This is a genomic window from Burkholderia sp. BCC0397 (assembly GCF_902832865.1).
GTDB lineage: Bacteria > Pseudomonadota > Gammaproteobacteria > Burkholderiales > Burkholderiaceae > Burkholderia.
The window spans coordinates 1-230686 of the sequence record NZ_CADFDL010000006.1 but is presented as its reverse complement, the minus strand read 5'-3'; the positions used below and the strand labels follow the sequence as shown (position 1 = coordinate 230686).

Annotated in this window: 200 protein-coding genes, 7 pseudogenes and 1 riboswitch (1 of these 208 cut by a window edge); of the genes and pseudogenes, 88 read left to right on the top strand and 119 right to left on the bottom strand. The window is 67.5% G+C overall.

The features are described from left to right. From HWX03_RS20495 to HWX03_RS20485, 3 genes are all read left to right on the top strand, one after another. On the top strand, positions 1–19 hold the 3' end of the coding sequence (locus HWX03_RS20495) for a type III secretion system protein (protein WP_174433246.1). The gene continues 245 nt to the left of window position 1, outside the view; only the last 19 of its 264 coding nucleotides appear in the window; the start codon falls outside the window, past its left edge; its stop codon occupies positions 17–19. A 7-nt stretch (positions 20–26) separates the two neighbouring features. Continuing rightward, complete coding sequence (locus tag HWX03_RS20490; protein ID WP_174433247.1) at positions 27–308, top strand: hypothetical protein; 282 nt, start codon at positions 27–29, stop codon at positions 306–308. Positions 309–369: 61 nt separating this feature from the next. Continuing rightward, on the top strand, positions 370–825 hold the full coding sequence (locus HWX03_RS20485; RefSeq protein ID WP_174433248.1) for a molecular chaperone Tir: 456 nt from the start codon (positions 370–372) through the stop codon (positions 823–825). 76 nt (positions 826–901) lie between these two features. Here HWX03_RS20485 and HWX03_RS20480 read toward each other — a convergent pair whose 3' ends face one another. The 14 genes from HWX03_RS20480 to HWX03_RS20415 all read right to left on the bottom strand — a co-directional run bounded on the left by HWX03_RS20480 (position 902) and on the right by HWX03_RS20415 (position 17646). Continuing rightward, positions 902–2437, bottom strand: a complete 1536-nt coding sequence (locus HWX03_RS20480; protein ID WP_175872462.1) for a secretin N-terminal domain-containing protein — start codon at positions 2435–2437, stop codon at positions 902–904. Positions 2438–2460: 23 nt separating this feature from the next. Further along, positions 2461–3210 (bottom strand): response regulator transcription factor, encoded by a 750-nt coding sequence (locus tag HWX03_RS20475; protein ID WP_174434259.1) that lies wholly within the window; start codon positions 3208–3210, stop codon positions 2461–2463. Positions 3211–3231: 21 nt separating this feature from the next. Further along, the gene (locus tag HWX03_RS20470; RefSeq protein ID WP_175872461.1) at positions 3232–4419 is read right to left on the bottom strand and encodes a HAMP domain-containing sensor histidine kinase; all 1188 of its coding nucleotides are present in this window, start codon (positions 4417–4419) and stop codon (positions 3232–3234) included. A gap of 178 nt (positions 4420–4597) precedes the next feature. Continuing rightward, complete coding sequence (gene sctC / locus HWX03_RS20465) at positions 4598–6364, bottom strand: type III secretion system outer membrane ring subunit SctC (RefSeq protein ID WP_175872460.1); 1767 nt, start codon at positions 6362–6364, stop codon at positions 4598–4600. A gap of 132 nt (positions 6365–6496) precedes the next feature. Further along, the gene (gene pilV, locus HWX03_RS20460) at positions 6497–8101 is read right to left on the bottom strand and encodes a shufflon system plasmid conjugative transfer pilus tip adhesin PilV (RefSeq protein WP_175872459.1); all 1605 of its coding nucleotides are present in this window, start codon (positions 8099–8101) and stop codon (positions 6497–6499) included. Positions 8102–8141: 40 nt separating this feature from the next. Beyond that, positions 8142–8618 (bottom strand): type IV pilus biogenesis protein PilM, encoded by a 477-nt coding sequence (gene pilM / locus HWX03_RS20455; RefSeq protein ID WP_175872458.1) that lies wholly within the window; start codon positions 8616–8618, stop codon positions 8142–8144. Continuing rightward, on the bottom strand, positions 8619–9587 hold the full coding sequence (locus HWX03_RS20450; protein WP_175872457.1) for an ATPase, T2SS/T4P/T4SS family: 969 nt from the start codon (positions 9585–9587) through the stop codon (positions 8619–8621). Between the two features lie 18 nt (positions 9588–9605). Next, positions 9606–10187, bottom strand: a complete 582-nt coding sequence (locus tag HWX03_RS20445) for a type 4 pilus major pilin (protein WP_244132704.1) — start codon at positions 10185–10187, stop codon at positions 9606–9608. Positions 10188–10269: 82 nt separating this feature from the next. Beyond that, positions 10270–11346, bottom strand: coding sequence for a type II secretion system F family protein (locus HWX03_RS20440; protein WP_175872455.1), 1077 nt, complete (start codon positions 11344–11346; stop codon positions 10270–10272). Continuing rightward, positions 11336–12970 carry an ATPase, T2SS/T4P/T4SS family gene (locus tag HWX03_RS20435; RefSeq protein WP_175823823.1) on the bottom strand — a complete coding sequence of 545 codons (1635 nt, stop codon included), beginning with the start codon at positions 12968–12970 and terminating at the stop codon, positions 11336–11338. The genes HWX03_RS20440 and HWX03_RS20435 overlap by 11 nt, the downstream gene beginning before the upstream one ends. A 16-nt stretch (positions 12971–12986) precedes the next feature. Next, positions 12987–13700 carry a type IV pilus biogenesis protein PilP gene (gene pilP, locus HWX03_RS20430; protein WP_175872454.1) on the bottom strand — a complete coding sequence of 238 codons (714 nt, stop codon included), beginning with the start codon at positions 13698–13700 and terminating at the stop codon, positions 12987–12989. After that, entirely contained in the window at positions 13690–14955 is a 1266-nt protein-coding gene (pilO2, locus tag HWX03_RS20425; RefSeq protein WP_175823825.1) for a type 4b pilus protein PilO2, read from the bottom strand. Before pilO2 ends, pilP begins: the two co-directional genes overlap by 11 nt. 22 nt (positions 14956–14977) lie before the next feature. After that, positions 14978–16663 carry a PilN family type IVB pilus formation outer membrane protein gene (locus HWX03_RS20420; protein WP_175872453.1) on the bottom strand — a complete coding sequence of 562 codons (1686 nt, stop codon included), beginning with the start codon at positions 16661–16663 and terminating at the stop codon, positions 14978–14980. After that, entirely contained in the window at positions 16663–17646 is a 984-nt protein-coding gene (locus tag HWX03_RS20415) for a toxin co-regulated pilus biosynthesis Q family protein (RefSeq protein ID WP_175872452.1), read from the bottom strand. The genes HWX03_RS20420 and HWX03_RS20415 overlap by 1 nt, the downstream gene beginning before the upstream one ends. Positions 17647–17807: 161 nt before the next feature. Here HWX03_RS20415 and HWX03_RS20410 point away from each other — a divergent pair, with 161 nt between their 5' ends. Further along, positions 17808–18911 (top strand): ATPase, T2SS/T4P/T4SS family, encoded by a 1104-nt coding sequence (locus tag HWX03_RS20410; protein WP_174434272.1) that lies wholly within the window; start codon positions 17808–17810, stop codon positions 18909–18911. Positions 18912–19056: 145 nt separating this feature from the next. On the opposite strand, the gene HWX03_RS20405 is transcribed toward HWX03_RS20410, so the two are convergent. The 13 genes from HWX03_RS20405 to HWX03_RS20345 form a co-directional block, all read right to left on the bottom strand. Next, on the bottom strand, positions 19057–19677 hold the full coding sequence (locus tag HWX03_RS20405; RefSeq protein ID WP_175872451.1) for an ANTAR domain-containing protein: 621 nt from the start codon (positions 19675–19677) through the stop codon (positions 19057–19059). Further along, a complete protein-coding gene (locus HWX03_RS20400; RefSeq protein ID WP_174434273.1) occupies positions 19674–20849 on the bottom strand; it encodes a transporter substrate-binding domain-containing protein in 1176 nt (391 codons plus the stop codon). The genes HWX03_RS20405 and HWX03_RS20400 overlap by 4 nt, the downstream gene beginning before the upstream one ends. Before the next feature lie 78 nt (positions 20850–20927). Beyond that, the gene (locus tag HWX03_RS20395; RefSeq protein ID WP_175872450.1) at positions 20928–22211 is read right to left on the bottom strand and encodes an amidase; all 1284 of its coding nucleotides are present in this window, start codon (positions 22209–22211) and stop codon (positions 20928–20930) included. A 16-nt stretch (positions 22212–22227) separates the two neighbouring features. Then, complete coding sequence (locus HWX03_RS20390) at positions 22228–22935, bottom strand: ABC transporter ATP-binding protein (protein WP_175872449.1); 708 nt, start codon at positions 22933–22935, stop codon at positions 22228–22230. Then, the gene (locus tag HWX03_RS20385) at positions 22932–24683 is read right to left on the bottom strand and encodes a branched-chain amino acid ABC transporter ATP-binding protein/permease (RefSeq protein WP_244132728.1); all 1752 of its coding nucleotides are present in this window, start codon (positions 24681–24683) and stop codon (positions 22932–22934) included. Before HWX03_RS20385 ends, HWX03_RS20390 begins: the two co-directional genes overlap by 4 nt. 91 nt (positions 24684–24774) lie before the next feature. Beyond that, complete coding sequence (locus tag HWX03_RS20380; protein WP_175872447.1) at positions 24775–25608, bottom strand: branched-chain amino acid ABC transporter permease; 834 nt, start codon at positions 25606–25608, stop codon at positions 24775–24777. Between the two features lie 60 nt (positions 25609–25668). Further along, the gene (locus HWX03_RS20375; RefSeq protein ID WP_175872446.1) at positions 25669–26823 is read right to left on the bottom strand and encodes a substrate-binding protein; all 1155 of its coding nucleotides are present in this window, start codon (positions 26821–26823) and stop codon (positions 25669–25671) included. Between the two features lie 79 nt (positions 26824–26902). Further along, positions 26903–27802 (bottom strand): nitrilase family protein, encoded by a 900-nt coding sequence (locus tag HWX03_RS20370; protein ID WP_174434279.1) that lies wholly within the window; start codon positions 27800–27802, stop codon positions 26903–26905. 271 nt (positions 27803–28073) lie between these two features. Then, on the bottom strand, positions 28074–30491 hold the full coding sequence (locus HWX03_RS20365) for an FAD-dependent oxidoreductase (RefSeq protein WP_175872445.1): 2418 nt from the start codon (positions 30489–30491) through the stop codon (positions 28074–28076). A 161-nt stretch (positions 30492–30652) separates the two neighbouring features. Then, positions 30653–32242 carry a hypothetical protein gene (locus tag HWX03_RS20360; RefSeq protein ID WP_175872444.1) on the bottom strand — a complete coding sequence of 530 codons (1590 nt, stop codon included), beginning with the start codon at positions 32240–32242 and terminating at the stop codon, positions 30653–30655. Positions 32243–32406: 164 nt separating this feature from the next. Next, positions 32407–33783, bottom strand: a complete 1377-nt coding sequence (locus HWX03_RS20355; RefSeq protein WP_175872443.1) for a DUF4915 domain-containing protein — start codon at positions 33781–33783, stop codon at positions 32407–32409. Between the two features lie 38 nt (positions 33784–33821). Then, the gene (gene cysC / locus HWX03_RS20350; protein ID WP_175872442.1) at positions 33822–34427 is read right to left on the bottom strand and encodes an adenylyl-sulfate kinase; all 606 of its coding nucleotides are present in this window, start codon (positions 34425–34427) and stop codon (positions 33822–33824) included. Continuing rightward, the gene (locus HWX03_RS20345; RefSeq protein ID WP_175872441.1) at positions 34424–34909 is read right to left on the bottom strand and encodes a lytic transglycosylase domain-containing protein; all 486 of its coding nucleotides are present in this window, start codon (positions 34907–34909) and stop codon (positions 34424–34426) included. The genes cysC and HWX03_RS20345 overlap by 4 nt, the downstream gene beginning before the upstream one ends. A 195-nt stretch (positions 34910–35104) precedes the next feature. On the opposite strand from HWX03_RS20345, the gene HWX03_RS20340 reads away from it, so the two are divergent. From HWX03_RS20340 to HWX03_RS20310, 7 genes are all read left to right on the top strand, one after another. Then, entirely contained in the window at positions 35105–36190 is a 1086-nt protein-coding gene (locus HWX03_RS20340) for a hypothetical protein (RefSeq protein ID WP_175872440.1), read from the top strand. 16 nt (positions 36191–36206) lie between these two features. Continuing rightward, positions 36207–37391: a cytochrome P450 gene (locus HWX03_RS20335; RefSeq protein WP_175872439.1), complete on the top strand. Its 1185-nt coding sequence runs from the start codon at positions 36207–36209 to the stop codon at positions 37389–37391. 121 nt (positions 37392–37512) lie between these two features. Further along, the gene (locus tag HWX03_RS20330; RefSeq protein WP_175872438.1) at positions 37513–38940 is read left to right on the top strand and encodes a helix-turn-helix transcriptional regulator; all 1428 of its coding nucleotides are present in this window, start codon (positions 37513–37515) and stop codon (positions 38938–38940) included. 5 nt (positions 38941–38945) lie between these two features. Beyond that, positions 38946–39587, top strand: a complete 642-nt coding sequence (locus HWX03_RS20325; protein ID WP_175872437.1) for a GNAT family N-acetyltransferase — start codon at positions 38946–38948, stop codon at positions 39585–39587. 203 nt (positions 39588–39790) lie between these two features. Continuing rightward, positions 39791–41047: a porin gene (locus HWX03_RS20320; protein ID WP_175872436.1), complete on the top strand. Its 1257-nt coding sequence runs from the start codon at positions 39791–39793 to the stop codon at positions 41045–41047. Between the two features lie 425 nt (positions 41048–41472). Next, complete coding sequence (pal, locus tag HWX03_RS20315; protein ID WP_174430796.1) at positions 41473–41964, top strand: peptidoglycan-associated lipoprotein Pal; 492 nt, start codon at positions 41473–41475, stop codon at positions 41962–41964. A gap of 130 nt (positions 41965–42094) precedes the next feature. Continuing rightward, the gene (locus HWX03_RS20310) at positions 42095–42259 is read left to right on the top strand and encodes a hypothetical protein (protein WP_174386611.1); all 165 of its coding nucleotides are present in this window, start codon (positions 42095–42097) and stop codon (positions 42257–42259) included. A gap of 91 nt (positions 42260–42350) precedes the next feature. Here HWX03_RS20310 and HWX03_RS20305 read toward each other — a convergent pair whose 3' ends face one another. Genes HWX03_RS20305 through HWX03_RS20295 form a run of 3 tightly spaced genes read right to left on the bottom strand, consistent with a single transcriptional unit; the run spans position 42351 to position 47187 of the window. Next, entirely contained in the window at positions 42351–43610 is a 1260-nt protein-coding gene (locus HWX03_RS20305; protein ID WP_175872435.1) for a cytochrome c, read from the bottom strand. After that, complete coding sequence (locus HWX03_RS20300; RefSeq protein ID WP_175872434.1) at positions 43607–44311, bottom strand: (2Fe-2S)-binding protein; 705 nt, start codon at positions 44309–44311, stop codon at positions 43607–43609. The genes HWX03_RS20305 and HWX03_RS20300 overlap by 4 nt, the downstream gene beginning before the upstream one ends. After that, entirely contained in the window at positions 44308–47187 is a 2880-nt protein-coding gene (locus tag HWX03_RS20295) for a molybdopterin cofactor-binding domain-containing protein (protein ID WP_175872433.1), read from the bottom strand. Before HWX03_RS20295 ends, HWX03_RS20300 begins: the two co-directional genes overlap by 4 nt. 510 nt (positions 47188–47697) lie before the next feature. On the opposite strand from HWX03_RS20295, the gene HWX03_RS20290 reads away from it, so the two are divergent. The 3 genes from HWX03_RS20290 (at position 47698) to HWX03_RS20280 (ending at position 51066) form a co-directional block, all read left to right on the top strand. Beyond that, on the top strand, positions 47698–49248 hold the full coding sequence (locus HWX03_RS20290; RefSeq protein WP_175872432.1) for a sensor domain-containing diguanylate cyclase: 1551 nt from the start codon (positions 47698–47700) through the stop codon (positions 49246–49248). Between the two features lie 259 nt (positions 49249–49507). Continuing rightward, a complete protein-coding gene (locus HWX03_RS20285; RefSeq protein ID WP_174430802.1) occupies positions 49508–49783 on the top strand; it encodes a hypothetical protein in 276 nt (91 codons plus the stop codon). A 248-nt stretch (positions 49784–50031) separates the two neighbouring features. Continuing rightward, positions 50032–51066, top strand: a complete 1035-nt coding sequence (locus HWX03_RS20280) for a succinylglutamate desuccinylase/aspartoacylase family protein (RefSeq protein ID WP_175872431.1) — start codon at positions 50032–50034, stop codon at positions 51064–51066. A 68-nt stretch (positions 51067–51134) separates the two neighbouring features. Here the strand turns inward: HWX03_RS20280 and HWX03_RS20275 are convergent, their stop codons facing one another. Both HWX03_RS20275 and HWX03_RS20270 read right to left on the bottom strand, forming a co-directional pair. Beyond that, positions 51135–52205 carry a zinc ribbon domain-containing protein gene (locus HWX03_RS20275; protein ID WP_175872430.1) on the bottom strand — a complete coding sequence of 357 codons (1071 nt, stop codon included), beginning with the start codon at positions 52203–52205 and terminating at the stop codon, positions 51135–51137. A 63-nt stretch (positions 52206–52268) separates the two neighbouring features. After that, on the bottom strand, positions 52269–52880 hold the full coding sequence (locus HWX03_RS20270; protein WP_175872429.1) for a C39 family peptidase: 612 nt from the start codon (positions 52878–52880) through the stop codon (positions 52269–52271). A gap of 301 nt (positions 52881–53181) precedes the next feature. On the opposite strand from HWX03_RS20270, the gene HWX03_RS20265 reads away from it, so the two are divergent. From HWX03_RS20265 to HWX03_RS20235, 7 genes are all read left to right on the top strand, one after another. Then, positions 53182–54105 (top strand): recombination-associated protein RdgC, encoded by a 924-nt coding sequence (locus HWX03_RS20265; protein WP_175872428.1) that lies wholly within the window; start codon positions 53182–53184, stop codon positions 54103–54105. Between the two features lie 431 nt (positions 54106–54536). After that, on the top strand, positions 54537–55097 hold the full coding sequence (locus tag HWX03_RS20260) for a GNAT family N-acetyltransferase (RefSeq protein WP_175872427.1): 561 nt from the start codon (positions 54537–54539) through the stop codon (positions 55095–55097). Between the two features lie 66 nt (positions 55098–55163). Continuing rightward, entirely contained in the window at positions 55164–56117 is a 954-nt protein-coding gene (locus HWX03_RS20255) for an ABC transporter substrate-binding protein (protein ID WP_175823859.1), read from the top strand. A 53-nt stretch (positions 56118–56170) separates the two neighbouring features. Then, positions 56171–57220 carry an LLM class flavin-dependent oxidoreductase gene (locus HWX03_RS20250; protein ID WP_175872426.1) on the top strand — a complete coding sequence of 350 codons (1050 nt, stop codon included), beginning with the start codon at positions 56171–56173 and terminating at the stop codon, positions 57218–57220. Between the two features lie 10 nt (positions 57221–57230). After that, on the top strand, positions 57231–58583 hold the full coding sequence (locus HWX03_RS20245) for an LLM class flavin-dependent oxidoreductase (protein WP_175872425.1): 1353 nt from the start codon (positions 57231–57233) through the stop codon (positions 58581–58583). A 66-nt stretch (positions 58584–58649) separates the two neighbouring features. Beyond that, positions 58650–60443 carry an amino acid ABC transporter permease/ATP-binding protein gene (locus tag HWX03_RS37245; RefSeq protein WP_175872424.1) on the top strand — a complete coding sequence of 598 codons (1794 nt, stop codon included), beginning with the start codon at positions 58650–58652 and terminating at the stop codon, positions 60441–60443. 34 nt (positions 60444–60477) lie between these two features. Further along, complete coding sequence (locus HWX03_RS20235; protein ID WP_175872423.1) at positions 60478–61410, top strand: ABC transporter substrate-binding protein; 933 nt, start codon at positions 60478–60480, stop codon at positions 61408–61410. Between the two features lie 75 nt (positions 61411–61485). Here HWX03_RS20235 and HWX03_RS20230 read toward each other — a convergent pair whose 3' ends face one another. Next, on the bottom strand, positions 61486–62580 hold the full coding sequence (locus HWX03_RS20230) for an LLM class flavin-dependent oxidoreductase (RefSeq protein ID WP_175823864.1): 1095 nt from the start codon (positions 62578–62580) through the stop codon (positions 61486–61488). A gap of 61 nt (positions 62581–62641) precedes the next feature. Next, positions 62642–63610, bottom strand: coding sequence for an ABC transporter substrate-binding protein (locus tag HWX03_RS20225; RefSeq protein WP_175872422.1), 969 nt, complete (start codon positions 63608–63610; stop codon positions 62642–62644). Positions 63611–63908: 298 nt separating this feature from the next. Here HWX03_RS20225 and HWX03_RS20220 point away from each other — a divergent pair, with 298 nt between their 5' ends. The 3 genes from HWX03_RS20220 to HWX03_RS20210 all read left to right on the top strand — a co-directional run bounded on the left by HWX03_RS20220 (position 63909) and on the right by HWX03_RS20210 (position 67155). Continuing rightward, entirely contained in the window at positions 63909–64826 is a 918-nt protein-coding gene (locus tag HWX03_RS20220; RefSeq protein ID WP_175872421.1) for an alpha/beta hydrolase, read from the top strand. Continuing rightward, on the top strand, positions 64823–65254 hold the full coding sequence (locus HWX03_RS20215) for a MarR family transcriptional regulator (protein WP_174386591.1): 432 nt from the start codon (positions 64823–64825) through the stop codon (positions 65252–65254). The genes HWX03_RS20220 and HWX03_RS20215 overlap by 4 nt, the downstream gene beginning before the upstream one ends. 455 nt (positions 65255–65709) lie before the next feature. Beyond that, the gene (locus HWX03_RS20210) at positions 65710–67155 is read left to right on the top strand and encodes a sialidase family protein (protein ID WP_175872420.1); all 1446 of its coding nucleotides are present in this window, start codon (positions 65710–65712) and stop codon (positions 67153–67155) included. 69 nt (positions 67156–67224) lie between these two features. Here the strand turns inward: HWX03_RS20210 and adhP are convergent, their stop codons facing one another. After that, positions 67225–68253: an alcohol dehydrogenase AdhP gene (adhP, locus tag HWX03_RS20205; protein WP_175872419.1), complete on the bottom strand. Its 1029-nt coding sequence runs from the start codon at positions 68251–68253 to the stop codon at positions 67225–67227. A 414-nt stretch (positions 68254–68667) separates the two neighbouring features. On the opposite strand from adhP, the gene HWX03_RS20200 reads away from it, so the two are divergent. Next, complete coding sequence (locus HWX03_RS20200; protein ID WP_244132702.1) at positions 68668–70746, top strand: TonB-dependent receptor; 2079 nt, start codon at positions 68668–68670, stop codon at positions 70744–70746. Between the two features lie 554 nt (positions 70747–71300). Beyond that, positions 71301–72707, top strand: a complete 1407-nt coding sequence (gene otsA, locus HWX03_RS20195; RefSeq protein ID WP_174386587.1) for an alpha,alpha-trehalose-phosphate synthase (UDP-forming) — start codon at positions 71301–71303, stop codon at positions 72705–72707. Positions 72708–72879: 172 nt separating this feature from the next. Here the strand turns inward: otsA and ftsH are convergent, their stop codons facing one another. After that, entirely contained in the window at positions 72880–74844 is a 1965-nt protein-coding gene (ftsH, locus tag HWX03_RS20190) for an ATP-dependent zinc metalloprotease FtsH (protein WP_175872418.1), read from the bottom strand. 465 nt (positions 74845–75309) lie between these two features. Here ftsH and HWX03_RS20185 point away from each other — a divergent pair, with 465 nt between their 5' ends. Further along, positions 75310–76974, top strand: coding sequence for an acid phosphatase (locus HWX03_RS20185; protein ID WP_175872417.1), 1665 nt, complete (start codon positions 75310–75312; stop codon positions 76972–76974). A 98-nt stretch (positions 76975–77072) separates the two neighbouring features. Here HWX03_RS20185 and HWX03_RS20180 read toward each other — a convergent pair whose 3' ends face one another. Continuing rightward, positions 77073–78938 carry a phosphoenolpyruvate carboxykinase (GTP) gene (locus HWX03_RS20180; protein WP_175872416.1) on the bottom strand — a complete coding sequence of 622 codons (1866 nt, stop codon included), beginning with the start codon at positions 78936–78938 and terminating at the stop codon, positions 77073–77075. A gap of 836 nt (positions 78939–79774) precedes the next feature. Then, a complete protein-coding gene (locus HWX03_RS20175) occupies positions 79775–81358 on the bottom strand; it encodes an isocitrate lyase (RefSeq protein ID WP_175872415.1) in 1584 nt (527 codons plus the stop codon). A 393-nt stretch (positions 81359–81751) separates the two neighbouring features. Between HWX03_RS20175 and HWX03_RS20170 the strand changes: the two are divergent. The 8 genes and pseudogenes from HWX03_RS20170 (at position 81752) to HWX03_RS20135 (ending at position 88999) form a co-directional block, all read left to right on the top strand. Further along, positions 81752–82280: pseudogene (locus tag HWX03_RS20170) on the top strand (YbaK/prolyl-tRNA synthetase associated domain-containing protein). After that, entirely contained in the window at positions 82277–82915 is a 639-nt protein-coding gene (locus HWX03_RS20165; protein ID WP_174430825.1) for a PAS domain-containing protein, read from the top strand. The pseudogene HWX03_RS20170 and the gene HWX03_RS20165 overlap by 4 nt, the downstream one beginning before the upstream one ends. 66 nt (positions 82916–82981) lie before the next feature. Continuing rightward, the gene (locus HWX03_RS20160) at positions 82982–83956 is read left to right on the top strand and encodes a threo-3-hydroxy-L-aspartate ammonia-lyase (RefSeq protein WP_175872414.1); all 975 of its coding nucleotides are present in this window, start codon (positions 82982–82984) and stop codon (positions 83954–83956) included. Positions 83957–84079: 123 nt separating this feature from the next. After that, positions 84080–84328 (top strand): hypothetical protein, encoded by a 249-nt coding sequence (locus tag HWX03_RS20155; RefSeq protein WP_174430827.1) that lies wholly within the window; start codon positions 84080–84082, stop codon positions 84326–84328. A gap of 202 nt (positions 84329–84530) precedes the next feature. Further along, positions 84531–84724: riboswitch (cobalamin riboswitch) on the top strand. Between the two features lie 215 nt (positions 84725–84939). Further along, complete coding sequence (locus tag HWX03_RS20150; RefSeq protein ID WP_175872413.1) at positions 84940–86868, top strand: TonB-dependent receptor; 1929 nt, start codon at positions 84940–84942, stop codon at positions 86866–86868. Positions 86869–86996: 128 nt separating this feature from the next. Continuing rightward, positions 86997–87548 (top strand): TetR-like C-terminal domain-containing protein, encoded by a 552-nt coding sequence (locus HWX03_RS20145; protein ID WP_244132701.1) that lies wholly within the window; start codon positions 86997–86999, stop codon positions 87546–87548. Positions 87549–87570: 22 nt separating this feature from the next. Beyond that, on the top strand, positions 87571–88572 hold the full coding sequence (locus tag HWX03_RS20140) for an alpha/beta hydrolase (protein ID WP_175872411.1): 1002 nt from the start codon (positions 87571–87573) through the stop codon (positions 88570–88572). A gap of 7 nt (positions 88573–88579) precedes the next feature. Next, positions 88580–88999 carry a DUF6331 family protein gene (locus tag HWX03_RS20135; protein WP_175872410.1) on the top strand — a complete coding sequence of 140 codons (420 nt, stop codon included), beginning with the start codon at positions 88580–88582 and terminating at the stop codon, positions 88997–88999. Here HWX03_RS20135 and HWX03_RS20130 read toward each other — a convergent pair. Continuing rightward, positions 88996–89628, bottom strand: a complete 633-nt coding sequence (locus tag HWX03_RS20130) for a LysE family transporter (protein ID WP_175872409.1) — start codon at positions 89626–89628, stop codon at positions 88996–88998. The genes HWX03_RS20135 and HWX03_RS20130 overlap by 4 nt on opposite strands. Before the next feature lie 116 nt (positions 89629–89744). On the opposite strand from HWX03_RS20130, the gene HWX03_RS20125 reads away from it, so the two are divergent. After that, positions 89745–90206 carry an Lrp/AsnC family transcriptional regulator gene (locus HWX03_RS20125; RefSeq protein WP_175872408.1) on the top strand — a complete coding sequence of 154 codons (462 nt, stop codon included), beginning with the start codon at positions 89745–89747 and terminating at the stop codon, positions 90204–90206. Between the two features lie 22 nt (positions 90207–90228). Here the strand turns inward: HWX03_RS20125 and HWX03_RS20120 are convergent, their stop codons facing one another. Beyond that, positions 90229–90870, bottom strand: a complete 642-nt coding sequence (locus tag HWX03_RS20120) for an AraC family transcriptional regulator (protein ID WP_244132700.1) — start codon at positions 90868–90870, stop codon at positions 90229–90231. Between HWX03_RS20120 and HWX03_RS20115 the strand changes: the two genes are divergently transcribed. Further along, complete coding sequence (locus tag HWX03_RS20115) at positions 90870–93596, top strand: molybdopterin-dependent oxidoreductase (protein WP_244132698.1); 2727 nt, start codon at positions 90870–90872, stop codon at positions 93594–93596. The two genes, HWX03_RS20120 and HWX03_RS20115, sit on opposite strands and share 1 nt — an antisense overlap. Positions 93597–93699: 103 nt before the next feature. On the opposite strand, the gene HWX03_RS20110 is transcribed toward HWX03_RS20115, so the two are convergent. The 5 genes and pseudogenes from HWX03_RS20110 to HWX03_RS20090 form a co-directional block, all read right to left on the bottom strand. Continuing rightward, on the bottom strand, positions 93700–94923 hold the full coding sequence (locus HWX03_RS20110; RefSeq protein WP_175872406.1) for a collagen-like triple helix repeat-containing protein: 1224 nt from the start codon (positions 94921–94923) through the stop codon (positions 93700–93702). A 266-nt stretch (positions 94924–95189) separates the two neighbouring features. Further along, positions 95190–95537 (bottom strand): copper-binding protein, encoded by a 348-nt coding sequence (locus tag HWX03_RS20105; RefSeq protein ID WP_175872405.1) that lies wholly within the window; start codon positions 95535–95537, stop codon positions 95190–95192. Between the two features lie 53 nt (positions 95538–95590). Then, positions 95591–96382, bottom strand: coding sequence for a DUF2182 domain-containing protein (locus HWX03_RS20100; protein ID WP_175823884.1), 792 nt, complete (start codon positions 96380–96382; stop codon positions 95591–95593). Continuing rightward, the gene (locus HWX03_RS20095) at positions 96379–97023 is read right to left on the bottom strand and encodes a DUF1326 domain-containing protein (protein ID WP_174430837.1); all 645 of its coding nucleotides are present in this window, start codon (positions 97021–97023) and stop codon (positions 96379–96381) included. The genes HWX03_RS20100 and HWX03_RS20095 overlap by 4 nt, the downstream gene beginning before the upstream one ends. Positions 97024–97188: 165 nt before the next feature. After that, positions 97189–97488, bottom strand: a pseudogene (locus tag HWX03_RS20090) (hypothetical protein). Here HWX03_RS20090 and HWX03_RS20085 point away from each other — a divergent pair. Beyond that, positions 97421–97645, top strand: a complete 225-nt coding sequence (locus tag HWX03_RS20085; RefSeq protein ID WP_174430787.1) for a hypothetical protein — start codon at positions 97421–97423, stop codon at positions 97643–97645. The pseudogene HWX03_RS20090 and the gene HWX03_RS20085 overlap by 68 nt on opposite strands. A gap of 61 nt (positions 97646–97706) precedes the next feature. Here HWX03_RS20085 and HWX03_RS20080 read toward each other — a convergent pair whose 3' ends face one another. Then, positions 97707–97955: a hypothetical protein gene (locus tag HWX03_RS20080; RefSeq protein ID WP_174430839.1), complete on the bottom strand. Its 249-nt coding sequence runs from the start codon at positions 97953–97955 to the stop codon at positions 97707–97709. Positions 97956–98090: 135 nt separating this feature from the next. Between HWX03_RS20080 and HWX03_RS20075 the strand changes: the two genes are divergently transcribed. Next, on the top strand, positions 98091–98498 hold the full coding sequence (locus HWX03_RS20075; RefSeq protein WP_175872404.1) for a hypothetical protein: 408 nt from the start codon (positions 98091–98093) through the stop codon (positions 98496–98498). Positions 98499–98527: 29 nt separating this feature from the next. Here HWX03_RS20075 and HWX03_RS37350 read toward each other — a convergent pair. The 8 genes and pseudogenes from HWX03_RS37350 to HWX03_RS20035 all read right to left on the bottom strand — a co-directional run. Then, positions 98528–98718, bottom strand: a pseudogene (locus HWX03_RS37350) (phenylacetic acid degradation protein PaaY); the annotation flags it as partial. Between the two features lie 18 nt (positions 98719–98736). Beyond that, entirely contained in the window at positions 98737–100206 is a 1470-nt protein-coding gene (locus tag HWX03_RS20065) for an efflux transporter outer membrane subunit (protein WP_175872403.1), read from the bottom strand. A gap of 6 nt (positions 100207–100212) precedes the next feature. Then, positions 100213–101310: pseudogene (locus HWX03_RS20060) on the bottom strand (ABC transporter permease). Between the two features lie 35 nt (positions 101311–101345). Continuing rightward, complete coding sequence (locus HWX03_RS20055) at positions 101346–102260, bottom strand: ABC transporter ATP-binding protein (protein WP_244132696.1); 915 nt, start codon at positions 102258–102260, stop codon at positions 101346–101348. An 8-nt stretch (positions 102261–102268) separates the two neighbouring features. Next, a complete protein-coding gene (locus HWX03_RS20050; protein WP_175872401.1) occupies positions 102269–103216 on the bottom strand; it encodes an HlyD family efflux transporter periplasmic adaptor subunit in 948 nt (315 codons plus the stop codon). A 60-nt stretch (positions 103217–103276) separates the two neighbouring features. Further along, a complete protein-coding gene (locus HWX03_RS20045; protein ID WP_175872400.1) occupies positions 103277–104485 on the bottom strand; it encodes an alpha/beta fold hydrolase in 1209 nt (402 codons plus the stop codon). Further along, positions 104478–105686 (bottom strand): 7-cyano-7-deazaguanine synthase, encoded by a 1209-nt coding sequence (locus HWX03_RS20040; RefSeq protein ID WP_175872399.1) that lies wholly within the window; start codon positions 105684–105686, stop codon positions 104478–104480. The genes HWX03_RS20045 and HWX03_RS20040 overlap by 8 nt, the downstream gene beginning before the upstream one ends. Beyond that, positions 105683–106936: a hypothetical protein gene (locus tag HWX03_RS20035; RefSeq protein ID WP_175872398.1), complete on the bottom strand. Its 1254-nt coding sequence runs from the start codon at positions 106934–106936 to the stop codon at positions 105683–105685. Before HWX03_RS20035 ends, HWX03_RS20040 begins: the two co-directional genes overlap by 4 nt. Before the next feature lie 600 nt (positions 106937–107536). Between HWX03_RS20035 and HWX03_RS20030 the strand changes: the two are divergent. Further along, positions 107537–108921, top strand: a pseudogene (locus HWX03_RS20030) (MFS transporter). 89 nt (positions 108922–109010) lie between these two features. Here HWX03_RS20030 and HWX03_RS20025 read toward each other — a convergent pair. From HWX03_RS20025 to HWX03_RS20015, 3 genes are all read right to left on the bottom strand, one after another. Then, positions 109011–109259, bottom strand: coding sequence for a hypothetical protein (locus HWX03_RS20025; protein WP_175872397.1), 249 nt, complete (start codon positions 109257–109259; stop codon positions 109011–109013). Continuing rightward, positions 109256–110503, bottom strand: coding sequence for an alkaline phosphatase family protein (locus tag HWX03_RS20020; protein ID WP_175872396.1), 1248 nt, complete (start codon positions 110501–110503; stop codon positions 109256–109258). The genes HWX03_RS20025 and HWX03_RS20020 overlap by 4 nt, the downstream gene beginning before the upstream one ends. Positions 110504–110670: 167 nt before the next feature. Then, positions 110671–111078, bottom strand: a complete 408-nt coding sequence (locus HWX03_RS20015; protein ID WP_244132695.1) for an AraC family transcriptional regulator — start codon at positions 111076–111078, stop codon at positions 110671–110673. A gap of 141 nt (positions 111079–111219) precedes the next feature. Between HWX03_RS20015 and HWX03_RS20010 the strand changes: the two genes are divergently transcribed. Further along, the gene (locus tag HWX03_RS20010) at positions 111220–112026 is read left to right on the top strand and encodes an alpha/beta hydrolase (RefSeq protein ID WP_175872395.1); all 807 of its coding nucleotides are present in this window, start codon (positions 111220–111222) and stop codon (positions 112024–112026) included. A gap of 176 nt (positions 112027–112202) precedes the next feature. Here the strand turns inward: HWX03_RS20010 and infA are convergent, their stop codons facing one another. The 4 genes from infA to HWX03_RS19985 all read right to left on the bottom strand — a co-directional run bounded on the left by infA (position 112203) and on the right by HWX03_RS19985 (position 114156). Next, positions 112203–112466: a translation initiation factor IF-1 gene (infA, locus tag HWX03_RS20005; protein WP_027780754.1), complete on the bottom strand. Its 264-nt coding sequence runs from the start codon at positions 112464–112466 to the stop codon at positions 112203–112205. A gap of 474 nt (positions 112467–112940) precedes the next feature. Then, entirely contained in the window at positions 112941–113144 is a 204-nt protein-coding gene (locus HWX03_RS19995; RefSeq protein ID WP_006483056.1) for a cold-shock protein, read from the bottom strand. 372 nt (positions 113145–113516) lie between these two features. After that, positions 113517–113933, bottom strand: a complete 417-nt coding sequence (locus HWX03_RS19990) for a type II toxin-antitoxin system VapC family toxin (protein ID WP_175823931.1) — start codon at positions 113931–113933, stop codon at positions 113517–113519. Then, positions 113920–114156 (bottom strand): DNA-binding protein, encoded by a 237-nt coding sequence (locus tag HWX03_RS19985; RefSeq protein WP_175823892.1) that lies wholly within the window; start codon positions 114154–114156, stop codon positions 113920–113922. Before HWX03_RS19985 ends, HWX03_RS19990 begins: the two co-directional genes overlap by 14 nt. 493 nt (positions 114157–114649) lie before the next feature. On the opposite strand from HWX03_RS19985, the gene HWX03_RS19980 reads away from it, so the two are divergent. Then, complete coding sequence (locus HWX03_RS19980; protein WP_175872394.1) at positions 114650–115876, top strand: acyltransferase; 1227 nt, start codon at positions 114650–114652, stop codon at positions 115874–115876. Between the two features lie 12 nt (positions 115877–115888). On the opposite strand, the gene HWX03_RS19975 is transcribed toward HWX03_RS19980, so the two are convergent. Then, positions 115889–116566 (bottom strand): hypothetical protein, encoded by a 678-nt coding sequence (locus HWX03_RS19975; protein WP_175823932.1) that lies wholly within the window; start codon positions 116564–116566, stop codon positions 115889–115891. Positions 116567–117412: 846 nt separating this feature from the next. Here HWX03_RS19975 and HWX03_RS19970 point away from each other — a divergent pair. Continuing rightward, positions 117413–117637 (top strand): hypothetical protein, encoded by a 225-nt coding sequence (locus tag HWX03_RS19970; RefSeq protein WP_175872393.1) that lies wholly within the window; start codon positions 117413–117415, stop codon positions 117635–117637. 77 nt (positions 117638–117714) lie between these two features. Continuing rightward, positions 117715–119103 carry a DHA2 family efflux MFS transporter permease subunit gene (locus tag HWX03_RS19965; RefSeq protein ID WP_175872392.1) on the top strand — a complete coding sequence of 463 codons (1389 nt, stop codon included), beginning with the start codon at positions 117715–117717 and terminating at the stop codon, positions 119101–119103. Between the two features lie 9 nt (positions 119104–119112). Here HWX03_RS19965 and HWX03_RS19960 read toward each other — a convergent pair whose 3' ends face one another. Beyond that, entirely contained in the window at positions 119113–119493 is a 381-nt protein-coding gene (locus tag HWX03_RS19960) for a DUF4377 domain-containing protein (protein WP_175872391.1), read from the bottom strand. Between the two features lie 296 nt (positions 119494–119789). On the opposite strand from HWX03_RS19960, the gene HWX03_RS19955 reads away from it, so the two are divergent. Further along, entirely contained in the window at positions 119790–120983 is a 1194-nt protein-coding gene (locus tag HWX03_RS19955) for a tyrosine-type recombinase/integrase (protein ID WP_175872390.1), read from the top strand. 48 nt (positions 120984–121031) lie between these two features. On the opposite strand, the gene HWX03_RS19950 is transcribed toward HWX03_RS19955, so the two are convergent. From HWX03_RS19950 to HWX03_RS19925, 6 genes are read right to left on the bottom strand one after another with little or no spacing between them, the layout of a single operon-like run. Continuing rightward, on the bottom strand, positions 121032–121820 hold the full coding sequence (locus HWX03_RS19950) for a c-type cytochrome (protein ID WP_175872389.1): 789 nt from the start codon (positions 121818–121820) through the stop codon (positions 121032–121034). Continuing rightward, a complete protein-coding gene (locus HWX03_RS19945; protein WP_175872388.1) occupies positions 121817–123442 on the bottom strand; it encodes a b(o/a)3-type cytochrome-c oxidase subunit 1 in 1626 nt (541 codons plus the stop codon). Before HWX03_RS19945 ends, HWX03_RS19950 begins: the two co-directional genes overlap by 4 nt. After that, complete coding sequence (locus HWX03_RS19940; protein ID WP_175872387.1) at positions 123432–124001, bottom strand: cytochrome C oxidase subunit II; 570 nt, start codon at positions 123999–124001, stop codon at positions 123432–123434. The genes HWX03_RS19945 and HWX03_RS19940 overlap by 11 nt, the downstream gene beginning before the upstream one ends. A 10-nt stretch (positions 124002–124011) precedes the next feature. Continuing rightward, positions 124012–124191 (bottom strand): hypothetical protein, encoded by a 180-nt coding sequence (locus HWX03_RS19935; RefSeq protein ID WP_208456810.1) that lies wholly within the window; start codon positions 124189–124191, stop codon positions 124012–124014. 10 nt (positions 124192–124201) lie between these two features. Continuing rightward, a complete protein-coding gene (locus tag HWX03_RS19930; protein WP_244132724.1) occupies positions 124202–125416 on the bottom strand; it encodes a cytochrome c in 1215 nt (404 codons plus the stop codon). 47 nt (positions 125417–125463) lie between these two features. Then, positions 125464–126090 (bottom strand): c-type cytochrome, encoded by a 627-nt coding sequence (locus HWX03_RS19925; protein WP_175872587.1) that lies wholly within the window; start codon positions 126088–126090, stop codon positions 125464–125466. Between the two features lie 686 nt (positions 126091–126776). Between HWX03_RS19925 and HWX03_RS19920 the strand changes: the two genes are divergently transcribed. The 4 genes from HWX03_RS19920 (at position 126777) to HWX03_RS19905 (ending at position 131057) form a co-directional block, all read left to right on the top strand. Continuing rightward, positions 126777–128003, top strand: coding sequence for a CoA transferase (locus HWX03_RS19920; protein WP_175872384.1), 1227 nt, complete (start codon positions 126777–126779; stop codon positions 128001–128003). A 66-nt stretch (positions 128004–128069) separates the two neighbouring features. Beyond that, a complete protein-coding gene (locus HWX03_RS19915; protein WP_174430863.1) occupies positions 128070–128819 on the top strand; it encodes an acetoacetate decarboxylase in 750 nt (249 codons plus the stop codon). A gap of 45 nt (positions 128820–128864) precedes the next feature. Next, positions 128865–130067, top strand: coding sequence for an acyl-CoA dehydrogenase family protein (locus HWX03_RS19910; protein ID WP_175872383.1), 1203 nt, complete (start codon positions 128865–128867; stop codon positions 130065–130067). A gap of 36 nt (positions 130068–130103) precedes the next feature. Beyond that, positions 130104–131057 carry a 3-hydroxyacyl-CoA dehydrogenase NAD-binding domain-containing protein gene (locus HWX03_RS19905; RefSeq protein ID WP_175872382.1) on the top strand — a complete coding sequence of 318 codons (954 nt, stop codon included), beginning with the start codon at positions 130104–130106 and terminating at the stop codon, positions 131055–131057. 70 nt (positions 131058–131127) lie between these two features. Here the strand turns inward: HWX03_RS19905 and HWX03_RS19900 are convergent, their stop codons facing one another. Continuing rightward, the gene (locus HWX03_RS19900; protein WP_244132693.1) at positions 131128–132384 is read right to left on the bottom strand and encodes a helix-turn-helix domain-containing protein; all 1257 of its coding nucleotides are present in this window, start codon (positions 132382–132384) and stop codon (positions 131128–131130) included. Positions 132385–132802: 418 nt separating this feature from the next. Here HWX03_RS19900 and HWX03_RS19895 point away from each other — a divergent pair, with 418 nt between their 5' ends. Then, positions 132803–135562: a LuxR C-terminal-related transcriptional regulator gene (locus HWX03_RS19895; protein ID WP_175872381.1), complete on the top strand. Its 2760-nt coding sequence runs from the start codon at positions 132803–132805 to the stop codon at positions 135560–135562. Positions 135563–135575: 13 nt separating this feature from the next. Here HWX03_RS19895 and phaZ read toward each other — a convergent pair whose 3' ends face one another. The 9 genes from phaZ to HWX03_RS19850 form a co-directional block, all read right to left on the bottom strand. Continuing rightward, entirely contained in the window at positions 135576–136481 is a 906-nt protein-coding gene (phaZ, locus tag HWX03_RS19890) for a poly(3-hydroxyalkanoate) depolymerase (protein WP_175872380.1), read from the bottom strand. After that, complete coding sequence (locus tag HWX03_RS19885; RefSeq protein WP_174430868.1) at positions 136468–136905, bottom strand: phasin family protein; 438 nt, start codon at positions 136903–136905, stop codon at positions 136468–136470. The genes phaZ and HWX03_RS19885 overlap by 14 nt, the downstream gene beginning before the upstream one ends. 61 nt (positions 136906–136966) lie before the next feature. Beyond that, complete coding sequence (locus tag HWX03_RS19880; RefSeq protein ID WP_175872379.1) at positions 136967–138670, bottom strand: alpha/beta fold hydrolase; 1704 nt, start codon at positions 138668–138670, stop codon at positions 136967–136969. Between the two features lie 47 nt (positions 138671–138717). Continuing rightward, positions 138718–139182 (bottom strand): MaoC family dehydratase, encoded by a 465-nt coding sequence (locus HWX03_RS19875; protein WP_175872378.1) that lies wholly within the window; start codon positions 139180–139182, stop codon positions 138718–138720. Positions 139183–139202: 20 nt separating this feature from the next. After that, the gene (locus tag HWX03_RS19870) at positions 139203–140846 is read right to left on the bottom strand and encodes a fatty acid--CoA ligase (RefSeq protein WP_175872377.1); all 1644 of its coding nucleotides are present in this window, start codon (positions 140844–140846) and stop codon (positions 139203–139205) included. A 470-nt stretch (positions 140847–141316) separates the two neighbouring features. Continuing rightward, on the bottom strand, positions 141317–141535 hold the full coding sequence (locus HWX03_RS19865) for a YXWGXW repeat-containing protein (RefSeq protein WP_011547630.1): 219 nt from the start codon (positions 141533–141535) through the stop codon (positions 141317–141319). Positions 141536–141596: 61 nt separating this feature from the next. Next, a complete protein-coding gene (locus tag HWX03_RS19860) occupies positions 141597–142760 on the bottom strand; it encodes a DUF1501 domain-containing protein (protein WP_175872376.1) in 1164 nt (387 codons plus the stop codon). Between the two features lie 2 nt (positions 142761–142762). Then, complete coding sequence (locus tag HWX03_RS19855) at positions 142763–144157, bottom strand: DUF1800 domain-containing protein (RefSeq protein ID WP_175872375.1); 1395 nt, start codon at positions 144155–144157, stop codon at positions 142763–142765. A 266-nt stretch (positions 144158–144423) separates the two neighbouring features. Beyond that, a complete protein-coding gene (locus tag HWX03_RS19850) occupies positions 144424–144861 on the bottom strand; it encodes an Rrf2 family transcriptional regulator (protein WP_175872374.1) in 438 nt (145 codons plus the stop codon). Positions 144862–144943: 82 nt separating this feature from the next. Here HWX03_RS19850 and HWX03_RS19845 point away from each other — a divergent pair, with 82 nt between their 5' ends. Together HWX03_RS19845 and HWX03_RS19840 are read left to right on the top strand one after the other, a co-directional pair. After that, a complete protein-coding gene (locus HWX03_RS19845) occupies positions 144944–145918 on the top strand; it encodes an alpha/beta hydrolase (RefSeq protein ID WP_174430875.1) in 975 nt (324 codons plus the stop codon). A 240-nt stretch (positions 145919–146158) separates the two neighbouring features. Beyond that, positions 146159–146347: a hypothetical protein gene (locus tag HWX03_RS19840; protein WP_174430876.1), complete on the top strand. Its 189-nt coding sequence runs from the start codon at positions 146159–146161 to the stop codon at positions 146345–146347. 276 nt (positions 146348–146623) lie between these two features. Here HWX03_RS19840 and HWX03_RS19835 read toward each other — a convergent pair whose 3' ends face one another. From HWX03_RS19835 to HWX03_RS19820, 4 genes are all read right to left on the bottom strand, one after another. After that, positions 146624–147127, bottom strand: a complete 504-nt coding sequence (locus HWX03_RS19835) for a periplasmic heavy metal sensor (RefSeq protein ID WP_175872373.1) — start codon at positions 147125–147127, stop codon at positions 146624–146626. Beyond that, positions 147124–147543 (bottom strand): hypothetical protein, encoded by a 420-nt coding sequence (locus HWX03_RS19830; RefSeq protein WP_175872372.1) that lies wholly within the window; start codon positions 147541–147543, stop codon positions 147124–147126. Before HWX03_RS19830 ends, HWX03_RS19835 begins: the two co-directional genes overlap by 4 nt. Beyond that, a complete protein-coding gene (locus HWX03_RS19825) occupies positions 147540–148334 on the bottom strand; it encodes an RNA polymerase sigma factor (RefSeq protein ID WP_175872371.1) in 795 nt (264 codons plus the stop codon). The genes HWX03_RS19830 and HWX03_RS19825 overlap by 4 nt, the downstream gene beginning before the upstream one ends. A gap of 226 nt (positions 148335–148560) precedes the next feature. After that, positions 148561–148860, bottom strand: coding sequence for a YXWGXW repeat-containing protein (locus HWX03_RS19820; protein WP_175872370.1), 300 nt, complete (start codon positions 148858–148860; stop codon positions 148561–148563). Between the two features lie 323 nt (positions 148861–149183). On the opposite strand from HWX03_RS19820, the gene HWX03_RS19815 reads away from it, so the two are divergent. From HWX03_RS19815 to yddG, 3 genes are all read left to right on the top strand, one after another. Continuing rightward, positions 149184–150869 (top strand): metallophosphoesterase family protein, encoded by a 1686-nt coding sequence (locus HWX03_RS19815; RefSeq protein WP_175872369.1) that lies wholly within the window; start codon positions 149184–149186, stop codon positions 150867–150869. A gap of 100 nt (positions 150870–150969) precedes the next feature. Then, positions 150970–151257 carry a hypothetical protein gene (locus HWX03_RS19810; protein ID WP_175872368.1) on the top strand — a complete coding sequence of 96 codons (288 nt, stop codon included), beginning with the start codon at positions 150970–150972 and terminating at the stop codon, positions 151255–151257. Between the two features lie 184 nt (positions 151258–151441). Then, positions 151442–152383 (top strand): aromatic amino acid DMT transporter YddG, encoded by a 942-nt coding sequence (gene yddG / locus HWX03_RS19805; protein WP_175872367.1) that lies wholly within the window; start codon positions 151442–151444, stop codon positions 152381–152383. A 69-nt stretch (positions 152384–152452) separates the two neighbouring features. On the opposite strand, the gene HWX03_RS19800 is transcribed toward yddG, so the two are convergent. Together HWX03_RS19800 and HWX03_RS19795 are read right to left on the bottom strand one after the other, a co-directional pair. Further along, on the bottom strand, positions 152453–153085 hold the full coding sequence (locus HWX03_RS19800; RefSeq protein WP_175872366.1) for a LysE family translocator: 633 nt from the start codon (positions 153083–153085) through the stop codon (positions 152453–152455). A 99-nt stretch (positions 153086–153184) separates the two neighbouring features. Beyond that, positions 153185–154099: a LysR family transcriptional regulator gene (locus HWX03_RS19795; RefSeq protein WP_175872365.1), complete on the bottom strand. Its 915-nt coding sequence runs from the start codon at positions 154097–154099 to the stop codon at positions 153185–153187. Positions 154100–154720: 621 nt separating this feature from the next. Between HWX03_RS19795 and HWX03_RS19790 the strand changes: the two genes are divergently transcribed. Together HWX03_RS19790 and HWX03_RS19785 are read left to right on the top strand one after the other, a co-directional pair. Further along, positions 154721–154978 (top strand): hypothetical protein, encoded by a 258-nt coding sequence (locus HWX03_RS19790; protein ID WP_175823912.1) that lies wholly within the window; start codon positions 154721–154723, stop codon positions 154976–154978. Between the two features lie 291 nt (positions 154979–155269). Then, positions 155270–155569, top strand: a complete 300-nt coding sequence (locus HWX03_RS19785; protein ID WP_175823913.1) for a DUF4148 domain-containing protein — start codon at positions 155270–155272, stop codon at positions 155567–155569. Positions 155570–155653: 84 nt separating this feature from the next. Here HWX03_RS19785 and HWX03_RS19780 read toward each other — a convergent pair whose 3' ends face one another. From HWX03_RS19780 to HWX03_RS19770, 3 genes are all read right to left on the bottom strand, one after another. Then, on the bottom strand, positions 155654–157426 hold the full coding sequence (locus HWX03_RS19780) for a GGDEF domain-containing protein (RefSeq protein ID WP_175872364.1): 1773 nt from the start codon (positions 157424–157426) through the stop codon (positions 155654–155656). Further along, the gene (locus HWX03_RS19775; protein ID WP_175872363.1) at positions 157423–158553 is read right to left on the bottom strand and encodes an extracellular solute-binding protein; all 1131 of its coding nucleotides are present in this window, start codon (positions 158551–158553) and stop codon (positions 157423–157425) included. The genes HWX03_RS19780 and HWX03_RS19775 overlap by 4 nt, the downstream gene beginning before the upstream one ends. Before the next feature lie 163 nt (positions 158554–158716). Further along, complete coding sequence (locus HWX03_RS19770) at positions 158717–159439, bottom strand: FadR/GntR family transcriptional regulator (RefSeq protein WP_175872362.1); 723 nt, start codon at positions 159437–159439, stop codon at positions 158717–158719. A 267-nt stretch (positions 159440–159706) separates the two neighbouring features. Between HWX03_RS19770 and uxuA the strand changes: the two genes are divergently transcribed. The 6 genes from uxuA (at position 159707) to HWX03_RS19740 (ending at position 166626) form a co-directional block, all read left to right on the top strand. Further along, positions 159707–160768: a mannonate dehydratase gene (gene uxuA, locus HWX03_RS19765; protein WP_175872361.1), complete on the top strand. Its 1062-nt coding sequence runs from the start codon at positions 159707–159709 to the stop codon at positions 160766–160768. Positions 160769–160839: 71 nt separating this feature from the next. Further along, a complete protein-coding gene (locus HWX03_RS19760; protein ID WP_175872360.1) occupies positions 160840–162150 on the top strand; it encodes an MFS transporter in 1311 nt (436 codons plus the stop codon). Positions 162151–162279: 129 nt separating this feature from the next. After that, positions 162280–163725, top strand: a complete 1446-nt coding sequence (locus tag HWX03_RS19755) for a PLP-dependent aminotransferase family protein (protein ID WP_175872359.1) — start codon at positions 162280–162282, stop codon at positions 163723–163725. 97 nt (positions 163726–163822) lie between these two features. Then, entirely contained in the window at positions 163823–164212 is a 390-nt protein-coding gene (locus HWX03_RS19750) for a hypothetical protein (RefSeq protein ID WP_175872358.1), read from the top strand. Positions 164213–164407: 195 nt separating this feature from the next. Further along, positions 164408–166192, top strand: a complete 1785-nt coding sequence (locus HWX03_RS19745) for a nitrite/sulfite reductase (protein WP_175872357.1) — start codon at positions 164408–164410, stop codon at positions 166190–166192. Then, the gene (locus HWX03_RS19740; protein ID WP_175872356.1) at positions 166189–166626 is read left to right on the top strand and encodes a DUF934 domain-containing protein; all 438 of its coding nucleotides are present in this window, start codon (positions 166189–166191) and stop codon (positions 166624–166626) included. Before HWX03_RS19745 ends, HWX03_RS19740 begins: the two co-directional genes overlap by 4 nt. 82 nt (positions 166627–166708) lie before the next feature. Here the strand turns inward: HWX03_RS19740 and HWX03_RS19735 are convergent, their stop codons facing one another. The 4 genes from HWX03_RS19735 to HWX03_RS19720 all read right to left on the bottom strand — a co-directional run bounded on the left by HWX03_RS19735 (position 166709) and on the right by HWX03_RS19720 (position 172433). Beyond that, entirely contained in the window at positions 166709–167989 is a 1281-nt protein-coding gene (locus HWX03_RS19735; RefSeq protein ID WP_175872355.1) for a virulence factor family protein, read from the bottom strand. Then, on the bottom strand, positions 167986–170580 hold the full coding sequence (gene mprF / locus HWX03_RS19730; RefSeq protein ID WP_175872354.1) for a bifunctional lysylphosphatidylglycerol flippase/synthetase MprF: 2595 nt from the start codon (positions 170578–170580) through the stop codon (positions 167986–167988). The genes HWX03_RS19735 and mprF overlap by 4 nt, the downstream gene beginning before the upstream one ends. A gap of 422 nt (positions 170581–171002) precedes the next feature. Further along, positions 171003–171437: a hypothetical protein gene (locus tag HWX03_RS19725; protein ID WP_175872353.1), complete on the bottom strand. Its 435-nt coding sequence runs from the start codon at positions 171435–171437 to the stop codon at positions 171003–171005. 81 nt (positions 171438–171518) lie between these two features. Then, a complete protein-coding gene (locus HWX03_RS19720) occupies positions 171519–172433 on the bottom strand; it encodes a LysR family transcriptional regulator (RefSeq protein ID WP_175872352.1) in 915 nt (304 codons plus the stop codon). A gap of 106 nt (positions 172434–172539) precedes the next feature. Between HWX03_RS19720 and HWX03_RS19715 the strand changes: the two genes are divergently transcribed. Beyond that, the gene (locus HWX03_RS19715) at positions 172540–172977 is read left to right on the top strand and encodes a heme-binding protein (RefSeq protein ID WP_175872351.1); all 438 of its coding nucleotides are present in this window, start codon (positions 172540–172542) and stop codon (positions 172975–172977) included. Between the two features lie 4 nt (positions 172978–172981). Further along, on the top strand, positions 172982–173758 hold the full coding sequence (locus HWX03_RS19710) for an SDR family oxidoreductase (protein WP_175872350.1): 777 nt from the start codon (positions 172982–172984) through the stop codon (positions 173756–173758). Positions 173759–173800: 42 nt separating this feature from the next. Here the strand turns inward: HWX03_RS19710 and HWX03_RS19705 are convergent, their stop codons facing one another. The 5 genes from HWX03_RS19705 to HWX03_RS19685 all read right to left on the bottom strand — a co-directional run bounded on the left by HWX03_RS19705 (position 173801) and on the right by HWX03_RS19685 (position 182702). Further along, positions 173801–177988 (bottom strand): bifunctional nitrate reductase/sulfite reductase flavoprotein subunit alpha, encoded by a 4188-nt coding sequence (locus HWX03_RS19705; RefSeq protein ID WP_175872349.1) that lies wholly within the window; start codon positions 177986–177988, stop codon positions 173801–173803. Positions 177989–178004: 16 nt separating this feature from the next. Further along, the gene (gene nirD / locus HWX03_RS19700; protein ID WP_175872348.1) at positions 178005–178349 is read right to left on the bottom strand and encodes a nitrite reductase small subunit NirD; all 345 of its coding nucleotides are present in this window, start codon (positions 178347–178349) and stop codon (positions 178005–178007) included. A gap of 38 nt (positions 178350–178387) precedes the next feature. Then, positions 178388–180961, bottom strand: coding sequence for a nitrite reductase large subunit NirB (nirB, locus tag HWX03_RS19695; protein WP_175872347.1), 2574 nt, complete (start codon positions 180959–180961; stop codon positions 178388–178390). Between the two features lie 21 nt (positions 180962–180982). Continuing rightward, positions 180983–182308 carry an MFS transporter gene (locus tag HWX03_RS19690; RefSeq protein ID WP_175872346.1) on the bottom strand — a complete coding sequence of 442 codons (1326 nt, stop codon included), beginning with the start codon at positions 182306–182308 and terminating at the stop codon, positions 180983–180985. Positions 182309–182405: 97 nt separating this feature from the next. Continuing rightward, positions 182406–182702, bottom strand: a complete 297-nt coding sequence (locus HWX03_RS19685) for a hypothetical protein (protein ID WP_175872345.1) — start codon at positions 182700–182702, stop codon at positions 182406–182408. Between the two features lie 264 nt (positions 182703–182966). Here HWX03_RS19685 and cobA point away from each other — a divergent pair, with 264 nt between their 5' ends. The 7 genes from cobA to HWX03_RS19650 all read left to right on the top strand — a co-directional run bounded on the left by cobA (position 182967) and on the right by HWX03_RS19650 (position 189400). Further along, on the top strand, positions 182967–183728 hold the full coding sequence (gene cobA, locus HWX03_RS19680) for a uroporphyrinogen-III C-methyltransferase (RefSeq protein ID WP_175872344.1): 762 nt from the start codon (positions 182967–182969) through the stop codon (positions 183726–183728). Positions 183729–183891: 163 nt separating this feature from the next. Next, positions 183892–184488: an ANTAR domain-containing protein gene (locus tag HWX03_RS19675; RefSeq protein WP_175872343.1), complete on the top strand. Its 597-nt coding sequence runs from the start codon at positions 183892–183894 to the stop codon at positions 184486–184488. A 5-nt stretch (positions 184489–184493) separates the two neighbouring features. Beyond that, on the top strand, positions 184494–185537 hold the full coding sequence (locus HWX03_RS19670; protein ID WP_175872342.1) for a CmpA/NrtA family ABC transporter substrate-binding protein: 1044 nt from the start codon (positions 184494–184496) through the stop codon (positions 185535–185537). 143 nt (positions 185538–185680) lie between these two features. Next, positions 185681–186280 carry a uracil-DNA glycosylase family protein gene (locus HWX03_RS19665; RefSeq protein WP_175872341.1) on the top strand — a complete coding sequence of 200 codons (600 nt, stop codon included), beginning with the start codon at positions 185681–185683 and terminating at the stop codon, positions 186278–186280. A gap of 413 nt (positions 186281–186693) precedes the next feature. Continuing rightward, complete coding sequence (locus tag HWX03_RS19660) at positions 186694–187437, top strand: glucose 1-dehydrogenase (protein WP_175872340.1); 744 nt, start codon at positions 186694–186696, stop codon at positions 187435–187437. A 205-nt stretch (positions 187438–187642) separates the two neighbouring features. Then, positions 187643–188584 (top strand): helix-turn-helix transcriptional regulator, encoded by a 942-nt coding sequence (locus HWX03_RS19655; protein ID WP_175872339.1) that lies wholly within the window; start codon positions 187643–187645, stop codon positions 188582–188584. A gap of 117 nt (positions 188585–188701) precedes the next feature. Beyond that, positions 188702–189400 carry a fumarylacetoacetate hydrolase family protein gene (locus HWX03_RS19650; protein WP_089436609.1) on the top strand — a complete coding sequence of 233 codons (699 nt, stop codon included), beginning with the start codon at positions 188702–188704 and terminating at the stop codon, positions 189398–189400. A 53-nt stretch (positions 189401–189453) separates the two neighbouring features. Here HWX03_RS19650 and HWX03_RS19645 read toward each other — a convergent pair whose 3' ends face one another. The 4 genes from HWX03_RS19645 to HWX03_RS19630 form a co-directional block, all read right to left on the bottom strand. Then, positions 189454–189993 carry a DUF4303 domain-containing protein gene (locus tag HWX03_RS19645; protein WP_175821540.1) on the bottom strand — a complete coding sequence of 180 codons (540 nt, stop codon included), beginning with the start codon at positions 189991–189993 and terminating at the stop codon, positions 189454–189456. 126 nt (positions 189994–190119) lie between these two features. Next, on the bottom strand, positions 190120–191331 hold the full coding sequence (locus HWX03_RS19640; RefSeq protein ID WP_175872338.1) for an MFS transporter: 1212 nt from the start codon (positions 191329–191331) through the stop codon (positions 190120–190122). Positions 191332–191559: 228 nt separating this feature from the next. Further along, positions 191560–193155: a trypsin-like peptidase domain-containing protein gene (locus tag HWX03_RS19635; RefSeq protein ID WP_175872337.1), complete on the bottom strand. Its 1596-nt coding sequence runs from the start codon at positions 193153–193155 to the stop codon at positions 191560–191562. Between the two features lie 588 nt (positions 193156–193743). Further along, entirely contained in the window at positions 193744–195222 is a 1479-nt protein-coding gene (locus HWX03_RS19630) for a PLP-dependent aminotransferase family protein (protein ID WP_175872336.1), read from the bottom strand. 235 nt (positions 195223–195457) lie between these two features. Here HWX03_RS19630 and HWX03_RS19625 point away from each other — a divergent pair, with 235 nt between their 5' ends. After that, complete coding sequence (locus HWX03_RS19625; protein ID WP_175872335.1) at positions 195458–196660, top strand: GNAT family N-acetyltransferase; 1203 nt, start codon at positions 195458–195460, stop codon at positions 196658–196660. A gap of 24 nt (positions 196661–196684) precedes the next feature. On the opposite strand, the gene HWX03_RS19620 is transcribed toward HWX03_RS19625, so the two are convergent. Together HWX03_RS19620 and HWX03_RS19615 are read right to left on the bottom strand one after the other, a co-directional pair. Next, entirely contained in the window at positions 196685–197173 is a 489-nt protein-coding gene (locus HWX03_RS19620; protein ID WP_175872334.1) for a DUF3331 domain-containing protein, read from the bottom strand. 44 nt (positions 197174–197217) lie between these two features. After that, positions 197218–198429, bottom strand: coding sequence for an MFS transporter (locus HWX03_RS19615; protein WP_175872333.1), 1212 nt, complete (start codon positions 198427–198429; stop codon positions 197218–197220). A gap of 639 nt (positions 198430–199068) precedes the next feature. Between HWX03_RS19615 and HWX03_RS19610 the strand changes: the two genes are divergently transcribed. The 3 genes from HWX03_RS19610 to HWX03_RS19600 all read left to right on the top strand — a co-directional run bounded on the left by HWX03_RS19610 (position 199069) and on the right by HWX03_RS19600 (position 202047). Beyond that, positions 199069–200133: a 2,3-butanediol dehydrogenase gene (locus tag HWX03_RS19610; protein WP_175872585.1), complete on the top strand. Its 1065-nt coding sequence runs from the start codon at positions 199069–199071 to the stop codon at positions 200131–200133. 305 nt (positions 200134–200438) lie between these two features. Then, entirely contained in the window at positions 200439–201095 is a 657-nt protein-coding gene (locus tag HWX03_RS19605) for a VC0807 family protein (protein WP_175872332.1), read from the top strand. An 85-nt stretch (positions 201096–201180) separates the two neighbouring features. Then, positions 201181–202047, top strand: a complete 867-nt coding sequence (locus tag HWX03_RS19600) for a CPBP family intramembrane glutamic endopeptidase (protein WP_175872331.1) — start codon at positions 201181–201183, stop codon at positions 202045–202047. A gap of 30 nt (positions 202048–202077) precedes the next feature. On the opposite strand, the gene HWX03_RS19595 is transcribed toward HWX03_RS19600, so the two are convergent. From HWX03_RS19595 to HWX03_RS19575, 5 genes are all read right to left on the bottom strand, one after another. After that, the gene (locus HWX03_RS19595; RefSeq protein ID WP_174433491.1) at positions 202078–203058 is read right to left on the bottom strand and encodes an aldo/keto reductase; all 981 of its coding nucleotides are present in this window, start codon (positions 203056–203058) and stop codon (positions 202078–202080) included. A gap of 157 nt (positions 203059–203215) precedes the next feature. After that, positions 203216–203887 (bottom strand): MarC family protein, encoded by a 672-nt coding sequence (locus HWX03_RS19590; protein WP_174433490.1) that lies wholly within the window; start codon positions 203885–203887, stop codon positions 203216–203218. 137 nt (positions 203888–204024) lie between these two features. Further along, positions 204025–204825, bottom strand: a complete 801-nt coding sequence (locus HWX03_RS19585) for an enoyl-CoA hydratase-related protein (RefSeq protein ID WP_175872330.1) — start codon at positions 204823–204825, stop codon at positions 204025–204027. A 38-nt stretch (positions 204826–204863) separates the two neighbouring features. Then, complete coding sequence (gene paaK, locus HWX03_RS19580; RefSeq protein ID WP_175872329.1) at positions 204864–206186, bottom strand: phenylacetate--CoA ligase PaaK; 1323 nt, start codon at positions 206184–206186, stop codon at positions 204864–204866. Positions 206187–206240: 54 nt separating this feature from the next. After that, positions 206241–207797, bottom strand: coding sequence for a 3-hydroxyacyl-CoA dehydrogenase (locus tag HWX03_RS19575; protein ID WP_175872328.1), 1557 nt, complete (start codon positions 207795–207797; stop codon positions 206241–206243). Positions 207798–208340: 543 nt separating this feature from the next. Here HWX03_RS19575 and HWX03_RS19570 point away from each other — a divergent pair. Then, positions 208341–209429, top strand: coding sequence for an ionic transporter y4hA (locus tag HWX03_RS19570; protein ID WP_175872327.1), 1089 nt, complete (start codon positions 208341–208343; stop codon positions 209427–209429). A 133-nt stretch (positions 209430–209562) separates the two neighbouring features. On the opposite strand, the gene HWX03_RS19565 is transcribed toward HWX03_RS19570, so the two are convergent. From HWX03_RS19565 to HWX03_RS37240, 3 genes are read right to left on the bottom strand one after another with little or no spacing between them, the layout of a single operon-like run. Next, the gene (locus HWX03_RS19565; RefSeq protein WP_279612234.1) at positions 209563–209769 is read right to left on the bottom strand and encodes an amidohydrolase family protein; all 207 of its coding nucleotides are present in this window, start codon (positions 209767–209769) and stop codon (positions 209563–209565) included. Between the two features lie 13 nt (positions 209770–209782). Next, positions 209783–210691: a LysR substrate-binding domain-containing protein gene (locus tag HWX03_RS19560; protein WP_023476495.1), complete on the bottom strand. Its 909-nt coding sequence runs from the start codon at positions 210689–210691 to the stop codon at positions 209783–209785. Further along, a complete protein-coding gene (locus HWX03_RS37240; RefSeq protein ID WP_279612233.1) occupies positions 210684–210806 on the bottom strand; it encodes a hypothetical protein in 123 nt (40 codons plus the stop codon). The genes HWX03_RS19560 and HWX03_RS37240 overlap by 8 nt, the downstream gene beginning before the upstream one ends. Between HWX03_RS37240 and HWX03_RS19555 the strand changes: the two genes are divergently transcribed. Beyond that, positions 210805–211743, top strand: a complete 939-nt coding sequence (locus HWX03_RS19555; RefSeq protein ID WP_175872326.1) for a 2-hydroxyacid dehydrogenase — start codon at positions 210805–210807, stop codon at positions 211741–211743. The genes HWX03_RS37240 and HWX03_RS19555 overlap by 2 nt on opposite strands. Before the next feature lie 65 nt (positions 211744–211808). Beyond that, a pseudogene (locus tag HWX03_RS19550) lies at positions 211809–213162 on the top strand (MFS transporter). Positions 213163–213186: 24 nt separating this feature from the next. On the opposite strand, the gene HWX03_RS19545 reads toward HWX03_RS19550, so the two are convergent. After that, positions 213187–214155, bottom strand: a complete 969-nt coding sequence (locus tag HWX03_RS19545; protein WP_174432838.1) for a LysR family transcriptional regulator — start codon at positions 214153–214155, stop codon at positions 213187–213189. Positions 214156–214517: 362 nt separating this feature from the next. Here HWX03_RS19545 and HWX03_RS19540 point away from each other — a divergent pair, with 362 nt between their 5' ends. The 4 genes from HWX03_RS19540 (at position 214518) to HWX03_RS19525 (ending at position 218857) form a co-directional block, all read left to right on the top strand. Beyond that, entirely contained in the window at positions 214518–215693 is a 1176-nt protein-coding gene (locus tag HWX03_RS19540) for an HPP family protein (protein ID WP_175872325.1), read from the top strand. Positions 215694–215816: 123 nt separating this feature from the next. Continuing rightward, positions 215817–216230 (top strand): helix-turn-helix domain-containing protein, encoded by a 414-nt coding sequence (locus HWX03_RS19535; protein WP_175872324.1) that lies wholly within the window; start codon positions 215817–215819, stop codon positions 216228–216230. 20 nt (positions 216231–216250) lie between these two features. Further along, entirely contained in the window at positions 216251–218038 is a 1788-nt protein-coding gene (locus tag HWX03_RS19530) for a chloride channel protein (RefSeq protein WP_175872323.1), read from the top strand. A gap of 486 nt (positions 218039–218524) precedes the next feature. Beyond that, positions 218525–218857 carry a hypothetical protein gene (locus tag HWX03_RS19525; RefSeq protein ID WP_174387649.1) on the top strand — a complete coding sequence of 111 codons (333 nt, stop codon included), beginning with the start codon at positions 218525–218527 and terminating at the stop codon, positions 218855–218857. A gap of 98 nt (positions 218858–218955) precedes the next feature. Here HWX03_RS19525 and HWX03_RS19520 read toward each other — a convergent pair whose 3' ends face one another. Both HWX03_RS19520 and HWX03_RS19515 read right to left on the bottom strand, forming a co-directional pair. Then, the gene (locus HWX03_RS19520) at positions 218956–219276 is read right to left on the bottom strand and encodes a pyrimidine/purine nucleoside phosphorylase (RefSeq protein WP_006478890.1); all 321 of its coding nucleotides are present in this window, start codon (positions 219274–219276) and stop codon (positions 218956–218958) included. 173 nt (positions 219277–219449) lie between these two features. Next, positions 219450–220352 carry a LysR substrate-binding domain-containing protein gene (locus HWX03_RS19515; RefSeq protein ID WP_174387606.1) on the bottom strand — a complete coding sequence of 301 codons (903 nt, stop codon included), beginning with the start codon at positions 220350–220352 and terminating at the stop codon, positions 219450–219452. A 181-nt stretch (positions 220353–220533) separates the two neighbouring features. On the opposite strand from HWX03_RS19515, the gene HWX03_RS19510 reads away from it, so the two are divergent. From HWX03_RS19510 to tssF, 5 genes are all read left to right on the top strand, one after another. Continuing rightward, a complete protein-coding gene (locus tag HWX03_RS19510) occupies positions 220534–221718 on the top strand; it encodes a M20 aminoacylase family protein (protein WP_175821559.1) in 1185 nt (394 codons plus the stop codon). A 44-nt stretch (positions 221719–221762) separates the two neighbouring features. Next, complete coding sequence (locus HWX03_RS19505; protein ID WP_175872322.1) at positions 221763–223088, top strand: MFS transporter; 1326 nt, start codon at positions 221763–221765, stop codon at positions 223086–223088. A 239-nt stretch (positions 223089–223327) separates the two neighbouring features. Further along, positions 223328–223870 (top strand): cysteine hydrolase family protein, encoded by a 543-nt coding sequence (locus HWX03_RS19500; RefSeq protein WP_175872321.1) that lies wholly within the window; start codon positions 223328–223330, stop codon positions 223868–223870. 216 nt (positions 223871–224086) lie between these two features. Then, on the top strand, positions 224087–224341 hold the full coding sequence (locus HWX03_RS19495; RefSeq protein WP_175872320.1) for a hypothetical protein: 255 nt from the start codon (positions 224087–224089) through the stop codon (positions 224339–224341). A gap of 186 nt (positions 224342–224527) precedes the next feature. After that, positions 224528–226324 carry a type VI secretion system baseplate subunit TssF gene (tssF, locus tag HWX03_RS19490; RefSeq protein ID WP_175872319.1) on the top strand — a complete coding sequence of 599 codons (1797 nt, stop codon included), beginning with the start codon at positions 224528–224530 and terminating at the stop codon, positions 226322–226324. A 2-nt stretch (positions 226325–226326) separates the two neighbouring features. On the opposite strand, the gene HWX03_RS19485 is transcribed toward tssF, so the two are convergent. From HWX03_RS19485 to HWX03_RS19465, 5 genes and pseudogenes are all read right to left on the bottom strand, one after another. Beyond that, positions 226327–226581, bottom strand: coding sequence for a PAAR domain-containing protein (locus HWX03_RS19485; protein ID WP_175872318.1), 255 nt, complete (start codon positions 226579–226581; stop codon positions 226327–226329). 72 nt (positions 226582–226653) lie between these two features. After that, complete coding sequence (locus HWX03_RS19480) at positions 226654–227229, bottom strand: hypothetical protein (RefSeq protein ID WP_175872317.1); 576 nt, start codon at positions 227227–227229, stop codon at positions 226654–226656. Between the two features lie 267 nt (positions 227230–227496). Beyond that, positions 227497–227749, bottom strand: a pseudogene (locus HWX03_RS19475) (PAAR domain-containing protein). A 23-nt stretch (positions 227750–227772) separates the two neighbouring features. After that, positions 227773–228636 carry a lysozyme inhibitor LprI family protein gene (locus HWX03_RS19470; protein ID WP_175872316.1) on the bottom strand — a complete coding sequence of 288 codons (864 nt, stop codon included), beginning with the start codon at positions 228634–228636 and terminating at the stop codon, positions 227773–227775. A gap of 12 nt (positions 228637–228648) precedes the next feature. After that, positions 228649–230475 carry a glycoside hydrolase family protein gene (locus HWX03_RS19465; RefSeq protein WP_244132690.1) on the bottom strand — a complete coding sequence of 609 codons (1827 nt, stop codon included), beginning with the start codon at positions 230473–230475 and terminating at the stop codon, positions 228649–228651. Positions 230476–230686: the final 211 nt, after the last annotated feature.

Below are 230686 nucleotides of genomic sequence, written 5' to 3'. Positions count from 1 at the left end.
TTCGACCGTCAGCCATTGAACCGGTGTTGGGCGTCTCGTCCAGCCGCCGGGCGCGGGTGCCCGGCGTAATCGGCCGGCACGCGAAGCCGCACGGGCGTCGTGTGCCGGACCCGTTTGTCATTCAACTTGTTCCGGAGGAAGTTATGTCATTTGGCGCCAGCGCGGCAATGATGGGCATGATGCAGACGATGGTCAGCACCATGATCGAGGCCACCATGATCCAGGTGATGATGTCGATGATCCAGTCGGTCTGCAACATCGCGAAGACGGGCGCGCAGGATACCGAGGAGGATTCGAAGAAAGGCTGATCCCGTCGGGCGTGGCGGACGCGGCCCGCGCCGCGTTCGCCCGCGCCGGATCGTCGCGGTCATGAGCATCGAACGCTTCGCGGAAATCGTCCGCGACACCTGTGCCGTCGTCGGCCTGCCGGATGCGGACTACGTGCTGCAGACGCGCACGATCGAAGTCGAGGGCTTCGACGTGCGGCTCGATCATTTCGACAACGATCCCGAAGCCATGTACGTGAATTTCCACTACGGCACCGTCACCGCCGGGCGCACGCTCGTGATCTTCCGCCTGATGCTCGAGGCGAACCTGCTGATCTATGCGCAGGACCAGGCGCAGCTCGGGCTCGACGCCGACACCGGCGGCATCATCCTCATCCTCAGGCTGCCGCTGACGCCCGATGTCGACGGCGCCGTCGTCGCCGATACCGTCTCGCACTACACCGAACACGGCCGCTACTGGCGGCGCAACATCATCGAATCGACCGACGAGATGTTCCAGAACATCGTCAACGGCGATTACGCGTGGCTGCGCGCGTAGCGTCGGCATTGGCGTTGGTCGCGCACCCCCGCGTGGTCGCGACCGGCGCATGCGGTGCATGCGGCGCGGCCCGCGCTCATCGGCACGCCACGGCCGGCTGACCGGGCGGCGCGCCGTCACCCGTATCGGCGGGCGACGCGCAGCCGTCGGCCGGATGCGGCGCGAGCAGGATCACCCGCATCGATCCGTGCGCGGCTGCCGACGGGGACGCCCCGGGTTCCACCATCGCGAGCATCTCGCCCGGCCCGAGCGACGCACGCGCGACGTCGATCGCCGCACCGCGCCATTCGACGGCCAGCACCACGCCGGGCGGCTCGGTCCGCATGTCGAGCGCCGGCACGATGCGCAACGCGTCGTCCGTGGGCGGCCCCGCATCGGAGATCGCCACCGGGGTCGCGGCGGTGCCGTCCGATGCGGCCGTGTCCCGCTGGCCGCCCGTCCGCGCGACGGGATGCTCGGCGTGCCGTTCCCACGCGACGGCCACGCCGTCGTCCGTCTGAAGCGCGCTGTCGGTCAGCATGCGCACGCCCGGCATGCCGCGCAGCGCGGCGCCCAGGTTGCGCGCCGCGCGGGCCCGCATCACCGTGGCGCCCGGTGCGCCGAGCCCGATCGCGCCCAGCGCATCCGCATCGACTTCGGCCACCAGCAGGCCGATGCCGACGTGCTGCCGGGGCCGGTCGAGCGCGACGATCGCCCGCACGTCGGCGTCGAGCCGCTCGGGCCGGTCGCGCACCAGCACCGCGTTCGTGCCCGCATCGGCGCCGAGCACCGGCAGCGGCGCCTCGTATTCGGTGATGGTTGCGCGCAGGCCGTCGTGGGGATCGAGCACGCGCGCCGCGCGGCTCGCGATGCCCTGCACGACGTTGGTTCGACCATTCGCGAACGCGGTGCGGTCCGCCGCGTTGCCGTAGCGGAGCGGCACGATGCGCACCGCCGTCTTCACGCGCGCCCGCGCGTCGGCGTCGAGTCGCTGCGCCGCGCGGCCCACGAGCGCAATCCAGGCGGGCGGCCCGCGAAACGTGATGAGGCCGCGGGCCGGCGCGTCGTCGCGCGCGACGAAACGCACGTCGTCGATGCCGGTCTGCGCGAGCAGCGCATGCAGGTCCGCCGGGCGCGCGTAGTTGAGACGGACGATCAGCGTGGTCTGCGCGCCGGCCGCATCGACGTGCAGCACCGTGCCGTCGTAATACCAGACGAGCCCGTACCCGTGCGCGAGCATCTCGACGAAGCGCTGCGGCGGCAGCTCGAAGCGCCCTTCGACGCGGCCCGGCAGCCCGGCATCGAACGCAATCGGCACATGCGTCGCGGCGGACAGCGCACGCAGCGCGTCCGGCAGCGAGGCGCCGCTGGTGGAATAGCGGTACGGCGCGGACGACCACGGCGGCACGTTGGGCAGCGCACACGCATGCGCGCGGCAGTCGGGCGACCGGCGTCGCGCCGGCGGCGGTGACGCACGGGCGTCGCTCGCGGCCTTGCCGGCGGGCCGCCCGCGCGTTGTGCGGCGTGCGCGCGGCGGCGCGGCTGCCACTGGCGCGGACACCGCCGATGCCGGCGCGGCCTGACGCGGCGGCGCAGCCGGCTCGGGTTCGCCGCACGCGAGGTGCAGCAGCATGCATACGCTCGCGAAAAACCCGCTCAACGCTTGAACTCGATCGCCCCTTCGCCTTGCTCGACCTCCTGGTCCACGGGCATGTCGGCCAGGTTCAGCCGGTAGCCGCGGCCGTACACCGACTGGATCACCCAGTCGACATTCAGGTTCTTCAGGCGCGTGCGCAGGCGGCTCACGTACATGTCGACCGAGCGGCTCTGCGATCCGCCGTCCCAGCCCCAGACGACCGAATACAGATCCTGGCGCTGCACGACGATGCCGCGATGCGACGCGAGGTGCCACAGCAGGTCGAATTCCTTCGCGCCGATCGAGTGCGAGGTCGTGCCGCGGCTGATGTTCAGGTTGGCGCGGTCGAGGATGTAGTCGCCGACGATCATCCGGCGCCGTTCGCTGCCGGCTGTCTGGAAGCGCCGCAGCAGCGCGCGGATGCGCGCGAGAAAGACGATCCGGTCGACCGGCTTGATCAGGAAGTCGTCCGCCCCGGTGTCGAGGATCCGGACGATTTCCTCTTCGTCGGAATGCACGGTCTGAAACATCACCGGGACCGTCGAGCGCGATCGCCCGCGCACCCAGTTGAGCAGCTTGTCGCCCGACAGGCCGGGCACGTCCCAGTCGAGGATCATCAGGTCCGCCCAGTGATCCGACAGATGGTTGCGTGCCTCGATGCCATTGTCGAACGCCTCGACCTGGTACCCCTCCGCCTTGAGCCACGAAACCAGCATCGTCTGCTGGATCCGGTCATCCTCCAACAACATGATTCGCGTCTGATTGAGCATGTTTGCGATCCGCTCGGGCCCTCAGCCCGGTGTCAAGCGCCGCTGACGAGGTGCCTGGTCGAGCGGTGGGCGCTCCAGCGCCGCAGGGCCAGTGCGCCGGCCGTCCGGCGAGTTTCGGATACCGGCCTGCAGCACGAGGCGCGGCAGGCGCAACACGAAATCCGTACCGGACTCGCGATTGACCTCGGCATGCAGCGTGCCGCCGTGCAGCACGACGATGCGCGCGGCCAGCTTGAGGCCGATGCCGTAGCCGCCCGATGCCTTCGGCGACAGCGCGTCGAAGTCGGTCATCGGGCGATCGGGCGAGAGCCCCGGCAATCCGCCCGCCTCGTCGCCGACCACCACGACCGCCGTGCCGTCCTCGACCCGGAGCGACACCGTCACGCGCGCCCCGGCACGCGATGCCTGGATCGCGTTGTCGATCAGGTTCTGCAGCGCGCGCATCACGAACACCTGCACGCCGCTCATCCAGACGGCCGGCCCGTCGGCAAGCCACAACCGCAACGCGACGTCGCGATAGACGGCGGCCACCTCGAGTTTCGGAATCAGGCTGCGGATCGCGCGGCGCAGATCGAAGCGCACGAAATCGCGATGACGAACGACGTCGGCTACCGACGAGAAGATGTACTGATCGCCGAGCGACAGCGCGTAACGCGCGAGTTCGGCGATCCGCTGCATGCCGCCGCACGCTTCGAACGCCGCCTGATCGTGCTCGTGCAACTGCGTGAGCGCGACGATCGAATTCTGCGGCGAGCGCAGGTCGTGCGACAGGAAGCGCAGCGATTCGGTACGGTGGTCGAGCGCCTGGTGCAGGTCGGTCACGTCGTGCAGCCACGCGACGGCCGCAGCGGGACTCCCCGGGCGGGCCCGCTCGAGCTTCACCCACAGCCAGCGGCCGGCCGCCTGCAGCTCGATGCCGCGTTCGAGATCCTGCTGCAGCGCGCGGTGCGCATCCGTATCGTCGTCTGTGCCGCCATCCGGCCGACACGCGCGCAGCAGCGGCAACAGCGGCACGCCGGCGTCGAGCGGCCGTTCGAGCAGGCGCGCCGCGACCGGCGTCGCGAACAGGATCGCGCCGCGCCCGTCGACGGCAATCGCGCCCTGCGGCTGTGCGTCGAACAGGACCCGCGCCCAGTCGATCGCGGACGGCGGCCCGTCTGCCGTCAACGGGCGCACATCGGATCCAGGCTTCGTCGACATCGATGCCATTCAGGTTTCCGTTAATCAGAAGCGGGCAGTCCGGCGAGCATATCATTAGTAATATAAAACTAATAATATTAGATTTATTTATACCCGGAAATTGGTGTCAAATTCAGATGGAAATCGCCATCGAAATTCGATTGGCCATGTTTAGAAAATGAAATACCTTTCGTTTAGCATTTCGCATTCATAACTCGATGATTCGCGGCGTCAGCAGAAACAGGCGTTCCATCCGACTGTTCTCGCGATTCGTATATTTGAACAAATTACCTATTACGGGAATTTTTGAAAGAACGGGCACGCCCGTCGTCGTATCGCTGCGGCCGTCGTTCTTGTAGCCGGCGATCAGCAGCGCCTCGCCTTCATTGACGAAGGCCGACGTATTGATGTTCGTGCTCGAGATCACCGGGATATTGTCGACGGTCCGCGACGTCAGCTGGCCATCCTGGATCGCGACGTCGAGCTTGATCTGCGTTCGGCCGCCTTCGTTGACGACCATCGGCAGGACGCGCAGCGACACGCCGGTCGACACGCTGTACAAATCGGCCGACGTGTATCCGCTCACGCGCACGAAGAACTGCGTCTGGTTCGCCATGTCGGCTTCGATGTTGTCGAGCGTCGTGACTTTCGGATTGGCGTCGATCTTCGCCAGGTTCTGCTCCTCCAGCGCCGACACGTTCGCCATCAGATAGCGGCCCGCGTTGCCGATCACCGCCGACAGCACGCCGCCCACCGGCATCGCCGCCGCCGTCACGTTGCCGGCCAGCGTCGTGTTGCCGAAATTCTGGGTCAGCGTGCCGTTGTAAGTGTTCTGCGCGCCCAGGCCGTTGCCCGTCTGCAGGTCGATATGGCTGTTGTGCGCGGTCCAGTTCACGCCGAGCTGGCGGACCGACGACGTATCGACCTCGAAGATGTGGGCCTCGATCTCGATCAGGCACGGCTTGACGTCGAGCCGCTGGATCAGCGCCGGATACTGGTACATCCGGTCGGGCGTGTCGCGGATCAGGACCGAGTTGGTGCGCTGGTCGGCCTCGATGACGGGCAGCGTTTCGTCGTCGCCGCCGCCGGACGCCTGCCCGCCGGCATTCGGCCCCGAGCTGGCGACGGCCGACGACAGTTGTTGCGACGGCCGCCCCGACAGGCCCGACAGCAAGCCCAGCGACGATTCGCCGTTCGCCAGCGTCGTGCCCGGCGGCAGCGGCGCGGACGGTCCGCCCGCCTGCATGCGCGCGCCGCCGACGTTGCCCATCGGCTGCGCGCGCTGGACGTTCGGCGCGCGCCCGCCGCCGCCCGAATTGCCGCCGCCGCCCTGTTGCGGGTGATAGACGTTGTTGAGCACCGTCGCGACGCCGAGCAGGTTGATGCTCTGCCCGTCGGCGACCACCGAGCGGTCCATCGCCCACGCGTGATGCAGCGGATAGACCTGCACGACGGTGCCGGCCCGGTGCCGCGTCGTCGTATCGAGCCGCTGCGCGACATCGCCGACGAGCTTGACGTAGTTCGGCGGCCCGTTCACGATCGCCGCGCCCTGCACGTCGTCGTAGGTGATCCTGAAGCGCGGATCGGTCACGTTCATCGCCGCGAGCGTGCTGCGCAGTTGCGCGGTGCTGCCGTGATCGAGCTTGATCAGCGTGCTCTTCATTTCGTCGGGCGTCACGATGTCGAGCACCTGGCCGTCGTAGTACCAGACGAAGCCGAACGACGACGCGAGCGTGTCGAGCAGGCGCTGCGGCGGCATGTGGAACTTGCCCGTGACGCTGCCCTGCACGTCCTTCGAGATATCGGCCGGAATGCCCTGGCTGGCGGCGAAATCGCGCAGCACGTCCTTGATGTCCTTCGAGTCGGCCGTGTAGTCGACCATGCGCGTATGCCAGTTCACGGGCGCGGCGTGAACCGTCGCCGCCACGCATGCGGCGACGAGGATGAACAGCAGGCCGAAGCGGAAGATGGGCATGGTTGTCTCGCTCGCACGAAAGGCAGGTCGTGGGATCGATGATTGGCCGCCCGCCCGGTCGCGTCAACGCCCGGCGCCCCGTCGCATCGCCCCCGCTTCCGGTGCATGCATGTCGGTTCGCATCGCGCCCGGTCAGTAGTAGGTGTTGATCGTCCAGCCATGCACGACCGGCGTATTGGGAATCGCCTGGTTCTGCTGGCCGAGCAGGCTGCTGGTCCACGGCGTGGTGATGACGGCGTAGGTCGCCCAGCTCGTGACGATCCGGACGCGGTACGTGCCCGGCTTCACGGCTTGCGTGAGCGACGTCGTGATGCCGCCCGAATCGTCGATCAGCGTCGGCGATTGCGCCTCGGTATGGCCGTAGCTCGCCGACAACGCGTCGTTCATCACGTCGACGGCCTGCGAGAGCTGCGCCTGCGCGCCGCGCTTGCCGGTGCTCACGCCGTCGTTCAGGTGCCCCCAGGTCGTCACGGCGATGATGCCCGGCTTGGCCATCGTCACCGGCACATAGTAGTAGTACGAATAAGTGCCGTTCGCACCGTTGTAGGTGAACGGTCCGCTCGACCACGCCCCGCCGGGCACGCCGCCGCACCCGGCGTAGTCGGTCGCGTTCGGCGAGGCCATCAGGATCGTGCAGCCCGTCTGGTTCGTGACCGGTTCGATTTCCGCCTGCGTCTGCCACGTGCCGTCGCGGCACGACAGCACGCGGCCCGACGCGTCGGTGGTGACGGGCGTCGTGTTCGCTTCGTCCGGCGCGCACGGTGCGCCGACCGTCTGCCCGTTGCCGAGGTCGAGATAGCCGGCCTCGTTGACCGCCAGCGCCTGCCATGCCGTGCCGTTGAACGTATAGGCGCGCCCGGTGGCAAGCGTCACCGCGACATCGCCCGGCAGCGGGTTCGGCAGGCTGCCGAGTGCCGCGGCCGACGCGACGGGGTCGCGCCAGTGCAGCGACGTGATCGGTTTCCACATGCCGCTGCTGCAGGTGACGACATGGCCCGACGCATCCGCCGCGATCGAGCCCGCCGCGGACGTACAGGCGGCGTAGTCCTCCTGCTGCGCCAGCGTGACCGGCACCTGCATCGTGTTCAGCGCGGGATTGCCCGGCACGCTGACGCGATAGAGGAAATCGCCGTTCTGCGCCTGCGCGTTGGCCGGAAACACCTGGCTCACGAGATGGCCGAACCCGGTCGCGTTGCCCGAGCACGATTTGCGCGACGGGTTCGGTGTCGCGATGCTCCACGCACCGTACGCGCCGAATGCCGCGCCGGCCGCATTGTTGGTGCGCGGAATCGAGCCGCCGCCCGCGCCCGCATTCGCCGCGATGTAGCCGAGCTGCACGTCGCCGATCGTCGCGCCGCCTTCGGTCACGAGCAGCCCCTGCACGGTCGTCGCGTCGATGCCGTAGACCAGCAGGCACGGCGTCTGTCCGTACGCGTTCTTGCCGGACACGCCGGGCGGCAGATAGCGCGCGAGCGGGTAGCTGCCGCCCGCGAGGGACACGACGACCGGCACGGTCGGCGTGGCCGCGCCCGCGAGCGCGCTCTGGTTCTGCGTGATCAGCTGCGCGGCGGCCTGCGTCATCTGCGCCTGCCAGGCGGCCGCCTGTTGCCCCTTCGCGTCCGCGAGGGAGGTACTGATCATCGCCGTGACGCCCACGATCATCAGCGATGCGATCGCGAGGGCCGCGAGCATCTCCACGATCGTGAAGCCGCGCTGACGTTTGCGTGATGGGCTCATGATGAAGTCGACGAGTTCAGGGGCGGCGCCGCGCCGCCCGTCAATACGCTTGTGCCATCCAGACCGGCGCACCGTCCGGGACGGCGGCTGCGACGACAGCCGGCAGGGCGACCGCCGGATTCCCCGGCGACACGATCGTGCCCGCGTGCGCCACGCCGGCAAGCGCCGAATGGAACGCGAGCGCCTCGATCACCGGAATCGCCGCGCCGGCCGCCGTGGAGGTCGTATAGACGACGACCGTGCTGCCCGCGACCGTCGTGTTCGGTGCGACATAGACCCGCCACAGCGGATTGCCCGCGCCTGCGCCGAGATACGGCCCGAGCGCCCCGTCCGATACCGTGCCGGCCGCGGCCGGATTGGCGAGCGCGTACCGCACGCCGGCGAGCCGGTAAGCCGCCATGCTCTGCCCCATCGACATCGCGGTGACGGTCGGTGCGGCATCGACCGCACGCGCATCGACGAGCGCGTAGACGCCGGCGAGCGCGATCATCGCAGCCGCGATCCAGAGCGCAAACATTCACCCGCCTCCCCTGAGCGACGCCAGCGCGTCCGATGCGATCATCGACTTCATCTGCTGGCGCAGCGCGTCGCCGAGTTCGTCGTAGCGCCCGTCGCGTACCTGCGCCCGCGCCGGCGCGCTGTCCGCCAGCATCAGCAACTGGGCCTCGAACCGCCGCTGCCCCGGCGCCCGCCTGGCGAGCCGCTGGTGCAGCACGGCCGCGAGACCGTCGGCGAGCAGCGCCCGCACCGACGGCGCGTCGAGCACGCGGGCCGCGAGCGTATGCAGCCGTGCGATCGCGCGGCCCACGTCGTCGGCCAGGACCGTGCTCACGATCAGGTGGCCCTCGCGGGCCGCCAGCAGCACGTCGATCATCAGCGCCGGATCGTCGAGGTTGCCGACGAAGATCACGCGTGCGCCGCAGCCGAGCGCCGCCCGCAAATCCTCCTGCCGGTCGGCGCTGGTCAACGTCGGGATGCAGACGCCTTCACCGTAAGCCCCGCCCGGCGCCACGTCGATCGGCTCCTCGATCGTCATCGCGATGCCGCCGTGCAACGTCAGCCGCTCGCGCACGAGTGCGCCGGCCGTGCGGGTCTTGCCGCACTTGGCCGCGCCGCAGATCACGACGAGGCCGTCGAGGTCCGCGCGCAGCAGCCGCCGCACGTAGGCGCCGGGCAGGCCGAGCCCCGCGAGCGACGCGAGTGTCGGGTCGAGACGGCGCAGCACGTACATCGGCCCGTCCGGCGTCGGCATCACGCGCACCCGGTACGGCACGCCGCCGTACTCGAGCCGGAACGCCCGCGCCCCGGGCCGGGCGCTGCCGCACGCGAACTTCAGCGCATCCAGCTCGGCCCGCAGCGTCGGATGCGTGGGCAGCGCCCGCACGCGCTCGGCGGTCCCGTCCATGAAGCAGTCGCCGATGCGCGCATGCCCGAGGTACAGGTAGGAAAAGGCCAGCCGCTGCAACGATTCGGTTTCGAGGGTCATCGCGTCGGTTCACCGGCATCAGGTCGAGGTCCAGGCCACTGTATTCGTGTCGCCGCCCGCGCACGCGGTGGCCGCGCTGTCCGGCGTCGCGGGCAGCGTCAGCGCCGTGTCGTTGACGGTGATCGAGATCCAGCTGCCACCCGCGCTCACGCTGTTGACACACACGCTGCGCGGCACGTTCGTATAGGTGATCGTGAACTGGTTGCTGTTGTTCGTGGCCGCCGCGACGGTGATCGTGCCGTTCCACATGTTGGTGATGGCGCCGCTGCCGGACGCCGGCGCCAGTGTCGACGGAAACACGCCCGCGCTCGCCAGCACCGAATTCGACAGGTTCGCATAGCTCGCCGACTGCCCCATGTACAGCTTCTTCACGCCGCTCTGGATCGCGTTCACCTGCTCCGTGATCGAATTCGTGTTCGCGCTGCTGAACGCGCCCGCCAGCAACGCGATCGCGCCGATCACGACGATCGCCGCGATGCCGAGATAGGAAATCGCCTCGAGCAACGACGCGCCGCGCTGCAGTGCGGCGCCCGGGTGCGCGGCCCCCCCTGCCGGCGGCGGCATGCGCGCGACGTCGCGCCGTTTCGTTCGTTTCGGCATCCCATGCTGCGTGACCGCTTTCATCGCCTTTCCCCTGTTGATGAACCTGCGTGGTTGATCGGAGTGATTGACCGGAGTACCGCTAATGCATCGCCCTGCTCATCGCGGCGAGTTCCTCCTGGATGCCGAAGAACCCGACGATCAGCATCCCCAGCATGATCGCCATCGCCACGATCGCGACGCCGTTGAGCACGCGCATTTGCGCGGACACCCGCTCGACGCCCGTTTCGATCCATTCGTCCGCGAGCGTCTTGAGCGACTCGGCGAAGCCCTTGTATTGCGCGTATACGCACAGGTCGTCGACGATTTCCTGCGACGGAAACCGGTGCCCGCTCATGCGCATCGCCTCCCCGACATTCAAGCCCGATTTCACGCCGAACAGCGTGTCGTCGATACGCTCGCGCAGCCATGGCTTCGCATGGTCGGCCAGTTGCGCGAGCGATTTCTCGACGGTGAAGCCGGCCGCCTGCATCGACGCGAACGCGGTCAGGAAACTCGAACCGACCATCAGCCGGTACAGCGACCAGGGGGCGTAATTGTCGAAACGGCTGCGCAGGCGCCCGGACCAGCGCGGCATCGACCAGACCAGCAACGCGACGAGCACGACGAGCACGATCAGGCATTCGGGCAGCCACGCCTGCACGAACACGGACAGGTCGTACAGCAGGCGTGCCGAGCCGTGCCAGCGCTCGGGATCCTCGATCGCCGCGAATTGCGGCACGAGCTTCGCGCCGAACAGGTAGAGATAGGCCAGCATCATCGCGAGCAGCGCGACGGGATACGCGAGGCCCTGCGCGATCGCATTGCGGATGCGCCGCCCCGACGTCACGATGCCGGTCACCGAGCGCAGCGCGGCTTCGAGGCGGCCCGACTGCTCGCCCGCCAGCACGATCATCTGTTCGGCCTGCGGCACCCAGCCGTCCATGCCCTCGGCAAGGCTGCCGCCGTTCTGCACGGTGCGGCGCCATTCGCCGAGCAGGATCGCTTCGGGCAGCGTCGGCTTGCGTCCGTCGTGCGACGCGCGCAGTTCGAGCTCCTCCAGCACCTTCAGCAACGGCAGGCCGTTCGAGAGCATCTTCTCGATCTTGCGATAGTGCCGCAGGCGCGCTTGCGGCGTGGCCTGCAGCTTGGCCCACCGCAGGTGCGGATCAAGATTCATGGCCGGCTCCCGCGACCGCGCCGCCCGGATTCCCGCGCCGGCCCTCCGTCGTGTCGACCGGACGCAGCCGCACCGGTTCGTTGCGCGCCACGAGCGGGCCGACGATGCGCTCGGCCGCGCGCGGGTCGACCAGCCCCGCGGCGACTTTCTCGATCGTGTGCTCGACGGTCGTGCGGCCGCCGAGCTCGTCGAGCCAGTACGCCTGCGCCGCGCGTTTGTCGCCCTCGCGCAGATAGGCGAACAGGCGCGCATCCGGCCGGATCACCTCGGCGACCACCGTCCGGCCGATGGTGCCCCGCCCGCCGCAATGCTCGCAACCGGGCCCCTGCACGAAGACCTTGTCGAACGAGGCGCCGACCGCGCGGCGCACGCGCGCCGCCAACGCATCGTCCTGCTGCGGCGAACCCGCGAGGCGCTGCTTGCAATGCGGGCACAGCAGCTTGACGAGACGCTGGCTGACGAGCCCCGTGATCACCGATTCGTCGGCCACCATCGCGAGCGGCAGGCCAAGGTCGACGAGCCGGTCGACGATCGCGAGCGCACTGTTGGCATGGACGGTGGTCCAGACCTGATGGCCGGTCATCGACGCACGCAACGCGCTTTGCGCGGAAGCGCGGTCGCGCACCTCGCCGATCATGATCGTGTCCGGGTCGAGCCGCATCGCATTGGCGATGGCGCCGGCAAACGCCAGCGAGCGCGCTTCCTCGGTCGGCGCGTTGACGACCGGCGTCTGCACCGCGCCCGCGATCGGATACTCGACCGGATCCTCGACGGTAATGACGTGGACGGAGCCGTGGGTCTCCGCGATCTGCCCGGCCAGCACGCGCTGCAGCGTGGTCGACTTGCCCGACCCGGTCGGCCCGCTGATGATGTTCATGCCGTGCGGCAGGCGCCGCAACTCGTCGATCTCCGCGGCCTGCGCATCCGAGTAGCCGAGCAGGCGCAGGTCGATCGAATCGCCGGCGTCGTTGTAGAGCAGCCGCAACACCATCACGTTGCCGGTGCTGGTGGGCGCCGTTGCAATGCGTACCCCGAACAGCTCGGCAGGCAGTTTGTCGCGGTCGCCGATCGCCGCGTCCTGGCGTTCGTGCGGCTTGTACGTGTTGTCCGAGACGCTCGCCATCGCCGCATAGAGCGTCGCGAGCAGGCGCGCGCCCTGCTCGCGGGTCTGCTCGCTCACGCGCACCAGTTCGTTGTGGATGCGAAACAGGATCTCCGTGCTGAAGCGCTTCACGCGGATGTGGATGTCGGACGCGCGTTCGCGGCACGCGTGCGCGATCAGTTCCTTCGCGAGCATCTGCATCGCCGTGTGATCGACGCGTTCGCCGGTCCCGTCGGAGCGCATTCCCTCGTACGCGCGCCGCACCTCGTCGAGCCCGACCGCCTGCATCCGGTAGTGATGGTGGAGCCGGTCGAGCCGCGCGCGATAGGACAGCACGTAGGGGCTCAGCTCGTGGCCCTCGGCGATCAGCAGGCGGCCGTCGTCGAGCAGGCACAGCAGCTTGCGCTCTTCCGCGCTCGCGGCCCACGGGCCTTCGCCGGACAACGGATGCGCGGTGTCGACGCCGGCCGCGCTGCGCGGCGGCGCGGCGGCGCCGGGACGCCCCAATCGAAGTGAGCTCATCGGATGCCTCGCCTGGCTACTGGGCCGGTTGGTACGCGGGCGGCAAACCCGCTGCCGCCGCCGCGGGGTCGGCGGCGGGCACGAGCGTGCCGGCGGACGCGCCGGCGCCCATCGCCACGCCGGGATTGGCGGTGCCGTTCGCGGCCGGGTTCGGCCCGCCGTTGAACACCGCGCCGCTGCGTGACGCGAGCACCGGCACCATGCGCATCTTCTGCCCGTTGCCCCAGCGCCCGACGACTTCGTTCGCGCCGATCGACACGATCTTCATGCCGTTTGGCAATTCGTCGCCGGACGCCACGTCGAAACGCTCGCCGATACCGGTCTGCACGATCGCCGTATAGCGATGACCGAAGCCCTCGATCGCGATGACGCGCACGTTCTGCGCGACCGGGTCGATCGTCGCGGCGCTGCCGAGCCGGGCCAGCGCAGCCGTCCGTTGCGCGACTTCGGCCTGGGCGTCGAGTTTCCTGATCTCGGCCTTGAGCAATACGGTCTGCTCCTCGAGCCGCGTCAGTTGCGCGGCGGCCCCGGTCGACCAGCCGGCCGGCGGCGCGTCCTGCGCGGCGCCGCTCGCCGGCGCGGCGCCAAGCGGCTTCGCCACGGCGACGCCCGCGGACGCTTTCGGCACGGTCGCGGCAGGGTCGGATGCGGCGGCGATCGCGCCGCCCGTCCAGATCAGCCCCGCGACGATCAGCCCGGCACGGGCGCGAGCTCTCGTATCAATTCGCATAGACGACTCCCTCCGCGGACCAGTCGCCCGCCTGGTAGGTCAACTTCACAAGGCGCACGCCCGCCGCGCTCAGCAGCGGCGTGAACTGTTCGGGCGGCAAGCCGCCGAGCCGCGCCAGCAAGCGCCACTGACGCCACGGCGGCGGCGCGCTGCCGACCGGCGCGAGTGCATCGGGCTGCGGCGCCGCGACCGGCGACAGCGTCGCCGGCACGTTCATCGCCTGGAACCGCGCCAGCAACTCCGCTTTCAGGCTGCCGCCCGGCAGCAGCGCTTCGTCGCGCGGCGCGCCCATCTCGAACGGTTCGCTGAACGACGCGTGTTCGCCGCTCGCATCCAGTTGCGCGGACGGCGCCCGCGCGAGCAGCAGCGCGACCGTCGAGCCGTTGCGCGACCACGCGTACTGCACGCCCTGCGGATCGCACACGTAGCGATCGAGCGTCCATCCGCCCGGCGCGAGCAGCGCGAAATGCCGCTGGCAGGCCCGCGCGAACTGGCCGGGATCGGGCAGCCGCGCCCACGGGTGGGCGGCCGGCCCCGACGCGCCCACCCGCAGGCCGGCCCGCGCCAGCGCGAGCGCGCGGTCCCGCTCGCGCTGCTCGGCGGCGCGATGATGGGCGTACCAGACCGACACGCCGGTCGCCGCGACCGCGACGCCCGCGGCGAGCCCGAGCGCCTGCCACGGCAGGCCGCGCCGGACCGGGCGCAGGCGGGTCCATTGCGGTGCCCGCACGCGGCCGCGCCGGCTGTCGAGCAGATCGTCGATGCGCCGCGCGTAGAAATTGTGGAACCCCATCGGCTCGATCTCGGGGTCGCCGATCACGGTGTTCCAGCCACCGAGCGCGTAGTCGGAGTTCAGCCGCTCGAACACCTCGTCGGCGGACCCGATGAAATCACCGTTCGGCAAGAACGAGCCGTCGCGGATCGCGAAAAAGGCCCAGCGTCCGTCGGGCAGCCTGAACGCACCCAGCCAGTTCGGCGCGGGCTGCTGGCGGCCGTTATAGAACGCGCCCTGCTTCGCGATCGCCTTCGCGACGACGATGCCGAGCGACGCCATGCCCGACTGCACGCCGTCGCCAGCGTTCGCGAACCCCGCGGCCGCGACGCTGCGGTCCATGCGCAGCACCATCAGGTCGAAGCTCAGCTTCCTGCCGAGTTCGATCGCTTCCTTGCGCAGTTCGTGGCGCCGCGACAGCGACTGCCAGAACAGTCCGCAGACGAAACGCTGGTGCCCGATCTGAATGACGTGAGTGGCCATGGCAGGATCCGTCGCGCGATCGTCAGGCGCCGTTCATCATGATCGGCGTGATCAGGATCACGATTTCCTGCCGGTCGCGGACGCCGTCGTAGCCGCCGCCGAACGCGTAATTGTTCGGCTTGCCGATGCCCGACTTCGTGAGGCTGTCGTTGGATGCCTCGTAACCGCTCAGCACCAGCGTCTGCCCCGACTTCATCGATACCCGCTGCAGGAAATTGCGCGTGTCGATCTCCGGCGTCTGGATTTTCTGACCGCCGCTCTCGACGGTTTTCAGCTCCAGCAGCGCCGAGATGTTCGTGTAGAACTGCAGCAGGACCGTGCCGTTGTCGAGCACGTGCGGCAGCAGCGTCATGTTGAACCCGGTCGTGATGGTGCCGGGCGTGAGCGCCGTCTGCGAGCCGACGTTCGCGGTGTTGGTCGTCGACACCGACGCCAGGTAGCCCTGCTGGGTCGCCACCTGCACCGGCACCGGCTGATCGTTGAGCGTCGTGATCGACGCCGAGGTCTTGCGCCGCACCTTGCCCTGGCGCGACAGCGCGCTGATCATCGCGAGCGTGCCCGACGCGCGGCTGTTCGGCGTGATCACCTGGGCGGTGAACGAGACCGGATTGGTCGCGGTCGTCGAGAACGTGTTCGCGAGCGAGAACGACGTGCCGAGCGCCTGGTAGACGGCGTGCCAGTTGATGCCGTAGCTGTCGTCGTCGGACAGGTCGACCGATAGGACGGTCACGTCGATCAGCACCTGCTTCGACAGCGAGCGATTCTGCGCGTCCATGAACTGCCCGACGCGATCGAGTGCGTCGGGCGTGTCCGTGACCGTGATCGACCCGGTCGCCGGCGACGACACGACGCTGCCATAGCGCGACAGCATCGCCTTGATCGACGCGCTCAGGCTGTTGAACACCGACAGCTGCGAGTTGACCACCGTGTTGGCCGTATTGCTGGCCGATACGCTCGGCTGGTTCGAATTCGAACCCGTGCCGCCCGCCGACATGCTGCCGCCGCCTGCGATGTTGTCGCTCGTCGCGCCGCTCATCACGTGCGCGTCGACCGACGCATCGCCGGGAATCGCGTTGACCTGGAACGTGCGCGTGTCGGTGAAGTAGAACAGGATCGCGCCGTTCACCAGCTTCCACGACACGCCGAAGCGCGCGGCCGCGGCATCGAGCAGGCCGCGCAGGTCGCCATGCCGATACGAGATGTGGGTCGGCGCCGCGAGGCCCGCGATCGCATTCGCGCCGGGCGCATTGCCGCGCGACCCGTCAAGCCCGGGGAGTGTCGGCAGCGGCGGCAACGGCGGCACGTTGCCGAGCACCGGCGTCGACGCAGCGCCGCGGGCGCTCGCCGGTGCATCACCGGTCGCATTCGGCGAGACGCGCGTCGGGATATGCGTGAGCCGCGAAACGCGCTCGGCGAATTCGGCCAGCGAGCCGACGTCGCTGTCGAAGGTGGCCGGCTGCAGGAACACCGGCGGCAGCACGTCCGCATGATTCAGCTTGATCGTCGTGCCCGACAGCCACAGTGAATCCTTGACGATCACGCTGTCGGCGCCCGCGCGCGGGCGGGCGTCGCCGGCAAACGCGGCATCGATCGCTTGCTTCGACTGCGCGTGATCGTGGTCGACGGCGGCGGACAATTTCTCCGACAGGCCGGTACAGCCGGTCGTCAGGGTCGCGGCGAGCGCGAGAGTGATCGCGAGATGGCGCATTAACCGGCTCCCTTTTCAACGATGCGAAGCACCTTGTTGCCTCGATAGAGAATCGCCTGCACGGGCGCGTCGGTGGCCGACAGCGCGCCGATCACCGATTGCAGCGCTTCGTCGAACGTGCCGGTCAGGATCGCGGGCGCGTCGACGGCGAAATCGACCGGCGCCTCCCAGATCAGTCGCCAGCCCGCCTCCTGGGTCCAGCGCGTGAGTGCGCCGCGCACCGTGCGATCGGACAGCTCGATGCGCCACGTCCGCGCCGGCGGCGGCAACGGCCCCGCGCCGGCGGGCAGCACACCCGCGACGGGATGACGATCCGTGGCGGCACCGCGCGCGCCGGGCAGCGGCAATTCGGCGTCCGGCATGCGGTCGGCCTGGGTCGCCGGACGCGCGTCCGCGGCCGCGCCGGAGCGCGACGAGCCCGGCGCCGACGGACGCGATGCGAGCCGCGACGCGCCGGCCTTGCCGGCCGGGCTCGCGCGATCCGGCATCGGGCTCTCGGGCGGCGCACCGCCGATCGGGCCGCCGACCACGACACCCGCGGGCCCGCCATCGGTCACGCCGCCCGGCAGCGTCGCGGACGGCACCGGCGGCACCGGTGGCGGCATCAGCGCGCCCACCGTGTCGGAGCCGAACGGCTGCCGGTAACGGACGGTGACGAGCTGGAAATCGGTGTCGACCTGCGCGGCGAGTTCCGGATGCCCCGCGAGCATCTCGCGCAGCGTTTGCGCGAGCGAATGGCCCGCGCTCCACGACACCGGCGTCGCCGCCCATGCGCCGGCATTCGGCAGGTTGATGCTGTACGTGACCGGCACCATCCTGCGCAGTGCGGCGCGCAACGGCACGCCCGCGCCCTGGGTCGTGACGCGCGGCGTATCGTGCGCCTCGCCGGCCACCGAGACCTGATCGTCGAGCGCCGTGCCGCCGGGCCCGGTGGCCTGCGCATGCGCGGCCCCCCAGCCTCCGACCATCCAGAGCGCTACCATGCATGCCTTCAACGTACGCATTCAGGTCGTTCCTCCAGCCACGGCGTCGCCGACGCCCGATGATTTGCCTGCCGGTTGCCGCATCCCCGCCGCCGCGCTGGACAATCGCGCGGAGGCCTGCGAGGATCGCGTTACCCCCTTCGCTGCAATCGACACACGATATGCACAGTCACCCGTCCGAACCGCGCGACCTGACCCAGGAGATCCTCGACCTCGTCGATCAGCGCCGCTTCTTCACCGACCTGCACATCGAGCAGGACCGGCCCATCATGATCAAGACGCCGCGCGGCTGGGTCGAGACCGAAGGCGGTCCGATCATGCTCGACGAGATGGCGCCGATGCTCGACGCCGTCGACGACGACTGGGACAACCGCCTGCGCGACGGCGCGATCGATCGCCAGTTCGTTCTCACCGGCTGCCGCCTGCGCGCGCACGTCTACCGCACCTCGAACGGCCGCAAGACCGTCATCTCGATCCGCCGCCTGCCGCTCGCACCGCTGCCGCTCGACAAGCTCGGCCTGCCCGCGTACATCCGCTCGACGATCGAGACCGCGAGCATGGGGCTCGTGCTCGTGACCGGCGTGACGGGCTCGGGCAAGACGACCACGATCGCATCGCTGCTCGACCACCTCAATCGCACCCGCAACTGCCACATCGTCACGATCGAGCAGCCGATCGAATACGCGATCGACAGCCACCAGTCGATCATTTCGCAGCGCGAGGTCCCGACCGACACCCGCAGCTTCTCCGCCGGCATGCGCGAAGTGCTGCGCGAGCGCGCCGACGTGATCATGGTCGGCGAGATCCGCGACATCGAAACCGCCGAGGCCGTGCTGCAGGCCAGCGAATCGGGGCACCTCGTATTCGCGACCATGCATACCGGCAGCGCACTCACCACCGTCACGCGCCTGCTGTCGTTCTTTCCCGCCGAGCAGCGCGAACGTCACGCGGCATCGCTCGCGAACGCGCTGATCGGCGTGATCTGCCAGAGCCTCGTGCCCAGCGAAAGCGGCGATCAGCTCGTGCTCGCCAGCGAACTGCTGTTCAATCACAATCAGCAGATCAGCGCGTTCCTCACCGATCCGTCGAAGATCCCGATGCTCGCGGAATTCGTCCGGCGCAAGGAGGACAACATGTCCCGCTCGCTCAACGAAAGCCTCGCGCAACTCGTCGCCCGGAATGCCATCACCGCGCGCGACGCACTGCGTGCGACCTACAACCGCATCGAACTCAACGAAATGCTTCAGCAGACCGGTATGCGTTGAGGTCATTCTCGCCAGCCGGACAACGCGCGAAGACAATCTTTGACAATCTGTTACGATTCGCGCCGCGCCGGCCGCACACGGGGCGCGCGCACGCTCGCCGTACGCGCGCCATACGCTCGCCGTACGCGAGGCACTGCCGTTTCGATCAGGATCGGGCGGGTTTGTCGAGGCCGAGTTTTTCCATCGCCTCGTGCGCATCGATCACCATCGTCGCGACTTCGCCGACGGTCACGCGCAGGCGGGTCGCACGCGAGCGGATATGTTCGTAGGCGTCGTTTTCGCTCAGCTGGTGCGATTCGATCAGGATGCGCATCGCGCGTTCGATGTGGCGGCGCGCCTTGATCGCGTCCTCGAGCTTGCCGATCTTGTTCTGCAGCCGCTGCTGATAGCCGGACGACGCGCGCGCGAGCACCAGCGTGCTCAGGATGCCCGTCGAGCGATAGGGCCTGGTGATGACGCCGTGCGCCTGCGTATCGACGAGGATCTTCAGCACGGTCGGATTTTCATAGTCCGACAGCGCGATCAGCGTCGCCCGCGTATCGGCCGCGCACCAGTTGCCCGCGCGGCGCGTCTCCGGTCCGACCAGGAAGAACACCGCGTCGGCATCGTTGGGCAACTGCGCGGGAAACGGCCACAGCACCGTCACCGGGCAGCCGATCCGGCCCAGTTGCTCGACCAGCACGTTGCGGTCCTCGCCGGGCGGATGAATCACCAGCACGCGCAAGGTGCGCAGATCGTCGAACAGCCGGTGCGCCCACGTGGTCATGGCCGTTCTCCATCGAGCCAGAACTCGGCGAAGCCGTACGACACCAGGTACGGATCGGGCTTGACGGGCCCGCTCCCCTCCCAAACGATGTCGAACGCGCCGTCGGGCCGGCACACGGCGATGCGCGGCGTGAGGATCGCGTGATTGTTGTCCCGGTCGATGCGCAGCACGCCTTCGGGCGAATCGAATTCGACGTCGTGCACCGCGTCGACCAGCTTCGCCGTGTCGAGGCTGCGCGTGCGCGCCAGCGCGAGCGCGAACAGGCGGACCTGGTTGTACGCCATCTCCGACCACATGCTCGCGGGCTGCTCGCCGAAGCGGGCGCGCCACGATTCGAGAAAGCGCCGGTTGCCGTCGAGATCGAGCGTATTCAGGTAGCTGGCCGACACGATATGGTGGCCGCACAGTTCCGGGCCGATCATGCGCGTCTCGCCCTCGGTCATGGTCAGGCTCGCGATCGGCACCTGGGCGGGATCGATGCCGTGCTCGCGGTACAGCTGATAGAACGCGCGCGCGCTGCGCCCGATCAGCGTCGAGAACACGACGTCCGGCGGCGCCGCGCGAATCTGCCGGACCACCTCCGCGAGCGCGTCCGGATCGGCGTCGTTCGGCAGGTAGATCTCGTCGACGATCTCGCCGCCGTGCTGCTCGACCATGTCGCGCATGATGCGGTTCGATTCGCGCGGATAAATGTAGTCGGCGCCCACCAGGAAGAAACGCCGCCCGCGGTTGCGCAGCAGATAGGCCGCCAGCTGCATGCTGTTCTGGTTCGGCACCGCACCCGTATAGATCACGTTCGGCGAATATTCGAAGCCCTCGTAGATCGAGCAATACCAGAGCAGCGCATTGTTGCGCTCGATGACGGGCAGCACCGCCTTGCGGCTCGACGACGTCGAGCAGCCGAAGATGACCGTGACGTCGTCGTCCTGGATCAGGCGCGACGCCAGCCGGCGGTATTCGTCCGGATCGCTGCGCGGATCGTAGACCACCGGGTCGAGCGGGCGTCCGTCGACGCCGCCCGCCGCGTTGATTTCCTCGATCGCGAGCACGGTGCCGAAAAAGTGCTCGGATTCGGTCGCCGCCGTCACGCCCGTGCGCGAATACAGCACGCCGATGCGCCATCCGGCATCCGCGCCCGACTGTCCCGACGACTGCTGCGACTTCGCCTGCATGCCGTTTCCTCCAGTGTCCGTGCTCATCGTGCCGGGCCCGCGCCGTGATGGCCCGCGCGGCCCTCGGCACGCGCCTGCTTACGTGACCGCGATGGCCTGCTCGACGAACCGGGCTGCCGCGAGGCAGCGCAGATCGTCGCCGTGCGGGCCGATCACCTGCACGCCGATCGGCGCGCCGCGCGCGCCGCGCAGGCCGGGCACGTTCACGCACGGCGTGCCGAGCAGGGTCCAGTTCCGGTTGAATGCCGGATCACCGGTCGACGCGAAACCGTCCGGCGCCTCGTCGGGCGCGCTGGGCGTCAGCAGCGCGCTCAATCCGTCGAACCAGCCGCCGAGCGCGTCGCGCGCGGCCGCGAGTTCGGCGCATGCGGCGAGATAGCTCGCCGTGTCCACCTGCGACGCGCGCTCGAGAAACGACGCGAGCATCGGCGTCAACGCGCCGCGATGTCGATCGTACTCGAAACCCAGCGTCCGGTATGCCTCGTAACGCTGGATCGTCTCGTGCGCATCGGTCATGCGCGCCATCCACGGCGCGAAGCGCACGCGGCGCACGTGGCCGCCCGCCCGCTCGATCGCGCGGATCGCGGTGTCGAGCACCGCGCACGCGTTGTCCGACGGCTGCGTCCACGGCCACGATTCCGGTACGCCGAACACCGGCCCGTCGAGCGGCGACGCATCGTCGGTGCGCGGATCGCGCGCGGCCAGGACGGCGCCCAGGTACGCGACGTCACGCACCGTCGCCGCGAACAGGCCGACCGTATCGGCCGTCCACGAGAAGCCCTTCATGCCGGCGGTCGGCAGCATCGCGACGGTCGGCTTGTAGCCGGCGATCCCGCAGAACGACGCGGGGCGAATCGTCGAGCCGCCCGTCTGCGAGCCGATCGCGAACGGTGCGTAGCCCGCGGCGACCGCCGCCGCCGATCCGGACGACGAGCCGCCCGCGGTACGGCCGGGATCGCACGGATTGCGCGTGACCGTCGGCGCCATGTACGCGAACTCGCTCGTCACGCTCTTGGCGATCACGACACCGCCCGCGCGCCGCAGCATCGTGACGATGGCCGCGTCGGCGGCAGGCTGGTGCCGCGCGTAGATCGGCGAACCGTAGCAGGTCGGCAACGCCTGCGTGTCGAAGATGTCCTTGACGACGACGGGCAGCCCGCCCAGCGGCCCGTCCGCCGCGTCGGCCGCCGCCAGCGCGGCCTCCCGCGACACCACCGCGGTCAGCGCGCGAACCGATGCTTCGACGGCGTCGATCCGCGCGAACGCGTCGTGCATCACGCGACCGCGATCTCCGTGCGCACCGTCGATTCGCGCCAGCATCTGCCGCGCGGAGCCCGGGCGATAAAAGCCGGTTTCGTGCATGTCGTCGTCCTCCCGGCTAGACCCGCAGGTGCGCGAAAACCGACGCGGCAGCCGACGGCGCCTTCGCATCGCCGTCGTCGATCAGCGCCCCCTGCTTCAGCACCGCGTAGCGATCGGCGACCTTCAGCGCGAACGGCACGTTCTGCTCGATCAGCAGCAAGGTCGTGCCGCGGCGCTCGCGCTCCCACAGCAGCACGTCGGCGAGCCGGTCGATCACCGACGGCTGCAGGCCCTCGGTGATTTCGTCGAGCAGGATCGTCGACGGCCGCATCATCAGCGCGCGCGCCACCAGCAGCATTTTCTGCTCGCCGCCGGACAGCGTCCCCGCATACTGCTTCAGCCGGCTCGCGAACACCGGAAACACCGGTTCGATCTCGGCGAAGCGTTCGTCGAACGTCAACGCCTGCGCCAGCCCGAGCCGCAGGTTGTCGCGCACGCTCAGGTCGTGGAACAACGCGTGCTCCTGCGGCGCATAGGCGATCCCCGCCCGCGAGATCCGGTGCGGCGGCAGGCGCGTGATGTCCGCGCCGTGCGCATGGATCGAACCGCCCGTCTTCGGCAGGTAGCCCATGATGGTCTTCAGCAGCGTCGTCTTGCCCATGCCGTTCTTGCCGAGCAGCGCCACCGCCTCGCCGGCGGCGACGCGCATCGTCAGGCCACGCAGCACGATCGCATCGCGATAGCCGCTCGTGACCGCGTTCACGTCGAGCGCAATCCCGCTCATGGTGCCTCCTGTCGCGCGGCAGCGGCGCCGCCCTGCGCGCTGCCGGAATAAATGGTCCGGACCAGTTCCGACGCCACCACGTCGGCGAAGCTGCCCTGCATCACGATCCGGCCTTGGTGCAGCACGACGATGCGGGTCGCGACTTCCGCGACGAAATCCAGATCGTGCTCGACGAGCAGACAGCACAGCCCGTACCGGTGCGCGAGCGCCGCGAGCACGTTGCCGATCTGCGTGCGCTCGACCTTGGTCAGTCCCGCCGTCGGCTCGTCGAGCAGCACGATGCGCGGCTCCAGCGCGAGCACCATCGCCAGTTCGAGCGCCTGCTGCTCGCCGTGCGACAGATCCTTCGCGACGGCGTCGAGCTTGCGGTCGAGGCGTGTCGCGCGGATCACCTCCAGCGCGTACGGTGGCAGCGCGAGCGTCGTCGCGGCGCGCACCAGCGACGGCCGCTCGACGAGGGTGCCGGCGATGCGCAGGCATTCGGCCACGGTGAGACTGTCGAACACGTTGGCGTTCTGGAACTTCCGGCCGAGGCCGAGCCGCACGCAGCGCTCCGGCGGCATCCGGCCGATCTCGGTGCCGCCCAGCGCGACCTGCCCCGACGAACGCTCGGCGCCGTCGCTCATGCAGCGCATCAGCGTTGTCTTGCCCGCGCCGTTCGGGCCGATCAGGCCGACCAGCTCGCCGCCGGCCGCCTGCAGGTCGATGCCCTGCAATACCTTGAGACTGCCGAAATGCCGCTCGACCGCACGCATGTCGAGAGCGGGCGCGGTGCCGGCCGTGGCTTCACGCGGCTGCACCGGCCGCTCCACGAGCACCGGCAACGGCCGCCCGCTCGCCATGAAGCGGCGCAACGGTCGGGCGAGCAGCGGCACGAGGCCCTTCGGCAGCAGCACGATCACGACGACGAACGCGGCGCCGAGAATCAGCTGCCATGCGAACGGCATGCTCCCGCTCAGGTAGGCCGTCGCGACATTGATCAGCAGCGAACCGATCACGGGCCCCCACAACGTGCCGCGCCCGCCGAGCGCGACCCACACGACCAGTTGCGTGCCGAGCAGGAAGCCCGACAGCTCGGGCGCGACCACGCCGCTGAACGCGCCGTAGCCGAACCCGGCCAGCCCGGCGATCATCGCGGTCGCGATCAGCAGCACGATCTTGACGAACGACGTATTGATGCCGAGATACGCACAGCGCGCCTCGTTGTCGCGGATCGCGACGAGCAGGCGGCCGCCGTCGCTGCGCACGAACACCCAGGCCAGCACCGCGACGGCCAGCAGCGCCGCGCCGGCGATCCAGTACCACTGGCCCAGCGACAGGTCGAAGGTCTCGAAGCCGGTCAGCCCCGAGCTCGAGCCGGTCCATTCGCCGCCCGACAGCAGCGACTGCGTCAGCACGATCGGCAGCACCAGCGACATCACGGTCGCGAAGAACGGCGACGCGCCGCGATAGAACGACAGCCAGCCGAACACCGCGGCGACGGCCGCCGTCGCGGCGAGCGCCGCGCCGATCGCGAGCAGCGCATGCAGCGCCGAAAAGCCGCCATGCGTGAACACGAGCCCGGCCGTGTACGCACCGATGCCGAAGAACGCCGACTGGCCGAAGGTCAGGTAGCCGGTATAGCCCCACAACAGGTCGACCGTCACCACGACGATCGAAAAGAAACACGCCTGGATCAGGACGTTCAGCAAATACGAACCGAACACGAACGGACCGGCGACCAGCAGCACGGCCGCCGCGGCGACCATGATCGCGAGGTCGCGCCACGCAGGCGCACGCGGGGCAGGTGCCGCCTGCGCCGCCGAATCGGCGCAATGCGGCTCGAACGAGGCGTCGACCTTAGCCATGAGCGAACCCCCGCGGACGGATGCGCAGCGTCAGCGCCGCGAGCACCGCGATCGTCAGGCCGCCGAGCACCGGGCTCACGAACGTGCTGACGAGCACCTGGCATGCGCCGAACACGATGCACGTGACGAGCAGGCTCGTCATCGAATGCCCCGACACCATCACCAGCATGAACGCGCTGACGATCCACCCGACGCCCATGTCCGGATCGACGCTCGACAGCGGCGTGATCAGCGCGCCGGCGAGCGAGCCGAGCGCCGCGCCGAGGGCGAACGTGATGAAGCGGATGCGGCCCGAATGAATCCCGAGCCCGCGTGCGAGGTCTTCGTTCATGATGACCGCCCGCGTCTTCACGCCGAAGCGCGTGCCCGACAGCAGCAGCGTCAATCCCGCGCAGAGCCCGAGCGCGATCGGCACCAGCACCAGCCGGTAGGCCGAGTATTGGGTGCCCGCGATCGACACCGCGCCCTTCATCGACGTTTCGACGAACTGCACTTCACGGCCGAATACCATCACGATGATCTGGCCGATCACGATGCCGAGCCCCCAGGTGGCCAGAATCGCGTCGAGCGGCCGTTTGTACAGCGGCCGGACGATGATCCATTCGACCGCCATGCCGACCACCGTCCCCACCACGATCGCGAGCGGCACGCTCAGCCACGGATCGAGCCCCAGCCGCGTCACGACGAAGCTCGCGTAGGCGCCCAGCGTGAGCAGCGCGCCATGCGCGAAGTTCACGATCTGCATCACGCCGAAGATCACCATCAGGCCGACGGTCACGATGAACAGCACGGCCGCCGTCGTACCGATGTCCAATACCAGTCCCATGTTTCCTCCCGGTTCAGGTTCGGTTCGCCGCCGGCGAACCCGGGTGCACCGCGCCGCGCGTTACTTGAGCTTCGGGCATTGCATGCCGGGATCGACGTCGGCGAACGTCTGCAGCACCTTCACCGAACCGTCCGGCTGGATCTGCCCGAGGCGCATCGCGAGCGGCACGTGACGGCTGCGGTTCATCGTGACCGTCCCGCGCGGCCCGTCGAACGACACCTCGCCGAGCGCCTTCACGACCTTCGACGAATCGGTCGCCCCGGCCTTCTCGACCGCCGCCTTGTAAAGGAAGAACGCTTCGTACTGCGGCTCCGACAACTCGTTCGGCGTCTTCACGTCCTTGCCGAACTTGCCGTCGAGCGCCGCGACGAACTTGCGGTTCTGCGGCGAATCGATGCCGGTGAGGTAGGACGCCGTCATGAACACGCCGGTCGCGACGTCGCCCATGCCCTTGGCCGTGCCTTCGTCGATCGCGAGGTTGCCGTACGGCAGCGCGAGGCCCGAGCTCTTGAGCTGCTTCGCGAGCGCGACGTTCGGTGCGCCGCCCGCGGTGGCGCTGATCAGCGCATCGGGCTTCGCCGCGCGGATCTTCGAGAGCACCGGCGTCCAGTCGGTGCCGTCGATCGGCAGGTAGGTCTCGCCGATCACCTTTCCGCCGTGCTGTTCGATGTACTGCTTCGTGAAGTCGAGCATGCCGCGGCCGAACGCATAGTCGTTGCCGACCAGGTAGAACGTCTTCGCGCCGCGGCGCTGGTTGAAGTAATCGACGATCGGCGCCACCACCTGTTCGGGCACCCAGCCGTTCACGTACATCCACGGGCTGCACGAGCGGCCTTCGTAGAACGACGTGTAGATGAACGGCTTCTTGCCGCGCGCGACGATCGGCAGGGCCGCGTTGCGCGCGGCGCTCGTCTCCATCGAGATGATCGCGTCGACGTTCTTCTGGAACACCAGCGTGTCGTACGCCTTCTGCGCGCCCACCGCGCCCGAGCCGTCGTCGGCGATCACGAGCTCGACCGGACGCCCGAGAATGCCGCCCGCCGCGTTGATCTCGGCCACGGCCAGTTGCGACGACTGCACGACGGCCGGCGCGACGACGCTGTTGGCGCCCGACAGCCCGACCGCGACGCCGATCCGGATCGGCTCGGCCGCCGATGCGGCCATCGATGCCGCGACGATGAAGGCGGCGGCGATTGTCTTGTTCAACGACCTCATGATGCTTCCTTGTAGTGGTGGGGAGTCGCGGCGCATCGGGGTGAATGACGCCGGGTGAGGCACGAAACGCGCGCCGCGATCACGGCGGCGACACCGGCCAGCCGGTGCCGAGCATCGGGTCGTAGATATCCGCGCGACGATCGCGCAACACATGGTTGTGCGCATTCAGCGTGCGGCCGGCGCGCGTGCGCGCCACGTCGATCGTCCCGTAGACGATTTCCTCGCGATCGGCGCTGGCCGGGCCCGCGATGGGCCAGCCGTCGCCGCCGACGATCAGGCTCTGGCCGATGAACGGCTGGCCGCGCTCGATGCCGACCCGATCCGCGCACGCGATCGCGACGCCGTTGCTGTGCGCGGCGGCCATCGTCAACGTGGTCGCCATGCCCGGACGATCGTCGGGCTGCGACGGCATCGGCACCCAGTTGGTCGGCACGCAGACGAGATCGGCGCCCTGCATCGCGGCCAGTCGAAACGTCTCCGGAAACCACACGTCGTAGCAGATCGCCATCGCGATGCGCCCGAGCGGCGTGTCGAATACCGGCACACCGAGGTCGCCCGGCTCGAAAAAGCGCTTTTCGTTGTCCCACAGGTGCAGCTTCCGGTACACGCCGAGATGCCCGCCCGGCCCCGCGAACAGCGCCGAGTTGTAGAGCCGCGCGCCATCGCGTTCGGCGATGCCGCTCACTATGTGGACATTCAGGCGCCGCGCGATGGCCTCGAACGCCCGCGCGGTCGCGCCATCGGGCACGGGCTCCGCGAGCGCCAGCGCTTCGTCGCGATCCTCGAACACGTAGCCGCTGTTGGCAAGCTCGGGCAGCACGATCAGCACCGCGCCGTTGCGTGCAGCCGTCTCGATCCGCTCGAGCGCACGCGCGAGGTTGTGCTGCGCCGCACCGATGCGCGGCTCCATCTGCACGCAGGCGATCACGAACGCACGCGCCTGCGCCGCCTCTCCTTTCGCCGGGCCGTATTCCGCCATCCGTCGTTTCTCCCGAAAAACAAAAAGCCCCCGGACCAGCGTCGTGCGACGCAAGTTCGGGGGCTTCATAGCCGTCCATATGTGGCGCGGCAACATTGCCGCGGAGGCGCCGTCGAGCATGGCGCCTCAGTCGGAGCGAATATAAGAAGCCATTTTTGACGTGTCAAGCGATTCCTCCGGCGTCGTTGCCGCTTCATGCCCCCCGCTTTTCGACGCACTTTTCGTGTGCGGCCGCGACGTTTGCCGGCTCGTCGCGGCCGCCCGTTCGCGACTACAGGATCTGCTGCTCCAGCGGCGGGTTCTTGGGCAACGTGCCGCCGTGGTGCTTCACCATGCTCTGCACCGAGTTGATCGCCGCCGCGAACGGACCGCTCGCGAAACCGGCCTCGGCCGTCACCTTCTCGTTGATGAAATGCAGACCGCTCGACTTCAGCGTGTTGGCGTACAGCGTGCGCGTATTGTCGAGATCGTTCGGCGCGTCCATCTTGAAGGCGCCGCCCTGGGTCGGCACTTCGGTCCAGTGCGTGTAATGACTCCGCGCTTCCCAGTGCTTGTCGATCAGGTCCGCGAGATTGCGCAGTTTGGTGCCGTCCTCGGGCTCGGCGCGCTCCGCCGATTCACGCAGCGTGCCGACCAGGTTCCTGATCTGCGTTTCCTTCGTCTTGCCCTCGACCTTCTTCGCGTTGTCGCCGAGCGTGTAGCTCAGGTAGATCACCGCGTTGTCGCCTTCCTTCGCGGGGGCGTGCAGATACAGTTGCTGGAACTCCGCGGTGGACTGCAGGTTCTTCGGCAATGCCTCCGGATGGAACTCGTCGGCCGGCACGGTCATCGTCATCTTGGTCGCGCCGACGATGTTGACGCTGTCCAGCGCCACGGCGAGTTCCGCCGGGACGAGGCTGCCCTCGCCCTGCTTCGTCAGGCCCAGTTGCGTCGCAATCTTCGGGCTCGCCGCGAAAAAGACTTCGTCGTAGGTTTCGCTCTTCGTTTCGCCGTTTTCCTTCCACGACACGCGGTACTCGTCCTTGCCGGTCTTTTCGTTGGTCGTCTTTTCGACGTCGGTGGCCAGCGCATTCAGCCGGATCGCGCCCTGGTCCTCGAGCGACTTGCGGCCGGGCGGCAGCCCGGCGGTGTCCGCGATCATGCGCTTGAGCGGCTCGTCGGCGCCATCGACCAGCAACTGGTGGTTTTCGAGCCGCTCGTCGACGAGGAAACGCATTTCCTCCAGGAAACCCGTGTTGTAGTAACCCTTGTAGCCGCCGACGCCGATGCCGACCGCGCCGAAGGTTTCCCAGTGCTTGTCGTCCCAGTGAATGCCGTTTTCCTTCAGCAGATGCTCGACGCCCTCCTTGAACGTGAACGGATCGAACCGGTTCTTCGCGGCCTCGCACAACTCGCGAAATTTCGCCGTATCGCCCGCGTCCCGTGCGTCGCGCATCGGCTGCGTCAGCGATCCCATCGCCTTGTCGAAGTCCGACTTCACCTGCTTCAACACCGGGTCGGTCGGCTCCTTGCCCGGCTCCGCCTTGCGCACGCTTTCCTCGAGCAGCAGCAGCGCGCCGACCTGGCTCGGGTTCGTGAAATCGATATGCTTGAGTTCGTAGTGCTCCGCGAAGCTCCAGTAGAAGTTGCCGTGCGTCGTGTGAAAACGCATGCCGCCGGGATGCGTGGCGGTCGGGCTCTGGGCGCCGTCGTCGAGCTGGCGATGGTGCGTCGCGAGGCGGCCGCCGATGTGATCTTCCGCCTCGAGCACCGTCGACGTCACGCCGATGCGGTTCAGGCTGTCGGCCGCCATGATCCCCGCCGGGCCCGCGCCGATCACGCACACCCGGAGCTTTTCCGCGACGTCCTTCGGCAGGTTGCCGACCTTGCGGTCGTTGCCCCAGTAGAAGCCCTTGTAGTCGTACATGTGATCGAGCGGCAACGTCATGCGCATGTCGGCATCGCGTGCGCGGACCGTGGTGCGATGCGTTTCGTCGGTGGCCGCCTGCCCGAACGACCCTTGCAGGGCCGTGCGCGCCGGCGCGCCGCAGGCCGCGAGCAGGCGCTGCGCATCCGCGGTCGGCATGTGGGCCGCCGTGTGTTCGAGCCACGTCGCGACGTTCGGCCTGCCGGCGAGCCGCTTGTTCCCGGCGCCGACCGTGTCGAGCACGTCGCTTTTCTCGCGCTCGGACAGGGCGTGCCAGTGCAGCGTCAGCTCGCGGCGCATCTGCTTGACCTCCGGCGCCGACTTCAGCGTCGAGAGCGTGGTCAGGTTGGTCGTCATCGCTTCCAGCAGCTTGGCGCGATTGTCTGCGGACGGCCATTTGCCCACCGCCGCCGAGAAGTAGTGGCCGAGCGACTGCGGCGTGAGTGGCGGGATGTCGCGCCCTACGGCGGACAGGCTTTCGCGTGCCGGCCGCATCCTGTTCTTGGTCGATTCGGCGCCCAGGCTGAAGGCCGCCGTATCCACGCGGCTCGACGGCCAGCCACTGGGCGTCTCGACGCGCGCACGCTTGGCGGCGGCCTCGAGTTCGGTGACCGACGCGCGCGGGCTGCCCTGCGTGGGAAGCGCGCTGCGGCGCTCCACGCCCGTGACTTCGGGCAGCGTCGAACTCGACGGGCCGACGGGCGACGACGGCGATGCCGGACGCTCGAGCGTGGCGTGTTCCGCGCTGTCGGAGGTGTGAACGTGAGGATTGACCGATTCCATTTCGACGTTTCCTTTCGGGTTGCAGAAGGGGATTGAAACAACGATGGGGTGAAACGGGCCGCGCCGGCTGCGTGTCGCACGCGGCTGCGTGACGGCCCGAATCGGGGGTCCCGGCGCACCGCGACGGGCAGGTCGCGATGCGCCGGGCGACGACGGCGACGTCAGGTCGCGTCGCCCGTCGACGTTCGCCGCGGCGACTCCGTCGGCGTCGGGGCATGCGACACGTCGGCGGGCGACGACGACGCCGGCGCCGGCGCGGGCAACGCACCCGATGCGACCGGCTCGCTGTCGTGTTCGCTGCCGCTGTGATCGTCGACTTCCTCGATGCGCGACGACACGTCGTCCTCGTCGTGGGCCGGCGCCGGCCTTCTCGACATCAGCGCGTCGCAGGTCTCGATCAGCGTGCCGAACGCCTCGGTCGCGAGGAACTCCATGATCATCAGCGCGCCGGGCACCGCCAGCGCCGAGCGCGGCGAGATCTGCCCTTTCGGCAGGTTGGCATTCTCGGGATCCTGTTCGATCAGGTGCGAGGTCAGCACGAGCGCGATCGCGATGACGAAGCCCGCGTGCGCCGGCACGCCCGCCAGTCGGCCGAACTTTTCGGTCCAGAGCGTCTTGATGCCCTGCCCCATGGCGCGCGCGGCGTCGCTGCCCGATTCGAGCAGGCTCTTGTTGTGATTGACGAGTCTCGCTTCCAGCCGGTCGAGCGGTTGGTGCGCGATCAGTTCGCCGTGCGTCGGCGCCTCGATGCCTTTCTCCCGCATGGCATCGCCCGATTGCCGCAACCGGCCGAGCGCCGCCTTCACGGCGCCGCCCGCGCCGCTCAGTGCGCTTTCGAGCGTTTCCGCGCCGAAGAACGTCGCGGCGTCGGCATACACGTCGTTCAGTACCGTCCGCTGCTGATCGAGCGAACCGCCGGTATGGATCGCATGCAATACGGGCACGATCGTCACCATCGCGCGCACCAGTTGACGCTCCATCTCGGCCCGCACGCCCGGCGGCAGGGCTTCTTCCGCGTAGCGGTTGTAGCGGCGTAGCACGGAAGGCGGCAACGCGGTCGCCACCAGCGGCGGGATGTAGTGCGCCTCGAGGCCTTCGCGCGCAGCGGCCGTGTTGGTCGTCGTGAACATGACCGTCGCACCGATCGGCAAACCGGTGGCCGGCGACGGCACGTGCTTGCCCACGTACGTGCCGGCCAGCGACAGCGCGAGCAGGTAGCCCGAACGCCCGACGAGCGGCGCCGTCCACTCCGCGAAGGACTTTTTCAGAAAGCCGCGCAGCGCCTTCTCGTCCGTCACGCCACGGCGTTCGTACAGCGGCGCGCGTGCGAGCAGGCTTCGCAGCACGTCGTCGGGCACGCGGTCGGCATGCGTGCCGTACAGCACGTGTGCGGTCGTGGCCGCGATCGTGACATGCGCTGCCGGCACATCCGGGCCGGCGAGCGCCGTCAGCTTCTGTTCGCAGGTCCGGTGCCCTATTTCAGGATCGCTGCCGTGTGGCACCGGCATGCGCCGCTGGCGCAACGTCATGGCGAATTCGTCGCCTGAGGCGACGGTCCCGCGATTGCGCGCGGCCGGCAACGCCGCCGTGTGCTGGGCCATCGACGTCGATGCCGGCACGGGAGGACGCGCGTCCTCCCGGGAACGCGCCGTCTCTTCGGGCGGTTCACCGGTCGCTTCGTGGTGTCCAATCGTGGAGGGTTCCATAGGTATCCTGATAGATCGGTTTGCAGTTGGCGAGACGAATGCCATGCCCGCGCCCCATGGGGCGGCCTTGCCTGTCGGGCATCGATCGGGCCGGCATCCGCGGCATGGCGTCGTTCCGGATACGAGAATAGGATTCGTCGCGGCCGGCTACCCCGCTTGCGCGAAGCCGTCGCGCGACGCGCGAAGCGCCGCTGCGCCGGCCCGTGCGTTCAGCGGTCGGGCCGGCTCGCGATCATATGCAGCCCGTCCCGCAGCAACGAATCGAGCGTGGCCGGCGCCGTCGCGAGTGCGCGCTGCGCGTGTGCGGCGGCATTGACGGTATCGCCGAGCGCGTCATAAATCTCCGCCAGCCGGCTCAGCACGTCGAAGCTGTCGTAGCCGCCTTCGAGCGCGCTCATCAGGAACGGCAGCGCCGCGCGCCGGTTCGCGTCGCCGCCGTTCGCCAGCAGCAGGCGCGCATGCAGATAGCTCCATTCCGGCAGCGCGGGCATGTCGTTGGCGAGGGTCGACAGCGTGTCGCGCGCGAAGCCGGGATCGACGCCCGCATCGATCATCGACCGCACCATGTCGCCGACGATGCCGTGGTGCCTGCGCGTGCGGTACAGCTCGACGATCAGCTCGCCGAATTCCGCGTTGACCGCGCGCAGGCGGCTCGCCATCGCGTCCGCACGCGTGCCGCGCACGGGCTCGCCGTCCCACGGCAGGATGTCGTACAGTTCGGCGCCGAACGGGCTCAGGTCGATCCAGCGCGGCGTTCGTCGCCCGCCTTCGATCACGTGCAGCCCGCAGCCGGTGCCCGCTTCCCGCGGCGACGGCGCGGCCGCGGCCGGCAGCGCCGTGCCCCGGCTCTTGCTGCGCGTGCGCGCCATGCTGGTGCCGACGAACAGCCGCCCGGCATGCGCCAGCGCACCGCGCACGTAACCGTCGAGCGGCCGGTCGGCGCCGCGCGGCGCGCCCGCGACATGCACGAGACTGCCGTCGCGTGACGACACGCACAGCAAGGTGCCGCGATCGATGAACAGCGAGTGCGGATGGCGCAGGCCGCGCCGGACGACGCGGCCCGCCTCGCTGAGATCGAGAATCTGCCCGTCGCAGGCATCGCGCCACGACGCGCCGGGCTTGCAGCCGAACATCGACAGATAGACGTGCTCGCCGAATGCCCGCAGCGAATTCATGTGCAGCGTATCCGCGCCCGGCTCGATTTCGAAGAACACGCGCAGGTGCAGCGCGCCGTCGCGCGGCCAGTCGATCGCGAACACCTGGTTGGTGCCGCTGCTCACGACGAGCAGTTCGCCATGCCACGCCAGCAGCGAATGCGCATCCAGCACCGGCGCGAGCCGCGCCACGCGCCGGATGCGTGCGGACGCATCGATTTCGGCCAGCAGCGTGCCAACCGTGCCGGGCACGCGAATCTGCAGCGCCGCGTAGTAGCTCGCATCGACGCAGCACAGCCCGGTCGCGCCGACGACCTGCGCGGCGACATCGCCCAGATCGATCCATTCGAACGTGTCGGCATCGACATCGAAGCGCGCGAGCACGTGTCCGGACGGCTTGGCGTAGCAGAAGCTCAATAGCAGTTGGGTCATGAAGGCATCGGGTCGTGGAGGAACAGGCGGATGCGCCGCTACCGCACGGGTCGCGGCGCACGGACGATCATCGGGATCAGGCGGCGCAACAGCTCGTCGGTGCACTGCGCCGGCGTGCGGCCGCCGGTGTCGACGACCATCGCCGGCGAAGTCGGGCGTTCGTACGGCGATCCGACGCCGGTCAGGCCATCGAGCGCGCCCGCCCGCGCGAGCCGGTACAGCCCTTTCGGATCGCGGGCTTCGCACACCGCGAGCGGCGTGCTGACGAACACTTCGACGAAGCGCGATGCGCCGACGATCGCGCGGGCGAGCGCGCGTTCGTGCCGATACGGCGTGATGAGCGCCGCGATGACGACGAGCCCCTGATCGTTGAGCAGCCGCGCGAATTCGGCCGCGCGCCGCACGTTTTCCGTGCGATCCGGCGGGGTGAAACCGAGATCGCGGCTCGCGCCGCCGCGCAACACGTCGCCGTCGAGCGTCGCGGCGACCACGCCACGCGCCGACAGCCCTGCGCGCAGGTGCACGGACAGCGTCGATTTGCCCGCGCCGCTCAGGCCCGTCATCCACACGGTGACCGCGCGCTGGCCGGGTACGCCGACGACGCCGTGCCGCACATCGGGCATGCCGCCCGCCCGCGCGGTCATTGCGCCGCACCGTCGATCGTCATCGCCCCCCACTTCACGAGCGTCGCCTTGACGAGCCGTGCGTATTCGTCCCGCAGGCGCGGGCTGCGCGAATGATAGGCGCCGACCGCGTCCCAGGTATTGCCGTAGGCGGCAATCTGCTTGCGCAGGTGCCACGCGGCCACGTAGACGTTCACGCATTCGTCGAGCAGATCCTTGGCGCGAATGCCGAAGGCGGCCAGCTCGCGCAGATGAATCGAGTTGATCTGCAGCTCGCCGATGTCGGTCGTGCCGTTCTTGTTGCGGTGGATCGCCTGCGGATTGCCGCGCGACTCGACGTTTGCGATGGCCCGCAGGATCATCGGGTTGACGCCGTGATACGCGGCGGCCGATTCGAAACAATCGGCGTGCGCGGCCGTGGCGGCGCAGGCGAGCCACACGCACAGCGCGACGCGCGGTGCCCAGCGGCACTGCCGTGGCGGCGCCGAATGACGTTGGTTCATGGTCGACCTCGAGAAGATCGGAGATGTCGGTCAGCGCCCGCTCGGCGCTGTTGCGGCATGCGGGCGTTGCAGCGCACCGCGACCGCGTCGAAGCGAAACTTAGCGACGTATCGCAGGGCGCGTCGAGGGTCGATCGGCGGCTGCGGGTGCCGCGCTTCGGATTTGCGCCGTTCGCTTCGGCACGCATCGACGCGGGTGAAAGCGGCCGACGCATCGGCTTCGCGCCGACGCGAGGGGCTTCGCGCCCCGCGCCGCGCGGCCGCGGCGGCCCGGTATAAAACGTTCATCCCCCCGCGCCGACGCCGCTCGGCCGGCGACCTGGATCGTCTGGAGAACGCCATGCCGAGAACCGAGGAACGCGACCCGAGCCTTTATCCCGTCGAGTCCGGGCACGATGCCGGGCACGATGCCGTGCACGACACCGGGCGCGACGATGGCCACCTCAGGTCGTCGCGGCTGGATCGCGGGCAATTCGAGGCGCTGCAGCCGCAGCCCACCAGCAAGTCGCGAATTGCGCGGTGGAACGCGGAGGTCCACCGCGCGATTCACGGCGACGAACCGCCTGTGGCGTGGGTATCGCAGCCCGATTCGTCTCGACGGGCGGAAAGTGTGCCGCCCCTGCCCGGTTCGCCCGACCCGTTCGCGTCGGCCCCGCCGGGACGCCGGCCGATCGGTGCGATGCCGTCGCGTCACCGGCCGACGGCAAACGACGACCATGTTCACTATGCGCAGTTGCCGTCCGAAGACGGCCGGTCCCAGGTGGGCGAATCGTGGATGCCCATGCCGCCGCGCTCCGTCAGCCCGACATCGTTCGTGCACGAACGGCACACGCCGCTCGAGCGCCGCGCACCGGCATCCGACGACGGCCGCATCCCGCTGCTGTCGGACGACGATGCTTTCCGCACGGACACGCGGCGGACGCCGTTCCCGTCGCGGCCGGTCAGCCCTTCGACGACGTTCGACCGGAGCGATCGGGAGAGCCATGCCGATACGTCCGCGTTCACCGATCGCGCCACGCGCGATTCGACCGACGGCTGGCAGGATCCGTCGTTTCAGACGAATTTCACGCCGGGCATGCAAGGCACCGGGCAGCCGCGCCGCCCCGGCATGAACCCGCCCGACAACCGCTGGACCTCACGGCTCCGGCCATGGGAAAACGTCATCGAAGGCGGGGCCAGCGTGATGGCGATGATGGCGAGGACCATCATCAACGTCGTGCAGTCGATCGCGCAGATCTTCGAGAAATGGGGTGACGCGCTCGTTTCGCTGACGCGTCGTTGACCGAACCGATCTCATCATGACGCCCATGTTCGACGAAACCCTCGCGCACAAGACGCTTTTCGAGCTGCTGACGGACGCCGCCGACGATCGCGACGCGTTCTACGACGCGATGCCGGCGCTGCCCGGCCCCTATCGCGACGTCAGCGGCACCTGGATGGTCGGCCGCTACCGGCTCGCGTGCGCCGTGCTCGATCATCCGGCGCTGACGACCCGTTCGCCGCTGGTCGAATGCGACGTCGTGCGCGACGAAGCCGGCCTGCTCGACACGATGCTGTTTGCCGACGATTCGATGCACGAGCGCATGCGCAAGACGTTCGCGCCGCTGTTCGCGAAACCGCGCCTCGCGGCGCTGCGCACGCACATCGCGAGCGACCTCGACGCGCTGCTCGAGCAGATTCCCGATCCGCGGCGCTTCGATCTCGTCGAGCACATCGCGCAGCGCCTGCCGGCGCTCGCGGCGTGCCGGCTGCTGGGTATCGATCCCGTGCACGCGCCGCGCCTGCAGGCGCAGTCGATGGGGCCGATCCGGCTGATCAGCGCGATGCCGATCGGGCCGGCGGACCACGCACTGGCCGTCGCCGAGACCCGGCGTTTCGTCGACGCGCTGGACGCGCATCTCGACAGCGTGTGCGCCGTGCTGCAGGCCGGCGGCACGCGTCCGGCGCTCGCGCACCGCCAGTTGCTCGCGAACGTGCTGCTGACGTTCATCGCGGGCTACGGCACGACCATGCTGTCGCTGGGCAACACGTTCGCGCAGGCGCTGGCGCGCCGCGATCTGTGGCAGGCGCTCGCGCAGGAACCGCGGCGCGTGCCGCTCGCGCTGCGCGAACTGATGCGGATCGAACCGGCCGTGCACGTGATGATTCGCTTTGCGCGCGCCGACGTCGAACTCGACGGGCTCCGCATGGCGAAAGGCGATGTCGTCGCGGTGGTCGCCGCCGCCGCGAACCGCGACCCCGACGAATTCGCCGGGCCGGCCGACCTCCGTCTCGATCGTGCGCACGGCGGGCTCGTATTCGGCGCCGGTTCGCACGGATGCCTCGGCGCCGCACTCGCGCGCATGCAGCTGGCCGTCGTGTTCGATACGGTGCTCGCCCGCATGCCCGGCCTCATGCTCGAACCCGGCGCGCATCCGCGTCTGCAGGAAGGGGCGTTCCGCGGCTACCGCTCGCTGCGGGTGTACGACGCGACCGGCGCTTGAGCGGCGTGGAACGCATGGGCCGTCGAAAGTAACAGAACGTCACAAAAGCCGGCCGCGGCGAAACGACGGTGCCACGATGCGCTCACCGACACGTTCGTGTCATCCATCAAGGGAGCGCCTCATGTCCTCATCGATCTACTTCGCCGTGGCTTCGACCCTCGCGTCGGTCGACGCCGAATCGTCGCTGTTCACCATGATGCTGAACGGCCAGTTCCGCGACGCGTCGGTTGCCGCGGCGGCGTGCGCCGAGCCGGCCGGGCCGGGCGTCGCGGCCGACTATGCGAGCCTGCAGACGTACGCCGACGTGCTGCTGGTGCTCGGGCAATACGAGGAAGCCGAAGACGCATACCGGCATGCGCAGAAGGCCATCCGCGGCGAGCACCGGACGGCCCGCGCCGCCCTGTCGCGCAACGCCGGCTGGCAGGCCCTGTTCCAGAACCATCTCGGTACGGCGCTCAAATGCTTCCAGCGCGTGAGCGACGACGAAGACGCGAGCGCCGGCCAGCGGCTCGAAAGCCTCGTCGGCTCGGTGCTGGTGCTGTTCAGGCTCGGCCGGCTGGACGGCGTGCATGCGCTGCTGACCGCGTTGCACGGTCAGGCGGCCCGCGCGCAGGATGCGCGCTGGGTGCGCGTCGCCTACATGCTGAACCGCGACATCGTCGATCAGTACAAGCTGCGTTCGAGTGCCCAGCTGGCCGATCACATCTACTGGCATTCGGCGGCGCTCGAAACGCGCTCGAAGGGATTCGACGAGACGTTGCCCGCGCAACCCGACGACACGCCGCCGATCGGCGTCCTGTCACGCCACGCGGATTATCTGAATCACCTGCGGGCGCTCGCGGGTGGTGCCGAATCCGCGCTCACCCGGATCGAAACGCACCTGCGCTGGAGCCAGGGCGCCGGGCTCGCGGAATACCACCGCGAATTGCGGCTCGAAGTCACGCTGGCCGCGCTCGCGGGGCGCCTCACGCACGTTGCCGAATCCACGCTCCACGTGTTCGGCGAACGCGCATTCCAGGGCAACCAGCACGCGCACTGGTACAACGAGCTGCTCTATTGCCAGTCGAAACTGCGCCAGCAACAGGGCCGCCTGCAGGACTACGCGCAGATGTACGCGCGCTATGCGCTGCAGTCGCTGCGCCACGTGCGCGCCGACAGCGCCGCCGTGCCGGCGGTGGCTGCCGAACGCGCGCAGCCCGCCGCCGACGACATCAGCGCGCGGCTGCCCGGCAAGTACCGGCGCGCCTATCGTTACCTCGTCGAGCACCTCGAGCGGCCGGATCTGTCGGTGCGCGAAGTGGCCAGCCATATCGGCGTCACGGAACGTGCGTTGCAGGCCGCATTCAAGGCCAATCTCGGCTATACGCCGAGCCAGTTGATCCGCACGCGGCGCATGGAGCATATCCGTCACGACCTGCTGGAGGACGACGCGCACACGTCGAGCGTGCTGCGCATCGCGAACCGCTGGGGCGTCCAGCATCGCTCGACGCTGCTGAACGGCTATCGTCAGCTGTTCAACGAAGCGCCGTCGGAAACGCTCGCGCGCTGACGCCCATGTGCGCCACACCTGGCCCGTCCATGCCGGTGGCCGCCGCGCCCCGCTTCGCGGTCCCGCGCGTCATCGAGGCCGGCACCGTGCGGCTGCGCCCGTTTCGCGCGGACGATGCGCCGGCCCTGTTCGCGGTCCTGCTCGGCGATCCCGGCGTGACGGCGTGGCTGCCGATGCGCACCCATGCGAACGTCGCCGAAACGCAGGCGTTCATCGCCGGCTGCGACGCGGCCTGGCACGCCGGATGCCGCTACACGTGGGCGCTCGAGGACGCCGCCGGCGGCACGCTGCTCGCCGCGATCGAATTGCGGCCCGAGCCGCCGCGCGCCGAGATCGGCGTCGTGATCAGCCGGCTCGACGGTCATCGGCGCCGGCGGGCGTGTCTCACCGCGCTGCTCAAGCTCCTGCGCTGGCTGCTGGCCCAGCCGGCGCTGTGCCGCATTCATGCGTATTGCGCGCCGGAAGGCGCTGCCGCCGGCACGCTCACGCGGCTCGGCTTCCGGTTCGAAGGCCGGCTCACGAACTGGGAGCCGCGCCCCAACCAGGGGCTGGCCGCCGCCGATGCGCTGCTCTTCGCGATCACGCGCGAGCCGGGCGCGACCGGCGCGGCGGCCGCGCCGCCGATGCACCGGCTGGTCGACGCCTGAGCGCGGGGCGGCCATCGCGGCGATGCCCGTCCGCCGTCCGCAGTCGACGCATCGCGATTCCGAGCGATTCCGCAGAGGACCTTTCCTGTGCAACGCCTTAATCGACCGCCGCCCGATCTCCAATAATGGCCGCTCGATCCGTCGGCCGGCGCGCCGATGCGACCCACCGGCGATCGGGCCGGAGACCAACGATAAAAAATCCTATGTATTCCTATAAAACTGGCCAGCAGGCCGGCACTCGCGTTGCCGCACCGCATGCCGTCCGTCGCTGCCGCGTTGCCGGCGCAATCCCGCGGACCGTGATCGCGGCCTGCGCAGCCGGCTTCATCCCGGGCGTCGCGCTTGCCCAGAGCAGCGTGACGCTGTACGGCCTGATCGACACGTCGATCACCTACTCGACCCACCAGCGCACACGCGGTGCCGGCTCGCCCGGCGGCGGCAGCGTCGCGATGACGAGCGGCGCACTGAACGCGTCGCGCTGGGGGCTGCACGGCCGCGAGGATCTCGGCGGCGGATTGGCCGCGGTCTTCACGCTCGAAAACGGCTTCTCGGGCACCACCGGCAAGCTGTCGCAGAAAGGCGTCGACCTGTTCGGCCGCCAGGCGTGGATCGGCGTGAGTTCGCAGACGGCCGGCACGCTGACCTTCGGCCGCCAGTACGACCTGATCCTCGATTTCGTGACGCCGCTCGGCGCGTCCGGCCCCGGCTGGGGCGGCAACCTCGCGGTCCACCCGTACGACAACGACGATTCGAACCGCAACCTGCGCATCAACCACGCGGTGAAGTACACGAGCCCGACGGTTCGCGGGCTGAGGTTCGGCGCGATGGTGGGATTCTCGAACACGGCCGGCCAGTTCTCCAACAACGCGGTGTGGAGCACGGGCGTGTCGTATGCGAACGGGCCGCTGAAGCTCGGCGCCGGCTACCTGAAGATCAGCCGCGACCGCCACGCGCCGAACCCGGACGGCGCATTGAGCACGGTCGACGGCTCGGCGACGATCACGGGCGGCAACCAGCAGATCTGGGCAATGGCCGGGCGTTATGCGTTCGGGCCGCATTCGGTCGGCGCCGCGTGGTCGCATTCGACCACCGACGGCGTGACGGGCGTGCTCCAGGGCGGCAACATCGCGCCGCTGAAGGGCGAATCGCTGGTGTTCGACAACTTCTCGATCGACGGGCGCTACTTCGTCACGCGTGCGCTGAGCGTCGCCGCCGCGTACACGTATACGATGGGCCGCTTCGACACCCGCACGGGCCAGACGCGCCCGAAATGGAACCAGGTCGTCGCGCAGGCCGACTATGCGCTGTCGAAGCGCACGGATGCGTATCTCGAAGGCACGTACCAGAGCGTGAGCGGCGGCAACGGCAATCCGGCGTTCAACGCGACCGTCTGGACCTTGACGCCTTCCGCGAACAGCAACCAGGCCGTCATCGCGCTGGGGCTGCGGCACAAGTTCTGACGAGGCGGCGTGCGCTGCGGCGTCACGCGGCCGACCGACGGCATCCGGCGAGTGCTCCCCGCATCACCCGCTCTCCGTGACCGGCACTGACAAGGTCGCGCCCCGTGCGCGGCCTTTTTCCGCCGTGGCATGCCGCGCGTACCGCACACCGCTTGTGCGGAAGCAAGAATGCCTCCCGACTGTCGCGTTTGCGCAAAAAATGCGGAGAAACTGGGCACGTTGTGACATTTTTCCTAATCTGTTTGCAGCGACGCCGCGATCCGGCGTTCCGGTCGCAACATTCTTTCATCTGGCGCACCATCGGCTTACGAGCCTGCATCACGGCAACGGAGCCGGACCTTTCGCGCCATGGCGGCCGGACAGCTGCGTGCAGACGAAACGGCACGCGCCACGCTTTCAATGCAGTCAACCGCTGGGGAAGAACGATGAGCAAAATGAACCGAATTGCGGTCCTGGCAACTTTCGTCCTGCTGGCCGGTTGTCACCACGCGGCGAAAACGCCCGAGAATGCCGCCGCGGCGCCGGAGCCCTCGAGCGAAACCGTCGCGACGGTGACGGCCGACGATCTGAACAATCCGAACAGCCCGCTCGCCAAGCGCAGCATCTACTTCGATTTCGACCAGTACTCCGTGAAGCCCGAATTCCAGTCGCTGCTGCAGGCGCACGCCGATTACCTGCGCAGCCACCCGGCGCGGCGCGTGCTGATCCAGGGCAACACCGACGAGCGCGGCACGTCCGAATACAACCTTGCGCTCGGCCAGCGCCGCTCGCAGGCCGTGGCGAGCACGCTTGAAACGCTCGGCGTGCCGGCGACGCAACTCGAGGCGGTCAGCCTCGGCAAGGAAAAGCCGGTCGCGCTCGGCCACGACGAGGAATCGTGGGCGCAGAACCGCCGCGCCGATCTCGTCTATCGTTGATCCCTGCGCCGCTGCGGCGATACGCAAAAAGCATGGAATAAACGCCCCGCCGAAACGTCTTGTCATCGCGCAGACGCGCGGTTCACGCGAACCGCCTTTTCTATGGCCTGCGCGCTGCAAGGAGATTCCAATGAAATCGGCAACGTTGGCTGCGGCGCTGATCGCGGCGCTGGTGCTCGTGCTGTCGGCGGGCTGTACGTCGTCGGGCAGCGGTGTGTCGCAAGGGCCCGGCATGAGCCGGTACGGCGGCTCGGGCGGCAGTGGTGGCGGTGGCGGAGGGGGCGGCGGCTACTGACGCGCCGCCACAAGGAAAACGGGGCGACGCATCGCGGGCGAGCGCCGGAAACCGGCTGCCTCGCGCGCGACGCCCCGCCCCGGGGCACGACTCAGCGCATCGCCTTCACCTCGGCCGGCGTGACGCTCGCGGGCTGGCCGCCCCACGTCGCGCGCAGGTAGTTCGCGAGCTGCGCGAGTTCGTCGTCGCTCAGCGTGTGCGCGAAACCCGGCATCGGCTGCAGGTTTTCGAAACCGGCGAACTTCTGCTCGTCGATGCCGTCGAGCATCGCGACCAGCAGGTTGCGCGAGTCGCCCTGGCGCACCGTCGAGTTGCCGTTCATCGGCACCGCCACGTGCGGCTTGCCTTCGCCGTTGAAGCCGTGACAGCCCGCGCACACCGCGAGATACACCGAGCGGCCGGCCGCCAGTTGCGCGGCATCGGCCGATACCGGCTTCACCGGCTGCGGCGCGGGCGGCGTATCGCCGAGCAGGTACGTCGACAGCCCGCGCAGGTCGTCCTTCGTCAGGTACTGCGTGCTCAGGTGCACGACCGGATACATCTCGCCGAACGCCGAGCCTTGCGGCGCGATGCCGACGCCGAAGAACGTCTGCAGGTCGGTGCCCGTCCAGCCGCGCGCGGCGAGGCCGGCCGGCGTGATGTCGGGCGCGGCCACGCGGCCGAGCGAGGCCCCCGCGAACGGCTTCGCTCCGTCGAGCTGGCCCGTGAACGCGCGCGGCGTGTGGCATTCCGCGCAGTGGCCGAGCGCACCCGCGAGATAGCGGCCGCGCTGCCAGTCGGCGGATTGTCCGGCCGACGCATCCGGCAGGCTGTCCTTCAGGAACAGCATGTCCCAGAACACCATGCCGAAGCGCAGGTTGTACGGGAACTTCAGGTCGTGCGCGCGGTTTTCCTGCGCGACCGGCTTGACCGTCATCAGGTATGCGTACATCGCGTCGGCATCGGCGCGCGTGAGCTGCCGGTACGACGTGTACGGCATCGACGGATACAGGCGCTTGCCCGGCGCCTTGCCGTCGTGCAGCGCGGCATAGAAGTCGTCCGCGCTCCAGCTGCCGATCCCGTGATCCTTGTCGGGCGTGATGTTCGAGCCGTAGAACGTGCCGAACGGCGATTCGAGCGCCGCGCCGCCGGCGAACGGCGCGCCGTCCTTCGCGGTGTGGCACGCCGCGCAGTCGGCGGCCTTGACGAGATAGCGGCCGCGTGCGACAGGGTCGGCGCCGGGCGCGCCGGACGCCGCGCTCGACGCCGGCGCGTCGTGGCCGCCGCAGGCGGCGAGCAGCAGCGCGCAGGCCGCTGCGAGCGCGGGCAGGCCCGCGGCCCGCGCGACGCGATGAGCGAGTGTGCGTTTCATGCGGCGTCCTTCACGAGTCCCGGCGTCGTCAGCACCACGTCCTTGACGGCTTCGTAGTAGCGGACATAGCCCGTGCAGCGGCAGAGATGCGCGTCGAGCGCGTCGGTGATCGTGCGTTCCACGTCGGCCTTCGCGATCGGCTCGCGCTTCAGGCGTTCGATCAGCACGGTCGCCGCGTTGACGAAGCCCGGCGTGCAGTAGCCGCACTGGAAGCTGAAGTGCTCGAGGAACTTCTGCTGGATCGGCGACAGCTCGACCACTTCGCCGGCTTCGTTGCGCTTCGCGTGGCCTTCGATCGTGCGGATCGAACGGCCGTGGAAGAAGTGCGCGCCGGTAATGCAGGTGCGCATTTCCTCGCTCGTGCCGTCCGGCTTGTCGACGATCACGACGCACGCGTGGCAGATGCCCTGCCCGCAGCCGAGCCGCGAACCGGTGAGGCCCACGTACTCGTGCAGGAACTCGATCATCATCAGCCCTTCCGGTACCTGCATCGGGCCGACGGCCTTGCCGTTGATCCTGACCGACAGCGGCTTCTGCTGGAACCGGACGAGCGGACGTTCGACGGCAGCCGGTGCCGATGCCGGCGCAGCGGGTGCCGCAGGAGCGGACGCCGGTGCGGCCGAAGCCGCCGCCGGTGCGGAAGCGCCGGTCGCAGCCGCGCCGGCGCTCGCGGCCGAAGCCGCGGTTTGGGCGGTCGTCATGCGAGCACCTCCTGAATCTTTTGCGGGGTCACCGGCAGGTCGGTGAAACGATGGCCGATCGCGTGCGCGATGCCGTTCACGATCGCGCCGACGACGGGGATCATCACCACTTCGGCGACGCCCTTCGGCGGATCGGTCTCGGACAGCGGCGGCAGCACGTCGCCCGTTTGGGTCCAGACGGCGACGTCGGACGCGCGCGGCAGTTGGTAGCGGTTGAAGTTCCACGTGCCGTTGCCGGGGCCGTCCTCGTAGAGCGGCAGGTACTCGTGCAATGCATGACCGATGCCCATCGCGAGACCGCCCTGCAACTGGCCCGACACGAGTTGCGGCGAAATCTGGTTGCCGCATTCCATGATCGAGTGGTGCGTGAGCAGCTCGACCTTGCCGGTCGCTTCGTGCACGGCCAGCTCGACGAGCGTGCCGACCGCCGTGTAGTACGTGACGGCCGCGTTGTTGCGGCTCGTCGGCGGGATGAACACGCGCTTGCGATCGAGCACGCGATAGCCGTTCGCGGTCGGCGGCAGCGTGCCGCGCAGCGCGGTCGCGCCGGCCGGTGCGGCGGTGCCCGGCACCGGGCCGTCGTCGGCGCCCGTCTTCGGCGCGCCGACACGCAGCGACAGCCCGTCGATCGGCAGACGCTCGACCGCGCCGCCTACCTCGAATTCGGCGTCGGTCCACTGCCAGCGGTTGAACACGTGCACGACGGCGCCGGTCGGCAGGCCGAGCGCATGCGCCTGCTTCGCGAGCTGCTCGAACGTCAGCGGCTCGAGGCCGTCGGCGGTCAGCTTGCCGTCGACCCAGCGCGCATCCTCGATACGAATCGTGTACGGCGCGGCCTGGCCGCCGCCGAGGCCGCGCGTCCAGATCGACATCGCGGCCGGCCACAGCCCGTAGCGGAACACGGCGCGCGCGGCTTCGCGCGTGCTGTGCGTGAAGTAGTACGCCGAGTTCGTCGCGCTCGACGGCGACGCATAACCCGGCGACCAGCGCGGATTCGCGCTCAGGCGGTCCTGGTCGGCCTGCGACATCAGGTACGGATCGCCGCTCGTCTCGACCGGCAGGTCCGGCCATTCGGTCAGGGCCACGCGCACGTCGGTCGCCGGGCGGCCGAGCCATTTCGCGACCGCGACGGCCTGCGACGTCGACATCCCGGTGCCGATCTCGGCCGCCGTGTGATGCAGCGACACCTTGCCGTGCTCGTCGAATTCGACCTTCGCGAACGAGGCCTCGGCACCCGTGCCGAAATCCTTCTGCACGCACGCGAAGCCGACGCCGTAGCGCTTGCCCGGATGCGCGGCCTCGAATTCGGCCTTGCGCGCGGTGCGGCGCGTCCACAGCGGATGCTGCTTCGCGCGTTCCAGCACTTCGTCGACGCGCAGCGCGCCCGCGGGAATCGCGCCCTGTGTGTTCTTCATCCCCGAACGCAGCGCGTTGCGCAGCCGGAACTCGATCGGGTCGATGTTCAGTTGCGCGGCGATCTCGTCGACCGCCATCTCGGTCGCGGCCATGCTCTGCAGCGTGCCGTAGCCGCGTGCGGAACCGGCGTCGATCGCGCGCGACGCGATCGCAACGGCCGCGAGGTCGCTCTTTGGAAAGTAGTAGATCGATTGCGCGGCGGTGGCGCCGACCATCGCGACCGACGGCGAGAAGTTCGAGCGACCGCCGCCGTTCGCCTCGAAGTCGCCCTTGAACGACTGCAGCAGGCCCGTGTTGCGGTCGACCGCGATCCGGTAATGCATCTTGAACGCGTGACGCTTCAGCGACGTCTGGAACTGCTCGTAGCGGTCGTTCGCGAAACGCACCGGGCGGCCGTCCGCGTACAGCGCGCAGACGAGGCCGTAGAACGGCACGTTGAAGTGATCCTTCGAGCCGTAGCCGACCGTATAGCACGGATGCACGAACAGCTGCTTCACCGGGAAGCGGCACTTCGCGACCATCGCGGCCGCGCTCTCCGACACTTCGAGCGGCGACTGGGTCGGCACGACGAGATGCAGCGACTGCGTCGCGGCGTCGTACCAGCAGTTCGCGTTGTCGGGCTCGAGCGCGGCGGTATCGACCGACTGCGTGTTGTATTCGCGGTCGAACACGAGCCAGTCGGCCGACGGATGGTCGAGCTCGCCGGCGATCTGCCCGGCCAGGAACATGCCCTGCTCGTCGAGCTTGCCGTGCTCCTTGCCGTCCGGCCAGACCGGCAGGTGCTTGCGCATCATGCTCGGGAAGATCGGCGCGTCCTTCAGGCTCGAATAGACGTCGTCGTCATAGGCCGTCTTGCCGCCCACCCGCACGTAGCGGAAGGTGCCCCACGGATCGCGCTCGAGCGGGCCCGTGACCGCGCCGTAGCGGATCACGTCGTCGCGGAACTTCAGCGCGTTCTTCGCGAAGCGGAAGCGCGCGAAGTCGTGATAGATCAGGATCGCGACCGCATGGCCGAGATACGCGGGCGTCTTGCCGGGCGGCAACAGCATGTCGTCGCCGTAGAACGCCGGGAACGCGACGCCGTCTCGCGCGAGATCGTCGGCCGTCACCACGCGGTCCGGCTTCAGCTCGTCGCCGAGCAGCGACAGGTCGAAGCCTTCGTACGTGCGGTCGGCCTGCGTGACGCGCAGGATCAGCGCGTGCGACTGCTGCTGCGGCCAGTGCGGCATGTCGGCGGCGCGCACGTCGCGGGCGAACACTTTCGAGCCCGTGACCTTCGCGATGCCGTCGATGCGGAACTGGGGGATGCCGGTGACGCTATCCCATTTGACCGGGGTGAGGAGTTTTTCTTCGAAGAGCGCCGCGAATGCGCGGCTGCCGATGGGCGCGACGTAGACCGCGACGCCCGCCAGCACGCTGGCTTTCAGAAAACCCCGCCGTGACAGGCCGTGGTTTTTCATTGGGGGAACCTCCTGAGGCGGCTCGGACGGCGATCGGGTGTCGCGGCGTTCGGAGCGGCGCGCATTCTGGCATTGTTTTAGATATATCGCCCATAGTATTTCCCGCATGAAATACTTATTGGATTTCTTATAACGAGATTCAGCCGGCCTGCGGCGGGTGGTCGCGGGGCGATCCGTTGGCCGTTTGCGTACGGCCGGATGCCGTCGCGTCCGGCTTCGGCCGGCATCGACAACGCCCGGCGAACCCGTACGCCACCCATCGCGGCCGGTCTCCGGTCGGCCGCCGTACATCGTTCCGTTCGCAACGATGCTGCCTTCGCGCCGCCGAATCCGCAAGCCTCCCGCAGCCGTGGTTGACGACTGGCGTTCGACGCGATGCGCGGCGCTGCCAGCCGGCCCGCGCCGCCGGTTTTTCGTGGTAATGTCGTGCGCATCCGGCTCGGCCGGGCGTCCGCCACGTGCCGTGCGGGCGCCGCCAGCCATCGAGACATCGTGTCGAGGTCGACAACCATGGCAGTCAGGGCGTCTCTCCTGAACTCCGTTCTCGCCACTCCCCCTTCCGGCAACCACCGCGTGACGGCCGCGCTGCGTCCGTCGATGCTCGTGACGCTGTTCGAGGACGTGCGCCCGATGGCGCTGTCCGGGCTCGCGAGCGGTTTCGTCGCGGCCGTCGCGCTGCTCCGGCTGCAGCAGCTGTGGTGCCTCGCGTGGCTCGTCGCCGACGTCGGCCTGCTCATGGCGCGCCTGTCGATCGCACGGGCGTACACGGTGCGGCGCAACGCCGGCGACGATCGCGCCGAATACTGGGCGAGGCGCTATGCGCCGGTGTCGCTCGTCGCGTGCTTCGTGCTCGGCCTCGGCGTGATGGGCTGCGTGCAGGCCGCCGACGTCGAGCTCGGCACGCTGTCCGTGATGGTCGCGGGCGGCGTGTTCGGCGGGATCGCGTCGCGCAATTCGGCGCTGCCGCGGCTCGCGATGACGCAGGTCGCGCTCGGCGTGCTGCCGATCGGCGTCGGTGCGCTGCTGGCCCCTCGGCCGGGCGCGTGGCTGCTGGTGCCGCCGCTCGCGATCTATCTCGCGGCGATGCGCACGGTCGTGCAGCGCCACTACCGCGTGCTCGTCGCGCTGATCGCCGCGCGCCAGCGCAACGCCGAACTCGTCGCCCGCTTCGACGCCGCCCTCACCTACATGCCGCACGGCCTGTGCATGATCGACGGCGACAGCCGCGTGATCGTCGCGAACCGGCGCACCGCGCAGCTGTTCGGCTCGCCGCGCGAGATTATGCTCGATACGCCGCTGCCGGCGGTCGTCGCCGCGCTCGGCGCCCATGCCGTGACCGATCCCGGCGGCGCCGGCCTCGCCGCGCAGTGCGACAGCTGGCTGAGCCGCCACGAGCCCGGGCCGCTCGACATCGCGCTCGCCGACGGCCGCCAGCTCGAACTGACGCGCCACCGCGTGCCGGACGGCAACGCGGTGATCATCGTCGAGGACGTCACCGCGCGCCGCCGGACCGAACAGCACATCCGCCACCTCGCGCGGCACGACGCGCTGACGGGTTTGCCGAATCGCCACGAACTGCATGCGCAGCTCAAGCGGATGCTCGCACGCCGGCCGCGGCTGCCGAGCCCCGCGTTCGCGGTCATGTATCTCGACCTCGACGGTTTCAAGTCGATCAACGACCGCTTCGGCCACCAGGCCGGTGACGAAGTGCTCACGCAGGTCGCCGAGCGGCTCGGCAAGACGCTGCCGCCGGGCGAGCTCGCCGCGCGCATCGGCGGCGACGAATTCGTCGTCGCGATCGACGACACGACGATGCACGCGTGCTCGATCCTCGCCGCGCGGATCATCCGGCAGATTTCGGCGCCGTACGCGCTGTCGATCGGCGAGACCGTCTGCATCGGCATCAGCATCGGCATCGCGCTCGACGACGGGCACGGCTCGCCCGACGAGCTGATCCGGCAGGCCGACAGCGCGCTGTACGACGCGAAGTCGGCCGGCAAGGGCATCTACTGCTTCTATTCGAGCGGCAGCCGCCGCATGGCGCCGGCCACCGCAAGCTGAGCCGGCGACGCGCGCACCACGCCCGCATCCGCTCTTTCCGTGCCTGTCGCCTCCTCCCGACGATTCAATCCCGCAACGTTTTGCCGGTTCGCACGTGGCGCCGCGCGTTCGCGTGTCACGTGACGTGTTCCGTAACATCGCCGCCCGGCACGCAGCACGATGACGGCAGAAGCCCGCACGATCGCGGCCGCGGCCTGCATTTCGTCGCTGGCACTCTTATTGCTCCTTGATGGGGAAAGAACGTTTCAGGGAGCCCAACATGAATACCGTCGACGTCCTCGCACGAACCGAAATCATCGACGAACAGGCTGTGATCGACGGCGCATTGCTGATCCGCCGGCTCGTGTCCGACCGCCGGATGCCGGCCGCGTACGAAGCCGAATGCATCGACAATCCGCCGCTCACGCTGTACGGCGCGTTTCGCCAGGGCGTCGCCGATCACGCCGCGCGGCGCGCGAATCCGTATCGCGCCGGCAGCCGTTTCTGGGCACTGTGGGAAGAAGGACGTCTCGAAGCTGAAACATCCGGCCGGTAAGCCCGTTGCACGCGCCGGACCTGTCGCGACAAGGGCTCGGCGCGAAATCCGACACGTGAATGCAGTTGGCCGGCGCGCCGGCATGCGTTCATCGCTGCAACATCGCGCGGTCGCGCGTATCGGCCCGGCAAGGCCCGGCAACGCGCCCGTCCGCCGTCACGCGCATCCCGGTCGATCCCGCCCGGCGCGCCGCGCGGTGCCGGTTTCCCCTATAAGATGGCAGATTCCGTTCATCGAACGATACCGCCATGACCGCCTCCTCCTCTCCCCGAAATCCCATTCACTGCGAAATCGATCTCGACGCGCAAGGCAAGCACGCGGGCTACCTTCGGCTGCCGCACTCCGTGCACCGCTCCGCCTACGGCTGGCTGCCGATCCCGATCGCATCGATCCGCAACGGCGACGGCCCGGTCGCGCTCGTGATGGCCGGCAACCACGGCGACGAGTACGAAGGCCAGATCATCGTGTCGCAACTGATGCGCGAGATCGAGCCGGACATGGTCAGCGGGCAGTTGATCCTGCTGCCGATGGCGAATTTCCCGGCGGCGGATGCGGGCCAGCGCGTGTCGCCGCTCGACGAGGGCAACCTGAACCGCAGCTTCCCCGGCGACCCGACCGGCACGCCGACGCAGATGATCGCCCACTACATCGAGCACGCGCTGCTGTCGCGCGCGCAGTACCTGGTCGACCTGCATTCGGGCGGCAGCTCGCTGTTGTACCAGGGCGGCAACATGCTCGCGATCGATCCGCTCGACGCGGACGAAGCCGAGAAACTCAACGGGCTGCTGGTTGCGTTCGGGTTGCAGAATGCGCTGCTGCACGCGCCGAATCCCGTGCATTCGGCGTCGGCCGCGCGCCGGCAAGGCGCGATCTCGATCGTCACCGAACTCGGTGGCGCCGGCATGGCCGATCCGTCGCTGATCCGGCTCGGCCGCCACGGGCTGCTGCATTACCTCGGCTATATCGGGCTGCTGCACGGCGCGCTCGTGCCCGACGCGCCGCCGACCGTCACGCGCTTCATGCGCGTCGACGGCGATCGTCATTTCGTTTATGCGTACGAGCGCGGGCTGTATGAACCGCTCGTCGAACTCGGCGACCAGGTGAAGGCCGGGCAGCCGGCCGCGTGGGTGCATTTCCCCGATACGCCGTTGCGCGAACCGGTGCTGCACCGGTTCAACGGCGATGGCGAGGTGGTGTGCAAGCGTGTACCCGCGCAGGTGCGGCGCGGGGATTGTCTGTTTCAGTTGGCGGAGTTGTCGACGCCGCCGCGTGTCATCGAGTGACGAACCCGACGGACGCGTTCACGACCGTCGTACGTCGTACGCCGACGCCGGTGCGTACGCGCTGACCGTCAGTCGGATGACACCGGCGACTCATTTCCCTGCGCCACGCCACATTGATGGCAATGCGGGAAGAAGAAGAAATTCCGGCCCCCGCATTCGCATACATTGAAAAGTTTCAATCCGCAATGCACGCAGAACGTGGAGTCGTCGCCGCCGAGATTCCATTGTTTGTCGCATGACGGGCAGCGCTTTTTCTCGAGTGACCGCACGGCTTTTTCGTATCCGATCGTGCGCGCGCGTTCGCCCTGGTCCTGCTGCAATTCGAGCCGCTTGCGTTCGGCATAGCGCTGAAATGCCTTCATCATGTAAAGACCGGCGAATACCGTGAGCACGATGCCGACCAGGACCCGGACATAGCCGCCGAAATTCGGCAAGTACGGGACCAGTTCGATGAAAAACGCACTCAGCGCAAACAGGCCGAAACCGTACACGAACGGCCAGTAGCGCGCCTTGCGGTAGCGGATGAACAGCCAGGTCGCAACCAGCAGGATCGGCAACGTCAGCGCAAGCCTCAGCCCGAACACCTGCATCTCGTAGTGCCGGGTTGCTTCGTCGAAGCGCCGTTCGGCTGCTGCGTCCGCTTCGGCGATTTGCGTGTCGACCTGAGTCTGCTGCGATGCCAGTGCCCGTTGCTGGTCGCCGATCGCATCGATCTGATGCTGCCAGTTGACCACCACTGCCTGGAGCGTATCCAGCTTGCGCGTTCTCGCCAGAATGTCCGGGTCCCGCGCACCGTCTCCCGTCACCGCGCGGGTTGCCAGCCAGTTGCGGAAACTTTCCTTCTCGGCCGCGTACTCCTTCGCGGCGCGGCTGCGCGCCACTTCCATCGTGTCGGCCTTCTCGGCAAGCGCGTCGCGCTGCGCCAGCAGCTGGCGCCGCGCCGCGTCCAGCCGTGCTTTTGCCGGCGCATCGGCGAATTGCTCGACGACCGGCGGGCCACCGCTCGGGGCAAACGCCATGTCGCGGATCACGAGACTGCCGAGCATGTTCAGAAAGACCGCGAAGATGATCGCAATCACCCATGACGCGAGCCGCAGGAGCCGCGCAGGGCTGGTCAGGCCGTCGCCGGAAGTCATCATTGTTTTTCCCGTTTGTTGGAATGGCTGCCATTGTCATCAATCTTGATGCCGCCTTTTGCGCGTTTATGGCGCAATCAAAATCCCCCTGCTTGCGAAATAGCGATCGAATGCACGGCGTTGCATCGATACGTTTTCCTGCGTGTCATGTTCAAAGCCTGACGGATTGTGGAAAACCCACTCGTCGGTCGCGGGATCGACGCCAAGCACCAGGACAAGGTGCCCGCCGCGGGAGGGAGGCTCAAACCCGGCATGCCGGATGCCAGGATGAACAGACGCCATGAACATATATCCGTCACGCAAACTGTTCTCGACCGTAGACGATTCCATATGCTCGACGACACGACCTTCAATCTGAAAGCGTTCGCGGATCCAGCTTACGAATGGTCGGTAGAGCAGGCGCTTTCCTGTGTCGCCCATCTCCGGTTGATAGACACCGAAGGTGATGGCCTCACGCACGAGTTCCAACAGCGGCACCACTCGCGCGGTGCGATGTGCCAGCAACATCTTCAGGCACGCGATGCCGCAAATGTGTGGGCTCCATTGCGCATACTCGTCCGGGCTGCTGGCACCAGAGTTACGCCAGAGCGGATCTTCCTCGGCGCGCAGTTCGCGCGACAGGAATCGTGAGATCAGGGTCCTGGACTCCCATTGGGAAAAATACGGTACATCCATCATTTTTCATCCCATGAACAGAAGTGCGACGCCTACGGCTGCCACTGCGCCGAGAGCAAGTTGCTCGCGAAGTTTGCCTTCGTTGTAGAGAATGGCCGAGACGCCCAATAGCAACGGGACACGGAGCGCAATCGCCAGGTAGCCAAATGCGACGGGCAGGATCGTCTGTAATGAAAAATTGAAGAATAACTCGGGCAGAGCCCAATCGGAGCACCGGCGATCCGGATGATTGCCTCGGCGAGTGACGCTTCGTGGCCGCGAGCGCTCCCCGTCATATAGAATGACGCGCTTTGCCCGTACGCCTATGTGGTTCAAGAACCTTCAGCTTCATCGTCTTCCGGCACCTTGGGCCGTTACCCCCGACCAGATGGAAAAATGGCTGGCGCCTCACGCGTTCCAGCCGGGCAGCAGCGTCGAAATGCAGCGCGCCGGATGGGCGTCGCCGCGTGACGACGGCGCGCTCGTGTATTCGATCAACCGGCAGATGCTGCTGCTGTTTCGTACCGAAAAGAAGCTGCTCCCGGCGTCGGTCGTCAATCAGGTGACCAAAGCGCGTGCGCTCGAAGTCGAAGAGCAGCAGGGCTTCAAGGTCGGCCGGAAACAACTGCGCGAACTCAAGGAACAGGTGACCGACGAACTGCTGCCGCGCGCGTTCAGCATTCGCCGCGATACCCGCGTGTGGATCGACACGGCGAACGGCTGGCTCGTCATCGATGCGGCTGCCCAGGCGCTTGCCGACGACGTTCGCAGCCTGCTCGTCAAATCGATCGACCAGTTGCCGCTCGCCGGCGTTCAGGTGACGCGTTCGCCGGTCGCCGCGATGACGGACTGGCTGCTGTCCGGCGACGCGCCGGGCGGATTCACCGTGGACCAGGACGCCGAGTTGCGCTCGAGCGGCGAAGGCGGCGCCACGGTGCGATACGTCGGCCACGCGCTTGAAGCGAACGACATGCGCCGGCACATCGAAGCCGGCAAGCAATGCATGCGCCTCGCGATGACCTGGGATGACCGGATCTCGTTCGTGCTGACACCGTCGCTGACGATCAAGCGTGTCACGCCGCTCGACGTGATCAAGGAGGCGGCGGATCCGACCGCGCAGAATGACGATGAACGCTTCGACTCAGATTTCACGCTGATGACGGGTGAACTGGCGCGGATGCTGACCAGTCTCGTCGAGATCCTGGGTGGCGAACAGCGCGACTCGATGCATCAGGCGGCAGCAGCCTGAACGCCGTCGTCGTCGCGGGTCATCGCCCCGCGACGGCGGGGCTTTGCGCCGACGCGACGATTCGAGGAGGACCGCCGCCACCATGGCGGCGGGTCGCGCCTGGCACTCGCCCCCTGCCGATCCGCGGCGGTCATCGACGTCGCCCACACTTCAAACGGACACGGCTCCCCGCCACGCCCGTTCGCCCTACCCCACTCCCCCTGCAAGCCTTCTTCCACCTCCCGCGAAATCCTTATCGAAATTGCTTCGTTCGCCTTTGCCGGCCGCGCCGCTAACGTGTTCAAAACGGCGGCGGCACGCCGGATGCATCGCACGAAGCACGACAGCCGCCGCCATCACGACAACTGCGTCGCGATAACGGAACAGACCGGACGGGCCGCGTGCCTGCACCCCGCCAGGAACGTCCGCATCGCGCGCCCTTCGCGATGCCCATGGCCACGAACGACCGCATCATCGACACGACGCCGCTCGACGTCCGCGCGCAGCCGCTGATCGACGCGCTGATCGACGAATATTCGACCCGTTACAACGCGTACCGCCCCGACAGCCGCGCGTCGGCCCGCGACGAACTCGCCCGCTACCCGGCCGAACTGTTCGCGCCGCCCGAAGGCGCATTCGTGCTGCTGCTGCGCGACGGCGAGACGATCGGCGGCGGCGCGTTCAAGCGCTACGACGCGCAGACCGCCGAACTGAAACGCATCTGGACACACACCGACCTGCGCCGCCAGGGCCTCGCGCGGCGCATCGTCGAAGCGCTCGAACTGCGCGCCGCGCAGCAGGGCTACCGCCGCCTCTACCTGACCACCGGCTTTCGCCAGCCCGAAGCGTGGGCGCTGTACGACCGCACCGGCTATACGCGGCTGTTCGATTCGTCGATCGATCCCGAAGCGTATTTCCACCTGCGTTTCGGCAAGGATCTCGTCGATCCGTCGCGCACGTCGACGCTGGCCGACCTGTGGGCGCCCGTGCCCGAACCGGTGCTGCCGCGCTGAGCGCACGGCGTCCCGCATTTCACGTCACCGATTCCGCTTTCCACGCTTCCACGACAGGACGTTTTCATGCATCGAGCCGTACCGCTTTCATCCCGTGCCGTGCGCACGCTGGCCACCGCGCTGATCGGCCTGAGCGCCTTCGCCGCCGTCACGGCCGCGTCCGCCGCGACGTTCGACCTGAGTCCCGAGCAGCGCGGCCGCCCGCGTGGCGCGGCCGATGCGGCGGTCGAGCGCGCGGTGCCCGCGTCGTTCAAGTTCGCCGATTCCGGCACGCTGACGATCGGCATCGCGCCGAGCCTGCCGCCGATCAGCTCGTATGCAACCGACGCACGCACGGTGATCGGCTTCGACGCCGACGTCGGCCAGCTCGTGTCCGACAGCCTCGGCCGCAAGCTGAAGATCGTCGCGCTCGCGTGGGCCGACTGGCCGCTGGCGCTCGAATCGGGGAAAGTCGACGCGGTGATCTCGAACGTGACCGTCACCGAGGAGCGCAAGCAGAAGTTCGATTTCTCGACCTATCGCAAGGATCAGGTCGGCTTCTACGTGCGCAACGACAGCAAGATCCAGGCGATCCGCGAGCCGAAGGACGTCGCGGGGCTGCGCATCGTGACCGACGCCGGCACCAACCAGGAAAAGATCCTGCTCGCCTGGGACCGCGAGAACGTCGCGCACGGGCTGAAACCCGTGCAGATCCAGTACTACGACGACCAGGCGATGCGCATCGTCGCCGTGCAGTCGGGCCGGGCGGACGCGGTGTTCAGCGTGAACTCGGTGCTCGCGTATCAAAGCGCGCAGCAAGGCAAGACGCGGCTCGTCGGCGCGATCAGCGGCGGCTGGCCGCGCACGGCCGACATCGCGATCGCGACGCGCCGCGGCAGCGGCCTCGCCGAGCCGCTGACCGTCGCGCTGAACGGACTGATCAAGAGCGGCCGCTACCAGCAGGTGCTCGACCGCTGGAACCTCGCGTCCGAAGCGATCGACCAGTCGCGCACGAATCCGCCCGGGCTGCCGAAGAGCTGAGCGCCGCGCGCCCGCAACCGTCCATCCACGCTCACGCAGGAACGCCGCTCACCATGTCTTATTCGCTTTCGTTGCTGGACAAGAGTCCGATCGCCGACGGCGCGACCGCCGCCGATGCGCTGCGCTTCACCACGACGCTCGCGCAACGCGCCGAACAGCTCGGCTACGCGCGCTTCTGGGTCGCCGAACATCACGGCACGCCCGGTTTCGCCAGCTCGGCGCCGGAGGTCGTCGTCGCGCACCTGCTCGCGCACACGTCGCGCATCCGCATCGGCTCGGGCGGCGTGATGCTGCAGCACTACAGCCCGTTCAAGGTGGCCGAGACGTTCAAGCTGCTGGCCGCGCTCGCGCCGGGCCGCGTCGACCTCGGCATCGGCAAGGCGCCCGGCGGGCTGCCGCTGACCACGCGCGCGCTGCAGTGGTTCCACGACAAGGCGCGCAAGCCCGATTTCGCGGGGCAGCTCGCGGAGCTCGACGCGTTCCTCGGCTGGGGCGTGGCCGAAGATCATCCGCTCGCCGGCGCGGTCGCGATGCCGGTGCCGCCGCAGTTGCCCGAACGCATCCTGCTCGGCGGCTCGCCGGACAGCGGCGCGCTCGCCGCGCGCCACGGCTGGCGCTTCTGCTACGCGGGCCATTTCAACGGCGACGACGCGAATCTCGAACGCTCGCTCGACGCCTACCGCCGCGCGGGCGGCCAGAAGCCGCTCGTCGCGCTGTACGCGGTCGCCGCGCCGACGCGCGACGCGGCCGAGCAACTGATCGGGCCGCTGAAGATCTTCAAGCTGCAGTTCGCGGGCGGCCAGAGCTTCAACCTCGCCAGCGCGCAGGCGGCCGCGGAATTCGCGCGGCAAAGCGGCGCGTCCGACTACCGGATCGACGAGCTGCGCCCGACGGTGCTGGCCGATACGCCCGAACGCGTGCACCGCGCGCTCGACGCGCTGAGCCGGCGGCTCGACGTCGATGCGTTCGTGATCGATTCGCCGGTGTCCGACTACGCGGCGCGGCTCGCGTCGGCCGAATGGCTCGGCGGCGCGCTGTCAACCACTCCGTTGCAGGCGGCCCTCGCGGCCGGCCGCTCCCTCTCCCCTGACCAGAACGCGTGACGCTCCCATCATGACGACCCGACGATCGATCCCCTTCGGCCTGATGCTGCAAGGCGCAGGCAGCCACATGAACGCGTGGCGGCATCCGAGCAACCCGCCCGACGCGAGCATCAACCTCGACTTCGCGATCGGCGTCGCGCGCAAGGCGGAAGCCGCCGGCATCGCGTTCGCGTTCGTCGCGGACGGCCTCTACATCAACGAGAAGTCGATCCCGCACTTCCTGAACCGCTTCGAGCCGCTGACCGTGCTGTCGGCGCTCGCGGTCGCGACGAAGAAGATCGGGCTCGCGGGCACGATCTCGACGTCGTACAGCGAGCCGTTCACGGTCGCGCGCCAGCTCGCGTCGCTCGACGCGATCAGCGGCGGGCGTGCAGGCTGGAACGTCGTGACGACGCCGCTCGAAGGCACCGCGAAGAATTACGGCAAGGCGCACCCGGATCACGAGCTGCGCTACGAGATCGCCGACGAATACCTCGAGGTCGTACAGGGCCTGTGGGACACCTGGGACGACGACGCATTCGTGCGCGACCGTGCGACCGGCCGCTTCTTCGATCGCGACAAGCTGCATACGCTCGATCATCACGGCCGCTTCTTCCAGGTCGCGGGCCCGCTGAACATCCAGCGCTCGCCGCAGGGGCAGCCGGTGATCTTCCAGGCCGGCTCGTCCGACACCGGGATCGGCCTCGCGGGCAAATACGCGGATGCCGTGTTCACGCATTCGCCGTCGATCGACGAAACGGCCGCATTTACGCAGCGCGTGAAACAGAGCGCGATCGAGCACGGGCGGCAGGCCGGCGACGTGAAGATCTTCCCCGGCGTGGGGCCGATCGTCGGCCGCACGGCCGCGGAAGCGGAGGACAAATATCAGGCGATCCGCGACCTGCTGACGATCGACGAGGCGCTCGCGTATCTCGGCCGCTATTTCGATCACCACGATTTCACGCAGTACGCGCTCGACGCACCGTTCCCGGAACTCGGCGAGCTCGGCCGCAACAGCTTCCGCTCGACCACCGACCGCATCAAGGCCGATGCGAAACAGAAAGGCCTGTCGCTGCGCGAGACGGCGCTGGCGGTCGCGACGCCGCGCCCGAACTTCATCGGCACGGCCGAGCACGTCGCCGACGAGCTGATCCGCTGGCACGACGCGGGCGCCGGCGACGGCTTCATCCTCGGTTTTCCGGTGCAGGCGCAGGGCGTCGACGATTTCATCGAACTCGTGATTCCGGTGCTCGAGGCGCGCGGCCGCTACAGCCGCGACCTGCCCGGCGCCACGCTGCGCGACCACCTCGGTCTGCCGCGCAAGGCGAGCCGCTACGCGACGCCCGGCTCCGCGCAAGAAGCGGCCGCCGAAGCGCACGCCTGACGCCACCGCGCCGCCCATGCACGGCGCGGCGCGCCCGCCGATCGATCGATTCGAGGAATCCACGACATGAGCGACACGACCCATCTCGGCGGCGCGCTGCCGCCGCTCTCTTCCCCCGGCGCACGCGAGCCCGGCACGCATGTGCGGATCGTGCCCGCGCGCCACCGGACGCGCACGGCCGGCAGCGTGCTCGCGCTCGTGCTGATCGCGATCACGCTGCATTCGATCCTCGGCAATCCGCAATGGGGCTGGCCGGTGTTCGCTGAATGGTTCCTGTCGCCGCCGGTGCTGTCGGGGCTCGCGCGCACGCTGGTGCTGACGCTGCTCGGCGCGGTGTTCGGCTTCGTGCTCGGCGCGTTCGTCGCGCTGGCCCGGCTGTCGCGTTCGCGCCTGCTGTCCGCCAGCGCGTGGATCTTCGTGTGGCTGTTCCGCTCGATTCCGCTGATCGTGCTGCTGCTGATCCTGAACAACCTCGGCTACCTGTACGAGCACGTGCGGCTCGGCGTGCCGTTCACCGACATCGTGTGGTTCGACACGCCGACCACCGACCTCATCAGCCCGTTCCTCGCGGCCGTGCTCGGCCTCACGCTGAACCATGCGGCGTTTTCCGCGGAGGTGATCCGAGGCGGCATTCTCGCGGTCGACCAGGGGCAACTCGAAGCCGCCGCCGCGCTCGGGCTGCCGCGCGGCCGGCAAACGTCGCGGATCGTGCTGCCGCAGGCGATGCGCGCGATCCTGCCGACCGCGTTCAACGACCTGATCACGCTCGCGAAAGGCACGTCGATGGTGTACGTGCTCGCGATGCCGGAGCTGTTCTACACGGTGCAGGTGATCTATCGCCGCAACCTCGAAGTGATTCCGCTGCTGATGGTCGCGACCGTCTGGTACCTGATCATCCTGACCGTGCTGTCCGCGATCCAGGTGCAGGTCGAGCGGCACTATGCACGCGGCGCGCTGCGCAATCCGCCGCCGTCGGTGGTCACGTTCGCGCTCGCGCGCATCGGCGGGCTGTGGCGGCGTGTCGCGTCGCGCCGTGCGGCATCGAGCGCGCAGGCCGCAGGCGACACCCGCACCGATACCGCGGCCGCCGTGTCGCGCACCGGCGGCGAAGTGGCCGTGCATGGCGTGTCGAAGCAGTTCGGCATGCAGCGCGTGCTCGACAACGTGTCGTTCGTCGCGCCGCGCGGCAGCGTGACCGTGATCGTCGGGCCGTCGGGCTCCGGCAAGTCGACGCTGCTGCGTACGATCAATCATCTCGAACGCGTCGACGACGGGTTCATCGACATCGACGGCGAGCTGATCGGCTATCGCCGCGACGGCGACGTGCTGCACGAATTGAACGAACGCGACGTGCTGAAGCGGCGCACGGCCGTCGGCATGGTGTTCCAGAACTTCAACCTGTTCCCGCACCTGACGGTGCTCGAGAACCTGGTCGAAGCGCCGGTCGCCGTCGCCGGCGTGACGCGCGACGCGGCCGAGCACACCGCGCGCACGCTGCTCGCGCGGGTCGGCCTCGCGGACAAGGCCGATGCGTATCCGCGCCAGTTGTCCGGCGGCCAGCAGCAACGCGTCGCGATCGCGCGGGCGCTCGCATTGCGGCCGAAGGTGCTGCTGTTCGACGAGCCGACGTCGGCGCTCGATCCCGAACTCGTCAACGAAGTGCTCGACGTGATCAAGGAGCTCGCGCGCTCGGGCACGACGCTCGTGATCGTCACGCACGAGATCGGCTTCGCACGCGAGGTGGCGGACAACGTGCTGTTCATGGAACGCGGGCGTATCGTCGAGGCCGGGCCGCCCGCCGCCGTGCTCGATGCGCCGTCGCATCCGCGCACCCGAGCGTTCCTGTCGCGGGTGCTGTGATGCGCGCCACTTCCCACCTGCGAGATGCCGCACGATGACCGATCGACGCCAGTTCATCACGGCCGCGCTGGTCGCGGCATCGGGCCTGCCGTGGCATGCGGCACGCGCGGCTGCCGCGACGGCCGATCTCGACCCGCGCCAGGCCGGCCGCCTGCGCGCCGGCCCCGACGACGCGGCCATCCGCGCGGCAAGCGGCTACCACTGGGTGCGCGACGGCGCGTTCACGGTCGCGATTTCGCCACACGCGCCGCCCGTATCGACCTATGCGACCGACGCGCGCACCGTGGTCGGCGCCGATCCCGACTATGCGCAATTGGTCGCCGACGCGCTCGGCCGCACGCTCGTGCTGCTTCCGATCGCCTGGGCCGACTGGCCGCTCGGGCTGACGTCCGGCAAGTACGACGCGGTGATTTCGAACGTCGGCGTGACCGAGAAGCGCAAGGAGAAATACGATTTCACGACCTACCGGCTCGGGCTGCACGGCTTCTACGTGCGCACCGGCAGCCCGATCGCGAAGATCGCGGAGCCGAAGGACATCGCGGGTTTGCGGATCATCACCGGCGCCGGCACGAGCCAGGAGCGCATCCTGCTCGAATGGAGCAAGCGCAACGTCGCGCAGGGGCTGAAGCCGGCCGAGCTGCTCTATTTCGACGACGATGCAACGGCGCGCGTCGCGCTGCTGTCGGGCCGGGCCGATGCGGAGCTGAACCCGAACGCGTCGCTCGCGTACGAGGCCGCGCGCAGCGGCAAGATCCGCCGCGTCGGTGTCGTCAATGCGGGCTGGCCGGCGAATGCGGATGTCGCGATCGCGACGCGTCGCGGCAGCGGGCTCGCGCCCGCGCTGACGCTCGCGACCAACGCGCTGATCGGCAACGGCCGCTACGGGCAGGCGCTGGCGCGCTGGGGCTTGCAGAGCGAGGCGATCGCGCGGGCGGAGACCAATCCGCCGGGGTTGCCGTCGTTCTGAGCGTTTCGTTCAAAACAATCGCCCCGGCATGCCGTGACGGCAATGCCGGGGCGTGTCAACTTGCGGCTGGTTCGCCTACGCCGGCACCGCCGCCTGATATCGGTCGAGTTCCGCGATATGCGCATGAATCGCCGGGATCAGTTCACGCCCGTAGGCCAGCGCATCGTCGAGCGGATCGAAACCGCGAATCAGGAACGTCGATACGCCGAGCCGGTAATACGCGCCCAGCGCCCGCGCGACCTGCTCGGGCGTGCCGACGAGCGCGGTCGAATTCCAGCGTGCGCCGGTCAGGTTCGCGACGCCCATCCACAGCCGCTCGTCGAGCACGTCGCCCTGCGCGGCGGCCGCCATCAGCCGCTGCGAGCCGGCATTCTGCGGCGCATGACCGGCGATCGGCTGGCCGTTCGCGAGCCGCGCCGCGCGCACGCGCTCGCGGATCGCCTCGGCCTTCTCCCACGCGGCCGCCTCGGTATCGGCGACGATCGGGCGGAACGACACGCTGATGCGCGGCGCGCGCCCGAACGGCGCGGCAGCGGCCCGCACGCGCGCGATCTGCTCGCGCACCGCATCGAGCGGCTCGCCCCACGTCATGTAGACATCCGCATGTTCGCCCGCGACCGCGAGTGCGGCCGGCGACGAGCCGCCGAAATAGATCGGCACATGCGGCCGCTGAGCGCCCTTCACGACCGGCGACGCGCCGCGCAGCCGATAGAACGCGCCGTCGTGATCGACCGGCGCATCGGCCAGCCAGATCCGTTTGAGCACGTCGAGATATTCGCCGGTGCGGCGGTAGCGGGCATCGTGCGGCACGAAATCGCCGTCGCGCTGCAGGTCCGCATCGTCGCCGCCGGACACCACGTTCAGCGCCAGCCTTCCGCCGCTGAACACGTCGAGCGTCGATATCTGCCGCGCGGCGGCCGACGGCACGATCACGCCCGGCCGGTGCGCGAGCAGCAGGCGGATGCGTTCGGTCGCGGCGGCCGCGAACGACGCGACGATGAAGCCGTCCGCCGCGTTGCTGAAATGGCCGACCAGGATCTGGTCGAAGCCGGCCGTCTCGTGCGCCTGCGCGAAGCGGCGCACGTAGTCGGGCTGGACGGCCGCGCCGCCTGGTACGTCGACCTCCGCGCCGGGTGTCGCGGTGATCATGCCGATGATGTCGACTGGCATGTCGGGATGTCCTTGGATGTATCGATCGGGAATCGCGGAAATCGTAAAGCGTGCCGCACGGTCACTGCGCGGCGGCCGTCTTCTGCGCGGGCACCGCGAACGCGCCCGCATACGAGCGATCGAGCAGCTTCGACGTGTCGTACGCGGTCGGAATCACGCCGGACTTGTGCAGGAAGTCGGCCGTGTTCTGTGCATCCTTCGCGGCCGTCTCGTCGACCGGGCCGACGCGCTGCTTGGCATTGTTGAGCCAGCGATACGCGACGTCGGGTTCGAGATTCGCGCGCTTCGCCCACAGGTCCGCGTACTCGCGCGGATGGCTGTCGACCCACTGGCGCGCCACCACCACGCGTCGCAGGAAATCGGTGATCTCGGGCCGCTTGCCCGAGGCGGCCTGCTCGTTCGCGGCGACGAAGCTCAGCGCAGGCATCAGCCCCTGCGCGGTTGTCACGGGTCGCGCGCCCTGCCGCAATGCGAGCGTGCTGACGAACGGCTCCCACAGCGATACGGCATCGACCGAGCCGTTCGCGAGCGCGTTGGTCGCGTCGATCGGCATCAGGTACGCGTACTTCACCGAATCGGCGCGCAGGCCCGCGTGTTCGAGCGCGCGCAGCACGAGCTGCTGGCTCCATGCGCCGCGCCATACCGCGATGGTCTTGCCCTGCAGGTCGGCCACGGTGCGCACCGGCGAGCGCTTGGGCACGAGGATCGCGACGCCGTCGAGGCTCTGCCGCGACACCGCGACGACCTTGACCGGTGCGCCGCGCGCGGCCAGCGTGAGCAGCGCGGAATCGCCGAGGAAGCCGATGTCGATCGCGTTGCCGTTCAGGCTTTCGGCCACCGGCGCGGCGGCCTGGAAGTGCTTCCACTCGATCGTGTAAGGCAGGTCCTTCAGCACGCCGGACGCCTCCATCGACGCCTGGATGTTGAAGTAGTTCTGTTCACCGACGCGCAGCGTGACGGTGTCCTTGGCGATGCCCGGCTGCGCGGCAAGCGCCAGCAAGAGCGCCGTGACGATTCGGCTCAGCAACATGATCTCCCGGAAGGTTCGCGGGCAGCCGCGCGACGGCGGCGCCCTGTTGTCCGCCGTGCGAAATCGCCGGCGCAACGGATGGAACCGGAGAAGATACGTCGATCCACTTCATGACACAAACGCAATATTCTTCTATGCAAAGATGCAAATGTTTTATGAATCACTCGCCCATGCCCGACGCTCGCCGCCAGCCGTCGCCGGATGAATTTCGAACGATTCCTCGATAGATATTTCGTGCACGAAATAAATCCCGGACTATATTTCGCATACGAAATAACTGCCTGGAGCGAGGACGGCCATGACCTCCCAACCCATCGAGTTTTCCGCCGCCGACGGCTATGTGCTGCACGGCACGCTGTGGTCGCCGGACGCGACGCCGCGCGCGCTGGTCCTGATCCATCCGGCGACGGCCGTGCCCGAGCGGCTGTATGCGGGCTTCGCGCGCTTCCTGACCGAGCGCGGTTTCGCGGCGCTGACCTACGACTATCGCGGCATCGGCGCGTCGCGGCCCGCGCGGCTGGGCGCGCTGCAGGCTCGCATGCGCGACTGGATGGAGCTCGACGTGGGCGCCGCGACCGCGTGGGCCCGGCACGCGCATGAAGGGCTGCCGCTGCTCGCGGTTGGCCATAGCGTCGGCGGACACGCGATCGGGCTGTCGGGCGCGACGACGCATCTGCGCGCGGCCGTGCTGGTCGCCGCGCATGCGGGCAGCACGCGGCTGATCGCGCAGGCGGCCGAACGCCTGAAGGTGCGGCTGATCCTGCGCGTGCTCGGCCCGCTGATGTCCGCGCTGCTCGGCTACGTGCCCGGCAAGCGGCTCGGGCTCGGCGAGGATCTGCCGGCCGGCGTGTTCCGCGAATGGAGCCGCTGGACGACGCTGCCGCATTACTTCTTCGACGATCCGACACTCGGCGCGGCCGAGCGCTTCTCGAAGCAGCAGTTGCCGATCCTCGCGCTCGGCTTCGACGACGATCCGTGGGCGAACCCGGCCGCGATCGGCCTGCTGGTAAGCTACCTGACCCGCGCGAAAGTCGAACGCCGTCAGATCGATCCGCGCGCGGCGGGCAGCGGCCCGGTCGGGCACATGGGCTTCTTTCGCAGCCGGCCCGGCAGCGTGCTGTGGCCCGACGTCGCCGACTGGCTCGCGCAGGCGCTCGACACGCCGCGCACCGCGGGCCGTCCCTCCCTTTCCATTGCAGCCGGGAACCCAGCTTGAGCGAAGACCGACGACTGTTTTTCATGTTGAACATCGGCCAGCGGCGCGTGCAGCGCTGGATCGACCGCAAGGCCGAAACCGACACGCGCGCGAGCGCCGCGCAGGCCGGCGTGCTGTTCTGTCTCGCGAAGCAGGACGGCGCGCTGATCGGCGAAGTCGGCGCCGCATTGCAGCTCGCGCCGTCCGCGATGACGGGGCTCGCCGACCGGATGGCGAAAGCCGGCCTCATCACGCGTCATGCCGATTCGGACGACGGCCGCGCGACGCGGCTGTACCTGACCGACGCAGGCCACGCGGCACTCAAGCGCGCGCGCGTGCTGCTGCGCGAACTCAACGGCAAGCTGTGCGACGGGTTTTCCGACGACGAACTCGAGGTCGTCGCGCGCTGGCTGCACGCGTTGCAGGAGCGGTTTCCGGCGGAGCGCTGAGCAGCGCTTCACGCGTACGCGATCGGTGCGCGCCGGCATCAATCGCAAGCGATTGCGATTCGCGTTTTCGATTCGATTTTCATGCTGCCGCAACGGCAAATCTTGCATGCCGGCCACCGGCTTCCGGCAACGCTTTCCGGCTACGTCCTGTTACAAAAAACCGTCTGTCGCGCGGCATTCGAATCGCCTACATTGCAATCCACTTCGACACATTCGCCGCATGCCCGGACCGGCTTTCCCGTCGGGTCGACATCGCAGACACACCCGACGAGCAATGAAAACGAAGAGGCGTCTTAACCGAAGCGCTGGCGGCATCCAGCGCACGCGGATGGCGATGACCGAAGCGGCATGCTGAACGGCACGTAACGACGTGTGCGGCACGATTGGCCGCGCGCCGGCTCGCGTTGTCTCGTCGTGCCCCGTCATCGCATCCGCACCTCACCGAGGAGTCGTCCATGCGACGCATGATCGTGTCCCATCCGCTTGTCACCCGCCTGTCCGCCGCGATGGCGCTGGCCGCCGCTGCCGCGGCGCACGCCGAGCCCGTCGTCGTGTCCGGCCCGAGCCCGTTCGCCGCGTGCACCATCGGCGGCCCGGGCACCAACTACGTGAATGCAGAAGTCGAACCGTGGCTCTCGGTCAACCCGGCGAACCCGAACAACATGATCGGCGTGTGGCAGCAGGACCGCTGGTCGAACGGCGGCGCCCACGGGCTCGTCGCCGGCTACACGTTCGATGCGGGCGCAACCTGGGCGCGCACGCCGCAGCCGTTCAGCGCCTGCGCGCCGGGCGGGCTCAAGTACGAGCGCGCGTCCGATCCATGGGTATCGTTCGGGCCGGACGGCACCGCGTACTCGGTGTCGATCTCGTTCAACCAGTCGAACAACGCCAACGCGGTCGGCGCGTCGGTCTCGACCGACGGCGGACAGACCTGGAGCAGCCCGGCCGTGCTGATCGCGAACGACGAACCGACGACGCAGTTCTTCAACGACAAGGAATCGGTGACGGCGAACCCGGTGAAGGCCGGCACCGCGTATGCGGTATGGGACCGCCTCGAGTTGCCGAACGGCAACCCGTATGCGAACCTGCACACGGCGGCGTACCGCGGGCCGACGTTCTTCTCGAAGACGGTCGACGGCGGCAAGACGTGGAGCCGCGCGAAGGTCATCGTCAACGTGCCGTCGCGTCAGCAGACGATCGGCAACCAGATCGTCGTCGATCCGAAGAGCGGCACGCTCTACGATTTCTTCGACCTGATCCAGCCGCCGTTCCGCAAGGCGGCCGGCAAGGTCGCGTTCATCAAGTCGACCGACGACGGCGCGACGTGGACCAAGCCGCAGGTGATCGCAGGACTGCAGACGGTCGGCGTCACGGATCCGAACACCGGCGAACCCGTACGCACCGGCGACATCATTCCGGAACCCGCGATCGACCCGGCCTCGGGGCAGCTCTACGTCGTGTGGCAGGACAGCCGCTTCAACGGCGGCACGTACGACGAGATCGCGATATCGACGTCGAAGGATGGCGGCGCGACCTGGAGCGCGCCGCAACAGCTGAACACGCCGACCGGGCGCCCCGCGTTCAATCCGTCGGTGCGCGTCGACAACACGGGGGCGGTGATGGTCACGTACTACGACTTCCGCGACCTGCAGGCCGGCAACACGACGACGCTGCCGACCGGCTTCTGGCGCAAGATCTCGCATGACGGCGGCACCACGTTCGCCGACGAGCGGCGCGTCGGCGGCCCGTTCGACATGAAGCTCGCGCCCAACGCCGAAGGGTTCTTCATCGGCGACTACCAGGGGCTCGACGTCCTCCCGTCGTCGTCGTTCCATCCGTTCTTCGTCCAGACCAACGCGGGCAACCTGACGAACCGCACCGACGTGTTCTTCGCGCCGTGACGCGAGGATGACCGTCACGCCGCCGCACGACGCCATGCGTCGCGTGGCGGCGTACGCCTGTTCAGGGCGTCAATGCATGTCGGTCAGCACGATGCGTCCGTCGACCTTCCCTTCCCGCAGCTTCGCGAATACGTCGTTGATGTTGCCGAGCCGGTCGCGGTGGATGTGCGCGCGCACCAGGCCGTCCGCCGCGAAATCGAGCGACTCCTGCAGATCGCGCCGCGTGCCGACGATCGACCCGCGCACGGTGATGCCGTTCAGCACGGTCGAGAAGATCGGCAACGGGAAATCGCCCGGCGGCAAGCCGTTGAGCGCCACCGTGCCGCCGCGCCGGACCATCCCGAGCGCCTGCGCGAACGCGCTGCGCGACACGGCCGTGACGAGCACGCCGTGCGCGCCGCCGATTTCCTTCTGGATCACTTTCGCGGGGTCGTCGGCCGACGCATCGATCGTCAGGTCCGCACCCAGTTGCCGCGCCAGCGCGAGCTTGTCGGGCGAGATGTCGACGGCCGCGACGTGCAGGCCCATCGCACGCGCATACTGCACGGCCACGTGCCCGAGGCCGCCGATGCCGGAGATCGCGAGCCACTGGCCCGGGCGCGTGTCGGTGACGCGAATGCCCTTGTAGACCGTGACGCCCGCGCACAGGATCGGCGCGATCTCGTCGAACGCCACCTGCGCGGGCAACTGGCCGACGTAATCGGGATCGGCCAGCACGTATTCCGCGTAGCTGCCGTTCACCGAATAGCCGGTGTTCTGCTGCCCATGGCACAGCGTTTCCCAGCCCGTGCAGCAGTACTCGCAATGGCCGCAGGCCGTGTAGAGCCACGGCACGCCGACGCGGTCGCCCTCGCGCACGTGCGTGACGCCCGCGCCGACCGCCGCGACGATCCCCACGCCTTCATGGCCCGGGATGAACGGCAGCGACGGCTTGACGGGCCAGTCGCCGTCGGCCGCGTGCAGATCGGTATGGCAAACGCCCGACGCCTTGATGTTGACGAGAATCTGGCCGGGCCCCGGTGCGGGGATCGGGACTTCCTCGATGCGCAACGGCTCGCCGAACGCGTGTACCACGGCCGCTTTCATGGTCTGGGTCATGCGTTGCTCCTGTCTGGTCGATGAGCAACCCAGTATCCGGTTTTGGAATCGGAGCACGTTGATACGCGTCAACGCATCGGGACGCATGCAACGGTCGACGCGGCTTCGCCACGACCGGCGTCGTTTGACGCGCAAGCGCGAGCCGGCAGTTGCACGCCGCCCCGCCGCTCCCGCGGCCCTTTCACCGATCCGACGGAAACCCGACGGGATCCTGCCATTCGGCTTGGAATTTGAGATGATATAACATATCATCTCGCGAGCTCGTCCGCCTGACGCCGTTCCAACCCAGGTGGCCGCGCGTCGCCGAGCCATGTTCCAACGGGTCATTGCGCGTCATTGACGCAACAATATATCGTATCTAGCGGTGACCCGCATCGCTCGTTATCCGATCCGATTCCAACCGATTCACCGACCATGCGCGACCTCCCTCGCTTACCGCTTCGCCCGCTCTCGTCCCTGTCGCTGATGCTGTTCGCCGCCGCCGCCCACGCGCAGACCGATGCGCCCGCCGCGTCCGGCACGCCGGCCGCCGCCCCGCTCGCCCCGATCTTCGTGACCGCGAACCCGCTCGGCGACACCGAACTGATCGCACCGACCGTCCAGCTTTCCGGCGATGCGCTGACGCGCCGCCAGGCCGATTCGCTCGGCGAAACGCTCAACGGGCTGCCTGGCGTGTCGACCACCACCTACGGGCCGATGGTCGGCCGTCCGATCATCCGCGGGATGGACGGCGACCGGATCCGGCTGCTGCAGAACGGCGTCGCGGCGTATGACGCGTCGTCGCTGTCGTACGACCATGCGGTGCCGCAGGATCCGCTGTCGATCGAGCGCGTCGAGATCGTGCGCGGCCCGGCCGCACTGCTGTACGGCGGCAACGCGGTGGGCGGCGTGGTCAACACGATCGACAACCGGATTCCGCGCGAAGCGATCCAGGGCGTGACCGGCGCGCTCGACGCGCGCTACGGCGGCGCGAATTCCGTGCGCGCGGGCGCCGCGCAGGTCGAAGGCGGCAACGGCCGCTTCGCGTTCCACGTCGATGCATTCGATCGCGAAACGAGCAAGCTGCGGATTCCCGGCTACGCACGCAGCAGCCAGCAACGCGCGATCGACGGCCCCGACACGCCGCAACCGGAAGGCAACGTGCCGAACAGCGACGGCCGCGTGCACGGCGGTGCGGTCGGCGCGTCGTACACATGGGCGGACGGTTTCGCGGGCCTGTCGTACAGCGGCTACGAATCGAACTACGGCTCGGTCGCCGAGGACGACGTGCGGCTGCGGATGCGCCAGGAACGCCTCGCGCTCGCGTCCGAGGTACGCAACCTGAGCGGGCCGTTCACGAAGCTGAAATTCGACTTCGCGTACACCGACTACCGCCACAAGGAAGTCGACAACGGCGAGACGGCGACCACCTTCCGCAACCGCGGCTACGAGGCGCGCATCGAGGCGCAGCACCGCAAGATCGGCCCGTTCGAAGGTGCGATCGGCGTGCAGTTCGGCCAGAACACGTTCTCCGCGCTCGGCGACGAATTGCTCGTGCCGTCCACGCGCACCAACAGCGTCGCGCTGTTCGGCCTCGAGGAATGGCAGGTGGTCCCGGCACTGAAGCTGAGCCTCGGCGGCCGCTTCGAGCACGTGAAGGTCGATCCCGATCCGGCCGGTGTCGAAAAATTCGCGGGCGCGCAGCCGCGCGACTTCAACGCCGGCAGCCTGTCGGCCGGCGCGCTGTTCTCGCTGACGCCCGTATGGTCAGTCGCGGCGAACGTCGCCTACACCGAACGCGCGCCGACCTTCTACGAGCTGTATTCGAACGGCCCGCACGATGCGACCGGCCAGTTCCTGATCGGCAACCCGAACGCGTCGAAGGAAAAGGCCGTGTCGACCGACCTGTCGCTGCGCTATGCGAGCGGGCCGAACCGCGGCAGCGTCGGCGTGTTCTACAACCGCTTCTCGAACTACCTGACCGAGTACAACACCGGCCGCGTCGTGGACGGCGACGGCGAGCCCGTCGCGCCCGGCACCGACGGCTCGCTCAACGAGGCGATCTATCGCGGCGTGCGCGCCGAGTTCTACGGCATCGAGCTGGACGGCAAGTGGCGTGCCTTCGCGCGGCGCGGCCACACGGTCGATCTCGAACTGACGGCCGACTACACGCATGCGCGCAACGTCGACACGGGGCAGCCGCTGCCGCGCATCGCGCCGCTGCGCGCGACGCTTGCAGCCGACTACGGTTACGGCCCGTTCGGCGCGCGTGCGCAGGTCACGCATGCGTGGTCGCAGCATCGCGTGCCCGACAACGACTTCTCGACGGACGGTTACACGTCGCTCGGCGTGATGGTGACGTACAAGTTCCGCATGGGCCCGACGCACTGGCTCGCGTACCTGCGCGGCGACAACCTGACGAACCAGGAGATTCGCTACTCGACTTCGGTCGTGCGCGGCTTCGCCCCGCAAGGCGGCCGCAGCGTAATGGCCGGACTGCGCACCACGTTCTAACCCCGGTACGGCTCGCGGCCCCCCGCCGCGGGCCTCTTACCGGCGCGAATCCGAGCCGGGTGACGATCACCGATATTCACCGGCATCGTCGAAGGCATCGCGCTCCAGACCAACAACGCGCCGCGTGCAACCGGCGTATCCAGCCTCGAGAATCGCTCCAGCCGATGCGATGCGATGCGCATGCCGTCATGCACGCATACGCATCGTCAGCACGCTCACGCGCGATTCGCCCCACTCGCCGCATGGCCTTGCGCACATTGCATCGCAGCGCGGCGCAAGTTTCGGTCCCGCTCGGGCATCGCCCGTTGCCGCACCGCCGCCATCGATACCGCGCGACCTGCCCGCCCGCATCGTCCGTCGACACGGACTTTTAAAACGCACGAATGACGAGTATCCTAAAAAGAGCACTTTTCGACCGGACGGCGAATCGCGTGCCCTGACTCCCGTCCGATCGCCCTGCGGCCCCGTCGTATCGCGCACCGCGCGCCGACGGCGGCGTCTGCCTCTCGCGCCCTGGCCGCACGAACCTTCCCCAACAATCTTCAGGAGAGCTGGTGAGCCGACTCGTCGTCGTATCCAATCGCATCGCAGATCCCCGTAAAGCCGCGGCCGGCGGCCTCGCCGTAGCCGTGAAGGACAGCCTGCAGGAAACCGGCGGCGTCTGGTTCGGCTGGAGCGGCAGGCTACGCGGCGGCGACGATCAGCCTCCACATGGCGACGACGTGCAGATCCAGAACGTCGGCGGCATCCAGCTCGCGACGGTCGATCTCGATCCGCAGGATTACGACGCTTACTATCTCGGCTACTCGAACAACGTGCTGTGGCCGGTGTTTCACTACCGGCTTGATCTCGCGCAGTTCGACCGGCGCTTCGCCGACGGCTACCGACGCGTGAACCAGCTGTTCGCGCGCAAGCTGCGCACGCTGCTGCGGCCCGACGACACCATCTGGGTCCACGACTATCAGCTGATTCCGCTCGCGGCCGAGCTGCGCGCGATGGGCTGCACGAATCCGATCGGCTTCTTCCTGCACATCCCGATGCCGCCGCCGCCGATCATGGCCGCGATCCCGGAGCACGAATGGCTGATGCGCTCGCTGTTCGCGTACGACCTCGTCGGCTTCCAGACCGAATCGGACCTGCTCCACTTCGAGCATTACGTCGAAGCGGAAGCCGGCGCGGCGCGGCTGCCGGACGGCCGGCTGCGCGCGTTCGGCCGTACGCTGTCGGCCGGCGCGTTTCCGATCGGCATCAACGTCGACGAATTCGAGTCGCTCGCGCGCGATCGCGACGGCATCGACATGTTCGATCGAATGCGCGACGAATATTCGCGCCGCCAGTTGCTGGTCGGGGTCGACCGGCTCGATTACACGAAAGGGCTGCCGCAGCGCGTGCATGCGTTCCGCGAACTGCTCGAACAGTATCCGGAGAACCGCGACCGCGCGACGCTGATCCAGATCGCCGCGCCGAGCCGCGAGGATCTCGGCGCCTACGACGACCTGCGGCGCGAGATGGACAGCCTGTGCGGCGCGATCAACGGCGACTACGGCGAGCTCGAATGGATGCCGATGCGCTACATTCACCGCACCGTCGCGCGCAAGCGCCTGCCGGGCCTCTACCGCGCGAGCCGGGTCGCACTCGTCACGCCGCTGCGCGACGGGATGAACCTCGTCGCGAAAGAGTTCCTCGCCGCGCAGGACGCGGCCGACCCGGGCGTGCTCGTGCTGTCGCGTTTCGCGGGCGCGGCCGAGCAACTGAAGTCGGCGCTGCTCGTCAATCCGTACGACACGCAAGGCACCGCGCAGGCGATCCAGCGCGCGCTCACGATGCCGCTCGAAGAGCGCCGCCAGCGTCACGCTGGGCTGATGGCGATCGTGCGCAAGACCGACGTGCACTGGTGGCGCACGCGCTTTCTCGCAGCGCTCACGGAAGCGGCCGAAGTGGCGGCCGCGACCGAATCCTGACGCGCTGACGCGCATTCACGCCGCCGTGGTCTCGTCGTGCAGTGCATTCCGCACGACGCCGTTCAGCCGACACGTGCGCGTCGCTCATGGCGACTCCGTGGCGGAAAAGAAGAAAAAGAAAGCACGGCGTCGGGATATCGACGCGCGCCGGCCGCCGGTTCGCGCAGCGGCTTCAGCGATCGCGTTCGTGCGGCCGGCCGTACGCGACGAAATCGCGCTCGACGGTGGAGGCCTGCTCCGTTTCGATCGCGCCGGCATCGTCGCCCGGCGACGACGAAGTGAATGAAGACGGTTCGATGCGCCCATCGATCAGCGCCTGCAGCGCATCGCGTTCGAGCACCTCGCATTGCAGCAGCCGTCGCGCGATGCGTTCGAGCGCGTCACGGCGTTCGCCGAGCGTCGCCGCCACGCGCGCATGCGCATCGGTCAACAGCGTACGCACCTCTTCGTCGATCATTCGCGCGATGTGCTCGCTACAGCGGCGGTCGCCCGCATGCCACGCGCCGGGCATGCCCTGGTGCGCGTCGCCGTCGTCGAACGTCGCGAGCCCGATCTTCTCGCTCATCCCGTACTGCATGACCATGTGGCGCGCCATCGCGGTCGCGCGTTCGAGGTCGTTCTGCGCACCGGTCGACACATCGGCGAACACGAGTTCTTCCGCCACGCGCCCGCCGAGCAGCGCATCGATCCGGTCGAGCAGCTCGCTGCGGCGCAGGACGTAGCGATCCTCGGTCGGCACCTGCTGCGTGTAGCCGAGTGCGGCGACACCGCGCGGAATGATCGACACCTTCTTCACCGGGTCGCAATGCGCACGGCTTTCCGCGACGAGCGCATGGCCGGCTTCGTGATACGCAATCGTCAGCTTCTCCTGCTCGTTCATCACGCGGCTCTTGCGCTCGAGGCCCGTCAGCGCGCGGTCGATCGCCTCGTCGAAGTCGGCCATGCCGATCGCCGGCTTGCCGAGTTCGGCCGCATGCAGCGCGGCCTCGTTGACGACGTTCGCGAGATCGGCGCCGACGAAGCCCGGCGTGCGCGACGCGAGCTCGCCGAGGTCGACTTCGGCCGCGAGCTTCACGCGCTTCACGTGCACGCCGAGGATCTGGCGGCGGCCGTTCACGTCGGGCCGGTCGATCGCGATGTGACGGTCGAAACGGCCCGGCCGCAGCAGCGCAGGATCGAGGATCTCGGGCCGGTTCGTCGCGGCCATGATGATCACGCCAGAGCCGGCCTGGAAGCCGTCCATCTCGACCAGCAACTGGTTCAGCGTCTGTTCGCGCTCGTCGTTGCCCGACATCGGGCCGACGCCGCGCACCTTGCCGAGCGCATCGAGCTCGTCGACGAACACGATGCACGGCGCCTTCTGCTGCGCCTGCTCGAACAGGTCGCGCACGCGCGCGGCGCCCACGCCGACGAACATCTCGACGAACGCCGAGCCGCTGATCGAGAAGAACGGCACGGCCGCCTCGCCGGCCACCGCGCGTGCGAGCAGCGTCTTGCCGGTGCCCGGCGCGCCGACGACGAGCACGCCTTTCGGAATCTTGCCGCCGAGCCGCTGGTAGCGATCGGGATCGCGCAGGAACGCGACGAGCTGCTGCAGTTCGGCCTTCGCTTCGTCGATGCCCGCAATGTCGTCGAACGTGATGCCGGTTTCCTGCTGCACGTACACGCGCGCGCGGCTCTTGCCCATCCCGGTAAAGTCCTGCAGCCCGCCGCGCCTGCGCAGCATCATGTTCCACACGAACACGAGCAGCATCAGCGGCAGCAGCCACGACGCGAGCGACGTGATCCAGCCGGTGTCGGGCGTGCCGTGATAGCGGATGCCGGCGGCGGTCAGCGTGTCGATCAGGTGTTCGTCGGTCACGCGGCTGGTCGTGAAGCGCCACGGCGTGCCGGCCTGCTGCACGACCGCCGCGTCGGACGCCGGCAGCATCGCGCCGGCCTGCGGCATCTTCAGCGCGCCCGAGATCGACGCAGGGCCGACCTCGAGATCGTCGACGAGCCGCGCGGCGACGAGCCGGTGGAAATCGCTGTACGCGATCGGTGTCGACGTCGGGTGCAGCATCAGCAACTGCGCGGCGAACAGCACGAAGAAGCCCGCCGCGATCAGCAATCCCGGGTAGTCGAATTTCCTGTCCATGGCATCGGGCCTGCCGTATCTGCTGCGCGGCGTGCGCTCACGCCGGCACGCGCGCGCAACCGGTACGCGGCGGCCGCCATGCGAAAACGGCATGCATCCACACCATCGTCGCCTCGCTGTCTCGCGTCGTTCGTCGCATCGATGCCGCTCGGCAACACCGTCGCCAGCGTTGCCGGGCGATCCTCGCCCGGGCGGCACGCCGCGACGCACCGCCCCTGATTCCAGTCTAGTTCGCGCACGGGCGTCGCGCACCGCTCGCCGTGCGAGAGTCGAATCGTCCGACGAACGGCTTTCATCTGCCCCCTTGCCGCGTTATAGTCGCGTTCATGACATTTTCGTGACAGTCGCATCGCGCCGCCGCGCGCGCTGCCGGCTGTTGCATTCCGCCCTGCGTCGCGGCAGCCCGCGCGGCGCCGGCGCGCATCGAACGACAGCGCCCACCCGCCTATCCGAGGAGCCCACGACGTGAACGACACCCCCGATCGCCCCGACGACCTTCCCGCCGATCCCGACCGCCGCCGTGTGCTCGGCGGCCTCGCCGCGCTCGGTGCCGGTGTCGCGCTCGCCGGCTGCGAAACCACCGGGGGCAACGCGCCGCGTTCGGCCGCCGACCTGCGCATCGACGAAGCGTTGCGCCAGCGCGTGCGCCACATCGTCGTGATCTATGCGGAAAACCGCAGCTTCTCGAACCTGTACGGCGATTTCCCGGGCGTGCGTCATCCGCTGAGCGAAGTGCGGCCGGAACACGCGCAGCAGCTCGATCGCGACGGCAAGACGCCACTGCCGGTGCTGCCGAAGATCTGGGGCGGGCTCGTGCCGCAGGCGCAGGAAGTGGACGGCAAGCGCTACGCGATCGCCGAGCGCGACATCGACAAGCTGCCGAACGCGCCGTTCCGGATCACCGACGCGCAGGGCCAGCCGCTGCCGAACGGCGTGATCACGCGCGACCTGTGGCACCGCTTCTACCAGAACCAGATGCAGATCGCGGGCGGCCGCAACAACCAGTTCGCCGCATGGGCCGATTCGGGCGGCCTCGTGATGGGCCATTACCGCAATTCGGCCGACACGCTGCGGCTGTGGAATCTCGCGCGGCAATACACGCTGTGCGACAACTTCTTCATGGCGGCCTTCGGCGGGTCGTGGATGAACCACATGTTCCTGATCTCCGCGCAGCCGCCGCGGTATCCGGACGCGCACAAGCATCCGCATGCGGCGAAACTGCTGTCGAAGGTCGAAGACGACGACCCGGCCGGCACGCGCCTGAAGCTCGCCGACGATTCGCCCGCGTCCGCGCTCGACGGCCCGCCGAAGTTCGCGGTCGACGGCCCGCTGACGCCGGATGGCTATGGCGTGAACACGATGGCGCCGCCGTACCAGCCGAGCTACGTGCCGCCGCCCGATCCGGGCAACGCCGCGTATGCGGATCCGGCCGACCATCGCGTGATGCCGCCGCAGGGCTACGCGACGATCGGCGACCGCCTGTCGGAAAAGAACATCGACTGGGCGTGGTACAGCGGCGCGTGGCAGTACGCGCTCGAGCATCGCGACACGGGCACGGTGCCCGATTTCCAGTACCACCACCAGCCGTTCAACTACTTCGTGAACTACGCGCCGGGCACCGAAGCGCGCCGCCAGCACCTGCGCGACGCGGGGCTCGGCGACGAACCGTCGACCAACCGCTTCATCGCCGACATCGACGCGGGCCGCCTGCCGGCCGTCACGTTCTACAAGCCGCAGGGCAACCTGAACATGCATGCGGGCTATGCGGACATCGAATCGGGCGACCGTCACATCGCGACCGTGATCGACCATATCCGGCGCGGGCCGCAATGGGAAAACACCGTGATCGTGATGACGCACGACGAGAACGGCGGCTGGTGGGATCACGTCGCGCCGCCGGTCGGCGACCGCTGGGGCCCCGGCTCGCGGATTCCGGCGCTCGTGATCTCGCCGTTCGCGAAAAAGGGCTTCGTCGATCACACGCTGTACGACACGAACTCGATCCTGCGCTTCATCAGCCGCGTGCACGGCCTCGCGCCGCTCGACGGCGTGATCCTGCGCAACAACGCGTTCGCCGCACGCGGTGAGACGCCGCCGGGCGACCTGACGAACGCGCTCGATCTCGGCTGACCGCCGGTCGATCGCAGGAAACGACAACGCCCCGGGCCGTGCGATGGATGGCCCGGGGCGTTCATGCCGCTTTCAGGTGGTGACGTCGATGCCTGTCGTCAGCCGCCGATACGCTGCTCGATCTTCTTCATCGTGTCGGTCATTTCAGCCGGCAAGCGCAGCTTCAGCGTATCGAACAGCGCCGCATGCAGCTTCAGCTCCTCGCGCCATTCGTCTGCGTTCATCGACGTCACCGCATCGAACTGATCGCGCGTGAAATCGAGGCCGTCCCAGTGCAGGTCTTCATACGCAGGCGACACGCCGAACGCATGCTCGCCGCCACCGCCGGTGCCTTCGAGACGATCGAGCATCCACTTCAGCACACGCATGTTCTCGCCGAAGCCCGGCCACACGAACTTGCCGTTCGCATCCTTGCGGAACCAGTTCACGCAATAGATCCTCGGCAGCGTCGCGCCGGCGGCTTCGAGCTGCTTGCCGAGTGCGAGCCAGTGCGCGAAATAATCGCTGACGTTGTAGCCGCAGAAAGGCAGCATCGCGAACGGATCGCGGCGCACGATGCCCTGCTGGCCGACGGCTGCTGCGGTCGTTTCGGAGCCCATCGTCGCGGCCATGTACACGCCTTCGACCCAGTCGCGCGCCTCGGTCACGAGCGGCACCGTGGTCGAGCGGCGGCCGCCGAAGATGAACGCATCGATCGGCACGCCGGCCGGGTTTTCCCAGTCGTCGTCGATCGATGGGCACTGCGCGGCCGGCACGGTGAAGCGCGAGTTCGGATGCGCGGCCTTGCGTCCGGTTTCCTTGCCGATCTCGGGCGTCCACGGATTGCCCTGCCAGTCGGTCAGCTTCGCGGGCGGCGTGTCGGTCAGCCCTTCCCACCACACGTCGCCGTCTTCCGTCAGCGCGACGTTCGTGAAGATCACGTTTTCCTTCAGCGTGGCGATCGCGTTCGGGTTGGTCTTCACGCCCGTGCCCGGCGCCACGCCGAAGAAACCGGCTTCCGGGTTGATCGCATACAGGCGGCCGTCACGGCCCGGCTTCAGCCACGCGATGTCGTCGCCGATCGTCGTGACCTTCCAGCCGTCGAAGCCTTCCGGCGGAATCAGCATCGCGAAGTTGGTCTTGCCGCACGCGGACGGGAACGCGGCCGCGACGTGATACTTCTTGCCGGCCGGCGACGTCACGCCGAGGATCAGCATGTGTTCGGCGAGCCAGCCCTGATCGCGGCCCATCGTCGATGCGATGCGCAGTGCGAAGCACTTCTTGCCGAGCAGCGCGTTGCCGCCGTAGCCCGAGCCGAAGCTCCAGATCTCGCGTGTTTCCGGGAAGTGCACGATGTACTTGACCGGGTTGCACGGCCACGGCACGTCCTGCTGGCCGGCTTCGAGCGGATGCCCGACGCTGTGCACGCACGGCACGAAATCGCCGTCCTCGCCGAGCACGTCGTACACGTCGCGCCCCATGCGCGTCATGATCCGCATGTTCACCGCGACGTACGGGCTGTCGGACAACTCGACGCCGACGTGCGCGATCGGCGAGCCGAGCGGGCCCATCGAGAACGGCACGACGTACAGCGTGCGACCGCGCATCGAGCCGCGGAACAGCCCGTTGAGCGTCTCGCGCATTTCGGTCGGATCGATCCAGTGGTTGGTCGGGCCGACGTCGTCGCGCGACGCCGCGCAGATGAACGTGCGATCCTCGACGCGCGCGACGTCCGACGGATCGGATTGCGCGAGATACGAGTTCGGGCGCTTCGCCGGGTTCAGGCGCGTGAGCGTGCCCTGGTCGACCATCGCCTGGCACAGCGCATCGTATTCTTCCTGCGAACCGTCACACCATACGACGCGCTCGGGCTCCGTGAGCGCAGCAATGCGCGATACCCAGTCGATCAGCTTGCGATGTTTGACGAAAGCCGGCGGAGCGATCAGCGGGCCGTGTGTCGCTTCGGCCAAAGTGTTTTGCGACATAGGAATGTCTCCAGATTATTGGGCGGGGATGGGGGTGCGGGGCGAGCCCGCGAGATGGGGAATGCGTGCGGAGCGCAGGAAGATGCGGCACGCAGGACAGACGCGCGAACGAAGCGCGCGTCGATGCCGCGATGCGTGCGAGAGAAGGTGAAGTCTCGTTAGAGGGTGCGAACGCGAGTTTCGCCATGCATGCAACCTGCCATACAACTCCATGCCGGCCAGCATACCATCGCCGTTATTGGGCCGGCGTTGCGTTGCAACAAGAAACAACTGTGACCGCGCACCGGCATGCGCGTTGCAGGCCGGGTGCTTGTTACGGCGTCGTCGCGCGCGCTTTGGGGACGAAACGGCCGCGACGTCCGCCCCGCAAGGGTTTCGCGCGAGCGGCAATTTCAACCTGCGGCTCGTGCATGCCGACCACGCGAACGCGCGCCGCACGAATTAGCGTTTTTGCTACTCAGGCAAACCCTGAATTAGGTTGCGTACACAAACATCGTGATCGAATACCCGATGCAGCCACTGCTCATCACGGTGCGCGCAGCAATCCGGGGTAATACGCGCCCGGCTACGACGCGAATCGTCGACGCGTGCTTCCGGTCGCCGCGATGACCGACCCGCCTGCATGCTTCGACGCGGTGGCAACGACGCAAAATTCCAGCGCAACGTGTGCCGAGATGATGGACAGCTGCGGGCGCTTCATCGATGTCGACAAGATCGCCGGGGTGCCGACGAGCCTGTACGTCGTGAAGGCCGTGCGCGGGTAACGCGCCGGCTTGGGCAGACAAAAAAAACGCCAGCCCCGAGGGGCTGGCGTCGTGCTTCGGGTCGGACGACGATCAGAACTGGTTCATCGTGTTGTCCTTGCCCGCTGCCTTCAGCGCCGCTTCGCCGCTGAAGTATTCCTTGTGATCGTCACCGATGTCCGAGCCGGACATGTTCTGGTGCTTCACGCAGGCGATGCCCTGACGGATTTCCTTGCGCTGCACGCCGGCCACGTAGCCGAGCATGCCCTGGTCGCCGAAGTATTCCTTGGCCAGGTTGTCGGTCGACAGCGCAGCCGTGTGGTACGTCGGCAGCGTGATCAGGTGGTGGAAGATGCCTGCTTCACGCGATGCATCGGCCTGGAACGTACGAATCTTTTCGTCGGCGAGCTTGGCCAGTTCGGTTTCGTCGTATTCGACGCTCATCAGTTGCGCACGGTCGTACGCCGACACGTCCTTGCCTTCAGCCTTCATCGCGTCGTAGGCCTGCTGACGGAAGTTCAGCGTCCAGTTGAACGACGGGCTGTTGTTGTACACCAGCTTCGCGTTCGGGATCACCTTGCGAATCTCGCTGACCATGCCGCCGATCTGCGCGATATGCGGTTTTTCGGTTTCGATCCACAGCAGGTCGGCGCCGTTTTGCAGCGCGGTGACGCAATCCAGCACGCAACGTGCTTCGCCCGTGCCGGCGCGGAACTGGAACAGGTTGCTCGGCAGGCGCTTCGGACGCAGCAGCTTGCCGTCGCGCTTGATGATGACGTCACCGTTGCCCAGTTGATCGGCCGACAGTTCTTCGCAATCGAGGAACGCGTTGTACTGGTCGCCCAGGTCGCCCGGCGTGTTGGTCACGGCGATCTGCTTGGTCAGGCCGGCGCCGAGCGAGTCGGTACGGGCCACGATGATGCCGTCGTCCACGCCCAGTTCCAGGAACGCGTAGCGGATCGCGCGGATCTTCGCGAGGAAGTCCTCGTGCGGCACCGTGACCTTGCCGTCCTGGTGGCCGCACTGCTTCTCGTCGGACACCTGGTTTTCGATCTGGATGCAGCATGCGCCCGCTTCGATGAATTGCTTGGCCAGCAGGTACGTTGCTTCCGCGTTGCCGAAACCCGCGTCGATGTCGGCGATGATCGGCACGACGTGCGTGACGTGGTTGTCGATCTTTTGCTGGATCGTGGCCTTGGCGGCCGCGTCCTTCGCGGCATCCAGCTCGCGGAACAGGCCGCCCAGCTCACGGGCGTCGGCCTGGCGCAGGAACGTGTACAGCTCGCGGATCAGCGCGCTGACCGAGGTCTTTTCGTGCATCGACTGGTCCGGCAGCGGGCCGAATTCCGAGCGCAGCGCGGCGACCATCCAGCCCGACAGGTACAGGTAGCGGCGTTCGGTGCTGTTGAAGTGCTTCTTGATGGAGATCATCTTCTGCTGGCCGATGAAGCCGTGCCAGCAGCCCAGCGACTGCGTGTACTTGGACGGATCGGCATCGTACGCGGCCATGTCGGCGCGCATGATCTTCGCGGTGTACTTCGCGATGTCCAGGCCGGTCTTGAACTTGTTCTGGGCACGCATGCGAGCGGCATATTCGGGGCTGATGGCATTCCACGCGCTGCCGTGGTTTTCCTTCAAACCAGCCACTGCCTTGATGTCGTCTTGATATTGGGACATGTCTATCTCCTGGGAACGAAGCGCATTTGAGTAAAGGATTCAGCGTGCCCGCCGCGTGTGACGAAGCGAACTGCATGGACTCAATAGTAATCCTGTCCGGCGCGATTTCTGCCAAGTCTTATATAAGACATAAGATATAAATTTCTGTTGTTTTTCAATGAGATAGCCAGGCGTTTTTGCGATGCAAAACACGGTTTCAAGCGGCGGTAAAACGCGGCAGCAGGAATTCGGCACGAATCCCGCAATATGAAATGCCCTTTCGGCTGCTGAAGAACGGGCCCGCTTCGACCACGCCCGGGCAACGACGACCGCCATAGCTATGACGAAACGTCTATACTTGGACGATTCTTTGATCCGCGCGCGCCAGCGTGTCGGTCTGCCTCCCGGAGCGACATGAACGACTCTCCCGTTTTCGATACCCTTTGCGAACTGCTGAATACATCCGGCGCGCGTTTCCGCGTGCTCGAGCATCCGGCGGAAGGCAAATCCGACGCGATCGCCGCGCTGCGCGGCACCCGCCCCGAACAGGGCGCAAAGGCGATGCTCTGCACGTTCAAGGATGGCGGCGACACAGCCGCTCGCGGTGATTCCCGGCCACCTGAAGATCGACTTCCGCAAGGTCGCCGATGCGGTCGGCCTGCGCAAGGCGACGCTCGCGTCGCCCGACGTCGCGGCCGCCGTCACGCGCTGCGTGATGGGCGCCGTGCCGCCGTTCGTGTTCGATTCAAACGTGACGCTCGTCGTCGATCCGGCGCTGGTCGAGCGCAACGCCGAGATCGCGTTCAACGCGGGCCGCCTCGACCGCTCGGTCGTGCTCGACGCGGCCGACTATGTCCGGATCGCGCGCCCGCTGCTGGCCGACATCACGCGACCGGAAACGACGGAAACGACTGACACGCCCGCCCCCCAGGACCACGCATGAGCACGAACCGCAAACCACTGCCGTCGGAGCAGGCATCGCTGATCGAGCAGGTGCAGCGCATCGCCGAAGGGCTCGGCGAGATGTTCGCGCCGTTCACCGAGGTCGTCGTGCACGACCTGCGCACGCCGGAGCACGCGATCCTCGCGATCCACAACAACCTGTCCGGACGCGCGGTCGGCGATCCTGCGACCGAACTCGGCCTCGCCCGCATCGCCGACGACGAGTTCCCGCAGGTGCTCGCGAATTACCCGAACCGCTTCGCCGACGGCCGCACCGCGAAAAGCACGTCGATTGGCATCAAGGATTCGACCGGGCGCTACGTGGCCGCGCTGTGCCTGAATGCCGACGTCACGCTGTTCCGCGGCTTCCAGGGCATGCTCAACCAGTTCTGCCGCACGGACGGCGAAACCGTCGTCGAAACGCTCGACCCGGCCAGCGCCGACGCGATCCGGCAGCGCATCGACGCATTCGCGACGCGCCTCGCGACGACGCCGCGCGAGCTGAAGACCGACCAGCGCCGCGAGCTGATGCAGACGCTGAAGACCGACGGCTTCCTCGAGGTGCGCCGTGCGATGGAGATCGTGTCGCAGCATCTCGGCGTCTCGCGCGCCACCGTCTACAACGATGCGAAGTGACGCACCGCGTCCGGCTTTGCCGTTTTGCGTCTCCCGTTGACTGATCTTTTCGACCCTCGAGCGACCATGAACTCTCCGACTCTCCCCACGTACGACGACGTCGCCGCCGCCGCGGCCCGGCTCGAAGGCCACGCGCACCGCACGCCGGTGATGACGTCGCGGACGATCGACGACGCGCTCGGCGCGCAGGTGTTCTTCAAGTGCGAGAACCTGCAGCGCATGGGCGCCTTCAAGTTCCGCGGCGCGTTCAATGCGCTGTCGCGCTTCAACGCGGAACAGCGGCGCCACGGCGTCGTCGCGTTCTCGTCGGGCAACCATGCGCAGGCTGTCGCGCTGTCGGCGCGCATCCTCGGCATTCCCGCGACGATCGTGATGCCGCAGGACGCGCCGGCCGCGAAGATGGCCGCGACGCGCGGCTACGGCGGCAACGTCGTGACCTACGACCGCTACACCGAGGATCGCGAGCAGATCGGGCGCGCGCTCGCGGAACAGCACGGGCTCACGCTGGTTCCGCCCTACGATCACCCGGACGTGATCGCCGGCCAGGGCACCGCGGCCAAGGAACTGTTCGACGAAATCGGCCCGCTCGACGCGGTGTTCACGCCGCTCGGCGGCGGCGGGCTGCTGTCGGGCACCGCGCTCGCCACGCGTGCGCTGTCGCCGCATGCGAAGCTGTACGGCGTCGAGCCCGAAGCCGGCAACGACGCCCAGCAATCGTTCCGGTCCGGCACGATCGTGCACATCGACACGCCGCGCACGATCGCCGACGGCGCTCAGACGCAGCACCTCGGCAACCTCACGTTCCCGATCCTCCGCCGCGACGTCGACGACATCCTGACCGCGACGGACGCGGAACTCGTCGACTGCATGCGCTTCTTCGCCACGCGGATGAAGATCGTCGTCGAGCCGACCGGCTGCCTGTCGTTCGCCGCCGCGCGGCGGATGAAGGACGCGCTGCAGGGCAAGCGCGTCGGCGTGGTGATCAGCGGCGGCAACGTCGATCTCGAGAACTTCTGCGCGCTGGTGTCGGCACCGGCCTGACCGTCGCGGCGCGCATGAAGATGCGTGTCATGCGCGCACCGCCGAGCCTTCACGTCGCGTTAAGTTTCGCGCCCTAGACTGATTACGTCGTCCCCGAAGTCAGTCAGTCGTGTAGGAGTCGCCATGAATACGCACGCGATCGTCGCCGCCGCCCTGGCGGCCGCTTCCCTGTCGGCGTTCGCTCAACCGGGCGTGACGTCATCCGGTTTTCCCGCCGCCTCGCCTCACCCTGCAGTCGGGCAAGCGATGCACCGCTCGCCCGCCGCGTTGCCGCCCGCCGGCTTCGTGCTCGCGAAGATCGATCAGAACAATACGCCGCCCGACCGCGGCGGCGACCCGGGCGGCCGCACGCACGGCGGCACGCATATGTAACGACACGCGCCGGCCGCCGGCATTCGGAACGACGGCCGCCGGTTCCGGCGCGACGGCATGCGTTCGAACCCGGCCGTTTCTTCAGACCTGAAAACCCTGTCCGGGCACATCGAACGAAAGGATTTGGAAAGCCGACGCCGACCAATGACGTTTTTTCGCATCCGCGCGCGACCGGACGATTGACGCGCCCGAGCGCCCGCCATTACCCTTGCGCGCTGATGGTTCCCAGGGATGGGATCAAAAGGGAACGCAGCAGGGGCAACGCCCCGAATCTGCGGCTGCCCCCGCAACTGTGAGCGGCGAATCCGTGCCACTGCATGCCACTGGGAAACCGGGAAGGCCGGCACGGACGACGACCCGCGAGCCAGGAGACCTGCCATCGACCCGAGGTCCAGCAGCCGCACCGGGCGGGGTGTCCCGATGCGCGAGGCACCGCCCCTGGCGGCCGCCCGTTGCATGGACGACCCGACCTCAGGATCCGTCAGATGTCCTTCGTTCCAGAATCCGCTTCCCGGCCGGAAGCGCCGCACCGACACGCCGTCGGCATGTGTCCCCTGTCCACACTCCGCTCACGATCGTCGTACGCGCCACACGCTTTGTCCCGCCGCTTCATGAACATTCGTCACCTGCTTGCCACGTCCGCCGCCACCGCGCTGTTTTCCCCGCTCGCCCATGCGGCCGGCGACACGGCGCCTGTACAACCCGCCGGGCCGGTACAAGGCGCGGACCTGCCGACGATCAGCGTGACCGACACGCGGCACCTGCCCGAATCGTTCGACCGGCGCTATGCGTCGACGCAGGTGCTCACGCGCGAGGATCTCGACCGGCTGTCGCCGACCGACCCGAGCATCACGCAGGCGCTCGCCACGCTGCCGGGCGTGACCGTCGCGCAGAACGGCGGGCCGGGTTCGTCCGCGTCGGTCAGCATCCGCGGCTCGTCGGCGAGCCAGGTCGCCGTGTTCATCGACGGCATCCGGATCGGCTCGCCGACCACCGGCATCGCGCCGTGGGCCGACCTGCCGACCGAAGCGTTCGAGCGCGTCGAAGTGATCTCCGGCCCGGCCGCCGCGTCGTTCGGCAACAACGCGATGGGCGGCGTCGTGCAGCTCATCACGCGCCGCGCCGCCAACCAGCCGAACCAGACCACCGTGTCGTTCGGCGGCGGCTCGAACAAGACGTTCGACACGCAGTTCCGCACGTCGGGCACGGTGCCGTCGACGGGGCCGCTGGCCGCGCTCGGCGGGCTCACCTATTCGCTCGGGCTGCACGACTACAACACGGCCGGCATCGATGCGACGCGGCCGTTCTTCTACGGCCACGAAGACGGCCGCAATCCGTATCACGCGCAGGATCTCGATGCGCGGCTCGGCTATGCGCGCGACAACTGGTCGATCTCGACGTTCGCGCTGTACCACCGCTCCGATCTGTCCTACGACAACAGCGGCTACGCCAATCGCGAACTCGATCATCAACTGACGACCGGCGTCGCGTTCCATCTCGACATCACGCCCGATACGCAGTTCGACCAGTCGTTCGGCTATGCGAACGACCGCCAGTTCATCCATGCGGACAACCCGGCCCTCGCGACGGACCAGATCAATTCGCAGCGGATCAGCACGTCGACGTCGCTGACCCATCAGGAGCACGGATTCCACCTGTTCGGCCTGCCGCTGTCGGGCGAATCGAAGCTCGCCTACGACTTCACGCGCGAACAGGCGTTCCTGCCGGTCGATATTCCCGGCGGCGTACCAACGCGCAACGATTCCGCGTTCTCGCTGCACCAGTCGGCGACGCTCGGCAGCGTGACGATGTTCGTCGCCGGCCGTCACGAGATCATCGCCGGGCAAGCGGTGAACATCGGCAACGCCGCGCTGTCGTGGGCGATCACGCCGGTCTACACGGCGCGCGTGTCGTACGGCAATGCGTTCCGCCTGCCGACGTTCAACGACCTGTACTACCCCGGCTACGGCAACCCGACCCTCAGCCCGGAACGCAGCACGTCGGTCGAGGCCGCGCTCGACGCGAACACCGCGTACGGCACGTTCACCGCGGCGATCTACGACACGCGCGTCAACAACCTGATCGCGTACAACCCGGCGACGTTCTCGCCGATGAACATCGGCCGTTCGCACATTCGCGGCATCGACCTGTCGTACAAGGGGACGATCGGCCGCTCGACGCCGGTGAGCGTCGCGGTCGGCATCCTGAATCCGCAGGACGAGACCAACCAGACCTGGCTCAGCCGCCGGCCGCGCCAGACGGTCAGCCTGAACGTCGACCACACGTGGGACGAACTGAAGCTGCATGCGCTGAGCACGGGCGCGTCGCTGCTGTACGGCGGCTCGACCTTCGACGATCCGGCCAACCGGCAGTATCTGGCGTCGTACCTGACGGTAAGCCTGCGCGCGTCGTACCGGATCAATTCGCACCTGACGGTGTCGGCGTCGCTGTCGAACCTGTTCGACCGGCAGTACATGACCGCGTACGGCTACAACACGCTCGGGCGCACCGCGTTCGGCAAGGTCAGCTATACGTTCTGACGGCCCGGCACATCGGCGCAACGCGCCACACCGGCACGCGCGGAAAATTGACATCGCAGCAAAAACTAATAGAATTAGTTTTTTGACTAACCTGCATAGTATTCGTCATGGCGCGTGCCGGCATTACCGTGGACAAGCTCGTCGAAGCCGGCGCGCAGCTCGCCGATGAAAGCGGCTTCGAGCAACTCACCGGCGCGGCGCTCGCGCGGCATTTCGACGTCAAGCTGGCGAGCCTGTATTCCCATATCCCGAGCTTCGACGATCTCAAGAGCCGCATCGCGCTGTTCGCGCTGCAGGAGCTGGCCGATCGCGCCACCGACGCGCTGGCCGGCCGCACCGGCAAGGACGCGCTGGCCGCGCTCGCGAACGTCTATCGCGACTACGCGCGTGCGCATCCGGGTCGCTTCGCGGCCGCGCGCCATCCGGTGAGCGCCGAGCGCGCCGCCGCGAGCGCGGGCGGGCAGCTCGTCAGGATGACGTCGGCAGTGCTGCGCGGCTACGACCTGCCGGATACCGAACAGGCGCATGCGATCCGCCTGCTCGGCGGCTTCTTCATGGGCTACGTGACGCTCGAAAGCGCCGGCGGCTTCTCGCACAGCCCGCCGGATGCCGACGCGTCGTGGTCGCGCAGCCTCGATGCGCTCGACGTGATGCTGCGCCACTGGCCTTCGGCCGCATGACGCACCGAACGGAACCCAAGCGATGAAAGACAAACCAGACGGCGTCGTGCTGCCGAGCCGTGTCGTGCCCTTCCCGACCTCGATCAGCGACGAAGCGCGCGCGGCGCTGCAACGCCTGACCGGCGACGACGGCGTGCCGCTGAATGCGTTGCACGTGATGCCGGCCCGGGACGATGTCGACGCGTGGATGCGCGTGAAGGCCAGCGCCGACGCGCATTACGCGGCCGCGGTCGAGCAGCTCGCCGGCTATTTGCGTTCGAGCGTCGAGACGATCCGCGTCGGCGATGCGGACGTGCACGTCGCGACACCCGAAGCGGCGGCCTCCAGCGCCTACGCGACCATCGACCTGCATGGCGGCGCGCTGGTCGTCGGCGGCGGCGCCGCGTGCCGCGCCGGCGCGCAGATGCAGGCCGACCGGCTCGGCATCCGCTGCTACGGCGTCGACTACCGGATGCCGCCGGAACACCCGTATCCGGCCGCGCTCGACGACTGCATCGCGACCTATGCGTACGTGCTGGAACGTTACGCACCGGAAAACGTCGTCATCGGCGGCCGTTCGGCCGGCGGCAATCTCGCTGCCGCGATGGTGCTGCGCGCCCGCGACGAAGGCCTGCCGCCGCCGGCCGCGCTCGTGCTGCTGTCGCCGGAAGCCGACCTGACCGAATCCGGCGACAGTTTCGAGACCAACCGGCTCGTCGATGTCGTGTTGCCGGGGCCGCTGATGGCGAACAACCTGCTCTACGCGAACGGCGCCGATCTCGCGCATCCGTACCTGTCGCCGCTGTTCGGCGATTTCGCCGCCGGCTTCCCGCCGACCTTCATCCAGAGCGGCACGCGCGACCTGTTCCTGTCGAACGCCGTGCGCCTGCATCGCGCGTTGCGGCGCGCGCAGGTGCCGACCGAGCTGCACGTGTTCGAGGGGATGCCGCATGGCGGGTTCATGGGCGCGCCGGAGGATATCGAGCTGAGCCACGAAATCGCGCGCTTCGTGCACGCGCACCTGCATTTGCACGCATCGAATTGAGCCGAAGATGAACGGAAACGCACACAAGAACGACATCGGCATCGGCCCGGATCGCTGGATCGAATGCGGTGACCTGACAGGCGATCTCCGCAATGCGATTGAGATCGACCCGCATCTGGCGGCCGTCATGCCGTTGATCGACGCGCTGGAAATCCACTGCGTCGCAGGATGCTGCGGCATCGACGCGTTCGGCTTCTGGCCGGACGAAATCGCCGTTGCGCTCGACACGTGGGATCCCGCTGCGCTGACACGGCTCGTCGACGATCTGCTGTCGGTCCAGCATGTGATCGATGCGTTGCCGTCCGATATCGTCGTCAGCATGCGAATCAACCAGTACTGTCGGAAAACGGTGATGCTCGAGCTGCTCGCCCATATCCGGACGACGGTCGACGCGATCCGGTCGACCCGCGCGGCCCCGCGCGCCTAGATCAGCCCGCGCACGCCCGCGACCAGCTGGATCGCGCCGAATACCGCGACGACGGCCGCCGACACGCGCGACAGCCCGTGCATGAACGCGAACGACATCCTCGCGCGCAGCGCGGCGGTCGCGCTGCTCAGGCACAGCCACCACGTGGCCGAGCCGACGAACACGCCGGCGACCATCCACGCCACGGTCGTCCACATCGCGCCTGCCTGCGCACCCGGCAGCGGGCCGAGCGCCGCGAAGATCCCGACGAACGACACGATCGTCATCGGGTTCGACAGCGTGAGACCGAACGTCGTCAGGAAATCGCGCAGGACAGTCGTACGCGGCAACTCGCGTTGCCCCGCCGGGGCGGCCGGCGCCTGGCGCGCGATGGTCCACGCGAGCCACACGAGAAACGCGCCGCCGCCGATCTTCAGGCCGACTGTCAGCATCGGGAACGCGGTGACGATGCCCGCGACGCCCAGCGCGCCGAGCAGGCCGTAAATCGCATCGGCGCACGCGGCGCCGATGCCCGTCGCGAATCCCGCCTGGAAGCCGCGGCTCAGGCTGCGCTGAATGCACAGCATGCCGATCGGGCCGACCGGCACCGCGATCGACAGCCCCATCACGACGGATTTGATGAACAGCATCGCCTGCTCCTTCCAACATCCAGTGGATCGAACAGGCATCGTAGGGAAAGTCCGCTCCCCGCTGAATGCGGTTTTTAAGGAAAAATGGCGGCTCTACCTTAAAAACTCCCGCTGCGATGGACGATCTGGACTGGAAGATACTGGCGCTGTTGCAGGACAACGGACGCATCAGCTATACGGAGCTCGCGCGCCAGGCTCACCTGTCGGTGCCGGCGGTGACGGAGCGCGTGAAGCGTCTTGAAGCAGCCGGCGTGGTCGAAGGCTACACCGCCCGGATCAATCCGTCCGCGGCCGGCTATCCGGTGAGCGCGCTGATCGGCATCACGGTGCCGCAACCGGCGAAAGCGAAGTTTCTCAAGCTGCTGGAGATGATTCCCGAAGTCGTCGAATGCCATCACGTGACGGGCGCGGATTCGTATGTGATGCGGTTCGTCGCCGTCAGCATGGCCCATCTCGAACAACTGATCGAACGCATCAACCTGTACGGCGAAACGCGCACGTCGATCGTGATGTCAACGCCGCTGCCGGCGCGCGGGATCGCGCGGCCGGCGGCAAGAATCGACGTCGTGCGGAGGTGAGCGAGCGCGGGCCGACCTGCGATCACCCGGAGGGCCCCCGCGCCGGACGCTGCTTCATCCGCCCCGGCGAATAACCGTAGAACTGCCGAAACGCATGGGCATAAGCGCCTTCGCTGGAATAGCCTACGGCAACCGCGACATCGATCAGCCGGAATCCGGATCGATGCATTTCAAGCGCCTTCGTCATGCGCGCGTGGGTTCGCCATTGCTGAAACGACAGCCCGGTCGACTTGACGAAGGCCCGCTGCAGCGTCTTTTCGCTGGCGCCGACCTCGCGCGTCCAGTCGCTCAGCATGCGCACGTCCGACGGATCGATTTCCAGCGCGCGGCAGATGGCGGCGATGCGCGCATCGTCGGGAATCGGCATGCCGGCCGCGACGCGCGGCGCCCGACGGATTTCGTCCACGATCAGACGTGTTTTCCAGAAACGCGCGTCCGACGACGCATCGGCATCGTCCCAGCACGCCGCATCCAGGATCAGCGCCTTCAGCAGCGGGCTCACGTGTGAAACGGAGAAGATCGGATCGGCATGCAAGCACGCGCCAATGTAGACGCTGTGGTAGCGATACGGCCTGTCCATCAGAACCGAATGGGGCACGTCGGGCGGAATCCACGCGGCCTGCCCAGGCCCGAGCCGAACCAGGTGGTGCGCCGTTTCCAGCAATGCGGCACCGCGCTCCGGATAAATCAGCTGGCCGCAGCTGTGCACGTGGTACGGCGCTTCCGCAGTCTTGCCTTCGCGCACGATCGAGACAAGCTGGGTGTCGTCGGCCAACGCGCGCAGCCGCTCGTGCGCCCGGGCAATCGCGGATTTCATCTGTCGCATTCGATTCGAAAACTGACTGTTTTCATGCGGTATCGGGAAAAACACGGCGGTACATTGATACCGGCCCGGCGCACGGCTGCAGATTCCGGCGAATTCCTGCCGGCATTCCGCCGGTATCCCGCCGGTTTCAGGGCCTTCGGCCGAGGATATCACCGACCGCAGAAGCGAACGTACCCGCAAGCATCGCTGCCGCGATACGGACCATCGGCCATCCTCCCAACCGCAGTCACACTCGGGCAGTCAAGACGACCATGGCGACTCGATCCACCCAAACCGCTTCGCACTGGGGCGTGTACAACGTTCTCACCGACGACCACGGCGCCATCACGGGCACGGCACCTTTCGGTGCCGACCGCTACCCTGCGGCGTTCGTCGGCGGACTACCCGAAATCGTGCGCGGACGGCTACGCATCGATCGCCCTTACGTGCGCGCGGGCTATCTGCGCTCGCGCAACGCCGAGGGCCGCGGCGGCGACGCCTTCGTGCCGGTGAGCTGGGACGACGCATTGCGCCTGGTCGCCGACGAGCTTGCGCGCGTCAAGGCCGAACACGGCAACGAAGCGATCTACGGCGGCTCCTACGGCTGGGCCAGCGCCGGGCGGTTCCATCACGGGCCCAGCGTGCTCAAGCGACTGCTCGGCTTGCACGGCGGCTACGTGGACAAGCGCGGCAACCACAGCTTCGGCGCGGCACTCGGCGTGATGCCGTATATCCTCGGGCGCACCGATATCACGAACCTCGTGCCGTCCTGGCCGGAGGTGATCGAATCGACGGGGCTGCTGGTCATGTTCGGCGGCGCTGCGATGAAAAACACGCAGCTCGACCCGGGCGGCGCCGTCATTCACGACAGCGTCGACTGGTACGCGAAAGCCGGCGATCAGGGTCCGCCGTTCATCGTGATCAGCCCGTCGCGCGCCGACGTTCCGGCCGGGCCGCGCGCGGAATGGATTCCGATCAGGCCGCATACCGATACCGCGCTGATGCTGGCGATCGCGCACGCGCTCGTCGACGAAGGACTGCACGACGTCCGCTTTCTGTCGCGCTACTGCGAAGGGTTCGACCGCTTCGAAGCGTATCTGCTGGGACGCCACGGCAGCACGCCGCATACCCCCGAATGGGCGGCGAACATCACCGGCATCCCGCCAGCACGCATCCGCGAACTCGCGCGATCGATGGCGGCGAACCGGACGCTCATTAACCTGAGCTGGTCGATACAGCGGGCCGACCACGGCGAGCAGCCCGTGTGGATGCTGATCACGCTGGCCGCGATGCTGGGCCAGATCGGCCTGCCCGGCGGCGGCTTCAGCCTCGGCTTCGGCGCGATCAACGGCATCCTGGCGCCGCGCGTCGACGGCATGCCAAGGCCGACGCTTCCGCTCGGCCCCAATCCGGTCAAAACCTACGTTCCGGTCGGGCGTGTCGCCGACATGCTGCTGCACCCCGGCGAGCAGATTCGCTGCTTCGGCGAAACGATCACGTTTCCGGACATCCGGCTGGTGTATTCCGTCGGCGGCAATCCGTTTCATCACAACTCGAACCTGAACCGCTTCCTGCGCGCATGGCAGCGACCCGAGACCGTGATCGTTCACGAGCCCTGGTGGAATCCGGCGGCAAGGCACGCGGACATCGTGCTCCCCGCGACGACCACGATGGAGCGCAACGACATCCTCGCGCACGAGAATTCTCCGTACTGGATGGCCATGCGGCAGGTGATCGAGCCCGTGGGCCTCGCGCGGAACGACTTCGACATCTTCGCCGACGTGGCCGATGCACTCGGATTCCGGCCGGCCTATGACGAAGGGCGCGACGAATCGGCGTGGCTGCATCATATGTACGACGTCGCCAGAAATACCGCGCAGAAGAACGGCTTCACCTTGCCCGACTTTTCCACGTTCTGGGCGGACGGACAGTACCGGTTTCCGCAACCGGACTCAGGCACCGTGCTGTTGAGCGCCTTCCGGCGCGACCCGGTTGCGCATGCGTTGGCGACCGCGTCCGGGAAAATCGAAATTCATTCGCGCGTGATCGAACAGTTCGGCTACGACGATTGTCCCGGGCATCCGGCGTGGCTCGAGCCGCAGGAGTGGCTGGGCGCCGCCGGCGCGGTCAGCCATCCGCTGCATCTGCTGTCGAACCAGCCGGCGACCCGACTGCACAGCCAGCTCGACCCCGCTTCGGCCAGCCGAACGAGCAAGATCGCGGAACGTGAACCGCTTTACATGCATCCGGACGATGCAACCGCCCGCGGCATTCGGGACGGACAGGTGGTACGCGTGTTCAACGATCGCGGCGCGTTCCTCGCAGGCGTCGCCCTCGCCGACTTCCTGGTACCGGGCGTCGTACAGATCGCGACCGGCGCGTGGTACGACCCGCTGCGCGGCGGCACCCCCGGAACGCTCGAAAAACACGGCAACCCCAATGTCGTCACGCTGGACAAAGGCACCTCGCAATTGACTCAAGGCTCCGTCGCGCAAACAGCGCTGGTGGAAGTCGAGGTTTATGCGGACCCGCCGCCCGTCACGGCGTTCGAACCGCCCGCGATCGTCGAAGACAACGCCGGCTGACACAGTCGCGCGGGTTCTCACCCGGAAGGTCGGGACGGGCGGCAAGCGGCCGCCCGGCGGCTGGCGGACGGCCGCCTTTCCGTCGACGATCGATGCGCGCCGGCTACTTGCCCGCCGCACCGCCGGTCACGCCGCCGAGCAGGCCGCCCACCAGCGACGTCACCGGCGCGAGCGGATTGGCGAGGCCGCCCAGCGGCGTGCTGCCGCCGCTCGTACCGGCCGCGGAGCCGTCACGCACGGTGGCCGGGATGCCGCCGACCACGCTCGTCACCAACCCGGAGATCGGCACCGCGCCGTTCGCACCGGCCGGGTTCACGAGGCCGCCCGCATTGGTCACCGTGTCGCCGACCGCACGGACGAGGGAGCCGAAGCCACCGACGATCGGCTGCGGCGACGCGGCGGTCACCTTCCATCCGGCCGACGTGATCGCCCCGCCGACCTGTCCGAGCAGGCCCGCGACCGGCTGCCCGAGGCCGGTGGCAGTGCCGACCTGCTGCGTGAGCTGGCCCGCCGTCGTCACGAGCGGCGTGATCGCGGTGCTGATCGCCTGTGTCGCCTGCTGGACCGGGGTCGACGACAGCGACGCGCCGAGCGTAGCGCCGCCCGTGCGCAAACCGCTCGCCACCGTGTCGAGCAGCCCGCCGACCGGCGTCGTGATCGGCGCCAGCGGCGACAGCGGGCCGGACCCGAGCGCCTTGACGGTTTCGCTGATGCCGCTGACCGGGTTGCCGGTCGCGGCTACGACCGTACCGAGGCCGCCGACCGTCGTGCCGATCGGGTTCGGTACGATGCCGATCTGGCCGAGACCGCCGCTCACGACGTCCGACGTATCGCCGATGATCGTGCCGACGCCGGTCACCGTATCGGCCGGCCCGACGGTGACGCCCTTGCTGACGCCGGGCAGGCTCATGCTGCCGAGCGTGGCGCCCGCGTCCATCACGATCGCGCCGACGGAGCTGACGATGCCGTTCGTACCCGGCGCGCCGCTCGTACCCCAGCCGCTGGTGTTGCCGCTGCTCGAGCCGCTGCTGCTCGTGCCACTGCTGCTCGTGCCACTGCTGCTCGTGCCGCTGCTGCTTGTGCCACTGCTGCTTGTGCCGCTGCTGCTTGTGCCGCTGCTGCTTGTGCCGCTGCTGCTTGTGCCGCTGCTGCTTGTGCCGCTGCTGCCGCTTGAGCCACTACTACCACTCGTCCCACTCGTGCTCGTCCCGATGTGATTGTCAGCAAGCGGCGGCGCCGTAATGTCGCCCCCGCCGCACGCCGCGAGCGTACACGCCGTGACAATGGCGGAGAGCGCAACGTTCGCCTTGATGAAATGATTCTGCATGGAAGTCCCCGTCCGCTATTCAGCGCGAACATTTCATCAAGCATCTACCGTGCCATCTCCATCGGCCTCCTTCACAGTTTCACAATCGCCTTGCGATGGCCGTGCAGACCGCACTGCGCGGCACGACGTATCGCATGCGGACCGCGTGCTGCGGCTCGACCCGCCCTGACATTCCGATAACGCTGACGTAACACGAGCCGTGCGTTACGTAGCACGCACGAGCCGTAAAAACGGCGGCGTCCACCCGAGCACGCGGCGCATCCTCGTCACGGCCGCTTCACCAGCTTCACGATCGTCAGTGTGCCGTTGACGTTTTCCACCCGAACCCGGACCTTGTCGCCCACCTGCAGCGACGAGATCATCGCCGCATCGCCGGCCTTGAATGCCATCGTCATCGGCGGCATCCCGAGGTTGTCGAGTGCGCCATGCTTCAGCGTCACGAGCCTGCGCCCGGCATCGATTTCCTTGACTTCGGCATCGGTCAGCTTCGCATCCGGCGCCGACACATTCGTATCGCCCGACTTCATGCCCGACATGTCGCCACCCGCGAGCGCCGGCATGGCAACGACCGCCATCGCGCACGACATGGCGACAGCGTGAAAGCAGGTTTTCATCGAGCGTCTCCCGTCGGGCCCGGCGCGTTTCTGTTGCCAGCCGATGTTGTACATCACACGATCAACGTCACACCGGCCCACGCGATCAGCACGACACCCAGCACACGGCCGATACGATCGCCGCCGGGCAGGACCTTTTCCACGAACACGAACAGCGACAACGCGACGATCCACACGACATTCATCACGCCGCCGACGAACAGCAGCGCCATCAGCAACCAGCAGCAGCCCACGCAAACCATGCCGTGCCGCGCGCCAAGCAGGAAGCTGCCGGCCACGCCCGGACGCCAGTGCGCGACCAGGAATGCCGCCGGCGCACGGCATTGCCGCAGGCACGCGCGTTTCAGCGGCGAGAATTGATAGAGCCCGGCCAGCGCCAGCACGATGGCGGAAAGGAGCGCGCTCCTCGACCACAGCATCATCGCGGAGATCAGCCCGGCCGGCTGCAGCAGCGCCTGAAGCAACGCCGCGCCGATCGAGAACGCGAGCCATGTCGTCAGATAGCCGGCCAGCAGCGCCACCGACGTGAACGCCGATCCCGCCGCCCCGTTGCCGTGCTGCCGCAGCACGCGCCGGTACAGCATCACGAGCGGCGCGGCGCCGGGCGTCATCATCGCGATCATCATCACCCACCACATCGCGATCACGGTCGGCAGCGACGGATCCATGCTGCCCATGCCGTCCGCCAGCCGATGCGGAAACAGCGCGACGGTCGTCATCTCCCACGCCGACATGCCGGTTCCCGCGCCCGTCCACAGATAGAACCAGCACAGGCCGACGAGCACGGCCATGCCGAACAGCATGACGGCGCGCTCGCGCGCGAGCCAGGTGTCGAACGGCGTCATGCCGCGGCGCGATGCCGGATCAGCCCGTGGTTGTTCAGATGCAGCCGCGCGAATTGCGCATAGGTTCCGTCGAGATTCAGCGCGATGTTGCCCTGCGAGCGCCCCGTGCCCGAACCGATCTCGGCCAGCTCGTATTCGAAACCGTGCGGCAGGTCGATCCGCACACGGTGCTCGGCCCCCGTCACCGGATTGTGGATGGGTTCGCCGGCGGCGTCGAACACACCTTCCACGTGAATCCGGCCGCGCCGCGCATCGACATCGACGTCGAAATCGATCTTCGTGAAGATCGGATCGAACGCGTGCTCGAGCGTCGACGCATACACGGAAAACATCGTCGCGAAAGGATCGGTATCCTGACCGGTCATGATCTTCAGCACGGCTTCACGCTGCGCCGGACTGGCGCGCTCGTCGACGATCGGCTGGCACTTGCCCTTGCCTTCGTGAACGGCACCCGGCCACTGGAACACCACCGCGATCCTGACGCCGTCGAGCACCACGTCGCCGTAGTGGCCGCTGTCGATCGAAATCGCCCCCATCGCTTCGCAGTTGCCGTTGGTCGGCAGCGCATTGAACTGGCAAGGGCAACCGTATGAGCAATTGCAACTGATCATTTCGGTACCCTGAATCTCCCACGGCGTCATGGCTCCACCTCGCGCTCTGAAACAAACGAATGCTTCGAATCTAGTGCACGCAATCGGGGAAAGCAAAGCAGCAATGGCGGCGTGAAAACCGGGGGGCCGGCCTCACGCAAGACGTTTCGGGATGCGTTTGCCGCGCTGTTCCGGAAACCGTCTCGCCACCCGTTCTCACACGAACAGCGACGCGACGATCGCACACCACACCGCGCCAGCACCGCACAGAAACACGCGCCGCGCGACGAACATTCGCGATTCGTCGTCGGGCGTTTTCATGGGCGACGTCGCGAGAAACGGCACGCTGGCGAGGCACGCGAAACCCGCCAGCCCGGGCACGATCACGACGTAGTCGCCGGACCGTCAGGGCAGCGCTTCGTGCAATCCCCAGTAGCCGAGAAACAGCATGCCCATCGAGAACATCGTCGCCGCGGCGGAGCTGAGCGCGACCACCGATCCTGTCGGAAATTGCACGGGAACCTCCCCTCGCGCGGCAGGCGCGCTGCCGCCCATCTCGCCGGGGATCGCGATGATTGCGTCCGCCGGCGCAGACTCACGCGTTCATTTCCGGCTCGAACGCATCGCGTGCGCCGTCGAGGCCGAGCAGCGAATGCGCGTTGTCCCCGATTGACGGATTCGGCCCGATCGAGCGGTTATGTCGTCCCCGTTCAACGAGGACGCGCGTCGCGCCGCTAACTCGGCTTCTTCGTGCCCTGCGCAACGGAAATCCACCCGACCACCGCCGCGGCGACCCAGCAACAGGTGATCATCAGGTCCAGATCCATCCAGCCCTGAAAATTCATACTGTTTTCGAAACTGCAGCGCTGATGGCCCCTGACCCACATGCAGCCGCTGATCAACTGCTGGATGTGCATGTAGATGCTGTACACGGCAACGGCCGAAGCGATGACGGCGACCCGCAGGCTTATGCTCTTTTTCATTGATGCTGAAGGCGTGGGATGATCTCCCGACGATCTTAAGCCAATGGCAATGCGTGACGCAATCGATCTGGTATCGACCCGATTGACCAGCACGCGTAAAAGGGGATCGATCTCGCAACAGCAACGCGGACCACCATGACGAAACAGAATACGATCGCACTGATCGTCGATCCCGACAGCGGCGAGCGGATTCGTGACATCGCCGCGCACGCACGGCATACGTGGGTCGTGACGAGCGACACGAACGCCCCCGTGGTCAGGCAGATCTGGAATACGCGTTGGCCGGAGTCTGGGCAAGCCCCTGAGGGCGGCGTTACCACGTTCCTGCGTCATGGCGACGACCGCGAAAGCTGGTGCGCCGGAATACTGGGTGCGGTCGACGACCATCACGGCGACGCGCTGCATCGCGACGGCCATGCGATTCTGGCCGTTTACGGCACGCCGCTTTCCGGACGCCTTCGGCGCGCGTTGTCCGCCTTCGGGTTTTCGGACTTCGTGTCGACGACGGAAGGATTTCTCGCGTTCAAGCGCGACACCGGATGAATCGCGGGTGGTTCGCAGCGCCGCCCAGCTCAATCGACGATCGGCCTGATCGTCTGCAGGCAATCCGCAGCCAGTTGCTGATGAATCCGCGTGCCGTTCGGCTTCACGTCGATCTCCGCATCGCTCAGCCGCCGCACGACGGACGCCGGCACCCCGCAAGCAGCACGCCGCAGGGGACGTCGTAGCCGGCCTTCACGAATGCGCAGGCCGCCACGATCGTCGCGCCATCCCCGCACTGTCAATCCGGACGATACGCATCGCCACCGACGGCGGCAAAGAACGAAACCGTGCTGGCCATCCTGGCCGCGCGAACGCGAGTCACCTCGAGCCGCGCCAGGTCGTATGCATACTCGTCGCGGAGCACACGAAGCCGGTCCGAACTGCCGTTCTCGAACTGGCGGCGGGTCATCTCCAGAACGGTCTGCTGCCGTCGCGCGACCGCGCCACGGGCCTGCAGCGTGGTCGCATCGCGATCGATTTCGGTCATCGCATCGGCGACGCTCTGCAACGCGCCCAGCACGACCTTCCGGTAGTCCTCGAACGTGGCATCGTAAGCGGCAACCGCCGCATCCCGCGCCGCACGCAATTCTCCACCATGAAAAACCGGTGCGCTGAGCTGGGCGCCGATATTCCAGATCGTGGTGCCGCCGGCGAACAACTGACCGAGCACCAGCGGCGACGACCCGATGCTCGCACCCAATTCGATCCGCGGATAAAGATTGGCCGTGGCAATGCCGGCCAGCTCGCCGGCGATATGCAGGCTCGCCTCCGCTGCGAGAATATCGGGCCGTTGCCGCACGAGCTCCGACGGAACCACCGACGGCAGGTCCTGCGGCAACTGCAAATCGTCCAAGCGAAACTGCGGCAACGATTCGGGCGATGGAACACCGGCATAGACCGCGAGTTGAAACCGGACCTGCAGTAGTTCCGCGCGCAATACCGCTAGTTCCGCCTCGATTCGATCAGCGTCCGAATCGCCATCGATCGTTTCCCGATACGCGACGCTGCCGATTTCATGCCGTTCGTGCAGCATCTGCCGAACAGTTTTCCGGTTCCGCAACACTGCGTCGGTCAATTCGATTTCGTCGCGCAGCCGCCCTTCCCGAACCACCGCAGCGATGATATTGCTGGCCAGCGTCAAGCGCGCTGCGTCTGCCTGATGCTGTCTCAGCGCCGCTTCGTACCGTTTCGCCGCGATCCGATGGCGCTGCGCGCCGAAGAAGTCGAAGTCGTATCGAACGTTCACGTTCGTGTTGTACAGCATGAACGGGGATGGGTTGGGAATCATCGGCAAGCCGGCAGCGGCAGTATTCAACTGCTCCCTTTTGGCCGATGCGCCGAGGTCGACCTGCGGATAGCGACTGGCACCGTGTTGTCCCGCAAGATACTTCGTGGCCTCGATCAACCGCGACTCCGCGCTCCTTATGGACGGACTATCCTGCATCGCCTGTTCGACGAGTGCATCCAGCGCCGACGAGCCAAAGCGCCGCCACCAACGCGGATCGGGTTCGCCGTGCACGCCCGCGTCATCGCGATCGGTCGACACGGCGCTCATTCCCATGAAGGTGGCAGGCAATGCCAGTTCGCTCGCGGATCGGGGGACAAACGCAGGATGACTGCACCCCTGCGCCGCGACGATGGCAACCGCGATCGGCAGGACCGCAATCGCGCGGCAGGCGCGGCGGCGTGGATAGGTTCGTTGTGCCATCGTCGTTCAATCGAGCGTGGTTCGGTACGCGAGTAGGCCGACCGTCATTGCAACCAGTGCGAATACGACCATTGTCGCCGCATCAGGCCATACTTCGTTCCATCCACTCCCCTTCAGGAGGACACCACGAATGGCCCGGTTGAAATAGGTCAGCGGCAATCCGTTGCCGAGCAACCGCGCCCAGCCCGGCATGCCGGCAAACGGAAACATGAATCAGGAGAGCAGGACGCTCGGCAGGAAATAGAAGAACGTCATCTGCATCGCCTGCAACTGGTTCCGTGCGACCGACGAAATGGCGATGCCGACCATCAGATTAGCGACGATCAGCAACGATGCGAGGCAGTAGACCGTTACAGGATTGCCTTCAAACGGCACGCCGAACACGAACCGGGCCGCCAGCAGGATGATCGTGCATTGCAGGAGGCCGATCAGGATGTACGGCACGATTTTTCCGCAGATCACCTCGATCGAGGTTGCAGGCGACGCGAGGATGTTCTCGATCGTTCCGCGTTCACGTTCACGCGTGATGGCGAGGCTCGTCATCATGACCATCGTCATCGACAGGATGACGCCCATCAATCCGGGGATGATGTTGTACTGCGTAATGCCGGCCGGATTGTAGATCCGGTGCACCCGGGCCGAGAATACTTGCGGTGGCGCGGCTATCGCCAAGGCTCCCGTCAAATCCTTGTTCAACACCGTCCGTGTCATCGTGTTGAACGCGGCGATCGCATTTCCCGTTGCCGCGGGATCGGTCGCATCCGCTTCGACCAGAATTTCCGGGTGCTCGTTGCGCACCAGCCGTCGCGAGAAGTCGTGCGGCACGCTGACCACGAACTGCACGCTGCCCTTTTGCAGCGCGTCACGGGCCGCCCGTTCGGAAAACAGGCCGCCCCGGACATCGAAATACCCCGTGTTGCGCATACCGGCGACGAGCGATCGCGAAAATTCGCTTGTGTCGTCGGCGAGCACGATTGTCGGAAGATGCCTGGGGTCGCTGTTGATCGCAAAACCGAACAGGGCCAGTTGCACGATCGGCAACACGGCGATCATCCCGAGCGTCACGCGATCGCGGCGGATCTGCAGGAATTCCTTCGTCACCATGCTCCACCAGCGGGAAATCGAGAATCCGATCACGATCAGCCAGCCTCCCCGGATGCGTCCTTCATCAAATGCAGGAAAACGTGCTCGATATTCGTCGCGATTCTGTGGATCTCGACACCATCGCCGCAGACCGCCGCGAGACTCGCCCCAAGCACGGCCTCGTCACGTCCCGATACGTGCAGTGCACGACCGAACGCAATCACCTGCTCGACGCCCGGCCGGCCCTTGAGCCGGTCGTTCAGCCGGACGAGATCGCCCCCGGACACCGACCAGGTATGGAGCGCGTGCCGCCGCACGAGATCACCGGCCTCGCCGTGTGCCAGCAGCGTGCCGTACGAGATGTAGGCCAGCTTGTGGCAACGCTCCGCCTCGTCCATATAGTGCGTGCTGACGAGCACGGAAATACCGCGTGCCGCCAGACGGTGCAGTTCCTCCCAGAACTCCCTGCGCACGCCCGGGTCGACGCCGGCCGTCGGTTCGTCAAGCAGCAGTAGTTCGGGCGACTGCAATAGCGCAGCGGCAAGCGCCACCCGCTGCTTCCAGCCGCCCGACAATGAGCCGGTCAGTTGGTTCGAGCGCGACTCCAGGTCCATCTCGGCGAGGATCCGCGCGACGCGTTCCTTTCGCGCGTCGATCGCATACAGTCGCGCGACGAAGTCGAGGTTCTCCCGCACCGTCAGGTCTTCCCAGTACGAAAAACGCTGCGTCATGTAGCCGACTCGTCGCTTGATCTCCCGGCATTCCGTCCGGATGTCGAATCCGAGGCAGGTTCCGCTGCCGGAATCCGGCGTCAGCAGTCCGCACATCATGCGCAACGAGGTCGTCTTGCCGCTGCCGTTCGGGCCGAGAAAGCCGAATATCTCGCCGCGACCGACCTGCAGGCTCAGGTTCTTGACGACGTGCCGTGTGCCGAAATGCTTGTTCAGCTCGCGCACGTCGATCAGCGGCATCGCATGATTCATGGCGTCACCTCGATCGGCAGACCGGGATGCAGACCGCGCGCGGCAACGGTGTCGGGTCGCGCCTCGACGAGAAACACCAGCTTCGAGCGTGCGTCGTTGCTGTAGATGACGGGCGGCGTATATTCGGCGTCCGACGCGATATGGCTGATCGTCGCCGTATAGCCGCGTTCGCAGCCGTCGCATGCGATCTTCACGACACGACCGACGCGTAAATTGGCCAGCGCGGCCTCAGGCACGAAGAAGCGCACCTTCGTATTGCGATCGACCAGAATCTTCGCCACCGGGTTGCCGGCGACGACCCACTCGCCCGGCGTAAAGAACGTATCGACGACGACACCCTTGCCGGGGGCCTGCACCGACAGTTGCCGGAATTGCGTCTGCAGCCGTTCGTATTCGGCCTGCAGTGCATCGGCGCTCTGTCGCTGCGAATGCCGTTGACCGTCGCGCGCCGGCAAGCGCGCCGTCCTCAGTTGGCTGGCGAGCTCGCTGACTCGTGCGTTGTCCACCCGGTCCGCCGCACGTTCGCGTTCGAGCTGATCGCGCGAGATCGCCTGTATCGCGTAGTCGGCTTCTGCACGGGCGAGCCGTTGCGTCGAAAGCGCGGCACTCGCCCGCGCCTGTTCGAGCTGCGCCTTCACCGTATCGATTTCCGATGAACGCTTTCCCTGCTCCAGATCGTCGAGCACGTTCAGCGACGATTGCCACTGGTGATACTGACGCTTGATTGCCTGTTCCAAGTCAGGAGCACCGATCTCGAAAACGACCGCGCCCGCTTCGACACGATCGCCGCGTGCCGCGTGCAATGTCTTCAGGTTTCCCGAGTACGGCGCCGACAGATAGGAAAACTGCCCTTCGATATAGCCATGATATGTTTCCGGCGACTTTGTACAGCCCGCGGCGAGGAGGCACGCGCAAACGAAGCCGTACCCGGCCCACCTGGGCATGAGCGTGATGCATTCCATAGGGAAGAAGCCGAATATGGCGTGGTTGTATGCGACGACGGCTCAGAGCAAGCGACGGTCCGACCGGCACCGGGCGCCGATTCGCTGCGTATAGGCGTCGAGAAATTCGGTGGCTGCCGCACGCCGGATTTCGGTCACGTATTGCGTACAGCAATGGTCTCCGTCGGCGAATAGCGTCAGCTTGACGCCTTCGGTTCGTCCGATCCCGTTCAGGGTATCGCGCAGCCATGTCTTGTCTGCGACTGACACAAGCGGATCGCGGCCGCCATGAACGATATGGACGCGGGCACGGATCTTTCCGAGCATCGTGACGTCGCGGATGGCGAAGTGGTCGACCGAATCTTGCGCGTCGTCGAGCGACGTGATGCCGAGAATCTGGCAAAACTTGCTTTTAAGAAAGAAAGGCAGCTTGTTGAATTCGCGCGCGTCGACGGGGCCGCCCAGATCGAGAATAGCGCCGACACGCGGGTCGGCTGCTGCAATCTTGTAGGCCCACATGCCGCCCCAACTGATGCCGACGACGGCATAGCCTTCCGTGTCGATCTGCGGATAGGCGCTCATCGCGTCGACGGCCGCGACGATCGCGTCGTCGAAGTTTTCCGGCCACGTCGTGCCATCGATCAGGAAGGTTTCGCCTTGCCCCGGTCCATCGATGCACAGCACGGCAAAACCCGCTTCGGAAAACAACAGCTCGCTCGCGAGATGCTCCTCCTTGACGTCGTCCATGCCGTGCACGATCACGACCAACGGAATCTTCCCCGACGATAACGGGGCTGCCGGCAAATGCAGGTTCGCCCACATCGGTTTGTGTCGCCAGTCGATGCGCATACGGGCGAATCGCGCACCAAATGCACGGCGCTCGGCCTCGACGTAGAAGTCGCGACAATGCCGATAGGCAGTCGTCTTCGCATCCGAAAGCGGCAGGCAACCCCATTGAACCAGGTGGGCGAGGAACGATAGCCGCCGGTAGTGCGCAATGGCCTCGTCGTCGGACATCCCTGGCAGTATCGCCTCGACCCGTCGAATCTCGCCTTGCAGGAATTCCATGCCCTTCGTCGGCCAGTCGGAAAGGCCGTGCATTGCGGCAAGAAATCGATCCAGCGTGTTCTGGTCGAACAGGGCCGCCCGCCAGCGATTCCAGAACGGTCGCGTGATGTTCTTCACTCCCACGACGCGCGACAGCGCGAAGACGGCGCGACTCAGGACGTGATCGGTAAAGGAATAGGTCTCGGTTTCGCTCAGGTTACGCATCGTGGTTGCCTTTTCGAATCTTCACGCCGAGTTCGGCGGTCTCCCGCTCGGTCAAGCCGAGCATCGTTGCACCGAGACGCACGATAGCCGGATCGGGTGAGCCGGAGGCCGCCCCATCCGGGGCGTGCCCGAGCCGGCGTTCGTTCGCATCGATCACCTGATACAGGTCGAAACCGAATCTCGAACGCATGACTGCCCGGCCCAACTCGTTGATCATGCAGTTCGAACTGCAGGCGCCCGTATTTTTTGGAAGAACCCAGCCATACCGCTCGATATGGGCAATCTGGATCTCCCGCTCGGGCTTACGCACGATCTCGTAGAACGGCACGAGCACAGTCGGAAACCGGACGTCGTCGGGATCTGCGTCCAGCGAAGCCGCGTGATCCGGAATCGCTTTGCGGAACGGCTGTACGAACTTGGCAACGAGATCGTTGACTTTCGGTAAGGCCCGCGCGGACAACACGCCCGTACCTTCGAGATTCAACCGGTTCTGGCCTTTCTGCGTACCGATGAAACAGAGCGGAATGCGATGACGATTCGCGAAGGCGCTCGCACTGACGGCAATCAACGAAAAGCAGGGCCAGCACGCGGAGCCGTACGTCATCGCCCCTTTCTGCAAATCCACATCCGAGTTCCCGTCGATCGAGAATCCCGTTCGGAACAATGCATCCGTAAGCGCTTTATCCGGGCGCTCGATGACCAGCGGAATGCCGAGCCTCGCGGTAACACGCCGCGCGCTCTCGAGCGTTTGCGGCGACTGATAACCGGGATCCAGCATCCACGCGCAAACGTTCAAGCCTTTCTCGGCCAGTTGAACCAACATGTAGGTGCTGTCCTTGCCCCCGCTGTAAAGCACCATCGCGGAATAGGTCGAACGCTCGTTGCGCGACGGAATCGAATCGAGCATGGCGGCGGCGGTCCCGAGACTGCCGTCGCCTACGATCGGCAGGCGTTTCGCGATCGAAAGGGCCTTGTGACGCCAGGTGCGCTCGCCGTCGGCTGCCGAAATGATCGCGTCAAGCAACCATTCGTGATCGGCATCCGCTCCGTATTCCTCGCACCGGCCGGATTGCACGCCCGAGCAGTGTGCGCATAGCCCCGATGCCGCCGTCTCATCGGCGTCGGTGCCGTTCATCAGCGCGTCGTAGTGCAACGGCATCCCGCAACGGTTGCATCCGCGGTGGATCGGGATCGCTTTCACGAACGATCTCCCCGCAAACCGGAGGGTCCAGCCGCATCGCGCAGAAATCCGCGGAATTCGGCGACATCCAGCACATGCTTTCCGCATTGGAGCGGCGGGATTCCGAACTTCATGTCATCGAACGCCTGCTCGTATGCGAGCAGTTGCGTCACATCGGCCTCACCGATATTGCTCGCGAGGTGCGGCAAACTGGCGCGCAACAGCCCCTCGGCGAGGCACGACCATGAAACCACGCTCCCATGACCGACGTCGTCGGCGAAATCGAACGGGAAGAACGATCGGTATGCAATCTCGCGCACATCGACAAGCCCTGCGTCACAGGGAAGGATGTCGCCACGTGCCTGCACGCGTGCCCACGCTGCATGGCGATCCCAGCAATAAGGCTGGCTGTCGTCGATCAGAATCGTGCCGGCGCGCACGAGATCGATATCGAGAATGGACGGCGTGCTGACCGCGCTGACGATTACGTTGGCATCGCGATAGCAGCGGCTGTCGTCCGGCACCGCATGGCGCGTCGGAAGCACCTCGACCGATACCCGCATCGATGAACATGCCGCCACTTCGCCTGCGATGGCGCGAAGCCTGTCCTGCTGTTGCAGCGTGTCGACGAGGATCAGTTCCGCGGGACGCATGGCCGATGGCGAGCGCGCCAGCAGCCGGGCCACCCCCGCACCCACACTGCCGACGCCAAGAATGGCTAGAACGGCGTCGCTCCCGTTCAATCCCGACTCGGCGAGTGCCTTGTCGACCTGCCGGACGATCGAAACCGATGTCACCGCATGGCCGGTCGTCAATTCGATATCGAGTTCCTTCGAGCGCGCTTCGATGCGGCGGCCATAATGGGTCAGCGCTCCTGTCAATCCGCCCAGGCAGACATGCCGCGCGCCCATCGCCGCCGCCTTGGTGAGTCCCTCCTTCTCCATACGGCTGCGACTGGATGCACGCCTTCTCGGATCAATCATGTCTTGCGCGAGAATCGGCAAAAAGAGGATGCCGATATTGATGTCCTTCGCCTCGATGATCTCGCCGTAGACGGGTTGCAGGCAATCGAGCAGGTCGGCAAGCGCCTCTCCGTCGAGCATGCCGACCCATGGAAACATCCGGATGACATCCGCCCGATCGCGCGGATGTGTCAGCAAAACGACGTCGATATTGCGCGGCGCAACGCGTCTCAGCCACTTTTTTTGTGCAGATGGACCAAAGTAGACATTCGATTCCGTTGCGGCAGGAAACAGCTGTTTTTCAATCATGGGCGCACTTCCATCGTTTCAATTTGAATGGCATGACCGGTCCATATGAAATGGACCAATCAATTCTATTTCACGTGAAAAATTGTGAATCCATACACATCTCGACTACGAAATATCCATGACGACGTCTTTCGACATGGGCTTTTAATACGGCGGCCGTGCCATACAAAATTCGCCCAAGCAACTGCACAATCGAAGCGATACGGCGATGAATTCTATTTTTTTGCAATCCAATTCGTCAACGCAAAATCCGACGTTTTAATTTTTAATTTTGAGATTGGATTGTTATTTTTCAATTCGAAACAAATAAAAGACTAGTACTGGTACTAAGTCGTATTGAAAATTCTGGAAATGCCCCGACCCACTACGTGGGCATCGCCCCCACTATCGTGACTAAGGGAATTCCGCATTGCCGACCGTGACGCCACTGTGGCAAGAGGAAGCTAAATCTGCCAATCCGACGAATGCACACGTCACGGGTAGTGACCCGGCGGAGGGCAACGCCGCACTACATCGTGGAGAAGATGCCAACGTGATACAACCCCACCGGCTACTGCCAGTAGGCTGTCAGCAGCTTGGGCGTAGGCTGGCGGAACAGACATGTTGCGAAGGAGAAGCGCCGTGCCCGATTCAGGATCGTTCGAACCGGCCTCCATCATCAAACGCCGCTGCGTCACCCTCCTGCCCCTCTGTCTCGCCGTACTCGTGGCCCAGGTCGACACGGCCGTCGTCAACCTCGCCACGCGTGCGATCGGCGCCTATTTCCATGCCGATGTCGGCGCATTGCAATGGGTCGTCGACAGCTACAACCTCACGTATGCGGTGCTGCTGCTGACCGGCGGGCTGCTCGCCGACCTGTACGGCCGCCGCCGCGTCTTCATCGCCGGCACGGCCATCTTCACGATCGCGTCGCTGCTGTGCGCGCTCGCGCCGTCGGTGTCGGTGCTGATCGCCGCCCGCGCACTGGCCGGCGTCGGCGCGGCGCTGCTGCTGCCGGCGTCGCTTGCGATCGTGCGGGTCGTGTGGCGCGCCCCGGTCGAACGCGGCCGCGCGCTCGGCATCTGGGCCGCGTGCAACGGCGTCGCGATGGCGATCGGCCCGACACTCGGCGGCGTGCTGATCCGGCACTTCGGCTGGCGCAGCATCTTTTTCGTCGTCGTGCCGCTGAGCATTGCCGCGATGCTGCTCGCGATCCCGGCCGTGCCCGAATCGTCCGATCCGCGCGGCCGGCATTTCGACGGCGCGGCGCAAGTCACGGGCGCACTCGCGCTCGGCGCGCTCGCGTATGCGGCGATCGTGTTCCGCGAGGCGCCGGCTGCATCGCGGTCGCGTCGTGCGTCGCGTTCGTGGCGATCGAGCGCCGTCACGGCGAATCCGCACTGGTGCCGCTCGACATTTTCCAGATCAGCGCGTTTCGCGGCGCGATCGCCGCGACCACCGGCATGACGTTCGGGATGTATGGCGTGCTGTTCCTGCTGCCGCTCACGTGGCAGAGCATCGGCCGCCTCGATTCGACCGGCGCGGGCCTCGCATTGCTGCCGATGGCGCTCGTGTTCGTCGCCGTGTCACCGTGCTCCGGGCGGTTGTCGGAACGCGTCGGCACGCGGGTGACGACGGCCGGCGGCGTCGCGGTGATCGCGAGCGGGCTCGCCGCGATCGGCGCATCGGCCGCTTCGTCGAGCCTGCTCGGCGCCGAGATCGGGCTCGCAATGACGGGGCTCGGGATGGGGATCGCGACAGGCCCGCTGATGACCGTCGCGGTCGGCGCCGTCGAGACCGCGCGCTCGGGCACCGCGAGCGCGCTCGTCAACGTCGCGCGGATGACCGGCGCGACGCTCGGGATCGCGGTGCTCGGCACGCTGTTCGCGGTCGCGCATGGCGGCACCGCCGGGTTGCGCGCGGCGATGTTCGTCGGTGCAGCGGTGCAGTTGGCAGGCGCTGCCGGGTCGGCGGTCAGTGTGCGACGCGCGCGGCAATCGGCGTGACGCTGCGCGACCGGCTGCACGAGCGTCGGCGCGCGGCGCCGCACGCGCCAGTCGCAGATAACAGCCATAGCCACTATCCGCCGCCCGAATCACCGATGCTTCCCGCCATGCTTGCGCGCCCGGTGCTCGGCGCGCTTCTGCAACAGCACAGGCATCAGCTCCTCGATGTATTGCCGCGCCTGCCCGCGCGTGACGATCTCGCTGAAGCGCTGGTGAGCCTTGTCCTGGCCGACCAGCGCCCCATGCGCTTTTCTCAGGATGTGCAGATAGGCGATCAGGCTCGTGCCGTCGCGCACAGGCAGCGCATCGCGCGGGTCCGGAGTCGGGGCGGGACTCATGTTCCGATCCTTTGCGGACAATCGGTCCGGCACGTCGTCGTGACGAGCGCGAGCAGGTCATGGGCGAGGCGATCGCGGTCGGTCAGCGGCGCGAGGCCGAACAGCCGCTCGAGCGTCGCGGCCACCGACGCGTGGTCATACGGCGTGTGATCGACGTGCCCGGCCGCGACCCACGGCGAAATCACGATCGCCGGCACGCGCACGCCGTACACGTCGAAGCCGAAGCCGCTCGCGTTCAGCGTCGCGGGCGCGCCATCGTTCGGCGGCGGCGCGGCGCCCGGCCCGACCGAATCGTAGAAGCCGCCGTGCTCGTCGTAGACGATCACGAACAGGCTGCTGTTCCATACCGGCGAGTTGCGGATCGCGTTGTACACGCGTGCGACGAGCTGGTCGCCGCCGGCCAGCCCGTCCATCGGGTGCTGCGAACTGCCGTTCCGGTAGGTGCCGTGCACGATGTCGCCATAGCCGGGCTCGATGAACGTGTAGCGCGCGGTGTAGCCCGCCGCGAGATCCGCTTCGAAATGCGCGAGATCGTCGACGTCGAAGAAGCTGATGCCCTTCAGCGACGCAACCTGCGGCACGTGGCCGAGCGGATCGCCCGTCTGGTCCTGGTAGATGCGCCAGTTGTCGTCGCCGAGCGCAGCGAAGATCGAATCCTTCGGGTACGGAAAGCCGTCCAGCGCATCCCACCCCCACATTTCCTCCTTGGTCGGCGAATGATCGAGCCCGGCCGACGACGCGCCGTGCAGGAAGAACCGGTTCGGCCAGGTCGGCCCCGGCATCGATGCATGCCACGCGTCGCACAGCACGAACGCATTCGCGAGCGCGTACAGCGACGGCGCCTGCGTCGCGGCATCGACGCCCAGCATGATCTTGCCCGCGTCGGCCGGCTGCGGCGGCGTGCCGTCGGAATGCGACGTCGCGTAGTTCGACACGAACCCCGAATTGTTGACCGGCGGATACGCGTGTCCTTTCACGAACGGCACGCCCGCGCCGCAGAGCTGTTCGAGCACGTCGGTGAATTCGTGACACGGATCGGTCGGCATCCGGTCGGGCGCGCCGCCGCCGAACGGATAGACCGCGCCGCCGTATGCGTTGCTGTTGCCCGGCGACGCGGCGACGATGTCGGCGATGCCCGACAGCGCGAACAGGTGATCGAAGGAACGGTTCTCGAGCATCAGCACGAACATGTGCTGGATGCGATCCTGAACCGACGGGGATGCGGGGGCTGCGTCTGCACTCATGGCGCCTCCTGGCGTCGCGCGACGAATGTCCGGCCGGCACGGCCGTTGGCCCGCGGAAAGCGCTGAAGGGATTGAAAGCCGCACGCGGGCCGCGCATTGCCGACGAGTGTACGACCGCGCCGGCCCGCGCGTAAAGCCGCAGGCGAACGGCGTCGCGGCGCGTGCATTTAACCGGTGGCCGGTGCGGTTTTCAGCGTGACGACATCGCGCCGCGGCGGTGCACCGAACATCCGCGCGTATTCGCGGCCGAATTGCGACGCGCTTTCGTAGCCGACGCGATACGCGGCCGTTTCCGCGTTCGCCGCGCCCGTCATCATCAGGTGTCGCGCTTCGAGCAGACGCAACCGCTTCTGGTACTGCAGCGGTGCCAGCGCCGTCAGCACCTTGAATCGCCGGTGAAACGCGGACGGGCTCATCTGCGCGACGGCGGCGAGTTCGTCGACGCGGATCGCCTCGGCGAACTGGCCGCGCAGCGCATGGATCGCCGCGACGACGCGCTGGGCATGACCGTTGGCGAACACGACACGCGACACTTCGCCGCCGTGCGGCCCGGCCGCTGGGTCAATGCGCAGCATCGAGGTGTCGGGTGGGATGGCGCTCTGAGCGTTGACTTTCGTCGATCGGCCCGATACGATCGATGCACTTTCAAGACGCCCTCCCGGTCCGCCGGGAGGGCGTTTCGTTTTGGTTCCCGGACCAAAAGGAAACGACTTGAAATGAATCCTCTCGACACCCTCGCCTCCCGCCCGGACAGCGCACCCGGCGGCCTCGGCTACCTGCGGCACGGCACGGGCCCCGAATGCGTGATGGTCCTGCACGACTGGCTCGGCGACCATACGAACTACGCGGCGCTGCTGCCGTATTTCGACGAAACGGCCTTCACGTACGTGTTCGCCGATCTGCGCGGCTACGGTGCGTCCATTCACTTGGGCGGCACGTACACGATCAACGAGATCTCGACCGATTGCGTCGCGCTCGCGGATCGTCTCGGCTGGCAGCGCTTTCACGTGATCGGCCATTCAATGACCGGCATGGCGACGCAACGGCTCGCCGCCGACGTGCCGTCGCGCATCAAGAGCGCGATTGCCGTGTGCCCCGTGTCGGCGGCCGGCAATCGCCTGCACGACGACGCACGCGCATTCTTCGCGAGCACGACCGTCGACGACGATGCGTTTCGCCGGCTCGTGCGATTCGTGACGGGGGGACTGTCGGCGCGCTGGGCCGATGTCAAGCTGCGGCAGAACCGCGAACGCGTGGCGCCCGCTTGCCGACTCGCGTATCTCGGCATGCTGACCGGAACCGACTTCGTCGATGACGTGCGCGGGCTCGACACGCGCTTTCTGGTCATCGTCGGCGACAAGGACCCGGGGCTCGACGCAGCGGCGATGCAGGCGACGTTTCTCGCATGGCATCCGAACGCGCGGCTCGTGACGATACCAAATTGCGGGCATTACCCGATGCAGGAATGTCCGCCGTATTTCGCGATGGTGATCGAGGATTTCCTGCGGGACGCGGCCGCCTGAGCGTGGAGCACGCGCGGCGCCGGTAAAGGCGGGAGAAGCAGAAGAAGCCGCCGCGGCGCGACGGCGCCGCCGGCGATCGACGAACGGCACACAGTGCGCTGTTCATCCGGTTCGTCCGGCCATGGGGCCGGACAGGTGACGATCGGTGCGCGCTGCTGCGCACCGGTCGTGGCCGCTTAGCGGCGCGGCTGCCCGCTTCGCGGGGGACGCGGGGAATTCGCGTCCTTGTGCCGGAAGTTGATGCGACCCTTCGTCAGGTCGTACATCGACAGTTCCAGCGTCACGCGATCACCCGCGAGAATGCGGATGTGGTTCTTGCGCATGCGGCCCGACGCGTACGCGCCGACCACGACGCCGTTTTCCAGCGTGACACGGTATTTGCTGTCCGGCAGCACTTCGTCGACGATTCCGTCCAGTTCCAGCAGTTCTTCTTTTGCCAAACCAATTCCTCCAGACAAGGTGATTGACCGCGGCCGCGGCGATCTGCCCGGCGCCGGCTCCCGCAAACGGGACGGCGGCCGGCAGGCAGCCGGGATCGGTTCGTTCAGACGGGCCACGGGCCTGTCTTGCGATCGGAGCCCGGCGCGTTGCGGCGTTCGGGCGGTCGGTGGTGGCGGCGGCGCAATGAGCGCGCCGCGCAAGTCGGGACCGCGCCGGCTACGGGGCATGGCGGCGGCCTGCTCGGGTTGATGCGTTGAAGCGGTGATGCGCTGGCGAAGCGACGAGCGCTTCGCGAGGGCGTTGCGTCGCACGCGGGTCACGCATGCGATGAGGGAGGCGTCACGACCGATGCATCGTGAATGTCGCGATGCATCGGTCGTGCGCATCGGAACGCGCAGGCCGCCGTCATGCGGCGCCCCGCGCGATACTCCATCCGGCATCGGCCGCCGCTTGGCGACCGCTGCCGATGCGGCTTACTGCGGCGTGATGTTCGACGCTTGCAGACCCTTCGGGCCGCGCTTCACTTCGAAGCTGACCTTCTGGCCTTCGGCCAGGGTCTTGAAGCCCGTGCCGCGAATTTCGGAGAAATGGGCGAACAGATCGTCGCCGCCGTTGTCCGGGGAAATGAAACCAAAGCCCTTGGTTTCGTTGAACCACTTGACGGTACCGGTATCCACAAATACTTCCTTAATACAAATAATTGAACATGCGCCCGCGACGGGCACAGAAAGAATCAAAGAGGGAGAGACCAACGACTGCCGCACGGTGTGCGGCCAATGATGAGCAATCGAACTTCTTGACGACTTCGGTTTCGGACACTACGCGGGAGCGGCCGTTTCGTCAAGTTATTTTGATGCGACGCACAAGCGCGGGCGCTCCGGACACCTTCCATGGCGGATGTTGCCGGTCGATATAGCCCGTTTCGATGCGCCCCTCATTTTTTGGCCGCCAGCCCGTTTTTTTACCGTCTGTTGGGACGAGAGGACGAGCGGTAAGAGGCCGGCGCCGCCCGTCCCGGCTTCGCGCGACGGCGGGCCGCCGCCGCGACGCTAGTCGAACGGATTCAGCAACCGGACGCCGGTGCGCGCGAAATCGTCGACGTTGCGCGTGACGACCGTCAGATCGTTGATCAGCGCGGTGGCTGCGATCAGCTTGTCGAGTTCGTGCGTCGGATCGGGCACGCGCAAATGCCCCCACATCTGGCTGGCCTCGATATCGACCGGCAGGATGTTCGGCGCATAGCCGGACAGGATCATCGCCATCCAGGCCTCGAGCGCCGACGCCTGGCTGTGATCGCCGCGATGACGGATCAGGTCGACGCCGCGCCGCAGCTCGGCCACCGTCACGACGGACAGGTAAAGCGGGCTCGCGTCGGCTTCGGCCTGCCTGAAGAACGCCCGCACGCCGCGGTTGGTTCGCTTGCCCTTCCTGATTTCGCTGATGACGTTCGTATCAATCAAAAACACGCCTGACCTCGCCTGAATCCTGAACACGTTGGAAATCCGCGTCTTCGCCCACCTCCGGCATGCTCATCAGCACTTGCGCAAAGGACCGCCGCTTCGGCCGGCCGAGCGCTTCGGCCAGAATGGCTCGATGTTCGGCCTCGGCGCTCCTGCCATGGGCCGCAGCCTGCTCACGCAGGCTTTGAACGATAGTGTCATCCACGTTACGCACCAGAAGATTTGCCATGAGTACCTCCATCCAGATTTGCTATCAATGATAGCGCCATGAAGATAAATTGCAAGCATTGCTATCACCTTCGTGACCGGATGGACCCCTGAGTCGGCGTGGACCCGCAGCAGCGGACGACAAGAATTTCGTCCATCTTCCGCCGCGGGTCCGACGCATCGAACTGCTGTCGCTCAAGGTAAGCCGGAGCGGGACGATGGGGAAGCCGGCCGGATGGCCAGTCGAGTGCCCTCGATAACGACGAATGTCCGGCCGGCGAGGAACGGGATTTGCGATGCGAGCGCCGTTGGCGACATGCGCTGCGAATACGGGCGTCGCATCGGTTCGCGCTGAAACATCGTGTTGCACAACGGGCCGCGACCCCTCGCCATCGTTTGATACCATCGGATCACAAGACCGGCGATCGAACGCCGTGCGAAGCGCGCAGAAGACCTTGCATCGACGCGGACCATCCGTGCCTGAAATCCCGATCCAAGACACGAGACGCCCTTCAGTGGACTTTGTTACGCCCTCTCTGGAAACCCTGTTCTCCCCGACACCCGACAAACTCTACTTCCCGGCATGCGTTGCGGCCGTGGCGATCATCGCGTGGCTCGTCGCCCGACACGTGCCGTTCTACCGGTCGGCCGTCGACAAGTCGCTGTCGATGCGCTATCGCAATCTCGACGGGTTCCGCGGCCTCCTGGCCATCTCCGTGGTCTTCCATCATTTCGCGTGCAACCAGGCGTTGCTGTCGACCGGCGTCTGGGGTGCCGGCACCGACTTCCTGCGCGATCTCGGGACGATTCCCGTCGCGATGTTCTTCATGGTCACCGGGCTGCTGTTCTGGGAACGCGCATGCCGAGGCGCGCTCGACGTGCGGACCTTCTTCGTCGGGCGCGTGCGACGCCTCGCGCCGCTCTATCTGTTTTACGCGGCCGTCATCGTCACCTGCACGCTTTACTGGTTTCCTCGCAACGCCGTCGGTGCACCGACGCAGTTGCTGGCCGACCTGCTCAAGACCGTTTCGCTCGGCTGGTTCGGCGCGTTCCCGATCAACGGAGCGGAGCGAACCCCGTATCTGAGCGGCGTCTGGTGGACCCTCTCCTACGAATGGCGGTTCTACGTCGCCGTTCCGTTTCTCGCGTGGTTCGTCGCCACGCGTGCGTGGCGCAAGCTGCTTGCGCTCGCGATCGTCACGGCCTGCGCGGCGCTGTTCGGGCCGCCCGGCGGCATGGCGCTGCTGTTCGCGTTCGGCGCGGTGGCCTACGAGGTGTCGCGGCATCCCGCGATCTGCGCGCGGCTCGCCACGAAAGCGGCGGCGACGGTCGCGCTGCTGATCCTCGCGATGTCTCCGTCTCCCGCCGAACGCTATTCGATCGCCGGCGCGCTGCCGCTGCTTCCAGTGTTTCTCTGCATCGCCAGCGGGAACACGTTCTACGGCGTGCTCAAGACCCGGCCGCTCTCGCTGCTCGGCACCGCCAGTTTCAGCATCTACATGATCCACATGGTGATCGTGTACATGATCATTCATGCAGTCGACAAGTTCGTTTTCCCGATCAATTCAGCCGACGACTCGGGCATCTGGGCGCTCGCGCTGGCATGCGCGCTGGTTGCCGTCTTCTGTGCGCTGCTGACTTACCGCTACGTCGAGCATCCGTTCATCGCAAAGCACCACGACGCACGCCCGGCACGCCGCGCGGCGGAGCCCGCTCGCGAGCGTCAAACGGTCACGCTGTGACCCGTTCGCGGCTCAAAAGCGGTACGAGATGCCGATCTGCAGGACCGGATACCACCGATAGCGCGACATCATCTGCCGCAGCGAGTCGAGCCCGCTCGCGGCCAGCACCTGGCTCTTCGCCGGTCCGGCCGCTGCGGCCAGTTCCGGCGACAGCGTATACGAACACTTCGGTATCCCGTACGCGACGCCGATATCGGCGACGAACCCGAGCCCTTTCGACGCAGGCCGATGCCCGTAGCCGATTCCGACATACGGCATCACGGTCGGATAACGCGCTTCCGCGACCGCGTACATGCCCGGCAGCGCTGGATAACGCTTGCCGCCGAATACGTAGGTCCCGTTGGTCGGTACCGATACGCCGTGAAGCTCGTCGTCGTTGAAGCGCAACCCGAGCGTCGCGCGGAAGCCGCTGCCTCGCCACGGAAAGATGTCGGCATATAAGCCGCCCTGGCGCAGCTTCAGGTCGTCCTGATAGCGATTGCCGGCCACCGTGAAGTTATGCGTCAGATTGATCGCGTTGAAATCCGCGTGCGCGCCCAGCATCGAATTGAAGCTCACGGCCGCCCCGATGCCGACGCCCTGCGTGCCGCCCTGCAGGTAGATTTCCTGCGCGTGCGCGCTCGCGACGAACATCGCCGCGACTACTGCCCATTGATTCACTGTTGTTTTCACGGGCGCCTCCCCCGACATGTGCCGGGCGCGACGCGACGCACACGCGACCTTCGTCGCGATGCGCGATGCGAACCCCGGCACGACACCTTGCAAGCACGCTTGCTGTTCTACGGATCGGGGACGCGTTGCGCGGTGCACATGACCGATACGACATGCGCTGCGCATGCGCCGTGGCACACGGCGCGCGCGACCCGATCCGATTCCCCGTTTGTTTCGATGTCGTTACATGCCGCCGATGCGCGGGTCGTTCTGGCGAAATTCATCTGCGCCGGCGGCATCGGGTGAACCGCAAAGGGCGTGCCATGCGGCGCTGGCCGAAGCGGAAAAAGCGCCATTCGTCGGGACGGGTAGTGGCGCGAGTCGCAATCGAGGGGAAATGTTTCAGGAACGTATCCGTATTCGGCGAGCGACGCCGAAAAACGCGATGTGCCGTCTTGCGCGTCGACGGTGCATGGATGGCGCAACGCCCGCGGAGCGAAGCCGGACGGCCGTCAGCGCACGCGCGTTGCCGTTGCGATCAATCGCGTACGGAAAAGCGCATTGAAAATGCGTTGCAAAAATGCACCTTTGCGCCGGGCGCAAGCGTCGCCGATGCACGATCCTGCGTGACGAGGCAGGGTGAATACCGATGCGTGCGCATGCATCTTGTCCGGCCATGCGCGACATGCCGCGCGAGCCGGTCGGCTCATGTCGTGCGACGTGGTCGAACGGATGCGGAAGTAGAAAGGCAGATTATCCGCGGCCCCAAACGATCACGCCCGCTGCAATGATCGCCGGCACGAACCCCGACAGCAGCGCATACGCCCTGCCCCCTCGCGCACGAACAGCCCCCACAACAAAACAACGCGCGCAATAGCCAATAGGATGAACGACGCGACGCCGGCCTTCGAGAACATCGCGAGGCGGTGCGAACGCGCGTCCGCCGCGCCGAGCCCCATCCCGGCGACGATCGGCATGCACGCCCACCCGCGCGGCCTGCCCGATCGCCGGATGCACGGCGAACAGCCGCTCGATCTCCGCCGGATGGCAGTTGAAACCGTCGACGATGAACATGTCCTTGATGCGGTCGGCGAGACCGCTTCCCGATGACCGGCGGAATCGGTACCATCGAGCGGGCGCCGCACGACCGTGCACCGGCGCCGGACTTTCGCCCCACCGATTTCCCCATGTCCCGAGAACCCACACATTCCGCGCTGCTCTGGATCGTCGCCGCTGCCTTCTTCATGCAGTCGCTCGACACGACGATCGTCAACACCGCGCTGCCCTCGATCGCACAAAGCCTGCATGCGTCGCCGCTCGCGATGCAGCCCGTCGTGGTCGTCTACACGCTGACGATGGCGATGCTCACGCCGGCCTCCGGCTGGCTCGCCGACCGGTTCGGCACGCGCCGCGTGTTCTCGGTCGCGATCCTCGTGTTCGTGCTCGCGTCGATCGGCTGCGCGGCGTCGCACACGCTCGGCCAGCTCGTCATCGCGCGCGCGGTGCAAGGCATCGGCGGCTCGATGCTGCTGCCGATCGGGCGGCTCGCCGTGCTGCGCCGCGTGCCGGGCGAACAGTACGTCGCGGCGATCGCGTTCGTGTCGATCGCCGGCCAGCTCGGCCCGATCGTCGGGCCGACGCTCGGCGGCTGGCTCACGCAGGCGATTTCGTGGCACTGGGTGTTCATCGTCAACGTGCCGGTCGGCGCGGTCGGCTTCATCGCGGTACAGCGCTACCTGCCGCACGACCAGGCGACGCAGCCGCCGCCGTTCGACTTCGTCGGCTGTGCGCTGCTGTCGGCCGCGATGATCGCGCTGTCGCTCGCGATCGACCCGCCGATGTCCGAGCACCGCGCCGTGTGGGCGGCCGGGCTCGCCGGGCTCGGCCTGGCGAGCGCGCTTGCATACCTGCCGCACGCGCGGCGACGCACGCAGCCGCTGTTCCGCCTCGGGCTGTTCCGCGAGCCGAACTTCGGGTCGGGGCTGCTCGGCAACCTGCTGTGCCGGATCGGCACGAGTTCGGTGCCGTTCATGCTGCCGCTGCTGATGCAGGTGCAGCTCGGCTATACGCCGCTGCAATCGGGGCTGATGATGCTGCCGGCCGCGATCGCGGGCGTCATCGCGAAACGCTGGATCGCGCCGCTCGTGAAGCGCTTCGGCTATGCGGCGTTTCTGGTCGTGAATACGGGGATCGTCGGCTGCGCGATCGCGGGATTCGCGCTGGTGTCGGCGCGGCCCGCGCCGGTGCTGGAAGGCGTGCTGCTGATCGTGTTCGGCGCGGCGAATTCGATGCAGTTCGCGGCGATGAACGGCGTGACGCTCAAGGGGCTGTCGCACGCCGACGCCGGCAGCGGCAACAGCCTGTTCACGATGATGCAGATGCTCGCGATGGGGCTGGGCGTGTCGATCGGCGGCGGGCTCGTCAACCTGTTCGCCGCCTATCGGGGCTCGATGGCGCACGGGTTCATGCTGTCGTTCGCGTGCATGGGCGCGGTGACGCTGCTGTCGTCGGTCGTGTTCCGGCGGATCGATACGGCCGCGCCGCCGGCCGGTGCGGCGGCGCGCCCTTCCGCGTAAGCACTGCCGTCAGTTCACCTGGCGGCGCTCGACGACGCGCTTGAGCACCCAGCGGATCGACGAACCGTCGGCCGGCGGCCGCGCGACGCGGTATTCGTCGACTTCGAGCGTGTACAGGTAGCCCGGCTGGTAGGCAAACCCTTCGATCCCCGCGTACCACAAGCTCCACGGCTCGCTCGGGCTGCTGCGCACCTGCAGGCACTCCATCGGCGCGACGCCCGTGCAGCGCGCGGACTGCGGCGCGACGTAGACGGTCTTGGCCACGGGCTTGCCGTCGGCCGGGCGGGCGGCATTCGGCGCGGTGGCCACCGCATCGGTCTGGCATCCGGCGAGGAGCGTGCTGCCGGCAAGGACGGCCGCGCCGAGCAGCGTTCGGGTCTTGTGAATCATCTGATATGCCTCTGGGAGCGTTGGAGGGCCAATTAGACGAGCCACCCGGCGAGAAGGTTCACAAATACCTTACAGAACGCGTTCGAGCACCCTCCTTTATCGGATGTCGCGTGCGAGCCGATACGCTACGGTGTTCCGGTTCCGCCGCGCGCTTCGTCACCGGCCGCGCGATCGTCGTGGACGACGGCTTCACCGTGTGGTGATCGTGTACCATCGACGCTTCCCGATACGCTTTCGCGCGCTGCGTTCGTCCGCCCGGCCACGCCTGCGCGGTTCGCGCAGCGCGTTTCCTTCGCATGACCTCATCCGTTCCGTCCGACACCGCGCTGCGCCCGCTGCCGATCGATACGCTCGCCGTGCCGGCCGCGCTCGACGGACGCACGGGCACCAACCGCTCGGGCAGCGCGCATCCGCAGATCGCCGCGACCAACGACCTCGACGCCGTGCGCGCGTGGCTCGCGCGCTTCGTCGATACGCCGACCACGTTCCAGAACTACCGCAAGGAAGCCGAGCGCCTGCTGCTGTGGGCCGTGATCGCGTGCGGCAAGCCGCTGTCGTCGCTCACGCACGAGGATCTCGTCGTGTACCGGCAATTTCTGCTCGCGCCCGCGCCGGCCGAGCTGTGGTGCGCGAACGGCGGCCGCAAGCATCCGCGCGACGATCCGCGCTGGCGGCCGTTTTACGGGCCGCTGTCGGCGGCCAGCCAGCGGCAGGCGCTGGTGATCCTGAACGTGATGTTCTCGTGGCTCGTGCAGGCCGGCTATCTGGCCGGCAACCCGCTCGCGTTGTCGCGACAGCGGCAGCGCCGGCCTGCGCCGCGCGTCACGCGCCATCTCGGGCAGCCGCTGTGGCAATCGGTGAAGGACGCGATCGCCGCGATGCCGCGCGACGATGCCCGCGCATGCTTCCATGCGGATCGCGCACGCTGGCTGTTCACGCTGCTGTATCTCGGCGGGCTGCGCATCACCGAAGCGGCCGATACGACGATGGGCCAATTCTTCTGCCGACGCGATGCGAACGGGCACGAGCGCTGGTGGCTCGACGTGACGGGCAAAGGCGGCCGGCAGCGGCTGGTGCCGGCCACCGACGAGATGATGGCCGAGCTGGCGCGCTACCGGCGCGCGCACGGCCTGCCCGCGCTGCCGTTCGACGGCGAACCGACGCCGCTCGTGCTGCCGGTCGGCCAGACGCGCAAGCCGCTCACGCGCGCGGCGCTGCACCGGATCGTGAAGCAGGTGTTCCGGCACGCGGCCGACCGGCTGCGCGCTCAAGGGGATGCCGGCGAACAACAGGCGCGCGTGCTCGAACAGGCGTCCGCGCACTGGCTGCGCCACAGCGCGGGCTCGCACATGGCCGACGGCCGCGTCGACCTGCGGCTCGTGCGCGACAACCTCGGCCATGTGTCGCTCACGACGACGAGCCAGTACCTGCACGCGGACGACGACTGGCGGCATCAGGAGACGGAAGAGAAGCACCGGATCGGCTGGTGACGGATCGACGGGGCCCGATGTCCTGCATCGGCTCGCCCATCCGTGCGATCAACGCGTCATTCCCGCATACCAGCGCGCGGCCGCCACGATTTCGCCGGGCGTCAGGTTGCGCGCGATATTGCGCATCTGCCCGGACGTATCGTTGTGTCGCGCGCCGCTCGCGAAATCGGCCAGCTGCGCCGTCGTATACGCAACCGGCAAGCCGTCGAGCCATGGGCTGCCCGCCTGATGGTCGACTCCGCCGTGACACGCGGCACACGCCGGGACATTGCGCATCGGCGCGCCGAGCACGACGATGTCCGGCACGTCGCCCGCCCGCGACGGCGGACGCGACAACGATGCGTAGTACGCGGCGAGATCGCGCATGTCCCGATCGTCCAGCCCGTGCACCATCGGCGACATTATCGCGTTCTGCCGCGCGCCGCTCGCGAAGTCGCGCAGTTGCTTGTACACCACGATCGCGTATTGCCCGGCCAGGTTCGGCGAATTCGCGTCGCTGATCCCCTTCTCGCCGTGGCACATCGTGCAGCGAAGCGACAGCGTCGCGCCGCGGCCGACCGACAGCCGCGTCGTATCCGACAGCAGTTGCGGCGTCACTTCCACTCGGCTGACCGGATACGCGGGCGTCACCGTTTCTTCGCCGCCCCCGAGCCATTTGCGCGGCACGCCGGCCGCGCTGCAGATCGCATTCCACACGCCCTGGAACTGCGGATCGCGCTGCACCGACGGCAGCCATACGAAGCCGACGAACGCAGACACCAGCGCAACGCCGAGCGTCGCGCCGACACTCGTGCGGAACCACGGATTGCGCAACGAGAACAGGCGTTCGTCGCTCATCGCCGTGCTCCGATCATGATCGCCGGAACCGACGTGTCGTCGCGCGCCATCAGTTGCACGATCGGGTAGCCGTAGTTGACGACCGTGAGACCGATCATCAACGTGAGCCACAACGCGAAACCGTTGAGCGCGACAGGCACGGACGGCGATTCGTGCACGGGCTCGCTGAAGCGATACGTCCCGGGTTCCACACGCGGCGCGGCATGCCCGCGAATCAACACGACGAAGAACAGGATCGCCGATGCGACGAGAATGAGCCCGCCGACCGCCGACATCACGACCCACACCGCCTGCGCCGCCAGTGCCGGATCGCCGTAGTCGTAGTAAGCCATCCGGCGCGGCATGCCGAGAATGCCGACCCAGTGCCACGGAAACGTCGTGACGATCATGCCGACGAACCACAGCCAAAGCTGCCAGCGCATCAGGCGCCGGTCCGTCAATGCCCGTCCCGTCAAGTGGGGCCACAGGTCGTAGGCAATCGCGAAGTACATCGTGACGATCGCGCCGGCGAAGATCAGATGGAAATGCCCGGTAATCCACTGCGTGTTGTGAATCGTCGCGTCGAGCTGGTAACTCATGTTGATGAGGCCGCCCGCTCCGCCGAAACCGAGCATCACGAACGAGAAGGCCAGCGCGAGCATCTGCGGGTTGTCCCACGGCAGCGCCGCGATCCAGCCGAATACGCCCTTTCCGCCCCGTAGCCGCGCGGCAATCTCGACCGACGCGCAGATCGTGAAGACCGTCAGCAGCGTCGGCACCGCGACCAGCGACGTGAAGACCGATTGCAGGAACTTGAACCCCGCACCGACCTGCGGATCGGCGAACAGATGATGAATGCCGATCGGCATCGACACGACCAGGAACAGGATGAACGAGATGCGCGCCATCCCGTCGCTGTACAACCGGCCGCCGATCGCACGCGGGACGATCGTGTAGTACGCGATGTAGGCCGGCATCAGCCAGAAGTAGACGATCGCGTGCAGCGTCCACGAGAAGAACACGCGCGCGAGCCCCGCATCGATAGTCGTCCTGAATCCGAGCGCAACCGGCAGGATCTGAAAGATCACCTCCAGCGCCGCGCCAACCGCGGTCCAGCCCCACAGGTAGGCACCCGCCACGGTCGCGAACATCGCGAGCGGCACGGTCTGCCCGGGATGATCGCGCTTCCATGCGGCGAGATTGATCGACATCAGCGCAACCCAGATCCACGAACCGACGACGACGAGCACCACGCCGATGTAATAGAACGCGTTGCCGATCATCGGCGGATAGAACGTATACAGCACCGACGCGCGCCCCATCGCGACCGGCACGCTGGCCGACACCGCGCCGAGCGCCACCAGCGCCAGCCCGCCCCACGCCCAGCGCGCGCCTGCGAGCGGCCGCTTCAGCGCGAGCTCCGTCACCGCGTAGCCGAAACCCATCGCGACCAGTGTCGGAAACACGTAACCCATCACGGTGCCGTGCTCCGTGACCGACCGGTAGTACAGCTCGGGATCGCGCAGCCATGAATGCAGCGGACTGCGTACGATCATCTGCCACGCACCAAGCGGCAACGCGATGCCGAACGTGATGAATGCGAGCCAGAAATGCGCGAGGACGAGGCGTCGGCTATTTAACACAGCTCAGTCTCCGGGTGCCGGCGGCCATCTGCATGAAAGCCGCCTTGTCGATGACCTTCACGTGCGCCCACATGCCCTGGTGGCCCGTGCCGCAATACTCGTGGCATGGCATCAGGTGATCGGCGGGTTCGGGAAAGCGTGTCCTGAACGTCGAGATGTAGCCAGGCTCCACCATCGAGTTGAGATTGGTGCCGGTCACGAGAAAACCGTGCACGACGTCGGCGCTCGTCGCGCGAAACGTGATCGTCGTATCGGCCGGCACGAGCACGCATTGCGGCGTGAACGAATACTGCTGCGCGACCATTCGCACCGTCACCGATCCGTCCGGCTCCGCCGCGCTGCCGAGATTGCTTTCGACGAACTCTCCCTCGACATGCAGCGACTCGGGCCGGATCGTCTCGACGCGCGACGGCGGCATCATGCCCCAATGCACGCCCGTATAGACGACCATGCCCACGAGCACGGCCACGATGCCGACAGCGACCGTCGCCCAGCGCCGTTCGATGCGGGCAGCGATATCGGCGGAAGCCGGACGTTCGTCGACGGAAGGATTCGACATGATGATCGGGTTACCGAATGACGCCGCGCGGCAGGAAGACCAGGAAGTAGAACGCGAACCAGATCGCGACGACGATCGCCGTTGCGGTGCCGGCCAGCGCGATCGCACCGCGCGGCCCGCGCCGGACGATCTCGTCGACGCGTTCGTGTTCCTGGTCGGCAACGCCGTCGTGCGGCGCGGGTGATTGCATCATCGTGTCCTCAGAAGATCGGCGCCGAGCGCAGCGCGTTGACTTCCTTCGCGCTCACCGGCTTGCCGTGATTGCCCCACGCGGTGCGAATGAACGTGACGACGGCCGCCACCTCCTCGTCCGACAGCGACTGCGCGAACGGCGGCATCCCGTACGGCATCGGGTTCCTGCGCGTGCCGGGCGCATAGCCGCCGTTCAGCACCATGCGGATCGGATTGACCGAGGACGTCATCTGGATCGACTGGTTGTTCGCGAGCGGCGGGAAATGCGGGGGTTTGCCCCGTCCGTCGGCGGCATGGCACACCGCGCACTGGGCGTCGTAGATCTTGTGCCCGAGCGGCGCGAGGCGGTTGGTCTCCTCCGTGACGGCCGACGGCGGCGGCGCGCTGTCGACCTCGCCCGCGCGCCCCGGCAGCGATTTCAGATACACCGCGACCGCGCGCACGTCGTCGTCGTTCAGGTACTGGAAGCTGTCGTAGACGACTTCGGCCATCGGCCCGTATACCGCACCGCGTTGCGATACGCCGGCCTGAAGCAGATCGGCGATGTCGGTCAGGTTCCATGCGCCGAGGCCCGCTTCGCGATTCGACGTCAACGACGGTGCATACCACTGCTGCAACGGAATCAGGCCGCCCTGGTATTCCTTCGACCGCTTGTTGCCGCCCAGCGCATTGATCTCCGTGTGGCACATCGTGCAGTGGCCGAGCCCTTCGACGAGGTAGGCGCCGCGATTCCATTCGGCAGGCTGCGCGGGATCGGGCTGGTACTCGCCCTGGCGGAAGAACAGCGTGCGCCACCCGAGCAGCAACTGGCGCTGATCGAACGGGAAGCGCAGCTCGTGCGACCGGTTCGGCTGACGCACGGGCGGCACCGATTGCAGATACGCGTAGATCGCGTCCGAATCGGCACGCGTCACCTTCGTGTACGACGCGAACGGCATGACCGGATAGATGAACGATCCGTCGCGCGACCGGCCTTCGTGCATCGTCCGGTAGAACTCCGCGGCCGTCCAGTTGCCGATGCCCGTCGCCTTGTCCGACGAGATGTTCGGCGCGTAGATCGTGCCGAACGGCGTCTCCATCGGCCGGCCGCCACCGAACAGCTTGCCCGCCGGGATCGTGTGGCACGCGACGCAATCGCCCGCGCGTGCCAGATACTCGCCGCGCGCGAGCAGTTGTGCGCGGTCGGCCGGCTTCGGCGGTTCGGCGGCATGCGCCAGCACGATGCCGCAGGCAAGCAGGACGGCGAGCGCATCGTGGCGTCGTTGGCGAATCACGGGGCGGCTCCGGAATGGGTCACGCTACCGCAGACGAGCGGCAACCTCGATGCATCCTGCACGGCCGGCATCGGATTCGACGGCGCCGGTTGCGCGGCAAGCCACGCCGCGACTGCCGTGATGTCCTGCCCGGACAAGCGTGTCGCGATCTCCTGCATGCAGTCGGGCGCCGCGGCGCGGCGCGTGCCGTAACGCCATGCGCCGAGCTGCGCGCTGACGTAGGTCGCATGCAGCCCGAGCAGCCCGGGAATCGCAGGCATCGTGCCGGTCAGCTCGCGGCCATGACAGCTCGCACAGGCCGGCACGCCGTGCGCGCGATCGCCTTCGACGACGAGCGCCTGCCCGCGCGCGAGCACGCGGGCGTCCATGACCGGCGCCGCGGGCGGCGGATACGGCGGATGCTGGGCGGCGAAGTACTCGGCAATCTGGCGCAGGTACGCATCGGGCAGATAGGCGAGCAGATAGTTCATCGGCGGATACTTGCGGCCACCGTCGCGAAACGCGCGCAACTGCTGGTACAGGTAGCCGGCAGGCTTGCCGGCGAGACGCGGGAAGTAGTCGTTGTCGGTGCCCTCGCCGTGCGCGCCATGGCACGCGGCGCACCCCATCACGCGCGCCTGCATCGTGTCCGGAGCGGCTTCCGTGGCCGTCCCGGCCGCATGGACCGGCGCGCTCCACCGCAAGCATGGCGCGATCAGCACGGCAATGAGCAATGCGATGCGATACGTCACCGGCGTCCTCGTCTGGCTTTTCTTGGAAGCAACAACGTCGTACCGGACGATCACTCACGTGGCACGCGCTCATGATCGCAACATGTATCGCCTCGATCCTGCCGCCGGGCGAAGTGCGTTTAACAGTAGAACCTAATCGGGACCTTTTCAAGGACGTCCGGTCATCGCATGCGAAGGTTCGACGGCGATGTTGCAGACGGCCCGCATCACGGGCCCGCCGCGAAGTTCGATCGATCGGACCTGCCTCGTCGCGAACAGGAACGCCGACACCCGCCTCGCTCCGGACGAACCTCTTCCCGAACCGCAAGCGACGGCGCTTGCGGTTTCCTCGCATCCCTCTCCCGCTTCGGCAATGCACGTTGCACGGCACGCATATCGATGCGGACGCAACGATTTCGCACATCTTGCGGCTCATCCGGCATTCCTCATACGACTGAAGACCTCCTTGGTGCGATTCCACAATTCGCGTTGGTGATTTCTCCAGTTCGGCGCGCGCGTCGGGTTGCTAGAGTTCATCACAACCGCTTGCGCAGCCGGCCGGCGAGCCCTGACAACCGGAACACCGCAAGGGAGGCATCGTGACGCACGGCAACATCTTTTCCGACCTGAAAGTCGTCGACCTCGCCAGCTACATCGCCGGGCCTGCCGCGACGACGATCCTGTCGGACTACGGCGCGGACGTGATCAAGGTCGAGCCGCCGGGCCAGGGCGATCCGTATCGCCAGTTCTATGCGACGCCGCCGAATCCCGTGTGCGAGCGCAACTATGCATGGCAGCTCACGAACCGGAACAAGCGCGGCCTGGCCGTCGATCTCAAACATCCGGCCGCGAAAGACGTGCTCGTCCGGCTCGTCGAATGGGCCGACGTGCTCGTCACGAACTTTCCGCCGAAGGTGAAGCAGGCGCTCGGCCTGACCTACGAACAGGTCGGCCCGCTGAATCCGCGCCTGATCTACGCCGACATCACCGGCTACGGCGCACACGGACCGGAAGCCGATCGGCCCGGCTTCGACATCACCGCGTACTGGGCGCGCACCGGCCTGATGGAAGTCACGCACGACGCCGGTAGCCCGCCGACGCTGCCGATCCCCGGCATCGGCGACCATGCGACCGCGAGCACACTGTATTCGGCGATCGTCACGGGCCTCTACCGGCGCGAGAAGACCGGCCGCGGCGGGCATGTCGGCACGTCCCTGATCGCCGAAGGCGCGTGGGCGGCGGCCGCCTGGATCGAAGGCGGCCTGAACGGCGCACGGTTCTTCGGCCAGCACAATCGCAAGACGCCGCCGAACGCGCTGCTCAATCCCTACCGCACAGCCGACGACCGCTGGCTGCTGCTCGTCGCCGCGCAGGAGAAGGACTGGCCCGGTTTCGTCAATGCGCTCGGCCTGCCGGACTTGCTGCGCGATCCGCGCTTCGCCGACAGCCGCCTGCGCGCGCAGCACGCGGCAGCCCTCGTCGGGATTCTCGATCCGGCTTTCGCGAGCAGGCCACTGGCCGACTGGAAGAAGGCGCTCGACGCACAGCGCGTGATCTACGGCGTCGTGCAGATCGCCGACGAGATCGTCAACGATCCGCAGATGCACGAGAACGGCGTGTTCCTGCCGATCGACGATCCGGCCGTCGGCGCGACGCATACCGTCGCGAGCCCGCTGCACGTCGCCGACGCCCCGAAGGAAGCGCCTCGCCGCGCGCCACGCCTGGGCGAGCACACGCGCTCGGTGCTCGACTCGCTGGGTTTCTCGACGGCCGATACCGACAGCCTGTTGCAGAGCGGCGCCGTCAGGCAAGACAGCAACGACTGACACGCATCGCTTCTCATGCGCCGTGTCGCGATGCGACGCCGCGATTTTTCCATTCAGGGGAATACGATGACCGAAGCCGAAGTGCGCGCATCCGCGTTCGCGATGCCACTGACCAGCCCCGCGTATCCGAAGCCGCCGTTCCGGTTCGTGGACCGGGAGTTCATCATCATCACGTACCGCACCGACCCGGCCGCGCTCGAACGCGTCGTGCCCGCGCCGCTGAAGGTCGCGGAACCCGTCGTCAAGTACGAGTTCATTCGGATGCCCGATTCGACCGGCCTCGGCTCGTACACCGAATCGGGCCAGGTCATTCCGGTCACCTTCGACGGCGCCCCCGGCGGCTATACGCATGCGATGTATCTCGACAACCTGGCCGGCATCGCCGCCGGACGCGAGCTGCTCGGCTTTCCGAAGGTGCTCGCGTCGCCGAGACTCGAGGTGCGCAACGACAGCCTCGTCGGCACGCTCGACTACAACGGCGTGCGCGTCGCGACGGCGACGATGACCTACAAATACCATGCGCTCGATGTCGAGGCCGTCCGCCACTCGCTCGCGACGCCGGGATACCTGCTGAAGATCATTCCGCACGTCGACGGCGTCACGGCCCGCCTGTGCGAACTCGTGCGCTTCCATTCATTCGACGTCGACATCAAGGGCGCATGGACCGGCCCGGCGTCGCTCGAACTGCACCCGCACTGCCTCGCGCCGGTGGCGAAGCTGCCGGTGCTCGAAGTGCTGTCCGCCGTGCATCTGCTCACCGACCTGTCGCTCGGCAACGGCGAGATCGTTCACGACTACCTTCGTTCGGCTGCCTGACGCATCGACCGCCCCGCCCCCGTTCATCTACCCGGAACCTTCGTCATGACCACGACCGATCACCCGCCCGGTTCGCTGCCCGAAGCGAACGGCGACTTCTACCAGCTCACGCGCACACTGTCCGACGACGAGAACCAGATCCGCCTCAGGGTTCGCGCGTTCATGGAACAGGAGGTTCAGCCGATCATCAACGAATTCTGGATGCGCGACGAATTCCCGTTCGAACTGCTGCCTCGCTTCAAGACGCTCGGCATCGCGGGCCTGGCGATCAGCGGCTACGGTTGCCCCGGAAGGAGCACGACGCTGATGGGCTTCGTGATGATGGAGCTGGCGCGTGTCGACGCATCGATATCGACGTTCTTCGGTGTGCACACGGGCCTTGCGATGGGCTCGATCGCGATCTGCGGCTCGGAGGAGCAAAAGCGTGCGTGGCTGCCGGACATGGCAACGCTCGACAAGATCGGCTCGTTCGGGCTGACGGAGCCGGAGGTCGGTTCGGGCGCGGCCGGCGGACTGGCGACGAGCGCACGGCGCGATGGCGATACATGGGTCCTGAACGGCCAGAAGAAATGGATCGGCAATTCGACGTGGGGCGACCTGACGATCGTGTGGGCGCGCGACGTTGCCGACCACCAGGTCAAGGGCTTCATCGTCGAGAACAAGACGCCGGGATTTCATGTGGAAAAGATCCAGCACAAGATGGCGCTGCGCGTCGTGCAGAACGGGCTGATCACGCTGAAGGATTGTCGCGTCGCCGAAGCCAACCGGCTGCAGAACGCGAATTCGTTCAAGGACACCGCGCAGGTGCTGAAGATGACGCGCGCGGCCGTCGCGTGGGAATCGGTCGGCTGCGCGACCGGCGCATACGAACATGCACTGCGCTACGCGCAGCAGCGCCAGCAGTTCGGCCGGCCCATCGCAAGTTTCCAGCTCGTGCAGGACCTGCTGTTCCGGATGCTCTGCAACATCACGTCCACGCAGGCGCTGTGCTACCGGCTCTCCCAGATGCAGGACGCCGGCATCATGCGTGACGAACACGCGTCGCTCGCCAAGGGCGTTTGCACGGCACGCATGCGCGAGACGGTCGGCTGGGCCCGCGAGCTGCTCGGCGCGAACGGCATCCTGCTCGATCATCACGTGGGCCGCTTCGTCGCCGATGCGGAAGCGCTCTACTCGTACGAAGGCACGCGCGAGATGAACGCGCTGATCGTCGGACGCGCGATCACCGGCTTCAGCGCGTTCGTGTAACTCCACCACCGTCCCCCGTCTCGAAGGAGCGTCTTCATGGCTACCCCGATCAAGCGTGTCGCCGTCATCGGCACCGGTGTCATCGGCGCGAGCTGGGCCGCGCTGTTTCTCGCAAAAGGGCTCGACGTCGCGGCGACGGACGTCGCGCCGGATGCCGAGCAGCGGCTTCGGCAATACCTCGACGCGGCATGGCCCGCGCTCGAGGAACTCGGGCTGGCGCCGGGCGCGTCGCGCTCGCGCCTGACGTTCACGCGCGAACTCGGCGAGGCGGTGGCCGGCGCGGGGCTCGTGCAGGAAAACGGCCCGGAGCGGATCGACTTCAAGCGCACGCTGTACGGCCAGCTCGATGCGCTGCTGCCGCCCGACGTGCCGATCGCGTCGAGTTCGTCGGGCCTCACGATGAGCGAGATCCAGGCCGGCTGCGGCGCGCACCCCGAACGCTGCGTGATCGGCCATCCGTTCAATCCGCCGCACCTGATTCCGCTCGTCGAGATCGTGTCGGGCGAGAAGACCTCGGAGGAAACCATCGCGACGGTGACGGCCTTCTACACGTCGCTCGGCAAACGCACGATCCGCCTGCACAAGGAAGTGCCGGGGCATGTCGCGAACCGGCTGCAGGCCGCGTTGTGGCGCGAGGTCGTGCATCTCGTCTCGACGGGCGTCGTCAGTGTCGCGGACGCCGACACGGCCGTCTGCTGGGGTCCCGGCCTGCGCTGGGGCTTGATGGGCCCGGCGCTGCTGTTCCATCTCGGCGGCGGCCAGGGCGGCATCGCGCATTTCCTCGAGCAGTTCACCGGGCCGATGACGGCCTGGTGGAACGTGCTCGGCACGCCGCAACTGTCGCCGGACGTGCAGCGCACGATCGCCGACGGCGTGCTGCGGGAAGCGGACGGACGATCGATCGACACGCTCGCCGCGCAGCGCGACCGCGAGCTGCTCGCGTTGCTGAAGCTGCGCGGAGAAAGCGAGCGCGCCGCCCGCAACGCTTGACCGGGCCGCCATCGCCATCGCCATCGCGATCGCGATCGGCGATCAGCGATTAGCGATTAGCGATTAGCGATTAGCGATTAGCGATCAGCGAGCGGCCCGCGCGGCGCAGCTTCAGCGCGACGTCGAGCCGCGCGACCCACGACACGTCGTCGAAGCTCGCGCCGAGCAGCGCCTCGATGCGCTCGATCCGGTAGCTCAGCGTGTTGGCGTGAATCGCGAGCGCGCCGGCCGTCTTGCCGAGACGCTGTCCATGTTCGAAGTAGGTTTCGAGCGTGACCAGCAGCTCAGGGTCCGGCGACAGCTGTTCGAGCAGCGAGACCAGATAGCGCCGCACGTTGTCGGCCCGGCGCGCGCCCTCCTCGATCGAGATCGATGCGTACGGACGTACCCTGTCGCGTCCGTCGTTCGCCGCCGCATCGAGCGCCTTCATCGTCTCCTCGACCGACGCGGCCCAACCCGCAGGCCCGTCGTTCATGAGGCCGATACCGATCCGGCGAATCTGCGGCAGCGCAGCAGCGAGCGTGCGCGCACGCTCGGTCGTCAGCCGGTCGCTGCGGCAGATCGAATCGCCATGCACGCACGGGGTCCACAGGATCAGCCGGCCGCGATGCCACGCGCGCACCAGACTGTCGGGCACCGTGTCGAGGTGCCGCGCCGCCGCGAGCGCGATGCGCTCGCATGCTTCGCCGCGCTCGGCGGGCGCATGCTCGCCAAGATCCACATCGATCGCCAGCGCGATGTGCGGCACCGCGAAATCCAGGCCGAGCGCCTCCGCGGTCGCATGGAATCCCTCGACGTCGCCCGGCGAGTGAAACACGATGCTGTACAGCTGATGCAGCAGCGATTCGCGCCAGCGCGCCTGCTGATACTGCTCGGCCAGATAGGTCTGGACGATGGTCTGCGCGACCACGTCGAAGTAGTCGAACAGATAGGGCGATACGCTGTACAGGAGTTCGTCCGCGATCGCGCGGTCGTCCTCGCCGAGGCCGATATAGGTGCGCCAGATCTCCCGCATCCCGATGCGCAGCGCCTGCAGCGTGGATTGCAGCGGCACGCGCTGGTGCACGCGGCGGCGGCCGATTTCCTGGAACGCGCCAACGTCCTGCAGGGACGGCGGCGCGCCGTCCAGCAGCGTGCGAAACCAGACGGTCGCCGACATCGCGATCGATTCGAATACGTCACGGGTCGCAGCCGGCGCCAGCGACTGATGCCCGTCGAGGGTGGCGAGCGTTTCATACGCGCGTTCGACGACCGGCGAAAGATCCGCCGCAAGCGTCGTCGTCCGTTCGCGCAGACGGTCGCTGATGCGGGGTACGTTGTTCAACACGACTTGTCCTCCCGGCTCGCGCATGCGGTCTGCTTTTTTGACACGCCGAACGCGAATAGGGTTGATCCGACCGGAATGCAACGCATTTCCGGCGCCTGTCGATACGACCGTCCCGATTCGATGCAGCGGCGCATCGTGGTTGTGCACGGCAACACGAACGACGGCCGTTTCACCCCACCTCACGCCCCACGATTGGGCGTATGATTTTGCCCATGACGCAGCCCTACACCGTCGCGCCCGGCAACGTGCCCCGGGCAGTCGCGGTCAGGCGGGTCATACCGTTGGCCGGCCGCGCGCCGATCGCCTCGACAGACTGCATGGTGCCGCTGCGCGGCCCCGCCGCGTATCCCTCGTTCGGGGGAGCACCCGCGCGTCGATGGGGGGCAGCCAACGGCAACCTGATCGCCCGGAGCCGCCGATGCTCGTCGCCGATGCCACGCTCGCCAAGCGGCCGCCGCCGCTGCTGCTCGCGACCAAGGTGCTTCCACCGCGCCTGCCGGCCGATCTGATCGACCGGCCGCGGCTCGTCGAGCTCGCCGAACAGGCCGAGAGCAAGCGGCTCACCGTGATCCAGGCACCGGCCGGTTTCGGCAAGACCTCGCTCGCCCGCCTCTGGCTCGATCGCCTGCACGCGCACGGCGCGCTCACCGGCTGGCTGTCGCTCGACATCGGCGACGACGAACCGGCCCGCTTCTTCCACTATTTCACGCAGGCACTGCAGCAAGCGTGCGGCGACATCGGCATCGCCGCGGCCTGCCTGTCCGCCGACGCGTCGCTGGTGCCGCCCGACGCGATCGTGTCGACGCTGATCAACGAGCTGGTCGACGTCGACGACGAGCTGTATCTGTTCATCGACGACTATCACCTGATCGGCATGCCGACGATCCACGCGGGCGTCGCGTATTTCATCGAGCATGCGCCGTCGCAGGTGCATGTCGTGATCTGCACGCGCACCGAGCCCGCACTGCCGCTCGGGCGGCTCAGGGCGCACAACGAGCTGCTGGAGATCGACGCGGCCGAACTGCGCTTCAGCTTCGACGAGACGCAGTCGTTCGTCCGGCGCGAATGCCCGGACATCCTCGTCGATTCGACCGTCAAGTCGCTGTTCGTCAGCACCGAAGGGTGGGCAGCCGCGTTGCGGATCGCCGCGTCGGTGCTCAAGCGTGGCGGCGCGCCGGGCAACGACACTGCCTGCATGCCGTCGGGCGCGTCGCGACCGTTCGCGGCCTACCTCGAAGGGATGCTCGAACGGTTGCCGGCAGACCTCGTCGACTTCATGCTGCGCACGTCGGTGCTCGACCGGCTGAGCGCGCCGCTATGCGAAGCCGTGACGGGCGTCGCGACGAGCCGGCGGATGCTCGACACGATCGTCGCACGGCAACTGCTGCTCCAGCCGCTCGATCAGGATAGCCAATGGTTCCGCTATCACCCGCTGATGGCCGAATACCTGCGGCAGCGGCTGTCGGCGCAGTGCGGCGACGCGGTGGCCGCCCTGCATCGTCGCGCATCGCATTGGTACGCGCAGCAATCGCTGTGGACCGATGCGGTCACGCACGCGCTCGCGGCCGGCGCTCGCGACGAGGCCGTCGCGCTGATGGCGCACTGTGCGATGACGCTCGTGATGCGCGGCGACCTGTTGACGCTGCTCGGCTGGCAACGCCAGTTCCCCGCCGACCTGATGAAAGGCCAGGTCCGCGTGTCGCTGGCGATCGCCTGGGGCATGGCGCTCGCGATGCGTTTCGACGACGCGCTGGCGATGCTCGACACGATCGAACGCACGCCGGATGCCGATGCCGATGCCGATGCCGATGCCGACAACATCCGCCACGAATGCCAGGCGATCCGCTCGGTCGTCGCGGCGCTGCGGGACGATCCGCGCCGCGCCTTCGCGCTGGCGCAGCCGTGCCTCGACCGTGCGTCGGACGATACATGGACCACCAACGTCGTGTCGAACGTCGTGCGCTTCGGCTACTGGAAGGCCGGCAACCTCGAGGCGCTGTACGCGACGCCATGGATTCCGCATTCCGGCGACGACGACCGCCGCAACGTGTTCGCGTCGGTCTACCGGCTGTCGCTGCTCGGCCATGCGGAACTGCAGCAGATGCATTTCGATCTGGCCGAGCGCTACTTCTCCGAAGCGATCCAGCTCGGCAACCGGCATGGCGGTCCGCAGTCGATTTCGGTCGCGATCTGTGCGCCGATGCTCGGGCAAATCCGTTACGAACAGGGTCGACTCGACGAGGCGCATGCGCTCGTCATCGACCTGATGCCCGTGATCGACGTCGCCGTGCTGCTCGACAGCGTGCTGATCGCGTACAAGCTGCTGATCCGCATCGCGGCCTCCGTTGCGGATTACCGTTACGCGCATGCGCTGCTCGATCGCGCGCAAGCGCTCGCCCACGCGCGCGGATGGCCGCGCCTGACTGCCGCGGCGCTCGTCGAGCGCACGCGGCTTCACATCGCGGAAGGCCGGCTGACCGAGGCTGCCGCGTGCGTCATGCAGCTCGACCGGCTCGCCGACGGCGACGGCGTCGCGCCGGCCGATGCGTCGCTCGAAATCGACACGTATCGCGCGCTGGCCACGGCCTGCGTCGCGATGGCCCGCAACGACCTGCAGCGCGCGGTCGACGCGCTGAACGACGGCCTGCGCTGCGCGTCGCTGCGGCACAGCGACTATCTGGCGCTGCGCCTGAAAACCGTGCTCGCGCTGGTCCGGCTGCGCGGCGGCGAACGCACATCGGCGATCGATACGTTCCGCGACGTGCTCGAGATCGCGGCCCCGGCCGGCATCTACCGCTCGATCGTCGATCAGGGGCCGGAGATCGGCCAGTTGCTGCAAGCCGTACGCGACCAGACGCGCGCGTCCACGCAGACCAAGGACCTGCTCGCGTACATCGAGCGCCTGCTCGACGGCTGCCGCGCGCAGTACCGGCCGGGCACCCAGCCGGCCCGCGCCGCCGGGCGCGACATGCTGAGCGTGCGCGAACGAGACATCGTCGAACTGATCGCACGCGGCCAGTCGAACAAGGAGATCGCCCGCACGCTCGGCATCGCGCCCGAAACCGTGAAGTCGCACATCAAGAGTCTTTTCGTGAAACTCGACGTGGACAAGCGCGCCCGGGCGGTTGCGGTCGCGCAATCGCTCGGGCTGCTCGGGACGCAGGGGCTGGACAGCTGAGCGGCCCAATGCGTCAGTCGGTTTCCTTCCGAAGAAAGCGCTTCACCATCGGCGCCACTTCGTTGGCTCGCGCGACCAGGAACAGATGGCCGTCGTCGATCACATGAAACTCCGAACGGCGAATCCGCGCGGCCATGAACCGCGCGTTCACGAGCGGCACGATCGGATCGTCGTTGCCGTGCAGCACGAGCGTCGGCTGGCGCAGTGCATGAAGCCACGGCAGGCTCGACCATCCGGTCGCCGCGAGCAGCTGGTATAGGTAGCCGCGCCCGCGCGGCGGCTGGATGTGCCGCCCGTGTTCCGCGAGCAGTTCCGGATCGCGCCGGTACACGCCACCGTAGAGATCCGCGCCGATCCGGCGCAGATAGCCGGGGTCCGTATAGCGGCGCGGCCCCGCCAGCTTCGCGAGCACCGACGGCCGGCCCGGCACCATCACGACGCCCGGCGACGTCGCCGCGAGCACGAGCCGCCGGCAGCGCACCGGATAGAGCCGCGCGAACTGCTGCGCGAGCGCCCCGCCCCACGACACGCCGAGCACGTCGACCGGCCCGTCGTGGCCGAGGCACGCGAGCAGCCGGTCGGCGAGCACGCTGAGCGTCGAGAAGCGGTACGGGACGAGCGGCGTCGGCGAGCCGCCGACGCCCGGCACGTCGAACGCGATCACACGCACGTCGTCCAGGGCGTCGACGAACGATTCGAGCAGTTCCAGGTTCGCGCCGATGCCGTTGAAGATCAGCAACGGCGGCGACGCGTCGCTGCCCGATTTCACGCCGACGCGCAGCACCTGGCCGTTCACGTCGATCGTGCGGATCACGAAGCCGCCGCCGGCCGCCCGGGCGTCGGCCGCGCCTGGCGCGACCGCCAAGGCAGCCGCGCGGTCCGGCGGCACGTCGTCGCCCGCCGCATCAGCGCCCTGCATCGCCGCCCTTCGGCTTCAGGAGCGCCTTCAGCTCCTCGATGTGTTCGCCCGCGCGCTTCGTGATGACGGCCATGCTCTCGGACTGCGCACGGTAGGCCGTATCCGCGAGGTCCTGCATGTCGGCCAGCGCCTTGTGCAATGCGGTTTGCACCAGTTCGCTCGTGTTCGCGCCCGGCTTCGCGCCCGACGTCGCAACCTGCTCGGCCAGCGCTTGCAGGCTCGCGAGCGTCGAGCGCAGGATTTCGGCCTGCTTCTGCCCGAGCGTCTGCGCACCCGCGAGCGCCGCCGTATTCGCGGCGGCCAGCGCCTCGATGTCCTTGCGGCGCGCTTCCATCACCGCGCCGACATCGATGCCGGGCAGCTTGAACTGGGTGAGCATCTTCGTGTATTCCGCAAACAGGTTGCCAGGATTGGTCGGTTCCATCGTCAAATCTCCCTCAAAAAAACGGATAAAAAATGCGGCCGTCGGACGGCCGGCGGTTGCGTCATGCCTCGACGACATAGGTCCCCGGCGCCTCGACGCCGGACGGAAAGGCTTCGCTGCCGAGCGAGGCCGGCGCGTCGCGCCGCTCGCCAGAGCGTGCGGCCAGCCAGTCGCGCCAGTCGCTCCACCACGAATCCTTCTCCGCGCGCGCGTCGGTCAGCCAGGTATCGGCACTGGCCGGCAGCGCAGGGTTGATGAAATACTTCGCCTTCGGATTGCCCGGCGGGTTGATGAGGCTCTGGATGTGCCCGCTCGAACTCAGCACGAACCGCGTATCGCCGCCGAACGTCCGGGCCGTGTTGTAGACGCCCTTCCAGGGCGTGATGTGATCGGTGATGCCCGCCACCACGTACTTGTCGCACGTCACCTCCGACAGGTCGATCGGCGTGCCGAGCACGCTCAGCGCACGCGGCTTGCTGAACAGGTTGCCGGCGAAGATGTCGAGCAGTTCGCCATGCAGCTTCGCGGGCAGGCGCGTCGTGTCGTTGTTCCAGTATAGGATGTCGAATGCCGGTGGCGTCTTGCCGAGCAGGTAGTTGTTGACCCAGTAGTTCCACACGAGATCGTTCGGCCGCATCCACGCGAACACGCGCCCCATCTCCTCCCCGGCCAGCACGCCGCGCGCGACGCTGCTCTGCTTGGCCGCCGCGATCGCCTCGGGCGTCGCGAACAGGCCGAGCTGCGAATCGGCCGTGTTGTCGAGCACGGCCACCATCAGCGTCGTCGCGTTCACCGTCTTCTCGCCGCGGCACGCGAGGTGGCCGAGCAGCGCCGAGATCGTCATCGCGCCGGAACACGCGCCGTGCAGGTTCACGTCGTCGCTGCCCGTGATGTCGCGCACGGCGTCGATCGCCTCGAGCAGCGCACGCACATAAGTATCGAGATCCCAGTCGCCGTGCTCGGCGGTCGGATTGCGCCAGCTCACCGCGAACACCTGGAATTCCTGCTTCACGAGGTAATCGACGATGCTCTTGCCTTCCGACAGGTCGAACACGTAGAACTTGTTGATCTGCGGCGGCACGATGAGTTGCGGGCGGCTGTAGACCTGCGCGGTTGCCGGTGCGTACTGGATCAGCTCCAGCACCTCATTGCGGAACACCACCACGCCCGGCGACGTGCCAAGATTCCGGCCGACCTCGAATGCCGTCTTGTCCACCTGCGCGGGCATGCCCCGGTTGCCGAGCAAGTCGGCGACGAGGTTCTTCGCGCCGCCGACCAGGCTCGCGCCGCCCGACTCGACGATCTTCTTCAGCGCGGCCGGATTACCCAGCAGCGTGTTGGTCGGCGACATCGCGTCGGCAAACAGCGACAGCACGAATTGCGCACGCTCCTTGCTCTTCGGATCGAGCGCGGAACGGTCGACGAAGCCCGTGAACGCATCGCGCCACGCGAAGTAGCCCTGCATCGTCATCCGGTACAGCGCGTTGTCGTGCCATGCCGGATCGGCGAAGCGACGATCGCCTTGCGGCGGTTCGATATCGGCCGTGCCGAACAGCACGCGCGTCATCTCGCGGGCGAGCACGGTCTCCTGCCGGGCGACCAGTGACGGCTGCCGCATCGCCTGCGCGACGAGTTGCTGCACGGTGGCCAGGATGTCGCGCGGCCGCAGCCCGACGAACGGGTTCGGGCCCAGCATGCCGTCCGCCGCGGCGGACGCGATTTCGTCCGCGGACGCGGTACGGGCCGGTTGTTCGGTGGTTGTCATTTCTCTGTTCCTCGATTCGGGTATTCGGGTAGCCGGTGCGTGCTTCGTCACGCGACCAGCAGCGCGAGGGTTTCGGCGACTAGCGCCGGCGTGTCCGCGCCTTCGACCTGCAGTTCGTTCATCGCCTTGATCAGCACGCGGCCGCCGGCCTTCTTCACGACCGACACCAGCGTCACGCGATTGCGCACGCGCGCGCCCGCCTTCACCGGCGTCATGAAGCGCACCTTGTCGAGTCCGTAGTTCAGTCCGGCGGATGCGTCCTCCGGAATCAGGCCGACCTCGATCGCAAGCGCGGCCAGCAGCGACAACGTCAGATAGCCGTGCGCGATCGTGCCGCCGAACGGGCTTTCGCGTTTCGCGCGCTCGATGTCGACGTGAATCCATTGACGATCGCCCGTGCACGCGGCGAACGCGTCGATGCGCGCCTGGTCGACGAGAACCCAGTCCGACACGCCAAGCTCGCGGCCCACGAAATCGTCGATGCTGGCAATGCGGTATTCGGTGATGCTCATGTTCTGCTCCTTGCAACCATTCATGCGAATTGGGCGCGCAGCGCCTTCTTGTCGATCTTCCCGACACTCGTCTTGTCGATCACGTCGACGAAGCGGACGGCCTTCGGCACCGCGTACTTCGAGATACGTCCGGTCGCGCTGAAGCCCGTCACATGCGAGCGGATGCCTTCTTCGCTGACCGTGAAGCCGGCCTTGCGCACCACGACCGCCACTGGCCGCTCACCCCATTTGTCGTCGCGCACACCGATCACCGCGACTTCGGCGACGCCCGGATACAGCGAAATCAGGTTCTCGATCTCGAGCGACGAGATCCATTCGCCGCCCGACTTGATCACGTCCTTGATGCGGTCGGTGATCTGCAGCGCGCCGGACGGATCGACGTTGCCGACGTCCTGCGTATGCAGATAGCCACCCGCCCAGAGCGTTTCGGATGCCTCAGGATTGTTCAGATAGCTCTGCGTGAGCCACGGCGCGCGCGCGACGATCTCGCCATACGCCTGGCCGTCCTGCGGCTGGTCGTCCATGTCGTCGTCGACGATCCGCAGGTCGACGAGCGGCACGGGCCAGCCCGCCTGGCAGCGCAGACGCACCTGTTCGTCGGCGGCGAGCTGCTCCGCGCCCGGCGGCAATTGCGCGAGGCTCAGCACGGGGCAGGTCTCCGACATCCCGTAGCCCGCGAAGATGTCGATGCCGTGCGCGAGCGCGGTGCGCGCCAGCCCTTGCGGCAACGCGCCGCCGCCGATCACGATCTTCCAGCGGCCGAGATCGGCCGTCGCGGCCGCATCGCAACCGAGCAGCATGTGCAGGATCGTGGCAACGCAGTGCGAGAACGTGACGCCCTCGTCCTGCACGAGCTTCACGATGCGCTCGGGCACATAGCGGCCCGGATACACCTGCTTCACGCCAAGTACCGTCGCGACGTAAGGCATTCCCCACGCGTGCACATGGAACATCGGCGTGAGCGGCATGTAGACGTCGCCGCGATGGAAACGCTGGCCCGATGCCGGGCTCGACAACGCCGCCATCATCGCGAGCGTGTGCAACACGAGCTGGCGGTGCGAGAAATGCACGCCCTTCGGCAAGCCGGTCGTGCCGGTCGTGTAGAACGTCGTCGCCCGCGTGTTCTCGTCGAAATCGGGAAACGCATAATCGACCGGGCTCGCCGCGAGCATCGTCTCGTATTCGTCGCCGAACGGAATCGCATGCGTGCAGGGTTCGCTGCCCGGCTCGTCGATCAGGACGAAGGCGCGAACGCTCGTCAGCCGATCACGGATCGCATCGACGACCGGCAGAAAATCGGCATGCACGAGCAGGACGTCCGCGCCGGCATGATCGATCGTGTACGCGATCTCGTCCTGCGACAGCCGCACGTTCACCGTCTGCAGTACGGCGCCCATCATCGGCACCGCGAAATAGCACTCGAGATAGCGATGGCTGTCCCAGTCCATCACCGCGACAGTGTCGCCGTGCCGTACGCCGGCGCGAGCCAGCGCGTTCGCGAGGCGGCCGATCCGTTCGCGAAGCGCCGCATAGCTGATCCGCAGATCGCCCCGATAGACGATCTCCTGATCGGCGGCTTGCTTGAACGGCGTATGCAGCAACTGCTTGATCAGCAGCGGGTAGGCGTAGGCCGACGATGCCGGTGCCCATGTGTCGTCCTGCATTGACCTCTCCTTGAGTCTGTAAAGGAATGTCGGGCTGTCACAAGGGGTTGAGCGCTGGGTTGAGCGCGTATCGCGTGAGTGGCATCCCGGTGACGTCATGTTCGCGCCGCACGGGTGCGCAAACCATCCCCTGAACGGGGGCCCCCCTCCCTAAGGCGGCAGGCATTCAAGCGCGGCATTGCGCTTCGAATTCGTCAGGAGAATGGAATGTCGCGAACGGCGGCCGGCGGGGCGGCTGCGTCAGGCCCACGATGGTTTCCGGGTGGGGCGGTCGGGAGGGGAACGGGGATCGGTCAGGCGATGCCGATTGTCGTTTCGGCGACATGTCCGCATCGCGGCAGCGCGGGGACGGGCAAGCCACGTCGCGTAATAGCGAGCAGCCAGCGAACACGCGCGCCCGTCGTCATGCCAGGTATCGGGCAGCGTGCGCCGCCGTCATCCAGCGCGCGCACCGTGAAAGGCGTTCCGGATCAGTACACGCCGACCCAATGCCCGGGCACCCATGCCCAGTGATTGCCGGCCCACCGGTAATGCCCCTTCGCCCAGCGATAGCCGGGCGCGGGCGGCGGCGGCGCCACCTCGACGACGGGCGCCGGCTGCGGCGGCCGCACGGGTTCGACCACGCACGCGGACATCAGCACGGCACTCGCGCTCACCAGCACGGCGAGCGAAACGGATCGGATCTTCATCATCTCGAGTTCTCCCTGTTGTGTAATCGGTTGGCGGGGACGAACGCACGCATGTGCCGCGTCACGCGGCCCCGCGAATCAGGCCCGTCATCGGCCGCGTCGCGCCGCTTTCCGCGAACAGCGCAGCCGCGGTGCGGCGGGGATCGAGCCGCAGGCTGTCGGCGGCCGCGCCCGCGATCAGCGCGTCGAGCGACGCAGTCGGCTTCAGGTCGCGCCCTTCGTACAGGTCGCCCGGCCGCAACCCCGGCCAGTCGGCGATCACGCGGCCGCCGGCGACCGCGCCGCCCGCAAGCATCGCGACCGACGCCTGCCCGTGATCGGTGCCGCCCGTGCCGTTCACCGCGGCCGTGCGGCCGAACTCGGTCGCGACCAGCACCGTGGTCTGCTGCCACGCAGGCCCGAGGCCATCGCGCAGCGCGGCGAGCATCGTGTCGAGCGCCTTCAGCTGATTCGCGAGCCGCGCGTTCTGCGCGCTGTGCGTATCCCAGCCGCCCGTCTCGATCATCGCGATCCGCGGGCCGTCGTCGCGCGCGAGAAACGTCGCGGCAAGCTTGCCGACGCCGGCCGGGTCCTGCCGGGCATGCGCATCGCCGGCGAGGCCGCGTGCTTCCATCGCCGATTGCCACAACGGGCCGAGTTGCGCGTCGGCTTCGTAGAGCGCCGACACGCGCGTGAGCAGATCGTCCGGCGCGGCCGGCAAGCCGGACGGCGCATACGACGCGGCCTGCACCGTGCCGCGCAACGCGAGCGGCACGGTCGGCGCGAACGCGATCGCGCTGTCGCGCGTCGCCGGCAGCAGCGCGGCGAGCCGGTTCAGCCAGCCGTCCCTCACCTGGTACGGCGCACGGCCGCCCGTTTCGAGCACGTTCTGGCCGTCGAAATGCGAGCGGTCGCGATACGGCGACGCAATCGCATGGACGAACAGCGCCTGGCCGTCGCGGTACAACTGCGCGGTCTGCGCGAGCGACGGATGCAGCGCGAACGTACCGTCGAGCCGCGTCGCGGCCGCCGTGTCGATCGCGAGCGGGCCGCGCAGCGACGCATACGCGGGCTCCGCATACGGGACGACGATGTTCAGGCCGTCGGCCGCGCCGCGCTGGATCACGAACACGAAGCGCCGGTCGGTCTCGACGTTCGCGAACACGATCCGCGGCGCGACGAGGATCGCGCCCGCGCCGGCGGCGGCAACGCTCAGGAATTGTCGGCGGGAAAAAGACACGGCCATGGTCATCTCCGTTGGAAATCGGGCGATACGAGCAGCAGCGCGAGCGACGTGGTCGCGCTTTCGGCGCGCGACAGTGCGGTCGCGGTCGGCGCGCTCATCGAACCGGCGAGCAGCGTGTTGCCGAGCGTGCGCGGATCGAGCCGGTCGCCCGTACGCGCGGCCAGACGCTGCGCGATCTCGACGCGGCGCACGAGTGCGTCGGGCGCAGCCCAACTCGCAGCGACGTCGTCGTAGCCGGCCGGCGAGCCCGGCCGCCACACCGGCTGGCCGAGTTGAGCCAGCAGCGGCGCGGCCTTCAGGTCACCGGTGTCGCGCCAGCCGAGCCCGCGCAGCGACGATACGGCCCACTCCCACGGCGTCTTGAACTTGCGGTCGACCGGCGACCACGCGTCGGGCGCATCGACGAGCGCGCGATAGACGGTCGGCAGGTCGCCGCCACTCGCATCGAATGCACGCGCGAGCCGATCGGTCAGCGCGGGCGGCGGCGTGTCGGCGACGAAATGACGGGCGAGCTGAAACGCGATGTGCCGGCCGGTCGCCTCCGAGCGCGCGAGGTCGTGCAGGATCGCGCGCGCCTGCGCTTCGCCCGGTTGATCGTAGGTGCGGCCTATCACCGCGCGCGTGCCTGGTTCGTGCAGATTCGGGCGGAACACGAATGCGCCGGGCGCCGCATCGCCCGGTTGCGGCCCACGCCCGCCGGCGATGCTCCAGCCGGTCAATGCGCGGGCGAACTCCGTCACGTCGGCTTGCGTGTAACCCGTGCGCACGCCGAGCGTATGCAGCTCCATGATTTCGCGTGCGAGGTTCTCGTTGAGCCCGCGCTTCGCCGACGGGTTGCGTGCTTGCGCACGCAGCGCGGCCGGGCTGTCGGGACCGACCGAGCGCGCCTGATCGAGGAACACCTGCATCGCGGGATGCTGCTCGACGGCGACGAGCATGTCCTCGAAACGGCCGAGCACGTGCGGGCGGATCGCGTCGCGTTCGAATGCGCCCGCGTACGCGGCCACCTGCCCCTTGTCGACCGACACCGCGAAATGGTTCGCCCAGAAGTGCACGAGACGCTCGACGAACGGCGCGGGCGTGTTCAGCGCGCTGTTCATGCGCGCGGCGACGGCGCTGCGATATGCGTCGTAGCCGTCGCGGCGGATCGATTGCTCGGTCGCGCGCTTCGCGGCCGCGTCGTCGGACGTCATCGCGTTTCGGGTGTTCGCGAAGCGAGTGGCGAGCGTGACCGCGTCCGGCTCGCCGGCCCATGCGGCGGGCCGTGCGTCGTAGCGGTCGAACTGGGCGAGCAAAGCGGCCTTCGGGTCGGCAGGCGGCGCTTCGTCGGCTCGCGCGCCGAGACCGAAGCGGTTCAGCGCGATCGCGGCCGGTGAGATGTCGTTCGGGTGGTCCATGACGGGCTCTCTTGCGGTGCGTACCCACGTTTAACGCGGGAGCGCCGGGAAATCCGTCGCGGGGATGGCAAATATTTTTGGTTCATCGCGGATTTCCGGGGAACGCGGGGAAGACCGTCGGCACTCGGCCAACAAGCGACGTTGACAGCACACGAACCGACAGCTGCTCGTGGGCTACAAGCCGACACACGTTCATGGCTTAAATCGTTGTCGGCCAGGCGCGTGATGCCTGCCTCCATTGCCGCCCGTTCCGTTGCTCCGCGAGACTATTCATTCGTTTTGCGCGGCTTTGACGAAACCACGTCATGCGCGATCTCGGAGAGTCGCCGTTTGCCAAGCGATTCAAGCAACAAGGTTTCTGCCGAACCCAACGTCTCGCTGATGTGGCGATTTACGGCCGCCTCCACCGGGCAAGAGCGATTGTCGTCGGCTAACCCAATCACAAACGGCGCGGTGTGTCCAATGGCTTGGTAGACATCTCTCGCCGTCAGGTCTTCGAGGTCACAGGCGAGCACCCATCCACCGCCTGGACCACCGGTCGACTTAACAAACCCCGATTCGCGTAACGACGCCATCGTTCGGCGAACAAAGGCCGCATTCGTGTGCAGCATTTGCGCAATCGTCTCTGAAGTTGTTGCGCCTCCGCGAAGATGCATGTGGATGAGGATGTGCAGAAGTCGAGCCAGTCGGGTATCGCGTTGCATAAGTGGAAACTTGATAATTCGTAACTTTTGATGTTACGCTATATTCAGATTGCTGCGTGCGACCACCTTTCCGGAACAGCCCATGACCGCATACCGTCAAACCTTTATTGAAGCAAACGGAATTCGCTTACACGTGGCTGAACAAGGCGACGGCCCATTGGTGCTTCTTTGTCACGGCTTTCCCGAGACTTCGCATGCCTGGCGCCATCAACTGGCGGCACTTGCGCAAGCCGGCTTTCACGCGATAGCACCGGATCTGCGTGGTTACGGATCAAGCGAGTGTCCAACGGCAATTGAACAGTACACAACATTGGACGTTGTCGGTGACCTGGTAGCGCTCGTTGATATTCTTGGAGAACGCAACGCAGTTGTTGTCGGGAACGATTGGGGCGCAACCATCGCCTGGCAAGCCGCGCTGCTTCGCCCTGACCGCTTTCGCGCTGTCGCCGCGCTCGGAATACCAATGATGGGCCGCGCGCCGATGGCGCCGAGCCGGCTTTTCCCGCAGACTGACCAAGCGTGGTTCTACACGCATTATTTCTCCGAACCCGGGTTGGCCGAAAGCGAATTCGAGCGTGACGTTAGGGCCACGTTGCGCAAGATCTATTTTTCTGCATCAGGCGACGTCGGAATCCGTGACGCGAACACGCCCAATCCATTCGGACTAGTGCCCCGCAGTGACGGGCTCCTCGACTCTCTGATTGATCCACCTTTGTTACCTGCGTGGCTCGCACCCACCGACCTCGACCAGTTTGTCCGAGCATTCAGCATTTCTGGATTTCGCGGTGGATTGAATTACTATCGCAACCTCGACCGCAATTGGGAAGTGCAATCGGCTTTCGAGGGCCTGCTCGTCAAGGTTCCCTCCCTGTACCTTGTCGGCGAGCGAGACACAGGTCTGGCAATGCCAGGCATGCAGGAAATTATTGGCGGCATGCCTCAGATCGTGCCCAAGCTGTCAGCCTCTCGAGTCGTTCCGCAAGCAGGGCATTGGCTGCAACAGGAGGCGCCCGATTTCGTCAACGCGGCATTGATTGAGTTTCTCCGCGAGCTTTGATGTACACCGTCAAGCGTCTATCGCTGAGCGCGTCCTTTGGCGCGCGCCGAATGACCTTCGGCCTAACTGCGATCACGGAGGATGACGAATTGTCGAGAGCGGGATTCGCCAATCCGGTTTACTCGGCAATTGCCTGACGTTCGTCGCAGGCTTGACGGCGGCTCGATTCGACTGCCGGGGTTGCATACGAAATCGTGGAAGCTAGACTGGAAATTCCCCATGCATTCCATGGAGGGAGGCATGACGACCATCTATGTCGTGAAAACCGGTGAGCAGTTCCTCTGCACCGGTGAAGATGGCGACATCGGCATTGCACCGGTGATTGAAGACGCCATGTCCTTTCTGTCGTATGAGGAAGCGAAAAAAGCGGCGAACGAGAACGCCGACCCCGGATACGAAATCGTGGCCGTCAACATCACCGGCCGCTGACGCGGAGTTCGTTGCTGGGCGCTCGGTGACGGAGGGTACTCGCAATTTTGCTCGCTCCATGCGATAGGGTGTCCGGTTGGCCGCGTCCGAAATCATCTGCGAACAGGCTACGTTGCACATCGAGATTCGCACGATGTGGCCCACTGAATACCGCCACAGTGCGGGCGTCACGGCCTCGCGCGCGCCGCGAGCATGATGCGGCGTTGTCTCGGTTCGGCCAGAAGCGGCCACTCGGAAATACCCAGTCGAGCGACCGCGTATCGCCCCGCCCGATGTTTACTGACTCGCCGGCGCGTCCGGCTTCTTCTGCAGCCTCGGCGGCAAACGCCAGTTGCCGCTATGCTGCAACCCGTCGACGAACTTCGCGCGCTCGTCGGGCGTCAGCGTCGCCGCGAAATCGACGACGCTGCGCTCGACCTGCGCCCGCATCGCGGTGTCGGCCGCGCGCGTGCGGTCGAGCGCCGCATCGATCGCCGCACGATCGAGTTGCGGCGCGGCGAGCAGGTCGAGCACGGTGATCCGACCGTCGCGCCCTTCCCGCGCGAAATCGCGGCTGCTCTTGCGCGCCGCCTTCAGCGCGGCGGCGAACTCGCGCTGCCGCGCATCGGGCAATTCATCCGCCGCGAAACGCAACGCGGTGCGCGATGCGGAGGTGCCGGCCGCAGGCAGGTCACGGTGGGTCGAGAACCATTGATAGGCGCCGCCCCCAATCGCGCCGAGCATGAACACGTTCAGCACGACCGAGCCGACCAGCGTGAATTTCCAGCCGCGTCCGGTCATTCGTCACTCCCGTCCACGCTCGGACCGCCGAACGTCGTCGTCAGATAGCCCGGCTCGTGCTGCGCCGGCGGCGCACTGCCGAGCATCAGCATCGACACGGCCACCGCCCCCGCGAGCGCGCCGGCCAGGCCGACGCCCGCGAACGCCGCGCCCGACCACCATACGGCGCCGCGCCGGCGTGCGCGCTGCGGCGCGGGCGCCGTCGCGACGATGCGCTCGACGAGCGCGGGCGCGGGCGGCGCGACCGTGTCGCATGCGAGCCACGCATCGAGGTCGGCCGCATCGTCGAGCGCCAGCAGCGCTTCGCGCGGGTTCGCGTGCGCCCACGCCTCGGCGGCCGCGCGCTCGCCGGCCGGCCAGCGTCGCGCGTCCGAGCCGTACGCGGCGACGATGGTACGAAATCGTTCGGGTGTCATCGCTTGTCCTCGCTAGGTGGGTCGCCGGCCAGTTGCGCGCGCAGGTTCCGCCGCGCACGGGCGAGCAGGCTTTCCAGCGCATCGACGGTGATGCCCATCAGGTTGGCCGCTTCCACATTCGACATTTCCTGATAGTACTGGAGCACCAGCGCTTCCCGCTGCCTCGGCGGCAACGCGGCCAGCGCCTGCCGCACGCGCGCGTCGCGCGAACGCAGCTCCGCATGCGCGGCCGGCTCCGGTTGCGTGTCGGGCACGTCGGGCAGCGTGTCGACGGGCTCCTCGCGCCGCCCGCGCAACCGGTCGTAGCACAGGTTCAGCACGACGCGATGCAGCCACGTGTCGAAGCGGGCTTCGCCTTCGCGCCAGCGCGGCGCCTGGTTCCAGATTCGCAAGAACGTCTCCTGCGCGACGTCCTCGGCTTCGTTCCGGTCGCCGAGCATGCGCGTTGCCAATGCGAGCAGCCGCGGCAGCTTGCGCGCGACGAGCACGCGTACCGCCGACGCATCGCGCGCGCCGACGCGCGCGACGAGTTCCGCGTCCGGATCGCGGTCGCCGCGATCGTTCAACGCCGCCTGCTCCGTCGCGCGGCGCGCGAGCGCCGCACTGTCACGGCAGAGGGACCCGCCGCCCGGCTGAAGCTCATCGTCGTGCTCTCCTTGCATGCGTCGGGCCATCGCCGGACGGCGCCACGCCGACGGTTCCGACGGTTCGGCATCGCCGCGCGCGTCGCGCCCGGCATCGCACACGGCGTCGGCCGTGTCGGTTTCATCGACATCCGGTTCGCGCCGCATGTCGATCCTGTCGGCCGGCCGCGCGACCGTCGGCCGGCGCGCTCAATATACGACGACCGGCGCGGGCCGGTAATACACCGGACGGGCCGGCACCACGACGCAGCCGGCCAGCACGATGGCTGCGACCGCCAGTATCACGATGGTTCGAAAAGGCATCGCTTCGACTCATGATGTTGCGTGAAAAATCCGCTGCGCCGGCACCGCGAGCCGCGCGCCGGCGTATACGTCAGGCCCAGTGGCCCGGCACCCAGCGCCAGGCCGGGCCGCGCGCGGCCCAGTGTCCGGGCACCCAGTGGTAACCGACGCGCACGATCTGCCAGTGGCCCGGAATCCATACGTAGCGGCCCTGCCGCCAGTGCCAGTGCCCCTGATCCCATACGTAACCCGCACGGGGCGCCGGCATCACTTCGACGCGCGGCGGCGGCGGCGCGTATGGCGCGACGATGACGGCCTGCGCGAATATGGCCGACGTCGCGAGCGCAGCCATGCAGCCGGCGGCCAATCGCAATGGAACAGAAAGTTTCATGAAAGACTCCGAAATAACGGGCATCGACCGGAAGCGATCGTTCATGCGTTAAACGGAGCCCGCGGGAGCAATCCGTCGCGGCGTCGGCAAATAAATTTTCGGTGGACCTACCCTGCGTCGGAGCAGGCCGGAGGCGCGCGACACGCGATCGTACGTATCGGCCGCCGCGCACACGGGGTTGCGGGACTGTCACAACGCGGCAAAACTGCCCTTCGACAATGCATGCGACCGGGATCCCGCTCGTTTCCGGCCCATGCCCCGGCCATGCTCGCGCATGGCCGCGCGGTTCCGCATCTCGCGCCCCATCAACGAAAACACCGACCATGTCGAACCAGGACACTCTCCCTGACCAGCCGAACGAGCCGGCCGCCTCCGTGTCGCGTCGCGGCTTCCTGAAACTCGCCGGCGTCTCCGGCCTCGCCACCGCCGCCGGCGGGCTCGCGGCCGCACGTGCCGCCGCGTCGAATCCGGACGGCACGCCCGAGCAGGTTCACCTGACGTGGGGCAACGACCCGAGGTCCGAAGTCGTGATCTCGTGGGCATCGCTCGCCCCGGCCGTCAATCCGCGCGCGCGCATCGTCGCCGACGGCGAGCCAGCGCGCACCGTGCACGGCGTCCAGCGCCTGTACACCGACGGCCTGAACGGCGAAACCGTGTTCGCGTACCACGCGCGCGTGCACGGGCTGAAGCCGGATACGCGCTACCGCTACGAGATCACCGCCGACAACGACAGCAATGCCGCGCAGCCGTTCTCCGCGAATTTCTCGACCGCCCCGCGCGGCCGGGCGCCGTTTCGTTTCACGAGCTACGGCGATCTCGCGACGCCGAACGGCGCGTGGGTGCTGTCGTCGCCGCAGAGTCGCTTCGCGGTGCAGGCCGTCGAGCAGTTCCAGCCGCTCTTTCACCTGCTGAACGGCGACCTCTGCTACGCGAACCTGAACCCCGCGCACCAGCCGGAGGTGTGGCGCGATTTCGGCAACAACAACCAGACGTCGGCCGCGAATCGCCCGTGGATGCCGTGCCCCGGCAATCACGAGATCGAATTCAACAACGGACCGCAGGGGCTCGACTCGTACCTTGCACGCTATACGCTGCCGGAGAACGGCACGCATTTCCCGGGCCGCTGGTACAGCTTCCGCGTGAGCTCCGTGCTGTTCGTGTCGCTCGACGCCGACGACGTCGTGTACCAGGATGCCGCCGCGTTCGTCGGCGGCCCTGCGCCGCTCGTGCCGGCCGCGAGCACCGGCCGGCCGCCGATCGAGCCCGGCACGTCGTTCTATGTCCGCGGCTACAGCAACGGCGAGCAGACGCGCTGGCTCGAACGCACGCTGCGTCATGCCGCGCATGACGACGACATCGACTGGATCGTCGTGCAGATGCACCAGGACGCGCTGAGTTCGTCGAAGACGGGCAACGGGTCCGACAAGGGCATTCGCGAAGCGTGGCTGCCGCTGTTCGACCGTTACGGCGTCGATCTCGTGCTGTGCGGCCACGATCACGACTACGAGCGCAGCTACCCGGTGCGCGGCTGCAATCACCGCGCGGGCGTCGATGCGAAAACCGGCGAAGTGGTCGAGACGCTGCAGCCGCGTCCAGTGGGCTCGAACGACCCGGACCGCACCAGGTTCGACACGAGCCACGGCACGATCCACCTGATCCTCGGCGGCGGCGGCACCAGCGCGCCGCTCGACGTGTACGGCGAAAACCCGTCGACCGGCTTTGCGCAGGCGAAGGTGTTCACCAAGCCGAACCGGCCGGTACCGGGCACCGCGCCGAACACGTTCGTGCGCCAGCCGGCCGATGCGCTCGAGGACGCGATCTGGTCCGCGCGCCGCGATACGGGCACCGGCTACGGGATCGCGGTGTTCGACCACGATCCGGGCAAGCCGGGCGGCCACACGACGATCACGATGCGCTACTACCACGCGCCGGGCGCCGATCAGCACCCGACCGCGCAGTACGAACTGTTCGAGACGATCGAGCTGAGCAAGAAGCGGCACGAGCGGTGATCGATGCATCAGGCGCCCGCTGCGGTGGGCGCCTGATGCGTTACCGTCGACGGACGGGAGGCGCGGCGCGCGTTAGACTGCCCGCTTCGCACACCGCCCCATGCAGATGAGTTTCGAATACCGCATTCACACGCCCCCTTCGGCCGACGCATTCGACGCCATCGCGAATGTCCTGCGGCAAGCGCATGGCGACATCGACGTCGATCCACACGAACGGCGGCTTGAAATTCGCGACGCGGCCGGCGGCTGGCCGCTGATCGATCTATCGATCGAAGAAGGCGGTTTCCTCCTTGTCACCACGCTCGACCCGACGCGGCAGGCGATGCTCGACGCGATCGGGCACGCGCTGTCGGGAATCGGCGCACCGTGGCGTATCGACGACGCGTGATCGTCTCGCGCGACCGAATCGATCGTACATGCCAGTCCGGCTGCATCGCGGCAACGGCCGCGCCCCCGTAAAATGCGCGTTTCCGGCGAAATCTTCGCTTCGTATCGTGGCTCGCGATGACGGCACGTGCGAGCCGACCCGAATCATCCGAAATCGAATGGGCATGTTGAAACAGGCAGCAAGCATGAAACGCAAGAACAAGGCAACGCTCGTCGGGCTCGGCGCGGTGCTGTTATGGGCCTCGGTGGTCGCGCTCGTGCGCGGGGTCAGCGAAAGCCTCGGCGCGACCGGCGGCGCGGCGATGATCTATACGGTGGCGTCCGTGCTTCTGCTGTTTTCGATCGGCTTCCCCGACCTGAGCCGATTCCCGAAAAACTATCTGCTGTGGGGCGGGCTGCTGTTCGTGTCGTACGAACTGTGCCTGGCGCTGTCGATCGGCTATGCGAGCAATGGTCAGCAAGCGATCGAAGTCGCGATGGTCAACTATCTGTGGCCGAGCCTCACACTCATCGCCGCCATCGTGTTCAACAAGCAGCGCGCGAACCTGCTGGTCGTGCCCGGCGTCCTGCTGTCGATGCTCGGCATCTGCTGGGTGCTCGGCGGCGACCAGGGGCTCGATCCGGCCGGCATGCTGCGCAACGTCGAGGACAATCCGCTCAGCTACGGCCTGGCGTTCTTCGGCGCGCTGATCTGGACCGCCTATTGCACGGTGACCGCGCGCATCGCCAACGGCAAGAACGGCGTCACGCCGTTCTTCATGCTGGTCGCCGCGGTGCTCTGGATCAAGTTCGCGATCGAAGGCGGCGGCGGCATGACGTTCAGTTTTCACGCGGTCCTGTATCTCGTGCTGGCGGCATCGGCGCTGGGGTTCGGCTATGCGGCCTGGAACACCGGCATCATGCACGGCAACGTGACGGTCATCGTCGGCGCATCGTACTTCACGCCGGTGCTCGCCGCCGCCTTCGCCGCCACGCTGCTGCATGCGCCGCTGTCGGCCGAATTCTGGCAAGGCGCGTCGATGGTGTGCGGCGGCTCGATCCTGTGCTGGCTCGCGACGCGCAGCCGCCGTGACAAGGCCACGCCCGTGCCGATCGGCAAGGAGGCCGAGGGCAATTGCCACGGGTGACGATGGCCGGTGCCGTCGACGGAAGGCCGGATCGCGGCCGGCCACGCCGCGAACCGCGACCACCGCGCGCTAACTTTTCGACTCCAGCGCGATCCGCACGGCCAGCCCGGCCAGCACCGTCCCCATCAACCAGCGCTGAACCGCCGCCCAGAACGGCCGCCCCGCGAGAAAGCCCGCGATCGAACCGGCCGCACAGGCAATCAGCGCATTGACGCTGACGCTCACCGCGATCTGCACGCAGCCGAGCGCCAGCGATTGCGCGAGCACGCTGCCGTGCCCCGGCACGATGAACTGCGGCAGCAACGACAGATACATCACCGCGATCTTCGGGTTCGCGAGGTTCGTGACGAAGCCCATCGCGAACAGCCTGACGCGGCTATCGTGCGGCAACTGCCGGACCTGGAACGCGGAGCGCCCGCCCGGCTTCAGCGCCTGCCACGCCAGGTACGCCAGATACAGCGCGCCGGCCAAGCGCAGCGCATCGTACGCATACGGCACGGTCATCACCAGCGCGGTGATGCCGACTGCCGCGCACACCATGTAGAACACGAACCCCAGCGCGACACCGCCGAGCGATACCAGCCCGGCGCGGCGGCCCTGGCAGATCGAGCGCGAAACCAGATAGATCATGTTCGGTCCGGGCGTCAGCACCATGCCGAGCGACACGAGTCCGAACGCAAACAGGGTGGGCAAGGTGGGCACGGCACGCTCCTTCAGGGCAACGATCACGAGGTCCGAACAATGTAGTGCATCCCGGCGCTCATAGGCATGAATAAACTGCAAGTCGCCCATGAGCGCCGTTCATCGTGCGCGCCGCTCGCTACCTGCCCTTTTTCGCGCGCGTCCGGACGCCTTTTCCGCCTTCGCACGCTGCGCGTCGACGAGCCGCACGAAGGCGTCGGTGACCGCATTGCCTGCGGTGTTCCACGCCAATCGCACGGAGCGATGCAGCCGCGGCGACAATTCCAGCACGCGGCCGCCGAACGGCGTGTACGTGAGCGTGATGCGCGGCACGATCGATACGCCCATGCCGGCCTCCGCCATCGACAGGATCGTGCGCATCTCGACCACGTTGAATGCGGCCCGAAGCGGCGCCCCGCCGCGCGCGAAGTAGTCCGCGATCACCGGCCCGCATCCCGCCTTCGAGAAAATGAACGGCGCCGCGGCCAACTGCCTGGCCGACACGCTCTTGCGGCCGGCGAACATGTCGTCGGCCGCCACCGCGACGAAATCCTCGTCGAGCAGCGGCAGGTTGTGCGCGAACGTCTTCGTGCCGGCCACCACGCCGACGTCGGCCGTCCCGTCGTCGATCCACCCTTCGACTTCGCTGTCCGTGCCTTCGAGCAGCACCGCCGATACGCCCGGGTGCATCTCCTTCAATGCCTCGAGCGCGGGAACGACGAACGCCAGCGACACGCTCGGCAGCGACGCGACCACCAGCTTCCCTTCGAGCTTGCCGCGCGACAGGCTGAACTGCTGGCGCAGCATCTGCGCTTCCCGCACCACGCTCTGGACATACGGCCACAGGCGCTCGCCGGCCGCCGTCAGGACGACCGGCTGCCGGTCGCGCCAGAGCAGCTTGACCTGCGTGATGTCCTCCAGCTCCGTCAGCGCGTGGCTGATCGCGGATTGACTGCGGCTGAGCCGGTCTGCCGCGGCCGTCAGCGAGCCGAGTTCGACCACGGCAGCCAGGGCCTGCAACTGGGCAAGCGTCATCGGGTTTCCTTGTTCGGGGTATGTATGCCGCGCAAGAAGCGACTCATCTTCTTGAATTATATTGAACCGACGCGACGGTCATGCAGCCGACCTGCGTACCTCGTCACGTGCGCGCCGAATGCCCCGCGCAACGCTCAGGTACGCTGCACGATCGAACCGCCGGCATGCTGCATGCGGCCGATCACGCATGCGTTCTGAAAGCTGCAACGCGTAGTATTCGCAGACCCGGCGTATCGCCCCGACCGACAGCACGGACGATACGCGACCGGCTTTGCTGTACGTACGCCGATGTCGACGTCAGCGTTGCCATGTTTTCAGAGGCACGAAATGGAAACCTATGTGTTGCTGGGCTGCGGCCTGGGCCTTGGCCTGTTGATCGCGATCTGGGGTATCTGGTCGCTCCGATGACGCGCGCCGGCCCCGTCCGCGCGCAAGGCATCCGTATGGAGAAGGACGGGAAACTGTAGTGTCGGTGAACGGCTCCGGTTGACTTGATTCGCAGTCCGATTCAGTCGGCCATCGCCTGTACCCCGAGCCGTCGGTCGCCTCTGCCGCCCGGCGCCTTTAATACGTCCGACACCACGCCCTGCTCAATTCCCGAAGACGCGTTAGACTATTCGGATGGAACAATGCCGTTATTGCCCGAGAATCCGCGATGAATGGGATTGCCACGGCGACGAATGCCGCCAGGCAATCGCCAAGGCGCTGCGCCGGCAGCGCGCGGGCCTGCCGATGGTCCCCGATCGCATCCGCAACGAGCTGCCGTCCGGCGCGCCGACCCAGCAGGTGATCGCCGTCCTGTCGCGCCAGCGCCTGCGCGCGCGTCGCGGCAACGAGGAACGCCGCGAGCGCAAGGAAATCGACGACGACGGGGTCTGATCCGGCTCCCCGGCAGCCCCAAGTTTCGCCGCGCGCGATCTTCATCCGCCCGTTGCCGCCAGGCGCGTGCCCGTGCGCGACATCCCGCCCCCACTCACTCTCCCGCCATTGCCTGCAATCCCCGCAATACAGCATGGGGGCAGAACAGGTTTGTCTCGAAATTATTACCTCCAGCGCAACGATCTTTCACTCAAAGTCACGTTTACCCTAGGTGAACCGGCGCCTACGATGTAATCAACCGCAGACGACATGGTGTCGAACGCGGAAAGCCAATAAACATCGGAGGTCATCATGAAATCGCTCGTTTCCGCAGTCGTCGCCGCCGTCGCCCTGTCCGCCTCGTTCGGCGCATTCGCGCAAAGCACCGTGACCCGCGCCCAGGTGCGCAACGAACTGGTCCAGCTCGAGAACGTCGGCTACAAGCCCAGCCAGGCGAGCCCGCACTACCCGGCCGACATCGAGGCCGCGCAAGCCCGCGTGCACGGCATGGACAACAGCGGCCTCGGCTCGCAGCCGGCCGCGACCGTCGAAGGCGGCGCACCGGTCGTTCGCGCACAGACCCCGCGCGACTCGGTCTACTTCGGCCACTAAGCCGTTCGCTGCGCACGCCGCACGCGCAGCCCGCCTATCCGACGAGCCCGTCCCGCGACGGGCTCGTCGCGTTCCGGCCGGCCGTCAGCGGTTGCCGCCCGACGCGATGCGGCCAGTCTCGTCAGGCACGCCGCCGCGGACCAGGTCCTGATAGCGCACGCACACGCACTGCGCGGACGCCTTCGCCGCGTACATCGCCGCGTCGGCCTTGACGAGCAATTCCTCGGCCGACGCGCCATCCGCCGGAAACTCGCTGACGCCGATGCTCGCGCCGACGGCCATGCGCCCTTCGTCGAACTCCAGTTCCTCGGCCATCACGATCTGGATGCGCGACGCGACATCGCCGATCACCGCCGGTGAACGCACGTCCGAAATCAGCACGATGAATTCGTCACCGCCGAGCCGCGCCACCATGTCGCCGCTGCGCAGCACCTGGCTCAACCGCTTCGCGACCGCGACGAGCGTGCGGTCGCCGGCCGAGTGCCCGTGCTGGTCGTTGATCTGCTTGAAGCGGTCGAGATCGACGAACATCACCGCCAGCCCCTCGCGCACCGCGGCCGCATGCCGGATCGCGGCATCGAGATGTTCCATGAACAGCAGGCGGTTCGGCAGGCCGGTCAGCGGGTCGTGACCAGCGAGGTGCGTCAGCTCCAGTTGCTTCGCGCGCAGCATTGCCATCTGCGTGCGAATCTCGACGCGCATGCTGTCGAAACAGCGCGCGAGCACGCCGATCTCGTCGGCCCGCGCGACGGGCAGCCGTTCGGCGGCCGGATCGTCGAACACGTGCGTCGCGGCGCGCGCGAGCGTCTGCAGCGGCCGCGTGATCGCACGCGCGAACAGGATCGCGAGAATCGCCGCCAGCACGCTCGATACGAACACCATCCTGACGATCCGTTCACCCAGCATGCCGGCCGGCGCAAGCACGTCCGCCAGCGGGCGGGCCATCCCGAGCACGACGAAGCGGTTGCCCTCGTCGTGCCCGAACGGCGTGCGCACGAACGCGAACATCTGTCCCGGCGCCTCGTCGGGCTGCTCGAGGCCATTGAGCGTCACGTTCGTGCGCCCGCTGTCGAACAGCGCGCGCGTGGCGGCAAAGCGGTCCTGCATCAGCACACGCCGGCCGCGATCGAAGCCGAACGTCTGCTCCGGATCGGGATGCACGAGAAAATCGCCCCACTCGTTCGCGAGATAGACCGCATAGTCGTCCGGCAGATCGCGTTCGAGCCGGTCGAACACCCGAGAGAGTTCAACGTCGACGACGAGCGCGCCGACCGTCTGGCCTGATGCGTCGACCACCGGCGTCCCCACGCGCAGGATCGGCAGCCCTTGCGCCGCATGCGCTCCCGTCTCGTGATTGATCGCGATCGGCGACAGGTAGATATGGCCGGGCGCCGTCGCGAGCGTATCGAATACGTAGGAGAACTGCCCTTTCTCCTGAAACGCGCTTTCGGGCAGCACGACGATGCCGCGCGCATCGCGATCGAGGCGAATGCGTTCGATCCCGAAATGCCCGCTCGCGATCAGGCGGATCTGCAGGTATTCCGCGTGATTTCTCATGAAGCTGTAAAACACCTGCTCGAGCCGCATGCGTCGTGTGTTGTCCGGATGGTCGGCGCCCGCGACGGACGCGGACGACGGCAACTGCGCGAGCACGAGCGCATCGTCGGCAACGTCGGCGAGCGCGGTCGTGAAGCGCTGCCCGAGCAGTTGCGTCGACATCAGCAGACTGTGCTGCGCTTCCTGCACGAGCATCGCGCGGTTGGCGCGATACGCGTAGTAGCCGGTCGTGCCGGACGCGATCACGCCGATGCACGCGAACAGCACCGACAGCTTCGACGTGAGCCCAAGCCGGATCATTTTCCGAACTGCTCCGGCCGATCGCCCGACACGATGCGGCTCCACAGCGACTCGCGGCGCGCGATGTCCTCCACGGGCCGAAGCCACACGAGATGCTGGTGACCGGTATCCAGGCCGCGCGGCCGCTCGAGCGTGTTCGCGAGCCCCTGACGCTCGGTCAGCAGCGCGCCGATCGCCGGTTCGAGCATGTAGTTGATCCATGCAAACGCAAGCTCGGGACGGAGCGCGCCGCGCGTGACGGCCCAGCAATCGAGCCACGCGAGCGCGCCTTCGTCCGGGATCACGTAGCCGACGTCCGCGCCGGCGCGACGCAACTGCTCGACCTGCTGCGTGCCGTAGTTGCCGAACATCAGCGCCGCGCGATGCTGGACGAACAGCGCGGTCGCTTCTTCAGGAAGCGTGTAGTACGTCAGCAGGTTGCGGCGCAGGTCGATCAGCTTGCGGGCCACGGCAAGCGTCTGCGCGGGCGACAGGCGGAACGGATCGGGATAGCCGAGCGCCAGCGCCGTGAACGAGAAATTGTGCTGCGCGCTGTTGAAGTCGAGCACCTTGCCTCGATAGCGCGGATTCCACAACTCGCGCATCGAGCGCGGCGCGGCCGGCACCTGCTTGCGGTCGTAGATCAGCCCCATCGACGAATACGTGAACGGGATCGCGTAGGACGCGCCGTCCTGCACGAGGCCGCCGATCGTCGCGAGCTGCTGGAAATTCGGTAATTGCCGCCGCCGGCTCGGGATGCGCGACAGGTCGATCGGCGCGAGCAGGTGTTCATGCGCATAGCGCTGGATCTCGGCCGTGTTCGCGGCCAGCACGTCGTACGGCGGCGGCGAAGCGCTGTGCATGCGCGTCCACAGCGCTTCGTCGGAATCGACCAGCGTCACCTCGACGCGCACATGAAACTGCGCCTCGAATGCGCTGACGATATCGCTGTCCGCGTAACCGGGCCAGGCCAGCACGCGCAGCACGTTGTCGTTGATGGTTTCGGGAGAGACGGCGAAGGCCGGCAGAGCGGGCGCAAGCAAGCCCAGCGTCAATACGACAAGCAGCGTGCGCACGGCGCCGCGGGCGCACGTACGTACGCCGATTCCCCTGATCAATCGGACCCCGTGTGAATCGCCCGGCTGCATTCGACTGTCCTTTTTCGAGTCGATGCGATATCCCGCAACGAGACCATAAAACGCAGGGTCACGCAATTGGCACAAGCCGCACATCGCGCATGTTCACCGCCTCACGGCTGAATGCGACGCAATTAAATGGGGCCGCGAATACGCCAATACGCGAATCCGACCGTCAGCGCCAGGCCTGCGTGAATTCAGCGATCACGCGCGACAGGTGGGCACGCATCGCGTCGCGCGCACCGCCTGCGTCGCGCGCCATGATCGCCGTGAAGATCCGCTGGTGATCTTCCTGCGACGCCTCGCGCAGCGCGGCCGAGTGAAAGTGCTCCTCGATCTTGTCCCACAGCGGATCGCTGCGCGCGCAGTCCCACATCGCGGTGACCATGTGCAGCAGCACCGTATTGCCGGTCGATTCCGCGATTCGCAGGTGGAACTGGCGATCGGCCGCGTCGTATGCGGCCTTGTCGTTCATCTGCTCGCGCATCGTCGTCAGCGAGAAAAACAGGCGGTCGAGATCGGCATCCTTGCGTTCGGTCGCCGCGAGCGCCGCGACTTCCGCCTCGATCAGCCCGCGCGCGCGCAGCGTCTCGATCGGCCCCGGCCCGCGCGGCACGTCGAACGTCACCGGCCGCGCGGCATCGGCCGCCGACACGTAGATGCCCGAGCCGATCCGCACCTCGACGATCCCCTGCACCTCGAGCGCGATGATTGCCTCGCGCACCTGCGTGCGGCTCACGCCGAACTGGTCGGCCAAGCTGCGCTCCGACGGCAGCCGTGCGCCGGCCTCGAACGCGCCGGCGGCCACCATCGCGTGAATCTGCCGCGCAAGGCCGATATAGGAGCGGTCCGCGGCATCGGTGTCGCGGCTGGCGGGCAGGCTGGAAAAATCGGTCATCGAAAGGCTCGCAACAGGCTGGCCGGCGCCGCTGCGGCGCCGGATCGTCAAAATGGTACACCAATTTGGTTCGCAGCCGGTTCGGCCTGCCGGCCCGCCTTACCGGCCGTTTCCTCGGATATCACGTTGACCGTCGTCCAGCCGGACAACTGGTAAACCACTATCCCGCGCAACTGGCATACCAATCATAATTCGCACACCGACGACGGGCCGGCACGCCGCCGCCCGATCGTCCGACGCATGAACCGCCAGCCAGGAGCCGCTCCAGTGAAGATGTCTTTCCGTTGGTACGGCGAGTCCGATCCGGTCTCGCTGCAATACATCCGCCAGATTCCCGGCGTCACGCACATCGTGTCCGCGATCTACGACGAACCGGTGGGCGAAGTCTGGCCCGTGCACAAGATCGACGCGCTGAAGGCGACGATCGAACGCGCCGGCCTGCAGTTCGACGTCGTCGAATCAGTGCCCGTGCACGAGGACATCAAGCTCGGCAAGCCGGGCCGCGACCGCCTGATCGACCACTACCGGCAGACGATCCGCCATCTCGGCGCGGCCGGCATCCGCGTCGTCTGCTACAACTTCATGCCCGTGTTCGATTGGACGCGCACCGAGCTGTCGAAGACGCTCGACGACGGCTCGACCTGCCTCGCGTTCACCACCGACGCGGTCGACCGGATCGATCCGAACGACGGCATCGCGCTGCCCGGCTGGGATTCGAGCTACCGGCCCGAACAGTTGCAGGCGCTGCTCGCCGATTACCGCGACGTCGACGAAAACGCGCTGTGGGCCAACCTCGAATACTTCCTGAAGGCGATCATTCCGGTCGCCGAGGAAGCCGGCGTGAAGATGGCGATCCATCCCGACGATCCGCCGCGCCCGATCTTCGGGCTGCCGCGCATCGTGAAGAACCGCGACGATCTCGCACGGATCGTGCGCATCGTCGACTCGCCCGCGAACGGGCTGACGCTGTGCTCGGGCTCGCTCGGCGCAGGCCCCGAGAACGATGTCGAAGCGCTCGTGCGCGAGTTCGGCGCGATGGGCCGCATTCATTTCGCGCACATCCGCAACGTGAAGGTCGACGCGAACGGCGATTTCGAGGAAACCGCGCACCTGTCAAGCTGCGGCTCGCTCGACATCGCCGCGATCGTGAAGGCGTACCACGACACCGGCTTCACCGGCTACGTGCGTCCCGACCACGGCCGGATGATCTGGGGCGAGACGGGCAAGCCCGGCTATGGCCTCTACGACCGCGCGCTCGGCGCCGTCTACCTGAACGGCCTGTGGGAAGCGCTGGCGAAGTTCGACCACGCACCGCAAGCGTCGCGGTAATTCGCCCTTCGAGGCGGCCGGCGCAGCGGATCGCCGGTCGCCCGCCACGACATTCCGCGCGGAGACACCCCATGCCACGCATCCGATGGGCCATGATCCTGATGTGCTTCCTGGCCAACGTCATCAACTTCATCGATCGCGCGAACCTCGCGATCGCGGCGCCCAGCATCCGTGCCGACCTCGGCCTCGACGCGGTCGGCATGGGGCTCGTGCTGAGCGCGTTCTTCTGGACCTATGCGTTCCTCCAATTACCGGCCGGCTGGTTCATCGACAAGGTCGGCGTGCGCGTGAGCCTCGCGCTGGCCGTCGGCTGGTGGTCGGTGTTCACCGTCGCGACGGGCGCCGCGCGCGGCCTCGCGCAACTCGTCGGCGTGCGGTTGATGCTCGGCGTCGGCGAAGCGGCCGCGATCCCGTCGTTCGCGAAGGTCGCGTTCAACTGGTTTCCGCGCAGCGAGCGCGGCGTGGCCAGCAGCATCTTCGACAGCGGCTCGCGCGTCGGCTCCGCGCTGTCGCTGCCGCTCGTCGCGTGGCTGATCTCGATCGTCGGCTGGCGCGGGTCGTTCGTGATCACGGGCGGCATCGGCATCGTGTGGGCACTGGCGTGGTGGTTCGTCTATCGCGACCCGGAACGCTATCGCGCGATCGCGCCGGACGCCGTCGATGCGCTGCTCGCGCAACGCGGCGCCTCGACGGTTGCGGCCGCAACCGACGGCCCGAAGGTGTCGTGGCTCGACCTGTTCCGCTACCGCACCGTGTGGGGGATGATGATCGGGCTGTTCTGCCTGAACTTCGCGATCTACTTCTTCATCACGTGGTTCCCGAGCTACCTGTTGCAGTCGCGCGGCTTCTCGCTCGCGTCGCTCGGCACGTGGGGCATGCTGCCCGCGCTGCTCGCGATTCCCGGCGGCTGGCTCGGCGGCTACGTGTCCGACAGCCTGTTCCGCCGCGGCTGGAGCGCCACCGCCGCGCGCAAGACCTGCCTCGTGCTCGGCATGCTGCTGTCGTCGTCGATCGCGCTGTCCGCGTTCGTCGAAAACGTGTGGGCCTGCCTCGGCCTGTTCGCGCTCGCGTATGCCAGCCTGTCGTTCGCCGGCGCCAACGTGTGGACGCTCGTCGGCGAAGTCGCGCCGACGCCCGCGCACGTCGCATCGCTCGGCGGCATCCAGAACTTCGCGGGCAATCTCGCGGGCATCTTCATCACGACCTTCACCGGCGTGATGCTGTCGATCACGAAAGGCTCGTTCGTGGTGCCGCTCGCGGTGGCCGGCGCGCTGTGCGTGGTCGGTGCGCTGTCGTACCTGTTCATCGTCGGCAAGGTCGAGCCGTTGCCGCCGCTGCCGCGCGGCAGCAGCGGGCGGAATGTCGAGCCGAACGCGGCCTGACGCAGCGGGACGGCGCGGCCGACACACCCGCGCTTTCCTTTTCGGGCCGCGCATCGGACAATGAGCCGCGCCCGCCGGCGCGGCGCCGCTGCGGCGCGCGTGCGGCGGCGAAGCACCCCGCCCACGCCGATGAAACGCTACGAAACCCTCGCCCATACGATCGCCGACGACATCCGCAACGGCAACCTCGCCGTCGGCACGCGCCTGCCGTCGCTGCGGCAGATCATCGCGCAACATGGCGTGAGCCAGTCGACGGTGTTTCGCGCGTATTACCTGCTCGAACAGTGGGGGCTGATCCGCGCGCGCGAACGCTCGGGCTACTACGTCGCGCCGGGCGCGCAGCCGGCCACGAGCCCGGCCACGAGCCCGGCGACGAAACGCCGTACGAGCCGCGCCGGCGCCACGCGCAAGGTCGACATCAGCAGCCTCGTGTTCTCCGTCCTCGATGCGGCCACGCAGCCCGGCATCGTGCCGCTCGGGTCCGCGTTCCCCGCGCCGCAGCTGTTTCCGCTGCCGCGTCTCGCGAAGTCGCTCGCGCAGGCCACGCGGCTCGTGAGCCCGTGGAGCACGGTCGTCGACCTGCCGCCCGGCAACGAGGCGCTGCGCCAGCAGATCGTGCGGCGCTATCTCGCCACCGGCATCTCGCAGCCGATCGACGAAATCGTCGTCACGAACGGCGCACTCGAAGCGCTGAACCTGTGCCTGATGGCGGTGACGCGGCCCGGCGACGTCGTTGCCGTCGAAGCGCCGGGCTTCTATGCGGCGCTGCAGGCGATCGAGCGGCTCGACCTGCGCGCGGTCGAGATTCCCGTCGATCCGCGCACCGGCCTCGATCTCGCCGCGCTCGCGAACGCACTCGACCGGCACGACATCCGCGCGTGCTGGTTCATGACCAATTTCCAGAACCCGACCGGCGTCACGCTGAGCGCCGAAAAAAAGCGCGCGCTCGTCGAACTGCTCGCGGCGCGCGACGTGCCGCTGATCGAGGACGACGTCTACGGCGAACTGCATTTCGGCCCGGACTATCCGCTGCCCGCACGCGCGTTCGACCGTCATGGCCTCGTGATGCACTGCAGTTCGTTCTCCAAAACGCTCGCGCCCGGCTACCGGATCGGCTGGGCCGCCGCCGGCCGGTTCGCGGAGAAGGTACAGCGGCTCAAGCTGATGACGACGCTGTCGGCCAGCATCCCCGCGCAGGCCGGCATCGCGAACTATCTCGAGCACGGCGGCTACGACCGGCACCTGCGCAAGCTGCGCGGCGCGCTGCACGCGCAGCTCGACCGGATGGACGACGCGCTGCGGCGCTGGCTGCCGGCCGGTGTCGAATGGGTGCGGCCCGAAGGCGGGTACTTCCTGTGGCTCGCGTTTCCCGACGCGATCGACGCGATGGAACTGCATCGCCAGGCGATCGCGCGCGGCATCAGCTTCGCGCCGGGCCCGCTGTTTTCTGCCGCGCACGGCTTCGAGCGCTGCGTGCGCGTGAACTTCGGCCATCCATGGAGCCGCGACATCGAACGCGCGATCCGCGTGCTCGGCGAACTGGTCGCGCAGCCGTCGGTCCGCAAGGCAGGCTGATCGCGCAACGTGCGCGCCGCGCTGGCTGCGTCACGGCCATGCAGCCGATCGGCTCGCGGGTTACATTGCAGCTCCTGCCGCCCTTTCACGATTACCCATGAGCCCACTGCCTTACCTCGATCACGACGCGCTGCTGAAACTGACGGCCGACGCGGCGCACGTCACGCAGCCATGCACGTGCACGAAGACCTCGCTCGCCGGCTGGACGACCCTGCCGCTGTCGCTGCCGGACACGCAACTGATCGAAGTGGCCACGCTCGCGCCGCCGGGCGAGGCCGAGCCGACCTATGCGGAATATCATCCGGCCAGCACGCGCTATGCGTCGGACGACGCGCCGATCGCGCTGCGCCATTTCCCGTACAACCGCTGCACCGTCAGCCGCTGCCGTGCGTGCGGCCGCCTGTTCCTGCGCTACCAGGAAGGCGGCGGCTACTTCATCGACCAGCGCATCCGCGCGCTCGATCCGGCGCTCGTCGTCGACGCATGACCGCGCCCACGGGCATGCACGCATGCCCGGCCCGCGCCGGCGCCCCGCCGGCCATCTGCTGCGCCTTTTTCGTCCCGATCTGCTGCTTGTCCCGCCGCACCGCGTTCCCTACGCTGTCTTCCGTTGCCTGACATCCGTCGCAACGCCCTTCCGCGCCGCGCGCCATTCGCCGCGGCGCCTCTCGCGTATCACGTCATGTATCGATATACCGATTTCGACCGGGCGCTCGTGCACAGCCGCGCCGCCCAGTTCCGCGACCAGCTCGAACGCTGGCAGCAAGGCACCCTCGGCGAGGACGCGTTCCGGCCGCTGCGCCTGCAGAACGGCTGGTACGTGCAACGCCACGCGCCGATGCTGCGCGTCGCGGTGCCGTACGGCGAGCTGTCGAGTGCGCAGCTTCGCGTGCTCGCGCGGATCGCGCGCGACTACGACGTACCCGACGACGACGCCTACCGCGCCGCGTGCGACGCGCAGGCCTTGCTCGGCACGTTGCGCCTGCCGACCCGCAGCGCGCACTTCACGACGCGCACCAACGTGCAGTTCAACTGGATTCCGCTTGCGAAGGCGGCCGACGTGATGGACCTGCTCGCGACCGTCGACATGCACGGCATCCAGACGAGCGGCAACTGCATCCGCAACATTTCGTGCGACGAACGCGCGGGCGTCGCGCCGGACGAGATCGCCGATCCGCGCCCGTTCGCCGAAGTGATGCGCCAGTGGACGACGCTGCACCCCGAATTCGCGTTCCTGCCGCGCAAGTTCAAGATCGCGATCACCGGTGCGACCGAAGACCGCGCGGCGACCGACTGGCACGACGTCGGGCTGAAGCTCGTGCGCGACGACGCGGGCGCGCTCGGCTTTCGCGTGAGCGTCGGCGGCGGGATGGGCCGCACGCCGATGATCGCGACGCTGCTGCGCGCGTTCCTGCCGTGGCAGCACGTGATGAACTACATCGAGGCGATCGTCCGCGTGTACAACCGCTACGGGCGGCGCGACAACAAGTACAAGGCGCGGATCAAGATCCTCGTGAAGACCGAGGGGCAACGCTACATCGACGACGTCGAGGAAGAATTCCGCCAGATCGTCGTCCTCGACGGCGGCCCGCATACGATCCCGCAGGCCGAATTCGATCGCGTCGCCGCGTCGTTCGTCCCGCCGCGGTTGAAGCCGCGCACGCTCGACCTCGCCGACGCGAACGCGCGCGTCTCCGCGCAGGCGAGCCGTCATCCGGCGTTCGCGCGCTGGCTCGCCCGCAATGTCGCCGATCATCGCGACCCGGCGCTGCGCATCGTCACGCTGTCGTTCAAGCGCCGCCTGCAGGCGCCCGGCGACGCGTCGCCGGACCAGCTCGACGCGCTCGCCGATCTCGCCGACCGCTTCTCGGCCGGCGAGGCGCGCGTCACGCACACGCAGAACGTCGTGCTGCCGTGGGTACACGTCGACGACCTGTTCCCGCTGTGGGAAAACGCACGCGCGATCGGGCTCGCGAGCGCGAACGTCGGGCTGCTGACCGACATGATCGCGTGCCCGGGCGGCGATTTCTGCGCGCTCGCGAACGCCCGCTCGATTCCGGTCGCCGACGCGCTCGCCGAGCGTTTCGACGATCTCGACCGGCTGCACGACGTCGGCGACATCGACCTGCACATCAGCGGCTGCATCAACTCGTGCGGCCATCATCACAGCGGCCACCTCGGCATCCTCGGCGTCGACAAGGACGGCGCGGAGTGGTACCAGGTCACGCTCGGCGGGTCGGACGGCTCGACCGCGAGCGGCCCCGCGCGGCCGGGCAAGGTGATCGGCCCGTCGTTTTCGGCGGACGAAATCGTCGATGTCGTCGACGCGATCGTCAACGCGTATCTCGACGCGCGCATCGACGCGAACGGCCGCAGCGAACGATTCATCGACACGGTGCGCCGCATCGGCACGGAACCGTTCAAGGCCGCCGCGAACGCCGCGCGTCATCAGGAAGAACCCGCATGAAGCACGAGACCGCGAACGCAACCGCGCGCATCCGGCTGCTGACGCCGGCCGAGCATGCAGACGACACGCAGCAGCACGCCGCGACGACGCTGACGATCGGCAACGACGAGGAACTGCCGCCGCTCGCCGCACGCATCGCGCACGCCGAGCGCATCGACCTGCAGTTTCCGTCGTTCACCGACGGCCGCGCATACAGCCAGGCCTACCTGCTGCGCAAGCGCTACGGCTTCGCCGGCGACCTGCGCGCGACCGGCGACGTACTGGTCGACCAGTTGCTGCTGATGGAACGCACGGGGTTTTCGAGCGCGGTGCTCGGCGACGACACCGATCTCGCGGCCGCACGGCGGCAGCTCGACCGGTTTCCGGGCTTCTATCAGCGCGATGCGAGAACGACCATGCCGCCGCAGGACGCGGCAGCGCAGACAGGAAAATGAAACGGGCGGCTCGCTGGCCGCCCGTCCGATGAACCGAAAGCAAACCGGCCGGCGCCCGCCGTCACGCGGGCGCCGCCGGCGTTCAGCGCGCCGCCACCGGCTTGCCGAACGCGCCGAGGATCTTCTTCTCGAGCGCGATGTAATCGCGGCCGAAGTGGTGATCGCCCTGCGTCTTGACCACGTCGGCGCCCGTGTTCGCGAGCGCCGGGCACATCGTGTCCGTCTCTTCCGCGCCATAGAAGCACTGCACGAGCGACGGCGGCACCTTCGCGATTTCCGGCGCGACCTTCAGCGCGTTGTCGCTCGCGGGCATGCCGAGCCAGCCCGTCACGCGGATCTGGAAATCGGCCGACGGCGCGAAGCCGAGCAGCGACATCACCGCGACCTTGTCGCGCAGGTCGGCCGGCAGCCGGTTGTACGCGAACGGCATCACGTCGGCGCCGAACGAGTAGCCGACCAGCGCCACGCGGCTCGCATGCCAGCGCGCCATGTAGGTGCGCATCACGCGGGCAAGATCGCGGCTCACCTGTGCGGGCGGCTTCTCGCTCCAGAAATAACGCAGGCTGTCGATGCCGACCACCGACACGCCGTCGCGCTGCAACGCCTCGGCGATCGTCTTGTCGAGATCGCGCCAGCCGCCGTCGCCCGAGATCACGATCGCGAGCCGGCCGCTGCCGCCCTTGGCCGGCAGCTCGACGAGCGGCAGGTCCGACACGTCGAGTTCGTCGCTGCTGCTGGTGTCGCGCAGGTGCGACGAGACGAGCGACACGAGCTTCGCGGTGTCGCCCGCGGCAGCCGTTTCGACGAAACCCGGCATCGCGCGGCGCACGATCGTCGGATCGGGCTGGCACGGCTTGAAGCGCGGATCGAGCTTCGCGGCCGGACCGACCGCGACGACGCCGGCGATCGTGTTCTCCGGCGCCATCGACAGGATCTGCTTCGCGATCGCGCCGCCCTGGCCCACGCCCGCGACGATCGGCGTGAAATAGCGCGACGACTGCGCGAGACGTTCGAGCTGATGGCTGACCGCCTCGGCGTCGCCGTCGAGGTGATGGCAGGCCTCCTGCTTCGCGGCGAGATTCGCCGCGTAACGCCCGGAATCGACGCCGACCGTCATCGCACCGGCTGTCGCGAGCGCGTCGGCCGCCTGCTGATCGGCGGCATGCCAGCCGGCCTCACGCGAGAACAGCACGACGAATCCGCGCAGCGGCCCGCTCGGCTTGGTCACGGTCACGGGCCCGTAGCGACCGCCGGACACGGTTTCGGTTTTCACGGCGGCCGGCTGCGCGGCGCACGCGGCGCCGGCCAGCATCATTCCCGCGCAGGCGGCTGCCGCCCGCGCGCTTACCTTCTTCAACATCATGAACGCCGACCTCCAGCCAGCAATGACAGATCCGCAAGCGTGACGAACACGCCGACCGAGCCCGAGGCCGCGAGATAACGCGGCTCCCAGTGCGGTTCGAACTTGCTCTTGAAAGCGCGCAAGCCGCGGAAGTTGTAGAAGCGGCCGCCGAAGCGCCAGACCATCAGGCCGAGCCGGTGGAACGGCGACGGCATCTTCGCCGCACCCATCCCCGAGAACGGCGCGATGCCCAGGCTCAGCTTGCGGAACCCCGCTTCCTTCAGATGCAGCGCGAGCTGCGTAAACAGGTACTCCATCGCGTACGGCGATGCCTCCGGCAGATGGCGCATCACGCCGACCGTCGCCTCGGTGTTGAGGTCGGTCGTCATGAACGTGACGAACGCGATCGGCTTGTCGGCCTGCCGCACCAGCATCACCGACTGCGTCGCGAGATAGCCGTCGTGGAACGCGGCCACCGAGAAGCTCTTCTCGCGCGCATCGCGGCTGTCGAGCCAGCCGTCGGAGATGTCGCGCAGCGACGGCAGCGCGGCCGGCACGTCGTCCGGCGCAATCACCTCGACCGTCAGCGCATCCTTGTCGCCACGGCGCAGCGCGTAGCGCAGGTGCGACCGGTTCGAGCCCTTCAGGTCGAACCGGTCGAGCGCGATATGCGCTTCCTCGCCGAGCTTCATCAGCGTGAGCCCCGCGTCGAGATACAACGGCAACGCGTTCGCGCGCACCTGGTAGAACGCCGCGCGGCCGCTGTGCGCATGCGCGAGCGCGATGAACTTGCTGATCAGCGCCGGCCACTCTTCACGCGGCCCGACCGGGTCGTGCAGCGCGGCCCACGTGCGGCCGTTCTTCGCGTACATCAGGAACGCGCGACGCGATTCGGAAAACAGGAACGACTTGTCGCCCATCAGCGCGAGGCCCGCGTCGCTGCATTCCTGCGCGCGGATGATCTGCTCCGCGTCGACCAGGTCCTGCTCCGCGGGCTTCACGAAGCGCCCCGGCGCCGGGCGCAGCAGTTGCCACAGCGCGAACAGCGCGACGAACACGCCGGACGCGAGCGTCGCGCGCAGCGCTCGCGGCGCACGCGCATCGAACGAGAAATGCGACCACAGATCGCGCGTGTAAGGCACGTCGCGGAACGCGAAGAACAGCACCCACACGGCCAGCATCAGCACCATCGCCACCGACACGAACCAGCTCACCGTGAAGCGCTCGGCGAGCAGCGAAGAATGACGGTTGAACCGGCGACGGCTGACGAGCAGCAGCACGAGCAGCGTGCCGAGCACGCCGGCCTCGACGAACGCGAGGCCCTTGGCCAGCGACAGCGCGAGGCTCGCGAGCGTCAAGGCGAAGGTCATCCACCAGGCGCCGTCGAGCCGGCGCAGCAGCCCGCGCGCGACGAACAGCAGCGCGACGCCGAGCACGCTGCAGATCACCTGCGAGCCTTCGAGCACCCACAGCGGCACGATGTGGCGCAGGATCGCGATCCGGTGCCAGAACGCGGGCGTCGCGCTCGAGATCACCAGCATCCCGCCGACCGCGAACGTCACGAGGCTCAGGAACACCGGCGCGAGCTGCGACACGCGCACGGCCTGCCGCGTCACGAGCCGGCGCCGCAGCGCGCGGCCCTCGAAACCGGCCAGCAGGCCGGCCGACAGCACGAGCGGCACGCCGAAGTAGATCGCGCGATATGCGATCAACGCGGCGACCATCGCGTGCGCGGGCACTTCGCGACCAAGCGTGAAGACCATCGCCGCTTCGAACACGCCGATCCCGCCCGGCGTATGGCCGATCATCCCGAGCAGCAAGGCGGCCGCGTAAACGGTAATGAAGGTCGGGAAGCCGACTGGCGCTGCCGGCAGCAACACCCACAGCGTGAGGCCCGCGGCCACGACGTCGAGCACCGCGTAGACGACCTGCGCGACGAGGTCGCGCCGCGCCGGCACATCGAACGACAGCCATTTGAAGCGCGTGACGACCGGGCGCGCGGTGTTGCCGCACAGCACGACCAGCGCGGCGAGCGCGACGAGCAACGCGGCGCCCGTCCACGTGAGCACGCCGGGCGCGACGTGCAGCATCGCGGCGAGCGCCTCCGGCACGCAGACCATGCCGACCGCCGTCATCAGCACCATCGCGAGCGCCAGCGTGCCGCTCGTGAACACCGTCATCCGGCCGATCTGGGCGGGCGTGACGCCCGATACACCGTACACGCGCGCACGCACCGCGCCGCCCGTCAGCGCACCGAAGCCGGTCGCGTTACCGAGCGCGGAACCGGCAATCGCGCCGATCCACAGCGCGACGCGCGGCACCTTGGCCGCGACATAGCGCAGGCCGACCGCATCGCGGGCGACGAGCGCGAGATAGCTGAGGGCCGTCGCGGCCAGCGACGCGCCCCACTCGCCGACGGACATGTGACGCAACTGGCGGATCACCGAGCGGTAGTCGACGGATTCCGACAGATGCTGGAAAACCACGATCAGCAGCAGGCCGATGCCGAGCGCGAGCAGCGGCGACAGCACGCGCTCGTTGCGGATCAGCGCCCGGGCACGGGCGATCACCGCCTCGGCACGGCCGGGCGAACCAGAGTGGCGGGAAGACATAACGTGTTCAGTGGTGGTGCATAGGGTCGCGGCGCGGGTGCCCGGGCGGCGACGTATCTGTTGTTCTGCGTGGGCGGCCGGCCGAAGACGGGCTGGCGGCGCCTGGATCAGAACTTACGAGTATACGGAACTTATATTACAAAATCTTTCACGTCGGCTTTGTGCGGATTTGTGGTTTCTCGCGCATCAAAACGCATAAAGAAACAGGGCGTCTACGAACGCAAGGTGCGCATCATACCGGCAACGGAGGTAGTTTTTTCATCGGATGAATGACTTGTGATGCATTTCGGTGGAATTTACCGCGCCGAGCCCGCCGGGTGAGGACGAAAACGCGAGGGCGCGGCGCGGTGCGGAATGGCGGCGGGCTGATTCGCTGCGCCCCTCCGCGGCGCACCGCCGGTACGGACATACGCCACTGCGCGTTACTTCGCCCGCTCATGCTCCCCCAACCCAATCGCCTTGTAGTCGTAGGTCGGATAGAACTCCGTCCGGTACACGCCCCAGGCCGTATCCTCGAGCACGCGATTGACCTCGCGCAGCCGTGACGCCGGCAGTCGCAGCACGACGATCTGCCCGATCCCCATCGTCACCGTCCAGCTCACCACCTCGACGCCCGGCGGCGGAAACGCCTTGTAGAACCCCTGCTTCGCAAGCTGCGCATTCAGCTCCGCGAGCGGGCGCGACTCGTCGTGTTTCAGGAACACGGTCAGCAGTACCGCATTGTCGGGCGTCGCAACAGCCGAACCTGCCGGCACCGTCGACGTCTGGCCGACGGCCGGTGCGCTGCAAATCGCGGCGGCCGCCAACGTTGCGGCAATCACCAGAGTCCGAATCGGAAAATGCGGGAATACGGTCATCACGCGACTCCTTGGCTTCGTGGCTGGAGCCGCCATCATGCGCCGCCGGATCGATTGCTGCAGTGAGCCACGCCGATGCGATTACGCCGCGTCCGGGCCATCGCGCTCGCGCAGCACGTCGATGAACGCGCGCAGCTTGGCCGGCACGTGCTTGCGATTCACGTAATACAGCCACATCGGCGGCAGCGTGCGGCACGCACCGGACAGCACCTCGACGAGCGTGCCGTCGCGCAGGTCCTGCTCGATCCGCTCGCGCATGAACGCGAACGCAATGCCGACGCCCGCGCGCGCCGCATCGATCACCGCATCGGCATCGTTCGTCACGAATACGCCGTCCGGGTCGAGATCGACGTCGCGCCGCCCGTCGTGCAGCAGCCATTTGTGCAAGCGCCCGCTTTCCGTGAACCGGAATCGGATGCACGCGTGACGCTCGAGCTGCGCAATCGAAGCCGGCGCACCATACCGCGCCAGATAACCGGGCGACGCGACCAGCGCACACGTCAACGCAGGCGCAATCCGCACGCCGATCATGCCCGGCTGCAACCGGTCGGCCAGGCGGATCCCCGCATCGAAACCGTCCTTTGCGATGTCGACGAGTTCGTTCTCATAGCGAATTTCGAGCCGGACTTTGGGATAGCGCTCGCGGAACGTGGCGAGCACCGGCGCGATCACGAGCAAGCGCGCGAGCGGCAGCGCGGTCACGCGCAACAGCCCGTTCGGCTCGCTGCGCGCATCCTTCAGCTCGTCGCGCGCCTGCATGACCTGCCGGTACGCGGGCTCGGTCTGCCGCCAGTAGCGCTGGCCGGCTTCCGTGAGGCTCACACCGCGCGTGCTGCGGTTGAACAGCTTCACGTTGAGCTCGCCCTCGAGCTGCCCGATCGCCAGGCTGACGGCCGCCGGCGTCAGGCCCAGCGCGGCAGCGGCCCGCGTGAAGTTGCCGGCCGTCGCGACGGTCATGAACACGTGCAGGCCGGCCATCGGATCGCGTCTGCTCATCGTCTGTCCATCATTAAAAAAACTTGAAACTGCTTCGAGCGGAATACGGATTCTCCCATATACCGTAACTGTCTACACTGGCGCTGTCGTCCCACCGGAGCCTCGCATGAACCCGCTCACCGCCGCACTGCCGCTCGCCGTCGCCCGCCGCACGATCGACGCGGCGCTCGCCCATGCCGAATCGCTGCAGGTGGCCGGCGTCGCGATCGCCATCGTCGATGCCGGCGCGAACCTGCTGGCGTTCGTACGCACCGACGACTGTTTTCTCGGCGCGATCGATCTCGCGCAACGCAAGGCGCTGACGGCGATCCACTTCCGCACATCGACCGGCGCACTCGGCGCGATGTCAGGCGACGGTCCGCTGCGCGGCATCGAGCACAGTCACGGCGGGCTCGTCACGTTCGGCGGCGGCGAACCGCTGGTCGACGGCAACTGGCGCTGCGTCGGCGCGATCGGCGTCTCGGGCGGCAGCGTCGACGAAGACACTGCGATCGCGCAGCACTGCTGCGACCTTTTTCAGGCAACCCTTCACTCCACAAGGTAGGCATATGGCACAGAAACGCATCCTCATCACCGGCGCGGGCACCGGCTTCGGCCGCGAAGTCGCGCTGCGGCTGGCCGAACGCGGTCACGCCGTCACCGCCGGCGTACGCACGACCGCCGAGATCGACGCACTGACGGACGACGCCGCGCAGCGCGGCACCGCATTGCGCGCGGTGAAGCTCGACGTCACGTCGGCCCACGATCGCGCCCGCGCCGCCGAATTCGAGATCGACGTGCTCGTGAACAACGCGGGCGTCGGCGAAGCCGGCGCACTGGTCGACCTGCCGGTCGAGATCGTCCGCGAACTGTTCGACGTGAACGTGTTCGGGCCGCTCGAACTCACGCAGCAGATCGCGCGAGGCATGCTCGCGCGCAAGCACGGCAAGATCGTGTTCGTATCGTCGATCGCGGGCCTGATCACGGGGCCGTTCACGGGCGCGTACTGCGCATCGAAGCACGCGATCGAATCGGTGGCCGAGGCGATGCACGCGGAACTGGCGCCGCACGGCATCCGGGTCGCGGTCGTGAACCCGGGCCCGTACCGCACGGGTTTCAACGACCGGATGATGGAAACGACGCGGCGTTGGCGCGATCCGGCCGTGCATACCGTGACGCCCGAGCGGCTGACGTTCCCGCTCGAACAGCACGACCCGGAGGAAATGATCGCGAAGATGGTCGACGTGATCGACAGCGACGGCGGCGCGTTCCGCAATCTGCTGCCGAAGTCGTCGGAAGCGTTCGTGCGCGCCGAGCAGGCGCGTGCGTGGGAGCGGCAGCAGTAATCTGCAAGCGAAGCGGCGGACGGCCGTCCGCCGCTCACGCGATCAATACACGTCGCGCATGTAGCGCCGTGCCTTCGAAAGCCGCACGACGTAGTCGTTCGCGGCTTCGTCCGACATGCCGCCGTGCTTGGCAACGACCGCCTTCAGTGCCGTATCGACATCCTTGGCCATCCGCGCCGCGTCGCCGCACACGTAGAAGTGCGCGCCTTCCTCCAGCCACGCGAACAGCTCGGCGCCCTGCTCGCGCATCCGGTCCTGCACGTAAACCTTGTCGGCCTGGTCGCGCGAGAACGCGAGATCGAGCCGCGTCAGGAAGCCGCTGTCACGCATCGCGCTCAGCTCGTCGCCGTAGTAGAAGTCAGTCTGCGCGTGCTGCTCGCCGAAGAACAGCCAGTTGCGCCCGCGCGCGCCGCGCGCCTGCCGCTCGTGGAGGAAGCCGCGGAACGGCGCGACGCCGGTGCCCGGGCCGACCATCACGATCGGCACGTCGCCGTTCACCGGCGGCCGGAAATGCGCGGACTTCTGCACGAACACGGGCACGCGGCCGTCGTCCGCGCGATCGGCGAGGAACGTCGACGCGACGCCTTTGCGCGCGCGCCGGCCGTTGTGATAGCGCACGGCCGACACGGTCAGGTGAATCTCGCCCTCGTGAGCGCTCGGGCTCGACGCGATCGAATAGAGGCGCGGCTGCATGCGCTTGAGCATGCCGACCAGCTCCGCGCCCGACAGCTCGACCGGGTATTCGTGCAGCACGTCCGCCAGTTGTTGCCCCCACAACCATTGCTTGAGATCGCCCTTGCGATCGTCGCCGAGCAGCGACTTCAGCGCGCCGTTCGCGCTGCGCGACGCGATGAAGGCCAGCGTGTCCGGATGCGGGCGCGTGATGTCGAAGTGGCGCGCGAGCGCATCGCCGAGCCGGATATCGCCGACGCCCGCCACCGACACGGGCGCATCGGCTTTCAGCGCGGTGACGGACAGCAGTTCGTCGACCAGTTCCGGGCAGTTGGTCGGCCATACGCCGAGCGCGTCGCCGGTTTCGTATTCGAGGTTCGCGCCTTGGGTCGACAGCGACACATAGCGCGTATCTTTCGCGGCGCCCGGCCGGTTCAGCCGCAGGTTCGCGACGAGCTTCGACGGCGCCGGATGCGCTTTCGTCGGCAGCAGCCCCGACGGGCTCATCCCGCCGGACGGCACCGCGTGCAGCGCGGCATCGGCCTCCTTGATCCGCGCGACGACGCGCTCGAGCCACTGATCGGCATCGTGCTGGAATTCGACGTCGCAATCGACGCGTGCGCACAGACGCGCCGCGCCGAGTTCCGCGAGCCGCGCGTCGAGCCGGCGGCCGTGGCCGCAGAACTGATCGTAGTTGCGGTCGCCGAACGCGAGCACCGAGAAATGCACGCCGTCGAGGCGCGCGGCGCTATCGGCCTGCAACGCGTCCCAGAACTCGCTGCCATTGTCGGGCGCATCGCCGTCGCCGAACGTACTCGTCATCAGCAGCACGTATTGCGCAGCGGCGAGCGACGCGACCGGATAGTCGGACATGCACGCCGTGCGGATCTCGAAGCCCGCGTTCATCAGCTTCGTCGCGTAATCCTCGGTCAACGATTCGATGTTGCCGGTCTGCGATGCCCACAACAACGTGACCTTCGGGCGCGGGCGCACGATGCGCACGCCGCCGGACGCGGCGGCGTCGGCCGGCAGCGCGGGCGCCGCGCCATTCGGCGTGTGGGCAGGCAGCGAGCGGCTGAACAGGCCCGCGAGCATGCCGTCGAGCCAGAGCCGCACGGGCGGCGTCAACGGCGCGCCGGCCGGCAGCACGGGCACGCTGCCGTCGCGACGGCCGGCGCTCGCCTTCAGCCCGCTGACGAGGCCGGCCACGTACAGCCGCTCGGTGTCGGTCAGCGGCGGCGGCGCGAGATCGGCGACGCCGAGCGCAGCCGCGAAAGTGTCGATGTCTGCCATGTCGGATTCCTGTGAAGCAGCGGCCTGCGCCATCGCCGGCGCGGGCCGCGCGTCGTCGGCGCATGCATCGGGTTGCGCGGTGTCGTCGTCGACGGATGCGAACGCATCGGGTTCGACGCGCGTCAGCGCGACCGCGCAGTATTTCAGTTCGGGTTGCTGCGATTCCGGGTCGATCGCGTCGTTCGTCACCGCGTTGATGCACAGGTCGTCGCCGTACACGTCGTTCCAGTGCATCGGCGCGAAGCAGTTGCCGCGCTGCACGCGCTCGGTCACGACGGCCGGCAGCACCGCACGGCCGCGCGCCGAACGGATCTCGACGCTGACCTTCGTGGCGATGCCGAGCGCGCTCGCGTCATCCGGATGCAGTTCGACGAACGGGCGCGGGTTGAGCTTGTTCAGCATCGCGACCTTGCCCGTCTTCGTCATCGTGTGCCACTGATGCTGCAGCCGCCCGGTGTTCAGCACGATCGGGAACGTGTCGTCGGGCAGCTCGGCAGGATCGACGTGCGGCCGCGCGAAAAAGCGCGCCCTGCCCGACGGCGTCGGGAACGCGATGCGCGGGGCGTCACGGCCGTCGGCTGCGGTGCGCAGCGTCTGGCTCACGCCGTCGTTCAGGTAGCGGATCGGGTGCCGCTCGCGCGCGGCGCCCGGTGCGACCGGCCACTGCACGGGCCCGTCGCGCAGCGCCGCGTGGCTCGCGCCGCGCAGGTCGTAGCCGGTCGCCGGATTCGAGAAACGGACGATCTCGTCGAACACGTCGGCCGCCGACGCATAGTCGAACGCCTCGCCAAAGCCCATCGCGCGCGCGACTTCCGCGATGATGCGCCAGTCGGGCAGCGCGTCGCCGGGCGGCGCGACCGCCGCGGGCATCAGCGTCATGTTGCGCTCGGAGTTGATCATCACGCCGTCGCCCTCGGCCCACAGCGCGCCGGGCAGCAGGATGTCCGCGTAGCGGTTGGTCTCGGTGTCGAGGAACGCGTCCTGCGCGACCACGAGCTCCGCGGCTTGCAGCCCGGCGATCACGTTGCGCCGGTTCGGCACGGTCGCGACCGGGTTCGTGCAGACGATCCAGCATGCCTTGATGTCGCCGGCCGCCATTCGCGCGAACAGGTCGACCGTGCCCTGTCCCGTCTCCTTGCGCAGCGTGCCGGCCGGCACGCGCCACAGGTTCTCGACGAAGCGGCGGTCGTCGTCGGAGGCCACCGTGCGCTGGCCCGGCAACCCGGGCCCCATGTAGCCCATCTCGCGCCCGCCCATCGCGTTCGGCTGGCCGGTCAGCGAGAACGGCCCGCTGCCCGGGCGGCAGATCTTGCCGGTGGCGAGATGCAGGTTGCAGATCGCGTTGGTGTTCCACACGCCGTGCGTGCTCTGGTTGAGCCCCATCGTCCAGCAGCTCATCCATTCCTGCGCGTCGCCGATCCATTGCGCGGCCGTGCGAAGGTCGGCTTCGGCAAGCCCCGTGATCTCGGCGACGCGCTCGGGCGTGTAGTCGGCGAGGAACGCAGGCATCGCGTCCCAGCCTTCGGTGTAAGCGTCGACGAACGCGGCGTTGGTGCGGCCGTTCGCATGCAGCAGATGCAGCAGCCCATTCGTCAGCGCGAGATCGGTGCCGGGCCGGATCTGCAGGAACAGGTCGGCCTTGTCGGCGGTGCCGGTGCGGCGCGGATCGACGACGATCAGCTTCGCGCCGGCCTTCACGCGATCCATCATTCGCAGGAACAGGATCGGGTGACAGTCGGCCATGTTCGCGCCGATCACGAAGAACAGGTTCGCGCGATCGAAATCCTGGTACGACCCGGGCGGGCCATCCGCGCCGAGCGACTGCTTGTAGCCGGTGCCCGCGCTCGCCATGCACAGCCGCGAGTTCGACTCGATGTTGTTGGTGCCGACGAAGCCCTTCGCGAGCTTGTTGACGAGGTATTGCGCCTCGATCGACATCTGCCCCGACACGTAGAACGACAGCGCATCGGGCCCGTGCGTATCGAGCACCGCGCGCAGCCGCCGTGCGGTCTCGGCGATCGCGTCGCGGGCCGGCAGCGGCACGAGGTCGTCCTCGCGCGCGCGGCGCACGAACGCGCGGTCGAGCCGCCCCGAGCGGCGCAGCGCGACGTGCGCCGACGAACCCTTCGTGCACAGCCGCCCGAAGTTGGTCGGATGGTCGGCGTCGCCGGACACCTTGACGACTTCGCCGTCCTCGACGTGCAGCACCATCCCGCAGCCGACGCCGCAGTACGGGCACACGCTCTTGACGGGAGTGGCGGTCATGCGTGCTCCGGGGCGTTCAGGCCGCGATCCACACGAAGCCGTCCTCGACCCGCGACGGATACGCGTTCACCGACTTGTCGGGCGCTTCCAGGCATTCACCGGTCCGCAGGTCGAAATGCTGCTTGTACAGCGGCGACGCCACGACGACGCGCTCGCCGAGGCTGCCGATCAGCCCGCGCGACATCACGGCCGCCTGCGACACCGGATCGACGTTGTCGATCGCGAACACGCCGCCGTCGGCGTGCGCGACATGAAACACCGCGACCTGCTCGCCGTTGACGAGCGCGCACACGCCGGTGTTCGGCACGATGTCGTCGAGCGCGCACACGCGGGTCCAGGACAGCGGAAGACGATCGTTCATGATGGGCTCCTTGGAAAAGACGCTGGCGTCGGTCAGGGTCAAACGGTTGCGGGTTCGGCGACGACGGGAATCGACACGGGCTTGCCGCCCGCGCGCTCGTCAGGCGTCGCGGGACGGATCTGGCCGCGCGTCTCGACGAATTCGATGGTCGTATCCGGCGCGTCGCTGTTCACGAAGTGGCGGAAGCGCTTGCGCGTATCAGGATCGGTGACGGCCCGCTTCCATTCGCACTCGTAGGTATCGACCACGTGCTGCATGTCGGCTTCGAGTTCGGAGGCAATCGCGAGCTTGTCGTGCACGACGACGTCGATCAGGTAGTCGAGGCCGCCTTCGAGGTTGTCGCGCCACACGCTGGTGCGTTGCAGGCGGTCGGCCGTGCGCACGTAGAACATCAGGAAGCGGTCGATGTAGCGGATCAGCGTCGCGCGATCGAGATCGGACGCGAGCAGTTCCGCGTGGCGCGGCTTCATCCCGCCGTTGCCGCACACGTACAGGTTCCAGCCCTTCTCGGTCGCGATGACGCCGACGTCCTTGCCCTGCGCTTCCGCGCACTCGCGCGTGCAGCCGGACACGCCGAACTTGATCTTGTGCGGCGCGCGCAGCCCCTTGTAGCGATTCTCCAGGTCGATCGCGAGGCCGACCGAATCGTCGACGCCGTAGCGGCACCAAGTCGACCCGACGCACGACTTCACGGTGCGCAGCGCCTTGCCGTACGCGTGCCCCGATTCGAAGCCGGCGGCGATCAATTCTTCCCAGATCGACGGCAGTTGTTCGACGCGCGCGCCGAACAGGTCGACGCGCTGGCCGCCCGTGATCTTTGTGTACAGGCCGTATTTTTTCGCGACCTGGCCGACCGCGATCAGCCCTGCCGGCGTGACTTCGCCGCCCGGCATGCGCGGCACCACCGAATACGTGCCGTCGCGCTGGATGTTCGCGAGGTAGTAGTCGTTCGAATCCTGCAGCCCCGCGTGCTCCTTCTTCAGCACGAACTCGTTGAAGCACGATGCGAGAATGCCCGCGACGGCCGGCTTGCAGACGTCGCAGCCGAGCCCGCGGCCGTGCTTGTGCAGCAGTGCGTCGAACGTCGTGATGCGCTCGACGCGGATCAGGTGGAACAGCTCCTGGCGCGGATGCGGGAAGTGCTCGCACAGATGGTTGTTGACCGCGAGGCCCTGCTTCTTCATCTCGGCCTTCATGATCTGCGTGACGAGCGGCACGCAGCCGCCGCACGACGTGCCCGCGCCCGTGCACGTCTTCAGCGCGCCGAGGCTCGTCGCGCCATCGGCTACCGCCGTGCAGATCTGCGACTTCGACACGTTGTTGCACGAGCAGATCTGTGCGCCTTCCGGCAACGCGTCGACGCCGATCGCCGGCTTCGCCGCGCCGTCCGCCGACGGCAGGATCAGGAATTCCGGCGACTCGGGCAGCTCGATGCGGTTCAGCATCATCTGCAGCAGCGTGCCGTATTCGGACGCGTCGCCGACCATCACCGCGCCGTGCAGGTACTTGCCGCAGTCGGATACCACGAGCTTCTTGTAGACCTGACGGCGCTCGTCCGCGTACTGGTACGTGCGGCTGCCGGCCGTCGTGCCGTGCGCGTCGCCGATGCTCGCGACGTCGACGCCCATCAGCTTCAGCTTCGTGCTCATGTCGGCGCCGGCGAATGCAGTCTCCACCGCCTCGTCCATGCCGCCGGCGACCTGCTTCGCGACCACGCGCGCCATGTCGTAGCCTGGCGCGACGAGGCCGTACACCATGCCGTTCCAGGCCGCGCATTCGCCGATCGCATAGATGTCGGCATCGCTCGTGCGGCACGCGTCGTCGATCGCAACGCCACCGCGCGGGCCGATGTCGAGCCCACACGCGCGGGCCAGTTCGTCACGTGCGCGGATGCCGGCCGAGAACACGATCATGTCGGTGTCGAGATGCGTGCCGTCGGCGAACGCCATCCGGTGCGTGCCTTCATCGCCGTCGACGATTTCGATCGTGTTCTTGCCGGTATGCACGGTCACGCCGAGCGCCTCGATCTTCGCGCGCAGCATCCGGCCGCCGCCGTCGTCGACCTGCACGGCCATCAGGCGCGGCGCGAATTCGACGACGTGCGTGTCGAGCCCCATGTCGCGCAGCGCCTTCGCGCACTCGAGGCCGAGCAGCCCACCGCCGATCACGACGCCGCGCTTCGCGTGCGCGCCGCACGCCTGCATCGCTTCGAGATCCTCGATCGTCCGGTACACGAAGCAGCCCGCTCGATCGCGGCCCGGCACCGGCGGCACGAACGGACGCGAGCCCGTGGCGAGCACCAGCTTGTCGTACGCGAGCGTTTCGCCCGATGCGAGCGTGACCGTATGCGCGGCGCGGTCGATCGATGCGACTTGCGCGTTCAGGCGCAGGTCGAACTGCGGATGGCGCTCGAAGAAGCCGGGTTCGACCAGCGATAGGTCGTCCGCCGACTTGCCCGCGAAGAACGCCGACAGGTGCACGCGATCGTAGGCCGGGCGCGGTTCCTCGCCGAGCACCGTGATCTCCAGCGCGCCGGCCGTGCCGGCTTGCGCCGCGACGCATTCGAGAAGCTTGTGGCCGACCATGCCGTGGCCGATGACGATGAGTTTCATGATGGCGTTTCCTTCGGTCGATCAGTTCGCGGCGCTGGCGGCGGCCAGCGCACGATCGCGCAGTTCGGCTTCGCGCGCCTTGTGTTCTTCGCTGAAGCGCACGGCCATCGCGCACAATGCGGTCGCGGTAACGGCGAGGCCGAGCAGGCTCAGCGTCTGCTGCACGTCGCCGACACCCTTCAGCAGGAACGATGCGGCCACGGCGCCGACGTTGCCGCCCGCGCCGACGATCCCCGCGACGCCGCCGAGCGCCTTGCGGTCGATGAACGGCACGAGCGCATAGGTCGCGCCGCACGCCATGTGCGTGAACAGCCCGAAGGTCAGCATCGCGACGAGGGCGATGCCGATGCCTTGCGCATGCGAGAACCAGATCAGCCCGAGCCCTTCGCCGATGATCAGCGCGCACAGCAGCATCGCGCGCACGTCGAGGCTGCGCCGCGTGGCAATCTTGTCGGACAGCCAGCCGCCGAGCGCGCGGGCGAACAGCGCGAGCAGCCCGAACATCCCGACCGCGAAACCCGCGTCCTTCAGCGACAGCTTGAAGTGATCGACGTAGTACAGCGCGGCGATGTTGTGGATGAACACCTCGACGCCGAAGCACGCGCCGTACGTGACGAACAGCATCCATACGCGGTAGTTGCCGCACGCCGCGAAGAAGCTCGCCCAGCCGCCCTTCTTGCCGCTGTCGACCGTCACGCCCTGCTTGCGCAGCGCGACGAAGTCACCTTGCGGGCAGTCCTGCGTGAAGCGCCAGTACGCCCACGCCATCACGAGCATCGCCACGCCCGGCACGACCAGCGCGATGCGCCACGACGAGTCCTCGCCGAAGCCGAGCATCAGGCCGGCGGCGACGAGCAGCGGCATCAGCGCCTGCGTCGCGCCCGCGCCGGCATTGCCCCAGCCGGCCGTCGTCGCGTTCGCGGTGCCGACCACGTTCGGCGCGAACATCACCGACGAGTGGTACTGCGTGATCACGAAGCCCGCGCCGATCGCGCCGATGCCGAGCCGGCAGATCAGGAACCACAGGTAATCGTGCGTGAACGACACGGCGAACACGGGGATCGCGCCGAGCAGCAGCAGCCCGGCATACACGCGGCGCGGGCCGAAGCGGTCGCACATCGGACCGACCAGCAGCCGCACGGCGATGGTCGCGGCCACCGCGGCGATGTTGATGTTCGCGACTTGCGCCGCGGTGAGATGGAATTCGCGCGCAATCAGCGGCATCAACGGCGCGCACGCGAACCACGCGAAGAAGCATACGAAGAACGCCATCCACGTCAGATGGAACGCGCGCATCGGCGCGGTGCGGAGGCTGAAGAGATCGATACGGGTAGCTTTGTCGGTCATGTCATCCGCCAAACGAAAAACGGCGTCCTGCGCACCCGGTCTCGTCGAGACCTGATGCGTAGGACGCCGTTGCCCATGAAGCCCGTTGCCGGGCGCGTCAGTATTCGGTACTGCGGACGAATCGCCATTGATCCGCCCGGACCCGCTTACGCAAACGCCGTGCCATATCGGCTCGAATCGGGCCGAGAACCCTGTTGCACAAGGCTTGCCGGACAATACGCGACGCGAACCGGCGCATCGCGCGCGATGCGTCGTGATGCAGCGAGGCACAGATGTGGTGCGCTGCAGCACTGGCGTCGTGCGACATCGCGGTGCGCGCGGGCGGCGCACGATGCACGCCGATGCGGCATGGCGACGGACCGTGCGCGGCAAGCGCATGCATGCGTGCGGCCATCGCGCGGCGCGTCACGGCACGCGATGGCCGCGCGTTGCGCCGGTTGGCCCGGATATTGCTGAACCCGATGCATCACACCGGCAACGGCGCCGGTGGGCAGTCCCGCAAAACCCTGCTCGCCCTTCATGGCGGGCCCTCCAGGACAACGGCGTCCCTCCGTGCACGGCACGGCCGGATGCCGGTGCGTTTCGACCGCCCGCCGCCGCCGCGCAACAACGCGTTATCAGACCGCCGCAGGGATGCGATGCGGCACAGGAACACGACATGACGACAGGCAAAGTCACGCTGCTGGGCGCCGGCCCCGGCGATCCCGATCTCCTCACGCTGAAGGCGGTAAAGGCGCTGGCCGCCGCGGACGTGCTGCTGCTCGACGATCTCGTCGCGCCCGGCATCGTCGAACTCGCGCCGCAGGCGCGCGTGATCCGCGTCGGCAAGCGCGGCGGCTGCCGCTCCACGCCGCAGGCGTTCATCGAGAAGCTGATGCGCCGCTACGCGCTGCGCGGCGCGCACGTGGTGCGCGTCAAGGGCGGCGATGCGCTGCTGTTCGGCCGCGCCGGCGAAGAACTCGCGACGCTGCGCGCCGCCGCGATTCCCGTGGAGATCATCAACGGCATCTCGTCGGGATTCGCCGCCGCCGCGAGCCTCGGCATCTCGCTCACGCACCGCGAGCACTGCCAGGGCGTCACGTTCGTCACCGCGCATCGCCAGGACCACGGCGAACCCGACTGGGCACGGCTCGCGGCGACCGGCACCACGCTCGCGATCTACATGGGGATGAGCCGCGTCGACAGCATCGCGGCGGGTCTGCTCGCCGCGCTCCCAGCGTCGACGCCGGCCGCCGCCGTGCAATGGGCCGGCACGCCGCACGAGCGCCGCTGGACCGGCACGCTCGGCGGCCTCGCGCACGGCATCGCGGCGGCCGGGCTCGGCAGCCCGGCCGTGATGCTCGTCGGCGGGGCGATCGGCGAGGCCGCCGTGCAATGCGCCGACGGCGCAGCCGACGCGATGCTGTCCCGGGCCGCGTAATGCACCGTGTCCCGCGGCGCCGTCCGCCTGCCCTTCCCGATCGTCGCAGCCGCGTTCGCGTCGGCTGCCAGCGATGCGGATCCGATGCGCCGAATGCATCCCGCCTCGCCTCGCAAACGCTTTTCAACCCTTGCACCGAAGCCTGTTCGTCCCCGTTCGCGCCATGAGTTCGCCCGTCCCGCCCGCCCGCCTGCGCGTGCTGCTCGTCACCGACACCGACAAGCCGATCGGTGAGCTCGGCGACGCGCTCGCGCGCCTCGGCTACGAGATGCTGAACGACGTCGCGACGCCCGCTCGCCTGCCGGCGGCCGTCGAGGAGCAACGCCCCGACGTCGTGATCATCGACACCGATTCGCCGTCGCGCGACACGCTCGAGCAGCTCGCGGTCATGCATGCGACCGCGCCGCGCCCCGTGCTGATGTTCAGCCACGACGCCGACCAGGAACTGATCCGCGCGGCGGTCGGCGCGGGCGTCAGTGCGTATCTCGTCGAAGGGTTGTCGGCCGAGCGCCTCGCGCCGATTCTCGAAGTCGCGCTCGCGCGCTTCTCGCACGACGACGCGCTGCGCCGCCGGCTGGCCGACGTCGAGCGCGAACTCGCGGAGCGCAAGCTGATCGACCGCGCGAAACGCGTGCTGATGGACCAGCGCAAGCTGTCCGAACACGACGCGTATGCGGCGCTGCGCAAGCGCGCGATGGATCAGGGCCTGCGCATCGTCGACGTCGCGCGACAATTGCTCGACGCGTCACCCCAGCCATGAGCGCTATGAATACCTCCCCTCCCGCCGCGCCGGAACGCGCGCATCTTCGCCTCGGCTTCGTCGCGCTGAGCGACGCGGCCCCGCTGATCGTCGCGCAGCGCCTGAACCTCGGCGCGCGCCACGGCCTCACGCTCGAATTGAGCCGCCAGCCGTCGTGGGCGGCCGTGCGCGACAAGCTGCTCAGCGGCGAGCTCGACGCCGCGCATGCGCTGTACGGGCTCGTGTGCGGGCTGCAGCTCGGCATCGGCGGCCCGCAGACCGACATGGCCGCGCTGATGGTGCTGAACCGCAACGGCCAGGCGATCACGTTGTCGCGCGGCCTCGCCGACGCTTACCGCGAAACCGCCAGCGTGCGCGCCGCCTTCGCGACGCTCGGCCGCAAGCCGCTGCTCGCGCAGACCTTCCCGACCGGCACGCACGCGATGTGGCTGAACGCGTGGCTCGCGTCGCACGACGTCGATCCGCTGCGCGACGTGCGCAGCGTCGTGATTCCGCCGCCCGAGATGGTTGCCGCGCTCGCGGGCGGCGAGCTCGACGGCTTCTGCGCGGGCGAGCCGTGGCACGCGGTCGCCGAAGCATGCGACGCGGGCCGCACCGTCGCCGTCACGAGCGAGATCTGGCCCGATCATCCGGAGAAGGTGCTCGCGACCCGACGCGATTTCGTCGCGCTGTATCCGGCCACCGCACGCGCGCTGGTCCGCACGCTCGTCGATGCGTGCGCGTGGCTCGACAGCGCCGCGCACCGCCGCGACGCGGCCGACTGGCTCGCGTCGCCCGACGCGCTCGGCGTGCCGGCCCGGCTGATCGCGCCGCGCCTGCTCGGCGATTACGGCGCGGGGCCGTTCGCGACGCCGCCGCTGCCGATCCGCTTCCACGACGGCGGCGCGGTGAACCGGCCCGATCCGCGCGAGGGCCTGTGGTTCCTGTCGCAATACCGGCGCTGGGGCATGCTCGACGGTGCGCACGACGACGCGGGGATCGCCGCGGCGATCGCGCAGACCGCGTTGTATGATGCTGCGGTCGCCGAAGGCGGCGCGGCCGCGAACTGATTCCGACACGGGATGCCGGGACCGTAGCGCCGCCGTGCAGCGACATGCCGAGCATCCGACGCGATGCGCCGGCCTGCACCGGTTCCCCGCGCCGCCCGGACGCCTTTGTATCCGTGCCGCCACTCCGTCCCCGCTCTGAATCGATGCCGAAACGAACGCGCGCGCCGCTCGACGTGCTGCTCACCGAAATCCGCGCGTGCCGCGTATGCGAAGCCGACCTGCCGCTCGGCCCGCGCCCGGTCGTGCGCGCGCATCGCGACGCCCGCATCCTGATCGTCGGGCAAGCGCCGGGCGCACGCGTCCATGCGAGCGGCATCCCGTGGGACGACGCGAGCGGCAAGCGGCTGCGCGACTGGCTCGGCGTCGACGCCGACACCTTCTACGACGAGACGCGCTTCGCGATCGTGCCGATGGGCTTCTGCTACCCGGGCCGCGGCGCGAGCGGCGACAACCCGCCGCGCCCCGAATGCGCGCCACTGTGGATCGACCGGCTGCTGGCCGAACTGCCGTCGATCCGGCTCACGCTGCTGATCGGCCAGTACGCGCAGCGGCATTTCCTGCGCGACACGCGCAAGGCGACGCTGACCGACACCGTGCAGACGTGGCGCGACTACGGCCCCGCGATCCTGCCGCTGCCGCATCCGTCGCCGCGCAATCAGGCATGGTTCAAGCACCATCCGTGGTTCGACGCTGAAGTCGTGCCCGAGCTGCGGCGCCGGGTCGCGCCGCAGCTCGACCGATGAGCGATGGGTGCGGCGCACCGTTGTTCGGCGATACGCCTACTTCAACGGCAAGTCTGACACCCCGTCGCGTAGCGGCTCGGCTCGTCTGGATTGCGTTCCGAAACACAGGCTGGACGCCCCATTTCAAGCGCATCGCCAATGGCGCCTCCGCCCAATGCGGATGCACATGCACATTGCGCTTCAGGGCATTTGACTCGGCCTGCCGTAACACTTTTTGACTGTGCTCGACTGTCCTTTCCAGGCGCTCTCGCATTCCCGAATGGGAAATGCGCTGCATTCCTTGCGTACGGCCCGCTCACCGACCGGAGTGTCGGCCTTGCTGCTCCACGCGTTAAGCCGCCTCAATACACCTCTTCCCGGATTTTGATAGCCTGACTTCCTTTCAAACGAACAACATGATCTCGAGGAATCCGATGAAGCGTTTCGACAACAAAGTAGCAATCGTGACTGGCGGGGCAAGCGGCATTGGCGAGGCCACTGTCCGCGCGTTTGCCCGGGAAGGCGCCAAGGTCGTCATTGCCGATCTGACCGACAAGGGCGCGCTGCTCGCCGCCGACATCGGCGAAAACGGCGGGCAGGCGCTCTATATCCAGACCGACGTCACGAGCAGCGAATCCGTTCAGAACCTGATATCGAGAACCGTGCAGGTTTATGGCCGCGTAGACATCATGTTCGCCAATGCCGGCATTGCCGACGACGACCGGATCGAACAGCTCCACGAATCCGCATGGCAAAAGACGATCGATATCAATCTGACCGGCGTTTATCTTTGCGATAAATATGCGATTCAGCAGATGCATACACAAGGCGGCGGCGTCATCGTCAATTGCGGCTCGATCCACAGCCACGTCGGAAAATCGGGCGTGACGGCCTATGCCGCAGCGAAGGGCGGCGTGAAGCTCCTCACCCAGACGCTCGCGATCGACTACGGCCAGCACAACATCCGCGTGAACGCCGTGTGCCCCGGCTACATCGACACGCCGCTGCTGAAACACCTGCCGGATGCGCAGAAAGCGGCACTGATCGCGCTGCATCCGATCGGGCGTCTCGGCAAAGCGGAGGAAGTCGCGAACGCCGTGCTGTTCCTGGCGAGCGACGAGGCGTCGTTCGTCAACGGCGCGTCGCTGATGGTCGACGGCGGCTACACGGCCCAGTAAGCGGCGTTCCGGTCCGGCCGCGGCCGGCGGCGAACGTGCCCGCGCCAGCGATGCCGCCCGGACGTTTACGGGACTCGGGTCGTTCACCCCGCCCCGATCGGCCACGGGGGTGCGCTGGCGGCCCCCGATTCCGGCCGAAGCCTGGGGCAGACCGATTTCGCTGTACCATCGCGGCTCCACCGCGTCACCAACAGCAGAATCCTTCATGCCCTCCACCGCCCCGCCGCGCCTGTACGGGATGCCCGAACGCAGCGACCGGCTCGATTTCTACATCCGCGACCAGGCGTCGCGCCAGGCGATCACCGAGCCGCACCGGCACGCGTATTTCCAGATCCAGTTCAACCTCGGCGGCGACACCGAGCAGCGCATCGGCGGCGTCACGCGGCCGTTTCCGCGCGGCGCGCTCGCGTTCGTGCTGCCGCACCGCGAGCACCTGATCCCGCATCCGGAAGGCGCGCATTTCATCGTGATCAACTTCAGCCAGGCGTTCCTGCGCGCCGATCTCGACGTCGATCCGCTCGATCTCGAGGACGTGCCCGCGCACCGCTTCCCCGAACTGACGCCGTTCCGCTTCCAGGAGCACCTCGATTTCATCCTGACCGGCGATACGTACGACGAAACGCGCCGCCTCGCGCTGTGCATGCTCGACACCGATCGCGTGCGCACGTTCGGCTCGACCACGCTGCTGCGCGGCTACCTGCTGCAACTGATCGGGCTCGTCTGCACGCAGTACGCGGGTGCGCTCGACAAGCTCGCGCAGCGCGGCGCCCAGCGTGCCGGCCGGCGCGACGCGCTGGCCCGCGTGCTGCGCCACGTGCGCGCGAACCTGACCCGCGAGGACCTGACGCTCGCCGCGACCGCGGAAGCCGCGTTTCTGTCGCCGAACTACCTCGCGCACCTGGTGCGCAAGGAAACCGGCAGCACCTTCACCGATCTCGTGACCGAGCGCCGGATCGCGCTCGCGCAGTCGCTGCTGGCCCATACCAGCCGGCGCATCGCGGACATCGCCCGCTCGGTCGGCTTCCGCGACGAAGGGTATTTCGCGCGGCGCTTCCGCGCGCGGGTCGGCGTGTCGCCGAAGGCGTACCGCGACGCGAACGCCGCGCTGCCCGCCGACGACGACACGCAGCCGGCCGCCGACGCGTAGTTTTGTCCCGGTAAAACGCAGTTGCGTCGCATCCGGGCGAACGCACGTCGGGTATCGTTGCACGCATGCCGGCGCGGTGTGCCGGCCATCCGTCTTCCTACCGAACGAGGCCCTCCGATGTCCGCCTATGTCATCGACGCCGCCGAGCGTCCTTCCGTCGAAGTCGAACAGTCGTCCGCGCGCTTTCCGGTGCGCCGGGTATTCTGCGTCGGCCGCAACTACGCCGACCACGCCCGCGAAATGGGCGCCGACCCCGACCGCGAACCGCCGTTCTTCTTCACGAAGCCGGCCGACGCGATCGTCCCGGCCAGCGGCACGGTCGCCTATCCGCCGCTGACGAACGACCTCCATCACGAAATCGAGCTGGTCGTCGCGATCGGCAAGGACGGCCGGTCGATCGACCCGGCCGACGCGCTGTCGCACGTATGGGGCTATGGCGTCGGCGTCGACCTCACGCGCCGCGACCTGCAGGCCGAAGCGAAGAAGCTGAGCCGGCCGTGGGACTGGGCGAAAGGTTTCGACGCGTCGGGCCCGGTGACCGCGCTGCGCGCGGCGACGGCCACCGGCCACCCGGCAACCGGCCGCATCTGGCTCGCGGTCAACGGCGACACGCGCCAGCAAGGCGACCTCGCCGACATGATCTGGGCCGTGCCCGACGTCATCGCGTACGTGTCGCGCTCGGTCGAGCTGAAGGCCGGCGACCTGATCTTCACCGGCACGCCGGCCGGCGTCGGCGCGCTGCAGCCGGGCGACCGCGTGACGGGCGGCGTCGACGGCATCGCGACGTTCGAATTCGTGGTCGGCGCGAAGCCGTAACGCAGCACGCGCGGCGGGCCTGCCCGGGCCGCCGTGCGGGATCCCGATGCCGGTCAGTCGTAGCGGCGCAGGAAGGCGTCGGCGACGGCCGGCGGATTCAGCGCTTTCGCCGATGCGTTTTCCAGCGCCTCGGCCGCGTCGTCGTCGCTGATCGACACGAACAGCGTGATGGCCGCGCGGTCGTCGCCCGTGCCGAATACGCCGTCGCGATCGAGCAGCCGCAATGCCTCGATCATGTCGGCGTGCAGTTGCCGCGAAAATTCCGTGAAGCGCGACAGGACGAACTGCGGACTCAGCACTTCGTCGGCCAGCCTGCCGCAAATCGCGTTGAACGGCGACGCCTCGGCCGCCGCGTACGCCCACTCGGCAACGCCCCACACGAACCACGGATCGTCGTCCGGAATCGCCTGTTGCGCGCGGATCCGGCGCAGCCCTTCGACCGAATTGGCTGCCGGCACCACCGTCATCGCGCCGCTGTCGGTGTACAACGCAAACGCGTAGAAATGCTCGTCCGGGTGCAACGCCCGCAGCGCCCTGAAAGTCGCCCTCGCGGCATCGGCAATGTCTCGCTGGAAATCAGAAAAGTCGCTCATCGCATCCTCGTCCAGTCGCCCTTCGTGCTCGTCGGGACACGCGGCGCGCGGATCGTGCGTCGTCTCCCGGCATGCGGCGGATTGTCCGTCATTCCGCTGCGCGCCGGTACCGGGGCGCACCCGCGCTCACCGCCCGGCGTCCTGCCCGTCGAACGCCCGCACGCACACGGCGGCCGCCAGCGCGACCGCTGACGACAGCAGCATCATCGCGAGCGGCAGGTAGCCCGCGTTGCCGGGGGTCAGCAGCGCGCCCGTCAACGACGACAGCGCGGCGCCGCCGCCGATCGTCATCGCGCCGGCCAGCCCCGACGCGCTCCCCACCAGCTCCGGCCGCACCGACACCGCGCCCGCATGGGCGCCGGGATTGCTCAGCCCGTTGCCGATGCCGACCAGCACGCACGGCCCGAACCACGCGAGCGCGTGCGTCGCGCCGCCGAACACGAGCACGAGGCCGATCAGCGGGCCCGCACACGCCACGACCCGCCCGCACAGGATCGTCGTGGCCAGCGCATGGCGGCGCGCGACCCGCGCGGCCAGAAAGCTGCCGCACACGAAGCCGGCCGTGATCGTCCCCATGTAGAAGCCGATCTCCGCCGGCGCAATGCCGAACAGCGTTTTCGCGGCGAGCGGCGCGCCGGCCAGGAACGCATAGAAAGCACCCGTCGAAAACGCCATGCACAGCGCATAGGCCCAGAAACGGCGCGCACGCAGCAGCGCCGGATACGCGCGAAGCTGCTGGCCGAAGCTCGACGGCCGGTGCGTATGGGTTTCGACGAGATCGAGCGCGCACCAGGCGAACAGCACGATGCCGACCGCGGCCAGCAACCAGAAGCTCGCGCGCCAGCCGACCGTCTGGTCGAGCGCACCGCCGAGCGTCGGGCCGAGCATCGGCGCGAACGCGGCAGCCATCGCCGCGTAGCCGATCCGGCTCGCCGCGCGCGCGCCGCCGCCGGTGTCGCGGATCGCCGCCATCGACACGGGATAAACCGACGTGATCGCCGCCTGCATCAGCCGGCAGCCGAGAAACACGCGGATATCGGTCGCCATCGCGCAGCCGAGCGAACCGAGCGCGAATATCGCGACGCTCGTCAGCACGACCGGCCGCCGCCCGAACCGGTCGGACAGCGGCCCCGTCACACATTCGAGCGACGCGGCCACCGCCGCATACCCGCCGAGCGACAGCGCGACGAGCGCATAGTCGGTGTGCAGGTCGCGCACGATCGCCGGCAGCGACGGCAGGAACAGGCTCAGCGGCAGGGCCGACAACGCGCACAGCAGGATCAACGTTGCATGCCGCGGCGACGCCGGGTCGGAAGCGGTCGACAGGTTCGATGACAAACGGATGCCCTCCCGCGCACGGGCCGCACGGCCGCGCGCAACACAAAAAAAAGCCCCCGAACGAGTCGGGGGCGCATGGGTGCCGGCGCGGTGCCGCTACCGGACCCTGCGCCTGTGGACTACTACGATGAAGCAAGCCGTTTTCATGCCGAATGGCTCCTGAATGCGTGGCGGACCGCCAGCGATACCGGACGATGTTAGGCGGATGACGCCCGCCGCGTCAACGCCCTAACGCGCGCGCACCGACACGAACTTCCGCGCGTTGTTGCGCTGGATCAGCACGGCGATCACGCTGCCGCCGCTCGCTTCGAGCGTCTGCACGTCGTCCGGCGTCTCGAGCAGCGTGTCGTTGAGCTCCAGCACGACGTCCCCGGGCTGGATGCCTGCGCGCGCGGCCGGGCCGTGGACCGCGTCCACCATCATTCCGACTGCCAGCCCCGTCGAACGGCGCTCGTCGTCGCTCAACGCGTGCATCGTCAGCCCGAGACGGTCGCCGTGGTCACCTGTGTCGCCGGGCTCGCCGGCGCCCGGCCCCGGCCCCGGCCGCGCGGCGGCCTTCGGCGCGACCATGCCGACTGTCGCGGCCGCGCTCCCGCCCGCGTCGTCGGCGCCCGTGATCGTCAGCTTCACCGGCGCACGGTTGCGGATCACGCGCAGCGGCGCCTTCCCGCCGGGCGGCAGCGCGGCGGCCAGGTCGTTCAGTTCGGCCGAGCGACCGATGGCCTTGTCGCCCACCTTCACGATCACGTCGCCGGGCTTCAGGCCGGCCGCGGCGGCCGGCGAGCCGGGCGCGACGCCGTTGACGAGCGCGCCTGCCGGACGCGGCAACCCGAACGCCGCAGCCAGGCCGACGCCGACGTCCTGCACGTCGACGCCGAACGCATTGGCGGACGGCGGCGCGCCCGGCGCGGGCGCCTGAGGCTGTTGCGCCTGCATCTGCGCCTGCTGTTGCGCGCGCAACTGGGCGCGCATCTTTGCCGCGAATGCGATCGGGATGGCGAACGTCGTGCTCGCGTAGCGGTCGGCGCCCGTATAGACCTGCACCGCGATGCCGATCACGTCGCCCGCGCGATTGAACACGGGGCCGCCCGAGTTGTCCGGGTTCGGTGCGATGTCGGTCTCGAAGAACGGGAATGCGCTGCCGTCCGGCAACCGGCGCGACGTCGCGCTGACGATGCCGGCCGTGACCGTGTTGCCCGACCCGTCCGGCGCGCCGATCGTCATCACCGGTTCGCCCGCGCGGACTTTCGACGAATCGCCGACGCGCACGAACGGCAGCTTCGTCGCGTCGACGCGCAGCACAGCGACATCGCTTTGCGGATCGACGGCCAGCACCGTCGCCTTGAATTCGCGGCGGTCGGTGAGCCGCACGGTCACGTCGGTCGCTTCGTCGACCACATGCGCGGACGTGAGGATCAGGCCATCGGCGCTGACGATGAAGCCCGAGCCGCTGCCGGACACCGCGCGCGGCGCCGTATCGGGCGCCGACGCCTGCGGCCCCTGCGCGGGCGGCGGCGCGCCGTGCCGGAAGAACGCGGCGAGCGGATCGTCAGGATCGAGGGCGGCGAAGGCCGGCCCGCCGGTTTGCGGATCGGGTGTGGCGGCCAGGATGGTCACGACCGCCGGGCCGTAGCGCTCGACGATCGCCGGGAAGTCGACCGGCATCGCGTAAGGCGCGGCGGGTGGCCGCGCCTTCATCGCCGGCGGTGCAGCGTGCGGCGCGAGGGTACCGGCAACGGCGGCGGGCGGCGGCAAACATCCGGCAAACACGCCCCCGATCAACGCGGTGCGAAGCACGGCGCGAGCAAGCGTCTGGCAAACCACGGTGCACCTCCCCCGGCAGCCGCGACGCCACCCTGCGCGAGACGCGCAGGCGCCCGACAAGCACCGGTACACCCAACCATTTATAGCCCACGCGCCGGGTGGAACATACGAATCGAAACCCGTATGCCGGGAGGCGTCGTAGCGGCGGAACCGCGACGGCGTTCGTTTCGAACAAAGCGCGCCGTTCGTCAATCCGAACATCCACCACGCATCGGTGCGGGTGCCGGCGTCATCGTCGCGGTCTGCGGTAAACCCTTCGCCTGTCGCGCGTCACGGACGGGCAACACGCAAGCCGCAAACGGTCCGTCATCGCCCCCCGTCCGTCGACGAACCGGCACCGGCGCTGGTCAGTGGCACGACAACACCGCCACCCCGCCGACCCCTTCCGTGTTCGGCAACGCTGCCGTGTAACCGACGGCCACCAGCGGCTGAGCCGCATCATGTCCGACGACGATGGATTGAATCGTCGCGGGCCCGGTGAGCGACGGCCACCATCCGCGACATGCACGCAACGGCAACCAACAGGAATGACGGGCGGAACCCAATCACCATCGGGCAGCGGGAAGCCGGAATCGCGAACCCATACCGTCACGCGTCACCCGCGCCCACCCGCTCCGCGATCGCCGACACCATCCGCAACATCGGCTCGAACGCATCGGCCGACGTATTGCCGAAACCGAGCACGAGCCCGTTGCCGGCCCGCCCCGCATCGATCGCGAAACCCGACAGCGGAAACGGACCGATGCCATGCGCGCGCGCCGCTTCGACGATCGTGCGATCGCGATAACGCGCCGGCAGCCGCAGCGCGAGATGCAGCCCGCACGGGCCGCCCTCGACCTGGTGCGGCACGCTCAGGCTGCTGTCGAGCGCGGCGAGCAGCAAACGCCGCCGGTCGCGATACAGCCGGCGCATCCGCCCGAGATGCCGGCCGTACTCGCCCGTCTCGATGAAATCGGCCAGCGCGAGCTGCACGTGGCGCGTCCCGCCGCGCAGCATCTCCGGCAGCGCCGGCCGCACGGCGGCCAGCAACGCGTCGGGCAGCACGAGAAAACCGATCCGCAGCGCCGGAAACATCGTCTTGCTGAACGAGCCGAGATAGACGACCGGCGAATCGGGCGCGAGCCCGTGCATCGCGCCGATCGGCTCGCCGGTGTGACGGAATTCGCTGTCGTAGTCGTCCTCGATGATCCACGCGCGATGGCGGCGCGCCGCATCGATCAGCGCGAGCCGGCGCGAGATCGACAGCACGGCGCCGGTCGGGAACTGGTTCGACGGCGTCGTGTAGACGAGGCGCGGCGGCCGCTCGCGCCAGTCGTCCGGTTCCGCGCGCAGCCCTTCCGCGTCGACCGGCATCGGCACGACGTCGAGGTCGGCCGCCTGCATCGCAGTGCGCGCGCCGCGATAGCCGGGCTCCTCGACCCACACCGTATCGCCCGGATTCGTCAGCAACTGCGCGCACAGCGCGATCGCCCCCTGCGCGCCCTCCGTGATCACGATCTGCTCGGGATCGCAGCGCACGCCGCGCGTGACGGCCAGGTGGCGCGCGATCGATTCGCGTAACGCGGGCTCACCGAGCGGATCGCCGTACGCCAGCAGGTCGCGGCCGGCGCGACGCAGCGCGCGGTCGATCGCGTGCCGCCACGCGTCCACCGGGAAATGCGACAGCGCGGGCACGCCCGGCCGGAAGCCTTCCGATTCGCCGGTGCCGACGAGGCTCGAGCGAATCCGGCCGAGCCGCTGCGCGACGGCCGGCGGCGCGGCACGCCGGCGCGGCGGCGCGGGCCGCGACAGCCCAACGACCCGCGTGCCGCGACGATCCGACTGCAAGAAGCCTTCGGCGACGAGCTGCTCGTACACGGCGGCCGTCGTATTGCGCGACACGCCGAGCGTTTCGGCCAGCGCGCGCGTGCCGGGCAGCCGCGTGCCGGCCGGCATCGCGCCGCCGAGAATCGCGTCGCGCACGCGACGCAGCAACTGGCGCTGCAGCGACGGGGCGCCAGGCGTACGCGCCAGCGGCGCATCGAGCGGCAGCAACGGCGCGGCGCAGGAAGGAAAGGCAGTCGTCATCGGAACATCGCAGCGTGAGAGGTCGAAACGGGACGTACGGTAAGTGGCGTACCGTGAGCGGCTGACGGCTGACGGCTGACGGCTGACGGCTGACGGCTGACGGCTGACGGCTGACGGCCACCGATCGTGGCACCATAAATTTACCGTTCGCTGGCGCTTCTCATGGTACCTCGCCGGGACTACGATCGTCTGCATGCCGGCATGTCGCCGGCCGCCAACCGAAGCGAGATCGACCTTGCCCACGCTCACCAACGCTTTCCAGCAGCCCATCGGCCAACCCGTTCCCGACTGGTCCGCGCGTCCGCGCCCCGAGCGCATCGTGCTCGAAGGCCGTTACTGCCGGCTCGAACCGCTCGACGCCGAGCGCCACGCGGCCGACCTGCACGCCGCCTACGCACAGGCGCCCGACGGCAGCGACTGGACCTATCTCGCGCACGGCCCGTACGCCGACGCGTCCAGCTACCGCGACTACGCGCGCGGCGCACAGGCGAGCACCGATCCGCTGCACTACACGGTGATCGACCGCGCCACGGGCCGCGCGGTCGGCACGCTCGCGCTGATGCGCATCGATCCGGCCAACAGCGTGATCGAGGTCGGCTCCGTCACGTTCTCGCCGCTGCTCAAGCGCACGCCGGTGTCGACCGAAGCGCAGTTCCTGCTGATGAAATACGCGTTCGACACGCTCGGCTACCGGCGCTACGAATGGAAGTGCGACGACCTGAACGCGCCGTCGCGCAAGGCGGCTGCGCGGCTCGGCTTCCGCTACGAAGGCACGTTCCGGCAGGCGATCATCTACCGCGGCCGCAATCGCGACACCGCGTGGTTCTCGATCATCGACGGCGAATGGCCGGAGGTCCGCGCCGCGTTCGACGCGTGGCTCGCACCGGAGAACTTCGACGCGCAGGGCGAACAGCGCCAGTCGCTCACCGCGATCCGCCACGCGCAGGCCAGCGCGCGCGACGCCGCCAGCCGCGCAAACGACGCAACGCGCGTCACGGTGCGCCCGCTCGTCGCCGCCGACGAAGCCGCGTGGCGTCCGCTGTGGCAGGGTTACCAGAAGTTCTATGACACCGCGCTGAGCGACGCGGTGTTCGCGACGACCTGGGCGCGCCTGATGGATCCGGACGAGCCGATGTTCGTGCTCGGCGCGTTCGACGCGTCGGGTGCGCTGGTCGGGATCGTGCATGCGATCTACCACCGCTCGTGCTGGACCGAAGGGCCGTACTGCTACCTGCAGGATCTGTACACGGCGCCCGACGCGCGCGGGCAAGGCGCGGGCGGCGCGCTGATCGAGGCCGTCTACGAACGGGCCCGCGAAGCCGGCGCGAGCCGCGTGTACTGGCTCACGCACGAGACCAACACGACCGCACGCGCGCTGTACGACAAGCTCGCGAACAACGCCGGTTTCATCCAGTACCGGCACGATCTGAAGAAGTAACGTCGTCCCCCCGACGGCCGATGTTCAGCCATGAACATCGGCCGGATGGCGTGCGTCGCCGTCCTCCGGCACGTCGTCGCACGCCGCACCGGCCGCGCCCGGCACCGCTGCCGGGCAGATCATCTCGTCGCCATTGGCCGGCACGGGCCGCCGCACCGGCCGGAACACCGGTTCGCCCGGCTCGATCGGCTGCCCCGACAGCGCGCAGCGACCGGGCTGCAACGCGACGCGCAAGCGCCAGCGTTGCTCGCCGTAATGACACCGGCCGCTCTCGACCCATCGCACCAGCAGCCCGTTGTCGCCCACCTCCAGCACCGTGACGAACAGTTGCGGGCGCAACGGCGACGCCGCGGCCGTCGCGTGCTCCGGAATCGGCGCACGGCCGATCGTCACGAGCGGATGCGCGACCACGCTGCCGCGCGACGGCATCGCATCGTCTTCGCCGGGCGCGGACGCGGACACGTCGCACGACAGGTCTTCTTCGCAGATCGGGCTTTCCATGGTGTTGAGCATGCTTGACGGATTTCCGTGCAGGTTGAACGACGCCGGCGCCGCGCTCAGCGCCGGCCCATCGGTTCGCGCAGCAGGAACAGGCCGATCGCCGCGCCGGCGACGGCCGCCGCGAGCATCAGCCCGATGCCGCCCGACCAGCCGAACGCGCCGACGATCGCGCCGATCGCCAGCGGCCCGATCACCTGGCCGAGATAGTTGCCCTGCACGACCCAGCCGATGCTGAGCGGCGCCAGCGACGGCGACGGTGCGGAACCCGGCGCGCACGCGAGGATCGTCGCGGGCAGCATCCCGGCCATGGCCGAGAACGCGAACCCGAGCGCGACCGCGAGCGGCGCGGGCGTCGCCGCGCTGAAAAGGCCCGCGCCCGCCGCGCCGATCGCAACCGACGTCGCGGCCATCACGAGCCCCGGTCGCGCCCCGCGCGACAGCAGCCAGCCGGCCGTCAGGTTGCCGATCACGCACGCGGCGACGATCGCCGCGCTGATCAGCCCCGCCGCGCCAACGGCGACGCCGAGGCGCTGCATCAGGAACACCGGCAGGAACGTCACCACCGCGAAGAACTGCACGTTGTAGGTCGCGAAACCCAGTGCGAGGAGCGTGGTCGAGCGCGCCGCGAGCACGTTGCGCAGCGCGGGCCCGATGCGCGTCGCCCCCGCCTGCCGCGACGGTGCGTCGGCCGACGTCGTGACCGGCACCGCGGCTGCGGCGACGAGCGTCAGCGCCGCGGCCGCGAGCCAGCCGTTGCGCCAGCCGCCGAGCAGCGGCCCGACCAGCATCGACAGCGCCATGCCGGCCGGCATGAAGGTGCTCCACAGGCCGAACGCGAGATTGCGCCGCTCGGGCGGCGTCACGCGGTTCAGCACGGCCGGCGCGGCGACCACCACGATCACGAACCCGAGCCCTTCCGCGAAGCGCGTGGCCAGCAGCAGCGCGAAGCTGCCTGCCCATGCGCCGGCGAGGCTCGACAAGCCGAGGATGACGAGGCCCGTCACCAGCAGCCGCCGGTCGCCCCAGCGCCGCACCAGCAGGCCGGCGGCGATCCCGCCGAACACGCCGACGAACGGAAACACCGACATGATCCCGCTCAGCGACGCGAGCGAGCCGCCGAATTCGTGCTGCAGCGACGGCAATGCGATCGTCGCCTTGCCGACGTGCAGCGCCGACACGATGCTCGCCAGCACGACGTTCGCGATGGCGGCCCGGTAGCTGCGCGACGGCAGCGCGGCGGCATCGGCCGCGACAGGCGCTTCGGTCATCTTCACCTCCGTTGAAGCGGCCGCGTGCAACGGGATGTCTCACGCGGCCGCAATCGGACTGCCGCACATGATACAAATTGAAGTTAACTTCAAGTAAAGGGGTAACGCGTGCAACGATCCGTTTCGGCGATGGCGGCAATGGCCGGCGCAACACGCGACGGCATCCTGGTTTAGGGCCTCTTCACGCTAATAACGGGCTTGCGAACGTGCCTTTCGGCCCGCAAGGCATACCGCGCCGCCGGATTCACGCGGCTCGCCGCGGTCGCCGTGGACTACGAAGTGATCGCCTGAACGCGGATCGAGCAACATCGCCCGTTGCGGTTCGTCTCGCGATTCGTCTCATTACGCTGAGACGAACGTCCCGGCGTCTCACTCGATTCGTCGTAGCGCTATCGCAGCAAATTCGACACGCCATTCGCTCCCAACCTTTTCCGGTCAATGGAAAGCGGAATAGTGCAACGCACTCAACGCGCACTTTCCGACCGCCTCGCACCGCCCCGATTCACGCTGGCCCCGTTCCTGCATACCGGTCGATCGCGCAATCGCGCGACGGGCACACCGGCAGCGTTGCCGCGCGCCCGACGACAACCTGACGGAGACAGCAACGTGAGTACACCGGTATCGATCCCCACCCCCAGCATGAAGGCCGCCGTCTGGCATGGCCGCCACGACATCCGCGTCGAACAGGTTCCCGTTCCGGCGCGCCCGCCCGCAGGCTGGGTCACGATCCGCGTACACTGGTGCGGCATCTGCGGCTCCGACCTGCACGAATACGTCGCCGGGCCGGTGTTCATCCCGGTCGACGCGCCGCATCCGCTGACCGGCCTGAAGGGCCAGTGCATCCTCGGCCACGAGTTCAGCGGCGAGATCGCCGAGCTCGGCGCGGGCGTGTCGGGCTTCGCGGTCGGCGACCGCGTGACGGCCGACGCGTGCCAGCATTGCGGCACCTGCTGGTATTGCCGGCACGGGCTGTACAACATCTGCGAGAACCTCGCGTTCACCGGGCTGATGAACAACGGCGCGTTCGCCGAATACGTGAACGTGCCGGCCGAATTGCTGTACAAGCTGCCCGACAATTTCCCGACCGAGGCCGGCGCGCTGATCGAACCGCTCGCGGTCGGGCTGCATGCGGTGAAGAAGGCGGGCAATATCGTCGGGCAGACCGTCGTCGTGGTCGGCGCGGGCACGATCGGCCTGTGCACGATCATGTGCGCGAAGGCGGCGGGCGCCGGGCGCGTGATCGCGCTGGAGATGTCGGCCGCGCGCAAGCAGAAGGCGCTGGAAGTCGGCGCGAGCATCGTCATCGATCCGAAGACGTCCGACGCGATCACCGAAGTCCGAGCGCTGACCGGCGGCTACGGCGCCGACGTGTCGTTCGAGTGCATCGGGCACACGGCCACCGCGAAGCTCGCGATCGACGTGATCCGCAAGGCCGGCAAGTCGGTGATGGTCGGCATCTTCGAGGAACCGACATCGTTCAACTTCTTCGACATCGTGTCGACCGAAAAGGAAGTGATCGGCTCGCTCGCGTACAACGGCGAATTCGCGGACGTGATCCGCTTCATCGCGGACGGCCGCATCGACGTGCAGCCGCTCATCACCGGGCGCATCGCGCTCGGCGACATCGTCGCGCAGGGCTTCGAGGAACTGGTCAACCACAAGGACCGCAACGTGAAGATCATCGTCCAGCCGGCCGTCTCCTGAGCGCACACGCGCGGCCGCGGCATCGATTCACGCCGCGCCGCGCAGGCCGCCGCCTCGCCTCCTCGCCGTCGAGCGTCGCCCGTGCGGGGGGCGGGGCGGCGCGCCTGCCTGTGCCACCCTTCCCCCTGTCGTCCCCATCCGAAGCAGCCGCCATGTCGCGTTCCATCCGGATGCGGCATGCCGAAACATTCGTCATCCCAAACTCGGCACGATTCTTCGATATACTGGACCGAACCCTTTTCGGGGCAACCGGGGACAACGACGCCTTTCGCGCGTCCGCCCCGACCTGCGTGGAATGGCGCACCGTGAAACCGCGAGCCGGACTGATTCTCGAACTCTTCGTCAACCTCGTGCTGCCCTGGGTGGCCTATCGGGTCGCGCGTCCGTATTTCGGCGAAACCGGCGCGCTGTACGCGTCGGCGGTTCCGCCGATCATCTGGTCGATCGTCGAATTCATCCGCTCGCGCCGCGTCGACGCGGTGGCGGCCATCGTGCTGCTCGGCATCACGCTGTCGATCGTCGGGATGGCGTTCGGCGGCAGTCCGCGCACGCTGCTGATGCGCGAATCGATCGGGTCGGGCACGATCGGCGTCGTGTTCCTGCTGTCGCTGTTTCGCGAACGCCCACTGATCTACTATCTGGCCCGCGCCACCGTGGCCCGCGAGATGGACGGCGGCGCCGCACACTTCGAAGCCGTCTGGGACGCGCAGCCGGGCCTGCGGCAGATGCTGCGGCTGATGACGTTCGTGTGGGGCGCCATCATGACGATCGAGATGCTGCTGCGCTGGTGGATGGTCGTCAGCTGGCCGGTCGAGCGCGTGCTGGTCGTGTCGCCGGTCATGGGCTACACGGTGTTCGGCTGCCTGCTGATGTGGACGTTCTGGTACCGGCGGCGGATGCGCGTGCGCAACAGCGTCGACATCCCGGGCCGCAGCGGCGTCACCGAAACCGCCGGCCGCTGACACGCGGCGGGCCGGCTGCCCGGCGGCGTGTCACCGCACCTGCTGTATGATGCGCGGCGTCTCGTCCGCCCATCCGTTTCCCGTCATGTCCCTTTCGCTCCTTCCGTGCGCCACGATCTGGCTCGCCCTGTTCGCGGCCGCCGCCTTCGCGTGGCATCGCCCGCTGCACGGCCTGAGCATCGGCCTCGCCGCGCTCGGCTATGCGGGCGCCCTGGCGTTCGGCCAGCTTGCGCCGGTCACGCTGGCGCCGTTCGCGCTGCTGATCGCGGCCGGCTGGGGCGTGTTGCCCGCGCGCCCGCTCGCGGTGCGCATCGCCGCGCACCTCGTCTTTGCCGCGCTCGCGATCGCGCTGAGCCTGCACCTGATTCCCGGCTTCCACAATCCACGCGTGATCGCCCCGACCCGCTTCACGCCGGACGCCGTGCCGTTCACGATGTACCTGAATTTCGACAAGCCGCTCGTCGGCCTGTGGCTGCTGTGGGCGCTGCCGTGGGTCGCCCCGGACGTCGCGCTGTCGCGCGCGCTGCGCACCGGCGTGGTGGCGGCCGTCGCCACGGCCGCCGCGTGTCTAGCCGGCGCGCTCGCGTTCGGGATGGTCGGCTGGGCGCCCAAATGGCCGCCGTCCGGCTGGCTATGGCTCGTAAACAACCTGTTGCTGGTGACGCTCGCCGAGGAAGCGCTGTTCCGCGGCTACGTGCAAGGCGGGCTGACCCGCGTGTTACGCGCCTACTCGTGGGGCCCGTGGGTCGCGCTCGCGGCCGGCGCGGTGCTGTTCGGCGCCGCGCACGCAGCGGCCGGCTGGCAATGGATCGTGCTCGGCACGGTGGCCGGCGTCGGCTACGGACTCGCGTGGCGGCGCGGCGGCCTGCTCGCCGCCGCACTCGCGCATGCGGGGCTGAACATCGTCCATTTCGGCCTGTTCACCTACCCGATGCTCGACGCCGCGCGCTGATCGCGGCGCCGGCGCCGCCCGCGCTGCCGCTCAGTTGAACCCGGCCACCGCGTGCGGCACGTACGGGCGTTCGAGCGTGGCGATTTCGTCGTCGGTCAGCTTCAGCGCGAGCGCGCCGAGCGCATCGTCCAGTTGCTGCGGCTTCGAAATGCCGACGATCGGCGCGGTCACGCCGCGTTTCTGCGCCACCCACGCCAGCGCGACCTGCGCCCGCGGCACGTTGCGCGCGGCGGCGATCGCCGCGACGGCCTCGACGACCGCCTTGTCGGCGTCGGCCGTCGCGTCGTACAGCCGCTGGCCGACGTCGTCCTTCTGCTGCCGTTCCGACGATTCGTCCCAGTTGCGCGTCAGGCGCCCGCGTGCGAGCGGGCTCCACGGAATCACCGCGATGCCTTCGTCCTCGCACAGCGGCAGCATTTCGCGCTCTTCTTCCCGATACAGCAGGTTCAGGTGGTTCTGCATGCTGACGAAGCGGGTCCAGCCGTTCTGCTTCGACGTATGCAGCGCCTTCGCGAACTGCCACGCGAACATCGACGAGGCGCCGATATAGCGCGCCTTGCCGGCCTTCACGACGTCGTGCAGCGCCTCGAGCGTCTCCTCGATCGGCGTGCCGTAGTCCCAGCGGTGAATCTGGTAGAGGTCGACGTAGTCGGTGCCGAGCCGCTTCAGGCTCTGGTCGATGTCGGTCATGATCGCCTTGCGCGACAGGCCGGCGCCGTTCGGCCCCGGCCGCATCCGGTAGAACACCTTCGTCGCGATCACGACGTCGTCGCGCTTCGTGAAATCGCGCAGCGCGCGGCCGACGATCTCCTCCGACGTGCCGTCCGAATACATGTTCGCGGTGTCGAAGAAGTTGATGCCGGCCTCGACCGCGCGCTGGATGATCGGGCGGCTTTCCGCTTCCGGCAGCGTCCACGGGTGCGTGCCGCGCAACGGCTCGCCGAACGTCATGCAGCCCAGCACCAGCTTCGACACGTCCAGCCCGGTCGATCCGAATTTCACGTATTCCATTGCACGCCTCGCCACTCGAGTTGGGGTTGCGGCCGGATGCGCGCCGCGCATCCGCCAGACGTCGCATGGTATCCCGCATGCCGCGAACGCGTATGAGCGCGCGCCGCGTGCAGGCTGCGTGAAAGGTTGAACCTTAAAGGACGAACCGAAGGCCCGGTTACTTGACCTGGTCGGCGAGCGGCTGCAGGAACGCGGAGAAACCGGTCAGCATGATCTGCACGCCGATGCACAGCAGCAGGAACGCCGACACGCGCTTCGCGACCTTGGTCCCTTCGCTGCCGAGGTAGCGCGCGAGCAGCGCGGAGCGGCTGTAGACCTGCCAGATCACGAGCGCGACGAGCACGGATACGGCGATCGACACGATGCTCGACAGCATGAATTCCGACAGCTTGTGCGTGCGGTTCGCGTTCAGCGCGATCGCGGTCGCGATCGAGCCGGGGCCGACCGTCAGCGGCACCGTCAACGGGAAGAACGCGCGCGTCATGATCGCGTTCGCGTCGATCGGCTTGACCGGCGTGTCGCCGCCGCCCGGCCCGTCCGGTTCGTTCAGCATCTGCCAGCCGGCCACGGCCACCGCGAAGCCGCCGCCGATCCGCAGCGCTTCCATCGAGATCCCGAAGAAATGCAGCACCGGCGTGCCGGCGAAGAACGCGACCATCAGCACGACGAACGCATTGAACGCGACCTTCCTCGCGAGCAGATCCCGTTCGTGCGCGGTGAGCGACTCGGTCCGTTCGAGAAACAGGAACGCGATACCGATCGGATTGATGATGCCGATCAGGCCGGTAAAGCCGAACAGGATCTCGGAGACAAGGCGGTTGACGATCATCGTGCGAAGCATCGGTCGGGGCGGGGCCGGCAGCGCGCCGGAGGTCACGCATTGTAGTGCAAGCGCTCGCGCCCGAGACGCAAAATGCGGCCGGGCCGGTTTCGCCGTCGATCGCCTTCGATCTTCGCCATGCAGCCTTATTCGGCGCCCGTCTCCCAGGCCGGCGGCCGCTTCGCGAAGAAGGCCGCGAAGCCTTCCTTCGCTTCCGGCGTCGCCCGCACGCGGGAGATCGTCTGCGCGGTGAACGCCGCGCGTTCGTCCGACGGCGGATACTCGCCGATCGCGTCGAAAAAGCGCTTGATCTCCATCAGCGCGTGCGGGCCGTTGCGGCCCAGTTCCGCGAGCGTCCGCTCGAGCGTGTCGTCGAGCGCATCGAGCGGCACGGCCTGATGGATCAGGCCGATCGCGACGGCTTCGGCGGCCGCGAGCTGCGTCGCGGTCAGCGCGAGCCGGCGCGCCTGGCGCTGACCGACCGCCTCGACCAGATGCGGGCCGATCACGGCCGGCAGGATTCCGAAACGCGCCTCGCTGACCGAAAAGCGCGCGTGGTCGCTCGCAATCACGATGTCGCAGGCCGCGCACAGGCCCACGCCGCCGCCGAACGCGTGGCCCTGCACGCGTGCGACCGTCGGTTTCGGGCATTGCCGGATCGCGCGCATCATCGCGGCGAACCGCTCGGCGTCGCGCAGGTTCGCGGCCGCGTCGTTCGCGCTCGCGCGCTGCATCCACTGCAGGTCGGCGCCCGCGCAAAATGCGCGACCATCCGAACGCAGCACGATCGCGCGCACGTCGTCGCGCCGGCCGAGCGTCGTGAACGCGTCGGTGAGCTCCGCGATCATCGTCTCGTCGAACGCGTTCAGCACGTCGCCGCGCTGCAGCGCGACGGTCGCGATGCCGCGCGCATCGACCGTCACGGCCAGGGTCTTCAATCCATCCATCGAACAGGTTTCCTCGGGTAGAACGGCACACATCGAAATCACGCGGCCTGGCGGCGGTCGATCACGCGCCGCGCCTTGCCGGTCGCGGTCGCGGGGATGCCGCCGGCCGACAGCACCGTCACGCCGGACGACACGCCGACCATCGTCTTGATCCGGTGCTGCAGCTCGCGCGCGAGCGCCGCGCGATCGCCGTCGGTGACGGAGGCCGCCGCCTCGGAGCGCAACTCGACCGCGAGGTCGAGCCGGTCCATGTGACCGTCGCGCGACAGCGTGATCTGGAACTGGCCCGACAACTGCGGTAGCGCGACGACGATCTCCTCGATCTGGCTCGGGAACACGTTCACGCCGCGCACGATCAGCATGTCGTCGGAGCGGCCCGTGATCTTCGCGAGCCGGCGCATCGCACGCGCGGTCGGCGGCAGCAGCGCGGTGAGGTCGCGCGTGCGGTAGCGGATCACCGGCATCGCCTCCTTCGTCAGCGACGTGAACACGAGCTCGCCCTGGCTGCCGTCGGGCAGCACTTCGCCGGTGACGGGGTCGATGATCTCCGGGTAGAAATGGTCTTCCCAGATCACCGGGCCGTCCTTCGTCTCGACGCATTCGCACGCGACGCCCGGGCCCATCACTTCCGACAGCCCGTAGATGTCGAGCGCGTCGATGCCCACGCGCGTCTCCACTTCGTCGCGCAGCGCCTGCGTCCACGGCTCGGCGCCGAAGATGCCGATCGTCAGCGACGATTCGGCCGGGTCCATCCCCTGCCGCACCATCTCATCGATCAGGTTCAGCATGTACGACGGCGTGACGAGGATGATCTTCGGCTCGAAATCGCGAATCAGCTGCACCTGCTTCTCGGTCTGCCCGCCGGACATCGGCACGACCATGCAGCCGAGCCGCTCCGCGCCGTAGTGAATCCCCAGACCACCGGTGAAGAGGCCATAGCCGAACGCGTTGTGCAGCGTATCGCCCGGACGGCCGCCGGCCGCACGGATCGAGCGCGCGGTCACGTTCGCCCACGTATCGATGTCGCGCGCCGTGTAGCCGACCACCGTCGGCTTGCCGGTCGTGCCGCTCGATGCATGCACGCGCACGACCTGCTCGCGCGGCACCGCGAAGAGGCCGAACGGATAGTTGTCGCGCAGGTCGTGCTTGGTCGAGAACGGGAATATCGCGAGATCGGCGAGCGACTTCAGGTCGTCCGGATGCACGCCCGCCGCATCGAACGTGCGCCGATAGTGCGGGACGTTGTCGTACGCGTGGCGCAGCGACCACTTCAGGCGCTCGAGCTGCAGCGCCTGCAGTTCGTCGCGGCTGGCGGTCTCGATCGGCTCGAGGGCGGCGGCGGGATGCGTCGGGTGAGTCATCGGGGGCTCCTCCAATGGAGTGATGGCGTTGTCGTGTTCGAGGTGACAAGGCGGTCATGACCGGAACGTGCGGCCGGCCGCATGCAGCGCGGCGAGGCGCGGCGACACGCGATAGCGGTCCTCGCCGTAGCTCGCCGCCAGGTTCGACAGCACGCGATGCACGCGGCCGATGCCGATCGCATCGGCCCACGCGAGCGGGCCGCACGGGTAGTTCACGCCCTTCTCCATCGCGAGATCGAGATCGGCCGGCGAGCACACGCCCTGGTTGACCGTATCGGCCGCTTCGTTCGCGAGCATCGCGACGGTGCGCATCGCGACCATCCCCGGCACGTCCGCGACGCCGACGACGCGAAAACCCGCCTGCTGGAACAGGCCGACCGCGTCGGCATACGCCGCGTCGCTGCACTGGAGCGCGCGCGTCAGCGCGACGAGTCCGGCCTGCGCGTAATCGCGCGCGAGATCGACGAGCACGAGATCCGCCACGCCCGTTTGCGCGGCGCGCACGCTGGCCGTCCGGCCGTCGGTCAGCGCGATCGACGCGCGGCCGGCCGTGGCGAGCAGGTCGTCCGGCTGCGCGCCGGCGTGCCGGACGCCTTCGATACGCGCGGCGAAGCGTGCGTGCAGCGCGGCGGCCGGGCCGTCCTGCGCAAACAGCACGACGTCGGCCGGCGCGGCGCGCGGCGCTTCGAGATCGGGGCCGGGCGGCGGCGCGCCGTCCGCATACGAATAGAAGCCACGCCCGGACTTGCGCCCGAGGAAGCCCGCGTTCACGAGTTCCTGCTGGATCAGCGACGGCGTGTAGCGCGGATCGTTGAAGTACGCGCGGAACACCGACTCGGTCACCGCGAAGTTCACGTCATGGCCGATCAGGTCCATCAGCTCGAACGGCCCCATCCGGAAGCCGCCGGCCTCGCGCATCACCGCGTCGATCGATGCCGGCGCGGCGCCCTGCTCGTTCAGCACGCGCAGCGCCTCCGCGTAATACGGCCGCGCGACGCGGTTCACGATGAAGCCCGGCGTCGATTTCGCCATCACCGGTTGCTTGCCCCACGCGGCGGCGGTCGCATGAAGCACCTGGGCGATCTCGGGCGCGGTCGCGAGCCCGCTGACCACCTCGACGAGCGCCATCAGCGGCGCCGGGTTGAAGAAATGCAGGCCGGCGACGCGCTGCGGCACGCGCAGCCCGGCCGCGATCGACGTGATCGAGATCGACGAGGTGTTGGTCGCCAGCACGCATGCGTCGTCGACATGACGTTCGAGGGTCGCGAAGATCTCGCGCTTCACGTCGAGCCGTTCGGCCGCCGCCTCGACGATCAGCGCGGCGCCCGCGAAATCGGCCAGCGCGCGCACCGCGCGGATCCGGTTGCCGGCCGCGTCGGCCTGCGCCGGTTCGAGCCGGCCCTTCTCCGCCAGCCGCGCGAACTGCGCGCGGATGCCGGCCAGCGCCTTGTCGCAGGCTGCTTCGTTCAGGTCGTACAGCAGCACCGCATGGCCGGCCGCCGCCGCGACCTGCGCAATGCCCGCGCCCATCGCGCCGGCGCCGATCACGCCGACGACGGCCGACGGCGCCAGCGCGCCCGAGTTCACCGAATGTGCAGAGGAAACAGCCATCGCTTGCGATCCGTCATGAAGTGGAAGTGCGAGCGATTATAAACCGACCGGTCGGTAGATTTATGTCAGGGCGAGCCCGAATGTGTCGTGCAAGAGACCGTTACGGAAGCTGCAACGACAAAAAAATCGACGGATCGGGGCACTTTTTGTAAACCGAAAGGTCAACGTAATGGTTCGAATATGAGATAGTGACCCCCGAACGCCTGATAAAATTCGACAAATTGCCGGATTCCAGGGGGAAACGCGTGTCGCGTCGTCACCGCCGTCCATCGGCCCCTTTCGGGGTCGAATCGAGTCTCCGGTCTGCGCATCGCCCCGCGTGCTTGTCTCGCCGTCCGCGGGCAACCGCATCGAACCGTTTCATCCCGCGACGGGCTTCGGCCCGCCCGCGCCCCTCGCCGCCTCGCGGCAGCGAACCCAGGGCAGCGCCGTTGCGTGCTGCCCCCCTTCAGTTTCATCGTCCTCGTTCGGCGGATAGTACGGCCGGGCTTCGTCAACCCGTGACGGCGCGTCGCGCGCCGCCACTCGCATAAGGAAACCCTCATGCCGCTCTCGTCCAACCAGCTCCCGCGCTGGACCCTCTGGGCCCCGCTTGCCGCGTGGCTGGTACTCGCGCTGTCGCGCGTCGTGCCGGCCGAAGGCCTCGTCATCGCGGTGTTCGCCGCTGCGCTCGCCGGCGCCGTGTTCGCCGCCGTCCACCATGCGGAAGTCGTCGCGCACCGCGTCGGCGAACCGTTCGGCACGCTCGTGCTCGCGGTCGCCGTGACCGTCATCGAAGTCGCGCTGATCGTTTCGGTGATGCTCGGCGCGGGCCCCGAGAAATCGGGCCTCGCCCGCGACACCGTGTTCGCCGCCGTGATGATCATCTGTAACGGCATCGTCGGCATCTGCCTGCTGGTCGGTGCATGGAAGCACGGCGAGCAGGACTTCCAGGGGCGCGGCGCGAGCAAGGCGCTCGCGGTGCTCGCGTCGCTGTCGGTGCTGTCGCTCGTGATGCCGAACTACCTGAGCGCCGCGCCGGGCCCGTTCTTCTCGAAATCGCAGCTCGCGTTCGCCGGCGTCGCGTCGCTGGTGCTGTACGGCGCATTCGTGTTCGTGCAGACCGTGCGCCACCGCGACTACTTCCTCGCCGCGCACGACAGCGCGGACGAAGCGGTGCATGCGGCCGCGCCGACCAATCGCACCGCGGTCATCAGCATGGTGCTGCTGTTCGCGAGTCTCGTCGCGGTCGTGCTGCTCGCGAAGCTGCTGTCGCCGGCCGTCGAGCATGCGGTGCTGAAGCTCGGCGCGCCCGAAGCCGCGGTCGGTATCGTGATCGCCGCGCTCGTCCTGCTGCCGGAAGGGCTCGCGGCCGTCACCGCCGCGCGGGCGAACCGCCTGCAGACCAGCATGAACCTCGCGCTCGGTTCGGCGCTCGCGAGCATCGGGCTCACGATCCCGACCGTCGCGGCCGTGTTCATCTGGGTCGACCAGCCGCTCACGCTCGGGATCGGCGCGATGGAAACGGTCCTGCTCGCGCTCACGCTGCTGGTCAGCACGCTCACGCTGAGCCAGGGGCGCACGACGGTGCTGCACGGCGTCGTGCATCTGGCGCTGTTCGCCGCTTATCTGTTCCTGTCGATCACTCACTGACGTCCCGATGCGCGCGGCCCGGCGGTTGCTCGCCGCCGGGCCGCGTGCACCTCTTCAAGTCCCTTCCCCTTCCTTCGCTTCACGCCGCGGCTACCCGGCCGCAATCGCAAGATGCTTCCGGATCGACCGCGCGTTACATGGCGGTTTCGCGCCGCGTGTCCGCATGAAATCCATAGAGCGCAGCCGCGTTGTCGACCAGAATCGCGCGGACAACCGCATCGTCGACCGTGCAATCGTGCAGCCAGCCGAGCAGGCGCGCGTCGTCAGTCAACGGCGATGCGTTCGGATGCGGCCAGTTGCTGCCCCACACGCAGCGCGCCGAATGGCCGCGCGCGAGCACGGCGGCAAGCCCCCTAAACGCCCGGATCGTCCGTGCTCTCGGTCAGAAACCGCTCGACCATCGCGTTGAACACCGGCAGCGCCGGATTGTCGTTGTCCGCGCGCCATGCGAGATACAGCTCGGCCGCCACGTTGACGCCCGCCAGCGGCCGGAACACCACGCCGTCCACATGAAGCTCGCGCGCCGACGCCGGCACCAGCGCCGCGCCGAGCCCCGCGCGCACGAGGCCGAGGATCGTATGCGTCTGGCCGACGTAGTGCAGGTAGTTCGGCAGCCGCCCGGCGCCCGCGAACATCCCCGAGATCATGTCGTGGAAATACTTGCCCTCGTTCGGCGAATACGCGATGAACGGCTGCCGGTCGAGCTCGTCGGGGCCGATCTGCTCGTAGGCCGCCAGCGGCGCGCCTTCCGCGACCGCGACGAGCATCGGTTCGCGCTGCACGAGCCGGTATTCGAGCGGCTGGCGCGCGGCGCGCTGGCGCACGAAACCCGCGTCGAGCATCCGCGACGCGAGCGCGTCGATCTGCACGGTCGACACCATCTCGCGCAATTCGACGTCGACGTCCGGCAACGCATGCGCCGCGTGCGCGAGCAGCACCGGGATCATCCGGTACGCACTGACGGCCGTGAAACCGAGCGTGATGCGCCCGGCCCCGCCATGCGCGACGCGCTGCGCGGCCTGCTCGGCCCGCGCGGAGAATTCGAGGATGTGCCGCGCGTCGCGCAGGAAGCGCTCGCCCGCGGCGGTCAGGCTGACCTGCCGGCTGCTGCGCTCGAGCAGCGCGATGCCGAGCGCGTGCTCGAGCAACTGGATTTGCCGGCTGAGCGGCGGCTGGGTCATGAAGAGCCGCCTGGCCGCACGGCCGAAATGCAGTTCTTCGGCAACCGCGACGAAGCAGCGAAGCTGGTGCAGTTCAATCATTCAAATCTTGAATCAATCGATAGTCTTTTGATGTTAGACCGATATCGATGCGATTTCTATACTCGGTTCCACCTGATGCGCGGCCCACGCCGCGCACGCCGACCGAGACCTTCATGACCATCGACATCCTGCTGACCCAGCCGCTCCCCGACACCATCGACGCCGAACTGTCCGCCCGTTACACCGTGCACCGGCTGTACGCGGCCGAGCAACCGGACGCGCTGCTCGATCGCGTGGCGCCGCGCATTCGCGGTGTCGTGACCGGCGGCGCGAACGGCCTGTCCGCCGCGCTGATGGACCGGCTCGGCGCGCTCGAGATCGTCGCGATCAACGGCATCGGCACCGATGCGGTCGATCTCGATCGCGCCCGGGCGCGCGGCATCCACGTGACGACGACGCCCGACGTGCTGACCGACGACGTCGCCGACATGGCGCTGGGGCTGATCCTGACGACCCTGCGCGACCTCGGCGCCGGCGAGCGGATCGTGCGCGCCGGCCGCTGGGGCAAAACGGCCCAGCCGCTCGCAACGCAGGTCACGGGCAAGCGGCTCGGCATCGTCGGGCTCGGCCGCGTCGGACGCGCGATCGCGCAGCGCGCGCAGGCGTTCCGGATGCCCGTCAGTTACTTCGGCCCGCGCGAGCATCGCGACAGCGGCTATCGCTTCGTGCCCGACCTCGCCGCGCTCGCGCGCGACAGCGACGTGCTCGTGATCGCGGCCTCGGCCGATCACGGCAACGTACTCGTGACGGCCGACGTGCTCGCCGCGCTCGGCCCCAAAGGATTCCTGATCAATGTGGCACGCGGCAAGCTGGTCGACGAAACCGCGCTGGTGCACGCGCTGGCCGACGGCACGATCGCCGGCGCCGGTCTCGACGTGTTCGCGAACGAACCGCACGTGCCGGCCGCGCTGCTCGAACTCGACCGCGTCGTCGTGCAGCCGCACCGCGCGAGCGCCACGCACGAAACGCGCGAGGCAATGGGCCGCCTCGTGCTCGCGAACCTCGCCGCGTGCTTCGCGGGCCAGCGCCCGCCGACCAGCGTCACGCGCTGAGCGCGGCACCGCCCCTTCCGTTACAACACCGGATGCCTCCGCACGACGGAGGCCAGGAGACACGCATGTCCAATCGATCCAGCGGCGCCGCCGTCGCCGCATCGCCCGCCGCGTCGCGCACGATCGGCCGCGTCCGCTATGCGGTCCTCGCGCTGATTTTCGCGGTCACCGTCGTCAACTATGCGGATCGCGCGACGATGTCGATCGCCGGCACCGGCGTCGCGCACGACCTCGGGCTCACGCCCGTGCAGCTCGGCGTCGTCTTTTCGGCGTTCGCGTGGGCCTATGCGATCGGCCAGATTCCGGGCGGCTGGCTGCTCGACCGCTTCGGCGCGCGACGCGTGTACGGCCTGAGCCTGTTGCTGTGGTCGGTATTCACGATGCTGCAGGGCACGGTCGGCGGGTTCGCCGTGCAAGGCGCGGCCGCGACGCTTGCGCTGTTCGTGATGCGCTTCATGCTCGGCCTCGTCGAATCGCCGGCGTTTCCGGCCAATTCGCGGATCGTCGCATGCTGGTTCCCGGCCGCCGAACGCGGCACCGCATCGGCGCTGTTCAATTCCGCGCAATACATGGCCGTCGTGCTGTTTACGCCGGCAATGGCATGGCTCACGCATGCGCTCGGCTGGGAGCACGTGTTCCTGTGGATGGGGCTGCTCGGCATCGCGCTCGCCGCGCTGTGGTTCGCGTGGTATCGCGAGCCGCACGGCCACCCGCGCGTGACCGACGCGGAGCGCGACTACCTGCGCGCCCGTCGATCTCGAGGCGAACCGCGTGCGCGAGCGGCCGCGCGCGTCGTGGCACGACGTGTCGCAACTGTTCCGCCACCGGAACCTGTGGGCAATCTACATCGGCCAGTACTGCATCACGGCCCTCACCTATTTCTTCATCACGTGGTTCCCGATCTATCTGATCAAGGGACGCGGGATGACGATCATGGAAGCCGGCTGGGTCGCTGCGCTGCCGGCGATCTGCGGCTTCACGGGCGGCGTACTCGGCGGTGTGCTGTCGGACTGGCTGATCCGGCGCGGCATGCATCCGTCGAGGGCGCGCAAGACGCCGTTCGTCGCGGGGATGGCGATGGCGACGCTGCTCGTGCTCGCGAACGGCGCATCGTCGAACGCGGTCGTGATCGCGCTGATGACGATCGCGTTCTTCGGCAAGGGGCTCGCGGCGGTCGGCTGGGCCGTGCTCGCCGACACGGCGCCGGAAGGCATGGTCGGGCTGAGCGGCGGCGTCTTCAACGGTCTCGGCAACATCGCCGGGATCGTCACGCCGCTCGTGATCGGCTACTTCGTCGCCAGCACGGGTTCGTTCGCCGGCGCATTGTGGTTCGTCGCCGCGCACGGGCTGATCGGCATTGCGGCGTACGTATGGCTCGCGGGCCGCTTCGAGCGGATCCGCATCGCGCCGGCCGCATGAACGTCGCGGCGGCGCGCAGCGCCGTCACGCAGGCTGGCGGCCGCCCGGCATGTGCTCCGTCGTCAGCCGGTCGAGTTCGCGCAGATCGTTCTCCAGCGCCGGCGTGAGCGTCGTGCGCAGGTGATCGAGGAAGGTGCGGATCTTCGCATCGAGATAGCGGCGCGTCGCGTAGACGGCATAGACGCTCACCGTCTGCAGCCGGTACTCGGGCAGCACGCGGATCAGGCGCCCTGCGCGGATATCGTCGAGCACGGTATACAGCGCCACGCATGCGATCCCGCGCCCCGCACGCACCGCGACGCACAGCGCGTCCGGCACGTTGACCTGGAACGGCGCCGGCTGCAGCGCGTAGACGGTCTCCTCGCCGTCACTGCGCTCGAGCCGCCATTCGCCGGCCGGCGACGCGGGCGTGTCGAGGCGCAGGCACACGTGGTTCGGCAGTTCGTCGGGCGTCTGCGGCGTGCCGTGCCGCGCCAGGTATTCGCGCGACGCGACGAGCACGCTGCAGCTCGTGCCGCAGGTCTGCGCGACATAGCCGGAATCGGGCAACTGCGACGCCGTCACGATCGACACGTCGTAGCCCTCTTCGACCAGATTCGGCATCCGCTGCGCCAGCGTCAGCTCGACCGACACGTCGGGGTTGTCCGCCTGGTAGCGCACGATCGACGACACGACATGGCTCTGCCCGAGCCCCGTCATTGCATGAATGCGCATCTTGCCGCTCGGCCGCAGCAGCGCGTTGCGCGCCTCCGCGTTCGCGTAGTCGAGTTCCGCGAGGATCGATTTCGCGCGCTCGAAATAGCGCTCGCCGCTTTCGGTCAGGCCGAGGTGGCGGGTCGTGCGATGCAGCAGGCGCGTCTGTACGTGGGCTTCGAGGTTCGAGACCGCGCGCGACACCTGCGCGGTGGTCGCGTCGATTTCCTTCGCGACCGCAGTAAAACTGCCGGCTTCGACGACGCGCACGAACAGGCGCATGTTTTCGAGCATGTCCATTGAATTGGCTTGGGGAGAGTCAGTGGGGAGGCGTCGGCGGCGCTCGCGTCAGAGGGGCAACGGAACGCGGCCGCGAACCACGTCGAATCGATCACCGTGCCGGGGAGAAGGCGGGAGAGCGGGCATCGCGGACGGGGTTCTGGCATGACGGGGGGGAATTGACTGCGCCGAATTGTACGCCGCTGCAGACAAATTTGCGCGGTTACGCGCGTGCAAGCTCCCATTCGATGAAAGGACTTTGCAAGACTTGCACGTCGCGCGTCTGCAACGGCCTGAGGCAGCCCGACAATTTATATCACAACGCGATATAATTCCGCGCTGGTCGCCGCGCCCCTGCGTTGCATCTTTACCGCTTACCGCCCATGTCGTCAGGCTCCTCCCCGTCGCGCCGCACGTTGCGGCAATGGCTGCACAGCTTCATTCCCCATCCGATGACGCTCGGCTGGCGCGAGCGCCTGCGCTCGTGCACCGGCGCGCTCGTGGGCATTGCGATGGTCGGCGTCACGATGCGGCTGCTGCCCGGCGTGCCGGGCCTCGTGCCGCTGCTCGTCGCGCCGATGGGCGCGTCGGCCGTGCTGCTGTTCGCGGTGCCGGCGAGCCCGCTCGCGCAGCCGTGGTCGATCATCGGCGGCAATCTCGTCGCGGCGACGGTCGGCGTCGCGTGCGCGCAATGGATCGCCGATCCGATCACGGCCGCCGCGGTCGCGATCGCCTGCGCGATCGGCGGCATGTTCGCGCTGCGCTGCGTGCACCCGCCGTCGGGCGCCGTCGCGCTCACGGCCGTGGTCGGCGGCCCGGCGATCCATTCGCTCGGCTTCGGCTTCGTCCTGCAGCCGATCGCGCTGCAATCGGCGATCCTGCTGTCGGCCGCGCTCGTCTATCACGCGCTGACCGGGCACCGCTACCCGCACGGCGGCGTGCGTCCCGAAGCGAAACCGCAGGCCGGCGGCGCCGCACCGGCGCGCGGCGGCTTCACGCGCAGCGACCTCGACGCGGTGCTGAAGCGCCGCAGCGAATGGCTCGACATCGATCCGGACGATCTCGAAGCGCTGCTGCGCGAAACCGAAATGCAGGCTTATACGCGCACGTTCGGCCAGTTGAAGTGCGCGGACCTGATGACGAAGCATGCGATCGAGGTCGCGCCGTCGACGTCGGTCGCGGCCGCGCTCGCGCTGCTCGACCGTCACCGCGTGAAGGCGCTGCCCGTCGTCGACGGCGAAGGCCGCCTGACCGGCATCGTCACGCGCGCCGACCTCACGCGCCGGCTGCGCCGTCCGACTCCGCTGTGGCAGCGCCTGTCTGCCCGGTTGCCACAATCGTTCGGCGGCCAACCCGCGAGCGTCGCGTCCGTGATGACGCGCGACGTCGCATCGGTGCCGGAAACGATGCCGATCACGGCGCTCGTGCCGCTGTTCACGCATTCGGGCCACCACCATATTCCGGTCGTCGATGCGTCGCACCGGCTCGTCGGCATCATTACGCAGACGGATCTCGTCACGGGCCTTTATCAGCAGACCCAAATGCTCGAGGCCGCGTAGCGCGCATCACGCGACGTAACCGCCTGTGGAACGCGGAACGCGATCAAGCTGCCCGATTTCGGTCATTTATATCATGTTGTGATATATTTACCGCCACCGTAACCGACTGCCCGACCGACCTCGATGAACGATACCCGACGCGCGCTCGCGAAAAGCGATTTCCAGCAACTGTCCGAGTTCCGCTACCAGATGCGCCGCTTCGAGCGCTTCTCCGAACGCGCCGCGCAAAGCGAAGGCGTGACGCCACTGCAATACCTGCTGCTGCTGCACATCAAGGGCTATCCGCATCGCGAATGGGCGACCATTGGCGAGCTCGCGGAACGCCTGCAGGCGCAGCATCACGGTGTCGTGGCGCTGGTGACGCGCTGCGAAGCGCTCGGGCTCGTGAAGCGCAAGCCGAGCGAAGCCGACCGCCGCCAGGTCGAAGTTCACCTCGAACAGGCCGGCGAAACGCTGCTCGCCCGCCTCGCGGCCATGCATCGCGCCGAGCTGAAGTCGCTCAAGGGCACGTTCCAGGTTCCCGAGATCGATTACTGACCCTTGCCCTTGCCACGCCGATGAACGCACCACACAAACGCGATTTCTCGACCAACGAACGCCTGCCCAGGATCGCGTTGCTTGCCGCCGGGATCGGCCTGCTCAGCACGCTTGCCGCGTTCGTGCTGTTGAGCCTGATCCACCTGTTCACGAACCTGTTCTTCTTCCGGCAGTTCTCGTTCGCCGACCATTCGCCGGCGAACAACACGCTCGGCGCATGGGTGATCGCCGTCCCGGTGATCGGCGGGCTGATCGTCGGCCTGATGGCGCGCTTCGGTTCGGAGAAGATTCGCGGCCACGGCATTCCTGAAGCGATCGAGGCGATCCTGTTCGGCAAGAGCCGCATGTCGCCGAAGGTCGCGATCCTCAAGCCGCTGTCGTCCGGCGTCGTGATCGGCAGCGGCGGCCCGTTCGGCGCCGAAGGCCCGATCATCATGACGGGCGGTGCGCTCGGCTCGCTGATCGCGCAATGCGTGCACGTGACCGCCGCCGAGCGCAAGACGCTGCTCGTCGCCGGTGCGACCGCCGGCATGACGGCCGTGTTCGGCACGCCGGTGGCCGCCGTGCTGCTCGCGGTCGAACTGCTGCTGTTCGAATGGCGTCCGCGCAGTTTCCTGCCGGTCGCGCTCGCGTGCGCGGTGGCAGGCTTCGCACGCGCGGTGTTCTTCGGCGTCGATCCGCTGTTTCCGCTGACGACCGCCGCGCCGACGCCCGTCGCGCTGCTGTCGTGCATCGTCGCGGGCCTGCTGTCGGGCATGCTCGCGTGCGGCCTGTCGGCAGCGCTCTATCGCGTCGAGGACACCTTCGCGAAGCTGCCCGTGCACTGGATGTGGTGGCCCGCGCTCGGCGCGATCGTGATCGGCGTCGGCGGCTGGCTCGAGCCGCGCGCGCTCGGCGTCGGCTATGACGTGATCGGCGACCTGCTGCATCAGCACATCGCGCTGAAGATCGCGCTCGCGCTGTTGATCGTGAAGGCCGTGATGTGGGTGATCGCACTCGGCTCGGGCACGTCCGGCGGTGTGCTCGCCCCGCTGCTGATGCTCGGCGCCGGCCTCGGCACTGTGCTGTCGCCGGTACTGCCTGGCGGCGATCCGGTGCTGTGGCCGCTCGTGTGCATGGCCGCGACGCTGGGCGCGACGCTCGGCGCCCCGCTCACCGCGATCGTGTTCGCCTTCGGCCTCACCCACGACGCCAATGCGCTGTTGCCGCTGCTCGCGGCGACGCTCGTCGCGCACGGCTTCGCGACCATCGTGATGAAGCGCTCGATCATGACGGAAAAGATCGCGCGCCGCGGCTATCACATCTATCGCGAATACGGCGTCGATCCGCTCGAGCGGCACGATATCGGCGAAGTGATGACGTCGGCCGATCGGCTCGTCGCGATCGACGGCACAGCGACGCTCGATACCGTCGAGACGCAATACTTCGGCGCGAAGCAGACGCACCGCGCGTACCCGGTCGTGCAGAACGGCCGCCTGCTCGGCCTCGTCGATCGTGCGACGCTCGACGCGCAGCGCGCACAGGCCGGCGCCGACACGCCGATCTCGGCCGCGTTCGCCAACCACGCACCGACCGTCGCGCTGGCGCATGAAACCTGCCGCGTCGTCGCGTCGCGCCTCGCGATGCTCGGCCTCGAACGCCTGCCGGTGGTCGCCGACGAACAATCGCTGCGCATCACGGGCATCGTGTCGCGCAGCGACCTGATCAAGCCGGCGCTCCAGCACTTCGACGACGAACAGAAACGCGAGCGCTTCCGTCCTGTCGTCCCGGCCAACCTGCGCGACGTCGGTTCGCGCAAGGCGGGCTGACACAGCACGCGTGCGCGGCGCCCGGCCGCGCACCGCTTCCCCGCCTCGCCTCGCTGCGCGATGCCGCGCGCCGCGTCGCGTCCCCGCCGCCTTCTCCGTTTAAAGTTGGTTAACAATTCGGCCGACGAAAGTTTGTCATCATGGTGCTCATGCGACGGGGCCATCCATCAGCCATTCCACTTCGTCATCAGATAAAGAGTCGCGGCGCGGCATGCACGCCCATGCCGCCCGCCGCGGCCGTCACCTCACCACACCACGACCGGGCAGCGCACTGACCGCGCCACGCATGACGTCGAGCCGTACGCGACGCATGCCGCGCCGCATGCCGCGCCGCAGCAACATGCTGCAGCATCCGAGCCGCCGTTTGGCAAGCACGTTAACAACTTGTTTCGGAATGACCGGAACCGTGCTCGTCCGATGGAATCTCACTTGTACGCAGCACTGCTGCGCATCCCACTCAATCAATCACGACTCGAGGGAGATAACGTGAACGTGAAATACTTACCGCTCATCGCATTGACCGTGGCAATTTCTGCTCATGCCGCCGATCCTGCTGTGCAGAACGTGGGACAAAGCCAGAAAGACGCGCCCGAGGTCTCGGCGTGCATCGCCAAGACCTGGGCCGACAAGTCGCAACAACAAGTGATCTCGCAGAACGTGCTGGCCAACGGCCTCGCGACCGACGTGTACGCACCGGGCCAGCAGCCGCCGAACGGCGCCGCCGCGATGGTTCGTCCGTCGTGGAAGCCGGGCGCGAAGACGTGGGTCGGCGTGCGCGGCGACGCAGCGTCCGCCGGCGACATCAACGCCTGCCTGTAACGATGTAACGAGAACAGGCGCTTCGGATGGCCTTGCGCCATCCGCTTGCGACCAGCCCCGCTTCGGCGGGGCTTTTTCTTTGCTGCGCGGGAAGCGCGTTACAGGTAGCTGCAGACGTAATCGAGCGTCTCGAGCACTTCGATGTCGAAGCGGCTCTTGCCCGGCACCGAGAACGATTCGCCGGCGCCGTAGGTCTGCCATTCGCTGCTGCCGTCGAGCTTCACGCGGCACTTGCCGGCCTGCACTTCCATCAATTCGGGCGCATCCGTGCCGAAGTTGAGCGCGCACGGCAGGATCACGCCGAGCGTCTTGCGCGTGCCGTCCGGGAAGAGCACGGTATGCGACACGCACTTGCCGTCGAAATAGACGTTCGCGCGCTTGACGACCGATACGTTGTCGAATTGGGTTGCACTGGTCATGTGATGCCTCTGATTGCTGGATGCCGGATGGCGATGGGATTGGAGGCCGGCCGAAGCGGCGGGCCGGCCGCTATGATACCGGCTCGCGCGACGTGCGCCGGAATGGTACGCGGCCAGCGCGTTTTGGTCCTAAGATCGTCAGGATCACTATACGATCCGTTCGGGGCGCCCTTTCACCGCAGCCCCTTGCGTCGCGCGGAATCGCGCAGGCAATCGAGCAGCATCGCCGCGGCCGGCGTCAGCGGGCTGTCGCGGCGCGTGACGACCTGCACCGATACGCCCGGCAAGCGCTCGCGGATCGGCAGCACCGCGAGCTGGTCGCGCGCCCACTCGCCTTGCAGCAATTGCTCGGGCATCGATGCGATCAGGTCGCAACCGGTCATCAGGCTGTGCGCGAGACCGAAGCTCGGGCATTCGACGACGCGCGCCGGCACCGGCAGCCCGTGCGCGACGAACGAGTTGAACAACACCTGTGTCGAGCTTTCCGGCGACGGATTCATCAGCCAGTCGGCCTCGACGAGATCAGCGAGCGACGTGGCCGACGCGAGCGGATGCCCTTTGCGCGCGACGATCAGCGAACGGCTCGCATAGAGCTCCGCATGATCGAACTCGGCCGCCAGCAGTTCGGGCACGACGACGGCCACCGCGAAATCGAGCGAACCGTCGTGCAGGCGCGGCAGCGCGACGCCCGGAAACCCTTCGACCAGATTGACGCGCGCCACCGGAAAGCGGCGCCGGAACGCGCGAAACGCGTCGGGCAGGATCGTCACCGCCGCCGCCGGCGTGATCGCCGCCGCGACCGAGCCCGTCATCGCGCCCTGTGCCTGCTCGATGTCGTCGCGGGCGCGCTGCATTTCGGCGACGATCAGACGCGCGCGCACCTGCAGTTGCTGGCCGAACGCGGTGAGCTGCACGCCGCGTGCGGTGCGCACGACGAGCGACACGCCCAGCGCGATCTCCAGTTCCTTGACCGCCTTCGTGAGCGCAGCCGGCGACACGTTCAGGCGCCGCGCGGCCGCGCGAATGCTCCCTTCTTCCGCGGCGGTGACGAACGCTTTCAGCTGATGGTATTTCATGGGGCAATGCGTGATCCGTGGAAACCCTGTGCGCCCCGCTGCGCAATGGCTCAGGGTATTCCCGAGCGGCAACCGACGGTGTGCACCAAAGCAATTTAGCAGCTTCTGGTACGCAAAAGAAATTTATATGCTTGGTCGTCATATGCGCGTCAAACGCCCCACCGGCCCCACAGGAGTCACCATGCTGCAAGCCGTGAACCCCGTCATCCCAGGCATCGCCGCGATCGCCCCCGAGCTCGTCGAAGTGCGCCGCCGCATCCACGCCCATCCGGAACTCGCATTCGAAGAGACGCTCACGAGCGATCTCGTCGCCGAGCTGCTCACCGGCTGGGGCTACGAAGTGCATCGCGGTATCGGCAAGACGGGCGTGGTCGGCGTGCTGCGCGAAGGGCAAGGCACGCGCACGGTCGGGCTGCGTGCCGACATGGACGCGCTGCCGCTCGCGGAAACCACGGGCCTGCCGTATGCAAGCCGTCACGCGAACAAGATGCATGCATGCGGCCACGACGGCCACACCGCGATGCTGCTGTGCGCGGCGCGCCATCTCGCAGCGACGCGCCAGTTCTCCGGCACGCTGAACCTGATCTTCCAGCCCGCCGAGGAAAACTTCGGCGGCGCGAAGGCGATGATGGACGACGGCCTGTTCGACCGTTTCCCGTGCGACGCGATCTTCGCGATCCACAACATGCCGGGCCGCGCGGCCGGCGACATGGCGTTCCGCACCGGCGCCGCGATGGCGTCGGCCGACCGCGTGACGATCACGCTGCGCGGCGTCGGCGGCCACGGCGCGATGCCGCATTTCGCGCGCGACCCGATGTCGGCCGCGGGCAGCATCATGGTCGCGCTGCAGACGATCGTCGCCCGCGAGGTCGACGCGCAGCATGCGGCCGTGATCACCGTCGGCAGCGTGCAGGCCGGCGAGACGTTCAACATCATTCCCGAAACCGTCGTGATGAAACTGTCGGTGCGCGCACTGAACGCCGACGTGCGCGCACTGCTCGCGCGCCGCATCGAAGCGCTCGTGAAGGGCCAGGCGGAAAGCTTCGGCGTCACCGCGGAAGTCGACTACGACTACGGCTACCCGGTGCTCGTCAATCACGCGGAACCGACCGCGTTCGCGGCCGACATCGCACGCCGGATGCTCGGCGCGGAACGCGTCGAAACCGAGACCGCGCCGCTGATGGGCAGCGAGGATTTCGCGTTCATGCTCGAAGCGCGCCCCGGCTGCTACGCGTTCATCGGCAACGGGATCGGCAGCAAGGGCGGCTGCATGGTGCACAACCCCGGCTACGACTTCAACGACGACATCCTCGCGATCGGCGCGAGCTACTGGGTGCGCGTCGCCGAAGCCTGGCTCGCGGCCTGACGGCCCTTCATCACGCAGTTCCGCGCTTAAAGCAAGGGAACCCCATGGAAACGTCCGCCCTTCCGTTCGCCGGCACGCCCGTCGATGCCCGCGCCGCCGCGAAGAAACGCCGGCTGATCGCGGCCGCCGCCGTCGGCAACGCGCTCGAGTTCTACGACTTCACGGTCTACAGCTTCTTCGCACTCCTGATCGGGAAGCTGTTCTTCCCCGTGCATTCGCCGTTCGGGCAACTGATGCTCGCGGTCGCGAGCTTCGGCGTCGGCTTCGTCACGCGTCCGCTCGGCGGGCTCGTGATCGGCATGTATGCGGACCGCGCCGGCCGCAAGAAGGCGATGATCCTCACGCTGTTGCTGATGGCGCTCGGCACCGCGACGATCGCGGTCGCGCCGACCTTCGCGCAGATCGGCATCGCCGCGCCGCTGCTGCTCGTGTTCGCACGGTTGCTGCAGGGGTTCGCGTCGGGCGGCGAAGTCGGCGCATCGACGACGCTGCTGCTCGAACAGGCGCCGCAGCATCGTCGCGGTTTCTATGCGTCGTTCCAGTTCTCGAGCCAGGGGCTCGCCGCGCTCGCGGGCGCGCTCACCGGCGTCGCGCTGACGTCGACGCTGACCGCCGCGCAACTCGAAAGCTGGGGCTGGCGCGTGCCGTTCATCATCGGCACGCTGTTCGTGCCGATCGGCTACTGGCTGCGCCGCACCGTCGAGGAAGTCCCGGCGGCGGCGCCCTCGCCCGCCGCCGCGCACGACGAGCCGGTCGCATCGCTGCCGCTCGCCGACGTGCTGCGCCATCACGGCAAGGCCGTGTTCGCGGGCCTCGGCGTCACGATCGGCGGCACGTCGATCCACTACATCATCGTGTTCTACATGGCGATCTACGGCGTGCAGGTGCTGCACCTGCCGAGCTGGCTGGCGATGACGGCCGGCTGCGTCGCCGGTGCGATCCTGATGCTCGTGACGCCGATCGGCGGCCATCTGTCCGACGTGTACGGGCGCAACCGGATCACCTGGTGGACACGCATCGTGCTGATGGTCGCGATCTACCCGGCGTTCATCGCGCTGAACCGTTGGCCGGGCGCCGCGTCGCTGCTATCGATCATCGCCGCGCTGTCGATCGTGCATGCGATCAACATCGGTGCGACGGGCGCGATGCTCGGCGAGTTGTTTCCGCGTGCGGTGCGTGCGACCGGCGGTGCGCTCGTCTACAGCGTGGGCGTCGCGATCTTCGGCGGCTTCGCGCAGTTCTTCGTCACGTGGTTGATCGCGGCGACCGGGAATCCGAACGCGCCTGCGTGGTATGCGATCGGGTGTGGCGTGTTTACGCTGCTCGCGATTCGTTGCATGGACGAGAAGGCGGGGAAAGCGTTGGACTGAGTGTTGGGGGATGCGCGGTGCGTGACGCGTCATTGACGTCGAGCGCGCGCATCGGGCATCATCGATCAATGCACAACGGCACGATCACCCTTTCGACGACCACGCGCACGACCGCCTTTGGCGGGCCCGTGCGGCGAGTGCGCGCAAGATCGTAGCGTCACCGACTCCCACAGGCCCCGCCGGTTCCGGACGGGGTCTCGTCGTTTCTCCGTCTGCATCGACCACTCAGGAGAAACGCAATGTCCGAAGCCCCTTCCCCGAAACGAGCGCTGCTCGTGATCGACATGCAGGTCGGGCTGTTCCACGGCCCCGATCGTCCGCATGACTGCGAACGCGTGCTGGCCAACATCAACCGGCTGATTCGCCGCGCGCATGACAGCGGTGCGCCCGTGTTCGCCGTGCGTCACATCGGGCCGGCCGGCTCGCCGATCGCGCCCGACGCGCCGCTGGCCGCGCTGCTGCCGGAGCTTGCGATTGATACGGCACGCGACATCGTGTTCGACAAGACCCGGCCGAGCTGCTTCGCGGGCACGCGGCTCGCCGAGTGGTTGCGTGCGGCCGGTATCGGCGAGATCGTGATTGCGGGGATGAAGACGCAGTACTGCGTCGATACAGCGTGCCGTGCGGCCGGCGATCTCGGATTTCGCGCGGTGCTCGTTGCCGATGCGCATACCTGCATGGATACGCCCGCGCTGCCGGCCGAGCGGATCGTCGCGCATCATAATGCGACGCTCGGCGGGCCGTTTGCGACGCTGACGACGACCGAGGCGTGCGTGTTCTGATGCACGGCGCGCCGATCGGACTGCGGTGTGCGAGTGCGCGCGTTGCAATAGCGTCAGCGCCGAGCACGTACATCATCGCGTGCCCCGACGGATCGGGCGACGCATCGCCGCCGCCGAGTTCCTAGACGCCTTTCAGCAAGATGCCTCACTGGCCCCGCCGGTTCCGGACGGGGTCTTTCCTCGTCTCCGTCCATACCGGTCACTCTGGAGAACGTGATGTCCGATCCATTATCTTCAACGCGCACTGTTCATCGAGACATGCATGCCGGGATACTTCGTGGCCTCGAACGTCCATACGAAGAGAAACGCGCGCTCGCCGACATCAACCTGCTGATGCTGTCCCGCGTCGGCGGCTGCCGTCCCGACTTTATCTCGACGAGCCGCCTCTCGAAGTTCACATTGAGAAACATATTCACGCCGAGATTGAAGAAACGACGGCTGACGCCAAAATCCATCAATATCGATTACTGAATATCAATCGCATGCGAACGTAGGCGGCTTTTTCCCACCGTCGTGCAGTTGCCGTAGTCGCATCAGACTCATATTTTGGCGTCGAACTGTCGGGCTGCGGGAACTCGGCGAATGAAGATTCGAATACGATGACCGTTGGACAATACGACGCACGTCGTGACCTGCAGAGGCCATACGACGTTGGATATGCACGACAAGCTGCGCGGCTACTATGAACAGGAACTGGCGAAGCTGGAAGATCAGTTCGCCACCTTCTCCAACGAGTATCCACGAATTGCCGCCCGCCTGAGCTTTACAGGCGGACAGACGGACGACCCACACGTCCAGCGGATGATGCAGGCGTTCGCGTTGATTGCAGCCGAAATCCGGGCCAACCTGGACGACGGCGCACCGAAGTTCACCGAAGCGTTGCTTCATGTCTTGCATCCGCACTACTTGCGACCGTTCCCTGCATGTTCGATCGCTCGCTTCGATCCGATCAAGGAATTACCGGACAAGCCGACCGTCTTGCCGCGTGGCATGGAACTCACGTCGCGCGGCGGAGAAGTTCGCTTTCGAACCGCTTATGACGTAACGCTTGCGCCGATCCACATCGCAAACGCTCGATTCTCGCGCAGCACCGTCGCACCGGCACAAGTCGCACTGCCGCCGAACACAACCAGCTTCATTTCCATCACGATCGAATCGACGGGCGCCACCGCGCCGCTCAGAGCGGTTTCGCCCGACGCGCTGCGCGTCCACTTCGCCGGAGAACGCCAGACAGTCGTCGCGCTGCTGGATACGGTCCTGCTACGAGTCCGGGCCGCATATGTCGAAGCGGGCGACAGCGGACGGTGGATGCAAATTGCGGGGATACCGGTCACACCGGTCCGGTTCGGCCCAGACGATATGCTGCTGCCACCGTCGCAAAATTCGCCGCTGGTTCAACCGCTACTGGAATACGTCGGATTTCCGGACAAGTTCGACTTCGTCGACATTCAATTACGCCGATGTCTTGAACCCGTCCAAATGAACCGCGCGCGGCGCGTAACACTACATCTGGCGATTGGAGGCGTGCACGCCGATTCGCGCATCGCGCAAGCGCTCACCCCGCTATCGGCGGACAACATCCGATTGTTCTGTACGCCAATCGTGAACCTGTTCAAGCATATCGGCGTCAAGTCGTTACGTGGCGAAATTGTCGCGGATTATCCCGTCGTGCCGAAGCCGAGCCGACCAGACATAAGCGGCATCTATTCGGTTGATGCGGTTCGCGATCCGTCAGACGGGAGCGCTATTCCGTCGCTGAATGCGTGGGGCGTCGGGGCCGGCGAACGGTTCTGGATCACGCGCCACGATCCTTACGCGGCAATCCATTACCCCGGACGTGAAACGTCGCTCGTACTGCTACGCGCGGACGGGACAGCGGTGGCGAAAACGCCGCTGCAATTGAGTGCCGACCTCACCTGCACGAATCGCGACTGGCCTTCGCGGATGCGGACCGGCTCCCTCAAAGGTGATCTGAAAAACGAAAATGATCAGGTCCCTTGCAGGATTACTTTGCTCAAACAGCCGACGCCGACCTATAGAGCGTCCCGTGAGTCAGAAGCGCAGTGGCGCGTGCTTGCGCTGACGACAGCCAACCTGACGCAGTTGACACGCGAGGGGTGGTCGGACTTCGTGAAATTTATGCGCCAACTTGCGCCGAACGACCGATGTGCCGAACACGTCGAGGCGATTTCGTTCGTCAAGAGAAACGTCGTCGAGCGACTACTGGCGGTCAAGCCACATTCGGCCCTTGTGAGAGGCTTCGAAATTGTGATGGCGGCAGATGAGAGCGCGTTTATTGAAAACAGCATGGGCGCGTTGATCCTTCAGCTCGACCTATACCTGTCGAGGTATGCTCCCGCCAACAGCTTTACGCAGCTCGTCGTGCTGTCGAAGAACAACGGCTCCGTGATCGTTCGCTGCCCGATGCGGCCAGGCCTCGCGTCGCTGTTGTAGCGTTACACAAGACTCGAAATCAGGTGACAACCGCATGTAGCGCGATGGCCGTGTCGCGCTAGCGGAATGCCGTCGTCCTTCATCGATTCGTCGCCTTCCTCGATGATGTTCGGCGACACGTCGGGATGCTGTGGACACGACACCCGGTCGCCTTTGCGCGCGACGTAGCGGCCATCGAATTTCATGGTCGATGAGCCCGTCTCGACTTTGCCGCCGTGGTCGGTATCATCGCCGACTCGAACGAAATTAATAGACATATCTTGACCTTACGCCGGATGCCCGAGTTCGCAGCAACATAAATTCCACCCAATTTTCATAATTTTAAATCCCTACCTAACGTTATTCGATCTCAACACCTTCTTAATTGACGCGGCATCTTTAAATGGATACTTTACTCTTACCTCATTTCTAGAATAACCATCCCATCCCGGCGAAAAAAATCTCTCTATCGCACCATCCCTGACGATGTCAGCCCGCCCGTTAAGTTGCTGGCGCTTGTAAGAAAAAACCTCGTAGAAATCAGAAACATAATCTGACGCACTTGAACTTGCAGTCCATTTCACAAGGATAATAATATATCGCTCACGCCAAAACAACACAGTTGCTACGCTCGGACTACTTCCATTGACCGTATATTTATCAAAATTACTGACTTCCCCATCCCGGCAAATCCACTTTGCCGTTATATCAAACGGTGGCGTACTGAGCGGATCATTTGACAGAGGATGAAATTCTTTAGAAAAATTCACATTGCATCCATTTCGAATCGAGTCGGCAGGAATATCATCGGGCGAACCGCCGGTTTCCACCGCTAGAGTTGGCACGCAAATCAGGCCGATTACAACTGCCGCCACACCAAGTATTTTTCTCACCATCCATGTTCCCCAGTTAGCGAAGAATCCCATTTACGTTTGCATGGCTGCCTTCCTCGATTAAATTGTTCAAACGCTCGCTTAGCAGTCGCCCTTGTCCATTCAAATCAGATTAATCATCTAGCCCCCTTTGCCACCATCTACATCACCCACCCATATACCACCCCATAGGGACTTACAAAATCGACCATTCATGATTAATCGGTACGCGATTTATTTCATTCCGTCCTACTTGATTTCGAAGAACGACGGTTCTGTGATCGTGCGGCGCTCGATGCGACTGGGGTCGCTGTCGTAGCGTTACGCGAGGCTCGAAATCAGATGACAGCCGCATGTAGTTCGATGGCCGTGCCGCGCTATTGGAATGCCGTTGTCCTTCATCGATTCGTCGCCTTCTTCGATGATGTTCGGCGACACGTCGGGATGCTGTGGACACGACACCCGATCGCCTTTGTGCGCGACGTAGCGGCCATCAAATTTCATGGTCGATGAACCGGTTTTCGACTTTGCCACCGTGGCCGGTATCGTCACCGATTCGAATCAAGTTCATCATTTTCAATTGTGATCGGAAGCAGTTCAATCTCCGCTAGAACCCGCTGTAGCTAACTCATCGAGTCGCCTTCGCATTATCTTAAGAATGCACTCAGCATTCGAGCCACACGTATTACGACCTTTGAGCCAGCGGCGCTGACTTTGAGCAAGGGAAGCAGTCTGCGAGCCAGAAAATCTTGCTTGCGCCATCATGCGGTTGAAAGACTCCGCGATACTTTTATCAAAAGCTGATAGTTGATAAGAGTTGCAAATCGCATGCTCGGTCGCGGTTGATGCTTTTCCACAAGGGAAGGAGGCTGCAATTGGCGCGTTGAGTGGGATTTTCGTAAGCACCAGAATGATTTCGTCACGCCAACGCACGTACATCTTCTGATTATCGCCAAAGGCAATCCAAGCACCCGGAATATTCATGTTGGCGGTCGCACCGTCCGACCTGCCGAGATCACCTTGCCATAAACCTTTCGCACAGTTGAGACTGAAGGCTCGCATGTGTTTTCCTTTAGCGCTATCCAGCTTATAGTCACGAACAGGATCGGCATCTCCAGACGCCGGGTATTCGTACCCCCCCAAACTTCGTAGCATTAAATCACGCAGAGGTGCACTGATGACCTGCACGGTAGGATTCGTACAATGATCCGAAAAGTCGTAGACGTCATCTGACACGTCATCATGCGTGAAATCGAAAATTCTCCCATTCAAACGGGGATCATTCCACGTGTATTCGCTGGTACGACCCGACTCCGTATTGAGGTGAACCTCCTTAACTTGCCACTTACCAATAATGTCATCCGGAAGGGGCGCACCAAATATATTGGACGCAGCAAAGACAAGACCATAAAAAACAATTAAGCGGCGCACTTCAAACATTTTTTTCATAGTTAATTTCACCCCACACTTCCATCATTTCCGAGACCGTATCGATTGTCCGTGAAACTCATACCGCCCAGTGGTGTAAAGAGTTACCTCGTCTTTTCGTCGCTTAACTAGGCCATCAAAGATTTGACCGCCCGAGTACACGTACTGGCCGATCTGCGTCATCGCTTCTGAAATTTGGCCACGATTGATCATGTCGGTCACCTTGGACCAACCGCCGCCGGGATTATATGCGTAGCTTACGAGCGCATCGAATTCGGTTTGCTTTAGCTTCACTTTCACTGCCTGATTAACCATTCGAACATATGTAGGAACAGTCTTATGAAGGAGTTCAACCTGTTTGCCATCACTTAGGTTGACGACATCCTGATGTTTTTTACAGAAATCCCGCGCGGCCTCCCGTTCAAGACCCGCACCGCTTGAGATCGCGGTCGCTGTTGCATCATCCAGCCCAATTGCTTTCATGTCCGCAACGACGCTTTCGGTTGTCCGTGCCTTCATGTCATAACCAGCTCCTAAAGTTACGCCACTTGCGCCGCCCGGCCAGTGCAATTTATTGGTAACTCCTTCGAGATGTTCTTGCATAAAGATAAAATAGATACCGTCATCTGAAATCGTCGTTGCAGGTCCGTCGCTCGTCATAAAATTCCCGATCAACCCAATCGGATGAAGATGCCACGGCGAAAGGTCCGTAGGGAAGCCATCGACGCCCTGGATTTGCTCCCACCACTGAAGCTTCGCGAGCCGATCAAGTTCCGTCTTCCACAGCTCGGTCTGCTTCTGCATGAGCGGGGTGAGTTCTTCCCACTTACCCAGACCGCCTCCCCATTCGGTTTCGTTGCGCACCACAAGATGCGACACCACTTCGGCCATCCACGGCGTTTCCAGTGCGTGTTTCAGTTCTTGCGCCGTCACCTTCCCGTCGTGGTCCGTATCGATCGCCTGTTCAATCTTCGTGATGAGTTCGCCAGCGTTGACCTTCACCGCTTCCACCGCAAACTCAGTGCCTTCCTCGTCCGGCAAATATTGCCCGGTCGTATGGATATGGCGTTTGAACATGTCGGCAGGGTTGACGCTGCCGTTGTCCACTAATTCGAAACCTGGCCATTCCCAAGGACTACGAAGCTGTACGTGAGGATGATCGGTGTCGCACACCCAACCAGTCTGGCCGGAGCCGTCCTTCGAGCCAACCGTGATGTTCCACCAATGATGGTCCTTGTCGTCGACCGCGACATTGCTCTCACCGAGCTTGTCGAGTTCAGTACGGCGCAACACGTCCCGGAAGTCCGCGCCCGGTCCGCTTGCCTTGGAAACGCCCAGCGGAAAGTTCTGCCACCCCGCAACGTTCGTCGTGCTGATCGTGTTCGCTAGACTGCTTTCGACCCACAGCGGTTTGCCAACGTCCGCCAACTTTTGTTGAGCCTTTTGTTTGCCTTTCGCGGGCACATTGGTCACGCTCTTGGGCTGCACCTTGATCCAGCGCGAACCCTTTGCATCGCCTATCGGCACGAGCTTCAGCCCGGATTGGGTCAGTTTCTGATCGGGTGCGGGGATTTCGGTGACCAGTTTGGCCCCCGGTTCGATTTCCAGAAGCGGTTTGTTTTTCTCGTCCAGTTCATTCGCACGCGCACGGCTTCGATCGATGAAGTCCTTCAGGTCCGGCCCCGCGAACACTTCGAGATGCAGCATCGGGTAGTTCGGCTTCGGTGGTATCGGGCTGGCCTTCATCGGCCATTGATACTGGCCGACATGCGCAACGACTTCGCCCGCCTTGACGTGCTGCGGCTCCTTCAGGATCACGACCGTATCAAGCGGCTGCGGGTCGACTATGGCGTCCAGTTCCCCCTTGAACACGTAGCTCCACTGCGCTTGGGGGGACACCAGTTTGCCCACTTCGGCAGACAGAACTGTGCCCGATTTGATGGATTTGATCTTGATCCAGTCAGGGTGAGCGGGGTCGCCTTAGAGGTGGCCGCGCGAATTCAGACAACCGGATAAGTGGAACGGCCAGGGCCTGAGCCGGCGATAATGCAGGCAAAGGAATCCGAGAAATGACGAAGAGAAC

Coding starts and splice junctions, on each gene's coding strand:
- HWX03_RS20485 (WP_174433248.1), top strand. CDS start 370: ATGAGCATCGAACGCTTCGCGGAAATCGTCCGCGACACCTGTGCCGTC.
- HWX03_RS20480 (WP_175872462.1), bottom strand. CDS start 2,437: ATGCTGCTGCACCTCGCGTGCGGCGAACCCGAGCCGGCTGCGCCGCCG.
- HWX03_RS20475 (WP_174434259.1), bottom strand. CDS start 3,210: ATGCTCAATCAGACGCGAATCATGTTGTTGGAGGATGACCGGATCCAG.
- HWX03_RS20470 (WP_175872461.1), bottom strand. CDS start 4,419: ATGGCATCGATGTCGACGAAGCCTGGATCCGATGTGCGCCCGTTGACG.
- sctC (WP_175872460.1), bottom strand. CDS start 6,364: ATGCCCATCTTCCGCTTCGGCCTGCTGTTCATCCTCGTCGCCGCATGC.
- pilV (WP_175872459.1), bottom strand. CDS start 8,101: ATGAGCCCATCACGCAAACGTCAGCGCGGCTTCACGATCGTGGAGATG.
- pilM (WP_175872458.1), bottom strand. CDS start 8,618: ATGTTTGCGCTCTGGATCGCGGCTGCGATGATCGCGCTCGCCGGCGTC.
- HWX03_RS20450 (WP_175872457.1), bottom strand. CDS start 9,587: ATGACCCTCGAAACCGAATCGTTGCAGCGGCTGGCCTTTTCCTACCTG.
- HWX03_RS20445 (WP_244132704.1), bottom strand. CDS start 10,187: ATGCCGAAACGAACGAAACGGCGCGACGTCGCGCGCATGCCGCCGCCG.
- HWX03_RS20440 (WP_175872455.1), bottom strand. CDS start 11,346: ATGAATCTTGATCCGCACCTGCGGTGGGCCAAGCTGCAGGCCACGCCG.
- HWX03_RS20435 (WP_175823823.1), bottom strand. CDS start 12,970: ATGAGCTCACTTCGATTGGGGCGTCCCGGCGCCGCCGCGCCGCCGCGC.
- pilP (WP_175872454.1), bottom strand. CDS start 13,700: ATGCGAATTGATACGAGAGCTCGCGCCCGTGCCGGGCTGATCGTCGCG.
- pilO2 (WP_175823825.1), bottom strand. CDS start 14,955: ATGGCCACTCACGTCATTCAGATCGGGCACCAGCGTTTCGTCTGCGGA.
- HWX03_RS20420 (WP_175872453.1), bottom strand. CDS start 16,663: ATGCGCCATCTCGCGATCACTCTCGCGCTCGCCGCGACCCTGACGACC.
- HWX03_RS20415 (WP_175872452.1), bottom strand. CDS start 17,646: ATGGTAGCGCTCTGGATGGTCGGAGGCTGGGGGGCCGCGCATGCGCAG.
- HWX03_RS20410 (WP_174434272.1), top strand. CDS start 17,808: ATGCACAGTCACCCGTCCGAACCGCGCGACCTGACCCAGGAGATCCTC.
- HWX03_RS20405 (WP_175872451.1), bottom strand. CDS start 19,677: ATGACCACGTGGGCGCACCGGCTGTTCGACGATCTGCGCACCTTGCGC.
- HWX03_RS20400 (WP_174434273.1), bottom strand. CDS start 20,849: ATGCAGGCGAAGTCGCAGCAGTCGTCGGGACAGTCGGGCGCGGATGCC.
- HWX03_RS20395 (WP_175872450.1), bottom strand. CDS start 22,211: ATGCACGAAACCGGCTTTTATCGCCCGGGCTCCGCGCGGCAGATGCTG.
- HWX03_RS20390 (WP_175872449.1), bottom strand. CDS start 22,935: ATGAGCGGGATTGCGCTCGACGTGAACGCGGTCACGAGCGGCTATCGC.
- HWX03_RS20385 (WP_244132728.1), bottom strand. CDS start 24,683: ATGGTCGCCGCGGCGGCCGTGCTGCTGGTCGCCGGTCCGTTCGTGTTC.
- HWX03_RS20380 (WP_175872447.1), bottom strand. CDS start 25,608: ATGGGACTGGTATTGGACATCGGTACGACGGCGGCCGTGCTGTTCATC.
- HWX03_RS20375 (WP_175872446.1), bottom strand. CDS start 26,823: ATGAGGTCGTTGAACAAGACAATCGCCGCCGCCTTCATCGTCGCGGCA.
- HWX03_RS20370 (WP_174434279.1), bottom strand. CDS start 27,802: ATGGCGGAATACGGCCCGGCGAAAGGAGAGGCGGCGCAGGCGCGTGCG.
- HWX03_RS20365 (WP_175872445.1), bottom strand. CDS start 30,491: ATGGAATCGGTCAATCCTCACGTTCACACCTCCGACAGCGCGGAACAC.
- HWX03_RS20360 (WP_175872444.1), bottom strand. CDS start 32,242: ATGGCATTCGTCTCGCCAACTGCAAACCGATCTATCAGGATACCTATG.
- HWX03_RS20355 (WP_175872443.1), bottom strand. CDS start 33,783: ATGACCCAACTGCTATTGAGCTTCTGCTACGCCAAGCCGTCCGGACAC.
- cysC (WP_175872442.1), bottom strand. CDS start 34,427: ATGACCGCGCGGGCGGGCGGCATGCCCGATGTGCGGCACGGCGTCGTC.
- HWX03_RS20345 (WP_175872441.1), bottom strand. CDS start 34,909: ATGAACCAACGTCATTCGGCGCCGCCACGGCAGTGCCGCTGGGCACCG.
- HWX03_RS20335 (WP_175872439.1), top strand. CDS start 36,207: ATGACGCCCATGTTCGACGAAACCCTCGCGCACAAGACGCTTTTCGAG.
- HWX03_RS20330 (WP_175872438.1), top strand. CDS start 37,513: ATGTCCTCATCGATCTACTTCGCCGTGGCTTCGACCCTCGCGTCGGTC.
- HWX03_RS20325 (WP_175872437.1), top strand. CDS start 38,946: ATGTGCGCCACACCTGGCCCGTCCATGCCGGTGGCCGCCGCGCCCCGC.
- HWX03_RS20320 (WP_175872436.1), top strand. CDS start 39,791: ATGTATTCCTATAAAACTGGCCAGCAGGCCGGCACTCGCGTTGCCGCA.
- pal (WP_174430796.1), top strand. CDS start 41,473: ATGAGCAAAATGAACCGAATTGCGGTCCTGGCAACTTTCGTCCTGCTG.
- HWX03_RS20310 (WP_174386611.1), top strand. CDS start 42,095: ATGAAATCGGCAACGTTGGCTGCGGCGCTGATCGCGGCGCTGGTGCTC.
- HWX03_RS20305 (WP_175872435.1), bottom strand. CDS start 43,610: ATGAAACGCACACTCGCTCATCGCGTCGCGCGGGCCGCGGGCCTGCCC.
- HWX03_RS20300 (WP_175872434.1), bottom strand. CDS start 44,311: ATGACGACCGCCCAAACCGCGGCTTCGGCCGCGAGCGCCGGCGCGGCT.
- HWX03_RS20295 (WP_175872433.1), bottom strand. CDS start 47,187: ATGAAAAACCACGGCCTGTCACGGCGGGGTTTTCTGAAAGCCAGCGTG.
- HWX03_RS20290 (WP_175872432.1), top strand. CDS start 47,698: ATGGCAGTCAGGGCGTCTCTCCTGAACTCCGTTCTCGCCACTCCCCCT.
- HWX03_RS20285 (WP_174430802.1), top strand. CDS start 49,508: ATGAATACCGTCGACGTCCTCGCACGAACCGAAATCATCGACGAACAG.
- HWX03_RS20280 (WP_175872431.1), top strand. CDS start 50,032: ATGACCGCCTCCTCCTCTCCCCGAAATCCCATTCACTGCGAAATCGAT.
- HWX03_RS20275 (WP_175872430.1), bottom strand. CDS start 52,205: ATGATGACTTCCGGCGACGGCCTGACCAGCCCTGCGCGGCTCCTGCGG.
- HWX03_RS20270 (WP_175872429.1), bottom strand. CDS start 52,880: ATGATGGATGTACCGTATTTTTCCCAATGGGAGTCCAGGACCCTGATC.
- HWX03_RS20265 (WP_175872428.1), top strand. CDS start 53,182: ATGTGGTTCAAGAACCTTCAGCTTCATCGTCTTCCGGCACCTTGGGCC.
- HWX03_RS20260 (WP_175872427.1), top strand. CDS start 54,537: ATGGCCACGAACGACCGCATCATCGACACGACGCCGCTCGACGTCCGC.
- HWX03_RS20255 (WP_175823859.1), top strand. CDS start 55,164: ATGCATCGAGCCGTACCGCTTTCATCCCGTGCCGTGCGCACGCTGGCC.
- HWX03_RS20250 (WP_175872426.1), top strand. CDS start 56,171: ATGTCTTATTCGCTTTCGTTGCTGGACAAGAGTCCGATCGCCGACGGC.
- HWX03_RS20245 (WP_175872425.1), top strand. CDS start 57,231: ATGACGACCCGACGATCGATCCCCTTCGGCCTGATGCTGCAAGGCGCA.
- HWX03_RS37245 (WP_175872424.1), top strand. CDS start 58,650: ATGAGCGACACGACCCATCTCGGCGGCGCGCTGCCGCCGCTCTCTTCC.
- HWX03_RS20235 (WP_175872423.1), top strand. CDS start 60,478: ATGACCGATCGACGCCAGTTCATCACGGCCGCGCTGGTCGCGGCATCG.
- HWX03_RS20230 (WP_175823864.1), bottom strand. CDS start 62,580: ATGCCAGTCGACATCATCGGCATGATCACCGCGACACCCGGCGCGGAG.
- HWX03_RS20225 (WP_175872422.1), bottom strand. CDS start 63,610: ATGTTGCTGAGCCGAATCGTCACGGCGCTCTTGCTGGCGCTTGCCGCG.
- HWX03_RS20220 (WP_175872421.1), top strand. CDS start 63,909: ATGACCTCCCAACCCATCGAGTTTTCCGCCGCCGACGGCTATGTGCTG.
- HWX03_RS20210 (WP_175872420.1), top strand. CDS start 65,710: ATGCGACGCATGATCGTGTCCCATCCGCTTGTCACCCGCCTGTCCGCC.
- adhP (WP_175872419.1), bottom strand. CDS start 68,253: ATGACCCAGACCATGAAAGCGGCCGTGGTACACGCGTTCGGCGAGCCG.
- HWX03_RS20200 (WP_244132702.1), top strand. CDS start 68,668: ATGCGCGACCTCCCTCGCTTACCGCTTCGCCCGCTCTCGTCCCTGTCG.
- ftsH (WP_175872418.1), bottom strand. CDS start 74,844: ATGGACAGGAAATTCGACTACCCGGGATTGCTGATCGCGGCGGGCTTC.
- HWX03_RS20180 (WP_175872416.1), bottom strand. CDS start 78,938: ATGTCGCAAAACACTTTGGCCGAAGCGACACACGGCCCGCTGATCGCT.
- HWX03_RS20175 (WP_175872415.1), bottom strand. CDS start 81,358: ATGTCCCAATATCAAGACGACATCAAGGCAGTGGCTGGTTTGAAGGAA.
- HWX03_RS20165 (WP_174430825.1), top strand. CDS start 82,277: ATGAGCACGAACCGCAAACCACTGCCGTCGGAGCAGGCATCGCTGATC.
- HWX03_RS20160 (WP_175872414.1), top strand. CDS start 82,982: ATGAACTCTCCGACTCTCCCCACGTACGACGACGTCGCCGCCGCCGCG.
- HWX03_RS20155 (WP_174430827.1), top strand. CDS start 84,080: ATGAATACGCACGCGATCGTCGCCGCCGCCCTGGCGGCCGCTTCCCTG.
- HWX03_RS20150 (WP_175872413.1), top strand. CDS start 84,940: ATGAACATTCGTCACCTGCTTGCCACGTCCGCCGCCACCGCGCTGTTT.
- HWX03_RS20140 (WP_175872411.1), top strand. CDS start 87,571: ATGAAAGACAAACCAGACGGCGTCGTGCTGCCGAGCCGTGTCGTGCCC.
- HWX03_RS20135 (WP_175872410.1), top strand. CDS start 88,580: ATGAACGGAAACGCACACAAGAACGACATCGGCATCGGCCCGGATCGC.
- HWX03_RS20130 (WP_175872409.1), bottom strand. CDS start 89,628: ATGCTGTTCATCAAATCCGTCGTGATGGGGCTGTCGATCGCGGTGCCG.
- HWX03_RS20125 (WP_175872408.1), top strand. CDS start 89,745: ATGGACGATCTGGACTGGAAGATACTGGCGCTGTTGCAGGACAACGGA.
- HWX03_RS20115 (WP_244132698.1), top strand. CDS start 90,870: ATGCGGCACCGCGCTCCGGATAAATCAGCTGGCCGCAGCTGTGCACGT.
- HWX03_RS20110 (WP_175872406.1), bottom strand. CDS start 94,923: ATGCAGAATCATTTCATCAAGGCGAACGTTGCGCTCTCCGCCATTGTC.
- HWX03_RS20105 (WP_175872405.1), bottom strand. CDS start 95,537: ATGAAAACCTGCTTTCACGCTGTCGCCATGTCGTGCGCGATGGCGGTC.
- HWX03_RS20100 (WP_175823884.1), bottom strand. CDS start 96,382: ATGACGCCGTTCGACACCTGGCTCGCGCGCGAGCGCGCCGTCATGCTG.
- HWX03_RS20095 (WP_174430837.1), bottom strand. CDS start 97,023: ATGACGCCGTGGGAGATTCAGGGTACCGAAATGATCAGTTGCAATTGC.
- HWX03_RS20085 (WP_174430787.1), top strand. CDS start 97,421: ATGCCCATCGAGAACATCGTCGCCGCGGCGGAGCTGAGCGCGACCACC.
- HWX03_RS20080 (WP_174430839.1), bottom strand. CDS start 97,955: ATGAAAAAGAGCATAAGCCTGCGGGTCGCCGTCATCGCTTCGGCCGTT.
- HWX03_RS20075 (WP_175872404.1), top strand. CDS start 98,091: ATGACGAAACAGAATACGATCGCACTGATCGTCGATCCCGACAGCGGC.
- HWX03_RS20065 (WP_175872403.1), bottom strand. CDS start 100,206: ATGGCACAACGAACCTATCCACGCCGCCGCGCCTGCCGCGCGATTGCG.
- HWX03_RS20055 (WP_244132696.1), bottom strand. CDS start 102,260: ATGCCGCTGATCGACGTGCGCGAGCTGAACAAGCATTTCGGCACACGG.
- HWX03_RS20050 (WP_175872401.1), bottom strand. CDS start 103,216: ATGCCCAGGTGGGCCGGGTACGGCTTCGTTTGCGCGTGCCTCCTCGCC.
- HWX03_RS20045 (WP_175872400.1), bottom strand. CDS start 104,485: ATGCGTAACCTGAGCGAAACCGAGACCTATTCCTTTACCGATCACGTC.
- HWX03_RS20035 (WP_175872398.1), bottom strand. CDS start 106,936: ATGATTGAAAAACAGCTGTTTCCTGCCGCAACGGAATCGAATGTCTAC.
- HWX03_RS20025 (WP_175872397.1), bottom strand. CDS start 109,259: ATGAGTCCCGCCCCGACTCCGGACCCGCGCGATGCGCTGCCTGTGCGC.
- HWX03_RS20020 (WP_175872396.1), bottom strand. CDS start 110,503: ATGAGTGCAGACGCAGCCCCCGCATCCCCGTCGGTTCAGGATCGCATC.
- HWX03_RS20015 (WP_244132695.1), bottom strand. CDS start 111,078: ATGCTGCGCATTGACCCAGCGGCCGGGCCGCACGGCGGCGAAGTGTCG.
- HWX03_RS20010 (WP_175872395.1), top strand. CDS start 111,220: ATGAATCCTCTCGACACCCTCGCCTCCCGCCCGGACAGCGCACCCGGC.
- HWX03_RS19985 (WP_175823892.1), bottom strand. CDS start 114,156: ATGGCAAATCTTCTGGTGCGTAACGTGGATGACACTATCGTTCAAAGC.
- HWX03_RS19975 (WP_175823932.1), bottom strand. CDS start 116,566: ATGTCGGGGGAGGCGCCCGTGAAAACAACAGTGAATCAATGGGCAGTA.
- HWX03_RS19970 (WP_175872393.1), top strand. CDS start 117,413: ATGAACGACGCGACGCCGGCCTTCGAGAACATCGCGAGGCGGTGCGAA.
- HWX03_RS19965 (WP_175872392.1), top strand. CDS start 117,715: ATGTCCCGAGAACCCACACATTCCGCGCTGCTCTGGATCGTCGCCGCT.
- HWX03_RS19960 (WP_175872391.1), bottom strand. CDS start 119,493: ATGATTCACAAGACCCGAACGCTGCTCGGCGCGGCCGTCCTTGCCGGC.
- HWX03_RS19955 (WP_175872390.1), top strand. CDS start 119,790: ATGACCTCATCCGTTCCGTCCGACACCGCGCTGCGCCCGCTGCCGATC.
- HWX03_RS19950 (WP_175872389.1), bottom strand. CDS start 121,820: ATGAGCGACGAACGCCTGTTCTCGTTGCGCAATCCGTGGTTCCGCACG.
- HWX03_RS19940 (WP_175872387.1), bottom strand. CDS start 124,001: ATGTCGAATCCTTCCGTCGACGAACGTCCGGCTTCCGCCGATATCGCT.
- HWX03_RS19935 (WP_208456810.1), bottom strand. CDS start 124,191: ATGCAATCACCCGCGCCGCACGACGGCGTTGCCGACCAGGAACACGAA.
- HWX03_RS19925 (WP_175872587.1), bottom strand. CDS start 126,090: ATGCAGGCGCGCGTGATGGGGTGCGCCGCGTGCCATGGCGCGCACGGC.
- HWX03_RS19915 (WP_174430863.1), top strand. CDS start 128,070: ATGACCGAAGCCGAAGTGCGCGCATCCGCGTTCGCGATGCCACTGACC.
- HWX03_RS19910 (WP_175872383.1), top strand. CDS start 128,865: ATGACCACGACCGATCACCCGCCCGGTTCGCTGCCCGAAGCGAACGGC.
- HWX03_RS19905 (WP_175872382.1), top strand. CDS start 130,104: ATGGCTACCCCGATCAAGCGTGTCGCCGTCATCGGCACCGGTGTCATC.
- HWX03_RS19895 (WP_175872381.1), top strand. CDS start 132,803: ATGCTCGTCGCCGATGCCACGCTCGCCAAGCGGCCGCCGCCGCTGCTG.
- phaZ (WP_175872380.1), bottom strand. CDS start 136,481: ATGCAGGGCGCTGATGCGGCGGGCGACGACGTGCCGCCGGACCGCGCG.
- HWX03_RS19885 (WP_174430868.1), bottom strand. CDS start 136,905: ATGGAACCGACCAATCCTGGCAACCTGTTTGCGGAATACACGAAGATG.
- HWX03_RS19880 (WP_175872379.1), bottom strand. CDS start 138,670: ATGACAACCACCGAACAACCGGCCCGTACCGCGTCCGCGGACGAAATC.
- HWX03_RS19875 (WP_175872378.1), bottom strand. CDS start 139,182: ATGAGCATCACCGAATACCGCATTGCCAGCATCGACGATTTCGTGGGC.
- HWX03_RS19870 (WP_175872377.1), bottom strand. CDS start 140,846: ATGCAGGACGACACATGGGCACCGGCATCGTCGGCCTACGCCTACCCG.
- HWX03_RS19865 (WP_011547630.1), bottom strand. CDS start 141,535: ATGAAGATCCGATCCGTTTCGCTCGCCGTGCTGGTGAGCGCGAGTGCC.
- HWX03_RS19860 (WP_175872376.1), bottom strand. CDS start 142,760: ATGGCCGTGTCTTTTTCCCGCCGACAATTCCTGAGCGTTGCCGCCGCC.
- HWX03_RS19855 (WP_175872375.1), bottom strand. CDS start 144,157: ATGGACCACCCGAACGACATCTCACCGGCCGCGATCGCGCTGAACCGC.
- HWX03_RS19850 (WP_175872374.1), bottom strand. CDS start 144,861: ATGCAACGCGATACCCGACTGGCTCGACTTCTGCACATCCTCATCCAC.
- HWX03_RS19845 (WP_174430875.1), top strand. CDS start 144,944: ATGACCGCATACCGTCAAACCTTTATTGAAGCAAACGGAATTCGCTTA.
- HWX03_RS19840 (WP_174430876.1), top strand. CDS start 146,159: ATGACGACCATCTATGTCGTGAAAACCGGTGAGCAGTTCCTCTGCACC.
- HWX03_RS19835 (WP_175872373.1), bottom strand. CDS start 147,127: ATGACCGGACGCGGCTGGAAATTCACGCTGGTCGGCTCGGTCGTGCTG.
- HWX03_RS19830 (WP_175872372.1), bottom strand. CDS start 147,543: ATGACACCCGAACGATTTCGTACCATCGTCGCCGCGTACGGCTCGGAC.
- HWX03_RS19825 (WP_175872371.1), bottom strand. CDS start 148,334: ATGCGGCGCGAACCGGATGTCGATGAAACCGACACGGCCGACGCCGTG.
- HWX03_RS19820 (WP_175872370.1), bottom strand. CDS start 148,860: ATGAAACTTTCTGTTCCATTGCGATTGGCCGCCGGCTGCATGGCTGCG.
- HWX03_RS19815 (WP_175872369.1), top strand. CDS start 149,184: ATGTCGAACCAGGACACTCTCCCTGACCAGCCGAACGAGCCGGCCGCC.
- HWX03_RS19810 (WP_175872368.1), top strand. CDS start 150,970: ATGCAGATGAGTTTCGAATACCGCATTCACACGCCCCCTTCGGCCGAC.
- yddG (WP_175872367.1), top strand. CDS start 151,442: ATGAAACGCAAGAACAAGGCAACGCTCGTCGGGCTCGGCGCGGTGCTG.
- HWX03_RS19795 (WP_175872365.1), bottom strand. CDS start 154,099: ATGACGCTTGCCCAGTTGCAGGCCCTGGCTGCCGTGGTCGAACTCGGC.
- HWX03_RS19790 (WP_175823912.1), top strand. CDS start 154,721: ATGGAACAATGCCGTTATTGCCCGAGAATCCGCGATGAATGGGATTGC.
- HWX03_RS19785 (WP_175823913.1), top strand. CDS start 155,270: ATGAAATCGCTCGTTTCCGCAGTCGTCGCCGCCGTCGCCCTGTCCGCC.
- HWX03_RS19780 (WP_175872364.1), bottom strand. CDS start 157,426: ATGATCCGGCTTGGGCTCACGTCGAAGCTGTCGGTGCTGTTCGCGTGC.
- HWX03_RS19775 (WP_175872363.1), bottom strand. CDS start 158,553: ATGCAGCCGGGCGATTCACACGGGGTCCGATTGATCAGGGGAATCGGC.
- HWX03_RS19770 (WP_175872362.1), bottom strand. CDS start 159,439: ATGACCGATTTTTCCAGCCTGCCCGCCAGCCGCGACACCGATGCCGCG.
- HWX03_RS19760 (WP_175872360.1), top strand. CDS start 160,840: ATGCCACGCATCCGATGGGCCATGATCCTGATGTGCTTCCTGGCCAAC.
- HWX03_RS19755 (WP_175872359.1), top strand. CDS start 162,280: ATGAAACGCTACGAAACCCTCGCCCATACGATCGCCGACGACATCCGC.
- HWX03_RS19750 (WP_175872358.1), top strand. CDS start 163,823: ATGAGCCCACTGCCTTACCTCGATCACGACGCGCTGCTGAAACTGACG.
- HWX03_RS19745 (WP_175872357.1), top strand. CDS start 164,408: ATGTATCGATATACCGATTTCGACCGGGCGCTCGTGCACAGCCGCGCC.
- HWX03_RS19740 (WP_175872356.1), top strand. CDS start 166,189: ATGAAGCACGAGACCGCGAACGCAACCGCGCGCATCCGGCTGCTGACG.
- HWX03_RS19735 (WP_175872355.1), bottom strand. CDS start 167,989: ATGATGTTGAAGAAGGTAAGCGCGCGGGCGGCAGCCGCCTGCGCGGGA.
- mprF (WP_175872354.1), bottom strand. CDS start 170,580: ATGTCTTCCCGCCACTCTGGTTCGCCCGGCCGTGCCGAGGCGGTGATC.
- HWX03_RS19725 (WP_175872353.1), bottom strand. CDS start 171,437: ATGACCGTATTCCCGCATTTTCCGATTCGGACTCTGGTGATTGCCGCA.
- HWX03_RS19720 (WP_175872352.1), bottom strand. CDS start 172,433: ATGAGCAGACGCGATCCGATGGCCGGCCTGCACGTGTTCATGACCGTC.
- HWX03_RS19715 (WP_175872351.1), top strand. CDS start 172,540: ATGAACCCGCTCACCGCCGCACTGCCGCTCGCCGTCGCCCGCCGCACG.
- HWX03_RS19710 (WP_175872350.1), top strand. CDS start 172,982: ATGGCACAGAAACGCATCCTCATCACCGGCGCGGGCACCGGCTTCGGC.
- HWX03_RS19705 (WP_175872349.1), bottom strand. CDS start 177,988: ATGACCGCCACTCCCGTCAAGAGCGTGTGCCCGTACTGCGGCGTCGGC.
- nirD (WP_175872348.1), bottom strand. CDS start 178,349: ATGAACGATCGTCTTCCGCTGTCCTGGACCCGCGTGTGCGCGCTCGAC.
- nirB (WP_175872347.1), bottom strand. CDS start 180,961: ATGAAACTCATCGTCATCGGCCACGGCATGGTCGGCCACAAGCTTCTC.
- HWX03_RS19690 (WP_175872346.1), bottom strand. CDS start 182,308: ATGACCGACAAAGCTACCCGTATCGATCTCTTCAGCCTCCGCACCGCG.
- HWX03_RS19685 (WP_175872345.1), bottom strand. CDS start 182,702: ATGGCCGCACGCATGCATGCGCTTGCCGCGCACGGTCCGTCGCCATGC.
- cobA (WP_175872344.1), top strand. CDS start 182,967: ATGACGACAGGCAAAGTCACGCTGCTGGGCGCCGGCCCCGGCGATCCC.
- HWX03_RS19675 (WP_175872343.1), top strand. CDS start 183,892: ATGAGTTCGCCCGTCCCGCCCGCCCGCCTGCGCGTGCTGCTCGTCACC.
- HWX03_RS19670 (WP_175872342.1), top strand. CDS start 184,494: ATGAATACCTCCCCTCCCGCCGCGCCGGAACGCGCGCATCTTCGCCTC.
- HWX03_RS19665 (WP_175872341.1), top strand. CDS start 185,681: ATGCCGAAACGAACGCGCGCGCCGCTCGACGTGCTGCTCACCGAAATC.
- HWX03_RS19660 (WP_175872340.1), top strand. CDS start 186,694: ATGAAGCGTTTCGACAACAAAGTAGCAATCGTGACTGGCGGGGCAAGC.
- HWX03_RS19655 (WP_175872339.1), top strand. CDS start 187,643: ATGCCCTCCACCGCCCCGCCGCGCCTGTACGGGATGCCCGAACGCAGC.
- HWX03_RS19650 (WP_089436609.1), top strand. CDS start 188,702: ATGTCCGCCTATGTCATCGACGCCGCCGAGCGTCCTTCCGTCGAAGTC.
- HWX03_RS19645 (WP_175821540.1), bottom strand. CDS start 189,993: ATGAGCGACTTTTCTGATTTCCAGCGAGACATTGCCGATGCCGCGAGG.
- HWX03_RS19630 (WP_175872336.1), bottom strand. CDS start 195,222: ATGACGACTGCCTTTCCTTCCTGCGCCGCGCCGTTGCTGCCGCTCGAT.
- HWX03_RS19620 (WP_175872334.1), bottom strand. CDS start 197,173: ATGCTCAACACCATGGAAAGCCCGATCTGCGAAGAAGACCTGTCGTGC.
- HWX03_RS19615 (WP_175872333.1), bottom strand. CDS start 198,429: ATGACCGAAGCGCCTGTCGCGGCCGATGCCGCCGCGCTGCCGTCGCGC.
- HWX03_RS19610 (WP_175872585.1), top strand. CDS start 199,069: ATGAAGGCCGCCGTCTGGCATGGCCGCCACGACATCCGCGTCGAACAG.
- HWX03_RS19600 (WP_175872331.1), top strand. CDS start 201,181: ATGTCCCTTTCGCTCCTTCCGTGCGCCACGATCTGGCTCGCCCTGTTC.
- HWX03_RS19595 (WP_174433491.1), bottom strand. CDS start 203,058: ATGGAATACGTGAAATTCGGATCGACCGGGCTGGACGTGTCGAAGCTG.
- HWX03_RS19590 (WP_174433490.1), bottom strand. CDS start 203,887: ATGATCGTCAACCGCCTTGTCTCCGAGATCCTGTTCGGCTTTACCGGC.
- HWX03_RS19585 (WP_175872330.1), bottom strand. CDS start 204,825: ATGGATGGATTGAAGACCCTGGCCGTGACGGTCGATGCGCGCGGCATC.
- paaK (WP_175872329.1), bottom strand. CDS start 206,186: ATGACTCACCCGACGCATCCCGCCGCCGCCCTCGAGCCGATCGAGACC.
- HWX03_RS19575 (WP_175872328.1), bottom strand. CDS start 207,797: ATGGCTGTTTCCTCTGCACATTCGGTGAACTCGGGCGCGCTGGCGCCG.
- HWX03_RS19570 (WP_175872327.1), top strand. CDS start 208,341: ATGCCGCTCTCGTCCAACCAGCTCCCGCGCTGGACCCTCTGGGCCCCG.
- HWX03_RS19560 (WP_023476495.1), bottom strand. CDS start 210,691: ATGATTGAACTGCACCAGCTTCGCTGCTTCGTCGCGGTTGCCGAAGAA.
- HWX03_RS19555 (WP_175872326.1), top strand. CDS start 210,805: ATGACCATCGACATCCTGCTGACCCAGCCGCTCCCCGACACCATCGAC.
- HWX03_RS37240 (WP_279612233.1), bottom strand. CDS start 210,806: ATGAAGGTCTCGGTCGGCGTGCGCGGCGTGGGCCGCGCATCAGGTGGA.
- HWX03_RS19545 (WP_174432838.1), bottom strand. CDS start 214,155: ATGGACATGCTCGAAAACATGCGCCTGTTCGTGCGCGTCGTCGAAGCC.
- HWX03_RS19540 (WP_175872325.1), top strand. CDS start 214,518: ATGTCGTCAGGCTCCTCCCCGTCGCGCCGCACGTTGCGGCAATGGCTG.
- HWX03_RS19535 (WP_175872324.1), top strand. CDS start 215,817: ATGAACGATACCCGACGCGCGCTCGCGAAAAGCGATTTCCAGCAACTG.
- HWX03_RS19530 (WP_175872323.1), top strand. CDS start 216,251: ATGAACGCACCACACAAACGCGATTTCTCGACCAACGAACGCCTGCCC.
- HWX03_RS19520 (WP_006478890.1), bottom strand. CDS start 219,276: ATGACCAGTGCAACCCAATTCGACAACGTATCGGTCGTCAAGCGCGCG.
- HWX03_RS19515 (WP_174387606.1), bottom strand. CDS start 220,352: ATGAAATACCATCAGCTGAAAGCGTTCGTCACCGCCGCGGAAGAAGGG.
- HWX03_RS19510 (WP_175821559.1), top strand. CDS start 220,534: ATGCTGCAAGCCGTGAACCCCGTCATCCCAGGCATCGCCGCGATCGCC.
- HWX03_RS19505 (WP_175872322.1), top strand. CDS start 221,763: ATGGAAACGTCCGCCCTTCCGTTCGCCGGCACGCCCGTCGATGCCCGC.
- HWX03_RS19500 (WP_175872321.1), top strand. CDS start 223,328: ATGTCCGAAGCCCCTTCCCCGAAACGAGCGCTGCTCGTGATCGACATG.
- HWX03_RS19495 (WP_175872320.1), top strand. CDS start 224,087: ATGTCCGATCCATTATCTTCAACGCGCACTGTTCATCGAGACATGCAT.
- tssF (WP_175872319.1), top strand. CDS start 224,528: ATGCACGACAAGCTGCGCGGCTACTATGAACAGGAACTGGCGAAGCTG.
- HWX03_RS19485 (WP_175872318.1), bottom strand. CDS start 226,581: ATGTCTATTAATTTCGTTCGAGTCGGCGATGATACCGACCACGGCGGC.
- HWX03_RS19480 (WP_175872317.1), bottom strand. CDS start 227,229: ATGGGATTCTTCGCTAACTGGGGAACATGGATGGTGAGAAAAATACTT.